This window comes from Shewanella cyperi (genome assembly GCF_017354985.1).
GTDB lineage: Bacteria > Pseudomonadota > Gammaproteobacteria > Enterobacterales > Shewanellaceae > Shewanella > Shewanella cyperi.
Window position 1 is genome coordinate 3,015,001 of the sequence record NZ_CP071501.1, and the last position, 230,686, is coordinate 3,245,686.

The 230,686-nt window shown below is 56.6% G+C and carries 207 protein-coding genes, 4 tRNA genes, 3 pseudogenes and 2 riboswitches (2 of these 216 running past the window's edge); of the genes and pseudogenes, 106 read left to right on the forward strand and 108 right to left on the reverse strand.

Translation table 11 applies throughout. The features are described from left to right. Nucleotides 1–213: the 5' portion of a CDP-diacylglycerol--serine O-phosphatidyltransferase gene (gene pssA, locus JYB84_RS13240; protein WP_207320514.1), read on the reverse strand. It extends 639 nt beyond the left edge of the window; 213 of the gene's 852 nt are visible here — the first part of the coding sequence; its start codon is at nt 211–213; its stop codon lies beyond the left edge, outside the window. A gap of 86 nt (nt 214–299) precedes the next feature. Between pssA and JYB84_RS13245 the strand changes: the two genes are divergently transcribed. After that, nucleotides 300–746: a DUF4124 domain-containing protein gene (locus JYB84_RS13245; RefSeq protein WP_207320515.1), complete on the forward strand. Its 447-nt coding sequence runs from the start codon at nt 300–302 to the stop codon at nt 744–746. A gap of 77 nt (nt 747–823) precedes the next feature. On the opposite strand, the gene clpB is transcribed toward JYB84_RS13245, so the two are convergent. From clpB to rluD, 3 genes are all read right to left on the reverse strand, one after another. Then, the gene (clpB, locus tag JYB84_RS13250; protein ID WP_207320516.1) at nt 824–3,397 is read right to left on the reverse strand and encodes an ATP-dependent chaperone ClpB; all 2,574 of its coding nucleotides are present in this window, start codon (nt 3,395–3,397) and stop codon (nt 824–826) included. Between the two features lie 83 nt (nt 3,398–3,480). Next, a complete protein-coding gene (gene pgeF / locus JYB84_RS13255; protein WP_207320517.1) occupies nt 3,481–4,206 on the reverse strand; it encodes a peptidoglycan editing factor PgeF in 726 nt (241 codons plus the stop codon). After that, nucleotides 4,207–5,181 carry a 23S rRNA pseudouridine(1911/1915/1917) synthase RluD gene (rluD, locus tag JYB84_RS13260; protein ID WP_207320518.1) on the reverse strand — a complete coding sequence of 325 codons (975 nt, stop codon included), beginning with the start codon at nt 5,179–5,181 and terminating at the stop codon, nt 4,207–4,209. It lies immediately after the preceding gene. Between the two features lie 122 nt (nt 5,182–5,303). Between rluD and JYB84_RS13265 the strand changes: the two genes are divergently transcribed. The 6 genes from JYB84_RS13265 to JYB84_RS13290 all read left to right on the forward strand — a co-directional run bounded on the left by JYB84_RS13265 (nt 5,304) and on the right by JYB84_RS13290 (nt 8,641). Continuing rightward, on the forward strand, nt 5,304–6,068 hold the full coding sequence (locus tag JYB84_RS13265) for an outer membrane protein assembly factor BamD (protein ID WP_207320519.1): 765 nt from the start codon (nt 5,304–5,306) through the stop codon (nt 6,066–6,068). A gap of 311 nt (nt 6,069–6,379) precedes the next feature. After that, nucleotides 6,380–6,455, forward strand: a tRNA-Phe gene (locus JYB84_RS13270). 52 nt (nt 6,456–6,507) lie between these two features. Then, nucleotides 6,508–6,594 (forward strand) — tRNA-Leu (locus JYB84_RS13275). Between the two features lie 39 nt (nt 6,595–6,633). Further along, a tRNA-Leu gene (locus tag JYB84_RS13280) sits at nt 6,634–6,720 on the forward strand. A gap of 30 nt (nt 6,721–6,750) precedes the next feature. Next, nucleotides 6,751–6,837, forward strand: a tRNA-Leu gene (locus JYB84_RS13285). Between the two features lie 178 nt (nt 6,838–7,015). Then, nucleotides 7,016–8,641, forward strand: a complete 1,626-nt coding sequence (locus JYB84_RS13290) for a methyl-accepting chemotaxis protein (RefSeq protein WP_207323227.1) — start codon at nt 7,016–7,018, stop codon at nt 8,639–8,641. A 56-nt stretch (nt 8,642–8,697) separates the two neighbouring features. On the opposite strand, the gene JYB84_RS13295 is transcribed toward JYB84_RS13290, so the two are convergent. After that, on the reverse strand, nt 8,698–10,272 hold the full coding sequence (locus JYB84_RS13295) for a sensor domain-containing diguanylate cyclase (RefSeq protein ID WP_207320520.1): 1,575 nt from the start codon (nt 10,270–10,272) through the stop codon (nt 8,698–8,700). Nucleotides 10,273–10,374: 102 nt separating this feature from the next. Continuing rightward, the gene (locus tag JYB84_RS13300) at nt 10,375–12,237 is read right to left on the reverse strand and encodes a methyl-accepting chemotaxis protein (RefSeq protein ID WP_207320521.1); all 1,863 of its coding nucleotides are present in this window, start codon (nt 12,235–12,237) and stop codon (nt 10,375–10,377) included. Between the two features lie 281 nt (nt 12,238–12,518). Here JYB84_RS13300 and lhpI point away from each other — a divergent pair, with 281 nt between their 5' ends. The 5 genes from lhpI to JYB84_RS13325 all read left to right on the forward strand — a co-directional run bounded on the left by lhpI (nt 12,519) and on the right by JYB84_RS13325 (nt 16,990). Then, entirely contained in the window at nt 12,519–13,463 is a 945-nt protein-coding gene (gene lhpI, locus JYB84_RS13305; protein ID WP_207320522.1) for a bifunctional Delta(1)-pyrroline-2-carboxylate/Delta(1)-piperideine-2-carboxylate reductase, read from the forward strand. Between the two features lie 89 nt (nt 13,464–13,552). After that, nucleotides 13,553–14,098: an RNA polymerase sigma factor gene (locus JYB84_RS13310; RefSeq protein ID WP_207323228.1), complete on the forward strand. Its 546-nt coding sequence runs from the start codon at nt 13,553–13,555 to the stop codon at nt 14,096–14,098. Continuing rightward, on the forward strand, nt 14,095–14,598 hold the full coding sequence (locus JYB84_RS13315; RefSeq protein ID WP_207320523.1) for a hypothetical protein: 504 nt from the start codon (nt 14,095–14,097) through the stop codon (nt 14,596–14,598). Before JYB84_RS13310 ends, JYB84_RS13315 begins: the two co-directional genes overlap by 4 nt. Continuing rightward, the gene (locus tag JYB84_RS13320) at nt 14,595–15,533 is read left to right on the forward strand and encodes a DUF4097 family beta strand repeat-containing protein (RefSeq protein WP_207320524.1); all 939 of its coding nucleotides are present in this window, start codon (nt 14,595–14,597) and stop codon (nt 15,531–15,533) included. Before JYB84_RS13315 ends, JYB84_RS13320 begins: the two co-directional genes overlap by 4 nt. A gap of 386 nt (nt 15,534–15,919) precedes the next feature. Then, a complete protein-coding gene (locus JYB84_RS13325) occupies nt 15,920–16,990 on the forward strand; it encodes an extracellular solute-binding protein (protein WP_207320525.1) in 1,071 nt (356 codons plus the stop codon). Nucleotides 16,991–17,005: 15 nt separating this feature from the next. Here JYB84_RS13325 and rsuA read toward each other — a convergent pair whose 3' ends face one another. Further along, nucleotides 17,006–17,734 carry a 16S rRNA pseudouridine(516) synthase RsuA gene (gene rsuA, locus JYB84_RS13330; RefSeq protein WP_207320526.1) on the reverse strand — a complete coding sequence of 243 codons (729 nt, stop codon included), beginning with the start codon at nt 17,732–17,734 and terminating at the stop codon, nt 17,006–17,008. 213 nt (nt 17,735–17,947) lie between these two features. Here rsuA and JYB84_RS13335 point away from each other — a divergent pair, with 213 nt between their 5' ends. The 3 genes from JYB84_RS13335 to JYB84_RS13345 all read left to right on the forward strand — a co-directional run bounded on the left by JYB84_RS13335 (nt 17,948) and on the right by JYB84_RS13345 (nt 21,079). Continuing rightward, entirely contained in the window at nt 17,948–20,035 is a 2,088-nt protein-coding gene (locus JYB84_RS13335; RefSeq protein WP_207320527.1) for a M13 family metallopeptidase, read from the forward strand. A 120-nt stretch (nt 20,036–20,155) separates the two neighbouring features. Continuing rightward, on the forward strand, nt 20,156–20,557 hold the full coding sequence (locus tag JYB84_RS13340) for an SMI1/KNR4 family protein (protein ID WP_207320528.1): 402 nt from the start codon (nt 20,156–20,158) through the stop codon (nt 20,555–20,557). Nucleotides 20,558–20,578: 21 nt separating this feature from the next. Further along, on the forward strand, nt 20,579–21,079 hold the full coding sequence (locus JYB84_RS13345) for a DUF4447 family protein (protein WP_207320529.1): 501 nt from the start codon (nt 20,579–20,581) through the stop codon (nt 21,077–21,079). 9 nt (nt 21,080–21,088) lie between these two features. Here JYB84_RS13345 and JYB84_RS13350 read toward each other — a convergent pair whose 3' ends face one another. Further along, entirely contained in the window at nt 21,089–21,712 is a 624-nt protein-coding gene (locus JYB84_RS13350; protein WP_207320530.1) for a glutathione S-transferase family protein, read from the reverse strand. Nucleotides 21,713–21,823: 111 nt separating this feature from the next. Next, complete coding sequence (locus tag JYB84_RS13355) at nt 21,824–24,403, reverse strand: TonB-dependent receptor (RefSeq protein ID WP_207320531.1); 2,580 nt, start codon at nt 24,401–24,403, stop codon at nt 21,824–21,826. A 234-nt stretch (nt 24,404–24,637) separates the two neighbouring features. On the opposite strand from JYB84_RS13355, the gene JYB84_RS13360 reads away from it, so the two are divergent. The 3 genes from JYB84_RS13360 (at nt 24,638) to JYB84_RS13370 (ending at nt 28,105) form a co-directional block, all read left to right on the forward strand. Next, on the forward strand, nt 24,638–25,648 hold the full coding sequence (locus tag JYB84_RS13360) for a serine hydrolase domain-containing protein (protein ID WP_207320532.1): 1,011 nt from the start codon (nt 24,638–24,640) through the stop codon (nt 25,646–25,648). Nucleotides 25,649–25,734: 86 nt separating this feature from the next. Continuing rightward, the gene (locus JYB84_RS13365) at nt 25,735–26,196 is read left to right on the forward strand and encodes a YehS family protein (RefSeq protein ID WP_207320533.1); all 462 of its coding nucleotides are present in this window, start codon (nt 25,735–25,737) and stop codon (nt 26,194–26,196) included. Nucleotides 26,197–26,416: 220 nt separating this feature from the next. Continuing rightward, nucleotides 26,417–28,105 carry an NAD-dependent malic enzyme gene (locus JYB84_RS13370; protein ID WP_207320534.1) on the forward strand — a complete coding sequence of 563 codons (1,689 nt, stop codon included), beginning with the start codon at nt 26,417–26,419 and terminating at the stop codon, nt 28,103–28,105. A 32-nt stretch (nt 28,106–28,137) separates the two neighbouring features. On the opposite strand, the gene JYB84_RS13375 is transcribed toward JYB84_RS13370, so the two are convergent. After that, nucleotides 28,138–28,572 (reverse strand): DUF3069 domain-containing protein, encoded by a 435-nt coding sequence (locus JYB84_RS13375; protein ID WP_207320535.1) that lies wholly within the window; start codon nt 28,570–28,572, stop codon nt 28,138–28,140. Nucleotides 28,573–28,765: 193 nt separating this feature from the next. On the opposite strand from JYB84_RS13375, the gene JYB84_RS13380 reads away from it, so the two are divergent. Continuing rightward, complete coding sequence (locus tag JYB84_RS13380; RefSeq protein WP_207320536.1) at nt 28,766–30,676, forward strand: tetratricopeptide repeat-containing diguanylate cyclase; 1,911 nt, start codon at nt 28,766–28,768, stop codon at nt 30,674–30,676. Nucleotides 30,677–30,717: 41 nt separating this feature from the next. Here the strand turns inward: JYB84_RS13380 and JYB84_RS13385 are convergent, their stop codons facing one another. Continuing rightward, nucleotides 30,718–31,497: a substrate-binding periplasmic protein gene (locus JYB84_RS13385; RefSeq protein WP_207320537.1), complete on the reverse strand. Its 780-nt coding sequence runs from the start codon at nt 31,495–31,497 to the stop codon at nt 30,718–30,720. Between the two features lie 153 nt (nt 31,498–31,650). Between JYB84_RS13385 and queG the strand changes: the two genes are divergently transcribed. Continuing rightward, nucleotides 31,651–32,835, forward strand: coding sequence for a tRNA epoxyqueuosine(34) reductase QueG (queG, locus tag JYB84_RS13390; protein WP_207320538.1), 1,185 nt, complete (start codon nt 31,651–31,653; stop codon nt 32,833–32,835). A 3-nt stretch (nt 32,836–32,838) separates the two neighbouring features. On the opposite strand, the gene JYB84_RS13395 is transcribed toward queG, so the two are convergent. Both JYB84_RS13395 and metE read right to left on the reverse strand, forming a co-directional pair. After that, complete coding sequence (locus JYB84_RS13395) at nt 32,839–33,048, reverse strand: dodecin (RefSeq protein WP_207320539.1); 210 nt, start codon at nt 33,046–33,048, stop codon at nt 32,839–32,841. Between the two features lie 43 nt (nt 33,049–33,091). Continuing rightward, a complete protein-coding gene (gene metE / locus JYB84_RS13400; RefSeq protein ID WP_207320540.1) occupies nt 33,092–35,371 on the reverse strand; it encodes a 5-methyltetrahydropteroyltriglutamate--homocysteine S-methyltransferase in 2,280 nt (759 codons plus the stop codon). A gap of 162 nt (nt 35,372–35,533) precedes the next feature. Between metE and JYB84_RS13405 the strand changes: the two genes are divergently transcribed. Further along, nucleotides 35,534–36,436 carry a LysR family transcriptional regulator gene (locus tag JYB84_RS13405; protein ID WP_207320541.1) on the forward strand — a complete coding sequence of 301 codons (903 nt, stop codon included), beginning with the start codon at nt 35,534–35,536 and terminating at the stop codon, nt 36,434–36,436. A 62-nt stretch (nt 36,437–36,498) separates the two neighbouring features. Here JYB84_RS13405 and JYB84_RS13410 read toward each other — a convergent pair whose 3' ends face one another. The 4 genes from JYB84_RS13410 to JYB84_RS13425 all read right to left on the reverse strand — a co-directional run bounded on the left by JYB84_RS13410 (nt 36,499) and on the right by JYB84_RS13425 (nt 40,968). Beyond that, complete coding sequence (locus JYB84_RS13410) at nt 36,499–37,227, reverse strand: HDOD domain-containing protein (RefSeq protein WP_207320542.1); 729 nt, start codon at nt 37,225–37,227, stop codon at nt 36,499–36,501. Nucleotides 37,228–37,390: 163 nt separating this feature from the next. Beyond that, nucleotides 37,391–37,981, reverse strand: coding sequence for a GDSL-type esterase/lipase family protein (locus tag JYB84_RS13415; protein WP_207320543.1), 591 nt, complete (start codon nt 37,979–37,981; stop codon nt 37,391–37,393). A 94-nt stretch (nt 37,982–38,075) separates the two neighbouring features. Next, complete coding sequence (locus JYB84_RS13420; RefSeq protein ID WP_207320544.1) at nt 38,076–40,034, reverse strand: TonB-dependent receptor; 1,959 nt, start codon at nt 40,032–40,034, stop codon at nt 38,076–38,078. 86 nt (nt 40,035–40,120) lie between these two features. Then, nucleotides 40,121–40,319: riboswitch (cobalamin riboswitch) on the reverse strand. Nucleotides 40,320–40,368: 49 nt separating this feature from the next. Next, entirely contained in the window at nt 40,369–40,968 is a 600-nt protein-coding gene (locus tag JYB84_RS13425) for a hypothetical protein (RefSeq protein ID WP_207320545.1), read from the reverse strand. Nucleotides 40,969–41,256: 288 nt separating this feature from the next. On the opposite strand from JYB84_RS13425, the gene JYB84_RS13430 reads away from it, so the two are divergent. Then, nucleotides 41,257–43,092: an MOSC N-terminal beta barrel domain-containing protein gene (locus tag JYB84_RS13430; protein WP_207320546.1), complete on the forward strand. Its 1,836-nt coding sequence runs from the start codon at nt 41,257–41,259 to the stop codon at nt 43,090–43,092. Nucleotide 43,093: 1 nt separating this feature from the next. On the opposite strand, the gene recJ is transcribed toward JYB84_RS13430, so the two are convergent. The 4 genes from recJ to brnQ all read right to left on the reverse strand — a co-directional run bounded on the left by recJ (nt 43,094) and on the right by brnQ (nt 47,985). Then, nucleotides 43,094–44,818: a single-stranded-DNA-specific exonuclease RecJ gene (gene recJ, locus JYB84_RS13435; RefSeq protein WP_207323229.1), complete on the reverse strand. Its 1,725-nt coding sequence runs from the start codon at nt 44,816–44,818 to the stop codon at nt 43,094–43,096. Between the two features lie 78 nt (nt 44,819–44,896). Then, nucleotides 44,897–45,622: a bifunctional protein-disulfide isomerase/oxidoreductase DsbC gene (gene dsbC / locus JYB84_RS13440; RefSeq protein WP_207320547.1), complete on the reverse strand. Its 726-nt coding sequence runs from the start codon at nt 45,620–45,622 to the stop codon at nt 44,897–44,899. A gap of 106 nt (nt 45,623–45,728) precedes the next feature. Next, entirely contained in the window at nt 45,729–46,571 is an 843-nt protein-coding gene (gene xerD / locus JYB84_RS13445) for a site-specific tyrosine recombinase XerD (RefSeq protein ID WP_207323230.1), read from the reverse strand. A gap of 88 nt (nt 46,572–46,659) precedes the next feature. After that, complete coding sequence (gene brnQ, locus JYB84_RS13450) at nt 46,660–47,985, reverse strand: branched-chain amino acid transport system II carrier protein (protein WP_228289620.1); 1,326 nt, start codon at nt 47,983–47,985, stop codon at nt 46,660–46,662. Between the two features lie 529 nt (nt 47,986–48,514). On the opposite strand from brnQ, the gene JYB84_RS13455 reads away from it, so the two are divergent. The 5 genes from JYB84_RS13455 to JYB84_RS13475 all read left to right on the forward strand — a co-directional run bounded on the left by JYB84_RS13455 (nt 48,515) and on the right by JYB84_RS13475 (nt 57,552). Next, a complete protein-coding gene (locus tag JYB84_RS13455; protein ID WP_207320548.1) occupies nt 48,515–49,225 on the forward strand; it encodes a tRNA1(Val) (adenine(37)-N6)-methyltransferase in 711 nt (236 codons plus the stop codon). A 65-nt stretch (nt 49,226–49,290) separates the two neighbouring features. Then, entirely contained in the window at nt 49,291–50,508 is a 1,218-nt protein-coding gene (gene srmB, locus JYB84_RS13460) for an ATP-dependent RNA helicase SrmB (protein WP_207320549.1), read from the forward strand. A gap of 271 nt (nt 50,509–50,779) precedes the next feature. After that, nucleotides 50,780–51,988: an efflux RND transporter periplasmic adaptor subunit gene (locus JYB84_RS13465; protein ID WP_207320550.1), complete on the forward strand. Its 1,209-nt coding sequence runs from the start codon at nt 50,780–50,782 to the stop codon at nt 51,986–51,988. After that, entirely contained in the window at nt 51,988–55,173 is a 3,186-nt protein-coding gene (locus tag JYB84_RS13470; protein WP_207320551.1) for an efflux RND transporter permease subunit, read from the forward strand. Before JYB84_RS13465 ends, JYB84_RS13470 begins: the two co-directional genes overlap by 1 nt. A 150-nt stretch (nt 55,174–55,323) precedes the next feature. Next, complete coding sequence (locus JYB84_RS13475) at nt 55,324–57,552, forward strand: PAS domain-containing protein (RefSeq protein WP_207320552.1); 2,229 nt, start codon at nt 55,324–55,326, stop codon at nt 57,550–57,552. On the opposite strand, the gene JYB84_RS13480 is transcribed toward JYB84_RS13475, so the two are convergent. Both JYB84_RS13480 and nhaD read right to left on the reverse strand, forming a co-directional pair. After that, nucleotides 57,542–58,930: a hypothetical protein gene (locus JYB84_RS13480; RefSeq protein WP_207320553.1), complete on the reverse strand. Its 1,389-nt coding sequence runs from the start codon at nt 58,928–58,930 to the stop codon at nt 57,542–57,544. The genes JYB84_RS13475 and JYB84_RS13480 overlap by 11 nt on opposite strands. Nucleotides 58,931–59,035: 105 nt before the next feature. Continuing rightward, nucleotides 59,036–60,427: a sodium:proton antiporter NhaD gene (gene nhaD, locus JYB84_RS13485; RefSeq protein ID WP_228290970.1), complete on the reverse strand. Its 1,392-nt coding sequence runs from the start codon at nt 60,425–60,427 to the stop codon at nt 59,036–59,038. Nucleotides 60,428–61,013: 586 nt separating this feature from the next. Between nhaD and JYB84_RS13490 the strand changes: the two genes are divergently transcribed. Next, a complete protein-coding gene (locus tag JYB84_RS13490) occupies nt 61,014–61,403 on the forward strand; it encodes a DUF3718 domain-containing protein (RefSeq protein WP_207320555.1) in 390 nt (129 codons plus the stop codon). 97 nt (nt 61,404–61,500) lie between these two features. Here the strand turns inward: JYB84_RS13490 and JYB84_RS13495 are convergent, their stop codons facing one another. Together JYB84_RS13495 and JYB84_RS13500 are read right to left on the reverse strand one after the other, a co-directional pair. Continuing rightward, nucleotides 61,501–62,241 (reverse strand): DUF481 domain-containing protein, encoded by a 741-nt coding sequence (locus JYB84_RS13495; RefSeq protein ID WP_207320556.1) that lies wholly within the window; start codon nt 62,239–62,241, stop codon nt 61,501–61,503. 135 nt (nt 62,242–62,376) lie between these two features. Beyond that, entirely contained in the window at nt 62,377–62,751 is a 375-nt protein-coding gene (locus JYB84_RS13500) for a VOC family protein (RefSeq protein ID WP_207320557.1), read from the reverse strand. Nucleotides 62,752–62,980: 229 nt separating this feature from the next. Between JYB84_RS13500 and JYB84_RS13505 the strand changes: the two genes are divergently transcribed. The 4 genes from JYB84_RS13505 to JYB84_RS13520 all read left to right on the forward strand — a co-directional run bounded on the left by JYB84_RS13505 (nt 62,981) and on the right by JYB84_RS13520 (nt 65,409). Continuing rightward, nucleotides 62,981–63,367, forward strand: coding sequence for a DUF3718 domain-containing protein (locus JYB84_RS13505; RefSeq protein ID WP_207320558.1), 387 nt, complete (start codon nt 62,981–62,983; stop codon nt 63,365–63,367). 185 nt (nt 63,368–63,552) lie between these two features. Next, entirely contained in the window at nt 63,553–64,119 is a 567-nt protein-coding gene (locus JYB84_RS13510) for a hypothetical protein (protein ID WP_207320559.1), read from the forward strand. Continuing rightward, complete coding sequence (locus tag JYB84_RS13515) at nt 64,112–64,888, forward strand: cytochrome c3 family protein (RefSeq protein WP_207323232.1); 777 nt, start codon at nt 64,112–64,114, stop codon at nt 64,886–64,888. Before JYB84_RS13510 ends, JYB84_RS13515 begins: the two co-directional genes overlap by 8 nt. A gap of 8 nt (nt 64,889–64,896) precedes the next feature. Further along, nucleotides 64,897–65,409, forward strand: a complete 513-nt coding sequence (locus tag JYB84_RS13520) for a hypothetical protein (RefSeq protein ID WP_207320560.1) — start codon at nt 64,897–64,899, stop codon at nt 65,407–65,409. Nucleotides 65,410–65,413: 4 nt separating this feature from the next. On the opposite strand, the gene JYB84_RS13525 is transcribed toward JYB84_RS13520, so the two are convergent. From JYB84_RS13525 to tkt, 5 genes are all read right to left on the reverse strand, one after another. Then, nucleotides 65,414–65,893, reverse strand: coding sequence for a YbaK/EbsC family protein (locus JYB84_RS13525; protein ID WP_207320561.1), 480 nt, complete (start codon nt 65,891–65,893; stop codon nt 65,414–65,416). Between the two features lie 189 nt (nt 65,894–66,082). Beyond that, nucleotides 66,083–67,150 (reverse strand): class II fructose-bisphosphate aldolase, encoded by a 1,068-nt coding sequence (gene fba / locus JYB84_RS13530; RefSeq protein ID WP_207320562.1) that lies wholly within the window; start codon nt 67,148–67,150, stop codon nt 66,083–66,085. Between the two features lie 144 nt (nt 67,151–67,294). Then, entirely contained in the window at nt 67,295–68,470 is a 1,176-nt protein-coding gene (locus JYB84_RS13535; RefSeq protein WP_207320563.1) for a phosphoglycerate kinase, read from the reverse strand. 79 nt (nt 68,471–68,549) lie between these two features. After that, nucleotides 68,550–69,584: an erythrose-4-phosphate dehydrogenase gene (gene epd / locus JYB84_RS13540; protein ID WP_207320564.1), complete on the reverse strand. Its 1,035-nt coding sequence runs from the start codon at nt 69,582–69,584 to the stop codon at nt 68,550–68,552. A gap of 115 nt (nt 69,585–69,699) precedes the next feature. Next, nucleotides 69,700–71,694 carry a transketolase gene (gene tkt, locus JYB84_RS13545; RefSeq protein WP_207320565.1) on the reverse strand — a complete coding sequence of 665 codons (1,995 nt, stop codon included), beginning with the start codon at nt 71,692–71,694 and terminating at the stop codon, nt 69,700–69,702. A 343-nt stretch (nt 71,695–72,037) separates the two neighbouring features. Between tkt and metK the strand changes: the two genes are divergently transcribed. Then, the gene (metK, locus tag JYB84_RS13550; protein ID WP_207320566.1) at nt 72,038–73,189 is read left to right on the forward strand and encodes a methionine adenosyltransferase; all 1,152 of its coding nucleotides are present in this window, start codon (nt 72,038–72,040) and stop codon (nt 73,187–73,189) included. Nucleotides 73,190–73,262: 73 nt separating this feature from the next. Here metK and JYB84_RS13555 read toward each other — a convergent pair whose 3' ends face one another. Further along, complete coding sequence (locus JYB84_RS13555) at nt 73,263–73,598, reverse strand: hypothetical protein (RefSeq protein ID WP_207320567.1); 336 nt, start codon at nt 73,596–73,598, stop codon at nt 73,263–73,265. Then, nucleotides 73,595–74,140, reverse strand: a complete 546-nt coding sequence (locus JYB84_RS13560) for a GNAT family N-acetyltransferase (RefSeq protein ID WP_228290778.1) — start codon at nt 74,138–74,140, stop codon at nt 73,595–73,597. The genes JYB84_RS13555 and JYB84_RS13560 overlap by 4 nt, the downstream gene beginning before the upstream one ends. A gap of 124 nt (nt 74,141–74,264) precedes the next feature. Between JYB84_RS13560 and JYB84_RS13565 the strand changes: the two genes are divergently transcribed. Together JYB84_RS13565 and JYB84_RS13570 are read left to right on the forward strand one after the other, a co-directional pair. Further along, nucleotides 74,265–75,245 carry a GGDEF domain-containing protein gene (locus JYB84_RS13565; RefSeq protein WP_207320568.1) on the forward strand — a complete coding sequence of 327 codons (981 nt, stop codon included), beginning with the start codon at nt 74,265–74,267 and terminating at the stop codon, nt 75,243–75,245. Nucleotides 75,246–75,350: 105 nt separating this feature from the next. Beyond that, nucleotides 75,351–76,244, forward strand: coding sequence for a GGDEF domain-containing protein (locus JYB84_RS13570; RefSeq protein WP_207320569.1), 894 nt, complete (start codon nt 75,351–75,353; stop codon nt 76,242–76,244). A gap of 5 nt (nt 76,245–76,249) precedes the next feature. Here JYB84_RS13570 and JYB84_RS13575 read toward each other — a convergent pair whose 3' ends face one another. Further along, entirely contained in the window at nt 76,250–76,468 is a 219-nt protein-coding gene (locus tag JYB84_RS13575) for a hypothetical protein (protein ID WP_207320570.1), read from the reverse strand. Nucleotides 76,469–76,536: 68 nt separating this feature from the next. Between JYB84_RS13575 and JYB84_RS13580 the strand changes: the two genes are divergently transcribed. Continuing rightward, nucleotides 76,537–76,947, forward strand: coding sequence for an META domain-containing protein (locus tag JYB84_RS13580; RefSeq protein WP_207320571.1), 411 nt, complete (start codon nt 76,537–76,539; stop codon nt 76,945–76,947). Nucleotides 76,948–77,035: 88 nt separating this feature from the next. Here the strand turns inward: JYB84_RS13580 and JYB84_RS13585 are convergent, their stop codons facing one another. Then, on the reverse strand, nt 77,036–77,218 hold the full coding sequence (locus JYB84_RS13585; RefSeq protein ID WP_207320572.1) for a hypothetical protein: 183 nt from the start codon (nt 77,216–77,218) through the stop codon (nt 77,036–77,038). Between the two features lie 307 nt (nt 77,219–77,525). Here JYB84_RS13585 and JYB84_RS13590 point away from each other — a divergent pair, with 307 nt between their 5' ends. From JYB84_RS13590 to JYB84_RS13620, 7 genes are all read left to right on the forward strand, one after another. Then, nucleotides 77,526–77,981, forward strand: a complete 456-nt coding sequence (locus tag JYB84_RS13590; RefSeq protein WP_207320573.1) for a GNAT family N-acetyltransferase — start codon at nt 77,526–77,528, stop codon at nt 77,979–77,981. A 36-nt stretch (nt 77,982–78,017) separates the two neighbouring features. Beyond that, nucleotides 78,018–78,569, forward strand: coding sequence for an inosine/xanthosine triphosphatase (gene yjjX, locus JYB84_RS13595; RefSeq protein ID WP_207323234.1), 552 nt, complete (start codon nt 78,018–78,020; stop codon nt 78,567–78,569). 54 nt (nt 78,570–78,623) lie between these two features. Next, on the forward strand, nt 78,624–79,562 hold the full coding sequence (locus JYB84_RS13600; RefSeq protein ID WP_207320574.1) for a bifunctional helix-turn-helix transcriptional regulator/GNAT family N-acetyltransferase: 939 nt from the start codon (nt 78,624–78,626) through the stop codon (nt 79,560–79,562). Between the two features lie 103 nt (nt 79,563–79,665). Next, nucleotides 79,666–80,706: an NADP(H)-dependent aldo-keto reductase gene (locus JYB84_RS13605; protein WP_207320575.1), complete on the forward strand. Its 1,041-nt coding sequence runs from the start codon at nt 79,666–79,668 to the stop codon at nt 80,704–80,706. A 138-nt stretch (nt 80,707–80,844) separates the two neighbouring features. Next, on the forward strand, nt 80,845–82,056 hold the full coding sequence (locus JYB84_RS13610; protein WP_207320576.1) for a cysteine desulfurase: 1,212 nt from the start codon (nt 80,845–80,847) through the stop codon (nt 82,054–82,056). Between the two features lie 26 nt (nt 82,057–82,082). Then, nucleotides 82,083–82,541 (forward strand): SufE family protein, encoded by a 459-nt coding sequence (locus tag JYB84_RS13615; protein WP_207320577.1) that lies wholly within the window; start codon nt 82,083–82,085, stop codon nt 82,539–82,541. Next, nucleotides 82,538–83,671, forward strand: coding sequence for a membrane dipeptidase (locus JYB84_RS13620; protein WP_207320578.1), 1,134 nt, complete (start codon nt 82,538–82,540; stop codon nt 83,669–83,671). The genes JYB84_RS13615 and JYB84_RS13620 overlap by 4 nt, the downstream gene beginning before the upstream one ends. A gap of 62 nt (nt 83,672–83,733) precedes the next feature. On the opposite strand, the gene JYB84_RS13625 is transcribed toward JYB84_RS13620, so the two are convergent. Both JYB84_RS13625 and gstA read right to left on the reverse strand, forming a co-directional pair. After that, nucleotides 83,734–84,819: an NAD(P)H-dependent flavin oxidoreductase gene (locus tag JYB84_RS13625; RefSeq protein ID WP_207320579.1), complete on the reverse strand. Its 1,086-nt coding sequence runs from the start codon at nt 84,817–84,819 to the stop codon at nt 83,734–83,736. Further along, the gene (gstA, locus tag JYB84_RS13630; RefSeq protein ID WP_207320580.1) at nt 84,816–85,421 is read right to left on the reverse strand and encodes a glutathione transferase GstA; all 606 of its coding nucleotides are present in this window, start codon (nt 85,419–85,421) and stop codon (nt 84,816–84,818) included. The genes JYB84_RS13625 and gstA overlap by 4 nt, the downstream gene beginning before the upstream one ends. Nucleotides 85,422–85,528: 107 nt before the next feature. Here gstA and JYB84_RS13635 point away from each other — a divergent pair, with 107 nt between their 5' ends. After that, complete coding sequence (locus JYB84_RS13635) at nt 85,529–86,446, forward strand: LysR family transcriptional regulator (RefSeq protein WP_207320581.1); 918 nt, start codon at nt 85,529–85,531, stop codon at nt 86,444–86,446. Between the two features lie 47 nt (nt 86,447–86,493). On the opposite strand, the gene JYB84_RS13640 is transcribed toward JYB84_RS13635, so the two are convergent. Together JYB84_RS13640 and JYB84_RS13645 are read right to left on the reverse strand one after the other, a co-directional pair. After that, nucleotides 86,494–87,363, reverse strand: a complete 870-nt coding sequence (locus tag JYB84_RS13640; protein WP_207320582.1) for a CPBP family intramembrane glutamic endopeptidase — start codon at nt 87,361–87,363, stop codon at nt 86,494–86,496. A 202-nt stretch (nt 87,364–87,565) separates the two neighbouring features. Next, nucleotides 87,566–88,489 carry a DUF368 domain-containing protein gene (locus tag JYB84_RS13645; RefSeq protein ID WP_207320583.1) on the reverse strand — a complete coding sequence of 308 codons (924 nt, stop codon included), beginning with the start codon at nt 88,487–88,489 and terminating at the stop codon, nt 87,566–87,568. 236 nt (nt 88,490–88,725) lie between these two features. Here JYB84_RS13645 and JYB84_RS13650 point away from each other — a divergent pair, with 236 nt between their 5' ends. Beyond that, entirely contained in the window at nt 88,726–89,208 is a 483-nt protein-coding gene (locus JYB84_RS13650; RefSeq protein ID WP_207320584.1) for a hotdog fold domain-containing protein, read from the forward strand. Between the two features lie 127 nt (nt 89,209–89,335). Beyond that, the gene (locus JYB84_RS13655) at nt 89,336–90,397 is read left to right on the forward strand and encodes a PDC sensor domain-containing protein (RefSeq protein ID WP_207320585.1); all 1,062 of its coding nucleotides are present in this window, start codon (nt 89,336–89,338) and stop codon (nt 90,395–90,397) included. A 16-nt stretch (nt 90,398–90,413) separates the two neighbouring features. Here JYB84_RS13655 and JYB84_RS13660 read toward each other — a convergent pair whose 3' ends face one another. The 5 genes from JYB84_RS13660 to JYB84_RS13680 form a co-directional block, all read right to left on the reverse strand. After that, complete coding sequence (locus JYB84_RS13660) at nt 90,414–91,154, reverse strand: DUF4350 domain-containing protein (protein ID WP_207320586.1); 741 nt, start codon at nt 91,152–91,154, stop codon at nt 90,414–90,416. A gap of 118 nt (nt 91,155–91,272) precedes the next feature. Then, a complete protein-coding gene (gene phrB, locus JYB84_RS13665) occupies nt 91,273–92,679 on the reverse strand; it encodes a deoxyribodipyrimidine photo-lyase (protein WP_207320587.1) in 1,407 nt (468 codons plus the stop codon). Continuing rightward, entirely contained in the window at nt 92,676–93,524 is an 849-nt protein-coding gene (locus JYB84_RS13670) for a MerR family transcriptional regulator (RefSeq protein ID WP_207320588.1), read from the reverse strand. Before JYB84_RS13670 ends, phrB begins: the two co-directional genes overlap by 4 nt. Further along, nucleotides 93,514–94,464, reverse strand: coding sequence for a YbgA family protein (locus JYB84_RS13675; RefSeq protein ID WP_207320589.1), 951 nt, complete (start codon nt 94,462–94,464; stop codon nt 93,514–93,516). The genes JYB84_RS13670 and JYB84_RS13675 overlap by 11 nt, the downstream gene beginning before the upstream one ends. A gap of 86 nt (nt 94,465–94,550) precedes the next feature. Next, entirely contained in the window at nt 94,551–95,771 is a 1,221-nt protein-coding gene (locus JYB84_RS13680; RefSeq protein ID WP_207320590.1) for an EAL domain-containing response regulator, read from the reverse strand. Nucleotides 95,772–96,042: 271 nt separating this feature from the next. Here JYB84_RS13680 and JYB84_RS13685 point away from each other — a divergent pair, with 271 nt between their 5' ends. From JYB84_RS13685 to JYB84_RS13700, 4 genes are all read left to right on the forward strand, one after another. Beyond that, the gene (locus JYB84_RS13685; RefSeq protein WP_207320591.1) at nt 96,043–97,341 is read left to right on the forward strand and encodes a DEAD/DEAH box helicase; all 1,299 of its coding nucleotides are present in this window, start codon (nt 96,043–96,045) and stop codon (nt 97,339–97,341) included. Nucleotides 97,342–97,517: 176 nt separating this feature from the next. Beyond that, complete coding sequence (locus JYB84_RS13690; RefSeq protein WP_407696038.1) at nt 97,518–98,147, forward strand: DUF2913 family protein; 630 nt, start codon at nt 97,518–97,520, stop codon at nt 98,145–98,147. A gap of 112 nt (nt 98,148–98,259) precedes the next feature. Continuing rightward, nucleotides 98,260–98,961 carry a transporter substrate-binding domain-containing protein gene (locus JYB84_RS13695; RefSeq protein WP_207323236.1) on the forward strand — a complete coding sequence of 234 codons (702 nt, stop codon included), beginning with the start codon at nt 98,260–98,262 and terminating at the stop codon, nt 98,959–98,961. A gap of 500 nt (nt 98,962–99,461) precedes the next feature. Next, a complete protein-coding gene (locus tag JYB84_RS13700) occupies nt 99,462–100,679 on the forward strand; it encodes an erythromycin esterase family protein (RefSeq protein WP_207320592.1) in 1,218 nt (405 codons plus the stop codon). A 114-nt stretch (nt 100,680–100,793) separates the two neighbouring features. Here JYB84_RS13700 and JYB84_RS13705 read toward each other — a convergent pair. Next, nucleotides 100,794–100,948, reverse strand: a pseudogene (locus JYB84_RS13705) (IS481 family transposase); the annotation flags it as partial. A gap of 64 nt (nt 100,949–101,012) precedes the next feature. Next, a pseudogene (locus JYB84_RS13710) lies at nt 101,013–101,782 on the reverse strand (IS3 family transposase); the annotation flags it as partial. A gap of 40 nt (nt 101,783–101,822) precedes the next feature. Here JYB84_RS13710 and JYB84_RS13715 point away from each other — a divergent pair. Beyond that, nucleotides 101,823–102,260 (forward strand): annotated as a pseudogene (locus tag JYB84_RS13715) (ABC transporter substrate-binding protein); the annotation flags it as partial. A gap of 79 nt (nt 102,261–102,339) precedes the next feature. On the opposite strand, the gene JYB84_RS13720 reads toward JYB84_RS13715, so the two are convergent. Together JYB84_RS13720 and JYB84_RS13725 are read right to left on the reverse strand one after the other, a co-directional pair. Then, nucleotides 102,340–104,085 carry a flotillin family protein gene (locus JYB84_RS13720; protein ID WP_207320595.1) on the reverse strand — a complete coding sequence of 582 codons (1,746 nt, stop codon included), beginning with the start codon at nt 104,083–104,085 and terminating at the stop codon, nt 102,340–102,342. 11 nt (nt 104,086–104,096) lie between these two features. Continuing rightward, nucleotides 104,097–104,747 carry a YqiJ family protein gene (locus tag JYB84_RS13725; protein WP_207320596.1) on the reverse strand — a complete coding sequence of 217 codons (651 nt, stop codon included), beginning with the start codon at nt 104,745–104,747 and terminating at the stop codon, nt 104,097–104,099. Between the two features lie 156 nt (nt 104,748–104,903). Here JYB84_RS13725 and JYB84_RS13730 point away from each other — a divergent pair, with 156 nt between their 5' ends. The 5 genes from JYB84_RS13730 to JYB84_RS13750 all read left to right on the forward strand — a co-directional run bounded on the left by JYB84_RS13730 (nt 104,904) and on the right by JYB84_RS13750 (nt 108,118). Continuing rightward, a complete protein-coding gene (locus JYB84_RS13730; protein ID WP_207320597.1) occupies nt 104,904–106,391 on the forward strand; it encodes a carboxypeptidase M32 in 1,488 nt (495 codons plus the stop codon). Nucleotides 106,392–106,463: 72 nt separating this feature from the next. Beyond that, complete coding sequence (locus tag JYB84_RS13735) at nt 106,464–106,973, forward strand: GNAT family N-acetyltransferase (protein ID WP_228289623.1); 510 nt, start codon at nt 106,464–106,466, stop codon at nt 106,971–106,973. 6 nt (nt 106,974–106,979) lie between these two features. Continuing rightward, nucleotides 106,980–107,330 carry a DMT family protein gene (locus JYB84_RS13740; protein WP_207320598.1) on the forward strand — a complete coding sequence of 117 codons (351 nt, stop codon included), beginning with the start codon at nt 106,980–106,982 and terminating at the stop codon, nt 107,328–107,330. A 21-nt stretch (nt 107,331–107,351) separates the two neighbouring features. After that, nucleotides 107,352–107,612, forward strand: a complete 261-nt coding sequence (locus tag JYB84_RS13745) for a DUF2960 domain-containing protein (protein ID WP_207320599.1) — start codon at nt 107,352–107,354, stop codon at nt 107,610–107,612. Further along, nucleotides 107,609–108,118 (forward strand): RDD family protein, encoded by a 510-nt coding sequence (locus tag JYB84_RS13750; protein WP_207320600.1) that lies wholly within the window; start codon nt 107,609–107,611, stop codon nt 108,116–108,118. The genes JYB84_RS13745 and JYB84_RS13750 overlap by 4 nt, the downstream gene beginning before the upstream one ends. A 74-nt stretch (nt 108,119–108,192) precedes the next feature. Here JYB84_RS13750 and lptG read toward each other — a convergent pair whose 3' ends face one another. Both lptG and lptF read right to left on the reverse strand, forming a co-directional pair. Beyond that, nucleotides 108,193–109,251: an LPS export ABC transporter permease LptG gene (lptG, locus tag JYB84_RS13755; RefSeq protein WP_207320601.1), complete on the reverse strand. Its 1,059-nt coding sequence runs from the start codon at nt 109,249–109,251 to the stop codon at nt 108,193–108,195. Beyond that, nucleotides 109,248–110,360 carry an LPS export ABC transporter permease LptF gene (lptF, locus tag JYB84_RS13760; RefSeq protein ID WP_207320602.1) on the reverse strand — a complete coding sequence of 371 codons (1,113 nt, stop codon included), beginning with the start codon at nt 110,358–110,360 and terminating at the stop codon, nt 109,248–109,250. The genes lptG and lptF overlap by 4 nt, the downstream gene beginning before the upstream one ends. Before the next feature lie 274 nt (nt 110,361–110,634). Here lptF and pepA point away from each other — a divergent pair, with 274 nt between their 5' ends. The 4 genes from pepA to JYB84_RS13780 all read left to right on the forward strand — a co-directional run bounded on the left by pepA (nt 110,635) and on the right by JYB84_RS13780 (nt 118,238). Beyond that, complete coding sequence (pepA, locus tag JYB84_RS13765; protein ID WP_207320603.1) at nt 110,635–112,143, forward strand: leucyl aminopeptidase; 1,509 nt, start codon at nt 110,635–110,637, stop codon at nt 112,141–112,143. Nucleotides 112,144–112,711: 568 nt separating this feature from the next. Next, nucleotides 112,712–114,718 carry a methyl-accepting chemotaxis protein gene (locus JYB84_RS13770; RefSeq protein WP_207320604.1) on the forward strand — a complete coding sequence of 669 codons (2,007 nt, stop codon included), beginning with the start codon at nt 112,712–112,714 and terminating at the stop codon, nt 114,716–114,718. Between the two features lie 158 nt (nt 114,719–114,876). Beyond that, the gene (locus JYB84_RS13775) at nt 114,877–115,344 is read left to right on the forward strand and encodes a DNA polymerase III subunit chi (protein WP_207320605.1); all 468 of its coding nucleotides are present in this window, start codon (nt 114,877–114,879) and stop codon (nt 115,342–115,344) included. A 14-nt stretch (nt 115,345–115,358) separates the two neighbouring features. Beyond that, nucleotides 115,359–118,238: a valine--tRNA ligase gene (locus JYB84_RS13780; RefSeq protein ID WP_207320606.1), complete on the forward strand. Its 2,880-nt coding sequence runs from the start codon at nt 115,359–115,361 to the stop codon at nt 118,236–118,238. Between the two features lie 200 nt (nt 118,239–118,438). Here the strand turns inward: JYB84_RS13780 and JYB84_RS13785 are convergent, their stop codons facing one another. Continuing rightward, nucleotides 118,439–118,660, reverse strand: a complete 222-nt coding sequence (locus JYB84_RS13785; RefSeq protein WP_207323299.1) for a hypothetical protein — start codon at nt 118,658–118,660, stop codon at nt 118,439–118,441. On the opposite strand from JYB84_RS13785, the gene JYB84_RS13790 reads away from it, so the two are divergent. The 7 genes from JYB84_RS13790 to JYB84_RS13820 all read left to right on the forward strand — a co-directional run bounded on the left by JYB84_RS13790 (nt 118,650) and on the right by JYB84_RS13820 (nt 127,911). Further along, nucleotides 118,650–120,380, forward strand: coding sequence for a GGDEF domain-containing protein (locus tag JYB84_RS13790; RefSeq protein WP_228290783.1), 1,731 nt, complete (start codon nt 118,650–118,652; stop codon nt 120,378–120,380). The two genes, JYB84_RS13785 and JYB84_RS13790, sit on opposite strands and share 11 nt — an antisense overlap. Before the next feature lie 401 nt (nt 120,381–120,781). Then, nucleotides 120,782–122,185, forward strand: coding sequence for a pepsin-like aspartic protease (locus JYB84_RS13795; protein WP_207320607.1), 1,404 nt, complete (start codon nt 120,782–120,784; stop codon nt 122,183–122,185). Continuing rightward, complete coding sequence (locus JYB84_RS13800; protein ID WP_207320608.1) at nt 122,182–122,691, forward strand: GNAT family N-acetyltransferase; 510 nt, start codon at nt 122,182–122,184, stop codon at nt 122,689–122,691. The genes JYB84_RS13795 and JYB84_RS13800 overlap by 4 nt, the downstream gene beginning before the upstream one ends. Before the next feature lie 60 nt (nt 122,692–122,751). Then, nucleotides 122,752–123,615, forward strand: a complete 864-nt coding sequence (locus tag JYB84_RS13805) for an SAM-dependent methyltransferase (protein ID WP_207320609.1) — start codon at nt 122,752–122,754, stop codon at nt 123,613–123,615. Next, entirely contained in the window at nt 123,612–123,857 is a 246-nt protein-coding gene (locus tag JYB84_RS13810; RefSeq protein ID WP_207320610.1) for a hypothetical protein, read from the forward strand. The genes JYB84_RS13805 and JYB84_RS13810 overlap by 4 nt, the downstream gene beginning before the upstream one ends. Then, on the forward strand, nt 123,850–125,604 hold the full coding sequence (locus tag JYB84_RS13815) for a tetratricopeptide repeat-containing diguanylate cyclase (protein ID WP_207320611.1): 1,755 nt from the start codon (nt 123,850–123,852) through the stop codon (nt 125,602–125,604). Before JYB84_RS13810 ends, JYB84_RS13815 begins: the two co-directional genes overlap by 8 nt. A 753-nt stretch (nt 125,605–126,357) precedes the next feature. Beyond that, on the forward strand, nt 126,358–127,911 hold the full coding sequence (locus tag JYB84_RS13820; RefSeq protein WP_207320612.1) for an MFS transporter: 1,554 nt from the start codon (nt 126,358–126,360) through the stop codon (nt 127,909–127,911). Between the two features lie 90 nt (nt 127,912–128,001). Here the strand turns inward: JYB84_RS13820 and JYB84_RS13825 are convergent, their stop codons facing one another. The 3 genes from JYB84_RS13825 to JYB84_RS13835 form a co-directional block, all read right to left on the reverse strand. Beyond that, nucleotides 128,002–128,640 (reverse strand): hypothetical protein, encoded by a 639-nt coding sequence (locus tag JYB84_RS13825; RefSeq protein WP_207320613.1) that lies wholly within the window; start codon nt 128,638–128,640, stop codon nt 128,002–128,004. A gap of 164 nt (nt 128,641–128,804) precedes the next feature. Further along, nucleotides 128,805–129,236: a universal stress protein gene (locus JYB84_RS13830; RefSeq protein WP_207320614.1), complete on the reverse strand. Its 432-nt coding sequence runs from the start codon at nt 129,234–129,236 to the stop codon at nt 128,805–128,807. 169 nt (nt 129,237–129,405) lie between these two features. Then, complete coding sequence (locus JYB84_RS13835; RefSeq protein WP_207320615.1) at nt 129,406–129,789, reverse strand: SpoIIAA family protein; 384 nt, start codon at nt 129,787–129,789, stop codon at nt 129,406–129,408. Nucleotides 129,790–130,055: 266 nt separating this feature from the next. On the opposite strand from JYB84_RS13835, the gene JYB84_RS13840 reads away from it, so the two are divergent. Together JYB84_RS13840 and JYB84_RS13845 are read left to right on the forward strand one after the other, a co-directional pair. Beyond that, nucleotides 130,056–131,444 (forward strand): coniferyl aldehyde dehydrogenase, encoded by a 1,389-nt coding sequence (locus tag JYB84_RS13840; protein ID WP_407696039.1) that lies wholly within the window; start codon nt 130,056–130,058, stop codon nt 131,442–131,444. An 11-nt stretch (nt 131,445–131,455) separates the two neighbouring features. After that, entirely contained in the window at nt 131,456–132,028 is a 573-nt protein-coding gene (locus JYB84_RS13845) for a TetR/AcrR family transcriptional regulator (protein WP_207320617.1), read from the forward strand. 13 nt (nt 132,029–132,041) lie between these two features. Here the strand turns inward: JYB84_RS13845 and JYB84_RS13850 are convergent, their stop codons facing one another. The 9 genes from JYB84_RS13850 to JYB84_RS13885 form a co-directional block, all read right to left on the reverse strand. Beyond that, nucleotides 132,042–133,382, reverse strand: a complete 1,341-nt coding sequence (locus JYB84_RS13850) for a sensor histidine kinase (RefSeq protein ID WP_207320618.1) — start codon at nt 133,380–133,382, stop codon at nt 132,042–132,044. Nucleotides 133,383–133,391: 9 nt separating this feature from the next. Continuing rightward, nucleotides 133,392–134,783: a sigma-54-dependent transcriptional regulator gene (locus JYB84_RS13855; protein WP_207320619.1), complete on the reverse strand. Its 1,392-nt coding sequence runs from the start codon at nt 134,781–134,783 to the stop codon at nt 133,392–133,394. Nucleotides 134,784–134,877: 94 nt separating this feature from the next. Continuing rightward, nucleotides 134,878–136,095, reverse strand: coding sequence for an ABC transporter permease (locus JYB84_RS13860; protein WP_207320620.1), 1,218 nt, complete (start codon nt 136,093–136,095; stop codon nt 134,878–134,880). A gap of 9 nt (nt 136,096–136,104) precedes the next feature. After that, the gene (locus tag JYB84_RS13865) at nt 136,105–137,412 is read right to left on the reverse strand and encodes an ABC transporter permease (protein WP_207320621.1); all 1,308 of its coding nucleotides are present in this window, start codon (nt 137,410–137,412) and stop codon (nt 136,105–136,107) included. 10 nt (nt 137,413–137,422) lie between these two features. Next, nucleotides 137,423–138,127 (reverse strand): ABC transporter ATP-binding protein, encoded by a 705-nt coding sequence (locus JYB84_RS13870; RefSeq protein ID WP_207320622.1) that lies wholly within the window; start codon nt 138,125–138,127, stop codon nt 137,423–137,425. 36 nt (nt 138,128–138,163) lie between these two features. Continuing rightward, nucleotides 138,164–138,286, reverse strand: a complete 123-nt coding sequence (locus JYB84_RS18475; protein WP_266097104.1) for a hypothetical protein — start codon at nt 138,284–138,286, stop codon at nt 138,164–138,166. Between the two features lie 18 nt (nt 138,287–138,304). Beyond that, the gene (locus JYB84_RS13875) at nt 138,305–139,564 is read right to left on the reverse strand and encodes an efflux RND transporter periplasmic adaptor subunit (protein ID WP_207320623.1); all 1,260 of its coding nucleotides are present in this window, start codon (nt 139,562–139,564) and stop codon (nt 138,305–138,307) included. 377 nt (nt 139,565–139,941) lie between these two features. After that, nucleotides 139,942–140,313, reverse strand: a complete 372-nt coding sequence (locus JYB84_RS13880) for a hypothetical protein (protein WP_207320624.1) — start codon at nt 140,311–140,313, stop codon at nt 139,942–139,944. A 188-nt stretch (nt 140,314–140,501) separates the two neighbouring features. Next, nucleotides 140,502–140,885 carry an MAPEG family protein gene (locus tag JYB84_RS13885; RefSeq protein ID WP_207320625.1) on the reverse strand — a complete coding sequence of 128 codons (384 nt, stop codon included), beginning with the start codon at nt 140,883–140,885 and terminating at the stop codon, nt 140,502–140,504. Nucleotides 140,886–140,986: 101 nt separating this feature from the next. Between JYB84_RS13885 and JYB84_RS13890 the strand changes: the two genes are divergently transcribed. The 3 genes from JYB84_RS13890 (at nt 140,987) to JYB84_RS13900 (ending at nt 143,564) form a co-directional block, all read left to right on the forward strand. Beyond that, nucleotides 140,987–141,682, forward strand: coding sequence for an esterase/lipase family protein (locus JYB84_RS13890; protein WP_207320626.1), 696 nt, complete (start codon nt 140,987–140,989; stop codon nt 141,680–141,682). Between the two features lie 11 nt (nt 141,683–141,693). Then, the gene (locus JYB84_RS13895) at nt 141,694–142,497 is read left to right on the forward strand and encodes a DODA-type extradiol aromatic ring-opening family dioxygenase (RefSeq protein ID WP_207320627.1); all 804 of its coding nucleotides are present in this window, start codon (nt 141,694–141,696) and stop codon (nt 142,495–142,497) included. 260 nt (nt 142,498–142,757) lie between these two features. Beyond that, entirely contained in the window at nt 142,758–143,564 is an 807-nt protein-coding gene (locus JYB84_RS13900; protein ID WP_207320628.1) for an alpha/beta fold hydrolase, read from the forward strand. A gap of 289 nt (nt 143,565–143,853) precedes the next feature. On the opposite strand, the gene JYB84_RS13905 is transcribed toward JYB84_RS13900, so the two are convergent. Further along, on the reverse strand, nt 143,854–144,687 hold the full coding sequence (locus JYB84_RS13905) for a cobalamin-binding protein (RefSeq protein ID WP_207323239.1): 834 nt from the start codon (nt 144,685–144,687) through the stop codon (nt 143,854–143,856). Nucleotides 144,688–144,932: 245 nt separating this feature from the next. Here JYB84_RS13905 and pyrC point away from each other — a divergent pair, with 245 nt between their 5' ends. Next, entirely contained in the window at nt 144,933–145,961 is a 1,029-nt protein-coding gene (pyrC, locus tag JYB84_RS13910) for a dihydroorotase (protein WP_207320629.1), read from the forward strand. 93 nt (nt 145,962–146,054) lie between these two features. On the opposite strand, the gene JYB84_RS13915 is transcribed toward pyrC, so the two are convergent. Next, on the reverse strand, nt 146,055–147,749 hold the full coding sequence (locus JYB84_RS13915; protein WP_207320630.1) for a diguanylate cyclase: 1,695 nt from the start codon (nt 147,747–147,749) through the stop codon (nt 146,055–146,057). Between the two features lie 162 nt (nt 147,750–147,911). On the opposite strand from JYB84_RS13915, the gene JYB84_RS13920 reads away from it, so the two are divergent. The 3 genes from JYB84_RS13920 to JYB84_RS13930 all read left to right on the forward strand — a co-directional run bounded on the left by JYB84_RS13920 (nt 147,912) and on the right by JYB84_RS13930 (nt 151,212). After that, nucleotides 147,912–148,154, forward strand: a complete 243-nt coding sequence (locus tag JYB84_RS13920) for a hypothetical protein (RefSeq protein WP_207320631.1) — start codon at nt 147,912–147,914, stop codon at nt 148,152–148,154. Between the two features lie 550 nt (nt 148,155–148,704). Then, complete coding sequence (locus tag JYB84_RS13925) at nt 148,705–149,568, forward strand: hypothetical protein (RefSeq protein WP_228290786.1); 864 nt, start codon at nt 148,705–148,707, stop codon at nt 149,566–149,568. Nucleotides 149,569–149,781: 213 nt separating this feature from the next. Then, nucleotides 149,782–151,212 carry an MFS transporter gene (locus tag JYB84_RS13930; protein ID WP_207320632.1) on the forward strand — a complete coding sequence of 477 codons (1,431 nt, stop codon included), beginning with the start codon at nt 149,782–149,784 and terminating at the stop codon, nt 151,210–151,212. Between the two features lie 75 nt (nt 151,213–151,287). Here the strand turns inward: JYB84_RS13930 and cobO are convergent, their stop codons facing one another. The 8 genes from cobO to JYB84_RS13970 all read right to left on the reverse strand — a co-directional run bounded on the left by cobO (nt 151,288) and on the right by JYB84_RS13970 (nt 158,719). Next, nucleotides 151,288–151,899 (reverse strand): cob(I)yrinic acid a,c-diamide adenosyltransferase, encoded by a 612-nt coding sequence (gene cobO / locus JYB84_RS13935; RefSeq protein ID WP_207320633.1) that lies wholly within the window; start codon nt 151,897–151,899, stop codon nt 151,288–151,290. 33 nt (nt 151,900–151,932) lie between these two features. Next, nucleotides 151,933–153,483 carry a cobyric acid synthase gene (locus tag JYB84_RS13940; RefSeq protein WP_228290787.1) on the reverse strand — a complete coding sequence of 517 codons (1,551 nt, stop codon included), beginning with the start codon at nt 153,481–153,483 and terminating at the stop codon, nt 151,933–151,935. Beyond that, complete coding sequence (gene cobU, locus JYB84_RS13945; protein WP_207320634.1) at nt 153,480–153,995, reverse strand: bifunctional adenosylcobinamide kinase/adenosylcobinamide-phosphate guanylyltransferase; 516 nt, start codon at nt 153,993–153,995, stop codon at nt 153,480–153,482. The genes JYB84_RS13940 and cobU overlap by 4 nt, the downstream gene beginning before the upstream one ends. Next, on the reverse strand, nt 153,992–154,774 hold the full coding sequence (locus JYB84_RS13950; RefSeq protein WP_207320635.1) for an adenosylcobinamide-GDP ribazoletransferase: 783 nt from the start codon (nt 154,772–154,774) through the stop codon (nt 153,992–153,994). The genes cobU and JYB84_RS13950 overlap by 4 nt, the downstream gene beginning before the upstream one ends. A gap of 16 nt (nt 154,775–154,790) precedes the next feature. Further along, the gene (gene cobT / locus JYB84_RS13955) at nt 154,791–155,843 is read right to left on the reverse strand and encodes a nicotinate-nucleotide--dimethylbenzimidazole phosphoribosyltransferase (protein ID WP_207320636.1); all 1,053 of its coding nucleotides are present in this window, start codon (nt 155,841–155,843) and stop codon (nt 154,791–154,793) included. A gap of 22 nt (nt 155,844–155,865) precedes the next feature. Then, nucleotides 155,866–156,936, reverse strand: a complete 1,071-nt coding sequence (locus JYB84_RS13960; protein WP_207320637.1) for a FecCD family ABC transporter permease — start codon at nt 156,934–156,936, stop codon at nt 155,866–155,868. After that, nucleotides 156,937–157,731 carry an ABC transporter ATP-binding protein gene (locus JYB84_RS13965; protein WP_207320638.1) on the reverse strand — a complete coding sequence of 265 codons (795 nt, stop codon included), beginning with the start codon at nt 157,729–157,731 and terminating at the stop codon, nt 156,937–156,939. Nucleotides 157,732–157,837: 106 nt separating this feature from the next. Beyond that, a riboswitch (cobalamin riboswitch) is annotated at nt 157,838–157,976 on the reverse strand. Nucleotides 157,977–158,050: 74 nt separating this feature from the next. Then, complete coding sequence (locus JYB84_RS13970) at nt 158,051–158,719, reverse strand: histidine phosphatase family protein (protein ID WP_207320639.1); 669 nt, start codon at nt 158,717–158,719, stop codon at nt 158,051–158,053. A gap of 276 nt (nt 158,720–158,995) precedes the next feature. Here JYB84_RS13970 and metH point away from each other — a divergent pair, with 276 nt between their 5' ends. The 4 genes from metH to JYB84_RS13990 all read left to right on the forward strand — a co-directional run bounded on the left by metH (nt 158,996) and on the right by JYB84_RS13990 (nt 165,108). Then, nucleotides 158,996–162,712, forward strand: coding sequence for a methionine synthase (gene metH / locus JYB84_RS13975; protein ID WP_207320640.1), 3,717 nt, complete (start codon nt 158,996–158,998; stop codon nt 162,710–162,712). 711 nt (nt 162,713–163,423) lie between these two features. Beyond that, nucleotides 163,424–164,101 carry an AbiV family abortive infection protein gene (locus JYB84_RS13980; RefSeq protein WP_207320641.1) on the forward strand — a complete coding sequence of 226 codons (678 nt, stop codon included), beginning with the start codon at nt 163,424–163,426 and terminating at the stop codon, nt 164,099–164,101. Between the two features lie 134 nt (nt 164,102–164,235). Continuing rightward, nucleotides 164,236–164,763: a hypothetical protein gene (locus JYB84_RS13985; RefSeq protein WP_207320642.1), complete on the forward strand. Its 528-nt coding sequence runs from the start codon at nt 164,236–164,238 to the stop codon at nt 164,761–164,763. 72 nt (nt 164,764–164,835) lie between these two features. After that, nucleotides 164,836–165,108: a hypothetical protein gene (locus tag JYB84_RS13990; RefSeq protein WP_207320643.1), complete on the forward strand. Its 273-nt coding sequence runs from the start codon at nt 164,836–164,838 to the stop codon at nt 165,106–165,108. 230 nt (nt 165,109–165,338) lie between these two features. Here JYB84_RS13990 and hflX read toward each other — a convergent pair whose 3' ends face one another. Then, a complete protein-coding gene (gene hflX, locus JYB84_RS13995) occupies nt 165,339–166,745 on the reverse strand; it encodes a GTPase HflX (protein WP_207320644.1) in 1,407 nt (468 codons plus the stop codon). 269 nt (nt 166,746–167,014) lie between these two features. On the opposite strand from hflX, the gene JYB84_RS14000 reads away from it, so the two are divergent. Beyond that, the gene (locus JYB84_RS14000; RefSeq protein WP_207320645.1) at nt 167,015–167,878 is read left to right on the forward strand and encodes an alpha/beta fold hydrolase; all 864 of its coding nucleotides are present in this window, start codon (nt 167,015–167,017) and stop codon (nt 167,876–167,878) included. Nucleotides 167,879–168,039: 161 nt separating this feature from the next. Next, nucleotides 168,040–168,297, forward strand: a complete 258-nt coding sequence (locus JYB84_RS14005) for a DUF2999 family protein (protein ID WP_207320646.1) — start codon at nt 168,040–168,042, stop codon at nt 168,295–168,297. A gap of 64 nt (nt 168,298–168,361) precedes the next feature. Here JYB84_RS14005 and JYB84_RS14010 read toward each other — a convergent pair whose 3' ends face one another. Continuing rightward, nucleotides 168,362–168,775 carry an SRPBCC domain-containing protein gene (locus tag JYB84_RS14010; protein ID WP_207320647.1) on the reverse strand — a complete coding sequence of 138 codons (414 nt, stop codon included), beginning with the start codon at nt 168,773–168,775 and terminating at the stop codon, nt 168,362–168,364. A 51-nt stretch (nt 168,776–168,826) separates the two neighbouring features. Continuing rightward, a complete protein-coding gene (locus JYB84_RS14015) occupies nt 168,827–170,089 on the reverse strand; it encodes an MDR family MFS transporter (RefSeq protein WP_207320648.1) in 1,263 nt (420 codons plus the stop codon). A 125-nt stretch (nt 170,090–170,214) separates the two neighbouring features. On the opposite strand from JYB84_RS14015, the gene JYB84_RS14020 reads away from it, so the two are divergent. Both JYB84_RS14020 and JYB84_RS14025 read left to right on the forward strand, forming a co-directional pair. Beyond that, complete coding sequence (locus tag JYB84_RS14020; protein ID WP_228290788.1) at nt 170,215–170,772, forward strand: GntR family transcriptional regulator; 558 nt, start codon at nt 170,215–170,217, stop codon at nt 170,770–170,772. Nucleotides 170,773–170,790: 18 nt separating this feature from the next. After that, nucleotides 170,791–171,672 carry a hypothetical protein gene (locus tag JYB84_RS14025; protein WP_207320649.1) on the forward strand — a complete coding sequence of 294 codons (882 nt, stop codon included), beginning with the start codon at nt 170,791–170,793 and terminating at the stop codon, nt 171,670–171,672. A 60-nt stretch (nt 171,673–171,732) separates the two neighbouring features. Here JYB84_RS14025 and JYB84_RS14030 read toward each other — a convergent pair whose 3' ends face one another. Then, nucleotides 171,733–172,140 carry a GFA family protein gene (locus JYB84_RS14030; protein ID WP_228290789.1) on the reverse strand — a complete coding sequence of 136 codons (408 nt, stop codon included), beginning with the start codon at nt 172,138–172,140 and terminating at the stop codon, nt 171,733–171,735. Between the two features lie 201 nt (nt 172,141–172,341). On the opposite strand from JYB84_RS14030, the gene JYB84_RS14035 reads away from it, so the two are divergent. Beyond that, on the forward strand, nt 172,342–172,734 hold the full coding sequence (locus JYB84_RS14035) for a DUF3224 domain-containing protein (protein WP_207320651.1): 393 nt from the start codon (nt 172,342–172,344) through the stop codon (nt 172,732–172,734). A gap of 6 nt (nt 172,735–172,740) precedes the next feature. Here the strand turns inward: JYB84_RS14035 and JYB84_RS14040 are convergent, their stop codons facing one another. Beyond that, complete coding sequence (locus JYB84_RS14040) at nt 172,741–173,412, reverse strand: hypothetical protein (RefSeq protein WP_207320652.1); 672 nt, start codon at nt 173,410–173,412, stop codon at nt 172,741–172,743. A 239-nt stretch (nt 173,413–173,651) separates the two neighbouring features. Here JYB84_RS14040 and JYB84_RS14045 point away from each other — a divergent pair, with 239 nt between their 5' ends. Next, nucleotides 173,652–174,047 carry a GFA family protein gene (locus JYB84_RS14045; RefSeq protein ID WP_207320653.1) on the forward strand — a complete coding sequence of 132 codons (396 nt, stop codon included), beginning with the start codon at nt 173,652–173,654 and terminating at the stop codon, nt 174,045–174,047. Between the two features lie 76 nt (nt 174,048–174,123). Here JYB84_RS14045 and JYB84_RS14050 read toward each other — a convergent pair whose 3' ends face one another. Further along, complete coding sequence (locus JYB84_RS14050; RefSeq protein WP_207320654.1) at nt 174,124–174,876, reverse strand: MerR family transcriptional regulator; 753 nt, start codon at nt 174,874–174,876, stop codon at nt 174,124–174,126. Between the two features lie 259 nt (nt 174,877–175,135). On the opposite strand from JYB84_RS14050, the gene JYB84_RS14055 reads away from it, so the two are divergent. Continuing rightward, nucleotides 175,136–175,798, forward strand: a complete 663-nt coding sequence (locus JYB84_RS14055) for a DUF3157 family protein (RefSeq protein WP_207320655.1) — start codon at nt 175,136–175,138, stop codon at nt 175,796–175,798. 51 nt (nt 175,799–175,849) lie between these two features. On the opposite strand, the gene mtgA is transcribed toward JYB84_RS14055, so the two are convergent. From mtgA to JYB84_RS14070, 3 genes are all read right to left on the reverse strand, one after another. Beyond that, nucleotides 175,850–176,488, reverse strand: coding sequence for a monofunctional biosynthetic peptidoglycan transglycosylase (mtgA, locus tag JYB84_RS14060; RefSeq protein ID WP_207323243.1), 639 nt, complete (start codon nt 176,486–176,488; stop codon nt 175,850–175,852). Nucleotides 176,489–176,651: 163 nt separating this feature from the next. Further along, nucleotides 176,652–177,083 (reverse strand): thioredoxin TrxC, encoded by a 432-nt coding sequence (gene trxC / locus JYB84_RS14065; protein ID WP_207320656.1) that lies wholly within the window; start codon nt 177,081–177,083, stop codon nt 176,652–176,654. Between the two features lie 124 nt (nt 177,084–177,207). Further along, nucleotides 177,208–178,170: a tetratricopeptide repeat protein gene (locus tag JYB84_RS14070; protein ID WP_207320657.1), complete on the reverse strand. Its 963-nt coding sequence runs from the start codon at nt 178,168–178,170 to the stop codon at nt 177,208–177,210. A gap of 173 nt (nt 178,171–178,343) precedes the next feature. Here JYB84_RS14070 and JYB84_RS14075 point away from each other — a divergent pair, with 173 nt between their 5' ends. After that, the gene (locus tag JYB84_RS14075) at nt 178,344–179,207 is read left to right on the forward strand and encodes a hypothetical protein (protein ID WP_207320658.1); all 864 of its coding nucleotides are present in this window, start codon (nt 178,344–178,346) and stop codon (nt 179,205–179,207) included. A gap of 8 nt (nt 179,208–179,215) precedes the next feature. Here the strand turns inward: JYB84_RS14075 and JYB84_RS14080 are convergent, their stop codons facing one another. Further along, nucleotides 179,216–180,094 carry a hypothetical protein gene (locus tag JYB84_RS14080; protein WP_207320659.1) on the reverse strand — a complete coding sequence of 293 codons (879 nt, stop codon included), beginning with the start codon at nt 180,092–180,094 and terminating at the stop codon, nt 179,216–179,218. Nucleotides 180,095–180,360: 266 nt separating this feature from the next. Here JYB84_RS14080 and JYB84_RS14085 point away from each other — a divergent pair, with 266 nt between their 5' ends. Continuing rightward, entirely contained in the window at nt 180,361–180,855 is a 495-nt protein-coding gene (locus JYB84_RS14085) for an Hcp family type VI secretion system effector (protein ID WP_207320660.1), read from the forward strand. 111 nt (nt 180,856–180,966) lie between these two features. Beyond that, nucleotides 180,967–181,650: a glutathione S-transferase family protein gene (locus tag JYB84_RS14090; RefSeq protein ID WP_207320661.1), complete on the forward strand. Its 684-nt coding sequence runs from the start codon at nt 180,967–180,969 to the stop codon at nt 181,648–181,650. A 127-nt stretch (nt 181,651–181,777) separates the two neighbouring features. On the opposite strand, the gene JYB84_RS14095 is transcribed toward JYB84_RS14090, so the two are convergent. Further along, nucleotides 181,778–182,968 carry a class I SAM-dependent methyltransferase gene (locus JYB84_RS14095; protein ID WP_207320662.1) on the reverse strand — a complete coding sequence of 397 codons (1,191 nt, stop codon included), beginning with the start codon at nt 182,966–182,968 and terminating at the stop codon, nt 181,778–181,780. A gap of 125 nt (nt 182,969–183,093) precedes the next feature. Further along, on the reverse strand, nt 183,094–184,230 hold the full coding sequence (locus JYB84_RS14100; protein ID WP_207320663.1) for an endonuclease/exonuclease/phosphatase family protein: 1,137 nt from the start codon (nt 184,228–184,230) through the stop codon (nt 183,094–183,096). Between the two features lie 203 nt (nt 184,231–184,433). Here JYB84_RS14100 and JYB84_RS14105 point away from each other — a divergent pair, with 203 nt between their 5' ends. Continuing rightward, nucleotides 184,434–186,128 carry a sensor domain-containing diguanylate cyclase gene (locus tag JYB84_RS14105; RefSeq protein ID WP_207320664.1) on the forward strand — a complete coding sequence of 565 codons (1,695 nt, stop codon included), beginning with the start codon at nt 184,434–184,436 and terminating at the stop codon, nt 186,126–186,128. A gap of 73 nt (nt 186,129–186,201) precedes the next feature. Here JYB84_RS14105 and JYB84_RS14110 read toward each other — a convergent pair whose 3' ends face one another. From JYB84_RS14110 to JYB84_RS14130, 5 genes are all read right to left on the reverse strand, one after another. Further along, on the reverse strand, nt 186,202–186,564 hold the full coding sequence (locus JYB84_RS14110; RefSeq protein WP_207320665.1) for a cupredoxin domain-containing protein: 363 nt from the start codon (nt 186,562–186,564) through the stop codon (nt 186,202–186,204). A gap of 13 nt (nt 186,565–186,577) precedes the next feature. Then, a complete protein-coding gene (locus JYB84_RS14115) occupies nt 186,578–188,827 on the reverse strand; it encodes a heavy metal translocating P-type ATPase (RefSeq protein WP_207320666.1) in 2,250 nt (749 codons plus the stop codon). Between the two features lie 944 nt (nt 188,828–189,771). Next, nucleotides 189,772–192,078: a penicillin-binding protein 1B gene (gene mrcB / locus JYB84_RS14120; RefSeq protein WP_207320667.1), complete on the reverse strand. Its 2,307-nt coding sequence runs from the start codon at nt 192,076–192,078 to the stop codon at nt 189,772–189,774. Nucleotides 192,079–192,152: 74 nt separating this feature from the next. Then, nucleotides 192,153–194,672 (reverse strand): ATP-dependent helicase HrpB, encoded by a 2,520-nt coding sequence (gene hrpB, locus JYB84_RS14125; RefSeq protein ID WP_207320668.1) that lies wholly within the window; start codon nt 194,670–194,672, stop codon nt 192,153–192,155. Between the two features lie 80 nt (nt 194,673–194,752). Then, the gene (locus JYB84_RS14130; RefSeq protein WP_207320669.1) at nt 194,753–196,939 is read right to left on the reverse strand and encodes a bifunctional diguanylate cyclase/phosphodiesterase; all 2,187 of its coding nucleotides are present in this window, start codon (nt 196,937–196,939) and stop codon (nt 194,753–194,755) included. Nucleotides 196,940–197,050: 111 nt separating this feature from the next. On the opposite strand from JYB84_RS14130, the gene thpR reads away from it, so the two are divergent. Then, entirely contained in the window at nt 197,051–197,605 is a 555-nt protein-coding gene (gene thpR, locus JYB84_RS14135; RefSeq protein ID WP_207320670.1) for an RNA 2',3'-cyclic phosphodiesterase, read from the forward strand. A gap of 50 nt (nt 197,606–197,655) precedes the next feature. Here thpR and JYB84_RS14140 read toward each other — a convergent pair whose 3' ends face one another. Then, a complete protein-coding gene (locus JYB84_RS14140; protein ID WP_207320671.1) occupies nt 197,656–198,171 on the reverse strand; it encodes a GNAT family N-acetyltransferase in 516 nt (171 codons plus the stop codon). Nucleotides 198,172–198,295: 124 nt separating this feature from the next. Beyond that, nucleotides 198,296–199,573, reverse strand: coding sequence for an aminopeptidase PepB (gene pepB, locus JYB84_RS14145; RefSeq protein ID WP_207320672.1), 1,278 nt, complete (start codon nt 199,571–199,573; stop codon nt 198,296–198,298). A gap of 269 nt (nt 199,574–199,842) precedes the next feature. Here pepB and sfsA point away from each other — a divergent pair, with 269 nt between their 5' ends. The 8 genes from sfsA (at nt 199,843) to JYB84_RS14185 (ending at nt 206,659) form a co-directional block, all read left to right on the forward strand. Beyond that, a complete protein-coding gene (sfsA, locus tag JYB84_RS14150) occupies nt 199,843–200,565 on the forward strand; it encodes a DNA/RNA nuclease SfsA (protein WP_207320673.1) in 723 nt (240 codons plus the stop codon). Between the two features lie 172 nt (nt 200,566–200,737). Continuing rightward, the gene (dksA, locus tag JYB84_RS14155) at nt 200,738–201,181 is read left to right on the forward strand and encodes an RNA polymerase-binding protein DksA (protein WP_207320674.1); all 444 of its coding nucleotides are present in this window, start codon (nt 200,738–200,740) and stop codon (nt 201,179–201,181) included. A gap of 87 nt (nt 201,182–201,268) precedes the next feature. Then, on the forward strand, nt 201,269–202,147 hold the full coding sequence (gene gluQRS, locus JYB84_RS14160) for a tRNA glutamyl-Q(34) synthetase GluQRS (protein ID WP_207320675.1): 879 nt from the start codon (nt 201,269–201,271) through the stop codon (nt 202,145–202,147). A 301-nt stretch (nt 202,148–202,448) separates the two neighbouring features. Beyond that, entirely contained in the window at nt 202,449–203,777 is a 1,329-nt protein-coding gene (pcnB, locus tag JYB84_RS14165; protein WP_228289632.1) for a polynucleotide adenylyltransferase PcnB, read from the forward strand. Continuing rightward, nucleotides 203,774–204,262 (forward strand): 2-amino-4-hydroxy-6-hydroxymethyldihydropteridine diphosphokinase, encoded by a 489-nt coding sequence (folK, locus tag JYB84_RS14170; RefSeq protein ID WP_207320676.1) that lies wholly within the window; start codon nt 203,774–203,776, stop codon nt 204,260–204,262. The genes pcnB and folK overlap by 4 nt, the downstream gene beginning before the upstream one ends. 58 nt (nt 204,263–204,320) lie before the next feature. Further along, nucleotides 204,321–205,115 carry a 3-methyl-2-oxobutanoate hydroxymethyltransferase gene (panB, locus tag JYB84_RS14175; RefSeq protein WP_207320677.1) on the forward strand — a complete coding sequence of 265 codons (795 nt, stop codon included), beginning with the start codon at nt 204,321–204,323 and terminating at the stop codon, nt 205,113–205,115. A 7-nt stretch (nt 205,116–205,122) separates the two neighbouring features. After that, nucleotides 205,123–205,968, forward strand: coding sequence for a pantoate--beta-alanine ligase (gene panC / locus JYB84_RS14180; protein WP_207320678.1), 846 nt, complete (start codon nt 205,123–205,125; stop codon nt 205,966–205,968). Nucleotides 205,969–206,149: 181 nt separating this feature from the next. Continuing rightward, the gene (locus JYB84_RS14185) at nt 206,150–206,659 is read left to right on the forward strand and encodes a DUF4124 domain-containing protein (protein ID WP_207320679.1); all 510 of its coding nucleotides are present in this window, start codon (nt 206,150–206,152) and stop codon (nt 206,657–206,659) included. 2 nt (nt 206,660–206,661) lie between these two features. Here JYB84_RS14185 and JYB84_RS14190 read toward each other — a convergent pair whose 3' ends face one another. The 10 genes from JYB84_RS14190 to JYB84_RS14235 all read right to left on the reverse strand — a co-directional run bounded on the left by JYB84_RS14190 (nt 206,662) and on the right by JYB84_RS14235 (nt 217,508). Continuing rightward, nucleotides 206,662–207,432: an ABC transporter permease gene (locus JYB84_RS14190; protein WP_207320680.1), complete on the reverse strand. Its 771-nt coding sequence runs from the start codon at nt 207,430–207,432 to the stop codon at nt 206,662–206,664. Then, nucleotides 207,429–208,361 carry an ABC transporter ATP-binding protein gene (locus tag JYB84_RS14195; RefSeq protein ID WP_207320681.1) on the reverse strand — a complete coding sequence of 311 codons (933 nt, stop codon included), beginning with the start codon at nt 208,359–208,361 and terminating at the stop codon, nt 207,429–207,431. Before JYB84_RS14195 ends, JYB84_RS14190 begins: the two co-directional genes overlap by 4 nt. 88 nt (nt 208,362–208,449) lie before the next feature. Further along, the gene (gene hpt, locus JYB84_RS14200) at nt 208,450–208,980 is read right to left on the reverse strand and encodes a hypoxanthine phosphoribosyltransferase (protein WP_207320682.1); all 531 of its coding nucleotides are present in this window, start codon (nt 208,978–208,980) and stop codon (nt 208,450–208,452) included. Nucleotides 208,981–208,987: 7 nt separating this feature from the next. After that, complete coding sequence (locus tag JYB84_RS14205) at nt 208,988–209,635, reverse strand: flavin prenyltransferase UbiX (RefSeq protein WP_228290790.1); 648 nt, start codon at nt 209,633–209,635, stop codon at nt 208,988–208,990. A 27-nt stretch (nt 209,636–209,662) separates the two neighbouring features. Beyond that, complete coding sequence (mpl, locus tag JYB84_RS14210; protein WP_207320683.1) at nt 209,663–211,027, reverse strand: UDP-N-acetylmuramate:L-alanyl-gamma-D-glutamyl-meso-diaminopimelate ligase; 1,365 nt, start codon at nt 211,025–211,027, stop codon at nt 209,663–209,665. Nucleotides 211,028–211,216: 189 nt separating this feature from the next. Then, the gene (locus tag JYB84_RS14215; protein ID WP_207320684.1) at nt 211,217–211,807 is read right to left on the reverse strand and encodes a cytochrome b; all 591 of its coding nucleotides are present in this window, start codon (nt 211,805–211,807) and stop codon (nt 211,217–211,219) included. Nucleotides 211,808–211,870: 63 nt separating this feature from the next. Beyond that, nucleotides 211,871–213,931: an MtrB/PioB family decaheme-associated outer membrane protein gene (locus tag JYB84_RS14220; protein WP_207320685.1), complete on the reverse strand. Its 2,061-nt coding sequence runs from the start codon at nt 213,929–213,931 to the stop codon at nt 211,871–211,873. Between the two features lie 12 nt (nt 213,932–213,943). Next, a complete protein-coding gene (locus JYB84_RS14225) occupies nt 213,944–214,864 on the reverse strand; it encodes a DmsE family decaheme c-type cytochrome (protein ID WP_207320686.1) in 921 nt (306 codons plus the stop codon). 41 nt (nt 214,865–214,905) lie between these two features. Continuing rightward, entirely contained in the window at nt 214,906–215,856 is a 951-nt protein-coding gene (locus JYB84_RS14230; RefSeq protein WP_207320687.1) for an ethylbenzene dehydrogenase-related protein, read from the reverse strand. Between the two features lie 11 nt (nt 215,857–215,867). Then, entirely contained in the window at nt 215,868–217,508 is a 1,641-nt protein-coding gene (locus JYB84_RS14235; protein ID WP_207320688.1) for a methyl-accepting chemotaxis protein, read from the reverse strand. A 441-nt stretch (nt 217,509–217,949) separates the two neighbouring features. Between JYB84_RS14235 and JYB84_RS14240 the strand changes: the two genes are divergently transcribed. From JYB84_RS14240 to JYB84_RS14250, 3 genes are all read left to right on the forward strand, one after another. Next, nucleotides 217,950–219,290, forward strand: a complete 1,341-nt coding sequence (locus JYB84_RS14240) for a Na+/H+ antiporter NhaC family protein (protein WP_207320689.1) — start codon at nt 217,950–217,952, stop codon at nt 219,288–219,290. A 62-nt stretch (nt 219,291–219,352) separates the two neighbouring features. Beyond that, nucleotides 219,353–220,042 carry a DUF998 domain-containing protein gene (locus JYB84_RS14245; RefSeq protein WP_207320690.1) on the forward strand — a complete coding sequence of 230 codons (690 nt, stop codon included), beginning with the start codon at nt 219,353–219,355 and terminating at the stop codon, nt 220,040–220,042. Nucleotides 220,043–220,068: 26 nt separating this feature from the next. Then, entirely contained in the window at nt 220,069–220,776 is a 708-nt protein-coding gene (locus JYB84_RS14250; protein ID WP_207320691.1) for a pseudouridine synthase, read from the forward strand. A 25-nt stretch (nt 220,777–220,801) separates the two neighbouring features. On the opposite strand, the gene JYB84_RS14255 is transcribed toward JYB84_RS14250, so the two are convergent. After that, nucleotides 220,802–222,958 (reverse strand): S46 family peptidase, encoded by a 2,157-nt coding sequence (locus JYB84_RS14255; RefSeq protein ID WP_207320692.1) that lies wholly within the window; start codon nt 222,956–222,958, stop codon nt 220,802–220,804. 170 nt (nt 222,959–223,128) lie between these two features. Beyond that, a complete protein-coding gene (locus tag JYB84_RS14260; RefSeq protein WP_207323246.1) occupies nt 223,129–224,304 on the reverse strand; it encodes an aromatic amino acid transport family protein in 1,176 nt (391 codons plus the stop codon). Between the two features lie 386 nt (nt 224,305–224,690). Between JYB84_RS14260 and JYB84_RS14265 the strand changes: the two genes are divergently transcribed. After that, entirely contained in the window at nt 224,691–225,248 is a 558-nt protein-coding gene (locus JYB84_RS14265; protein WP_207320693.1) for a TMEM165/GDT1 family protein, read from the forward strand. A gap of 55 nt (nt 225,249–225,303) precedes the next feature. Here the strand turns inward: JYB84_RS14265 and JYB84_RS14270 are convergent, their stop codons facing one another. Continuing rightward, nucleotides 225,304–225,546, reverse strand: a complete 243-nt coding sequence (locus JYB84_RS14270; protein ID WP_207320694.1) for a YgjV family protein — start codon at nt 225,544–225,546, stop codon at nt 225,304–225,306. A 33-nt stretch (nt 225,547–225,579) separates the two neighbouring features. Continuing rightward, complete coding sequence (locus JYB84_RS14275; protein WP_207320695.1) at nt 225,580–226,017, reverse strand: PaaI family thioesterase; 438 nt, start codon at nt 226,015–226,017, stop codon at nt 225,580–225,582. A 131-nt stretch (nt 226,018–226,148) separates the two neighbouring features. On the opposite strand from JYB84_RS14275, the gene JYB84_RS14280 reads away from it, so the two are divergent. Next, entirely contained in the window at nt 226,149–227,396 is a 1,248-nt protein-coding gene (locus tag JYB84_RS14280) for an alpha/beta hydrolase (RefSeq protein ID WP_207320696.1), read from the forward strand. Between the two features lie 202 nt (nt 227,397–227,598). Then, nucleotides 227,599–227,847: a hypothetical protein gene (locus JYB84_RS14285; RefSeq protein ID WP_207320697.1), complete on the forward strand. Its 249-nt coding sequence runs from the start codon at nt 227,599–227,601 to the stop codon at nt 227,845–227,847. 70 nt (nt 227,848–227,917) lie between these two features. Here JYB84_RS14285 and JYB84_RS14290 read toward each other — a convergent pair whose 3' ends face one another. From JYB84_RS14290 to hldE, 3 genes are all read right to left on the reverse strand, one after another. Next, nucleotides 227,918–228,406, reverse strand: a complete 489-nt coding sequence (locus JYB84_RS14290; protein ID WP_207320698.1) for a TetR family transcriptional regulator — start codon at nt 228,404–228,406, stop codon at nt 227,918–227,920. 142 nt (nt 228,407–228,548) lie between these two features. Continuing rightward, complete coding sequence (locus tag JYB84_RS14295; RefSeq protein WP_207320699.1) at nt 228,549–229,385, reverse strand: hypothetical protein; 837 nt, start codon at nt 229,383–229,385, stop codon at nt 228,549–228,551. Further along, a protein-coding gene (gene hldE, locus JYB84_RS14300) for a bifunctional D-glycero-beta-D-manno-heptose-7-phosphate kinase/D-glycero-beta-D-manno-heptose 1-phosphate adenylyltransferase HldE (RefSeq protein WP_207320700.1) crosses the window boundary here: on the reverse strand, nt 229,382–230,686 show its 3' portion. The gene runs 126 nt beyond the window's last position; 1,305 of the gene's 1,431 nt are visible here — the last part of the coding sequence; its start codon lies beyond the right edge, outside the window; its stop codon occupies nt 229,382–229,384. Before hldE ends, JYB84_RS14295 begins: the two co-directional genes overlap by 4 nt.

Genomic DNA, 230,686 nt, shown 5'->3' on the forward strand with positions numbered 1-230,686 from the left:
AAATTCACTCTGGGTATTGGTCAATCTGGCGACCCGTCCATCCAGTCCGTCACAGAGCATGGCGACAAACACCGCCACGGCCGCAGATTCAAAATGCCCATTCATCGAGGCTATAACGGCATAAAAGCCGGAAAACAATCCAGCGGTCGTAAACAGGTTGGGCAATAAATAGATGCCGCGATTTTTTACTGTAGGCTTGTCGAGATTTTTCATACACTGGCACTAAATGGGCTAAGATCGCCAACAAGATAGCATATTTTTGCCACGGACCAATGCCGGCCCAAAGGAGAGTGAATTCCATGTTTGCCAGAACCCCCATCGCCTTGCTGTTGCTTTCAATGTTATCTGGAGCAACCTGGGCTACCACTATTTATACCTGGGTTGATGAGAAAGGTGTCACCCATTACAGCGAGCAACCGCCCACCGAAGAACAGACGGGCGCCAAGACCCTGTACAGCGAAGACATAGAGCCGGGCAAGGTCGGCTCGGTGGCACCCAAGGCGCGTGAACGCAAACCCGAAATGACCGAAGACGAGAAAAAGGCCGCCATACTCAAGATACAAAATGAGGAAAAAGCCAAGGAAGTTTGTGAGGATGCCAAGCGCAGGCTGGATATATTGACCAGTTACGCCAGGATACGCCAAACCAAAGAGGGCAGTGACGAACCTGTAGTGCTGTCGGAAGAAGAAAAACAGCAAGCCACGGCCGAGACCCGTAAAACCATCGAGTTGTATTGCAAGGAATAAGCCCCCTAATCTGGGGCTAAGCCGAACTAAGATAAAAAAGGGGAGCCAAGCTCCCCTTCTTCTTATTCACTACAGCATTATTGCAGGAATATCAGCTCGGAATCCTGACAATCCACTTCAATGGTTTTGCCCGGCACGAACTCCCCTCGCAGTAAACGTTGCGCCAGTGGATTCTCAATTTCCTGCTGCAAGGCGCGTTTAAGTGGTCGGGCACCGTAGACAGGGTCGAAACCGGCACGGGCAATATAAGCCAGGGCTTCTTCGGTCAGGTGGAGATCAAATTCTTTCTCCAACAGGCGCCGACGCAGTGATTCAATCTGGATAGCGGCAATATTTTTGATATGGGCCGCATCCAGCGGATGGAATACCACAGTTTCATCAATCCGGTTCAGGAACTCAGGCCTGAAGCTATGTACCACCACATTCATCACTTCCTGCTTCATCTGGGCATAACTCAAACTGCCGAAATGCTCCTGAATGATGTCGGATCCCAGGTTGGAGGTCATGATCACCACGGTATTGCGGAAATCCACGGTACGGCCCTGCCCATCGGTCAGGCGACCGTCGTCCAGCACCTGCAACAGAATATTGAACACATCCGGGTGAGCCTTTTCCACTTCGTCGAGCAGGATCACCGAATAGGGTTTGCGGCGCACCGCCTCGGTCAGATAACCGCCCTCCTCGTAACCCACATAGCCGGGAGGTGCTCCCACCAGACGTGAGACCGAATGTTTCTCCATAAACTCGGACATGTCGATGCGCACCAGGGCCGACTCAGTGTCAAACAGGAACTTGGCCAGTGACTTACAAAGCTCTGTCTTACCCACCCCGGTAGGGCCGAGGAACAGGAAAGAGCCTATGGGTCGGTTGGGATCGGCAAGACCGGCGCGGCTGCGGCGAATGGCATTGGCCACGGCATCCACGGCTTCGTTTTGACCTATCACCCGCTCGTGCAGGGCTTTTTCCATTTGCAGCAATTTTTCCCGCTCACCTTCCAACATTTTCGCGACCGGGATACCGGTAGCCTTTGACAGCACCTCGGCAATTTCTATGTCGGTGACCTTGTTGCGCAGCAAGCGCATGTCCTGCATTTCTGCCTGGGATGCCAAATCCAGCTGCTTTTCCAGTTCGGGGATGCGGCCGTATTGCAGCTCAGACATCCGGGCCAGATCGCTGGCGCGGCGGGCCACTTCCAGATCCAAACGGGCCTGTTCCAGATCCGCCTTGATATGTTGGGTGCCGGCCAGGGCCGCTTTTTCCGTATGCCAAATCTCATTCAGTTCGGCAGATTTGGCCTCGAGCTCCTCCAGCTCATGGCGCAAATGCTCCAGACGCTTGCGACTGGCTTCATCATTTTCCTTGGCGAGTGCCTGCTCCTCCAGCTTGAGCTGTATGGTGCGACGCTCCAATTTATCCAGGGGTTCTGGTTTGGAGTCGATCTGCAGTCGTATACTGGAAGCGGCCTCGTCAATCAGATCTATGGCCTTGTCCGGCAACTTGCGGTCGGAGATGTAGCGATGGGACATGGTCGCTGCCGCTACTATGGCCGGATCTGTGATTTCCACATGGTGATGCAGCTCGTAGCGCTCCTTGAGGCCACGCAATATGGCTATGGTATCTTCGACGCTGGGCTCATCCACCAGCACCTTCTGGAAACGACGCTCAAGAGCGGCATCTTTTTCTATATATTGACGGTATTCATCCAGGGTGGTGGCACCGACACAGTGCAAATCGCCCCTTGCCAGGGCCGGTTTGAGCATGTTGCCGGCATCCATTGCACCTTCGCTCTTGCCAGCCCCCACCATGGTGTGCAGCTCATCAATAAAGAGGATCACCTGCCCCTCTTCCTGGGCCAGCTCGTTGAGCACCGCCTTGAGTCTTTCCTCGAACTCGCCGCGGTATTTGGCACCGGCCACCAGGGCCCCCATGTCGAGGGACAGCACCCGTTTATTCTTGATACCCTCGGGTACCTCACCATTGACTATCCGCTGCGCCAGCCCTTCAACAATGGCGGTCTTACCGACACCGGGTTCGCCAATCAGCACTGGATTGTTCTTACTGCGGCGCTGCAATACCTGCACAGTACGGCGGATTTCATCATCGCGGCCAATTACCGGGTCCAAACGGCCCTGTTCGGCGCGCTCGGTCAAATCAACTGTGTATTTTTTCAGTGCCTGGCGATTGTCCTCGGCATTGGGATCGTCCACATTCTGGCCGCCACGCAGTTGTTCTATGGTTTTTTCCAGCAGTTCCTTGGTGGCACCGGCCTGTTTCAATATCTGGGCCAGGGTGTCACCGCTCTCCAGCGCTGCCAATACAAACAATTCGCTGGAGATGTACTTGTCCTTGCGCTTTTGCGCCAGCTTGTCGCACAGATTCAGCAGGCGGATCAGGGCCTGGGACAATTGCACATCACCACCGGTGCCTTCAACCTGGGGCAAACGCTCCAGCTCCTGGCTGAGCAGTGAACGCAAGTTGCTGACGCGGATCCCTGCCTGGGTCAGCAAAGGATGGATAGAGCCCGAATCCTGGTTGAGCAGGGCCATCATCAGGTGCACGGGTTCAATGAATTGATGATCGCGTCCCAGTGCCAGCGATTGGGCATCGGATATCGCCATCTGGAATTTGTTGGTCATACGATCGAGTCGCATAGCGCCTCCTTAAAAGCACCAAGAGGAAATCTCAAGTTACTTAAAAGATGGGGATGACGACGCTTTTTTCAAGTGGTCGGAAATTAATCGCGCCAGATTAGTGAGGCCATGCGGCCGGTAACGCCATCGCGGCGATAGGAGAAATACCCGGTCTGCCTGAAGGTACATTGGCGGGCATGGAACTGCCACTCAACCCCGAGAGCCCGGAGCCGTCTGTCGGCCAGGCGATAGAGATCGGCAAGGTACTTTCCCGCCCCATGGGGACGAAAACAATCGCCGCAATCCGAGTCCTGCTCGAGAAATGCAAGACGCACCTCGGCACCTACTTCGAAGGCATCCGGGCCAATGGCCGGGCCAAGATAGGCCGTGATGTTCTTGCCTTTGGCGTGAAAACGAGCCACCGCGGCTTCGATAACACCATCACAAAGACCGCGCCATCCTGCGTGTACGGCGGCTATCTCCTGGCCATCGTCGCTGGTCAGCAGCACAGGCAAACAATCGGCGGTCATGACCACACATACCTTGCCAGCTTGATTGCTGTAACTGGCATCAGCCTGTTTTGAGTCCGTATCCGTCACCAAAGCCAGATCCAGTACCCGGGTACCGTGCACCTGCTCCAGCCAAACGGGCTCGGAAGGTAAAGCAAGGGACTCACACAGCAAGGCCCTGTTGGCCAACACCTTTGCTTCGTCATCGCCCACATGCAGCCCCAGATTGAGGCTGTCAAAGGGCGCTGCGCTCACCCCGCCATGTCTGTCTGTCATGGCGATGTGAACACCGGCAGGTGTGGGCCAATCGGGCCGGAACACTTACAGGTACTCCAGCGGGTGCTCTTCGGTGTCTTTACGCAACGCCTTGGTCAACAGCACCATGTCTTCCGGAATAGGCGCCTGCCAGCTCATGACTTCGAGAGTCACGGGATGCACCAGCTCCAGCTTGACCGCATGCAAGGCCTGACGGTTGAAGCCCTTGAGAATTTCGAAGAACTCTGGGCTTGCTCCCTTGGGGGGCTTGGGACGGCCGCCATACACGGGATCACCCACCAACACGTGACCTATATGGGCCATGTGCACGCGGATCTGGTGGGTACGACCGGTTTCCAGACGCAAACGCACACGGGTATGGGCACGGAATTTCTCCGCCACCCGGTAGTGGGTTACTGAGGGACGACCACTGTGATGCACCGCCATATGGGTACGCTTGGTGGGATGACGTCCAATGGGCTCATCAACGGTACCGCCGGCAGTCATGGTGCCCAGCACTATGGCCTCGTATTCGCGGGTAATTTCCCTGGCCTGCAGCGCCGCGACCAGATGAGTTTGAGCCTCGACCGTTTTCGCCACCACCATCAAGCCGGTGGTGTCTTTATCCAGACGATGCACAATACCGGCGCGGGGCACATGCTCTATATCAGGGCAATGATGCAACAGCGCATTCATCAGGGTACCATCGGCATTGCCGGCACCGGGATGCACCACCAAGCCGGCAGGCTTGTTGATCACCAATATATGATCGTCTTCATAGACTATATCGAGATCTATGGCTTCGGCCTGGGCACTGACCTCTTCTTCCAGGGTGGCTTCGATCTCAATGATCTGGGACTCCAGCACCTTCTCCCTTGGCTTGGTTACGGCTACGCCATCAACGTATACTGCGCCGGACAGGATCCATTCTTTGATCCGTGTGCGCGAATAATCAGGGAACAACTCGGCCACGGCCTGATCCAATCTCAGCCCGGTTAGTGTTGCTGAAATCTCGCTTTTTAGATTAATCTCTTGAGTCATATGAACCGTACCCCGGATTTGGGGTCCAAAGTGGTGTGCTATTTGTTACAATCGGATGTTTTCCATTTTATAGTGAAATGGAGAAATTCTTAACTACAACTTCAAAAGAATTGAATTCAAGTATGTCTAAATTTGCCAAAGGCACCGCAGTTGCCTTGCTAACCCTGGCCCTCGGCGCCTGTAGCAGTACCGGAAGTGAAGAAGATCTGGTGCTCAATCAAAAGTCTCCCGACGCACTTTATACCCAGGCCCGTACCTCAATGGAACTTGGCAATTATGCAAAGGCGGTAAAGTCCCTGGAGGCTTTGGACTCGCGTTTTCCTTTTGGCCCGCACAAAACCCAGGTGCAGCTGGATCTGATCTACGCCTACTATAAGTTGGATGACGCCGCTCAGGGACTGGCCAACATAGACCGTTTTATTCGTCTCAATCCAACCCATCCCGACATTGACTACGTCTTCTATATGCGTGGTTTGATGAACATGCAGGCCGATCGTTACTTCTTCCATGAATTGATGAACATCGATCGTACCGACAGGGATCCGCAAAATGCCATCAGCGCCTTCAAGGATTTCGACAAGCTGATAAAAAGCTACCCCAACAGCAAATATGCCGCTGATGCCCGCAAACGCATGCAATATTTGAAAAACCGCTTGGCGCAATATTCAGTCCAGGTGGCGGAATACTATATCAAGATGAATGCCTGGAGTGCGGCAGCCGTCAGGGCCCAAAGTGTGATGGAAACCTATTCAGGCACCCCCGCCACCGAGCGCGCCCTGGAAATCATGGCCCAGGCCTACGATGAGTTGGGGCAAAATCAACTTAAACAGCATGTGATGATGGTGATGCAAGCCAACTTCCCCAACAACGAAATGCTGCAACACTGATAAAAAGTAAACGCCCCGCACTGCGGGGCGTTTACTTTTCAGCCAATCGAATTTAGTGCAAACCGCTGTCCATGTTCTTCCCTCCAGCAAGCGGTCAAAAAACACCCGCAAACGCGGCGCTGTCCGCAATCCTGTTGCCGATATCCTCCGCCGCAGCTCCCGGAGAACAGGCAAAAATGAACACAAAAAATACAGCAAACCCGCAGTCACAGGGGGGTTCGGGCAAATCTTATCCAATCGATACAGTTTTTGAGACATTCCTCAGAAAAGAGTTGACTCAAAACCGCAAAAGCTATTTAATGCACCCCGTCGCCCGAATAGCTCAGTTGGTAGAGCAGCGGATTGAAAATCCGCGTGTCCCTGGTTCGATTCCGGGTTCGGGCACCACCTTCAACTTAAGGTGCTCAGGCGACTGGGAAAAATTGCAAAGCAGTACAGGGCAGGTGTGGTGGAATTGGTAGACACGCCAGCTTCAGGTGCTGGTGCCCTTACGGGCGTGGAAGTTCAAGTCTTCTCACCTGTACCACTTTGCGATTGATAGTTAGCTGTACGATAGACTCATTGTGCAGGTGTGGTGGAATTGGTAGACACGCCAGCTTCAGGTGCTGGTGCCCTTACGGGCGTGGAAGTTCAAGTCTTCTCACCTGTACCAATTAACACAAAGAGTCTAAAAAAATACAGTGCAGGTGTGGTGGAATTGGTAGACACGCCAGCTTCAGGTGCTGGTGCTCTTACGAGCGTGGAAGTTCAAGTCTTCTCACCTGTACCAAACAAATAAGCCTCGCAATGCGAGGTTTTTTTGTATCTGAAATTCCCTTCGTTTTCTCCGCCCGGGCAAGGCTCTCAGGCAAAAGACTCATCCTTTGCTATAACTGTTATTTATACAGCCGCTAATGGACTACCTGTTTTTGGAAAGGATGGGCTGGTCACTCGTTGAGGCCATTCTCATGCTCAATCTACAAATCAAACAGAAAATGCTGCTGGGGTTTGTCATGCCCTTGGTGCTGCTCATCTGCATTTGCATCATGGCGTTTCAGATGATGGGCGAAATCAACCGCGGTGTAGTCAGCATTTACAATGACAGAGTGGTACCACTGCAGGATCTGAAACTGATTGGCGACGACTACGCGGTATTTGTTATCGATGCCATCAATAAGGTCAATGTGGGTGAGTTCAGCGCCGAAGAGGCTGTCGAGGCACTGAAAACGGCCGAAAACAACATCAATGAGCGTTGGACCAAATACATGGCCACCGAGCTCACTCGGGAAGAGTCTATGTTGGCCAACGATGCCCAGCGACTCTTTATCCCTGCCAATGATTACATAGATAAGCTTACCGACCGTCTCGGTAGCCTGAGGGGAAATGTCAGCGGCCAGCTGACCCAGGACATAGCTCCGCTGTACCACGTAATAGATCCCATCAGCGGCAAAATTGCCGATTTGGTGACCCTGCAGCTGACAGTAGCAGCGGAGGAAAGAGACAAGGTCGAGGGCATCTACGACAGTTCTGTATTCTGGTTTACCAGTCTGGCGACCCTGGCCGTGCTCGGCAGCGCCCTGCTCGGCGTCTGGGTCAATCGCAGTGTGATGCTGCCTATTACCGATATCCTCGGCAAGTTGAAAACCATTCGCCAAAAGTCCGATTTAACCCTGCAATTCAAAGTATTCAACCAGGATGAGCTGGGGCAGATATCATCTAATCTGACCGACGTCATCAATCATTTGCGTGGCATATTGCAGTCCATCGCCATCGCCGCCAACACCATCAATGAGTCAGCCGATAATCTGAATCTGTTTGCCGCCCAAACCAGCGAGCGCATGAGCCAGCAGCAAGCCGAAACCGAGCAGACCGCCACCGCCATGCATGAAATGACCACCACGGTATCGGAAGTGGCCCAAAGCACCAACGCCGCCGCAGACTCCGCCCGGGCCGCCGATGCCAGTGCCGCATCGGGCAATCGCATTGTGCTGGAGTCCATTGACAGCATGTCGTCACTGTCTCGGCAGATCCAATCCACCTCGGAAGTCATCACCCAATTAGCCCTGGAAAGTCAGAACATAGGCCGGGTTCTGGATGTCATCAAAAACATCGCCGAACAAACCAACCTGCTGGCGCTTAACGCCGCCATTGAAGCAGCCCGCGCCGGTGAACAGGGGCGGGGCTTTGCCGTGGTGGCCGATGAGGTCCGAACCCTGGCACAACGTACCGCCGAGTCCACCCGGGAAATTGAGACCATGATAGATGGCCTGCAACATGGGGTTCAGGAGGCGGTCAGCGCCATGGCCACGGGTATGGCGCAAGTGGAAGCCGCCAACAGCAAGGCCAATATGGCCGGCGAAGCGCTCAAAGAAATTGTCAGTGCCGTGGAAAATATCTCGCAACTGAACATCCATATAGCCACCGCCGCTGAGGAGCAGAGCAGCGTCGCCGAAAGCATCAATCAAAGCATCATCAATATCAGCGATATAGCCCAGAGCTCCAGCAGCGCCACCAACCAGCTTACCGTCTCGGTTCGGCAACTGGCCAGCCTCGCCGGCGATATGCGAAAACAGGTTGCCGCCTTTACGCTTTAACCCTCAACTGCCAAAGTAAAAGGGCCCGAAAGGGCCCTTTTTACTGTTGCCATGCCTCAGCTTACGGACTTGACCAGCTTTGCCGCCTGCATATAGCGTAGCGACAGGCGGTTGCGGCCCTCGGACTTGGCGATATAAAGCTGCTTGTCGGCCATGGCCAACATGTCATGCCAGCTCACCCCTACAAACTGCGGGTGAAAATGCTCGTAAAATATGCCACCAATACTCACAGTCATCAGACCATACTGCCCCTTGGGGTGAACTATCTGTAGCTCCCTCACCCGCTCCAGCATGCGGTTGGCCAGACGTTCCATCTGCTGCAAATTGTCACCATGGATCACCACGCAAAACTCCTCGCCACCGAAACGGGTCACCAGCTCACCACGGCGACGGCATTCAATCAGCAGCGCCTGGGCTATGGTCAGCAGGGCCTTATCCCCCTCTGTGTGTCCCAGGCTGTCGTTGTAACTCTTGAACTCATCCAAATCCAGCATCAGGAAACCTATGGTGCCCTTCCCCGCCAGCCACTCCTCATGGGCCCGGGAGGCGAAGGCTTCTAGTCCCCGACGGTTGGCAATCCCGGTCAGGGGATCCTGCAATGACAGGGATTCAAGATAGTTTTGGTGCCGCTCCAACATGTCGGCCAATTGGTTGAAGGACTGGGCGACCCGGGAGATCTCCTCGATAAAGAATTGCGGCTTCATCTTGATAAGCCGGCCCCTGGACGTCATCTTCACCAGCACCCGGTTAATGGCTCGCAAAGGATTCAATATCACCAGGGTGATAGGCAAAAGACCACAGAGAAAAACGCTGATAAAGGTGAAGAAAATCAATGAGGCCTCTTTGGAAAAGAAAGCCGGTTCCTCGGACTTTTTATGCCTGAGTGTCAATACCATAGCCGGTTGTCCAAGCACATCATTCAACAACCAGGTATGGCTGGCACGGATCTCCATTATGCGCGAATCTTCTGTTAGCAGTGGCAGATGCTTGTGCAACCTGGGTTGCGCCAAGTCGAGACTGAAGTCCACCAGGGTCAAACGTTGCAACTCGTCGGTCAGGCTCGGCTTAATCGCCCGGATCACCATAAAACTGCCAACCACTGGGCCGTCACCATTGGATGGCAGCACGGCGGCGTTACTGAACAACACCACTTTATTGCCCGAACGTAACAGTCCGGTGCGGGTGCTGGGACGGGCACTTGCCACCTCTTCAGCCGACGGCAACAAACCACCAAGCCACTGTGGATGGGTTTCTATGTCCTTGGGCAAAGGCGCCGGGATACCCTGGTACTGCCAAATCACCTTGCCCCGGGGGTCAAACAACATGGCAGCATCTATATCCGCCACGGAGAAGGCTGCCGGATAAAGGTTTGATTCAATAAAGGTGTCGGAGGGCTGGCGAATGAAGTCGACCATTTCATCCCAGACAGCGTAGTCAAAAGCAAATGTCTTAAGGGGCCGCTTATAAAAATCCAGCCCTGCGGTCAGGGCCCGAACTTCCATCTGCTGCTGATCGCGAATTTCCTTTACCAACTCGGGGCGCAGGAAAACCCCGAATAACACAAAGGCGGTCAAGCTGGACAACAGGGTCAAGCCACCGATAAGCAATAAGGAAAAGTGGTTTAGTTTCATGGCGCCGCCCCCGCCCGATCTTATTTACAGCTTAGTCCGTGGCGCCCGTGGAAGCGCTAAAATCCAATAAAAAACGGCACCCTTGGGTGCCGCTGGTCAATTTCAGGTTCTGAACTGGCTGACAGCCTTTTGCAGCAGTGCCGCCCTGTCCCTGACCTCATCTGAAGCCTTGGCATTGTTCATGGCGGCTTCGGAAGACATTTCGGCTATATCGCGGATGATCACCACATTTTTATTGACCTCTGCGGCCACCGAACTCTGCTCTTCAATGGCGGCCGCGATCTGGGTGCTCATATCCATGATGTTGGTGACATCCTGGTTAATCTGCTCCAACAGGGCTCCGGCGCTGGCGGCCTGCTCCGCACTCTCGGTGCCCTGACGCTGGCTGGCCTCCATCAATTGCACTATGGAACGGGTACGGCTCTGCAGGGTTTGAATAATACCGGCAATTTCCTCGGTAGACTCCTGGGTGCGCATCGCCAAGCTGCGAACCTCATCGGCCACCACAGCAAAGCCCCGCCCCTGTTCACCGGCGCGGGCCGCCTCAATGGCCGCGTTAAGCGCCAGCAGGTTGGTCTGTTCGGCAATGCCTCGGATCACGTCCAGCACACTGCCTATGGTACTGCTGTCACGCTCAAGCTCCGCCACCACCTTGGCCGATTCGTTAAGCTGCCTGGCCAGCGACTGGATCTTGTCTATGGTCTGCACCACCTCACGTTGGCCACTCTGAGCATTTTCATGGGTATGACCGGCGCGCTCGGCTGCCAGCTCGGTATTCTTGGCAATCTCGTCTATGGTGGCGCCCATTTCGGTAATGGCGGTGGCCACCATATCGGTTTCATTCAACTGCCGCATCACCCCGTCTGATGCCGCGGCGGCATTGCTCGACAGTGAGGTGCAGGATTGATTCACTATGGCAACTGACTCAACGACCTGATCAATAAGCTTACGGATAATATCGAGCATTTCATTGAAATGAACCGCAATCTCAGCCATTTCATCACCACCAGACTCATCGCAGCGGCGGGTGAGATCTTTGTTGCGGCCGATTTCAGTGATCACCTGATTGATTCGGGTCACAGGGGTAATAACGCTTTGGATGATTCGGTAAGTGGTCACAGCTACTATGACCAGTATGAGGCCAAAAATCACAAATCCCCACCGCACGGCACTTTGCTTGGCCGCAGCAATTTCGGCTGAGGCTAATTGGCCCAATTCAGTGCTGGCCGCTTCGGCGCGGGACACCGCTGCACGCAGCTTGCCTATGGCGCCATCCTCTTTACCCAAGCCAAAGGCTTGTTCCTTATTAACCAGAGCCTTAAAGTCCCTCTGGTAGTTGCCCATCAACTCCCGAATTCGACTCTCCACGTCCCCTTCCAAACCTGCAGCGCTAAGCGTCTGATTAAACTTGGCTACGTTGGAGTCAAACTTATCCATATAGGACATATCACGGCGTAACATGAAGTCCTTCTCATTGCGGCGCAATTGCAGCATGGCCGCCAGCAATTCGGGGCGGTTATGCTCTTCCACCAAAGATTCAACATCGTGCACCGCCTGACGCAGATTGCCGTAGAGCCCGGTCTTTGGAGTCAGGCCAATTTCCTGCTGCAGTGCCACTACTTGCTTGAAGGTGGCCAGATATTCGTCAATGGCGTGCTCAAAACTGTCGATGGCGCTGCGTGGCATCCTGTATTCCAGGAATTTCTCCTCTACCTGCTCCAGTTTTTGTTGCAGCTCAGCACCGTGACGAGCGTGGTCTTCCACATATTTCAAATCCAGGCGACTGAGAAAATCCTTTTCATCCTTGCGCAATATCAGAATGTCCTTTTCCAACTCAATAACTTGTTGTGCAGCCTCAGCCAATTCTTCCTGCTGGCCTCCGGCGTACAATTGCAGGCCGAGCATGGCGACCAGGGCGGCCACGGATAAGGTGGCACTTAACAACAATTTCTGGCGAATGAGCATTCTGGCTTCTCCGGACGGTTTTTCTAGGTGGCGTTATGCCTTTATTAAAGATAGTCATTTCAGGGCATTTGGGCAGACTACAACAAAAAACAAGGTTCCCAACGAAGGGAATAAGTCTTTTGTGATAGCTGACATGCTTTTGTCAGACAAAACTATCACGCAAGTTATTCTTTTTTACAGTTTTTAACTATTCCGGAATGAAATTTTTCTGTCACATACCGGATTTTGAAATTTACAGGCAATTTGTATACATTATCCTAAAGCTAATTATGGAGTGACAGATGCAGATATTCAGTGCCGCCGAGGTTCATCAACAACTTAATTTTCCTTTGCTGATTGCCAACCTGAAGCAAGCCTTTGCCAACAGCGTGGACCTGCCAAGACGTCAGGTGTATCCGCTGCAACAGGGTAAGCCGGATGCCTTTGCCCTGCTGCCGGCCTGGGATAATCAGGGCATAGCGGTCAAAGCCTTTACCTATATGCCTGATAACCCGAAAAAAGATCCGGCCCTGGCCAGCCTGTACTCGCAAATATTGCTGTTTGATCGCCACACAGGTCAGCCCCAGGCGTTGATAGATGGCACCAGTGTCACCTACTGGCGCACCGCCGCGGTCTCGGCGTTGGCGGCCAGTTTCCTCGCCCGTCAGGATGCCAAACGTCTGCTGCTGCTCGGCACCGGGAATCTGGCCCCCTTTATGGCCCTGGCCCACGCCAGTGTGCGACCGCTGACCGAGATCCGTATCTGGGGACGGCGCCCCGAAGCGGTGGCCGAGGTCATCAGGAATGTCGCCAGGGAAAGACCGGATCTGCACCTGAGTCCTGCGGGCGACCTTGCCGAGGAAGTGCCTCAGGCTGATATCATCAGCTGCGCCACCGGAGCCCACGAACCGCTGTTTAACGGTGAATGGGTCAGTCCCGGCAGTCATTGCGATCTGGTCGGCAATCACCACAAAGACGGCCGCGAATGCGACAGTCAGCTGGTGCTGAATTCCAGCGTTTATGTTGATAGCCGCACCAATGTGCTGCATGAAGCGGGTGAACTACTGATCCCCATGGCCGAAGGACTTATCAGTGAATCCCATGTGCTGGGTGAACTGGCAGATCTTTGCCGCGGCACCGCCATAGGACGCAAACATCCCCAAGAGCGCACCCTGTTCAAGAGCGTCGGCTCCGCCCTGGCCGACCTTGCCGCTGCCCGCACAGTGTTCAATGGAACGGGAAATTAAAAATATTCGCACCGGGTTTAAACCTTTTAGTGTTATCAATCTGTCTTAAGGATTAATTGCATAACCGACATGGAAACTCCGGTGTGAATATGCCCCTCGACAACCCCGCCCTGGCGATCACGGATCCGCAACTGGCCCACCAGGCGGCCGGAGGCGATCGCCAGGCCTTCGAGACCCTGTATCAGCGCCATCACCTGCGGGTGTACGCCCTGGCATTGCGACTGTGCGGCAACCGCCATTGTGCCGAAGATGTCACCCAGGCCAGCTTTATCCGTGCCTGGCATAAACTGGCCCAGTTCCGCGGCGACAGCCAGTTTGGTACCTGGTTGCACAGTCTCACCGTCAATGTGGCCATGAATCATTTGAAACAGCAACGCAGTTTCTGGAGTCGCTTCCGGCCGCTGGATGATGCGGAAACAACTCACTTCGCCGCTGCAGAACATAAGCCTTTGGAACACAAGGATCTGGATACCCTGCTGCTGCGTCTGCCCGAACGGGCACGGGTGGTGTTCGTGCTCTGCGCCATTGAAGGCTACCAACACGACGAGGTCGGCCGCTTGCTGAACATAGCCACTGGCACCAGCAAGGCCCAATATCACAGGGCCAAAACCCTGCTCAAGGAGATGTTGTCATGACTGTTAACGACAAAGATCCTCTGGATACCCTGTTGGAAAAGCTGCCGCGGGAATTGGCACCCGAGCGGGATCTCTGGCCCGGTATCTCAGCCCGCCTGGATAAGCCCCTGCCCCACAAAGGTCACGGTAAGGGCTTCCTGGCCGCAGCGGCCACAGTGCTGCTGGCGCTGGTGCTCTATGGTCAATGGCCCGCTGAGCGAAGCGATGAAGAGCAAGTGGCCCTGCAAACCCTGATCGAGGGCATAGCCCTGCGTCACCAACAGGATGTTGCCGCCATGCAAAACGGCCAATGGCAAACCGTGGGCTGGCAGCAACCTTTGAATGATGGCCTGGATGAACTGAGGCGAGCTGCCGAGGAGATACGTCAGGCACTCAAACAGCACCCCACCGACAAACAACTGTGGCAACTGTGGCTTTGGACCCAGCGCCGCGAAATTGAGTTATTGAAACAAAGCCAGCGCCTGCCGCAAACAGGCCAGCCACAAGGAGAGAGTATATGAAATTGACCCACAGCACCCTGGCCCTGTTATTGGCGATTGTGCCGCAATTGCAGGCCGCAGAAAAAGTGGATCGCACCATCAAGGTCGACAGCAAGCCCAAAGTGGAACTGGAAGTCCCCCGCGGCGAAGTTAACCTCGTCAGCTGGAATAAGTCCGAGGTGCGGGTGGAAGGTACCCTGGACGAGGAAAGCGAGGGCCTGGAACTGGAACAGCGTGATGGCGTGGTGCATATCAGGGACAAGGCCAATCTGCACCGCAAGCATCACAATGATAACAAGGATGGATCCAAGCTGACCCTGTATCTGCCAAAGGAATTGAGCCTCAGTGCCGAGGGGGTCGCCACCGATTACCGCCTCAAGGATTTCAGCGGCAAGCTGGAACTGTCGAGCGTCAGCGGCAATATACAATCAGAGTCCTTAAGCGGTGAGGTTGCCCTCAATACAGTGTCCGGCGACATAAAGGCCAAGGCGCTCAAGGGCGAGCTGTATTTGATTACCGTCTCCGGTGCCATCACGGATGAGGACAGCAGCGGCGAGGTGAATTACCAACTGGTCAGCGGCGATCTCAAGGGCATAAGCCAAGGCAAAAAAATCACCATTGAGCAGGTCTCAGGTGAAGTGAAGTTTGCCCTGCCCAAGGCCGAACAATTGCGCTTCAATACCGTCAGTGGCGACAGTCAGTTGCGGGTGCCCGGAAAATTGGATGCAAGACTTGAAAGCGTCAGCGGCGATCTTGAGCTGAGCTTTGATGGCAAGGCCGACAGCCGTTTCAGTATCAATGGTGGTCCCAGTGGCGATATTCACAACAAGCTCAGTGGCGACAAGCCGGCCAAGCCCAAATACGGTCGCGGCAGCAAACTCGAGTTCAGTGCCGGCAGCGGTGCGGGCAGGATAGACATCTCCACCATCAGCGGCGATATCACCCTGAAACAATAAGCCAATCAACAGCAACAGGCCGCTTAATGCGGCCTTTTCATTTACCAGGTCTCGGAAGCCAGGTTCGGCGCCAATGAGCTCCGGCAGGTCCAAAGCCGCTGTTTATGTAGCTCCCGCATGTTGGCAACTTGAATTGTGCAGTTCACGCAGTCGGGCCTATGTCATTAATTATCATGACCTTCACTTTATTCCGATGGTTCACTCCAGGCTTGTGTTCCATGCCTGCAACAGCGGTGTCATTGACCTGCCCCGGCTGTCGGTATGCTGTTGCAAATTCGTACAAAAAACAAGCCTTAGTTCAAGGATATGCACACAGAAATGCGCTAAGATTTTGGCTCGAAGACAGATACCGCCCTATGCTTGCTCGGGTTCCAGGAGTACCACAGGTGAAAATCAGCGCATTTATTTTGGCTATATTACTCTTGGCATCCCAAGCCACGGCCAAGGAATATCTGACCCTGCTCGCCTGGGAAGGTTATGTATCAAAAGACGATTTAATAACTATTAATCATGAGCTTGAACGCAGACACATACCCTACAGCATCAGACTGCATCCAGAAAATGCCTCCAATGCCGAACAGATGTATGATTTGCTGCGGACGGCCCAGATAGATATTGCTTTTGTCACCCTGTCCTTCTTCAAGGGCTATCAGGGAGACTTCTTCAAGGTACTGCAGCCCATTAACAGTCAGTCACCGGCCTTGACCCAATACCAGGCCATCAGTGCTCAATTGACACATCTGCCGGATGGCAGCGCAGACGGCAAGCCCTATTACATTCCTTTCGCCCAGGGAAGCTATGGCTTTTATCTGAACCGCAACCGTTATCCCGAGTTGAAGGCCCCCGCGAGCGTGGCGGAACTCTGGTCTGAAGACTATCGAGGCAAATTCAGCCTCTGCCGGGCACAACCCATTTACAACATGGGACTGACCTTGCAGTCGCTGGGGCTGAGCCCATTGGCCCTGAACCAAGCCTATGCCGATGGCGGACGGGATCAGGTGTTGAGCATGGCTAAAGAGGGCACAGTCATAGACCAGCAATTTCATCGTCTCTATGCCCAGGCCGGCGCCTTTTGGGATGACAGCCCCAATCTTGACCAGCCAGGCATAGCCATAGTCAGCAGTTGGGGACCGGAAATGGCGGCGGCCCGCAATCGTGGTGAACAGTGGGAAAAAATACAATTTAAGGAAGGCGACATGACCTGGCTTGATACCCTGGCCTTTTCCCGTCGTCTCAAGGCGGGAAAATTGTTGGCGGCAGAAATCGCGGCCAACTACTTTATCTCCCCAGAGTATCAGGCCGGCTTGGCACAAGCCCTGAACCTGAACTCGGTACTGACGCAAGCCCCCGAGCCCACAGAGGCAGCCGCAATACTTGTCCCGGCTGCGCCCAATGTGGTCAACAATTTTATCGATATTCGCGCTGGTGCAGCACTGCGGCAGACGCTTAAGCAGTAAACCCAGACAATCGCATCAACCAACAGAGGCTATTTCGACAGCGGTCAAATAGCGCCACTCGCCGGGAGCCAGGTCCGGGTCAAGTTCTATGGTCCCTATGGCTTCCCGATGCAGCTTCACCACCTTGTTGCCCACAGCGGCGAACATACGCTTAACCTGATGGTATTTACCCTCGGTGATGGTCAATCTGGCCTGGTGACTGTCAATCAATTCCAGCAATGCCGGCTTGGTGGGGCCATCTTCATTTCTTAACTCTATGCCTGCGGCAAAGGTTTCGATGAGGCTTGCATCAAGGGGATCGGCCAGTTGCACCAGGTAGCGTTTACCGCACTCTTTCTTGGGTGAAGTCACCTTGTGGGACCACTGGCCATCATCTGTTATCAGCACCAATCCCGTGGTATCCACATCCAGTCGCCCGGCAATGTGCAGTTTATCGGGGCGGGGAATGTTCAAGGCGGAAATAACCGACGGATAATGCTCATCCACTGTGGAGCAAATTGTGTCCACGGGTTTATTCAGCATCAGGTAACGTACTCCCACCAGCGCCACCTGCTCACCATCCAGACACACCCGGGTATCGGCCGTGACCTTGAATGCCGGGTCTTTCACCATCACGCCATCACAGGTGACTTCCCCTGCATGCATGGCCTTTTTGGCAATCGAACGGCTAAGCCCCGTGGCCTCGGCCAAAAATTTATCCAAACGCACGGAAACTCCAGTCAAAATAGGTTGCAGGGGCGACATTATGAGCCGAGATTGGCCAATTGGCAAAACCGTAATCTTTGCTTACAACTGACACCATTTGATACAGAGGAAAAACCGCTGCAAGCCTTGTGTCCTCTGGGCTGTTGCATTTAACATATCCGTTACTTCGCCCGGGTAATTGCCTGGGTTACAGGCAGTTATGCGGTATCGCCGCCGACCTTGAACGTCAAATTAATTCACAAAGGATAGACAATGAAAAAAGTACTTATCGGGGGATTGTGCGCCTCGCTGATAGCAGGTCTTGCAGCCTGTAATGATAATGCTGCCACGACCAGTAAGGCTCCGGAAAGTGCCAAGACAGCCGCAGCTGCTGCCGTGGCCCAGGCCCTGGGTTCAGGCATAGAGTTCGCCAACTTCGACAAGACAGTGCGCCCACAGGATGATTTCTACAGCTATGTGAACGGCACCTGGGAAAAGAACACCGACATCCCGGCCGATCGCACCAGCGTCGGCGCTTTCTATGATTTGCGTGAGCAATCCAAGGACAACGTCAAGGCCATCATTGAAGAAACCGCTGCCACACCAAACCTGGCCATGGGCACCGACGAGCAGAAAGTGGCTGACCTGTACCGCTCCTTCATGGACACCGAGACCCTGAACAAGCTGGGTGTCAGCCCTATCAAGGGTGAACTGGATGCCATCGAAGCCATTGCCAGCAAGGACGACCTGATAAAGTACTTTGCCCACAGCCAAATGATCGGCGGTGGCACCCCAATGGCCTTCTACATAGACGTGGATGCCAAAAATTCCAGCCGCTACGCCACTCACATTTGGCAATACGGTCTGAGCCTGCCGGAGAAGGATTACTACTTCAACCAGGACGAGCGTTTCCAGAAAATCCGCGCGGCCTTCGTAGCCCACATCGAAAAGATGTATGAGCTGGCGGGTCTGCCAAACGGTAAGGCCGCCGCTGAAACCGTGATGGCTTTGGAAACCGCCATCGCCGAGAAACACTGGGATGTAGTGGAAGTGCGTGACAGCACCAAGACCTACAACCTGTACCAATTGACCGACTTGCCAGCCCTGGCACCGGACATCAACTGGTCCCTGTACCTGGGTACCCTGGGCGCAGACAAGCAGGCCGACATCATCATCAACCAGCCAAGCTTTGTGCAGGGTCTGGGCGAGCTGGTGAAAAGCCAGGATCTTGCCAACTGGAAGACCTACATGCAGTGGCAGACCCTGACCCATTTCGCCGGAGATCTGAGCGATGCCCTGGACAAGGAAAACTTTGAGTTCTTTGCCAAAACCCTCAACGGCCAGGCCGAACCCGAGCCACGTTGGAAACGCGGTGTCGCCAAGGTTAACCAGCTGCTGGGTGAAGTGGTTGGCAAGGTATATGTAAAACATCACTTTGCTCCGGAAGCCAAGGCTCGCATGCAACAACTGGTTGAAAACCTGCGTGGCGCCTACGCAGACAGCATTGACGAGCTGAGCTGGATGAGCACAGATACCAAGGCCGCCGCCAAGGACAAACTGACCAAGTTCAATCCCAAAATCGGTTACCCCAACAAGTGGCAAGACTACAGCAAGCTGGACATCAAGGGCGATGATCTGGTGGGTAACGTGATGCGTGCCGCCGTGGTTGAACATAACCGTGGTCTGGACAAACTGGGTGCGCCTATCGATCGCGACGAGTGGCATATGACACCACAAACAGTGAACGCCTACTACAACCCCACCATGAACGAGATTGTGTTCCCTGCAGCCATACTGCAGCCACCTTTCTTCAACATGGAAGCCGATGATGCGGTCAACTATGGCGGTATCGGTGCCGTTATTGGCCACGAAATGGGCCATGGCTTCGACGACCAAGGCGCCAAGTTCGATGGTGAAGGCAATATGCGTGACTGGTGGACAGAGCAGGATCTGAAAGAGTTTGCCGCCCGCGGCAAGGCGCTGGTCGAACAGTACAACGGCTATGCCGTGTTTGACGATCTGAACGTAAACGGTGAACTGACCCTGGGTGAAAACATCGGCGACCTGTCCGGTATCACCATAGCCTACAAGGCGTACAAAAAGTCGCTCAACGGCAAGGAAGCACCTGTTATCGACGGTTTGACCGGCGACGAGCGCTTCTTCATCGGTTTCACCCAAATTTGGCGTGGCAAGATGAAAGAAGAGGCCCTGCGTAACCGTGTGGCCACAGATCCTCATTCACCCGGTAAGTTCCGTGCTTTAGGCTCTCTGTCCAACATGCCGGAATTCTACAACACCTTCGGTGTGAAAGAGTCCGATGCCATGTACATAGCACCTGAAAAGCGCGTGAAGATCTGGTAAGGATTTTTCACGACCAAGGGCACCTCAGGGTGCCCTTTCTATTTGGGTCACACGCGGTTATTGCCAGCACAGACAAAGCCGCTATACTCCAGCCCCAGAATCACAGGCCGGGAGCCGAAGATGCATGAACTGATAGACCAATTGCAGGAACTGAGTGAAACAGTGCCTGTGCCGCTGGAGCTGCCCAGCTTTGAGCAACTGGTGGAGATAGAGGAACAAATCCTGATCCCCCTGCCGGTTGAACTGAAAGAGTATTTGTTGCACGCCAGCGATGTGATTGTCGGTTGTCTGGAGCCGGTGACAGCCGCCGACCCTTTTTCACACACCTACTTACCGGAAGTGACCGCCTACGCCTGGTCCATTGGCCTGCCGCGGGATATGATCCCCATCTGTCAGCTGGGCGACAACTTTTACTGTATCGACCAGGAAGGTCAGGTACACTATTGGGCCCACGGTGACTTTACCGAAGATTATTGGGAATCCTTCTGGGCCTGGACCGAAGACGTCTGGTTACCAAGCTGACATCCGATTGGAAATAAGATAATGGCAAAAGATATCGGCTTGAACGCCGTGGAAATGCAATACCTGCGCCTGTCGCTGGGGCTTACCCAGGCTCAGGTTGCCGACCTCACCCAAACAACTGAGGCAGAGGTACAGGCCTGGGAAGCAGCGTCCGCTGACGCCCCCGAATTGGCCCAGAAAAAACTGCTGGATTTGGACGACGTCATTGAAATGCAGGTGCTCAATACCTGTGATGGCATTGAAGCCCTGTTCAAGAAAGAACCCAAACGTCGCCTGGCCTTCGTGGTCTACCCCACTCAGGCCCTGTACCAGCAATATAATCCCGAGTTTCTCGGCACCCTGCCGCTGACCGAGTTGTACAACACTGCGGCCTGGCGCATTAAAAAGGAATGCAAGCTGGTGCTGGAGGTGGACGTCACCCTGGTACCGCTCAATGTGGATTCCTACAAAGCCTTTCGCGAAGCTCAGGGACTGGGTGAAAGCCGCGAAAGCCGCGCCAAATGGGCCGCGGCTCAGCTCTGATCCCCGCCTTTACTGTGCTGAGGCGCTGGTCTTGTCCAGCGCCTTTTTCATTGCAGGACGGGCGCTCAGTCTGTCGCGATATGCCGCAAGTTTGGGCGGAATATCTTGCTCAAATACAGTGGCCCACAAGAGGGTATGGGCTAGCAAAATGTCCGCCACCTGGATCTGCTCCCCCAGCAGAAAGGGGCTGTCAGGCAACCAGTCTTCAGCTATTGCGGCTGCCTTATCAAACTCCCATACCGCGGTTGTCCGCACAGCCGGTACGCGCTGCGCTTCGGGCAGGGCAAACTTGTGCTTACCCATGGTCCACAACGGCTGTTCCAACTCGGTGATGATATAACTTAGCCACTGATAATGACGTGCCGCAGCAGCAGTGCCGGCATCAGGAAGCCACTGGCCGGCACCATATTTCTCCGCCAGATACATCATGATGGCTGCGGACTCGGTCAACACCAATTCACCATCGCGAATGACAGGCACCTTGCCGCAGGGATTGAGCGCCAGAAAGGACTCGGTGCGGTTATCGCCCCTGGCGAAATCGATATAATGAAACTCCCACGGGATCCCAAGCTCCTCCAGTAACCAGGAGATCCGCAATGCCCGACTGCGGGGCGTACCATAAAGCTCAATCATATTTGCCATCCTTTTGCTTAATAAACCATTTGATTAACGCAGAATATCCAAGTCTAGATGAGACAAATAAAAACGGCGCCAAAGGCGCCGTTTTCAGCTTCAGGTAGCGCGTTAGAAGTTCACCTGTACCTTGGTATAGATGTAACGACCCATTGGGTTATGCACAGAAATCACATAACCATAGAGATCGGTATCTCCATCACCGATAGCAAATGGTGGCTCCTCATCCAGCAGGTTGTTCACACCCACGGTCCACTTGACAGTGTCGTTGAAGCGGTATGATGCAGAGGCATCCACCAGCACCTGAGAATCAACCATGCGTGACTGATACCAATCGAAGTCCAGAGTGCCATCAAAGTCAATATCCGGTGTATCTTCGAACTCACCAACATAACTGACGTTCAAGTTGGCAGCGAAATTATCCATGGTCCAATTGGATGTGAGCAACCACCTGTTCAGTGGGTACTTGTATTCGCCGGTCCAGTCACGACCATCTTTTTCAAAATTGATCAGATAGCTGTATTCCAAGCCAAACTTGAGGTCACCATAGCTGTCAAGTTCAAAACCATAGTGGGCGGACAAGTCTATGCCTTCCACTTCCTGAGAACTGATATTGATAAAGCTTGAGTGGATCACATCAATTGGCCCCAGAGTTTGGCCTGGTTGAGGTGTCAAGCGTTCACAAATGCTACTGTTCTGGTCGTTACAGTTGGCAGCATAAATCTGGCCTAATGGTTGTTTATCAATCTTGTTGTCTTGAGTAATGCTGTAATAGTCAAGACCTATGTCCATGCGCTGACTTGGTGCCCAAATGACCCCCAGGTTCCAGGTTTTGGACTCTTCGGGATCCAAATCTGAGTTACCGGCAAAGACTGTGTTGTAATCAAGAGCCTTACAATCCACATTGTCTGAAGCACAGCGATAGGAATCGATAAAGAAGCTACTCTCTTCTGAAGGGCCCAAACCTATTTGTGCCAAGGAAGGTGCACGGAAACCAGTTGACCAGGAACCACGGGCAGTAATGTCTTCGGTGACGCCCCATTGGAAGGCAATTTTCGGATTGGTAGTTGAACCAAAGTCGCTGTAATGATCGTAACGACCGGCGACATCTACTTCAAAGTTATCGGCAACAGGAATAGAGAATTCCATGTAAGCCGCCCACTGATCCCTTGATGCCGCAGCAGAAACAGCTTCGGTGCCGAATATCAGCCCACGCTGGAACTGATCATCAGGTACGTCACTGACGTCTTCCTCGCGGTACTCCATACCCGCAGCCAGCATGATGTCCCGGTCACCTATTGTGAAGGCCTGACCTGTGATACTGGCATCATAAGAAGTCATATGCGACGTACCCTGACGCACCAGGCTGGTGGTGATGGCATCAATCACTTCAGGGGAGTTAATGGTGCCACCAAAGGGGTTGTAGCGACCGGCATCAATTTCAGCCTGAAGGAAGTCTACACGCACCCAACCCTGACTGCGGTCGCCTGTTTGGGTGGACTCACTGCGCCCCTTCTGAGCGGACACTTCCCAGTCCCACTCGTTCAGGGTGCCACGAAGGCCAAGCACCATACGCATGGTATCGGACTCGATATCCCAACGACGTGGGCCCGCATCTACTGTACGGAAACGACCAATGTCGATATCCATTCCAAACGGATTATTGGGATGTGAGCCGGGCACTGTCAGACCTGCATCTTCATCCAATGGCGTCGCTGCGCCGCCGGCCTTGGAGGTATTGTGTTGAGCAGCCAGCTCCATAAAGCCGGTCACATCATCACTGAAATGATATTCAAATTGACCTATAGCCCCGACACGCTCCGCCTCAGGGATAACCAGGTTGTATGGGCCGTAATCAAACACGCAAACTTCATCGTCAACATTTTGATTTGGCGGACATGCAGGGTCGATCGTAATCTCGCCATCAACATAGAAATACCCGGGGAAGCCGCGGGAAGAACGGAAATCTTCACCACCATAGGGGCTTTGATTGGCTGTACCAAAACGGCCCAGCTCATCGGCTCCTAAAGTACTGTTTTTGAAGTAGTCAACAATGACCGAAGCACTGCCTTTTTCAGACTTGGTACCCCAAACCATGCTGGCGGTTTTTTCATCATAACTTGTGCCTGAAGCCTCACCATAGCCCAGGTTAATTTCCAGGCCCTCAATGTCTTTTTTGAGGATGATGTTCACCACGCCGGCGATGGCATCGGAGCCATAAATGGCCGAGGCGCCGTCTTTCAGAATATCGATACGCTCAATGGCAGATACCGGGATGTTGTTGATATCAACAAAAGAATTGGTAATACCTTCGGCAAAAGAACTGATTGTTGCACGACGACCGTTAATCAGTACCAGGGTCGCATCAGGGCCAAGGCCACGCAAACTGATAGAGGCGGCGCCGTTGGCAGTGGAATCCTGACTGTTACCTCTGGTAGAGAAGGCTCCTGAACCGTTGGCGGGCATGCGCTCCAGCAACTGTTGCAGGTTGTCGAAGCCCATGTTGGCAATGTCGTCTTTGTCGATTGACTGGATAGGAGAAGGACCTTCGATATCGGTACGCTTGATGCGAGAACCGGTCACTTCGATACGTTCAACCTTGGCACCATCATCCGCAGCAAACACCATTGAGGGCATGGCAAATGCGACGGCCAGTGCGCAGGCACTTGGCATTAACAGAGGTCTTTTCATGATCTTCCCTAACTGAATTGATTATTGTTTTATTCGCCGAAGTACAGCATGCTGCCGCCGACGATTGTTGATTTGCACCTCTAAGTTAATAACAAAAGATACAAAGTCAATCCATTTATGCAACACACCACCCACTCATACGGTAACCAAATGTATAAATCAGCACCTTATTTAACCTGCTGTTCACAAACAAAAAACATTCAGACAACGAGCCATGTGCTTGGATGGACCCAATTGACAACACAGTTGATGGCCCTTGTATTCCTGTTCGCTACCAAAGTAGCTTGCGCCGACACGGCGCAGCAGCTCGATGCCCTGGTCAAACAGGATGGGCGGGATTTCAGCGGCGTGATTCTCGTGCGTCAGGGTGACAGGGAGCTGGCCCTCAGAACCTATGGCGAGGGTATCAATGCAGACTCCCTCTTTATCCTGGGGTCACTTTCCAAGCAAGTATTCGCCACCGCCGCACTTAAAGCCGTGGACCTCAAGCTCTTTACACTGTCAGACTCAGTAAACAGCGCCCTGCCCGAGGCATTGCAATCGACCAATCCTGTATCCATAACCCAATTGCTGAGTCATACCTCAGGGATAGACAAGTCAGGTAACAAGTTAAACGGCTCACCGGGTAACGGCTTTGAATACAGCAATGCCAATTACCAGATTGCCGCCCACTGGCTGGCGAACTTGCAGGGACAAAGTACTGTTGCCACACTGCAGTCCTTATTTCAGACTAACCAGTTGGACTTGCTGGCCGACACAGGTACTGTGCAAGAGATAAAAGCCCGCCATCCGCGCCTGGCATTGGGAAGGTTACAAAAAGATGGGCAGTGGTTGCCCATACCGGCGGACTTCAGCAGTACGGATGTCAGTCTGGCCTCGGGAACCCTGATAGGCAGTGCCAGGGGCTTCGCCGACTTCCAGCAAAAGTTGCACACAGGTGCCCTGCTGTCCGATGCAAGTTATCGGGATATGCTCACCCCCAGAGCCACTCGTCCCCACAGCTGGGGAGAATTGGGTTACGGTTTGGGGGTGCAGATAGGCCAGGGGGTGAGGGAAATCAGCCACAGCGGCTATGTCCCCGGTTATATGACCACGGCCGTTTATTATCCCGACAGCCAATTACAATTGGTGGTGCTGGAAAACAGTGCCTGGGATCTCAAGGATCCACAGTGGACCTTCGCCCTGCACGATGCGCTGCATCAATGGGTGCTGAATCTGGCGCAAAAAGGCCCTTTGGAAAAATAAATGCAACGGCGCGAATAAGGTTCAGTGCTATAATGGCCCGCTTTTTGGGTCTCCCCAAATAACAGTGCCAAAATAACAGGATTGACATGACCAACAACGATATTCTGCGCCGCTTGCGCTTCATTTTTGACTTCAGCAATTCCAAGGTCATCAAGATTTTTGCCAAGGTGCAACAAGACATGGCCGAAGACAGGCTTCTGGCCATGTTGAAGAAAGAGGAAGAAGATGGTTACAGCGCCTGCAACGATATTACCCTATGCCAGTTCCTTGATGGACTCATATTGGACAAGCGCGGCCTCAAACCAGGCGCCGAACTTCCCAAACCAACGGCACTGAACAACAACCTGATATTCAAGAAGCTGCGCATCGCTCTCGAACTCAAGGAAGAAGATATCATCGCCATTCTGAAACTGGCGGATTTCAACCTTGGCAAGTCCGAGCTCGGTGCCCTGTTCCGCAATCCGGATCACAAGCACTTCAAACCCTGTGGCGATCAGATACTGCGCAATTTCCTCAAAGGCCTGTCACTGAAACACAGGGGGCTCTAATCCCCCGTCCCCACGGAAAAAAGCACGGCCAAGACCGTGCTTTTTCGTACCTTATCGCTCCTGCTTGCGCCTTGATATATATCAGATGTTTTAAACAGCCATTCGTCAAAAGCCCGAGAATTTTTCAACAACATGGCGCACCAATAAAGCCAAAACATGTTACTCTCTGAGCCATTGACAGCCGCTTACAAACAACGAATAAATCAAACCAAGGTAACCTATGGACGATAATAAACGCCCCCTATATCTTCCGTTTGCCGGACCTGCGATCCTCGAAGCCCCTCTGATCAACAAGGGCAGCGCATTCACCGAAGAAGAGCGGATGTTCTTCAATCTCGAAGGCCTGTTACCCCATGTGATTGAAACTATTGAAGAGCAAGCCTCGCGGGCCTACGATCAGTTCCGCAGTTTCAGCAACGATCTGGATAAACACATTTACCTGCGCAATATTCAGGACACCAACGAAACCCTGTTCTATCGCCTGGTGCAAAACCACATTACCGAGATGATGCCCATCATCTACACCCCCACAGTGGGGTTGGCCTGTGAGCGCTTCTCCAAAAACTATCGCCGCAACCGGGGCTTGTTTATCTCCTATCCCAACAAGGACAGGATCGACGACATACTCAACAATTCCACCCGCCACAAGGTGAAGATCATAGTGGTCACCGACGGTGAACGTATCCTGGGTCTGGGCGATCAGGGCATTGGCGGCATGGGGATCCCTATCGGCAAGTTGTCCCTGTACACCAGTTGCGGCGGCATCAGTCCCGCCTACACCCTGCCCATTACCCTGGACGTGGGGACCGATAATCCGCATCTGCTGGAAGACCCCATGTACATGGGTTGGCGCCACCAAAGGATCGGCGGAGAAGAGTATGCCGAGTTTATCGAAGCCTTCCTCGAAGCCGTTTATCGTCGCTGGCCGGATGTGCTGATCCAGTTCGAAGATTTCGCTCAGAAGAATGCCATGCCTTTGCTGGAGCGTTACAAGGACAAATATTGCTGTTTTAACGACGATATTCAGGGCACGGCTGCGGTAACCGTCGGCTCACTGCTGGCCGCCAGTAAAGCCGCCGGCACCCAGCTCAGCCAGCAACGCATTGCCTTCCTCGGCGCCGGCAGCGCCGGCTGTGGTATCGCCGAAGCCATAGTGGCCCAGATGGTCTCTGAAGGCATAAGCGACGAACAGGCCCGCCGCCAGGTATTCATGGTCGACCGCTGGGGACTGCTGCTCGACAACATGCCCAACCTGTTGCCCTTCCAGCAAAAGCTGGCCCAGAAGTGCGCCAACCTCGGCAACTGGCAAAACTTCAGCGACAATATGTCTTTGCTGGATGTGGTCAATAACGCCAAACCGACAGTGTTGATTGGCGTTTCCGGTGCACCGGGCCTGTTCACGGAAGAAATTATCCGCGCCATGCACAGCCATTGCGAGCGACCAATAGTGTTCCCACTGTCAAACCCAACCAGCAGGGTCGAAGCAACGCCCAAGGACATACTCCATTGGACCAATGGTCAGGCGCTGGTGGCGACCGGCAGTCCGTTTGAACCCGTAGTCATTGAAGGTGAAACCTACGAGATTGCCCAGTGCAACAACAGCTTTATCTTCCCCGGCATTGGCCTTGGCGTACTGGCCAGCGGCGCCAAGCGTGTGTCCGATGAGATGTTAATGGCCTCCAGCCGCGCCCTGGCAGAATGTTCACCGCTGGCTATCAATGGCAGTGGCGCACTGTTGCCAAGACTGGAAGACATTCATCAGGTCAGCAAGCATATCGCCTTTGCCGTGGCCAAGGTGGCGGTGCAGCAGGGACTGGCTCTGGATACCACGGATGAACTGCTGGTGCAGTCCATCGAAAATAACTTCTGGTATCCCGAATACCGTCGCTACAAGCGCACCTCGTTCTGACAACAAAACGCCCGGCTTAGCCGGGCGTTTTTTTACTCTGCCATCACCTGGCGCATGCTATTAAACATGCTTCTGTCTGTCCTGGCCTTTTTAACCTTGCGCACACTCTCTTTCAGCGCGGCATCGGCCACTTTCACAAACAATCCGCCGTATTCCTTTTCCTCTATTGCCGCATCGGTATCTTCCATCTCAGAAATATCCCGCGCCAGAATACTCAACTGTAACCAGGCATTGGCCAGGTAGAAACCATGAAAAGCAGCGCGCTCGAACAAACCGGCAGCGCTTTTGGGCAAGGCATCCCAGGCCGCAGCAAAACGGCCGTCCGCGTCGGCCAACAGCTCTTCACACAGGCTGCGGTAAGCATCCCGCAGAGCCTCGGGCATTCTGTCCAAAGCTATAACCTTGCCGGCGACATTGTCTGCAATTTTGAAAGCTTGTTCACGGTATGCGGAAGAAATATCTGTCATTTTGACCTCAGAATCTAGGGCCTCTGCCCCATACGGCATAAAAAGTGCCTTATACCGATTTTGGCCACCAAAGGCAAAAATACATTTGTGATAAAGCCTAATTGTTAACAGATATTACTGGCCAAACAACACCCAGGCCGGTTATCCTTAACCGGTTGGTAACAAATATAATAACAAAGGTAGACTCGATTTCATGAGCCTCTTTCGGCAATTCATCGCCAGCGGAGTATTGGTCATAACGGCACTCTTGTCCGTGGCCGACGCCTTGGCTATGAATTTGGACGAAATTGATCAACTGTTCGACAAACTTGAAAGGGCCGATATCAGTGAGCCTCAGGCCATAAACGAAGCCATTGCCAGCCTGGAAGCAGCAATAGACAAGGACGACTTACCAAGGGTATTGCGTCTGTCCAGATTACACTGCTGGAATCAGGACTCCACCACAGAAAAACTTGCGGCAGCCGCCGCTGTTTACGCCAATAAACTGCTCGGCGATCCCAAAAACGATACCCTCACCCGTGCCGACCTCTTGCTCTGCCGCGGGTATTACAATCGCTTGGCAGGTAAACCCAAGGACGCCCTTGTCGATTACGATGAGGCGGTCAAGCTTGCATATCAGGTGGAATCACCGAGATTAATCGCCGATGCCCGCAGCTTGAGGGGGGCAATTTTATCCTTTGAAGGCAATTTCAGTCCGGCACTGGAAGATCTGATAACGGCCCAGCATTTATATGAAAGCCTCGGCATGGAAGTCTGGAGCCTTAACAATCTGACCGAATTGGCCACCAGCTATCGACGCTTCGGCGATCCCCAGACAGCCATCCGCTATTACCGCCAATTGGAAGAAAAATACCGCAACCAGGGCGAGTTCAACGCCGCAACCCTGGTCAACTCAGAGATCGCCATGGCCTATGAGGCCATGAACGAAAATGCCATGGCGCTGGAATATTATCGGAAAACCGCCGACTACTGGGAATCAGCCAATGAACCCCTCGCCGCCGCCAGCATTTATGTCAACATGAGTGGCAGCCTCATCAAGCAGGGATTGGTCCCCGAAGCCAAACAAAAACTCGCCAAGGCCGAACCACTGATCAAAATCGAGCATGCCGGTTTCTACAGTTTTATGAAGTTGTATCAGGCCCAGATCGCACTGCAGGAAAACCAGCCGGATAAGGCTCTGGAGCTGCTAAATCAAGGCGAAGAGGCCTTTAACAGCATTCAGAACAAACGTGGTTTGGCCGAGCTCTATACCACCAAAAGCCAAACTTTGGCCGCCCTGGGTGATTGGCATTCGGCCTACGGCGCTCTGGAAACCCAAAATCGCTTACAAAACGAACTGCAGAACCAACTGCAGAGCCAGCGTACCACGGAAATGCGCACCCGCTTTGACACCGACAGAATGGCCAATGAAAACCGCCAACTGCTGGAGAACCAACGTCTTAAGGAGCATGAACTGCAGATATTGCAGCAGAACAAATTGCTGCAATTGACCACCATGGTGTTGGTACTGGTGATCCTGGCCATAGTTTCAGTGTTCGCCTACAAACAGGCCCAACGTTCAAAGTTAATGGAGCATCTGGCACTGACAGACTTCCTGACCAAACTGCCCAACCGGCGCCATATCTACCGCCGCGGTGAGCTTTTTGTACAGCAAGCCAAAAAGCAACAGTCAGCCATGTCGGTTATCCTGTTTGATGCCGATCATTTCAAAAAGATTAACGATCATTATGGCCACGATGTGGGTGACAAGGCCTTGGTGGTACTGGCCGATTGTGCGTCAGCCCAAATGCGCAAGACAGATATGGTGGGGCGGATCGGCGGAGAGGAGTTTCTGGTCTTGTTGCCTGGCACCAGCTTGGCCCAGGCCGGTGAGATCGCCGAGCGCCTGCGCAAGGCCATGGATGATACCGACATGAATGACATCAGCACGGGCCTGTCATTGACCATTTCTGCCGGTGTAGCCAGCCTGGACAAGGACAAGAGTTTTTCCGCCCTGCTGAATCGCGCCGATCATGCCCTTTATCAGGCCAAAGCCGCCGGCCGCAATCAGGTGGTACTCGACGGACCGCATAGCCAGGCCGCAGATCCTGCCGCAGAGATTTAAGCAGCTATCTGCTACAGCCCCAATTGCTACAACCCCAAAGCTTATTCCTCTCGCCATAAGATATTGGCTGATAACTCAGTCGCCTCACGGCCAAGCCACTGTCGATGCAAACGGGCAAACTCACCAGACTGCATCAAATTCTGCAGTGCCTGCTGCCATGCTTCCACTCTGGCCGGTGCCGTACCTCGCGAAAAAGCAAAATACAGCCCGATGCGCTTAAGTTCCAACACGGGTTGGATCTGTCCCTCATCCACTCCCGCCTTCGACAACAAAGGACCGATAAAAAGATCCGCGTGGCACCAAAATCGGATGCGCCCCGCCAATAGCTGCCGCAGGGATTGATCCGGAAATGCGGCAATCAGCAGCCCCGGGATCTTGCTATCAAGTAACAACTTTTCTGCCGGCGAGCCCCGGTAAACACCAATGGTTCCCAGAGAAGCGGCCTCGGCCAGATCCTTGGGGCGACTGGCATCATTACTGCGGCCATACAGATGCATACGCACTTCGGCAAAGGGACCGACAAAATCGAACTGCTGACGCCGATTGTCATTAATGGAAGTAGGAAACAGCACAGTATTGGGTTCCCGCAATGCCATGGCATAGCCCCGGGCCCAGGGCAGAACCTCCACCTCGGCACCTTCCCCCAGCTGACGCTGAATTAGCCTGGCCAGCTCCACCGAAAAACCACTGGCCCGGCCATCCACATACTGACTTAAAGGCGGCAAAGGCTCGGTTAACAGCTTAACCGTCTGCGGCAACTCTCCCGCCGCTCCGGGGAGGCTGCTCAATACACCCAGTAACAAGATTGCCAAAGTGCGCATAAGGCTCCCGAAGAGTTATAGGAGTGGCAGGAACTTGCACCCACACTACAGCATAGGGGCACTATGACCAATCCCACAAGGTGTGAGCCTGACGCCGGGGCCTGAAGCTGCTATTATGCGGCTCTATTTTTTTCCCCTTGCGGAGCAATTCCCATGATCCCAGAACCGCACCATGTTCCCGACAGCAGTGAGCTGCAGCAACTCAGCCTGCAGATTAAACAGTGGGGCAAGGCACTGGGATTTGCCGAGGTTGGGATCACAGATACCGACCTGAGCGCCGAAGAGCCGAAATTTCAGGCCTGGCTCGACAATGGCTTCCATGGCGACATGGCCTATATGGCCAACCATGGCATGATGCGCGCACGCCCCGCCGAGCTTCACCCAGGCACCCTCAGGGTGATTGCGGTGCGAATGGATTATTTACCCGAGCACGCCGGCTTTGCCAGCAACCTCAAGGATCCTGAGCTGGGGTACATTTCCCGCTACGCCGGTGGTCGTGACTATCACAAACTGATGCGCAACAGGTTAAAGAAGCTCGGTGAGCAGCTTGATGGGGCCCTGGCGGAATTGGGAGCAACCCCTTCCAACTTCCGCCCCTTCGTCGACTCGGCCCCCATTTTGGAGCGGCCTCTGGCGGAAAAAGCCGGTATTGGTTGGACGGGTAAACACTCACTGATTTTAAGCCGTCAGGCCGGCAGCTGGTTTTTCCTGGGTGAACTGCTGGTTAACCTGCCGCTGCCGGTGGATATTCCGGTCAAGGAAGAGTGCGGCACCTGCGTGGCCTGTATCACCACCTGCCCCACCGGCGCCATAGTGGCTCCCTATGTGGTCGATGGCCGCCGTTGTATTTCCTATCTCACCATAGAGCTTGACGGCCCCATCCCGCTGGAACTGCGCCCCCTGATGGGCAATCGCATCTATGGCTGCGATGACTGCCAGCTGATCTGCCCGGTGAACACTGAAGCACCACTGAGCCTTGAGAGTGATTTCCAGATCCGGCCTCAGCTGCGCCAACCCAAGCTGCTGGAGCTGTTTGCCTGGAGCGAGGGAGAGTTTCTGGCCAATACCGAAGGCAGCGCCATCCGCCGCATTGGCCACAGGCGCTGGCTGCGCAATATAGCCATCGCCCTTGGCAATGCACCGGCGAGCGACGCCATAGTCGCCGCCCTTAATGCGCGGCGAGACAGCGCAGACGTGGATGACATGGTGCGTGAACACATAGACTGGGCGCTTTCTCGCCAACAAGAGGCACTCCAGCAACAGGGACTGGCACTGGATGCCCGTAAAACCGCACGCCTTATCCGCTGCATTGAAAAGGGCTTACCCAGGGACGCCTGAACCTCAGGGCTGATCCAGGGTAAAGCCCACCTTGATGGTCACCTGCCAATGGGCAATCACCCCGGCCTCCAGGTGGCCCCGGGTTTCCACCACCTGAAACCACCGCAGCTTGTGCAATGACTGGGCCGCGGATTCAATGGCATTTTTGATGGCATCATCGGATCCAATGGCGGAAGAGCCAGTCAGTTCAATGATTTTGTAGGTGTGATTCATGGGGACCTCCAGTGCACTGAGGGAACCCCCTGAGTATAGTTGCTTAAGCCGGCAGCGGGCAGCGACGACGCAATTCCCGACCGGCGGCCACCATATTGCGCAGTGCCGGTTCCACCTCATCCCAGCTGCGGGTCTTAAGGCCACAGTCCGGATTGATCCACAGTTGCCGCAGTGGGATCCGCTGTGCCGCCCGCTCCATCAGCGCCACCATGGCCGCCACATCGGGGATGTTGGGCGAGTGGATGTCGTACACCCCGGGGCCAATCTCATTGGGATAATCAAAGGCCTCAAAAGCGCCAAGCAGCTCCATGGCTGAGCGACTGGTCTCTATGGTGATCACATCCGCATCCATGGCCGCGATGGCGGCTATAGTGTCGTTGAACTCGCTGTAACACATATGGGTATGGATCTGGGTTTCATCCCGCACACAGGCCGCGCTGAGCTTGAATGAGGCCACGGCCCAATCCAGATAGTGCTGCCACTGGTCGCGCCGCAGCGGCAAGCCTTCGCGGAACGCCGGTTCGTCTATCTGGATTATGCCTATGCCGGCAGCCTCCAGATCCGCCACCTCATCCCTGATGGCCAGCGCCAGCTGGGTGCAGATAGTCTCACGACTGATGTCTTCCCGGGCAAAAGACCAGTGCAGCAGGGTGACGGGGCCGGTGAGCATACCTTTAACCGGTTTATCGGTCAGGCTCTGGGCAAATTCGGCCCACTCCACCGTCATGGGTCTGGGGCGGGACACATCACCATAGATCAGCGGCGGTTTAACGCAGCGGCTGCCGTAGCTTTGTACCCAACCGTTTTTGGTGAATCCCACGCCTGCCAATTGCTCACCGAAATACTCCACCATGTCGTTGCGCTCGGCTTCGCCATGGACCAGCACATCCAGGCCCAGCTTGAGCTGGCGCAAGATGCTGTCACGGGTCACCTGCTGCAGCTGATGACGATACTCAGCCTCGGCCACCTCCCCTTTACGCCAGCGATTGCGCAAACTGCGGATGGCCGCGGTCTGGGGAAAAGATCCTATGGTGGTGGTGGGCAACAAGGGCAGACGCAGCTTCGCCTGCTGTTGCTGTTGTCGCAACACGAACGCACTGTCGCGCTCAAAATCGGTCTGATTCAGGGCTGCAATGCGCCGGGCGACGGCGGTATCGGCCGCCAGACGCCTGGCCTCGCGGCGCGCCTTGCAACGCTCAATGATGGCCCTGGCAGGCTCGGATGCCGGGGTTTGCAACAGCTGCTGCAGTTCATTCAATTCATGCAGTTTTTGTTTGGCGAACGCCAGTTGTTGCCTGAGCTCAGGTGCCAGGGCTGTTTCGACGTCCAAATCCACCGGCGAGTGCAGCAGCGAACAGGAGCTGCCGAGCCACAGGCGCTCGCCAAGGGCGTCTGCCACCGGTGCCAGGCGCTCGGCAAGCAAATCCAGATCGGCGGCCCAGACGTTGCGGCCGTTTATCACACCGGCGCTCAGTACCTGCCCGGATTGCAGCAGCGGCAGAAAGTCGTCCAATTGCTCCGGGGCCGACACCAGATCCAGGTGCAAACCGGCGACCGGCAAAGCAGCCACCAGCGCGCTGTGGTGAGCAATAGAGCCGTAATAGCTGGTGAGCAGCAGCTTGGGAGCCGCTTTGCTCAGCGCCTCGTAGGCCGGGGCAAAGGCCTGCTGCCAGTCCTTATCCAGATCCACTGCCAGTATGGGCTCCTCAACTTGCACCCAGGCTACGCCCTGGGCTTTAAAGCGCGCCAACAGCTCGCCATAGGTGCGCAGCAATGCCGGCAACAGACTCAGTTTGTCAAAGGGCTCGCCCTGAGTCTTGGACAGGTACAGGAAAGACAGGGGCCCCAGCAGACAGGGCTTGGGATCGTAGCCGAGGGCCTTGACCTCTTCCACCTCATCAAACAACTGCTCCCAGGCGATGGCAAACTGCTGGCCCCGATGCAACTCGGGCACCAGGTAGTGGTAATTGGTATTGAAATACTTGGTCATCTCAGCGGCCGCGGCACTCTTGCCCGTCGGTGCCCGGCCACGGGCGACCCGGAACAGGGTGTCGAGATCTATGGCATCACCATCACGGTGACGCTCGGGGATCACATTCAGGGTCGCCGCCAGGGTCAGCACCTGATCGTAAAAAGCAAAATCCCCCACCGGCAATTGCTCGACCCCGGCTTCCGCCTGCCACAGCCAATGCTGACGGCGCAGCCGCTGCCCCTGCTCCAGCAGTGCCTGCTGGCTGATTTCACCGCGCCAGTATTGCTCCAGGGCGAACTTCAATTCCCGGCGCCGACCTATTCTTGGAAAACCTAGACTATTTAATTGCATATTGTATACCTTATTGATGTAATATGAGCAAATTGCAACCAAGGCCCGGTTGACATATTCTCAATGGGCGTCTGGACGTCCAGAAGTTTATTGTGGTAGTCTCAGGGCTAGCAATCGAATTGGATTCACGGGCAACATGAGCAACATTCATGTGGAGAGAAAATGATAGAGCTGAGACACCTGCGCACCTTGATGGCACTCAAAGAAAGCGGCAGCCTGGCGGCTGCGGCAAAGAAACGCTTTGTCACCCAATCTGCGCTATCCCATCAGATTAAAGAGCTGGAAACCCGGATCAATTCACCGGTGTTTGTGCGCAAGAGCAAACCTTTGTCTTTCACCCAGGAGGGCTCACGCCTGCTACATCTGGCGGAGGAAATCTTGCCGCGGGTGATGGAGACGGAAACGGATCTCAAGCGCGGGCTGGATCCAGACAGCAACCGGCTCAGGGTGGGTATTGAATGTCACAGCTGTTTTCGCTGGCTGATGCCGGTCATGGAGGCGTTCAGAGATCAGTATCCCCATGCCGAGCTCGATATTTCCAGCCGCCATCTGTTTGATTCCCTCAATGCCCTGGAAACAGGGGAACTGGACATAGTGCTGACCTCGGATCCCGTGCCCGGTCACACCCTGGCCTATCAGCACCTGTTCGATTTTGAGGTGAAGCTGGTGGTGGCCAAGGATCATCCGCTGGCCAGTTTGCCCTACGTGGTGCCGCAGCAATTGGCGGGCCAGCCCCTGATTAGCTATCCGGTACCGCTGGAGCGACTGGACTTCTATCGACTGTTTCTGGAACCGGCCGGCATTGAGCCCGGCCCCCAGAAGTGCAGCGATCTGACCTCTGTGCTGCTGCAGCGTATCGCCTGTCAGGAAGGCGTGGCCGCCCTGCCAAACTGGTCCATCAGTGAAGCCCAGGGACTGAGCCTCAGCAGTCTCAAGCTGGGGATTGAAGGGCTGAAACGCCCGCTGTTCGGTGCCTATCGCCGCGATGCCGGCGCATCCAGATTGATCCAGCACTGGCTGGAACTGGTAGCCGGCGAAGGTTTGGCGCGTCAAGGCAACCGCTGATAAGCAATTCCTGTGAAATAAAAACGCCTGCAACTGCAGGCGTTTTATTAAGCCAAGCTCACTCAGAGCGGATTGAGCAGCAGGCCACGCATGGACAGTACCCGGCGCAGAATCAAACCCGGTGAATTGGGGTTGCGGGTCTGGCGCAGGTTATGGGCAATCATAAATTCATCTTTGAGCTCTTCATCCAGCCCCAGGGACTCAAAGGCCTCCAGGGTCAGGGTTTGCTGCTGGGTATCTATGATGCTCTTGATGATGCCCAGGGGGAAAGATTCTTCCGACTCGGCATTGAGATACGCAAAAGCGGTCAGGGCGATGATTTGACCAAAGACACTGAACAGCGCCAGGGTTTGCACCTCATCCGGGTCAATTCTGACTCCATCCATCTCGATTAAGCTGTCTACCGCCGACGCGGCAATGCTCTCGGTCAGGCGCCAGTAGCCCTGCACCAGCTTCTTATAGGGCTGGGGCAACTCATCGAGCCTCTCCTTGAGGTAGAAACTGAAGGCATAACGATAGATGTTGATCTGGCCCAGACGGATCAGGGCATCCTTGAGGCTGCGGGTCTTGCCGGGATTGACTGTGGCCACCTGAGCCGTGGTGCTGCGCCACAACAGATGGGCCGCCAACGCAGGATCGGTGGACACTATATCGATCACATTGCGTATGTCTCCATCGGCTATGATGGCCTTTTTCAGCGGAACCAAGATACCCCGCCGCCCGATCACCTGCTCTTCATTGGCAATGATGGCCCTGATCTGGGAAAACACCTGATGCTCAAGCTCAGTCATGTAACACTTTTAAACCTTTTATCCGGGGAACCCTGACAAATGCCGTCGGCAAAGGACCGCATCCATCCCACCTCGATTTTTAATTATCGGGGAATTTACCCACAAAATCCTGCCTATGGTCAAGCTGTATTCCATTGTTACCACTAAATTTCGTGAGCCGCATTTAAAAGGCACCGCTGGCCTGCAAATTGACAAATACCGCCTCGGCCAACGCCTGGTATCCTTGGTTGTTGAAATGCACCCCATCGGACTTCATACCCGCTGTCGACAACAGATCACTGACAGTGTCGTCCAGCAACGGCAAACCATACTGGTCAGCCAATTCTTCATACAGGGGCATGGGCGACAACAACAGGGATTTATCCGGCACCGCCAACAACAGCACGGGCACCTGTCTGGTCCGGGCCGCAAGGATCATACCTTCAAGATTAGCCTTTAATTGGCTTTTATCGAGTCCCCTGAGCACATCATTACCGCCTTCAAGCAACAGCAGTAGATCCGGCTGAGTCTGGTCCAACACATCGGCGATACGTGCCAATCCCTGGGCGCTGGTTTCGCCTGAAATGCCGGCGTTGATCACCTCACACTCACACAGGGCCGACAGCATTGCCGGGTAATCCCGCCCCTCGCCTGCTCCCACGCCCTGGGTCAGGCTGTCACCAAAGGCCAGGATGCGCGCATTTTCCCCCAGATAAGGCAACTTGGGGCCAGAGCAGCCACAGAGCAAGAGCAGAAACAGCAAGGTTCGCCGCACAGGAATTCCGGTTCAATTTGCAACTTACTCATTTATCGCCGAAAAAAAAGCCGGACACAAGTCCGGCCTTTCATTTGCACAGCAGATTTGCGGATCAGAAATGGTATTTGATGCTGGCGCTCACCATCCGGCCACTGCCGGGATAATAGCCATTGCCCCAATCGCTGTAATAACCGGCGCTGACATAGTCCTCATCCAGCAGGTTGTCGGCACGGACACTGGCCAGCCACTGACCGCGGCGATAATTCAGCGCCAGGTTGACCAGGGTATAGGCATCCAGTTTGTCCGCCAGATTGGCGTTATCCCCTTCGATAAAGCGTTCTCCTGTGTACTGGGCATCCAAATACAGCTGCCAGTTGTCGTCCAGATCATAGCTGGCAAAACCGCGACCACTGTGGCGGGCCACCCAGGACAAAGCCTTGCCGTCATTGCTTCCTGCGGTAAAGAAAGCATCGGTAAACTGATAGTCCAACCCCAGCGCCAGAGCATCCAGGGGCTGCCAATCCAGATCCAGGGCCACACCATAACGGCGCGAGCTGTCGGCATTGACGTTGGCGCCATTGAAATACGCGCTTGGATCTGGCTTGGGTGCGGAGGCATCCCAGACGATTTCATCCTCAAGGTCGAGACGGAAAGCGCTCAGGCGCAGGCTGTAACCCTTGCTGTGATAATCCCAGCCGGCCTCATAGGAGCGACCGGTTTGTGGATCTAGGCCCAATACGCCCTCGGATGTATAGGCCTGCTCATCCACCTTGGCGAAACGGAAGTTGTCTTCCGCCCTCAGGTAAAAGCGCTGCTGCTGATTGGGACGGTAATTGAGGCCCAACTCCAGCGCATGGGCATCATTGTCCAGGTTCACACCGGCTGGATAGGTTAAGTCGTCACGCAGCTCGTCCCTGACCTCGGCGTAGCGACCGCCAATCACGTAGCTGAGGCTGGAGCTCAAGGGCACACTGGCCTGCACAAAGGCCGCCGCCAGCTTTTGGGTGTTGGACCTGTCCATGTATGAGTAATCAAACTCGGACTCGCCCCGTGACAAATCGGCCCCGGCAATCAGCTTAAGCTCGCCGGCTTGGATATCATAACGGCCGCTGAATTTGGGACTCAGGCTCAACAGACGTCTTTGAGTGTTGCCCTTGGAGCCAAAACTTATCGAATCCACATCCGTGTCGCTGTAATCGGCATCCAGCAGCAAACGCCAATGACTGGACAAGGCCTGCTGATAGCCCAGGCGGGCATTGCGACTGATGCTGTGGTTGTTGTCTGTTATGCCGTCATAGGCAGCTTGGCGGGGATTGTCGCGGAACTGCTCGTCTGTCATGGCCCCGGCCAATTCACGTTCATCATCATTGAAACCGGCCTCTATAAACAGGCTGCGCTCCCCCTGCTCGTACTGCACCCGCGCCAGCAGGGCACTGGTTTCACTCTCGCTGTGGTCGCGATAGTTATCGCTGTCACGACGATTGGCCGCCAGGTAATAACGCCAGTTGTCGTTGATCGCTCCGGCGTAATCACCGCGGGCCTCATAGGTGGCATAGTTACCAGCCAGCAATTGCAGGGAACCACTGCCTGCATCCGGCGCCTTGGTGACTATGTTAATCACCCCACCCACGGCCTGATCGCCATAGAGCACCCCGGCGCTGCCGGAAAGAATTTCAATGCGCTCCACCTGGTTAAGGGCAATGGCATTGAGATCCGGCGCGGCGATATCAATATTGTTCAGCCGACGACCGTCCACCAATATCAGGGTATTGCTCGCGGCCTGACCGGCGCCGAAGCCGCGCATGGCCAGCACAGGGCCGGCACCATTATCGCTGAGCTGAATGCCGCTCTGACCCCTGAGCAGTTCGCCCAGGCGGGTGGCACCGCTTATGGCAATGGCGGCGGCATCAATCACATTGACGTTGGCGGCCAGGTTCAGCGGCGTATCGGCGCTGCGTCCTATGACCACCAGGGTATCTGTAGGGTTGGAATTGCCTTCTTCGGCCTGCACAGCAAAGGTGCCGAGCAGCATGGCGGTAAGAAGGGCGAGAGATGTTGGATGTGAACCCATTAACCTTTGACTCCATCAAGGAAAACGGGGCAAAAGTGCCACGATGGCCCAAGGCCGGTCGCACCCGCAGATCTGCCCACCGAAATCTGGGGATAACCTGGAGGGCCGGTCTCCGGACTTTGGATAGGGCCTGTCGGCCTGCGAACAACAGCTTTAAACGCCCATTAGCTTTAAAGGCCAGGGCGCGCCGCGATCTCACCATTTACCGTTGCGGGGGCAGTGCCGGAATTGCGCCGGCTTCCCGATTATCCCGAACATTCGGGCACCCGGAAGGTTGACAACCCGCCGAGTGTTGGCGGGCCGGCGCATTATAGACATCTATATGGATAAATGTCTAATTGGATTGGTTAAGCTTGATGGGCTGCAAGGGCGCAATAAACTCCCGGTAATTGCTGCCGTTGAGCGGGACATTGGCTGCGGTAAACTCAAGGCCGCGCATGGATTTGTGCATCAGCAGCAGATCTTCGCCGCCACCCAGCACGGCGTAATAGCCTATTTCGCCGCGGGACGACGGCTCACCATGAAGATGCGTATCCGGCATACGGCTGCAGCCGAGTATGGCCTGAAATCCGGATTGTTCACCCGTTGCCATCTCAAGCGCCCCCAGGGGTTCATACACCATTTCCCCCAGACAATTGGCCTTGTAATTGTTTGTGAAGGTTTCGAAAAAGGCCTGCGGCGTTATCCTGTCGCCCATACCATGGAACCCCTGAACACAGACCAGGCTGGTCCAATCGGCCAAACGCTGCTCCTGTGGCAGGAATTCAGCGCTGAACATACCACCCAATTCATCGGTGCCTACCTGGCGCCAGTTGTCAGGCAATTGAAAGTTCAACACTGTATCGTAAACTTTCAGCTCTTCAGCCCCGGCAGGGAGCTGAGCAGCAACCAATGCCGTCAGACCTATCCAGACAATATTATTCCACTTCATCATTAAGCTCCCTGTTGTGTGCCGACTTTCCCTGTCCACATGACCCAAGCGTAACAAATCTTAATCTCAGATTGTGTAGCTATCATTTCCTTTACGCATTAAATGTCAAGCTGATAAAAAGGTTCCGCCTCAGTGAAGCAGGCTTTCCAAATACCTGAGTATGACGCTTCCGGTCCGGCTAAGTTCCATCCATGGACCGACCGGGGTCAACAAGGTATATTGCCCCCACGCAATTCCGTTATCCGCATGTCTCTTTGTCAGCCTGCATTCAAGATTCAATAAGGACGTTCCATGGCCAGCCTGAGCAGTATTCATATCTATCCCGTCAAATCCATCCGCGGCCAAACACTCCCGGAGGCCAGGGTGGCAGAGGAAGGCCTGATTGGCGACAGACGCTTCATGGTGTGCGGTCTTGATGGCCGTTTCTTTACCGCCCGCACGCATCCGAGCCTGTCACTGATCCACAGTGAATACGTCTCGCCACAGGCCGTCCATGCCGGCGCCCTTGAGTTGCACTTTGACGATATGCCTCCCCTCAGGCTGGAGCCAGACCGGTTTGCTTCAGCCCCTTTTGCCACCGGCGTATGGAAAGACAACTTCAGTGCCCTGACCACCACGGAAGAGGCGGATGCCTGGATCTCGGCGGTACTGGGGGAGCCGGCCAAACTGTTATGGCTTGGCGAACAATCGGCCCGGTTCCGCCAACAAACCGGTGGCAGGGTCAGTTTTGCCGATGGTTACCCCTTGCTGCTGATAAGCCAGGCCTCACTGGAAGATCTCAACAGTCGCAGCGACCGACTCAATCGGATGGCACAGTTTCGCCCCAATCTGGTCATTGAAGGCGTTGACGCCTTTGCCGAGGATAGCTGGGACAGGATCCGTATCGGTGAGGTGGAGTTTAAGGTGGCCAAACCCTGCGGTCGCTGCGTGATGACCACCCTGGAGCAGGACAGCACCGAGTTCCATCCGCTGAAGGAGCCACTGGACACCCTCAGCCGGTATCGCCGCAGTGGCAATGGCGATGTGGATTTTGGCCAGAATCTTATCCCGCTCAATGAAGGAAGCATAAGGGCCGGTGACAGTTTGACTGTGCTGAGCTACAAAGAGCCGCAGCACTATGCCGATGGTGCAGCCCCCAAGCGGCGGCTGCGACTTGTCTCCAAGGACACCCTGGCAGCGGACTTTGTCTCGCTGCATTTGCAGGCCGAAGATGGCAAGCCGCTGCCAAACTTTATCGCTGGCCAACACCTCAAGCTGGCCTTTGATATCGAAGGTACGCGCCATATTCGTCGCTACAGCCTCAGCGCCTCACCGCTGGAGCCGCTCTGGCGCATCAGTGTTAAACGGGCCGCCGGAGGGGTGATGTCCAATATCATCCACGACAGATTACAGCCCGGCGATGTGCTGCTTGCTGACCTTCCGTCGGGCAAATTCCGGCTGCGCAGCGGCAAGGCGCCGCTGTTCATCAGCGCCGGTTCCGGCATTACGCCCATGTTATCCATGGCCCGCACCTTGATGCAGCAGGATAAGTTTGATGACGGCAAGCGCTTGGCTGCGGCCCGTTTTATTCACCTGTGCCGCACCGAGGCAGATGTTCCCGAGGCCGAGTTGGCGCACTTAACCGGCGCTGGCATGCCCTTGATGCTGCTGCTCAGCCAACCCGGTGACGACTGGCCCGGTCTCAGGGGACGACTTGATCGCCATCATCTGCAAGGGATTGAGGATTTGCTGGAGCGAGACGTTTATCTTTGCGGCCCGGCGCCCTTTATGGCCGAGATAGAGCAAGTCTTGTTGTCTTTGGGGCTGGCAGCTGATCAGATTCAGCAGGAATTGTTCGGCAAACCCGGCAGGAAACCCAAGCAGGCGCCCAAACAGGTCCGGATCCAGATAGGTGAGCAGGTATTCACCGGTGATAATCAGCGGCCCATATTGGATCAGGCCGAACAGCAGGGCTTGTCCATGCCCTGGTCCTGCCGCGCCGGGATCTGCAGTGCCTGCAGGCACCAGTTATTGGAAGGGGAAGTGTATCAACCCAAGGCTCCGGCACTGAGCGCCGCCGAGCGGGCCGAAGGCAAAATCCTTGCCTGCTGCGCCATTCCCCTGGGCGATATCAAGCTCACAGTCTGACTCACAGCGGCTGCAGCTGCTCCACCAGCAGCTGCAGGCTCTGATTGCCGCGAAATTCGTTCACATCCAACCGATAGGCCAGTTGCACCTCGCGTATACCGGCATCGGGCCAGATGGCTGTGTCTATATTGAAGGCAATGGCATCAAGCATCAGGCTGCCACAACGGGTCTCCAGCACCATTTTCAGATGTTTGTCACCCACCAGTCGCTGTTGCAACAAGCGAAACCGGCCGTCAAATAACGGCTCTTCAAATCCCTGGCCCCAGGGACCGGCGCCGCGCAGCAGCTCGGCAGTCTCCAGGGTTAACCAGCGGGGCTCAAGTTCACCGTCACTCAAAATTTCACCGGTTAATTGTTCAGGCGCCAGCAACTGCTGCACTGCCTGTTCAAAGGCGGCTGCGAAAGCGCCAAAATCCGTGGCCCTCAGGCTTAAGCCCGCCGCCATGGCATGGCCACCGAACTTGAGCAGCAGCCCCGGATGACGGCTGTTGATCAGTTCCAGCAGATCGCGCATATGCAGGCCCTTGATGGAACGGGCCGAGCCCTTGATTTCGCCATCGCCGGCATCGGCAAAGGCAATCACAGGCCTGTGATACCTGTCCTTAATTCTCGACGCCAGTATGCCGATCACGCCCTGGTGCCAGTCATCCCGGTACAGGGCTATGCCCCAGGGCAATTCGCTGTCTGCCAGGCTCAGGCGCTGGAGGCTGGCCAGCGCCTCCTGCTGCATCCCGGCCTCCAGTTCACGGCGCTCGGCGTTGAGACCATCAAGCTCCGCGGCCATGCGTCTGGCCTGCATGAAATCGTCACACAGCAGGGTTTCAACCCCGAGGGACATTTCATCGAGACGACCGGCGGCATTGAGCCTGGGACCGACGGCAAAACCAAAATCCGAGGCCACAATCCGGGCGGGATTACGCTTGGCCACTTCCAGCAAGGCGGTAATTCCGGGACGACAACGACCGCTGCGCACCCGTTTAAGGCCCGCATCCACCAAAATGCGGTTGTTGGCGTCCAGGCTGACCACGTCTGCCACTGTGCCCAGGGCCACAATGTCCAGCAGACAGGCAAGGTTGGGTTCCGTCAGTCCCTTTGAGATAAACCAATCGCGGCTTCTGAGCTCGGCCCGCAGCGCCAGCATAAGGTAGAAGGCCACCCCAACCCCGGCAATGGACTTGCTGGCAAAGGAACAACCCGGCTGGTTGGGATTGACTATGGCGTCGGCAAGCGGCAATTCGGCGCCCGGCAGGTGATGATCCGTAATGACCACCTGCATACCGGCAGCTTTGGCGGCCGCCACCCCGTCACTACAGGAAATGCCATTATCGACTGTGATCAGCAGCTCGGCCCCGCGCTCTTTCGCCACCGCCACCAGGGGCACACTCAGGCCGTAGCCAAAGTCAAAACGATTGGGGATCAAAAAGTCGGTGTTGCCGGCCCCCATCATCGCCAGCGCCAGCAGACAGACGCTGGTTGAGGTGGCGCCGTCGGCATCAAAATCACCCACGATCAAAATCTTTCGCCCCGCCGCCATGGCATCGGCCACCAATACGGCCGCCGGTGCCAGCCCCTTCATGGTCTCGGGCCTGAGTAAACGGTTTAATTCCGGCTCACACTCTTCGGCCTTGGTTCCGCGTCTGGCCAGCAGCTGTTTGAGCAAGGGATGTAAATGGCTTGGCAGATGACTGTCATCCACCTGGGGGCGTCGGACTATCTGGTGATACACGGGAGAGTGATTTCCTTCGACTGGCATAATGAAAAAGGTGAGCCTGGGCCCACCTTGGTCAACTAAAGCTTACTGTCACTATCGCTTGGCGTGACGTTCGAGATTGTTGTACAGATCCTTGGGCGGCTGATAGCCGGGGATCAGGGTACCGTCTTCCAGGATAAGCGCCGGAGTGCCGTTGATACCGAACGTCGCACCCAGGTTATACTGCTCGGCAATGTTCGCATCGCAGCTGGCGGCCTTTATGGCCTTACCGGCCTTGGCGTCATCCATGGCTTGGTGCGGATCTTTGGCACACCACACGGCTTCCATCTGATCGGCGTTTTCAGAAGGCACACCCTGACGGGGGAATGCCAGGTAGCGCACTGTGATCCCAAGGTCGTTGTATTCAGCCATTTGCTTGTGCAGTTTACGGCAATAGCCGCAAGTGATGTCGGTGAACACTGTCACCACATGCTTTTCATCCTTGGCCTTATATACCAACATCTTGTCTTCAAAAGGCTTGAGCATTTCCAGACGCGGCCCGGCAAGCGCTGCTTCGGTCAGGTTATCCATGCCCTTGTCGAGATCATACAGATTACCGTGGAACAGCTTGCTGCCGTCCTCATTGATATAGAGCACACCACGATTGGTGATGACCTGGAAAAGGCCCTTCACGGGCGCGGGGTCGATAGAAAGCACGTCCACCCCGAGGGTGTCGGTCAGCTTTTGTTTGAGCTGCTCTGGCGCTATGGGGGCCGCTATCAGGGTCGCGGGCACCATGACCAGAGAAAAAATCAGGCTTAGGGCAAGTTTCATTTTCATTCCTTATTTGGAGCCTCTAGGCAACCATTTAATTATTTGACCCGTAACAGGGCTGAAAAGTTACAGCCTGGGGCAATTAAAAGCAAACCCGGAATAGTGTCGAGCCTCAGCCCCGGGGATGATGTTCACTGTGCAATGCCGCCAAACGGGCCTTGGCCACATGAGTATAGATCTGTGTGGTTGACAGGGAGCTGTGCCCCAGCAATAGCTGTACCACCCGCAGATCGGCCCCATGGTTGAGCAGATGGGTGGCAAAGGCGTGGCGCAGGGTATGGGGTGAGATATTGCAATCGATACCGGCCCTCAGGGCGTAAAGCTTGATTCTGTGCCAAAAGGTCTGGCGGGTCATCTGCTGACCGCGCCGGGATGGAAACACTACCTCACCTTGCCCCTGGGGCAGCAACTCGGCCCGGCCACGGGCAAAAAAACGCTCCAGCGCCTCCAGGGCCACTTCACCCATGGGCACCAGCCGTTCCTTGCCACCTTTGCCTGTTACCCGCACCAACCCCTGTCGCAGGCTGATACCCGACATATCCAGGCTGACCAATTCGGTCACCCGCAGCCCGGTGGCATACAGCAGCTCGAGCATGGCCTTATCGCGGATTTCCAGCGGGTCATCCTCATTGGGCTCGGCCAGCAGGGCCTCCACCTGGGCTTCACTCAGGGTGCCCGGCAGCTTACGCGCCAACTTGGGGGACTCTATAAGGGCGCAGGGATCCTTGGCAATACGTTGCCCGAGCAGTAAATAGCGATAGAAACGCCGCAAACTGCTGAGCAGACGGGCCCCGGAGCTGCGGGCCTTGCCCTGGGCATAGCGCAGGGCAAGGTAGTCGCGGATCTGTTCGCTGTCGGCCAACAGCAAGCTACTGCCCTGCCCGCTGAGCCAGGCAGAATAATGCCGCAAGTCGCTGCGATAGGCCTCAAGCGTATTGTCGGCCAGACCGCGCATGGACCAAAGGTCATCAAGAAACAGTTCTATCAGTGGATCGTCACCGGCCGGATTCAGCTCAGACAACAGACTTCTCCCGCTATAGCTGTCACACCAGTTGCACCTGACGGCGGCCGATGAAAAGGCAAAGCACCATGGTGGCCAGAGTCGGCAACAACCAGGCCATCCCCTCGTCGTACAGGGGCATAAACTGGAACAGGCTCATATCGGCACCGGCGGCCTTGAGACCATCTATGGCACCGAACACCAGGGCCACCGACAACACCAACCTGTGAGCAAAGGCGGCATTGACAAAGCGTTCGGTCAGGAAGGTCACAGCCACCAGGGCTATCACTACCGGATAAATGCTGACCAGCACAGGGATACTGATACTGATGAGTTGGGTCAGGCCCACGTTGGCCACCACGGCGCAAATCACGCTGAACAGCACCACGAAACGGCGGTAACTGACCGTAGGCAAGAGTTCACTGAAGTAGTCGGCGCAAGCCGTTACCAGGCCCACGGCCGTGGTCAGGCAAGCCAGGCTGACCACCAGGGCCAGCAGGGCCGAACCTGGGGTACCGAATTCACGGGTAACGTAACGGGTCAGGATTTCGCCGCCGTTACCGGCACCGGCAGCGAGATCGCCGGCGCTGGCGCCAAGGAAAAACAAGGATACGTACACAAAGGCCAGCCCCGAGGCAGCGATAAAGGCTGCCCGAATAAGATAGCGGGTCTGATCGGCCGGTGTGTCTATGCCCTTTTTGCGCAGCAAGTCGATGATCAACATACCGAACATGATCGACGCCAGGGTATCCATGGTGTTGTAACCTTCCAGAATCCCTTTAATCAAAGGGCTCTTGGCGTACTCACCCTGGGGAGCGGCGAACTCGCCTGCAGGTAACAGCATGACCGACGCGGCCAAGGCCACCAGCAGGGTCAACAACACCGGAGTCAACACCTTGCCGACACTGTCCAGCAACTTGCCGGGAAACAGCGACAGCATCATGGTGATAAAGAAAAACACCAGGGTAAACAGCAACTGGGAGACATTGAGACTCAAATTGCCCAGTTGCCAAACGGCACTGGTATCACCGAGAAATGGCTTGGCACCGATTTCATAGGCCACCAACCCGGTGCGCGGCGCCGCGAAGGCCGGCCCAATGATGATATAGATGGCTATCGCCAGGGCGGTTGCCGCAAATGCCGGCAACAACCCCATCACTTTGCCCTGGGACTTGGCCACTGCAATCAGGCCAATCAACGGCATGCCAACCGCGGTGACCAGGAATCCGGCCATGGCCAAAGACATGTTTTCACCGGCCAACATACCGGCAAAGGGAGGAAAAATCAGGTTTCCGGCGCCGAGGAAAAACGCAAAGGTCATAAAGCCCAACCCCAGCGTATCCGAAAGTGTCATTTGTGTGCTTTTCACTAAGTATTCCAACTTTATAATGTTTTTTTAACAAACCTACGGAATTATTTGGTTCTTGACCAGAGGTTCAAGTCCGTAATCCTGAGGTGTAAACCCTGAATGACAGGGTGGCGCCGCAAAAATCCCAATCCTTGGTTCAATTCCTGACCAATCGGGGTCAGGTACGACAGCATTGTCCGTTGAAAGTGCGTACTTCCCGAGGGGAACAGGCACTTTGCCACGGTTGGAAAGTTCAGACTATTACCAGACTTGCCCACTGCCCACAAGCCTTGCGGCCTCCGAGCAGCTAAAAAGTACCCACACTTTTCTCTGGCTGGGCGCCCCGGTTTCCAGGTTCAAGGCAGTTTCGGCACCGAACATGAGTGAATTGGGCCGACAGCTCAGACCAGCAGGCAGGGCAATAGCCAGGCCGGCTTATGCCAGCCACGTTTTGCTGACTTGCTTCGGCAACTTTTTTGTTAGAATAGGCGCGGTTCAATCAGGCCAAGGCCCGGACTTCCAACCCAAACTCCAGTGCGGACGCGATTTTATGCCCTTCAGCTTTAAACAATTCCATATTGACGATCGCAACTGCGGTATGCCGGTGAGCACCGACGGCGTATTGCTGGGGGCCTGGTCGCGGCTGCCGATCACGGGACGGGTTCTTGATATTGGCGCCGGCAGCGGGCTGCTGAGTCTGATGGCGGCCCAGCGCTGCCCTGCCAGCATAGTCGCAATAGAAATTGAATCCGGGGCAGCCGAGGCATGCCGGCGCAATTTTGCTGCCAGTCCCTGGAATGACAGGCTGCAACTACTCGAAGGCGACGTACAACAACTTGCGCTCGACACGCCTCCCCTGGCAAACGGCTTTGAACACATAGTCTGCAATCCCCCTTATTTCAGCTCTGGGCCCCAATCGAGCAAACAGGGACGGGCCCAGGCCAGACACGATAACAATCTCAGCCTGGATAAGCTGCTGCGGATCATCGCGCAGTTATTGACGCCCCTGGGCCGGGCAAGCCTCATCCTCCCCACAGATGCCGAAGGGGCGCTGCTGGCAGCCGCCGACGGCGCGGGCCTGTGTCTTAGCCGCCGCACTCTGGTGCAAAGTGTCCCGGGCAAGGCTCCCAATCGTCTGCTGCTTGAAATCGGCCCCGGCCAACAAATCCTTGAACATGCCAGTCTGTGTATCCGCGATGAAACAGGGCATTACAGCCATGAAATGGCCGCCCTTACCCGCGACTTTTACCTGAATCTCTGATTGCGGTTTCAGTCCGTCGGCAAAGCACCTATAATACCGCGCTTGAACCTGTTGAGATGCCACGCATGCAATTTGAAGATTTCCAGCTCGACCCCAGCCTGCTCATAAACCTGAAGGCCATGGGCCACAATGCCCCCACCACCATCCAGCGTGAAACCATACCCCTGGCCATGAACCAGCAGGATGTGCTGGCCCGCGCCCCCACAGGTACAGGCAAGACCGCCAGCTTTTTGCTGCCGGCACTGCAGCATCTCATCGACTTTCCCCGTCACAGAGCCGGCCAGGCCAGGGTGCTTATCCTGACCCCGACCCGTGAACTGGCCAGCCAGATCCACCGTTATGCCTGTCATCTGGCGACCGGATTGGATCTGGATATCGCCATCATCACCGGCGGTGTGCCCTATGGTCCCCAGGAAGCCGCGCTCAAAGGTAATGTGGACATTCTGGTGGCCACCCCGGGCCGTTTGATGGAATACCTGGACAAAAACCTGTTCGACGCGCAGCTGGTGGAAGTGCTGGTTATAGACGAAGCCGACCGCATGCTGGACATGGGTTTCTCCCAGGCGGTACAGACAATTGCCATTGAGGCCCAGGGTCGCAAACAGGGCATGCTGTTCTCGGCAACGCTGGAAGGTGGCGGTGTGGCCCGCTTCGCCCGTGAGTTGCTGAACGAGCCTGTGTTTATCGACGTCGAAGCTCCCCGCAGCGAAAAGGCCAAGATCCACCAATGGATCCATCTGGCCGATGACAAGGCACACAAATTTGCCCTGCTGTGTCATCTGCTCAGGCAGGAAGAAGTTAAGCGCGCCATAGTGTTTGTCAAAACCCGCGACGTGGTCGCCAGCCTCGAAGGTCAGTTGCAACAGGCCGGCATTGCCTGCGCCTTTATGCGCGGCGATATGGAACAGAAGAAACGCTTCCAGGCCCTGGGCCGCTTCACCAAGGGTGAAGTGAATGTACTGCTCGCCACGGACGTGGCCGCCCGCGGTATCGACATTGACGACATCACCCATGTGATCAACTACGACATGCCACGCTCGGCAGATACCTATGTGCATCGCATTGGCCGAACCGGCCGCGCCGGAGCCAAGGGCACCGCCATCAGCCTGGTTGAAGCCCACGATATGCGGGTGGTGGGTAAGATAGAGCGCTACATCGAGATGCCGCTGAAACGCCGCATCATCGAAGAGCTGCGGCCCAAACACAAAGAAGCCAAGGTGCCCGGCAAGAAAAAGGCCAAGGATGTCAAAAAGCCGAAAAAGCCCAAGAAGCCGAAAAAGTAAGATTTTGTGTCAAAATTGACAGCCGTTGACAATCAAGGCCGCCCCGGGGCGGCCTTGTTGTATCCATTGCACAACAAGGAGTTGCACAGTCCAAGGCGCTATGAATCACTGCCCCATGCCCCCAACCAATAAACCTCGCGCTGCAAAATGGGTAACGACTGCGACAAGTTCTTAATTCTTGATACATTTGCGTTACAAAAAGTGATTTATGTCACCGCCCGTCTTTGGTACCTTAGGCGCCATTACACCTGAAATGGATAAGCGGGATAACATGTTCAAACTCATATTACGCCGGGCCATGCCCTTTCTCATCCTGGTCGGATTCATCATGCTGGCCATGATGCTGATGGCTTCCAAGCAGAAACCGGAACAAAAAGCCGACGAGGCGCCGGTTCCCATAGTGGACGTCACTCAAGTTCAGCAGCAAACTGTCTCCCTCAACCTGCCCAGCTATGGGGTGGTCTCGCCCAAGTACAAAACCCAACTGGTGACCGAGGTTAAAGGTCGTTTGCTGAGCATCTCGGCCAATTTCGTTGCCGGTGGCATAGTCACCAAGGGTGAGGAACTGGCGGTCATTGAGCCCTCGGACTATGAAGCCGATCTGATGCAGGCCGAGGCCAGCCTGGCCCAGGCCACTGCCGCCCTCAATGAGGAAATCGCCCGCGGTGAAGTGGCCAAGATAGAGTTCAAGGGTTACGACAAGGGTATGCCGCCTGAATTGGGCCTGCGGATCCCGCAGCTCAAGAAGGAGCAGGCCAATGTCAAATACGCCGAAGCCGCCATGGCCCGCGCCAAGCGTAATCTTGAGCGCACAGTGATCCGCGCCCCCTTCGATGGCATTATCAAGTCCCGCAACGTGGATCTGGGCCAATACGTAACCCTGGGCACCAATCTGGGTGAGCTGTACGACACCGCCATCGCCGAGGTGCGCCTGCCACTGGCCAATGCCGATCTCGCCTACCTGGAGTCTGTTGACAATCCGGATACCGAAGTGACCCTGAGTGCTTCCCTTGCCGGCCAGGATATCAATTGGACCGGCAACATAGTTCGCAGCGAGAACATGATAGATGAGGCCAACCGCATGGTGTATCTGGTGGCCGAGGTCAAGGATCCCTATCTGCGCGCCCACAAGACCCAGGGCCAGCTGCCGCTCAAATATGGCAGTTTTGTCAATGCCACCATCAAGGGCCGCACCGTTGCCGGAATAGTCAAGTTGCCGCGTCATCTGGTACGGAACGACACTGTGGCCGTAGTGCGTGCCGATAACACTCTGGAAATACGCCAGGTGAATGTGGTGCGCAGCGATGCCGAATTTGCCTTTGTGAAGGACAGCCTCAAGGATGGCGAGCGCATCTCCCTCACCAACCTCAACAACATGGCCACCGGTCAACTGGTCAAAATTTCCGGTGAGGAAGACAAGACCAAACGTGACGAGGATGAGCAGAAGGACACCCGACTGGCACAGGCAGGAAGTAACTGATGGATACCAATAAGGGAATTATTGCCTGGTTCGCCCGCAATACCGTGGCGGCGAACCTGCTGATGTGTGTGCTGATTATCGGCGGCCTGTTCAGCTCCATGTTGATTAACAAAGAAGTGTTTCCAAGCTTTGATCTCAATTATCTGCGCATTTCCGTGGCCTACCCGGGCGCAGCCCCGCAGGAGATCGAGGAAGGGATCACTATCAAAATCGAAGAAGCCATTCAGGACATCAGCGGCATCAAGAAGATGACCTCTGTGGCCAGCGACGGTGTCGGTTCGGTCAGCATTGAAGTGGAAGACGGCTATGATGCCAAACGGGTGCTGGACGAGGCCAAGCTGCGTATCGATGCCATTGCCACCTTCCCGGCCAACATAGAAAAGCCCAACATCTTTCAGTTGAAACCGGAAAACAATGTGATCTGGGTGTCTGTGTACGGCGATCTCACTCAGCATGAAATGAAGGAAATGGCCAAGAGCGTCAGGGATGATATCAACGCCCTGCCGGCGGTGACCCGGGCCCAGGTGACGGGTACCCGCAACTACGAGATAGGAATTGAAGTCTCCGAAGACAAGCTCAGGGAATACGGTCTGACTTTCTCCCAGGTGGCTGCGGCAGTACAAAGCTCCTCCCTGGACCTGCCCGGTGGCGCCATCCGCGCCAAAGACGGTGATATTTTGCTGCGCACCAAGGGACAGGCTTACACAGGCGACGACTTCGCCAACATAGTGGTCAGCTCCCGTCCAGATGGCAGCCGGATCATGCTGCCCCAGGTAGCCAATATCAAAGACGATTTCGAAGAGCGCCTGGAGTACACCCGTTTCAATGGCAAGCCGGCGGCCATCATTGAGGTGCTGAGCGTCGACAAGCAAAACGCGTTGGACATAGCCAAACAGGTCAAGGACTACGTGGCCAAGAAACAGGCCGACTTACCGGCAGGAGCCAAGCTCGACACCTGGGGTGACTTGACCCACTACCTCAAGGGCCGGTTGAACATGATGCTGTCGAACATGTTCTATGGTGCCCTGCTGGTGTTCGTTATCCTGGCACTGTTCCTGGATCTCAAACTCGCTTTCTGGGTAATGATGGGCCTGCCGGTGTGCTTCCTCGGCACCATGCTGCTGATGCCCTTTGAGCCCTTCAACTTGTCCATCAACATGTTGACCCTGTTCGCCTTTATTCTGGTGCTCGGGATCCTGGTGGACGATGCCATAGTCATAGGCGAAAGTGCCTATACCGAGGTGGAGCGCCACGGCCAGACGGTGGACAACGTGATCCGCGGCGCCCAGAAAGTGGCCATGCCGGCAACCTTCGGGGTGCTGACCACTATCGCCGCCTTTATCCCCATGCTGATGGTTTCCGGTCCCATGGGCATTATCTGGAAGTCCATAGGATTGATAGTGATCCTCTGCCTGGCCTTCTCCCTGGTTGAGTCCAAATTTATCCTGCCCGCTCACCTGGCCCATATGAAGGCCAAGACCGGCGAGCCGCGCACTGCGCTGGGACGCTGGAAGGTACGCTTCAACGAAAAGGTGCAGTTCTTTATTCACCACAAGTACCGCAACTTTCTTGAGACTGCCATTCGCCACAGGTATTCGGTGATCAGTGCCTTCGTGGGCGTGCTCATACTGTCGATTGCCCTGGTGGCCAGCGGTAAGGTGCGCTGGGTATTTTTCCCCAATATCCCGTCGGACTTCATCCAGGTGCATCTGGACATGGACGAGGGCAGCTCGGAAGAAAACACCCTGCGGGTAGTGCAACAGATAGAAGATGCCCTGTACCGCATGGATGCCCGGATGGAAAAGGAAACGGGCGCGCCTGTGGTCAAACACAGTTTCATTACCCTGAACTCCCGCACATCGGCCTTCATCTTCACCGAATTGACCAAGGGTGAAGATCGCGAGGTGGATGGCGAGGCCATTGCCGAAGCCTGGCGCAAGGCGCTGCCGGAATTGGTGGCGGTGAAAAAGCTCAGCATGAATGCCCGTACCAATGACGGTGGCGGTGATATCTCCTTCCGCCTGACCTCATCGGATCTGGACCAACTGGCGGCGGCGTCAAAGGAACTGAAGCAGAAGCTGGCCAGCTATGAAGGCGTGTATGACATAGCCGACAACTACTCCTCCGGAAGCCACGAAATTCGCCTCAAGATCAAACCCGAGGCCGAAGCCCTGGGGCTGACCCTGTCGGATCTGGCCCGTCAGGTACGCTACGGCTTCTATGGCTTCGAGGCCCAGCGCATCCTGCGCAACAAGGAAGAGGTCAAGGTCATGGTGCGTTACCCCCTGGAGCAGCGTCGCACCGTGGGCGATTTGGAAAACATGCGCATCCGCACCCCCGATGGCAAGGCAGTCCCCTTCGGCACTGTGGCCCAAATCGAGCTGGGTGAATCCTTCTCGGCCATTAACCGGGTCGATGGTCACAGGGCCATCAGCATCACGGCCAATGCCAACAAGGACAAGGTGGAACCCTCCAAGGTGACGGCCGAAATTGAAAAAGACTTTATCCCCCAGCTCAAGCGCAAGTACCCCCAGATAGATACTGCGCTGGATGGCGCCAGCCAGGACGAGGCCGATGCCATTATCGGTCTGGTGCAGGGCCTGTTCTTTGCCTTGTTTACCATCTATGCCCTGATGGCCATACCGCTCAAGTCCTATATTCAGCCGATGATCATCATGTCGGTGATCCCCTTCGGTATGATTGGTGCCCTGTTCGGTCACTTGCTGCTGGGTCTGGACATGAGCGTCCTCAGCCTGTGCGGCATCATAGCCCTGGCGGGTGTGGTGGTGAATGACTCGCTGATCCTGGTGGATTTTGTTAACCGTGCCCGGGAGCAGGGCTATGCCATCAAGGACGCAGCGGTCAATTCCGGCTGTTACCGTTTCCGCGCCATTATCCTCACCTCGTTGACCACCTTCGTTGGCCTGGTGCCCATAATTATGGAACGCAGCCTGCAGGCCCAGATAGTGATCCCCATGGCCACCTCCCTGGCCTTCGGTATCCTGTTCTCCACTGTGGTGACACTTATCATGGTACCACTGCTGTACATAGTGCTGGATGATGTCGCCAAGCTGTGGCGCCGCTTCTATGGCTGGTGGTGGCAACCCAAGGCCAAGACCAGTCCGGATGCAGCACCTGAGCCGCAACTTGGCAGGTCAGAGTTGATGGTTGATCCGCTGGATTGACGAAGTGACAAGAAGGGGAGCCCATGCTCCCCTTTTTTATTGCCCATCCCCGCAATCTCGGGACTCTGCTTCTCTTGGCTTGCGTCTGTTAACCGGGACAATTCGTGTTAACATACCTGTCAATTTCAGCCCAGCGGAATCCTGTTTCCCATGCTCAAGCGCTCTCCTGGTTTGCCATCACTTTCATCTCTTTTGATAGATGCGCAGGGTGTTCATTGGTCCCAACAACGCATGCTGGCCCTCGGCAGCCAACTGGCCATGTTGGTGATCACCATGGTGCTGATCACCAATGTGATCATTACCCTGGGCGAACGCCGTTTGCAGGAAGAGTGGGCGACCCAAAGGTACAGTGAACTGCAAACCGTCGGAACCCTGATCGCCGACAAGGTCACTTTTCAGCAATTCCGAACCCAGACCTTCGCCCGCGGTGAAAGCTTAAGGCAGTATTTGGATAATCCGGGGGAAGAGGAAAAAGCCCGCCTGCTGTCTCAGTGGCAGTCGCTGCAGAAGAACATTCCCGAACTCATGGGGGTGGCCTTGTTTGATGCCAATGGCAAATTCCGCTTTTCCAGCAACGATGTGTTTGGCCAGGGGCCGGTACCCGCACCTTTGCTGGGTAAAAATCGCAACATGGGCGGCAATGAAATTTACACTTCGCCGATGGAATTCCTGGATCAGGAAGGCAATCTTGAGCCCTATATGTACCAGTTGGCCTGGCTGGAGAATCCCGATCAGAGCGTAAGGGGCTATCTGGTGACCTATAACTCCATGCTGCGTACCCTGGAGCTGATAAAACCCGCCATATCGGGCAGCCAGTCTCCAATGATGATGTTTGACACCCAGGGCCTGCTGTATGCCGGTGCCTCCTCCATGTCACCTTTGCCCAGACTGCCAGACACCCTCAGCGGCAGCCTGAGGCAGACCTATCCGGCACTGTGGCGTCAGATGGCCATGAGCAACTTCGGGCAGTTTCACGGCGATGATGCCACCTTTGTCTACCTCAAGGTGGAGTTGACCACCCAGTATGAAACGCGGCGGGAATATTTTCTGGTGTCCTACATACGTAATGAAGATATAGCCACACGCTTCAGCCAATGGCACACCCTGTTGCTCGTGGTCGCCATTTTGATGACTGTGCTGGCGGCCGCAGTGATAGTACTCAGCCACCTGTTCCGTCTTGAACAGCGCTCCCGTCATGTGGGGATTCGGCTGGCCAATACCCTGTTTGCCGGCGATACCGGCAGCCTGCTGGTCAATGATAATGGCCGCATTCTGAGTGCCAACCCTGCCGCCGCGAAAGCACTGATGCTGGCGCCCGATGAGTTGAAAGATCGCAGTCTGCAGCGTTGTCTGCAACTGGATGATGAAGCCTACGACGCCCTTAAACAGACACTTCAACAAAATGGCAGCTGGCGTGGTGAAGTGGATCTGGGGCCCGAGGAAGGCGGTGTGCTCAGGGTCCATATCCGTCACGCCCAGCAAGGCCATGAAGCCAAGAGCTATTCGCTGGTCACCCTGGAGGAAATCAGCGAATTGGCACATTGCCAGGAGGAACTAAAGCATAATCAGTTGCTTGGTGAAAGTGCAGTGGCCGCGGCCCTCACCCGCGCCGATGGCAGCCTGCTGAAAACCAACGCCGCCTTTGATCAATTGCTGCAACCCGGTGAGCTGCAATGTCACAATCTGGCAGAACTGCTGGAAAACGATCTGGGCAACCAATGGCCGAGAATAGTGCAACAAATCGCCATGCAGGGACAGTGGCAGGGGCAGATACTGTGCACCGATCGCAGTCGCCTGCAGTCCTGCCTGCAGGCCACGCTCAAAGGCCATTTGGACGAAGACGGGGAAGTGGAGTTTATCGTCTGCACTTTGGAGCTGGCGGCTCCAAGGCAGAAGTTGCGGGAGAGCGGCGATCTTGTGCCCCACCGCAGTACCATTTTGTCGAACCTCAATGATCTGGAACACTATTTCCAGTCACTGCCGGGAAAAAGTCGCAATCATGCCAGCCTGATGCTGCTGGATATCAGTCCCGCCGGCATGCTGAGCCACATGAGTGACATAGGTCAGCTGGAAAAGCGCCAGCAGGAAGTGGAAATGCAATTATTGCGGGATTTACCAAGCAGTTTGCAGATTTCGCACTGGCAATTGGGCAGGCTGGTGGTGATCTTGCCCGATACCCATGCCAACCATGCCCATCTTCTGGCCAGCAAGACCCTGGAGCGCCTGGATGACAACGGCTTGGGCGAAGGTATCTGCATCGGCATAGCCGCCTTCCATGAAGGTCAGAGCCTGGAGCAATTCCTGTCCAATGCCGAAGTTGCCCTCAAGCGCGCCAAGCAAACCGGTGAGCAGCGTATCTGTCAGGCCTTTACCCGCTGACGGCCAACAGCTCTTCGGGTAGTTCGCTCTTGCTGATTTCGATTATGCTGGAGCGATTCATAACAATCTTGTAGCGGGCATAGTGGTTTTGACCCTTGCCCTCCCGGTACACCAACACCAGATTCACCTGGTAACGGCGCTCGGCCGAATCGTTGCTGATCTTGCCATCCACCTCCCGATACACCTTGGACTTACCCCGCTCCAGATAGCGGGCAAAAGGCACCAGGCTGAAGACCACCTGCTCGGAAATAGTGTCATAGCCGGCAAGAAAACCTTCTTCGCTGACCTTGGTGTGTATACCGTAATGAAGGAATTCCACATCCACCTTGTTTTGTCTGTGACGGCGTTTGAGGATTTCGGTCACTGCGGTGGGCACATCCTGTGGCCGCATAAATTCCAGCCATACCAGCTGCCGGGCAATGATCTCCTGACTGGTGGTGTCCCGGAGGATCCTGCTCCAGCGGGGGCGTCCCCGTTGGATCTTGCGCCACATAACATTGCGGATATCTTCCTTGAAGATTTCGCGAAAGCCGTAGATCACCGCCAACGCAAACACCAACGACAGGGTAAAACCGGAAAAGACGCCCTGCGCTTCAATCACCAGGGCTGACACCACCAGCATCACCAATCCCGTCGCCAGACCATTGATGAACTTCTTCAGTCCGCCGCCAAGGGGTTTTAGCTCCTCTTTGAGCACCACGCCCTGCTGAATAAGGCGTCTGAGCAACAACATCTTGTTGGAAATGCGATTGTGATCCGCCTTGGTCTGGGCCGAGTTATAGCGCCTGTCATTGCGGTAATTGTTCTCGGCGCGGCACAGGGCCAAACAGGCTTCGGCCACTTCATTGAATCCCTGGGCGCGGGGGCCATGGGCCAACAGCTTCAGCAATTTCTGTTCGCAAAACCAGGACAGGTAATTATCGGCATTTTCGAAGTAGGACTTCCATTTGGGATCGGCAGGCTCACTGCGGCGGAATTTTTTCAGCAGACCGCTCAGCTGCTCTGTTACCTCGGCCAGGGCCGGATAGAACTGCTCCGCTTCGGTGAGGCGTTGCAGCTCCTTGGTATCATTTTCCACCGCTACCGCAAACTGATAGGCGAACAGGTTCAGGTAAAGGCGAAACTCCTCCACCGTGCGTTTGGTAAAACTGGCAAAACGACTCTGCACCAAAGGCAGGTGCAAGCCATCGGAAAAATAGGCCCGGCGTCCAACGATAGCGCTGTAGTAATACTCTTCTTCATTGAGGCTTTGTGGACCTATCCCCATCTCTTTTGGCAGAGCAAAGTATAGATCCAGGCTTCGACTCTGCCCCATGGCAATCTGATGACTGAATTTTATCGACAGGGCGTCTTCTTGTTTGATCTGAATAGCGGACACATAACCTCGACACGCAGCGAATTAAGGCAATTAAGTGATTGAATCAATATAGCTTAATTCAAGCGAATACGTCGATAGTTGCGGGGTCCTGAGACCCCGCACGACTCAGAAGGTGGCAGCATTGAGCCACATGTGTGCCAGTATGCTGGCAACGTAGCCCAGGGCAATGACTGGAGTCCACTTGAGGTGAACCCCAAAGGTGTAAATCCCCCTCGCCTGCCCCATCAGGGCCACACCGGCGGCACTGCCGATAGACAACAGACTGCCACCGACACCGGCAGTCAGCGTAACCAACAGCCACTGGCCCATGGCCATGTCGGGATTCATGGTCAGCACGGCAAACATGACCGGGATGTTGTCGACTATGGCCGACAGCAAGCCCACAGCCACGTTGGCATAGGTGGGATCCCAATGGGTATACATGGCCTCTGATACCATGTGCAGGTAGCCCATAAAGCCCAGACCGCCAACACACAGCACCACACCATAGAAGAACAGCAGCGTGTCCCACTCGGCGCGGGCCACCCGACTGAAGACATCAAAAGGCACAACCTGACCCAACTGGGCCAACCTGACATCGTCCTGATTTTCTATGGCCTTGGCTTTAGCCCTCGCCAGGCCATGCTCAAAGGTCTTGCGCAGGTAGAAACCGAAAAACTGCAGCAGGCCCAAACCCGTCATCATACCCAGTACCGGCGGCATGCCCAGCGCAGAGTGCGCGGTAACGGCCATAGTGATAGTCAGCAAAAACAACCCAACTATACGTCTGGCACCGCGACGCATGTAGACCTTTTCCGACAGCGCCATAGGACAGGCTGTCTCAATAAACAGGTTCATGATGAACGCCGGCACGGCGAAATTAACCAAAGAAGGAATAAAGAGGTCAAAGAAATCACCAAAGGGCACCAAGCCCTTTTGCCATACCATAAGGGTGGTGATATCACCAAAGGGACTGTAGGCACCACCGGCGTTAGCGGCCACCACTATGTTGATACAGGACAGGGCAATAAACTTTTTATTGTCGCCGCCCACTTTCATGACCACAGCGCACATCAACAGCGCTGTGGTCAGGTTATCGGCCACAGGGGAGATAAAAAACGCCAGGAAACCGCTGAGCCAGAATACCTGACGCAGACTGAAGCCCTTGTTGACCATCCAGGCCCGTAGCGCATCAAACAGGCCGCGCTCTTCCATGGCGTTGATATAGGTCATGGCCACCAACAGGAACAGCAGCAGTTCGGCGTATTCCAACAAATTATGTTTGAAGGCTTCTTCTGCAAGCTCAGGCATACCATGCTGGCTGTAAATCCACCCTAAAATCCCCCAGATAATCCCGGCGGCAACCAGCACGGGTTTGGATTTGCGTAAATGCAGTTTTTCTTCCGCCATGACCAGCAGATAGGCCAATACAAAGATCGCCACTGCCACATATCCGGCTCCTGAGGCAGTCAAATCCAGCCATTCTGTTGCGGCTTCGGTGGCATGGGCCACAGGCATCAACAGGCCGCCGCATAAGGCGACCCACCCTTTAGCTCCCCAATTATTCTTCATAGCATGCCCTATTGTTTGGATGTCATCGGGAATTTAGCATGGGCTCAGGCGGCCACTATTTGAACTAACGCAAATTTTAGAGATTTCACTTAAGCTTAAGCACACTTTTTTCTCTTTTTTGCAACAAAAAAGCCCTTTGATACCCATAAATAAGTAGCAGAAAAACAAACAGATCAGCACAAAACCGTTCTTAATCCAAAAATACCAGCAACCCGTTTCCTCAGCTCTTGATGAATAAGTCCCTTACTGACCGGCTCCCCGTTGTTGCATTAGCCATCCCCCTTTTCAATCGAGGATGTAAAGCTGAATCCGAACCTGGCGGTGACGCTGCATCTGCCTCAAGACTCACACATTTGCTTACCCGCAGACACAATCCCATACACCATAATCAAACTGATACAAATCTCTTCCCTTGATGACGGCATCATTCGCAATACTGACCTTTACTTAACAGTGACCATCGCATTTCTCCATTGTGCAGACAGGGATATCAGCACCCGCGAATAACCAACCACTCTCTAAGGATTGGATTATGAAATCGATAATCATACTCGCCGCTGTCCTGGCAGCAGGCTTATCTACAACAGCCCAGGCAACTCAGTACGTATTCGTCGCAATGGACAATACTCCGGAAACCAAGATGTGCGTATCAGCGGGCAGCAACGACCGCGACGCACTAAGGCTACAGCTCAATCAAAGCAGCTATGGCACAGCGCGTTATAACGCCAATACAGTGCTGTGTAATGGGAAAAGCCTGGCACAGTTTGCCCACCAATATGGCGCTGACCAAACCCATACCTACCTGGTCCCTCTGACCCGTGAGCGCCTGCGCTATAACGAAAGAGTCATCATCAGAGACATCTCTTATGCAGCCCCCCAAGCTGAACCCGGGAAGGTCTATGTGATGGTTTCTTCCAACTGATTTGAATGATACTCAATGAGTTGGCAGATCTTTTGCTGCTCAATGAAAAACAAAGAGGGCACCCTTGGGGTGCCCTCTTTTCTATTGCAGCCAAACCTTAGAAGGAGTACAGCAAGGTCATGTTGGTCTCTGTATCAGTGCTCGTTTTGTCGTCCAGCGGCTCGCTGTTGTAACGCACTATCACGGCAAATTTCATTGCCAGGGCACCAATGATACTGGCCGTGAGCGAGGTCTCTGAACGAGCCTCCAGCTTGTCACCATAATCGGCAACCACAACTTGTCTGAATTTGGCACTGTCACTGATCTCGGTCTCAAAGTTCACCACACCATGGGCAACCCAGCTGGAGTCCGAGGTATAACCACGCAGGACCTGTTGCTCGCCGTCCAAAAGTTGATACTGGTAACCGGGACCGATTTCACCGGTGAGCAGGGTAGTGTCTGTCTCATAGAATCGGTGACCATAACCGGCTGCCGTCGTGACCTTGTATTGGTAACCGGTAAAGGGATCGACTTCGTAGTTCAGGTTGGCAAACAGATAGTCATTATCATCAAATTTGTAATCCCCCTGGGCTGCGGCAATGTAACGTTTCGCAGTCACGGCTCCGGTATCTTCCTTGTACAAGCCTTCCAGCAGGTATTGATTTTCCCAGTTGCCCAATTCATGCTTGAGCGCCAAACGGCCTTTGGCGGAAGAGGTTTCGGTATTGCCCGTGGTCAGGGTGGCCCCCAACTCAGCTTCTCCGGCAAAGGTTTTGTCACCCTTGATGAAATCAGCGCCGGCAAACGCATTGAATGGCAGCGCCAATACCACGGCAGCCGCAGTCAACATCTTCTTCATTATCATGTATCTCCGTAAACGATTCCCTGAATTCGGTGCCAATGGTACCACCTATGGTGGTAAAGTCGAAATTCAACTACCACCTGTGGTGTCAGTACTGTTGGAAGGGAGTATAGGGGGCTGGCAATAATGACCTCAGGCGCCAGAGGACGGTTTGAGTTCTATCCGGTTTCCTTCAGGATCTTGAATATACAGGCTGAGGCCCTGCCCCTGAGCCCCGAATCTGGACTCAAACACGCCACGGGGTACCTTATGGGCATCAAGGTATGCCAACAACGCCTGCTCAGCTACGGGTTGGTACTGGAGACAAAAGTGATCGAGACGGGACTGGGCTGGCAAGAATGTCGCAGGCTTAAGGTCGATTAATGCTGTCCCGGCACGCAACTGTAGCAAGGACTCGGTACGTCGCGCCACACTGCAACCAAGCACGTCAACGTAGAAGTGCTCCATGACACCCACATCGGCACACAACAGCACTATATGGTCCAGCCCAAGCAGGTTAAGTTTCATCCCACGCCCTCCGTTCACCACTGGCGTCTCGTTGTCCGCTGCTTCCAGTCATACTTTCTTACGCTAGGACACATTCAGATACCAGTCATGTTAATAGTTACAAATCTGCGATTTCAGCGACGGGCGAGCGTTTAAGAGTTGACCTTAACTTAAATCATCGCCTCTCCCACGTTTCATTTTTGGTTTGGCTAGATACAAAACTTTTAACTGATACAAAAAGGAACTGGTTATGAAAAACACTCTTATATTAGCGTCACTGATTGCAGCAGGCTTGGCATCTGGTGTTCAGGCCGCCGACTACGTCTTTTTTGGCCAAGACAATAGTCCTGAAACCAAAATGTGCATTGCAGCAGGCAGCAATAACCGCATAGCCTTAATGATGCAAATGAGCTCAGATCACGGAGTTTCCCGCTACAACGCCAATACCGTGGTATGCAATGGCGCCAGTCTGGCTCAGTTTGCCCACAAGTACGGTGCAGATAAAACCTATGCTTATTTGGCACCACTGACCCAAGATAAATATTTATATGATGAAAGAGTCATCATCAAGGATATTTCGTTCAACGCCCCCAAAGACACATCCGGCACTGTCTATGTGATGGTTTCCGGTCAATAGCGCTCCGAAAGACGCAGCCCCGGTCTCTAAAAGATTGGGGCTTTTTTCTGCCCTGAGTTGGGCAATTCGGGATAAAGAGTGATCCTGTTAACATTATCAAGCCCTCCTGCTACCGGGCCACTGGAGACTTGCCACAACCCTGTCTTAACATTACAGCTTCATTGATGTAATCATGAGACCACTCCATGCCTCAGCCCGGCACCGGCGATCTCCCCGCAGATTTTCAGCAATACGCCAGAACCCTTGGCCGTTTTAAACGTGTCGCCCGTATCAGTCTGGTGGTGGCAGCACTATCCGTGGCCAGTCTGCTGCTATTGATACTGGCCATCGACGATAGTCATCAGGACTACCAGAAATCCATACAGGCGCTGGCCCTGACCCAACGCAATTTAGGCTGGATGATGGCTTTGGCCGGCACCTGGCTGCTTGGTGCGACCGCCGCTACCACCTGGCTCATTACCCTCTATTCCAGTTTCAGGCTGGCGGGCCCTCTGTATCGTTTCACCCAGGATCTGCAATTGCGGGAAATGGGCAGCGACGCCCCGCTGTTACATATTCGCCGTGATGACTACCTTCAGGAGGAATGTCTGCTGCTGGACGAAACCCTGCTGCAGATCAAGCTGCACTATGCCGAATTGAGGGATACTGTGGAGGCGTTACAACGGGCCAGAGCGAATCTGGATGACGCAGAACTGCAACGTTGTAAACACACCCTGAACCACTTGGCATCAAAGGTGATCACGGATGACTAGACGCCTTGGATATATTCTGCTGCTGACCACGGCCATTCTGGCTTGGCGTTTGCTGCCGGCCAAATCCCCACATCTGATGGCCAACGATTGTCGCAGCTGCCACCTGGTACAGGGGGAAATCACCCCAAGTAACGCCAGCCGCCTGCTCGCCAGCCAGGAGAAACTGTGCAAGGACTGTCATCCCAAGGCGATGACCGCCAGTCATCCCACCGGCTTTAGTCCCGGCCGCGGCTTACCGGAAAATTTTCCGCTGGACTGGAAAGGTGAATTGACCTGCAGCACCTGCCACAGTGTCCATGATGAGCGCGCAGGCCTGATGCGCACCAGCCTGCGTGGTCGGGATTATTGCCAAAGCTGCCATGAAAGCGCCTTTTTTGATGCCATGGCGGACGGTGGCACTACCTTGGTATCATCGGGACATTTGGTGCCGGATCTGGCCACCTTGGTGGAAGCGGGCACCATAGACGACTTTTCCTTCCAATGCATGACCTGCCATGCCGATGAGCAGGGCAGTCTGGCGGTTTCCATCAACGCAGCCGGTGTTATCAACCACAGCAGTGGTGGCAGTAATCATCCCGTGGGCAGTGACTATCAACAGATCAGCCTGGGTGGCGGCTATAGACCCGTGTCCTTACTGCCGAGCTATATTGCCTTGCCCCAGGGTCGCCTCAGCTGTGTCTCCTGCCATATCGCCTATGGTGACACCCACGGCAAATTGGTGAGCAGCAACGACGGCTCACAACTCTGTTTCAGCTGCCACGATCTATAGGAAGGACCATGACTCAACATCAACGCCGCATTAAATTTATTGATCCCTCACTGCAAGGCAAATTGATGGCTGCCCTGGTGCTGCTGGAGTCTCTGATGGTGATATTGGCCATGATCTATCTCTACTGGCGCTTTTCTGCCCTGATAGAAGAGCGAATGTTCAGCATCCATGTGGCAGCGCAGGACAGCTTTTTGCAACTGCTGTTGCTGGAGCTCGTCTGGGTCGTGGTGTTTATGTCAGGGATAAACTTTGTGGCACTGCTGATAGCCAATGGTCTGTGGGGAAGGAATATCGGCCGCATCATTTCAGCCTTCAGAATAAGACTGTTCCGCATGGGCAGGCTGGATGTATCAGCCAGCCAATTGCCTGCGGCTCCGGATCATGAAGTACTGCAGCATCTTGATGGCTGGCGACGCCGGGAAGAAAAAAAAATGCGCCAAATAAAAGCCCTCAGCCAGAGGATCATGAAAGATGATCCTGAAGCCGAGGCGCAGTTAAACCAGCTGTTAAGCGACAGCTAAGCTGTTAGTGGAATACCTCGTGGCTGAAGCGCAAATGCTTGGCATCCGCCGCCAGTTTGGCAAATTCCTTACCGCTGACATGCACCAGATGTTCGTGGTCACCGGCTTCAAAGTACACATCCCGCCCTTCCAGCAGCAAATCATCGTATACCGCATCCATATGGTAGGGTTCACCCACGGGTGGCACGGCGCCATGATCGCAATCGGCAAAAATGTTGTATACGGCTTTTTCCTTGGCCAGATGCAAGCCGCGGTTAAGGCTGTCCCCCAAAACGCTCAGGCTGACCTTGTTCATGGCCGGTAATACCGCCATGAGATTTCTGCCCTGATGATCTTCCAGTATCACGGCCTTGGCCAACTGCTTCACCGGCACCTGGGCCGCTGCAGCTGAACTCAGGGAGCTTTGGCTGTGGCTGTGCCTGACCAGATCGTACTTGATATGTCTGTCACTGAGGAAATGGGTCAATCGCTCTGACATGCTCATAAAACACCCCCGCTATCCTGGATAACCCTTAAAGTATAGCCATGGCCAGAGGCAGGCCGCCGCCGTGACACACGGCCTTGGCGAGGATTGGCAAGCATGATTGCCGCATGATTTGAATGCTGGCCCGATTGGATTACAAAATTCAGCCAATAAAAAAGCCCGCATATGCGGGCTTTTTTAATCAAGCGATTAGCGGTTGATCTTGGGATCCAATTCGCCTGTCTGATAACGCTTGTACATGGCTTGCAGTGACAGCGGCTTGATCTTGGACGCCATACCGGCGCAACCGAAGGCTTCATAGCGCTCGGTACAGATGTCAGCCATGGCTTCCATTGAGGCCTTGAGGAACTTACGTGGGTCGAACTCACTTGGGTTCTCGGCCAGGAACTTACGTACCGCGCCGGTAGAGGCCAGACGCAGGTCGGTGTCGATATTCACCTTGCGCACGCCATGCTTGATGCCTTCAACGATTTCTTCCAGCGGCACACCGTAGGTCTCAGGAATGTCACCACCGTACTGGTTGATGATTTCCAGCCAGTACTGGGGCACTGAAGAAGAACCGTGCATTACCAGGTGGGTGTTGGGAATGCGGGCGTGGATTTCCTTGATGCGGTCAATGCGCAGCACATCACCGGTAGGCTTGCGGCTGAACTTGTAAGCACCGTGGCTGGTACCTATGGCGATGGCCAGGGCGTCCACATGGGTGTCGGCCACAAAGCGGGCGGCTTCTTCGGCTGTGGTCAGCAGCTGGTCATGGCTCAGGACACCTTCGGCGCCGATACCGTCTTCTTCGCCGGCAGTACCGGTTTCCAGGCTGCCCAGACAGCCGATTTCACCTTCAACAGACACACCACAGGCGTGAGCGAAAGCCACAGTCTTGCGGGTCACATCGACGTTGTAATCGTAAGAAGCAGGGGTCTTGCCATCGGCCATCAGGGAACCGTCCATCATTACCGAGCTCATGCCCAGTTGAATAGAACGTTGGCACACGTCGGGGTGGGTACCGTGATCCTGGTGGATACACACAGGGATATCAGGATACTGCTCAATGGCGGCATTCATCAGGTACTTGAGAAACACGGGGCGGGCATACTTACGGGCACCGGCAGAGGCCTGCAGGATCACAGGGCTGTCGGTGGCTTCGGCGGCCTGCATGATGGCACGCATCTGCTCCAGGTTGTTAACGTTGAACGCGGGCACACCGTAACCATGCTCGGCGGCGTGGTCCAGCAATTGACGTAGGGAAATAAGGGCCATTTTTTACTCCATTAATAGGGTGATCCACTTTGCTGAGAAGTAGGTCACCGAGGTCGCTATCGTTTGGACTGATTTTTATGCCTCCCGGTCGGGCCGGGAGGCGGTTTTTTTAATAATTTTTTATAAATGCTTTATCGCTGCGGCTCAGTTGCCACGGGCCTTGAGCATGGCCACGGCCGGCAGCTCCTTGCCTTCGAGGAACTCGAGGAAAGCGCCGCCACCGGTGGAAATGTAGGACACCTTGTCGGCGATACCGTACTTGTCCACGGCGGCCAGGGTGTCACCACCACCGGCGATGGAGAAGGCGGGAGACTCGGCGATCGCCTGGGCGATGCGCTTGGTGCCTTCACCGAACTGGTCGAACTCGAACACGCCAACAGGGCCGTTCCAAACTATGGTACCGGCGTTCTTGAGGATGGCAGCCAGAGCCTCGGCGCTGTCTGGGCCGATGTCGAAGATCATGTCATCGGCGGCCACTTCGCTCACATCTTTCAGGGTAGCCACGGCCGTTGGGCTGAACTCCTTGCCCACCACCACATCGGTCGGCACGGGAATGTCGCCACCACGGCTTTGGGCATTGGCTACCAGACGCTTGGCTTCGTCGATCAAATCAGCTTCATACAGGGACTTGCCCACCTGATTGCCGGCAGCGGCAATAAAGGTGTTGGCAATACCGCCACCCACCACCAGCTGATCCACTATGCCGGACAGGGACTCCAGCACGGTCAGCTTGGTAGACACCTTGGAGCCACCGACAATGGCCACCAGAGGACGGGCGGGATTGTCGAGCGCCTTGCCCAGGGCATCGAGCTCGGCCGCCAGCAGCGGACCGGCGCAAGCGATGGGGGCGTGCAGGCCGACGCCATTGGTGGAGGCTTCGGCGCGATGTGCTGTACCAAAGGCATCCATCACATACACGTCGCACAGGGCCGCCATCTTCTTCGACAGTGCCTCGTCGTTTTTCTTCTCACCCTTGTTGAAGCGGACGTTCTCGAACACCACCACTTCACCCACGGCCACCTCGACACCCTCGAGGTAGTCGCTGACCAGACGCACCGGGCAATCCAGGGCGGCGGCCAGGTAGTTCACCACGGGCTTCATGGAGAACTCCTCGTTGAACTCACCCTCGGTGGGGCGGCCCAGGTGCGACATCACCATCACGGCGGCGCCTTTTTCCAGCGCCAGCTTGATAGTGGGCAGGGATGCGCGCAGACGGGCATCACTGGTGACCACACCGTCGGCCACGGGTACGTTCAGATCTTCACGAATAAGCACGCGCTTGCCATTAAGATCCAGGTCTGACATCTTGATAATTGCCATTTCATCTTTCCTTTTTAATCAAAAAACAATTCTGTCATCGACGGGCGGCTCCCTGCCACCCGGATATAATCTCTTATTTCTATTGCGCTTTTATGCCAGCCATCGCCAGAGCCGTGTCCAGCATGCGGTTGGCAAAGCCCCATTCGTTGTCACACCAGAGCAGCAGCTTCACCAGATGACCGGCGCTGACCCGGGTCTGGGTGCCATCCACTATGCTGGAGCGGGGATCGTGGTTGAAATCGCAGGACACCAGGGGCTCATCAGTATAGCCCAGAATGCCGCTGGCACTGCCGCCTGCGGCGTGTGACAGGGCGTCATTGATCATGGCGATATCCACCCGCTGCTCCAGGGTCACGGACAGGTCGATGGCGGTGACATTGATGGTCGGCACCCGTACCGAAATGGCCTCAAACTTGTCTTTCATGTGCGGCAGAATGCGCTCTATGCCACGGGCCAGCTTGGTGTCGACCGGGATAATGGACTGACTGGCGGCGCGGGTGCGGCGCAGGTCGTCATGGTAGGCGTCAATCACCTGCTGATCGTTCATGGCCGAATGTATGGTGGTGATGGCACCGCTCTTGACGCCGAAATGGCGGTCGAGCACATCAATAACCGGCACCAGACAGTTGGTGGTGCAGGAGGCGGCGGACACTATGGTATCTGTGGCTTTGAGGCTGGTTTCATTGACGCCATAGACTATGGTGGCGTCCACATCGGCGGAAGAGGGATGGCTTATAAGCACCTTTTTGGCGCCGGCAATAAGGTGGGCCTCACAGGCACTGCGCTCAATCAAGGCGCCGGTGGCTTCAAACACCAGGTCTATGCCAAGCTCGCCCCAGGGCAGTTTGGCGGCATCCTCTTCACAGAGCAGCTGTATCGAGTCATCACCGAGGGCCATCCAGGACTCCCCCGTTGCAGCATCTTTATCGAGCTGGGCCCGGGTCTGAAAACGGCCGTGGGTGGTGTCATAGTTGGTCAGGTGCACAATGGCTTCGGGTTTGGCCAGTTCATTGATGGCGACAATTTGGAACTGTTGCCGCTTGCCCGACTCATACAGGGCACGCAACACCGAGCGGCCGATTCGGCCATAACCATTGATCGCAACTCTGATCATACCCAGCCAACAATCCTCAATTCAGCCCACACAGGAGGCAGATAGACAAAACCCGGATGAGCCTGAACTCACCCGGGATTGTGGGCAGGAAGCGGGCTTCCTGCCCCCTTGACGCTTACGCCAGCAGTTCTTCTGCGGCGGCAACCACCTTGGCAGTGGTAAAGCCGAACATTTCGAACAACTGGTTGGCCGGCGCAGACTCACCGAAGGTGGTCATGCCGATAATGCGACCGTTCAGGCCCACATACTTATACCAGTAATCGGCAATACCGGCTTCCACGGCGATGCGTTTTGTGACGCTGGCCGGCAGAACCGCTTCCTTGTAGGCCGCATCCTGCTTGTCGAACAGATCGGTACAGGGCATGGATACCACGCGCACCTGCTTGCCCTTGGCAGTCAGTTCGGCCTGGGCCTTCACCGCCAATTCCACTTCGGAGCCTGTGGCTATGATGATGAGCTCGGGAGCCGCAGCGCTGTCAACCAGCACGTAAGCGCCCTTGTTGACGTTGGCCAGCTGCTCGGCAGTACGTGGCATTTGTGCCAGGTTCTGGCGGGAGAAAATCAGCGAAGTCGGGCCGTCTTTACGCTCGATGGCATATTTCCAGGCCACGGCAGACTCCACCTGATCGCAGGGACGCCAGGTGCTCATATTGGGGGTCATACGCAGGGACGCCATTTGCTCCACCGGCTGGTGGGTTGGGCCGTCTTCACCCAGACCGATGGAGTCGTGGGTGTAAACCTGAATATTTTGCACCTTCATCAGCGCCGCCATACGCATGGCGTTGCGGGCGTACTCCATGAACATCAGGAAGGTTGCGCCGTAGGGCACAAAACCACCGTGCAGGGCGATACCGTTGATGATGGCGGTCATACCGAACTCACGCACACCGTAGTGCAGGTAGTTGCCGCTGGCATCATCAGCCGTGATGGACTTGGAAGCCGAGTACATGGTCAGGTTGGATGGCGCCAGGTCGGCACTGCCACCCAGGAATTCCGGCAGCATGGCACCGAAGGCTTCCAGGGCGTTTTGTGACGCTTTACGGGAAGCGATATTGGCAGGAGTGGCCTGCAGCTTCTCGATATAGGCCTGAGCTTCGATTTGGAAGTTGGCCGGCAGTTCGCCCTTGATACGGCGCTCAAACTCGGCAGCCAGCTCTGGGTAGGCGGCAGCGTAGGCCGCGAACTTGGCATCCCAGTTTTTCTCGGCGGCTGTTCCCGCTTCCTTGGCATCCCAGGCGGCATAGATGTCGGCAGGGATTACAAATGGGTCGTGCTTCCAGCCCAGGAACTCACGGGCAGCAGCGATTTCGGCATCGCCCAGTGGTGCGCCGTGGCAGTCGTGTGAACCTGACTTGTTGGGAGAGCCGTAACCGATAATGGTCTTGCAGCAGATGAGCGATGGACGGGGATCGGCCTTGGCCGCCTCGATGGCTGCATTGATGGCGCCAGCATCGTGACCGTCAACACCGGCAACCACGTGCCAGCCATAGGACTCGAAACGCTTGACAGTGTCATCGGTGAACCAGCCTTCCACGTGACCGTCGATGGAAATGCCGTTGTCATCCCAGAAGGCGATCAGTTTGCCCAGACCCAAAGTGCCGGCCAGGGAACAGGCCTCGTGGGAGATACCTTCCATCAGACAACCGTCGCCCATGAACACATAGGTGAAGTGGTCGACTATGTCGTGACCGTCGCGGTTGAATTGGGCCGCCAGGGTCTTCTCGGCAATGGCCATACCCACGGCGTTGGTGATGCCCTGACCTAGGGGACCTGTGGTGGTTTCAATGCCGGGGGCATAACCGTATTCAGGGTGGCCCGGGGTACGGGAGTGCAGCTGACGGAACTGCTTGAGATCTTCGATGCCCAGATCGTAACCGGCCAGATGCAGCAGTGAATAGTGCAGCATGGAACCATGGCCATTGGAGAGCACAAAACGGTCGCGGTCGGCCCACTGTGGATTGGTGGGGTTGTGTTTCAGATGATCGCGCCAAAGGACTTCGGCAATATCGGCCATCCCCATGGGGGCACCTGGGTGACCGGAATTGGCTTTCTGCACTGCGTCCATGCTCAGGGCACGGATGGCGTTAGCGAGTTCTTTACGGGAAGACATGCTCTCTCCTGCTGGTTTTGAGGCTTTAAGGGCAATTGGGTGGCATATTTTCCCTTAACTGCGGACAGGGCGCAAATTTAAATTGGCCCCAGCCCAAGGGCCTGGAATCCCGACCCTTTTTCCAGGCGTTCAAGGCTGATTTCAGACTGGAACACTCAGTTTACAATTCTGCGCCAATGGGCGGTGAAAATAGCGCCAAAGCCGTGATTGTCCGGCGGATGGTCACAATATGACGGAAATTTTGCACAAAGCGGGTGATCGCGGCCCCGATTTCAACTAAAATGGCCGTCTAGATGTAGATGCTGCTACACGTTTTTACGTTAAACGACGAGATTTTCCTAACATGGCAAAACACTTGTTTACCTCTGAGTCGGTCTCAGAAGGTCATCCCGATAAAATTGCGGATCAGATTTCCGACGCGGTACTGGACGCCATTCTGGCCCAGGACCCCAAGGCCCGCGTGGCCTGTGAAACCTATGTCAAGACCGGCATGGTACTTGTGGGTGGCGAAGTCACCACCTCTGCCTGGGTCGACATTGAAGAACTGACCCGCAAAACAGTGCGCGAAATCGGCTACACCCATTCAGACATGGGTTTCGATGCCGACTCCTGCGCCGTGCTCAATGCCATAGGCAAGCAATCCCCCGACATCAACCAGGGTGTTGATCGCGCCGATCCCAAAGAACAGGGTGCAGGTGACCAGGGTCTGATGTTCGGCTATGCCAGCAATGAAACCGATGTGCTGATGCCTGCGCCCATCACCTACGCCCACGCACTGGTGAAGCGTCAATCAGAAGTGCGCAAGGACGGAACCCTGTCCTGGCTGCGTCCCGATGCCAAGTCCCAGGTGACCTTCGCCTATGACCAGGGCAAGATTGTCGGCATCGACGCCGTGGTACTGTCTACCCAGCATTGCGACAGCGTATCCCAGGCCGATTTGATCGAAGGCGTGATGGAAACCATCATCAAACCGGTACTGCCTGCCCAGTGGCTGAACAAGGACACCAAGTTCTTTATCAACCCAACCGGTCGTTTCGTTATCGGTGGTCCTATGGGTGACTGCGGTCTGACCGGTCGCAAGATCATTGTGGACACCTACGGCGGCATGGCCCGTCACGGTGGTGGCGCCTTCTCGGGCAAGGATCCGTCCAAGGTTGACCGCTCAGCCGCATACGCCGCCCGCTACGTGGCCAAGAACATTGTTGCCGCCGGTCTGGCCGAGCGCTGCGAACTGCAGGTGTCCTACGCCATCGGTGTAGCCGAACCAACCTCCATCAGCCTGGAGACTTTCGGTACTTCCAGACTCGACGAAGACAAGCTGATCCAGCTGGTTCGCCGTCACTTCGATCTGCGTCCTTATGGCCTGACCGAAATGCTGAATCTGGCTCGTCCAATCTACCAGGCCACTGCCGCCTACGGTCACTTCGGCCGTAACGAGTTCCCCTGGGAACAGACAGACAAGGCAGAAGCCCTGCGTGCCGACGCCGGCCTCTAAGGTCCGCCAAGCACAAAAAAACCGCCTCAGGGCGGTTTTTTATTGGCTGGTTCAAACAGGCCTTTGCCCGGGATCAGAGATGATCGAAATGGGCATGCTGGATGGTTAAAAAGGCCAACTGGCTTTCCGCCACCGGCACCAGGGCCAGGGATTCAAGTTCACTCCAGCCCTCATCGGATACCAGTGGCACCAGTTCGGCGCTGGTGCGTGTCACCACACCACAATCAAGCAACCAGTCGTCCCCCTCAAGCAAGTAATGACGCTTGCCATCAGAGGCCTTGGCCTCAAAAGCCCGGCACTCTATGCCCTGATGGTACAGGGTCGAGAAACAGAACCTCAGGTTGTCAAAGGGGCTCAATCTCAGCCCGGCCCAAGGTTGCAGCGCCAGGGGTAATAATTCAGCGCTCATGACCTGCTCTCATTACTTGAATTCAGGCTTCGCGCCAGCAGGTAAAAATCCCGCCCTTCAAAGCCAAACAGATCCAGCACCTGCATCCCGGCCTTGCCGGTGTGCGCTGCAAAGGAACGCTCATTGTCCTCGGCGATAAAGGTCACAGCATGGCTGAAGCGCTCGGCCAACCTGGGCCAGAGAGCATCCTCCAGAAGTTGGAATACCCCAGTGCCACGAGCCGCCGGACTGACCCAGATGGGTCCATATTGGCAGCTGCGTTCAAAACCGCCCAAACGTTGCAATTGTTTGCCAATGGCACCATAGATGTGCCTGTTTCCGTAAAAGCGCCAGTCCGCCGCCATCACATAGCCCAGGATCTCCTCACCTTCGATAGCCACCAGCAGTTGCTGCTTGGTGGCAAGTTCGGTCAGGGCCCGGATATCAAAGCCCTCCCCCTGGAGATTTCCACGGTCTGAACTCAGTTCATCGGCAAGGTGCAGCTGTTCCAGCTGGGCGATTTGGCTGATGTCGGTGGCGGTAGCGGTGCGGATCTGCGGCACAAGGACTCCGGATAGTCAAAGAAGCAAAGGCTGATTTATCACTGCATTAGGGCGGTAGAGTTGCGAATTCGCCTTACTGCACCCACACTTTACCACAGACCGCAGCCCCAAACCGGAAGCTTTTATGTTGCCCGACACAGTCAACCCGGATGTCAGCCTGCTTGAGAGCGATGCCCCTCAGGTTAACCTGGTGCGCTGGATGCACCAGTGTGAGCTGGTTAAGCGCTATTACCAGGCCGACTATGTATTTGTCATGCAAAAAACCAAGCTGGGTTACGAGGTGTTGGTCAGCGCCATCGCCCGGGTCCCCAAATTCACCTCGGGCCAGGTATTTGGCAAGGAATTCAGCCTGTTCGATGCCTTGATTAGTTCACCGCCCGACGGTCTGTCACTCAACCTCAGCCGCTACAGCAAGGAAGAACTGCCCAAGGAATTCGACGGTTGCCTGGGCCTGCTGAGTCGTCCCCTGCTGTGGCCCGACGGCACCCTGTTCGGCTGCATGTGCATACTCAATCATCATCCGATGGAAAATGCCGGCCTGAACGGCCTGATGCTGGAGCCGTTCCAAATCCTGCTGCAACAGGATCTGGCACTGCTGTGTCAGAGTCACCGCATTGAATCCCTGTCGATGCGCGATCGGGACACCGGCATGCTCAATCATTACGGTTTTATCATGATGGCACCACGGCAACTCAATCTGGGACGCCGTTTCGGGGCCCATGCCGGGATACTGTTTTTCGAACTGCTGGGCAATGATGGCGCCACCCATGAAGAAATCGAAAAGAACAACCGCCTGCTGGGCAACATAGTGCAAAGCACCATACGCACCGCCGATATTGCCGCCCATTTCAGCCCGTCGGAGTTTGTGGTGCTGGCCTTTGTCGATGCCGAGCGGGATTTGATGCACATAGTCAATAGAGTCGATCGCCAATTGAAGCAACAAAGTGACAATGTGGGTTTGGACTACTCATTCCGTTACTTCACCCCGGACTCCACCGCAAAGCTGGCCCCCATGCTGGCCATGGCCCGGGAGGACTTGCAGTCACACCGGCGTCGCCAAGCCGAATTGGCCAATACCAGTGACGATGAGGAAGCCGGTGATTGAGCTTTTCGGGTGTTGCCCTTTGATCCAACAAAATAATGACATTTTTTTTACATTCGCAATCCGTTATGCTTGGGCCGAACAAGAATAACGATAAGCAGGACTTCCATGTCGGCAACTTTACACCTGAGAGACACCTGGCTCACCAGCCAATCACACCCCGCCATCAGCCTGAGCCGTTGGCAGCAACACACTGAATTGCTTTGCCAATTGTTTAAGGCTGAGACCTGCCTGATAGTGCAGCATCTGGATGAACAGGCGCACATAGTCACAGTGAAGCAACAGCAGGAACGTTGGACTGCGGGCGAAACCCTGCCTTGGGATGAATTGCTGACGGCGATGAAACAGGGAGAACCCGGCGAGCACCCAGCCTGGCAGGATGGCTTAATCGCCCTCGACCTGCACTGGCCCGACACCCAGTCTTTTGGTCAGATACTCATAGCCTGCAAGCAGCAACCGGCCATTCTCGACACCTGTCTGAAATTGGCAGAACCGGTACGGGCACTGATCCAGGCTGAACTCAAGCACATGTACCTGATGCAACAATTGGAGATGCTGTCATTTCAGGATGAGCACACCTGCATGCTCAATCCCTATGGCTTTAGCCTGATGGCACCAAGACAATTGAATCTCAGTCGCCGCCTCGGCTCCCATGCCGGCATAGTGCTGCTGGAAAACTGCCAAAGTTCACTGAGCATGGATGAGCAGCAGACCCAGCTGCGTAAACTGGCGCGGGTGGTCCATGAAAATATGCGCGAAGCCGACCTGGCCGCCAGACTCGACAATCAGCAGGTGGTTATCCTGGCCTTTGTCGATAACGAGGCCAATTTGCAAAGCCTTGAAAGCCGAATGAAGAAGCAACTCCTCAAGACAGAACCTTCATTGCGGGTCGTCACCGGCTACAGTTTTTTCAGCCCGGATGCCAATATCGAACTGGATCCCATGATTGCCGAGGCCAATGCCAAACTGCAGTTGGAAAAGCAGCGGCTATATCCCCAATAGCGGTTTCAGTCGAGGGCCCGCGGTTGGCTGCGGGCCCATTCAATAAACAGCACCACAGGGTAAGGTGACATCAGCACCAACCCCAATCCGGCCAGCACAGAGATCAGCATTATGCCCGCCAGCCCCTGCTGACTGGGGGTAAAAAAATACAGCCCCACTGCCACCAGCAGCATTCCCAGTCCAAGCCAATGCAGAATTTTCAGAACTTTTAATACACTTTTCATGTCTCAGACCACATAATCCCCTGCCCCCGCAATCCATTCATCCGGGGCATTACAGTTGGAAGTTCATCATGTTAAAACAGATTTCTCTCGGTGCAAGCCTGTTAATGCTGCTCGTTGGCTGCCAGTCCACCCCTGAGGCAGCACCTCCTTTTGAGCTTATCGGTACCTGGCAGATTGAAGAAGCCGCCGGCAAGCCCCTTATCGACTACAGCCCGGCCCAGTTAACTTTTGCCGCCGACAATAAATTCAGCGGCAATAACAGTTGCAATAACATCTTCGGCGACTATGTCCACGAGGATTCTGTGCTGCGCCTGAGCCCTGCCGGCAGCACTAAAAAAGCCTGTGTCGATGCCCTGATGCAGCAGGAGCAAAGGATTATGCAGGTACTGACCCGGATAAGCCGGTTGCGCTTTACCCAGGGCAAGCTCATCTTGCTCGACGAGCGCGGTCACAAGCAACTGGTGTTGAGCCGCCGTTAGGCTATCAAATAGGGGGCCTTGCTGCAGCCGCTGGCAAGCTGCACAGCGCCACCGGTTTTGCTGTCCATCTTGGCTGCGAAATGCCAGACTAAGCGTCAAACCAGCCCCTGGGCTCATCGTCTATATGCAATGGATGCAATGCCGCCGGTGGCATTTCCCGCTCCATTAGATAACTCCAATAGTCGTCATCAAAGCCGCTCAACCAGCTGCGTCCCTCGGCCCTGACAATCAGGTACCACCACACGGGAGCCCAGGCGCCGAGTGTCAGCAAGGTCAGTAGAAAATGCAGCGGGTGGCATACGTATCCGCGTGCCTTGCGCCCCCGCCCAAGTCCGGATTGTGCACTATAAATCCCCGGACGTGGTCGCCTCACTTTGGTTTTGGATCTGCCCACGATCGTCCCCACTTGTTCTGCCTGACCTCATTTTAGTGTAGCCACACTCGACTAAAGTCGTAGTCCGATAATCTGATTACATTTTGGCACTGGCACTTCGCAAACGGGGTGGTAGAGTAAGCGCCCACAGCACAAACCCTAAAGTGCAAGCACCGCAGCACAAGAACTAGAAGAGGAAAAATCCATGCTGATACGTAAAGGCGAAGCGAAAGATCTGGCGGCCCTGGTGGCATTCAATCAGGCCATGGCCCATGAAACAGAAGGCCTGCAGCTGGACAGCGCCATCCTGGAGCAGGGAGTGGCCACCTTACTCAATACTCCCGCCAAGGGCTTTTATCTGGTGGCCGAGGCCGAAGGTGAGATCCTAGGCTCCCTGATGGTCACCTTCGAGTGGAGCGACTGGCGTGCCAAGGATTACTACTGGATCCAAAGCGTGTACATCCGTCCGCAAAATCGTCGTCAGGGCATCTATCGCCAGCTGTATCAGGCGGTAAAGGATCTGGCCGAAGCCAATGGCGGCGCCGCCAGCTTCCGTCTCTATGTAGAGCAGGAAAATACCAAGGCCCAGCACACCTATGAAGCGCTGGGCATGGGCAAAAGTTACTACCTGATGTATGAAGAAAAGCTGCAAGCCAAGTGAGCGTTGCGCACATATATCACTGACTCAATTGGAATAATCATGCAAGCTTCAATATCCCTCTTGGTGGGTTCCACCAACCCGGTCAAGATAGCCGCCGCGCGGGAAGCCTTTGGCGCCGTGTTCAAAGACTGCGAGATCCTGTGCCGGGGTATGTCCTCGCCTTCCGGGGTGGCCGATCAACCCATGACCCGGGAAGACACCCGTCTTGGTGCCATCAACCGCGCCCGCTTCTGCGAAAGCCAGGGCGGTGCCGACTACTTCATCGCCATGGAAGGCGGGGTGGATTGCTTTGAAGATGGTCCTGCCACCTTCGCCTATGTGGCCATAGTGCATCAGGGCAGGCTCAGTGTCGGTCGCAGCGCCCAGTTGCCGCTGCCGCCGCGGGTTTACCATGCCTTGCAACAAGGGCAAGAGCTTGGGCATGTGATGGATGCCCTGTTCAATACCGTCAACGTCAAGCACGCGGGCGGTGCCATAGGCCTGCTAACGGCCAATGCCGCCACCCGCGGCAGCAGCTACACCCAGGCACTGATCCTGGCACTGGCGCCCATGCTGCACCCCGAGTTGTATGAATTGAGCACTTGCTAAACTGAACCATGGCGGCTAATTTAGTTGTATTTCGCAACTATCATTGGATACGCCATGGATAATTCAGCCTTTACCTCTCCTTCCCTGGCCCGCCGGATCCGCGGCCTGTCCCGTCTGGTGGTACGCCAGCTGGGCATACTGAGTTCCGCCTGCGGTGCCCTGCCATTATCACCGGTGCAGGCCCATGCTCTGATTGAGCTGGGGCAGCAGGAGTTATCCATCAAGCAACTGGCGCAGCTGCTAAACATTGACAAGTCCAATGCCAGCCGTGCCGTCAGCAAGCTGACGGAAAAGCGCCTGGTGCAGACCCGGGTTAATCACAGGGACAGCCGCAGTCTGCAGGTTCAGCTGACCCCCAGGGGCCGCACCATGTTGGAAAAACTCGACCAACAACAGGATACCCTGTATCACCAGGTGCTGGCCCAGTTGAGCCGGGAAGAGTCGCAGCAGATAGCCCAATCACTGGACAGGTTCCATCGCGCTATTTTGCAGGCCAAGGCCCAGGAGGGCTTCGAAATCCGTCCCCTGCAGGCCGGTGACGATGCCGCCATCGCCGCGGTGATCCGCGCCGTGTCAGCCGAATACGGCCTGACCGCCGACAAGGGCTATGGCGTGGCCGATCCGACCCTGGACTGTTTAAGTCAGGTTTACGGTGGCGAAGGTGCCTGTTATTGGGTGATAAATCTGGATGGCGAGGTGCTGGGCGGCGGTGGCATAGCGCCGCTGGCCAATGAGCCCGGCGTGTGCGAGCTGCAGAAGATGTACTTTATGCCGCAAATTCGCGGCAAGGGGCTGGCGCGGCGCCTGGCCAATCATGCCCTGGCCTTTGCCGTTGAAGCCGGATACCGGGCCTGCTATCTGGAGACCACGGCGGTGCTGTCCGAGGCGGTTAAGCTGTACGAATCCATAGGTTTTGAGCATCTGCCGGGCCCCCTTGGCAACACGGGTCACGATGCCTGCGAGATGCCCATGCTTAAACAACTCAAATCCTGACGTTTTTTTACGCGCTTGCACGCCGGAGCCCCCCGGCGTGCCTTGCTTTATCAGCAAAACTTGATAGCTTCGAAATCAAAGATGCAATGGCAACGGAGTCCCCATGGAATACAGACGCATCCCCCACTCCAGTTTAGAGGTCAGCACCCTGTGCCTGGGCACCATGACCTGGGGTGAGCAAAACACCCAGGCCGAAGCCTTTGCCCAGATGGATTACGCCATAGGCCGCGGCATCAACTTTATCGACGCCGCCGAAATGTACCCCGTGCCCCCAAGGCCTGAAACCCAAGGTGAAACCGAGCGCATCATAGGCAATTACCTCAAGGCCCGCGGCAACAGAGATGAACTTATCATAGCCACCAAGATTGCCGCCCCCGGTGGCAAGAGCGACTATATTCGCCCCAACATGGCTCTGGATTGGAACAACATCCATGCGGCCGTGGATGCCTCGCTGGAGCGTCTGGGGGTCGAGACCATAGATCTGTACCAACTGCACTGGCCGGATCGGCACACGAACTTTTTCGGCGAGCTGATGTTCAATGCCGATGATCACGAGCAGCAGACCCCCATAATAGAAACCCTGGAGGCCCTGGCCGAAGTGATCCGCGCCGGCAAGGTGCGCTACATAGGGGTATCCAACGAGACTCCCTGGGGCCTGATGAAATACCTGCATCTGGCCGACAAGCACGGCCTGCCGCGAATCGTCTCGGTGCAAAATCCCTATAACCTGCTCAACCGCAGCTTTGAAGTGGGCATGAGCGAAATCAGCCACCGTGAGGAGCTGCCGCTGTTGGCCTATTCACCGCTGGCCTTCGGCATGCTCAGCGGCAAGTACCGTGGCGGCCGCTGGCCCGAGGGTGCCCGCCTGACCCTGTTCAAGCGTTTTGCCCGCTACAACAGCACAGAGATGGCACTCAAGGCCACGGATGCCTATGTTGCCCTGGCCGAGGAACATGGTCTGAGCCCGGCGCAGATGGCGCTGGCCTTTGTCAGTTCACGCCGCTTCGTTGGCAGCAACATTATAGGCGCCACCACGCTGGAACAGCTGGAGGAAAACATCGACAGCCACCTGATGACCCTGAGCGACGAAGTGCTGGCGGCCATTGACGCCCTGGGGCAGATTTATCGCCTGCCCTGCCCATAAAGCGGCGAACCACGCTTATAAGCAAACACCGGAAAACATCCAGTGGTTTTTGAACAGTGCCCGGCCTGGCCGGGCACTTGCATTCACAGGGCAAATCTTTGAAGATCGGTCCATAAACCCAAGTCAATAGAACACACCATGGATCACGAGTCTCTGCGCGCCCAATTTCCCGCACTGCAACAGCAGCTGGGCGACTACCCCCTGTGCTATCTGGACACTGCCGCCACCAGTCAAAAGCCGCTACAGGTGCTGGAGGCCATGGGAAGCTTCTACCGAACCCACAACGCCAATGTGCACCGGGCGGCCCACGCCCTGTCATCAAAGGCTACCTCCGCCTACGAAGACGTGCGTGACGCCCTGGTTAACTTTCTCGGCGCCGCCCGCCGGGAAGAGATTATCTTTACCCACGGCACCACCGAGGCCATCAATCTGGTGGCCCATGGCCTGCGCGGTCAATTTAACGCCGGGGATCTGATCCTGGTCGACAGCGCCGCCCACCATGCCAACCTGGTGCCCTGGCAACAGCTGGCCAAGGCCACGGGGGCCAGGGTACTGCCCATAGGGCTGGATGCCAAATTGCGTCTCGACCGGGCGGCCTTTCGTGCCCTGCTGGCACAAAAGCCCAAACTGGTGGCCCTGAGTCAGGTGTCCAATGCGCTCGGCACTGTCAATGACATTCGGGCCCTGTGCGCCGAGGCCCGCACCCACGGCGCCCTGACCCTGGTAGACGGGGCCCAGGCCGTGGCCCATATGCCGGTGAACATGGCGGAACTTGGCTGTGATTTTTATGCCTTCTCAGGCCACAAGATGTACGGTCCCACCGGCGTCGGTGTGCTCTGGGGCCGCTATGATTTGCTCGCTGGCCTGGAACCGCTGCTGACCGGCGGTGAAATGATCAAAACCGTCAGTTTCGAACAGACCGAGTTTGGCGAGCTGCCCAATCGCCTGGAAGCCGGCACCCCACCGATTGCCGAGGTCATAGGTCTGGGGGCCGCCATTGAATTTCTGCAGGGATTGGATCGCGCGGCCATGGCACGCCATGAAACGGAACTGCTGCGCTATTTGCAGCGGGAGCTGGCTGCCATACCCGGCGTCCGCCTGTACGGCGCCCATTCGGATAATATCGGCGCCGTGGCCTTTAACTTAGGCGATGAACACCATCAGGACATAGGCATATTGCTCGATCAACAGGGAGTGGCGGTGCGCTGTGGCCATCACTGTGCCATGCCGCTGATGGTTCTGCTGGGAGTGCGTGGTTGCTGCCGGGCCTCCCTTGGGATCTACTCCAACAAGGCCGACGTAGATCAGTTTATCCAGGCCATGAAGGCCTGTGCCGACATGCTGCAATGAATGATGCTGCAATGAAAGAGGTTGTAATGACAAATGTCGCCCCGCGGGCCGAACACTTCATAGCCGGTTATGAGCACAGCCTGGATGCGCTGCACGCCCTGGCAGCCTCCGTTGCCGCCGCCCCCAACTGGCAGGAGAAATACCGCCAGCTGATGCAGGCCGGCAAGTTGCTGCCCGACTTCGGACAGATCTGGCAAACTGAAGACACCAGGGTCAGGGGTTGCGAGAGTGCCGCCTGGCTTTGGCATTACCATCAGGAAGGGAAACACTATTTCCTCGCCGACAGCGATGCCCGCATAGTCAAGGGCCTGATAGCCCTGTTGCTGGCGGCCCTCAATGGCCACAGCGGCAGCGAGATAGCCCAATTCGATGCCATTCAATACTTCGATAGCCTGGGACTGGGCAATCAGCTCAGCCCCTCACGCACCAATGGCCTCTATGCCCTGGTGCAACGGATGCAAACCCTAGCCAAGGAAACCCCATGAATCCAGTACGCAGACAAGTACTCAAGGGCCTGGGCGCAGGCGCCCTGCTGGCCCCCCTGTCAGGCCTGCAAGCCAAGGCCGTCCCCCACAAGCCGCTGTTTATCGACGGTCTGTCGTTCCTGCCCACCGAGATGGCCGATGTGAAGGCCTCGGGACTGGACGCCTTCCTGTGCGATATTTCTGCTATCGAATCCATTGAGCAGCCGGATGGCACGGTCAACTACAAACGCACCTACAAGGCCTGTATCCAGTCCATCACGGAGGCCAGGGCCAAGGTGTTGGCCGAGCCGTCGCTCATTCAGGGACTGTCGGGCAGCGACATAGACAAGGTCCGAGGCAGCGGCAAGACGGCGGTGTTTTTCCAAATCCAGGGGGCCGATTGCGTCGAGGATTCCCTGACCCAGGTGGATGAATTCCACACCCTGGGCCTGCGGGTGCTGCAACTGACCCACCACTACGGCAACAGCTTTGCCGGTGGCGCCCTGGATTCGGACGCCAAGGGCAGTCTTAACCTGCCACTGACGCCCAAGGGTTATGCCCTGGTGGACAGGCTCAATGATAAAAACATCTTGCTGGATGTGAGCCACTCCAGCGAGCAAACCGCCCTGGATGCGGTCAAGGCATCACGCCAGAGCGTGGTTCAGAGCCACGGCGCCGTGCGTGCCATAGTGCCACACGCCCGCTGCTCACCGGACAGCGTGATCCGCGCCATTGCCGACAGCGGCGGCGTATTCGGGATTTTCATGATGAGTTTTTGGCTCACCAATGATCCCGTACCGACCACGGACCATTATCTGGCCCAGCTCAAACATGTGGCCAAGGTGGGTGGCCTGGATGCCGTGGCCATAGCCAACGACTATCCGCTGCGGGGTCAGGAAAACCTGCTCAAACTCAACAATGACAACGCCGAAGGGGTCAAGGAATACCTCGACTGGTGGTACAGCCTGCGGGCCAAGAAGGTGCTCGGTTTTGACCATGAGCCGGTGCATGTGGTGATCCCCGAACTCAACCACATAGAGCGCATGGCGCGTATTTATGATGCCCTCAAGAGCGCCGGTTTCAAGGCCGCCGAGGCCGACAAGATAGTCGGCGGCAACTGGCAGCGGGTGCTGAAATCTGTGCTGCGCTGACAAGTTGAAGGTTTAAAACAAGGCCCGCAATCGCGGGCCTTGGTGTTTCTGTGTTTTGCCTGTTATGCAAAACCCGCCAGCGCCGCCTCTGTTTCGGTCACCAGGGAGTCTATCAGCTCAGCGGCCCTTTTGTGCCTGAGCAGCGGCGCAGACTGTCCCGACCACAGCGACATCAGCTCGGGGCGGGCCGCCTCAATGGCGGCGCGCTTCAGCTGGCCCATCAACCAGTTCTGCACCGGATAAGGGGCCAGGCTCAGATGCGGTGCCTCTTCCATCAGGCGGTTGCGGATCCCGCGGGCCAGGCGACCACTGAACACCCGGGTCAGCCCAGTGTGCCTGGCGTCCTCGCTGAACAGCTTGTCACGGTGCAGATCCGTGGTACCGGATTCGGCGCAGGCGAGGAAGGCCGTGCCTATCTGCACCCCATCGGCGCCGAGTGTCATGGCGGCGGCGATACCGCGACCATCGGCAATACCCCCGGCGGCGATGACGGGTATCGACAGGGCATCGACAATCTGGGGCACCAGCGAGAAGGTGCCCATCAGGTTGTCCTCCGGCGGCGCCAGGAAGGCGACCCTGTGACCACCGGCCTCGAAACCGCTGGCCACCACCATGTCGACCCCGGCACGCTCCAGCGCCATTGCTTCTTCAACCGTGGTGGCGGCCCCGAGTGTGACTATGTCCAGTTCACGGCAACGGGCCAGGATAGCGGCATCCGGGATCCCGTAGACGAAACTGAACACCGCTGGCCTGGCCGCAAGCAGGGCTTCTATCTGCTCGTTAAAGTCCGGTACCGAGTAAGCGGACAGCGGCGGCGCCGTGACCCCGAGTTCATCGAAGAAGGGGGCCAGGGAGTCAACCACCTCCCGATATTCCCCGGCTGTGATCTTGGGGCCGTCGCTGCCATCGAATGGCAGCCACAGATTGAGGGCAAAGGGACCTCGGGTGTTGGCGCGGATGGCTGCCGCCACCTCGGCTATGCCCTCAGCCCCAAGGTGATGGCAGCCGAAGGAGCCGAGCCCGCCGGCATTAGAGACGGCCGAAGCCAGCGCCACGCTGGACAGACCGCCGCCAAAGGGCCCCTGCACTATCGGCAGGGCAGTTCGCAGCCGTTCGGTTACCTTGGTATGAGTCCAGCGCCCCATCATGCCAGCCCCTCGGCACTCAGTGCCGCCTGCACTGCCGGACGCTGGGCCACCCGGGCCATAAAGGCCTGCAGTTCACCGAGATCGGACAGGTCCAGATCCACATACTGACTCCAGCGTGTCACCACAAACAGGTAAGCGTCGGCGGCGCTGAAATCATCCCCGGTCAGGTATTGGCCCTTGGCCAGCTGGCGATTGAGCCACTCGTACTTTTTGCGCAGCACACCGCGCAACACAGACTTGGCATTGGTGTCCAGATCGCCGTTGAACAACGGGCTGTAGCCCTTGTGCAGCTCGGTGCCAATAAAGTTTTGCCACTCGTCAACCCGGTAGCGGCGCGGGCTGCCGGCAGGGGGCACCAGGGCATGGGCCTTGGCCAACTCGGCGATAAAGCGGGCGATGACCGGGCCTTCGCTCAGGTGCTCACCGTTATCCAGTTGCAACAGGGGCACCTGACCACGGCCGTGGATCTGCAGGTAATCCTCGCCGCCCGCTGTCATGCGGGTGTTGAGATCCACCTGCTCCAGGTCAAATGCCAAACCGGCTTCACGCATCACTATATGGGGGGCCAGCGAGCAGGTGCCGGGGGAAAAATACAGTTTCATTTTCATTCTCCAGTTGGGTTGGGATCACTGGAGAGCAGAATATTTAGTTCACAACTATTAATAAATGCGCTACAAATCACTTTATAAATTACACAAGGTAACAAATAGTGCGGCAGTTTGGTGAAGTCACCCTGGGAACCATAGAGCTGTTTTGCCTGTGTGTGCAAAGCGGCAGTTTCAGCGCCGCGGCGGTCAAGGCCGGCCTGACCCCACCTGCGGTCAGCCGCGCCATCGCCCGTCTGGAGCAGCATCTGGGCGCCAAGCTGTTTGCCCGCACCACGCGCCGGTTCAGCCTGACCGATGCCGGCCAGCGTTATTACCACCACTGCCGCCTGGCATTGGCGCAACTGGGGGAGGCCGAGCGCGAACTGGCCGGTGAACAACAGACCCCGTCGGGCACTGTGCGCATCAGCATACCTACGCCCCTGGGGCAACTGCGGGTGCTGCCGTCTCTGCCGCTATTCCAGGCACGCTACCCCGAGGTGCAACTGGAGGTGCAGCTCAGCAATCGCAACGTGGACTTCATCGCCGACGGCTTCGATCTCGCCATCCGGGTGCGTACCCCACCGGAGTCGGAACTCATTGCCCGGCCACTGGGCATAGGCACTTTGGTAGTGGTGGCCGCTCCGGGTTACCTTGAGCGCTGCGGCATACCCGAGTCGCCGGCCGATCTCGCCGGCCATGATTGCATCCAGTTTTTGCTGCCGAGCAGCGGCCAACCCGTGCCCTGGCGCTTTGTCCAGGGCGGCAAGGAAGTGGAAATCGCCACCCGTGGCAGCATCAGCATTACTGACGATTTGCTCGGCTGTGTCACCCTCGCCCGCCACGGCGCGGGGCTGTTGCAGACCTATCGCTTTCTGGTGGAGGACGATCTGGCTTGTGGAAACTTGCTGGAGGTCTTGCCCGGATTCGCCGGCGCCGGTCGGCCCATGTCATTGCTGTATCCGCGCAACACCCATCTGCCGCTGCGCACCCGGGTGTTTATCGACTTCCTGATGGAGCAGGTGGCGGGCAGCTTCAACTGATCGCCTTATCTGCATACCCGGCAATCCCTATTGGCCCACAGGTGTTTTTACGCCGCCACCTGCGCCGCCAGAAAACGTTTGTCCCGGCGTGCCCACAGCAGTAGCAATGCGAGCGCGGCGGCGACCATAAGCACAGTCACTATGGAGTCTTCCGGTCCCACCAGGCCACCGCTGAGCCAGTTGGGGCCGTGATATTGGCTCTCCAACGGCGCCAGCGCGCGCCAGTCGTCCAGTCCCGACAGCGGCAAACCTGTCAGCACCACGGCAAAATTCCAGGCAGCGTGGTTGGCGGCCACCACCCACAGGTTGCGGGTTTTCACAAACAGCACGGTCCAGAAGGCGCCAATCAAGGTACCGGAAATGACAGTCATCACCAGCTCAGGGACACCCATGTTGCTGTCCAGGTTGGCAATGTGCAGCACGGAAAACAGCAACGACTGCAGCCAGAGTGCCGGCACAGTGCCCCAGGCCCGCTCCAAGGTCTGGAATATCAGGCCACGAAAAACCAATTCCTCCATGGTGGCCGCCACCAATATCACCCCGGCAACACCCAGCAGCCCAGCGTCCAGGCCTCGGACGGCATTGATTTCATAGACACCGAAGGCAAACAGAGGTAATGAAGCCAGGGCTATCATGGCAGCCCCGGACAGGGCGCCCGTGGTGATGCCCAGGGGCGCTGGGATCAGCTCCGGCATGGGACGTTTTTCATAGAAGCGAACATAGACCCAGTAGGCCAAAACCACTGACAACAGGATCCCGACGCGGCGCACAGTGGAAATAGTTGCCTCATCCAACGCCAAGGCCCACTGGGTCAGGGGCAGCAGGCCCCAGCGGAACAAGCCGACCACACCGACCATGATCACTGCGGCCACCAGCAACTTAAGCAATACCTGTCTAATTTTCCGTCCCTGCATCATGCATAGCTCCGATAGATATATGTCAAAATCACAATAACTTAAGCCATTTATACTGACGAGGGGGAACGGGAATGGCAATTGTAAAAATCCGTGTTCAGCAGCCATTGCCCCCTAAGCCTCGATATCAAGCGCAGCGGGCGAGGCACAACAGCTAAAAAAACGCCCGCGATAGCGGGCGTTGTTGTCTGAAATGACAGGGAGATCAGCTTGCGTCCTGTCCGGCACCCAGTTTTTCAATCAGCAACACCAGGGCTATACCCGCCAGGGCGCAGAAGATGGCGAACGCCAGCTGCGAGGCCTCGCCGGTCAGTTGCTCATAGCCCCAGGGGGACAGGTTTTGCTGCTGCAAAGGCACCTGTTCACCATGGGAATTGATGCGCCAGGTGAGCGTTTGTTTCCAGGGCCAGATCTTGCCCAGGGTGCCCAGCATCAGGCCGGTAAGGAAAAACACGGTCGCATCGTGGAAACGGCGCAGCAAAGCCGACAGCAGATGACTGAAGCTGAGTATCCCGGCCACGGCACCAACAGCGAAACAGCCGAGAATATCAAATTGCAGGTTCTTGGCCGCCCCCAATACCGCCGGATACAGGCCCAGCAGCAAGAGGATAAAACTGCCGGAGATCCCGGGTAATACCATGGCGCAGATGGCCACGGCACCACCCAGCAGAATATTCAGATAACTGGGTTCCACTTCCACCGGGTTCAACACTGTAATGCCCCAGGCCACCAGCACGCCGAGGCCAAACAGCGCCAACCGCACTGCAGAGAACCCCTTGACCTGGCGCAGCATGTGCCACACAGAAACCAGGATCAGGCCAAAAAAGAACGACCACACAGGTATGGGATGGTGGTTCAGCAAATAGGAGATCAGCTTGGCGAAACTGAAGATGCTGGTGAGTATCCCCGCCAACAGGCTCAGCAGAAAGGCACCGTTGATATGGGCAAATGCGGCCCTTGCTCCCTCGCGGCGCAATATGCCCACCAGAGAGGGATTAATGCGGCGAACACTGTCGAGCAGGGTGTCGAGAATGCCGGTGATAAAGGCTATGGTACCGCCGGATACACCGGGTACCACATCGGCGGCCCCCATGGCCAGGCCCTTGAGATAAGTCAGAAAATGCTTCACAAAACATCCTTTTCACAGCTGAAAGTGGGGCCGATTATACGTGCCACGGCGCGCAACTGAAAATGAAGTTTGTGGGTGGCTTTGAGCCGAGGCCAAGACACTGGTGACTTTGGCCGCCAAGATGCTAGACTCATCCGACCAGAACGATGATTCAGCATCATTAGTTCAGAAAAATAGTTCAACACACTGATTCAGAACAACAGCCCGCCCCAGTGGCCAAGGAAAGGACAATCACCATGACCACAGACACCCGTCCCAATAAAGTACTGGCGCTCTACCAACGCCTGCAATCCTGGCCCATGGGCAAGAAGATTTTTTCCATCATGGTGGCCCGCATGGCCCCCTACTTCAGCACCATAAGGCCCCTTATTACCGAGCTCAGGCCCAACTATTGCGAGTGCCTGATAAAGAAACGCCATGGGGTGCACAATCACATCAAAACTGTCCATGTCATCGCCATCTGCAACGGCCTGGAAATGGCCATGGGCGTGATGGCCGAAGCGTCGATTCCCAAACACCTGCGCTGGATCCCCAAGGGCATGAGCCTGGACTACACGGCCAAGGCCGGCAGCGATATCCGCTGCGTGGCCGAAGTCAAACCCGAAGATTGGCGGGAAGGCGATCTGCTGGTGCCGGTCACGGCCTACGACAATCAGGGCATTGTGGTGGTCAAGGGCCATATCAAACTGTGGATTTCACAAAAGCCGTCCAAGAGCTGAGTCGGCTAACTACTTGGGAGTGCAATTCACAGGACAATGAATTGATGGGATTTTTTGCCGGTTTATCGGCCTTGGTCTAAGCTCAAAGGCATTAAAGGCCGCAGCAATAAACTTCTCAGGGATGACCATGACCAGTAAACGGATTGTATTGGTGTTTCTTGCCCTCCTCCTTCCCTTCAGCCTGCTGATTGGTTATTGGCTGCATCTGCTGGCCGAAGATCGCTTCGACAAGGATTTTCTCCATCTCCGTCAACAACAAAGCCTGGGGATCCGCCTTGGCAATGAAGCGCTGAAGGAAGACTTTGAAGCCCTGTTCCGGGATGTGGCTTACCTGGCAGCCCTGGCTCCCATCCACGATGCCTTGAATGACGATGCTGAGGCGGCCCGGGAACAACTGGCGAAGCAACTGGCCGAATTTGTTGCCCATAAACCTATCTACAGTCAGCTCAGATTGCTGGATGCCTCCGGTATGGAACGGGTAAGGGTAAACCTGACGGATACGGGGATAAGCATCACCCCTCAGCCACAACTGCAGAACAAAGCCGATCGCTACTATGTGCAGGAAACCCTGAGGTTAGCCCCCGGCCACATCTACGTGTCACCCATAGATCTCAATATGGAGCGGGGCAAGGTCAGCACCCCTTTTGAACCCATGGTGCGGCTGTCGACGCCGATTTTTGCAGGGGATCAACTCAAGGGCATGTTGATCCTCAATTACCGCGCCGCCCTGCTGCTGCAATATTTCCGCGATGCCACCCGCGAAGTTCCCGGTGAGGTGATGTTGCTCAATACCGACGGCTTTTGGATTGTGGCACCGGATCCCGACAAGGAGTGGGGCTTTATGCGCAACCGCAGCGATCTGACCCTGGCCCAGAGCCAGCCGGATATCTGGAGTCGGATCCGCAACACCAACAAGGGGCAGGTATCACTGACTTCGGGTCTGTGGACCTGGGAAAGCCAGTTTCTTATCTACAGTGATTTCGCAGCCAATTTACATGCGCCGACGGGGCAAACGCCGATGATTTTTGATCAAAACATCTGGAAAACCGTCACCCTGGTGCCCAAAACACAGCTGGATGACATAAAGCAGGAGAGCAGAAGCCAGCTGTTTCGGTTGGGATTGGTATTGTTACTCGCCTGGAGCGGCCTGGCCCTGGCTTTCTGTCACAGTAAATGGCAGAAAGCCTGACGGGCGCGAACAGACCTTATTGCAGCAGCCAGGCTGCCAGATTCTGCGCCAAACGCAGATTGTCTCCCTTCAAAAACGCATTCTGAAACATGGCATCATCGCCAAATACCGCCAGCTTGCCGGCGCCCACCTTGCCGGCAACCACCAGGGGCCAGGCATCCCGGGGTTCATCGGCATCGGCCATCTGATTGCGATTCAAATCAATCCAGGCGCTGTCGGAAGTGAAGGCCAGATCCATGAGTCCCTCGGCCTGGGCCTTGATGGCCCAGACGCCATAAAAGCCCACCTTATTCACACCGGCAAACAAGGGATGCTCCCTGTCAATGCGGGCCGCGGCAAAATCCTGGGAATTTTCGCCGAGCAAATGCTGCTGCTCACGAATGGCGGCATTGGTCACGGCGACGCCGAAGCGGTTCAGCAATTCACCGTTCAACGGCCCCACGTGCAGCATGACAGCCAAACGGCCACCTTGCTCCACAAAGGCTTTAATGGCAGCCAGCTCCGCCTCGCTATAGGGGTCGAAGGCACCGGAGATCACCAGCACCCTGGCATCCGCCAGTGCCGCCTTATCCAGCACACCTTTGTGGCTAACCAGCTCCTGGGCACCGAATTGTTCCCCCAGGCCCGACAGCCCCAGCGGCAAGCGCTGGGCCAGGGTAAACTGCTGCCCATGGCCTTCGTCAAACACCACCTTGGCGGCATGGGCACAGGGCGCCAGCAGCCCCAGCAGTGCGGCGGCAATCCAGCCTTTGTTCATATTGATCCCCACTCACGGAAAAACACTTGGAAAGTGCTTCATCATAGATGGCTGTCACACCCGGGAGCCAAGCAATTCTGCCTTCCGGCGGCAGATAAGCGCCAAAGTGTGATCCGGGTCAGCCACGCTTGAGCACGGCAAGGGCACTGAGGGCACGTTCCCGGGCATAGCTGTGGTCTATGATGGGCGCGGGGTAAGTCTCGGCAAATAAGTCCGCGGCACGTTTTTCCGGTCTGTGCAGCGCCTTAAGGGGCCAGCCGGCCAGCTCCGGCAGCCAATGGCGAATAAAGCGAGCTTCGGGGTCGAACCTTTCACTTTGCAGCTGGGGATTGAAGATCCTGAAATAGGGCTGGGCATCACAGCCGGTACCGGCGGACCACTGCCAGCCACCATTGTTGGCGGCCAGATCGCCATCCACCAGTTGGCGCCGGAAGTAAGCTTCGCCCCAACGCCAGTCAATCAGCAGATGCTTGGTAAGAAAGCTGGCAGCAAGCATCCGCAGGCGGTTGTGCATCCAGCCAATAGTATTGAGTTGGCGCATGGCGGCATCGACTATGGGATAACCCGTGCGCCCTTCGCACCAGGCGGCAAATTCTGTTGCATCGTTACGCCAACGTATGCCGTCACCCAGGGCGTTGAAATTCTCACCCCGACTGAGACCGGGGTAGGCCTGCAGCAGATGCCGATAGAATTCGCGCCACACCAGTTCCATCAGCCAGCTGCGGCCGGGACTGCCCTCCTCCACCAGTGCGGCGGGATACGCATCCAGTACCGCGGCCATGCACTGGCGGGGACTGAGCACCCCAAGGGCCAGATAAGGGGACAGGCTGCTGGTTCCCGCCATGGCCGGGAAGTCACGCTGTTGGCCGTAAGCACCAAGCGCACCGCCGCTAAAGGCTAGCAATCTCTCTCTGGCGGCCACTTCACCGCTTGGCCAATAATCGGAAGCGCGCTTTTCCACGTCAAGGCGGAAATGCGAGGGCACCAGAGCCGGCCCCAAGGGCTGTGGCGCCGGCAAAGGGCGTATGGCCTGGCGGCTGGCCAAGGCACACCAGCGGCGGGCGAAGGGCGTAAATACCCGGTACATGGCCCCCGCGTCCGTGGTGACTGTGCCCGGCGGCAACAGGCAGTGGCCCCCAAAGAGGCGCAGGTCAATGCCCGACGCCAACAGCCCGGCATCACGGCGGCGCTCGTTAAGTTCCACTTCTTCGCTGGCGAACACCTTGCTGATATTGCGCTGCGCCAGGTATTGCCCAAGGGCGGCGGGCACGGCGGCAAAGTCCGCCACCGTCATCAATTCCAACTCAATGCCCAATGCTGCCAGCGACGCGGCCAGGCAGTTGAGATTGCGTTCGATAAAATCCAGCTGCATGGGCCCCACATCATGGGCCTGCCACTGCTTTGGTGTCGCGATATAAAGGGCGTACAGCCTGGCCCCAGTGTCCCTGGCTTCCTCACAGGCGGCCCACAGGGCTTGGTGATCGCTAACGCGCAGGTCCTGCCGGAACCAGATAAGCAGATTCATGATTCGGCTCTCAGGCGCCCGAACCATTGCTCCACCTCGGCCTCATCCAGTTGCGTCACCTCTTCGATAGCCTCCGGACTGACACAAGTCATGCCCATCTGTTGGCAAAGGCTCAGCACTGAAGCAAGCTCAGCTTTCTGACGGTACGGACCGGGCAATAACAGCATATGTCCGCAGGCTATTCTGTCCTGTAACAATGCCAGCTGCGCGGTGTCGGCATCGGGCAAGGCAAAAAATAACACCCGAAAGCCCGACTGATTCAGAGTCAGCCGCCACAGGGTCACCAGCCAGCGCGGCTGCGGTCCTGTTGCCAGCAACAGCAAACGGGGGGCTTTGGGGGGCAAATGCTGCTGCATCAGAGTACAGTGCCTGAGCAACTCCTGCTCCAGCCAATCCCCCAGCAAACCACCGTCCTGACGCTCGGCCAGGAGTAACTCAAGCCGCCTCAGCCAAGGCTGTAACAGTTGACGCCTCAGGACACCAAAGGGATACAAGCGCTGCGCGTCGTCCAGCAGACGTTGCAATCCGTCGCTGTCGAGCCGGATGACCGCCTGCTCCAGGCTGCTGCTGAGTTGCTGCCATTCATCGCCAAATTCGGGCCGCGCACTGCTATCCGACAGCAAGGGCTTGATTTTGCTGATGGCGACCCCTTTATCGAGCCAGGCCAGTATTTCCCGTACCCGGTCAAGATGGTCCTGGGTATAGAGTCTGTGGCCCTTGGGAGTGCGCAGGGGCACCACCAGACCATAACGCCTTTGCCAGGCTCTCAGGGTCACGGGGTTGACGCCGCACAGAGTGGCCACCTCGCCGATACTGTAAAGGGGTTGATCCAATTCAGAGTCCATAACGCAGTTTAAGCTCCTGGGGATGGGGATTGAGATAGACCTGGGACGCTATGTAGTCATCAGGATGTTGCCGTAAATGGTGCTTGATCAGGGTTAAAGGCACAAGCAAAGGCTGCATCCCCAGGCGATAAGCACTGATGGCTTCACACAATTCCTGCTTTTCTTCGCCGTCAAGCCTGTGCTTGAAATAGCCCTGGATGTGCTCAAGGGCACAGCTGTGATTGCGGCGGCTGGCGGGTTGTGCCAGGGCAGCCATAAAGCCCTGCAGATAGGCCTCGGCCAAGGCCGGCAATGGCAGGTCCGAGTGGGCCAACATGGGACCCAATTGGCGATAAATAGCCGGGTTGTGGGCCAGCAGGAGGTATTTGTAACGGGCATGGAACGCCATCAGTGCGGCGCGGGTCACTCCCTCTGCCTGCAAACACTGCCATTTATGAAAGGCGAACACCCGGGTAATGAAGTTTTCCCTGAGCAGAGGGTCATGCAAGCGCCCCTCTTCTTCTATCGGCAGCTGTGGCCAACGGCCCTTTAAAGCCGCAGCGAAAATGCCTGTGCCTTCTTTGGCGCCTTGATTGGTGTCGGCCTTATAGACCTTGACCCGCTCCATGCCACAGGAGGGCGACTTGCCGCACAGGATATAACCACTGATGAAATCCAGTCTTTCGACCTGACGTTCACTGAAATCCCGGAGCTTGTCGGTCACATCCATGTTTGCATTGCGGATCCGTATCTCACCTCGATCACGCACCAGACGCAGGCTTTGACGCGGCGCCCCTAAACCTATGGCCATCTCCGGGCATATTTCGACAAAGTCAAACTGCTTACCCAGTTCATTGTCGCAATAGCTTGATCTTTTATGGCCACCATCAAAACGCACCTGCTGACCCAACAAACAGGCACTGATACCAACCTGAATACGCTGCGGATTAAACTTGTACATAGTGATACTCCTTGTATAGGTATTGTGAGTATGACACACAAACCTGTACATGAGTAGTATTTTTGTACAACCAATAAAAGTGTCACTCAGTGCAGCATGCCCGGCTGTGACTGCGCATGCAGATGCACGACCTTCTGATGTGCATCGAGCCAGCGCATAATCTCCTGGCAAGGCTTGGGACGACAGATAAGAAAACCCTGAATAATGATGTTGGGGTATTGCTCCAGATAGGCATAGTCGCGGGGATCTTCCACCCCTTCGGCCACCACAGCTACGCCAAGACGCGCACCAATCTCCACCAAGGACTTGAGAATGGTTTGGGCCAGGGCATCCATGTGAATGCCGCGCACCAGACTCATATCCAGCTTGAGTTCACTGATGGGCAAGCGGCACAGTTGGGTCAGGTTGGTATAGCCGGTACCGAAATCATCTATGGCTACCCCTACGCTGTGCAGCCTGAGACGGCTGATACTGGCGTGTTGGCTGTGCTGATCCAGCGCCTGGTTTTCGGTGATCTCAACCGTCAAACGGCTGATATCCAGCTCATAGGCATCACAGTATTCCAGCAGCTTGGCCGGCCAACCGTTGCTGGCCAATTGCTTGGGTGTGAGATTGATGGACAGACGACTGTGCTGGCATTCGGGATGCCGTCCAATCTCCAACCATTCGCGCATCGCGCAGTTGATCAACTTTTCGCTGATGGCATTGAGCAAGCCATGCTGCTCGGCCATATCGATAAAAGCATCCGGCCCCACCAGTTGCAAATGGTCACCGTCCTGCAACCGGCACAGCACTTCAAAACCTTCGATACGTCCCTTGGAATCCACCTGGGCCTGATAATAGGGCACCACCTTGTCATCCTGGATGGCCTGACGAATTTGCTCTGCCGACAACCTGGATGTAGGCCTGCCCAGATCCGGCGCCATCATCATCAGGCGTTCGATACAGATCTGCAATTGTGTCTGGCACACGGGTTTGGTCAGCGCCCCCAGCAGGCGCAGGCGGGAATTAATCACCACCTGGGAGGCGGCTTCTATGATGCGACTCTCCATGCCGGAAGCTATAATGACACCGCCGCGAAAACCGATGCGGCTCAGGCGCGACAGCAGCTCTATGCCATCCATGCCCGGCATGTGCAGATCCACCACCAGAATATGATAATGATCCCGGTATTTGGTCAGCAGCCGCAACGCCGCCAGACCATCACGGCAATATTCCACCTGGTCAACGTCCAGTTCGGAAAAATAACGGCTGAGGAGTTGGCAGGTACTCAGGGAGTCATCGATGATAAGCACGTTCAGCGTCATATTGCATCTCCTTTGCCATTCAGGTCACACAGTGCTGTGGTACCGGTACATCCCTGAATTCATGCTGTATAGGCTTGGTAATTAAGCCTAGTTCAGCAAAGGATCAAGTCAAACCAGAGCAAGCAAAAAGCCCAATCATGCTTTAATGCATATCCGCGGTATTTTTTCGGGAACTGGCGGAAAAATCTGCTATACTCCGCGCCCGCTTTAAGGCAAACGACCGCTGTCGTCTGCCGGCGACGAGAGTGTTAAGCCAATGCCAGGAAATATCATGAGATTTGAATCCTTCAGTTTTGCCCCCGAGATTTTGCGCGCCATCGCAGACTGTGGTTACCAGACCATGACCCCAATCCAGCGCCAGGCCATACCTCCCGTGCGCCGCGGTCAGGACGTGCTCGCCAGCGCCCAGACAGGTACGGGTAAAACCGCAGCCTTTGCATTGCCGATACTGCAGCGCCTGTTGGACAATCCCAAGCCGTTGGAACCCACCAAGAGCCGGGCACTGATCATGACCCCCACCCGCGAACTGGCGGAGCAAATAGCGGTCAACCTCAATGCCTATGGCAAGTACATGAACCTGACAGTGCTGACCCTGTTTGGTGGCGGCAAGGCAGATATCCAGGCGCAAAAACTGCGCCGCGGCACCGACATCATAGTGGCGACGCCGGGACGTTTGCTAGAGCACCTACTGGCCGGCAACCTGACCCTGTCCGACATTGAAGTGCTGGTGTTTGATGAGGCCGACCGCATGCTGGACATGGGCTTCCTTAATGACATCAACAAGATACTGCAAGCGGTAAACAAGCAGCGTCAGAATCTGATGTTCTCTGCCACCTTCTCGGGTCCGGTGCGTCGCCTGGCCGATGAGATAATGAACAAGCCCAAGGTGATCAGTGCCGATCGCCAGAACACCACGGCCGTGACCGTCAGCCAGGTGGTGTATCCGGTGGAGCAGCGCCGCAAGCGCGAACTCTTGTCCGAGCTTATCGGCCGCAAGAACTGGCAGCGGGTGCTGGTGTTTTCCGCCACCCGTGAAGATGCCGACCAACTGACCGCAGAGCTGAATCTCGATGGCATCACAGCCGCCGTGGTACACAGCGAAAAGGCCCAGGGCAGCCGTCGCCGCGCGCTGCGGGAATTTATTGAAGGCAAGATCCGGGTGCTGGTGTCCACCGAAGTGGCGGCCCGCGGCCTGGATATTCCGGATCTGGAATACGTGGTCAACTATGACCTGCCCTTCCTGCCGGAAGACTATGTGCATCGCATAGGTCGCACCGGGCGTGCCGGCAAGAGCGGTGTGGCCATTTCCTTTGTCAGCCGCGAAGAAGAGCGCACCCTGTCGGACATAGAAAAGCTGATTGGCCAGAAGCTCAAACGCATCATGGTGCCCGGCTACGAGGTCAGCAACCGGGATCTGCTGCTCAAGCAGCTGCAAAAACGCCGCAGCTTTGCCAAGAAGAAAGAGCGCGATGACAACGCCGCCGCCCAAATCGTCGCGGAGAAGAGCATGGCCGGCCGCAGGGTCAAGGTTAAGGTTGGCTCCCAGGGCAACACCAAGAAAATCAAGTAAGCTACTGACCCAAACAAGCTGCCGACTCAAGCACGCTACAGACATAGAAACAGCCGCCCCCAGGGCGGCTTTTTTATTCAAGCCGCTGAGGCATCAAAGCCTGAAGATGGACAGTGCCCATGACCCTGCCTACAATGGGCGCCGTTTCCATCCCAGGCCCCGAGGCAAAGTCCAATATGCAAATCAGCTATAACCAGGCCATTTTGGCCCTCGCTCGCGACGGTCTGGCCGCACTGGCCGCCTCCAGTGCCATAGGTCCCAAGGCCACAGAGGCACAGAAAAGCCATTTCCTGTGTAATTTCATGGCCACAGCCCTCAAGGAAAAGCGTTATCCCAAGTTGATAGCCAATGAGCTGACCTTATGGGTGCGCCAGGGCCGCAGCCTGGGTGCCAATGCCGGTCTGCGCCAGTTGCTTGAAGGCATCAGCCAGCAGTACGGTCAGATTAGCGACATCAGCACAGGTCTGGGTCACAGATTGGAACAATTGCTGGCCAGGGCCAAAGAGCAGGGCTTTCTGGTTTTTACCGACACAGTTATCGACGGCAAGCTCAGGCTCGATGCCGATGGCGTGCCCAGCATAGTCATCAGCCATGATGCTTACTGTAGCCAGCTCAAGGACGGCGAACTTCTGGGCCCGCTGACCCTCTATGTTCGCGCCGATGAAGGGCTTTTGGCACAAATGGCCCTGGACTGTGGTCTGTTGCTGAGCGCAGGGGATAAAAAGGCCTCCCTTATAAAACACCATAAGAGCTACCGTCTTTTTCCACGAAATCAGTTACCTTGTCTGGCACTGCTGACAAAGTAACCAAAATTGGTTACTGTGTTGCCCAGGGAACGTTGTGGAGTGCAACATGAGGAAAAACAGGATCTTTTCACTGCTGACGGCGCTGTTTCTTGTTGCCGGCCCACCGCCGGTCATGGCCGAGCCTGGAGGGAAAACATCACCCCAAGTCAGGCTCAAATACAACGTCAGCGGCTCAAGCAATTGGTATCCTTACTATATTCCCAACAGTCCGGATAGCCCCGGCATCATCAGTGAGCTGTTACCGCAAATTCTGTCCCGTGCCGGTGTCGGTGGTGAAATAGTCCCCCTGCCCCCCAAGCGCACCAACCAGGCCCTGGAAAACGGTCAGCTGGACTTCGATATCGTCAGCCCCAGCTGGTTCCCCAACGGTGACTTCGGTCCCAAGTTCGTTAAATCCAGCCCGATTATGCTGATCAAGGAAAATGTGATCACCCTGCCCGGCCATGAGCTGGATTGGCAGGACATCAGCGCCATCAAGGGCCGAGAGATAGGCACTGTCATGGGTTACTTGTACCACGACGACAAGGATTTTATCCGCGCCGATTTCCGCTCAGAGCAGGAGCTGATCAAGGCGCTGCACAAGCACAGGATCCCGGCGGCCATCAGCGGTGATTATCCGGCGCTCTACTGGTCGGCCAAGCTCAATCTGCCCATTGCCATTGCCGCAGAGCACTCCAGTGGCGATCTGGTATTCCGCCTGCGCAAGGAACATGAAGCCCTGCTGCCGGCCATAGATGCGGCGATTACCGAACTGAAAAAGGACGGCACAATCAAGACGATTATCGCCAAATACACCCAGAGATTGCAGCCCTGAGGCTGCCCCAAAAAATCCATCCCGGACTAAAAAATAAAGCGCCCAAGGGCGCTTTATCTTATTGCAATGGCGATGGCGATGGCCGTCAGTCGTTAGCGAAACAAAGCAAAATAACAAACAACAGACTTATATTTAACTCTGAACTATTTGGCGCTCGCGAGATTTTAAAATTATGGAAGCAAGATAAAATAGAGAATCCACTAAAACAAAGAAAACATAAACTTGCTAACTATATTGTCTCTAACCACTTATAGATGTAGATTATCTTCACTGCACCTGACGCAAAAAAACCCTGTTGATCAAACGATAATACCAGATAAGAGCATTGTCTTGTTTTCTTATGATGAAATGGACAAAATCACCGAACAATCTAAAAATTTTTGTAATCAAGTCGAGTTCATTGGACGTGATGACATCAAGTCCTATAGAAAGCTGATTTTTACCTTGCCAAGCAACCGAAAAAACTAGTTTTTAACAATAAGTAATAGGGAGAATTACTGATGAATACGATATTAAAGATAGCTGTTTTCATACTCGTACAATCATTTATGTGTGTAGATGTTTCATTAGCTGCTGAACTCTCTGCGCCAAAAGAAGCGGACAAAAGCGCCCTAAATTCAGCCATTCAGACCATGTGTAACAAATCAATTGTAGCAATAGGTGAAAATGCTCATGGCGATGGTCACAGCTTGATAATTAAAGCAGGACTTGTTGAGGCGCTTGTTGAAAAATGTGGCTTCAACACCGTGTTGTTTGAATCTAGCACCTATGAATTTATTCCCATTGCCAGAAAGCAACGAACTGCTGAAACCATTTCTCAAGAGCTGATCGAAAATGCGGTTGGAGGGGTGTGGAAGTTTGAAAAGGAGATGCAACCTCTTCTTCAATTTATGACAGAAAAGGTGAATGCCGGTCAACTAGAAATTGGAGGTCTGGACTATCAAGTGGGAGGACTCGGTCAGCCTTTCAGTAACGACACTTTGGCTCTTGAGCTGACAGAGGGATTACCTGCCGATAGACGCGTCTTATGCCGAGACCTTTTCAAAAACTGGGTATATAACACAGCACTTCCAAAGCAGATTGAATCTGAAGAAATGGCTCAATCAGAACGACTTAATTGCATATCACAAATGGAAAATACGTTAAAAAATATATCTGAGCCAGATCAGCAAACTAAAAAAGAGCGAATTGATATGTTCGAGAACTTTGTTGCACTGATGAAAGCAGATAACGCATCACAGCAAGTTCGGCTTGTGACCCGAGCTCGAATGATGATTGAGAATAGCTTCACTTTCATAAACAGGAAAGGCAAAAACATCAAGGTCATCATTTGGTGCCATAACGCGCATGCAGCAAAAAGCACTGAGCTTTTTGCTGATTATAATGGTGCAGACAACTTGGGAACGGCGTTAAAAAACAGGTTTGGTGAAACATTTTTTTCCCTTTCCATCACTGCACAAAAAGGCGTGTACAGATGGTCGAAAGGCATTGAGAAACCCTTACCTTCCGCCCCAAAGAATGCTTTAGAAAATTTAGCTATTAAAGGTGAGAATAATGAGTCCTATTTTATAGGAACAGATACATTACTCGAGCTCGGACCTAGACCAGCCGCCATGTTTTACCACAATTACCAAGTGGCTGATTGGAATAATTTATTTGACGGTATTCTCGTACTTAATGAAGAATTCTCACCGCACAGCACTAGACCTGGATGGTAATGTGGTCTTGATATCTTTGATGTGAAATGCACCACGAATAACATCTTGAAATATGAGATGTACTAGCTCAGACCTGATCTGACAGATACCCGATTTTGGGGTATCGTTGTCAGATTAGATTTGGGCTAAATTCTTTTCAGCCCAACACCGTTTTCCATCAATTAATGTTGCCATTGGTGTCCGACCGCAGCACATTTTCCCTGATGGGAGTGCTCATTGTTGTACAGCACCAGCCATTCGTCCAAGTCTTTTTGCAGCTCCTCCAGAGTGTCAGAGGTAGCCCCTTTAGTCTGAACATCTAATCCCATTTTATAAGTGGATCCCTGCCGTAAGTTAAGCTGCCACAGTCTCTGGCAACGAGGAAAAGTAAAACTGCTCCGGCGTTTGTCCGTCAAGTCTGGAGTGTGGACGCCACCCGTTATAAAACTCAAAGTACCTTTTCAACCCCAGCCTGGCATCTGATGTCGTATCGTATGCATGGAGGTAAACGTCCTCGTACTTGACCGAGCGCCACGGCCGTTCAACAAATACATTGTCTCGCCACGAGTCTTTGCCATCCATACTGTTCCGAATGTTGTGCTGTTTTAGCGAACCAGCACCAGTAAAAGCTTGACTGGTGAACTGACTGCCTTGGTCGGTATTCATGATCTCAGGCGGCCCGTGTTTTTCGATGGCCTCTTCCACGGCTTCCAGGCAAAAATGGACATCCATGGTGACCGATAGCTTCCAGAACAGCACACGACGGGAAAACCAGTCGCCAACAGCTGTCAGGTAAACAAATCCTCGGTCCATCGGGATGTAGGTGATATCAATTGCCCAAGCCTGGTTCAGCCGACAGATGTTCATGCCGCACAGCAGGTACGGATATACCCTGTGATCCAGATGACTTTGTGTCGCCCTGGGCTTAGGGTGCAGCGGTTCAATGCCCATTCGGTCGCCACCCGCTTGCAGCCGACTTGGTAACCTTCCAGGCGTAATAAATCTCGCTGCATTCTGGCCCCGGCAAACGGATGCTCCAGGTGCAGGCGGTCAATACGGCCCATCGGGCGCTACTCATCTGGCCGTAGTGGCTTGGGCTCATAATAGACGGCCCCTCGGCTGATAGATTACATCTGGGCTGGGTCACCTAAAGCTCATGGTTGCGGTCCCAAGTTCGTTAAATCCAGTCCGATTATGCTGATCAAGGAAAATGTGATCACCCTGCCCGGCAATGAGCAGGATTGGCAGGACATCAGCGCCATCAAGGGCCGCGAGATAGGCACTGTCATGGGCTACCTGTACCACGACGACAAGGATTTTATTCGCGCCGATTTCCGCTCAGAGCAGGAGCTGATCAAGGCGCTGCACAAGCACAGGATCCCGGCGGCCATCAGCGGTGATTATCCGGCGCTCTACTGGTCGGCCAAGCTCAATCTGCCCATTGCCATTGCCGCAGAACACTCCAGTGGCGATCTGGTATTTCGCCTGCGCAAGGAACATGAAGCCCTGCTGCCGGCCATAGATGCGGCAATTACCGAACTTAAAAAGGACGGCACCATCAAGACGATTATCGCCAAATACACCCAGAGATTGCAGCCCTGAGGCTGCCCCCAAAAATCCATCCCGGACTAAAAAATAAAGCGCCCAAGGGCGCTTTATCTTATTGCAATGGCGATGGCCGTCAGTCGTTGGCCTCATGGTGACCGTTGTAACGAATGCCGGCCTCGTTCACCATCCTTACCGCATCGGTGGTGAGCGCGTTGTTGCCGGTCAGCAGGTCCTTGAGCTCGCCCTTGTCCTTGTCCACCAGACCCAACTCCCGCAGCATGGCATCCACCAAGGGCGCATTAGCACGGTAGTTAAGGGCCGCGCTGGTCACTTGTTCGGCCATGCCGCCCTGGGCCTGAGCTTCACCGCTGCCAAGCACGCTGCCGGAACCATAACCCTGCAAAATCTTGATGCCTTCGATGTTCTCCAGCGGTTTGACCGCATTGGCGACAATTTCCGGCAGCGCCTTGAGGATGGCGAGGGATTTTTGCAGTGCGATCTGCTCGTCACGGAGCACGTTTTCGGCCTCGTACAGGGCCTGTTTACCGGCCGCTTCCACCGCATACACCTTCTCATCGGCCTCGGCCTTGAGTTTCTTGGCATCGGCGGCGGCACGGGCCTCGGTCAAAATGGCCGCAGATCTGTCTTCGGCGGCACGCTTCTCGGCTTCGGCCTCAACCGTTACGCCCACGGCCTCACGTTCGGCCTCCTTGCGGGCGTCAATCACTTCGATTTCCTTGCGACGGTTGGCCTCGGCCACCTGCCGCACGGTAATAACCGCTTCTTCCTTTTCCACCTTCAGCTTTTCGGCTTCGGCGGCGCGGGCACGGGCGGCAGACTCTTCCTCTGACTTGGCGGCAACGGCGATCTGCTTCTCCTGCTCGGACACTTCAATGTCGCGCTGCTGCTGGATCCTGGCCTGCTCAATGGCCTTGCGCTTCTCAATCTCTCGGGTCTCAATGTCCTTGGTCTTTTCGATCTCGGCCGATTCGATGGCGCGCTCCTTGGCGATTTCCGCCTCGCGCTCTTCCCTGGCCTTCTGCTCACGCTGCTTGGCGATCTCCGCCTTTTGCTCGGCACGCTTGAACTCCAGCGCCTGCTGCTGCACCAGGCGGGCCTCTTCTTCGGACTTTTTAATCTCCAAAGATTCCTTTTCCGCTTCCAGGTTACGCAGCTCTATCTTGATGCGGTTTTCCTGCTGGATATCGTTGGTTTCCTTGCGCTTCTCTTCGATGATCTTCGCCAGACGGGCGCGACCTTCGGCGTCAAACGCATTGTTCTCGTTGAAGAAGCCCAGCTCGGTCTGGTCGAAGCCGGTCAAAGACACAGACTCCAGCTCCAAACCGTTCTTTTCCAGATCGTTGGCGACGTTATTCTGCACCCGCTGCACAAAGTCGGCGCGCTGTTCGTGCATCTCGGTCATGTTCATCTCGGCGGCCACGGCCCGCAGCACGTCGACAAACTTGGATTCCATCAGCTTTTTCAGCTCTTCCACCCGGGTGGTGCGGGTACCCAGGGTCTGGGCCGCCATGGAAATGCCTTCGGCATGGGGTGCCACCCGCAGGTAAAAGTCGGCCTTCACATCGACCCGCATCCTGTCCTTGGTGATCAGCGCATCCTTCTGGGTCTTCTCCACCTCGATGCGCAGGGTATTCATATTGACCGCTATGGTCTCATGCAGCACAGGCAATACTATGGCGCCGCCATCCTTGACCACCTTCTCGCCGCCAAACCCGGTGCGCACAAAGGCGGTTTCCTTGGTGGCGCGGCGATACAGCTTGGCGAAAATGAGACCTATCACCAACAGGCCCACCACTATGATGCCGGCAATCAGCAAAACAAAGCTTGTGCCCATACCATCCACTTGAAAAGCTTCCATAAATCTCCCTATTAATGCTCGGATTGTGTTTGTTCAAAGGGGCTTGCGGCCCAGACGCGTCCCTGACGGCGCAGCAGCACCACAGAGGTGCCCTGCAAAAACTCTCCCTGCTCGTGCTCGGGCTCCACCAGCACATAGTGCTTCTGCTGGTATTTATCGTGCACCAGGGCCTCTGACGGATTGCCCTTGACCGCCCTCCCCAGGGTCACAGTGCCGACGCAACCGCACAGATCGTCGATGGATACGGCGGATGACTCGTTCTTGGGCAAGAGGCGCGCCAGCGGTTGCCCCAACAGGCGACAGCCCAGGGCGCCGCCAAACAGCGCCAAAGGCAGGGTCAGCCAGGTGGGTAACAGCACGTTGGCGGCATAGACGGAAACGAAATTGATACTCAGGCCACTAATGGCGAAGCTGCACAGGGCCAGCACCAACCAGATAAGCAGCGGCAAGCGGTTGAGGCACAGCCAGCCCACCAGGCCGGTGAAACCGCCACCGGCAACGTCGGCGGAAAAGTCATTGTCCATGGGCAGCCAATCATCCAGCACACCCATGATGCTGAGCCCGGCCACCATGGCCAAAGCCTCGATAATCCCCAACAAAACCACCATGGCAATGGCGATGGAATACGGCAGGTTGGGATCGGAAAACAGGAAGGAAAGCAAATTCAACTCCTTGAACCCTCTAAGATTCTAATTCCTTGGCACGAATCTGTATTGGCAGAGCATATCAAAGACACGGCCAAAGCCAAACGACTTTTGCCACCTGCCAGCGGGCCTCTTTTGCGCTAGAATGACCCCAAAGCAATAAAGGAGCATTCCATGTCCGCCTCTGCCTATGATGGCCTGTGCCGTCACTTCCAACAGATTGCCCACTTTGAACATTTTTCCGCTTTAGGTGACTGGGACCAGGCCACCATGATGCCTGTCGGAGGCGGCGAAACCCGCAGCGAGGCCATGGCAACACTGGCGGGCCATATTCATGCGCTGAAGACTGCGCCCTGGCTGGCTGAGGCGTTGGACAAGGCCCGGGCTGAAGCCCAAGGTGACGACGAGCGCGCCAATCTGAGGGAAATGGCCCATCAATACCGTCAGGCCACCGCAGTGCCCCAGTCTCTGGTGGAAGCCAAGACATTGGCGGGCTATCGCTGCGAAAATGCCTGGCGCGAGCAGCGCCGCGCCAACGACTGGCAGGGATTCAAACCCAAGCTGGAGGAAGTCATACGCCTGACCCGGGAAGAGGCCCAATGCCGCTCCCAGGCTCTGGGCATGACACCCTACGATACTCTGCTGGACAAGTTTGAACCCGGCGTCACCCAGGCCATGCTCGACAGCACCTTTGGTGAACTGAAGAACTGGCTGCCGGAGCTGATAGCCGAAGTGACGGATCTGCAACTGGGTCAGGCGGTGCCACAGCTCAGTGGCCACTATCCAATCCCGGCCCAGGAAGCCCTGGGGCGCGAGGTCATGACACTGCTGGGTTTTGATTTCAATCAGGGACGGCTCGATGTCAGCAATCATCCCTTCTGTGGCGGTGTGCCGGGCGATGTGCGTCTGACCACCCGCTACGACAGCAACAACTTTTCCAGCGCCCTTATGGGGGTGATCCACGAGACAGGCCATGCCCGCTATGAACAGGGATTGCCCAAGGCCTGGCGTGGCCAACCAGCGGGACTGGCCCGCTCCATGGGGCTGCACGAAAGCCAGAGCCTGTTTTTTGAGATGCAACTGGCGGGCAGTGAGGCCTTTCTCGGCCTGCTGGCACCGCTTATCAATCGTCATCTGGGCTTGCAGCTGTCCGCCGAGGGGCTGGCGCGGATCTACAGCAGGGTGAACCCCGGCCTTATCCGGGTCGATGCCGATGAGGTCACCTACCCCTGCCACATTTTGCTGCGCTATGAGGCCGAAAAGGCCATGGTAAACGGCAGCCTGGAGGTGGCCGATTTGCCCGACTTCTGGTCAACCCAGATGCAGGCGCTGCTGGGCATCAACACCGACGGCAATTACCGCGATGGCTGCATGCAGGATATCCACTGGACCCTGGGCGAACTGGGCTACTTCCCCAGCTACACCCTGGGGGCCATGGTGGCCTCCCAGCTGCGCTATGCGTTGGAAGCCGAGTTGGACTCTTCCCTCGACAGCCTGCTGGAGCAGGGTCGCCTGGCTGACGTCTTTGCCTGGCTGGAGCGCAACATCTGGTCCAGGGGCTCATTGCTGCAAACCGACGACCTTATCCAGACAGCCACAGGCAAGCCCCTCAGCGGCCGCTACCTCGAGCGCCACCTGCGCAGCCGGTATCTGGGCGAGTAACGCCCCTTTTGCTATAATGGCCGCCTTTTGCAGCAGGCGGCGTCCGGCCGCTCAGCTGCGGCTCATTACAGCATGACAAACACAGGCATGACACACGACAAGACGACACTGAGGCCGATCACAGACGCAGACTGGGATGGCATCATGGCTATCCAGGCCCAGTGCTATGGTGCCCTGGGCCCCGAGTCCCTGGAGGTGATGCAAAGCAAGTGGCACAGTTCCCCCGGCTCCTGCTTTGTGATGGAACTGCAAGGTGAACTGCTGGGCTATTGCCTGGCCCATCCCTGGCAGCAGGACGCCCCACCGCCCCTGTACCAAACACTGCCGCCCCTGGAGCGACGCGGTAAGCTGTACCTGCATGATATGGCATTTTCAGCCCACGCCCGTGGCAAAGGCCTGGGCAAACAGGCGCTGGCCAAACTGACGCAGCAGGCCCGGGCATGGCAATTGGATGCCCTGGCACTGGTGGCCGTGCTCGGCGCAGACAGTTACTGGCAAAGGCAGGGATTCAGCGCCATCCCCTGCCCCAAGCCACTGGACAGTTATGGCCCGGATGCCCTGTATATGAACCGCCCCCTGTGAGGAAACATGCAACCCACCTTTATCACCATAGGCCTGTTGTGCCTGTCGAATATCTTCATGACCTTTGCCTGGTACGGTCATCTCAAGAGTCTGGGCAGCAAACCCTGGATAGTGGCCGCCCTGGTCAGTTGGGGCATAGCCCTGTTCGAGTACCTGCTGCAGGTACCGGCCAACCGCATAGGTTATACGGTGATGAGCGTGGGCCAACTCAAGATAGTGCAAGAGGTCATCACCCTGTCACTGTTTGTGCCTTTTGCCTTTTTCTACCTAAAAGAGCCGCTCAAGCTGGATTATCTCTGGGCCGGACTCTGCATTCTCGGCGCTGTGTATTTTATTTTTCGCAGCGAAATCGGTTAACTTCACCCAAAGGAATTTCAAATGGCACGTCAGGTCGCCTACACCTTCAAAGGCCAGGCCAAGGTTATTAACTTTGCCTATGACAAGTATCACGACATGTACGAGGCTGCCGCGGCTGCCGAAGGGGTCGATCTGGCCCGCTTCCTCGCCATGGAACAGCAGGTGGCCATGACCGCCAAGGGCAAGGGCGCGCTCAAGAGCTTCCGCCTCAATGAATTTGCCCGCATGGGTTTCAGCGATATCCGCATGCTGCGGGATGATGACAACAAGGATCCACAATGATCAATCAAGAACACGCCAATTTCCCCCGCGCCGGCTTTTTCCGTCGCCTCGGTGCCGCGGTTTACGATCTGCTGTTGGCGGTGGCCGTATGGATATTGGCCGGCAGTATCAGCTTCGGCATCTTTACCCTGCTGGTGAAAACCGGCCTGATAGGCATGCAGGGTGAGCAGCATGTGGTGGATGTGCTCAATGGCAATCCAGTATATAAGGGACTGAATTTAACTTGGATCCTCTTTTGTGTTGGCCTGTTCTACGCCCTGTTCTGGAGCAAGGGTGGCCAGACCCTGGGCATGCGCGCCTGGCGCCTCAAGGTTCAGCACCCCAATGGCCAGAACCTGAGCCTGCTGACGGCCTTCGCCAGACTGTTCTGGTCCCTTGGTGGATTGGGTAATCTGTGGATCCTGATCCATGGTGACAAGTTGGCGCTGCAGGACAGAATGACCGGCTCAGAAGTGGTGGTATTGTCGGAGGCGGCAAACCAAATGCGCAACTGGCGTGGTGTCTGAGCAGACAGCGCTCATTCGCAAACCGTTTACAATAAAAAGGCCGCCCCGGGGCGGCCTTTTTATTGCCTGTCGCCTCAGCGCCTTATGTAGTAGAGCGCCAACGCGGTAAACAGCAGCGACGGGGCCATGGCGCCGACCATGGCGGGCAGGTTGAACACCAGACTCATGGGGCCGAAAATTTCATTGCTGATATAGAAACTGAAACCCGCCACCACGCCGAGCAGAATTCTGGCGCCCATGGTCACGTTGCGCAGCGGCCCAAACACAAACGACAGCGCCACCAGCATCATCACAGCCACGGTCAATGGCTGCACCAATTTGTGCCACAGTGCCAGTTCGTAGCGACTGGGATCCTGACTATTCACCCTGAGGTATTCGAGATAATCCACCAAGCCCCTAATGGACAGGGACTCGGGTTTAACCGACACCACGCTGAGCTTGTCGGGGGTCAGGGTGGACTGCCAGGGCTCTTCGTCCAGCAACTCCAGCTCCACCTTGTCTTCCTGCAGGTGGGTACGTTTGACCTGCTGCAGACGCCAGTGGTCGCCATCCCATACGGCGCTGGCGGCATGGACCACGTGAGTCAGTTTGAGCTGGTCATCAAAATCGTACAGGGTCAGGTTCCCCAACTTGTTGGTGTCTTCCAGTTCGCCGATATTGACGAACAGGTCTCCATCCTTGGCCCAAATGCCACGGTGGGATTTGATCAGCCGGCCACCGGAAATCATGCTGGCCTTGAGTTCGCTGGCGCGCTGCTCTGCCACTGGGGCCACCCATTCACCCAGCGCCATCACCAACAACATCAACGGGATGGCGGTCTTCATGGCAGAAGCGGTGATCTGCAACCGGCTCAAGCCCGAGGCCTGCATCACCACCAGCTCGGAATTCGACGCCAACATACCCATGCCTATCAGGGCGCCTATCAGCACCGCCATGGGGAAAAACATTTCAATGTCGCGGGGGATCAGGAACAGCACATAAACGCCCGCGTCCATCATGGTATAGGTACCGCGACCCACCAGGCGCAACTGATCGACCCATTTGATGATGCCCGACAGTCCGGTGAGCACCAGCAGGGTCAGGAAGGAACTGCTCAGCAATGCCCTGGCGACGTACCAGTCAAGGATCTTCATGGCGCCAGCCTCCTGCGTCTCAGGACTCCGGTCACCCGTGCCCCCAAAGGCCTTTCCTTGCCAAGCAACATCATGCCCATAAACAGCGCCGACAGGTGGATCCACCACATACCGAATACTTCGGGGATCACTTCATCCTCCAGGGCCTTGCGACCGGCCACCATAAGACCGAAATACCCCAGATACAGCAGGATTGCCGGCAGCATCTTGGCAAATTTACCCTGACGCACATTCACCCGCGCCAACGGCACAGCTATTAATGTCATCAGCGGAATCGCCAGTGGAATAGCCAAACGCCAATGCAGCTCGGCACTCACCGCGGGCCCCTGTTGCTGCATCAGATCCTTCAGCGGCAGGGCCGATAATTTGCGGCGGCGCTGATCCACTTCCTGTTCCTTGATTTGCATGCCGTAGCCGCCAAACTCAATAACCTGATATTGACGGGATACCGGGGTCCCCTGATAACGGGCGCCATCGTTCAGTCTGAGCTGCTGAGCACCACTGGCGTCTTCCACCACCCGGCCACCCTGTGCCATCACCAGGTTGGTTTGGCCGCTCTCATCGCCCTCTTCCGGCAATTGGGCCACAAACACCTTGTCCAGTTCGTTATCCTTGCCAATCTTCTCCACAAACAAAACCGCGCGGCCATTGGGACTGGTCTGAAACCGTCCCTGCACCAGTGCCGCCAGCCCGGCCTCGGACTGAGCCTTCTCCAGCACCTGATTCTGGCGCTCTTCGGCCCAGGGGGCCACATACATGGACAGGAAGCCAGTGGCCAACATATTGATTACAGCAAGCAGCAGGGTCACCCGGGTGACATACCATTCACTGATACCGACACCGTGGAAAACCACCATTTCGTTTTCGGCGTACATGCGACCATGGGCCAGCAATATCCCCAGGAACAGGCTGAGGGGCAGCACCAAAACGGCCAGATATGGCAGATTCAACCCCATAAGGGTCACAACCAGAGTGGCAGGAAATTCACCGTCGGAGGCGTCGGCCAAAACACGTACAAAGTGTTGGCTGATAAAAATAGTTAACAGCACCAAAAGTACCGCGATTTGCGCCTTTAAAACTTCACGGAACAGATATCTAAATACAATCACAGGCAGGATCCGGTATCGAAACTTATCTTTTTACTGGTGTCAGTCCAACTTTCATGTAAACTGTCTACTTTTGATAGTTTTCTGAACAGAAATTCGGTGAAATCTGCACAGGCTATCACTGCAATTCCCTTGGCTGCTGGCGGAAAAGTCCTTATACAGCAAGCTCTGTTACGGGCAGTTACAAGGGGGCAGAAATCCACGTGCCCGACCCCGGACACAAGCAGGCATTATCCAATAAATATAAAAATTTGTCTTTAAGAATCTAGGAGTGCTCATGGAGTTTAGCGTAAAGAGCGGCAGCCCGGAAAAACAGCGTTCGGCGTGCATAGTTGTGGGTGTTTATGAACCCCGCCGTCTGTCCGGCATTGCCGAGCAACTGGATAAAATCAGCGAAGGCTATATCAGCAACCTGCTGCGCCGCGGCGACCTGGAAGGCAAACCGGGCCAAATGCTGCTGTTGCACCATGTGCCCAATGTCCTGAGCGAGCGCGTATTGCTGGTGGGTTGCGGTAAAGAGCGCGAGCTGGATGAGCGCCAATACAAGCAGATCATCGCCAAGACAATCAATACCCTTAACGAAACAGGTTCCATGGAAGCGGTCTGTTTCCTGACCGAACTGCACGTTAAGGGCCGCGACACTTATTGGAAGGTACGCCAGGCGGTGGAAACCACCCAGGCCAGCCTCTACAGTTTTGACGCCCTCAAGACCCGTAAGGGTGAAACCCGCAGGCCACTGCGCAAGCTGGTATTCAATGTGCCAACCCGCCGTGAACTGACTGTCGGCGAGCGTGCCATTGAACACGGCGTGGCCGTGGCCGCCGGTATGCACCTGTGCCGCGATGTGGCCAACATGCCACCGAACATCTGTAATCCAGCTTACCTGGCCTCCCAGGCACGCCAACTGGCGGAAGTCCATGAGCATCTGACCGTCACCACCATAGGTGAAGAGCAGATGGCTGAGCTGGGCATGAACTCCTATCTGGCCGTGGGCCGTGGCAGCGCCAACGAGTCCATCATGACTGTGATGCAATACAAGGGTGCCGTTGACAGCACCGCCAAGCCAATTGTGCTGGTGGGCAAGGGCCTGACCTTTGATTCGGGCGGTATCTCAATCAAGCCCGGCGAAGCCATGGACGAGATGAAGTACGACATGGGCGGCGCCGCCGGAGTCCTGGGTACCATGAAGGCCGTGTGCGAAATGAAGTTGCCAATCAATGTGATAGGTATACTTGCCGGCTGTGAGAACATGCCCTCCGGTACCGCCTATCGCCCCGGCGACATTCTCACCACCATGAGCGGTCAAACCGTGGAAGTGCTTAACACAGACGCCGAAGGCCGTCTGGTGCTGTGTGACGTGCTGACCTATGTGGAGCGTTTCGACCCCGAGTTGGTGGTGGATACCGCGACCCTGACCGGCGCCTGTGTGATTGCCCTGGGCAAACACGCCTCCGGCCTGTTCTCCTCCCACAATCCTCTGGCCCATGAGCTGCTCAATGCCGGTGAACAGAGTGGCGACCGCGCCTGGCGCATGCCATTGTGGGATGAATACCAGGACATGCTGGACAGCCCCTTCGCCGACATGACCAACCTCGGTGGTCGTCCGGCCGGCTCCATCACAGCGGCCTGCTTCCTGTCGCGCTTTGCCAAGAAGTACAACTGGGCTCACCTGGACGTGGCCGGTACCGCCTGGAACAGCGGTGCCAACAAGGGTTCCACCGGTCGTCCGGTCCCCTTGCTGAGCCAGTTCCTGATCAACCGCGCCGGTGTCGAGCAGGGCGAGTAATCGGGACCCTAAAAAGTCATCACTTAAAAAAGCGAAGCCAAGGCTTCGCTTTTTTATTTTGAGTTATTACTCGGAATCAACAACCAGGATTAAACCAATTATTTTCCGGGTAATTTATTGGGTCATTCATAGAGCCTATGAATTGGGCTGCAATATAGCTATTCAACATGCCAAACGGTAATTAGGCCAACATAATTTCACATGGCTAATCAATACGACCTACAACCGCTTTACTCATTTAAAAATCATACCAAAGATTAATGGCCGCCAATTTAGCCATGACTAAATTTAATGCTGTCAGCCATTCAAGTGATGACAAAATTATTCTATTATGCCGACTCCAATGTAAACACAAGCCCACAAGACAGGCGCTGGAAGCCACAACGGGGCTTTCTTTAGTGGTTAAGAGCTTCACATAAACAACTGTTTTTAAATGCATTAACCCAATAATGGCCGCCAAGCCCGTTGGGGTAATAACAAGCAATGGGTGATATCTGCCAACAATCAACCTGTTGAATGGATTCAGATAGACAAAGTTCTAGAACCAGGACAGATCAAGGTTAACAAAATGAAACTGAAACATAAGTTACTGCTGGCGTTTTTATCGCTGGGAATATTACCCGTCTTATTAATCAGTGTTGTCGTACTGTATATTGGCAGCAATTCACTCACCCAGCAGGCTTATAACCAGTTGGACTCCATCAAGGCGATAAAAAAGAGCCAGATTGAAACCTATTTTGCCGAGCGCCAGGGTGACTTGCAGCTGCTGAGCCAAAACCTGGCGGAGCAACTGCGATTTGACAGCAATGACGGCCTTGAAGAGAGCGCGTTTAGCGCCGAGGACTACCTCAAACGCTTTACCACCACCTACCAGTATTACGATGCCTTCGTCATAGATACCCGGGGTCAGGTGCTGTTTACCGTCGCCAAGGAAGCCGATTTCCAGTCCAATCTCAATACTGGTCCCTATCGCGACAGCAACCTGGGGGAACTGTACCGCAAGGTGCTACAGGACAGAGCCTTCCACGTCGCCGACTTTGCTCCCTATGCCCCCAGTAACAATGAACCGGCGGCCTTTATCGCCGAGCCCATCATCAAACACGGTCGGGTGCAGGCCGTGGTGGCCCTGCAACTGTCACTGCAAGCGGTCAACGGCATAATGCAGCTGCGCTCCGGCATGGGCGAAACGGGAGAAAGCTATTTGGTGGGCCCGGATCTGAAGATGCGCTCCGACTCCTTCCTCGACCCCAAGGGCCATTCGGTTATCGCCAGTTTTGCCGGTACGGTAAGCAGCAACGGTGTCGACACGGTCGCCGCCCGCGAGGCGCTGAAGGGCCTGGCCGACACCCGCATCATCATCGACTACAACGGCAACCCAGTGCTGTCCTCCTATACCCCGGTCACCATACGCGACGTCAACTGGGCCCTGATAGTGGAGATAGACGAGGCAGAGGCCCTTGCCGCCGTCAGCCATTTGCGCTGGGTGCTGGCCACAGTGGCGTTGCTGGCGGTAGTTGCCATATTGCTGACCACCTATTTCGTGGCCCGTTCCATCCTCAGACCGCTGGGCGGTGAACCCAAGGTGATGCAGGCCATTACCGAGCGCATTGCCGGTGGCGATCTCAGCGTCCACTTCGAGCACACTGAGCTGATGGGCGTTTACGGTGCCATGCGCACCATGAGCCACAACCTGCGACACGTCATAGGCAACATAGTCGATGCCATCAGTCAGCTGTCGGCCACGGCCCAGCAGACCAGCGCCACCAGCGAACAATCCAATATCAGCCTGCAGGAGCAGCAGGCCAATATCCAGAGCGTCTCCAGCGCCATGCACGAAATGGTTGCCACCATCAATGATGTGGCTCTGAATGCGCGCGAAGTGGCCGATGCCACATCAGGGGTCGCTGAGATTTCCGACGCCGCCACCGCCAGTGTGCACCAGACCATAGAGGTCATCTCGCGTCTGTCCGAGGAAGTCGGCAGGGCCAAGACGGTTATCCAGGAAATAGAGAGTCAGAGTCAGGACATAGGCTCGGTGCTGGAGGTGATCCGCAATATCGCCGATCAGACCAACCTGCTGGCCCTCAACGCCGCCATCGAGGCCGCCCGCGCCGGTGAGCAGGGCCGCGGCTTTGCCGTGGTGGCCGATGAAGTGCGCCAGCTGGCCCACAAGACGGCGCACTCCACCAGTCATATCGAGTCCATGATTGAAACCCTGCAGCGCAACACGGGCAACGCGGTGCAGGTGATGCAGCGCAGCACAGAGCACGCCGGCGCCACCATAGAAAGGGCCAAGCATACCGAGGACTCCATCCGCCAGACCTCGGCCGCCATGGCGCAAATTGCCGCCAGCGCCGGTCAGATAGCCACGGCCGCGGTGCAGCAATCGGAGGCCGCCGAAGAAATCAACCAATGCCTGGTAATGATCAACGAGGTGGGCCAACAAAATGCCGTCGGCGCCCAGCAAACCTCCGCCGCCAGCGCCGAGCTGAACCAACTGGCGTCAAACCTCAAACAGGTCACCGACAGATTTGTGTTGCCCCCCGGCGGCCAGTCCCTGGAACAGCTGGGTTAACCGGCTTTCGGCCCCGAAACAGCCCGGTTGCGCCCCAAAGGCCACCGGGCTGTTGCTTTTCCTTTAACCACAAGGGTTTCTTGGGTAGAATCCCTTCTTTATGCCCGGTTGCCCAAAAGGCACTAACAAAAGACGCCAAGCCAAGGACTATGCCCACCATGACCCAAGCCCTGTTTTATCTGCTGCCGGATAATGGCCCGGCCGATGAGGCGATGGCAGCACGGGATCGCCTGGCCTGCCAATTGGCGGAGCAGCAATATCGCCAGGGTCAGTGGGTGTACATACATTGCCGGGACGAGGCCCAGAGCTTCGCCATCGACGAGCTGCTGTGGCAATTTGAGCCCGATGCCTTCGTGCCCCACAACCTCAAAGGCGAAGGTCCCCAGGGCGGCGCGCCGGTGGAAATCGGTGCCGATCGCCTGGGTCCGGGCAAACACCGCGGCGTACTGATTAATCTTGCAGAAAAGATCCCCGCTTTTGCGGTAAACTTTGGCCACATTATCGACTTTGTCGCCGGTGACGAGGCCACCAAGGCCCTGGCCCGGGCACGCTACAAGGCGTACCGGGATCTGGGCATAGCCCTGTCCACCCAGGATCTGGCGACACAACCCCTTAATTTAGTTTGAGAAATTAAGCTCCCATGGAAAAAACATACAATCCGCAGTCCATAGAACAGGCCCTCTACCGCGTTTGGGAAGAGAAAGGTTACTTCAAGCCACACGGTGACGAGTCCCAAGGCAACTATTGCATCATGATCCCGCCGCCGAACGTCACCGGCAGCCTGCACATGGGTCACGCCTTCCAGGACACCATAATGGACACCCTGATCCGCTATCAGCGCATGAAGGGTAAGAACACCCTGTGGCAGGTGGGCACGGATCACGCGGGTATCGCCACCCAGATGCTGGTTGAGCGCAAGTTGGAAGCCGAAGAAGGCAAGAGCCGCCACGATCTCGGCCGCGATGCCTTTATGGACAAGGTATGGGAGTGGAAAGGCCAATCCGGCGGCACCATCACCAGCCAGCTGCGCCGCATGGGCGCCTCGGTGGACTGGGACCGCGAACGTTTCACCATGGACGAAGGCCTGTCGGCCGCGGTGCAGGAAGTGTTCGTGCGCCTGTACAAGGATGAACTGATTTACCGCGGTAAGCGCCTGGTAAACTGGGATCCCAAGCTGCACACCGCCATTTCCGATCTGGAAGTGGAAAACAAGGAAAAAGCAGGCCACATGTGGCACTTCCGCTATCCGCTGGCCGGCACTGAGCTGACCGCCGATGGCAAAGACTACCTGGTAGTGGCCACCACCCGCCCCGAGACCATGCTCGGCGACAGCGCCGTGGCCGTACACCCGGAAGACGAGCGTTATGCCTCCCTGATTGGCAAGGAAATCATACTGCCGATCGTTAACCGCCGTATCCCCATCATTGCCGATGAATACGTCGACAAGGAATTCGGTACCGGCTGCGTGAAGATCACCCCGGCACACGACTTCAACGACTACGAAGTGGGCAAGCGTCACAACCTGCCCATGTTCAACATTCTCACCATAGATGCCGCCATCCGCGCCGTGGCCGAGGTGCTGAACAGCGACGGCAGCCACAACAGCGAGCTGGACGCTACCCTGCCCGAGCGTTATGCCGGTCTGGACCGCTTCAAGGCCCGCGATGCCGTGGTGGCCGAATTTGAAACCCTGGGCCTCTTGGAAAAAATCGACCCACACGCCCTCAAGGTGCCTTACGGCGACCGCTCCGGGGTGGTGATCGAGCCGCTGTTGACCGACCAATGGTATGTGGCGGTACAGAAGTTGGCCAAGCCCGCCATCGAAGCGGTGGAAAACGGCGACATCAAGTTCGTGCCCCAGCAGTACGAAAACATGTACTTCTCCTGGATGCGCGACATTCAGGACTGGTGTATCTCCCGTCAGCTGTGGTGGGGTCACCGTATTCCCGCCTGGTACGACGAAGCCGGTAAGGTGTACGTGGGCCGAAGCGAAGACGAAGTGCGCCAGAACCATAACCTCGGCGCCGACGTTAAGCTGCGCCAGGACGACGACGTGCTCGACACCTGGTTCTCCTCCGCCCTGTGGACCTTCTCTACCCTGGGTTGGCCGGAGGATACGCCAGAGCTCAAGACCTTCCACCCCACTGACGTGCTGGTGACCGGCTTTGACATCATCTTCTTCTGGGTTGCCCGGATGATCATGATGACCATGTACTTCATCAAGGATGAAGACGGTAAGCCCCAGGTGCCGTTCAAAACCGTGTACGTGACCGGTCTTATCCGCGACGAGCAGGGCAACAAGATGTCCAAGTCCAAGGGTAACGTACTGGACCCGCTGGACATGATCGACGGTATCGACCTTGAGTCCCTGGTGGCCAAGCGAACCGGCAACCTGATGCAGCCCCAGCTTGCCGCCAAGATTGAAAAGAGCACCCGCAAGGAATTCGAAAACGGCATTGAGCCACACGGCACAGACGCACTGCGCTTTACCCTGGCGGCCATGGCCTCCACCGGCCGTGACATCAACTGGGACATGAAGCGCCTCGACGGTTACCGCAGCTTCTGCAACAAGCTGTGGAACGCCTCCCGCTACGTGCTGATGAACACCGAAGAGCAGGATTGTGGCCCCAACTCTCCAAACGGAAAGCCGGGTGGCGAAATGAAACTGTCCCTGGCCGACCGCTGGGTCATCGGCAAGTTCCAGGAAACCGTCAAGAGCTTTGATGAGCACATCAATGCCTATCGCTTCGATCTGGCCGCCAACACACTTTACGAGTTCACCTGGAACCAGTTCTGTGACTGGTATCTGGAGCTGACCAAGCCTGTACTGCAAAGCGGCTCCGAGGCCGAGCAGCGCGGCACCCGTCACACCCTGGTGACTGTACTGGAGCAACTGCTGCGCCTGATGCACCCCATGATGCCGTACATCACGGAAACCATCTGGGATCGCGTCAAGCCGCTGGCCGGCGTTGAGGGTGAAACCCTGATGCTGATGTCCTTCCCCGAGTTCGATGCCGCCAAGGTGGATGCCAAGGCCATGGCTGATCTCGAGTGGGTCAAGCAGGTGATTGTGGCCGTGCGTAACATCCGCGCCGAACTCAACATAGCCCCAAGCAAGCCGCTGTCTGCACTGCTGCGCGGTGTGAGCGCGGAAGACAAAGCCCGCATCGAAGCCAACCAGGCCTTCTTCGGGACGCTTGCCAAGCTGGAAAGCATGACCATACTGGCCGACGGCGAAGCCGCCCCCATGGCCACCACTCAGCTGATTGGTGAAATGGAGCTGCTGATCCCCATGGCCGGTCTTATCGACGTGGCCGCCGAAATGGCCCGTATCGACAAGCAGCTGGAGAAACTGTCCGGCGAAGTGGCCCGTATCGAAGGTAAGCTGTCCAATGAAGGCTTTGTGGCCAAGGCCCCTGCGGAAGTGATTGAGAAAGAGCGCGCCAAGGCCGCCGATCTCAAGCGCGATATGGACAAGCTGGCCGAGCAGAAGGTCGAGCTGGCCAAGCTGGAAGCCTGATTCAGTAATCAGGCCTTAGCTAGTGCCTTAAAGAAACCAGCCCCAGGGCTGGTTTCTTGTTTTCTGCCCCGTTGAAATCCTATAAAGAATGATGTGCAGTTTTGGGTTCGTCTGACTCTTGATTGAATCAACTTGCTTGCCAACATCAATTGCTCGCAGCAATTGTTTACCCCAAGATTATGGCGTTGAACTTATAATAATTATAAAAAGCCAGTCCCAACTGTGCAGACCGCCACGCCATTGACGCAGGCAGCCATACCACTCTGATTAACCAGCTGGGCATTACCAAGATTGTCCTGGCTGCGCTTAAAACAATGTCCTGTGTATTTTGTCTGTTCATTCCGGTCGCAGAAGAGAACAAATTGGGAGACCACCTGATTGAAGTTGAGGCCTTTGCCCAAGCTGTTGTTCTTGTTGCTCATCTGGATACTCCAGTGTGGCGGCAATCTTGCCGTGGCCGAAGATTGGCAGTCACGACTCAAGACTGCCGATAAGATCCGCTCCAGCGATCCCAAAGAATTCAGCAGGCAACTGAGTGACATCCGCGCCCATAAAGAGCAGCTTTCCCCTACCGAACAGGACTACTTTGAGCACCTGCAAGCCTACGAACTGATCTTCAAGGGCGACTTTCCAACGGCCCTGGCCATATATGAAAAACTGGCGAAAAACTCAGTCAATACAGAGATTAAATTTCGATCACAACTTTCCCTTATTAACGTCTATGCCATACAGCATCGCTGGAATGAAGGACTCGCGGCCTTAGATAATGCCCTGACGCTATTGCCCTCCATCAAAAATGAACAGCTAAAGGAGTCTGGCTTAGGGGTCGCGGGTATCTTTTACAACCAGCTTGGTCAATATGACCTGGGCCTGGAATACAGCGCCCAGTTGGCGAACGTCTCTAAAGATAAACGTAATCAATGCATAGCAGCCCAGTTAAGATTTGAATCCTTAATCATGCTGGAGCCAAGCGAGGATTACCGGCAACAATATCAACAGGCCGCCCGTACATGCTATGTGGCAAGAGAAAAGGTCTTAAAGAACGTGATAACACACAATTACGCCAAACACTTACTGGAGACCAAGGCGCAACCGCAGGCGGCGAGAAAGCTGCTGGAAGATAATTTTGAGGAAGTGAAGGAAGGCCACTATGCGCCCATTATCGCCATATTTCAAAGCCTGTTGGCCACGGCGCATTGGCAGCTTGGCGAAGCGGAGCAGGCCTTTACCCTGGCACAGGGTGTCGTCAATGACGCCTCATACGCCAACACCATGGAAGCCCAGACCCTGGCCCTGAAAGTGCTGTATGACTACTACCTCAAGCAAGGCGACAGCGCCCAAGCCCTGAACTCCTACGTCAAATATGCAGCGGCCGACAAGGCTTCTCTGGATGAAGTCACAACCAAGACCCTGGCCTTTCAGTTGGCGCGGCATCAAAGCCTGGAGCAGCAGAACAAACTCAAGCTGCTGGATCAGCAGAACAGTCTGCTGCGGGTGCAGCAGCATCTTGCCAGGACAGAAACCTTCAACAATCACCTGTTGATAGCCCTGCTCTTTTGCGCTGCGCTGGGCCTCGGCGCTTGGGGCTGGCATTCCTGGCAGAATCAGCAACGTCTGCGCCGATTGGCCGAGTATGACAGCCTCACCGGCCTGCTCAGTCGCGGCCACTTTATCCAGGTGGCTAGGGCGGCGGTATCCTATGCCCAAACGCTGGGAGCGCCAATCAGCTGTATCATGCTCGACGTGGATCAATTCAAGCGCATTAACGATACACAAGGCCATGCCATTGGCGACTGGGCGCTGCAGACAGTCGCCCGGGTTTGCCGCGACACCTGCCGTGAACACGATGTCATAGGCCGCATCGGTGGCGAGGAAATCTGTTTCTTGCTGCCAGAGTGCAGCGAGGACAATGCCGCCCAACTGGCCGAGTCCCTGCGCCGGGCTCTTGCAGAGATAGACACAGGCAGCAGCGGCCACGAATTCAACCTCAGCGCCAGCTTTGGTGTCAGCAGTTCGGCAGTTTCGGGCTATCGGCTTCAAGCACTGATGCAAAATGCCGATCGCGCCATGTATCAGGCCAAACAAGATGGCCGCAATCGGGTTAGTACCCATCAAAAAATGGCTCAAGCACTGGAGTCATGACAGTTACAGTTTCAATTCCATCAGGTACTTTAGAGGTTCTGCTATATGATTCGCGACCTGCGAACAGACGGCTAATTCGTTTGTGCCCAGGGCACACATTTCAAATAGCCTCATTTGGCTGGGATTGGATTTTGAACAGCATTAAGCTTTGCTTTCTTACTGCTTTGCTTTCTTACTGCTTAGCTTTCTTACTGCTTTGCTTTTTCACTGCTTAGCTTTTCCCCGTTTAGCTTTACCGCGCAACACCCCTTATTGGCGATAGTTTCAGCAGCCTGCCAAGCCCATGACCGGGGTACTGGCGCGACCAGCGCCGAATAGCTTGACACCCAGGGTAAGCTTTGCAATAACGGTTTCTTATTCAAATAGATAACCAGTCGACAATAAGACATTGGCAGTATGGCATGACGGACACGCTTCAAAACAATAGTGCTTCTTCCGAGCAGTCGGCACAGGCCAACACCCGGGTGCTTGCCCTGCCGCTGACCAATGTGCTGGCCGAGGGCGGCTACAGCGCCGCCGTGCGCCTTGGCAGTCAGCAGACCAAGGTGAATCTCATCATAGACACGGGCAGCTCTACCCTGGTGGTGCACGAAAACCGCTATCAACCCAAGGACGACAAAGACTTGAGCGCCACGATGCTGGCCCAGGAGGTTTGCTACGGTCAGGGCGGTTGGCTGGGGCCGGTTATCCATACCCGCTTTGAGACCCTGGACGCCGGGCTTGAGGCCATGCCGCTGGCCCTGGTGCATGCCGAAGCCGAGCACAGCTTCCTCGATTGTGACGGTATCTGGGGCATGGCCTATCACAGTCTCAACCGTGGCTATAACATGGAGTCGTACCTGACAGAGCACGGCGCCGATCCCAGGCTCACCTTTCCCTGGCCCTTTCCGGAAAGCGGGCATCCGCTCTTCCAAACCGAGCTTAATGACTTCAAACAGTTGCTGAGCGGCATGCCGGAGCAGGATGTTCCCACCGCCTTTACCCAGATGGAGCAACAGGGCGTGGTAAGCAATCGCTTCGCCTTTATCGCCCGCCGCTCAAGCATTCACTATACAAAAACCGACATGAGCCGCGAACAATTGGCCCTGGACCCACTTAACCAGGGCTGGCTTATCCTTGGCGGCGATGAACGCCTGAGCCAGCACTTCGAGGGCGACTTCACCGACCTCAAACTTGTCCACGACAGGTATTACAACGTCAATCTGCTGGGGCTCAGCCTGGTATTGCACGGCAAGCCGGTGTCCGGGTTCGAGGCCATCAGCGTACCGAGCGCAGTAGAAGCGGGGCTCAGCCGCGGCTCCAGCAACGCCATACTCGACACAGGCGCTTCCCTGCTGGCGCTGCCGGCCCAGGCCTTCAACGAAGTCATTGCCGGTTTCAAGCAGACCGTGCCCAATGCCGAAGCGCTGCTGGAGCCTTTTCTCGGCGACATGACGCAGATAAAGCAAGCCCAGGCCGAGGGCATTGACATGCAACAGCTGGATCTCAGCCAATGGCCGACGCTGCAATTTCATTTTGAGGGCGTCGACAGCCCAAGCGAAAGCGTTAGCGCGAGCATTAAAGAAAGCGTCAATGTAGGTGAAAGCACGCCCAAGGCAATTCTATGCTGTCCGCCCCACTGCTACTGGCAGCTCAACAGCCCCGCCCCCGGCCGTGCCGTGTTTAAACTGATGGGCCAGCTGCCAAACTGGCCCGCCCAAAGCATACTGGGTTTGCCGCTGCTGAGCGCCTACTTTGTGCTGTTCCAGCGCGATAAGGGTGAATTCGGTCAGGTGCGCTTTGCCAAGCCCAAGGTGACACCATGAGTACTTTGACCTCAACCAGGCTCAGCCTCAGGCCCATGGATGAGACGGACGAAACCTTGTTCATGGAGCTGTTCTGCTCGGATAACATCATGGCCAACATAGGTGCCAGTTTTGGCGAGGACAGGGCCAAAAGAGCCTTTGCCAAGACCTTGAAGGTCAGCAGAACTGAAGGTTCCGAAACCAAGTGCTGGACCATTTTCATTAAGCATGAGCCACAGGCGCTTGGCATTATCTCCTTTTCTGCACTGGGCAAGTCTTTGGGGGCTGACATTGGCATCATGCTCAGTCGCCATGCCCAAGGAAAGCTCGTCGCCGATGAGGCTGTGGTCTTACTGGCACAACATGGATTTAACAGCATGGGGCTGGCACACATCAGGGCGGAATTTATGGCTAGCAATCTGGCTACAAAACGTATTACCCGCAAGCTGAAGTTTACCGAGCCGCAGCCGCTGGCCGACAAAGAAGGTTGGCAACAGTGCTTTCTATACCCTCGATTAGCCAATTAAGAGTTTCAAATACATCTAAATGCTGATAACTTCCGATACAATTAACTACAACAAGATAACATGACCCAAGTGCAAGGCAGCCTCACCTGTGTCGGCATCGGTATGATGCTCGGTGCCCACCTAAGCCCCATAGCCCGCAGCCATATAGAACAGGCCGATGTGGTGTTCTCCGGCGTCTCCGACGGTTTCGTCGAGCTCTGGCTCAAGGAGCTGAACAAGGATGTGCGCAGCCTGCAGTCCCTCTATGGCGAGGGCAAGTCGCGTAACATCACCTACCGCGAGATGGTGGAAGTGATGCTGGCCGAGGTTCGCTTGGGTAAAAAAGTGGTCGGGGCCTTCTACGGTCATCCCGGCATTTTCGCCAAATCGCCACACGAGGCGGTGGCCCTGGCTAAAAGCGAAGGTTTCGAGGCCAAGATGCTGCCTGGCATCAGCTCCGAAGACTGCCTCTATGCGGATCTGGGACTCGACCCCGGTAAAGTGGGCTGTCAGCACTTCGAGACCACCCAGCTGATGCTTTACCAGAGGCGAATCGATCCCACGGCGCTCTTGGTGCTGTGGCAACCGGCCTTGGCCGGCGATCTGGAACTGGGAATACGCCCTACCGGCCGCGCCGAACGCCAGTTGCTGGTAGACCTGCTGGCACTGGACTACCCGCTGGAGCACGAGTGCATTCTTTATGAGGCCGCCACCATGCCGCTGCAATCCGGGCGTATAGAGCGTTTGCCACTGAAAGACCTGCCCCTTGCCAAGCTTGAGCTGCACACCACCCTGGTGCTGCCGCCGCGCGGCAAACTCAAACCCAACAACGAAATGCGCGCTAAACTTGAGGCTCTGTCCAAGGCGCGCAGAGAAGGAAAACCCATGGGTGACACTGCACAGGTGTTGCCCTTCTCTGCAATAAAGGAAAGGAAGAGACAATGAACCAAGCCATTCAATTTTTGGTAAAACTCGGCAGCGATGCCTCACTGCAATCTCAGGAAGCCCTGGCCAAGCTGCCGGTACACATTGTTGCCATGATCGAAGCCAAAGACATTGAAGCCCTGAAAGCCGAGCTGGATGTGGTGCCAGATGTTGTATGTGTTATGGTTCCAGCAGAAGATGAAGACTCAGATCAAGATGAAGATGGTGAAAACCAAAATCAGCAAAGTGTTGTAAATGCTTAAAAATGTAAAAAAGCTCATTCAGAGCATAATACTTTTCCTCCTGGTTTCGGTACCTGCCGAAGCCGGAGGTTTTATGCCGCTGCTGAAAGAAGCAGATTCTCTTAGATCAAGCGACTTTAGTAGTTTCACTGAAAAGCTGAATGCATTGAAAGTTCATGAGCAAGAATTTTCATTAGAGGAAAAAGATTATTTCCTCTATCTAACGGCTTACCAACATTCCTTTAGAGGAGAGTTCGAGCAAGCAATTAATCTATACGACAATTTAGCAAATTCAACTAGGGATGAAAATTTGAAGTTGAGAGCTAAATTATCCATGGTTAATATTTACGCAGTTAATCAGGAGTGGGTAAAAGGTCTTGCACAATTAAGGGCGATACTTGAAGTTCTCCCTAATATAGAAGACAAGAAAACTTATGAAAATGCGCTGGCAATTGTTGCTGTATTTTATAATAATCTCGGCCAATATCAACTAGGAAAAAACTATAGTCAGCAGCTAATGGATTTTACTGATAATCCTCGAAGCCAATGTCTTGCACAGCAATTAAACTTACAGTCAAGAATTAAGCTTGAGATTATTGACGAAAAGTCAGATATTTTTGAAAAAGCAATTACAGCGTGCCGAAGTGCAAATGAAACTGTCATGACTAGTGCGATAATAGCGTACCAAACAGAACTATATCTTAACAAGCAACCTGACATCGCACAAAAAATAGCAGAAGAACAATTAGCAGAACTAAAGAGGGCTAACTATGCCCCAATGCTCGCCCAATACTATTCTTTACTAAGCAAAATATATTTAAATTTAAAAAAATATTCAATGGCATTTGAATACGCTGAAAAAACACTAAAGGAAAACAAACAAGCTCCAAGTAGCGAACCAAATATACGTGCTTATTATGTTTTGTATGAGTATTACAGGGAAAAATCTAATTTATCGTTAGCCTTAGATGTTTATATAAAATATTCTGAAGCAGATAAAGCTTATCTTGATGAAATAAAGACCAAGACCCTGGCGTTTCAGATTGCGGAACACCAGAGCATTGAACAACAAAACAAGATAGCCCTGCTCGATGAGCAGAATAAAGTACTCAAGGTGCAGCAGCAGCTGGATCAGGCCGAGGCCTTTAACAACCGATTGCTGATCGCCGCGCTGTTATGTGCCGCCCTGGGGCTCGGCAGTTGGGGCTGGCATTCCTGGCAAAGCCAGAAGCGGCTTAGGCAACTGGCGGAATATGACAGCCTCACGGGCCTGTTCAGTCGCGGCCACTTCAGCCAGGTGGCCCAGGCCGCTGTATCCTATGCCCAGGTGCTGGGCGCGCCGGTAAGCTGCATACTGCTGGACGTGGACAAGTTCAAACGCATCAACGATACCCTGGGCCATGCCACCGGCGACTGGGCGCTGCAAACCGTCGCTAGGGTGTGCCGTGAAACCTGCCGCGAACACGAGGTCATAGGCCGCATCGGTGGCGAGGAATTCTGCTTTGTGCTGTCGGAATGCAGCGAGGAGAATGCCGCCCAGCTGGCCGAATCCCTGCGCCGGGCCCTGACCGAGGTGGACACCAGCAGCAGCGGCCACGACTTCAACCTCAGCGCCAGCTTTGGGGTCAGCAGCTCCAACAGCTCCGGCTATGACCTCGCCGTGCTGATGCAAAACGCCGACCGCGCCATGTACGACGCCAAACACAGCGGCCGCAATAAGGTGTGTATCTATCAGGACGGTGAACAGGAAGAAGTCCTGCAATCCTGATAGCGTCAGATTGCATTGACGCTTACTCAAGGCCACCTCCCCAAGGTGGCCTTTTCATTGGCGCCGGCGCCAATAGATACGTTTCTAAGTTCATATTGTCAGGTTCACCTAAGCCGGAGTGAAACACCACTACTTTGCACTGCCGCACCAGTGACCATCGGCGACAGGACGTCGCCGGTGAGCGCCCAAGGATGGGTTCACAGCGTGTCACTGGGGTGGCAGTGCGAAAGCCCACCGCAGGTGATGTAGTACTTCCCGCGTAGGACGTTGCACAAAAGCATAAGATAGCCGCTGTGCCAGCGGCACAAAGTCGTGGGTCTCCAACCCACACCCGGGCAAGGGGCTTTGCTCATCCAAAGCCCCTTGCAACCCAAAGGATGCCCCGACCGGAGCCGACAGCCCCTCGGCCTTATGCTGAAAATTGGCTGGCGCGTCAGACGCTCATCCATGATTCGACTGACGCTGCTTCGGCATCCATGCCTCGCCACGCCATTTTCAGCAACGTCCTCGGCGGCTCCGAAGGGGGAAACAAGTGCAACACTCAAACATTGAATGTCACTTTGAGCAGGGGCAAACGTATACCCTAATGCCCTGGGGACTGGGCTCAACCCTAGCTGCTGCCACCAGCCTGGTGGCCTTAATTTTTGGTCTTTGTGGCCAAAGCAGGTAAAGTGTGGCCTTTGGCCCGCGTGCGTGGGGGACGGGGGAGACTCAAGGATGCCTGTGGCATCCCATTCACAATATGGAACGACTATGAATCAATCCAATCATCATTCGGGCAATGACATGACCGAAGTCAAGCAACTGGGGATGTGGGCCTCCATCGCCAGCCTCAGCTATGTATTCTGGCTGGTGGGCGGTATGGAGCTGGTGGAGCGTATCGCCTACTACGGCGTCAAGGCCAGTGCCGGTTTGTATGCCAAGGCGCCTGCCTCCCAGGGGGGCCTTGGGATCAGCCTCAGCGACTACGGGGTTATCATCTCGGTCTGGGCCCTGCTGCAAACCTTTATCCCTGTGTTTTCCGGCGGTATATCCGACCGCATCGGCTACAAGGAAACCATTTTTGCCTCCACTCTGGTGAAGATCAGCGGTTACCTGTGCATGGCCTGGATGCCCAATTTCTGGGGCTTCCTGATTGGTGCCATGTTACTGGCCACGGGCACAGGCATATTCAAGCCCGGCATTCAGGGCACATTGGCCCTGTCCACCAACCGCAGCAACAGCTCCATGGCCTGGGGGATTTTCTATCAGGTGGTCAATATCGGCGGCTTCCTCGGCCCCCTGGTGGCGGTGCACATGCGCCAGCTGTCCTGGGACAATGTGTTTTACGCCTGCGCCGCGATTATCTCCCTCAACCTGCTGTTTTTGATGACCTACAAGGAACCCGGCAAGGAGGAGCGTCTGGAGCGCAAGCGTAAAATCCGCTCCGGTGAACTCAAGCAGGACATGCTGTGGAAGGACGCATGGAACGAGCTGAAAAAGCCTGTGGTCATCTACTACATGTTGGTGTTCGCGGCCTTCTGGTTTTTGTACAACTCGCTGTTTGATGTGCTGCCCATTCACATTGCCGAATGGGTCGACACCAGCGTGATAGTCAACGGCCTGTTCGGCCCCGAAGGCACCAGCAATGGCATACTGCAATTCTGGCTCGGGCTCGACAACGCCGGTACCAAGGTGATGCCCGAAGGCATGCTGAACCTGAACGCCGGGATGATCATGACCAGCTGCTTCCTGGTGGCGGCACTGACCGCCAAATACCGCATCACCAGCGCCATGCTGGCCGGCTGCCTGCTGTCTATCCTGGCCTTTGTGCTGATTGGCGCCTTCCATGCCGCCTGGATGATAGTGCTGGCCATAGCGCTGTTTTCCCTGGGCGAGATGATGATCAGCCCCAAGAAGAACGAGTTCATGAGCAACATTGCCCCCGAAGGCAAGAAGGCCATGTACCTGGGCTTTGTGATGCTGCCCCAGGGCCTGGGTTGGGGCCTGGAGGGCTATTTCGGTCCCAAACTGTACGAGATTTTTGCCTCCAAGGAGCGTTTCTCCCGCCTGATGCTGGCGGAACAGGGCATGGGCAGCGATGAGGTGAGCGCTATTCCTCAGGGCGAAGCCTTCCATCGCCTGGTGGAATTTACCGGCCAGACCCCGGAAGTGCTGACCCAGACGCTGTACCAGGCCCACAACATCGGCTTTGCCTGGTACATAATCGGCGCCATAGGCACGGTGTCTGCCGTGGGGATCTTCATCTACGGCAAGTGGCTGCTGGGAATGCAGCGCAGCCAGCAGGCGCAGCTGCAACCCGCCTGAAATACTTGATTAAGAGGCCTGCTTGAAATAATCGCTAGAGATGAAAAAGGCTGCCAGAGGCAGCCTTTTTATTTTCATTGCAACTGCGTTTCAGGCCTGGGTCTTAAGCCACTTGGCCACGTCATTGCCCAGGGTATTGACCGTGTGTTGCAGCACAGAGCAGGAGCCCTTGAAACCGCCCCAGAAGCCACCGGTGGAGTTACGGCTGAACTCCTTGCTATCCACTTCCTTGCCATTGAGCCAATAGTGGGCCGTCACAGTCACGGACTTTTGATGGCCATTAAAGGGCACACCGGCATGGCCCTCGCTGAAGACGTTATCTATGGTCAGTTTCACCACAGCACCTTCTTCCGGCAGGCTCTCGACCCGCTTGACCTTGAGTTTCTGACCATTGGCATACTTGACCAGGGAATCGCTGAACTGGCGCCCCAGTTGCACACACTCGTTTTCCACCTTTTCATCTATGGTTTTGTCGGGGTTGTAGGGAATGTCATTGAGTACATAGATGACGCCCTGCTCGACCTGAACCGGAGCGGCTGGAGCAGCTGGAACAGCCGGGGCTGCCGATGCAGCTGGCGGCTTTGGCACTGACGGAACACTTTGGCCTGCTTCCGCCTTGGGCGCATTGGTCTCGGCCTGAGTAGTGGTTTTCTGGGTTGAGCCGCAGGCACTGAGCAGCAGGGCCAGCATCAGGGGAGCGGGTTTGAGCAAAAATGCAGAAGATTTCATGGCATATCCTTTGAGTAATGCTTTGAATAATAGTCCCTAAAACAGCCAATCTATATAAAATTCCAAGAAAAATAAAGCATTGCACTCAGGCAACCGAGAACAAGAAAGCCAGGCCATGCCTGGCCCGGCTTATCACTGTTTAGGCTGTAACTTAACCACCTGCGTTATTTGACCACCAGCACTGGACAATGGGCCTGGTTGGCAACGGCCTCGGCCACATTTTCATGCAGGAAGTGGGCAAAGCCGGTGTAACCGTGGCTGGCGATGACCACCATGCCCACCTCGCCACTGTTGGCCTCGGCAACGATTTCTTCTATGGCATCCCCCTGACGGATGCGGGTGTCTATCTTGAGTTCGGTGTGCAGCCCGGCCAGCAAGGCCTTCATCTTGGCCGCAGCGGCCTCTTCCATACTTTTGGCCAGTTCGTCCGGGGTGATGGCCAAAATCATAAAGTTTTCATCGCCCATGGGCCTTGGCACCACGTGCAGAATGCGAATGCCTACTTTGTATAGGTTGGCCATCTCCACCGCGTATCGCAGGGCGTGTGAGGCAGTATCGGAAAAGTCCGTTGGCCAGAGTATGTCTTTGCCACGCATAATTACCTCCCAGGGCTTGTTGGCGTCGCGAATTGAAATTTTGCTCGTATGACGGCGACCTTCACTTTGCCACTCGCCGCTTATTCAGAATAACTACGCTACTCTCACACAACCTTGCATAAAAACCGGCCTGGCTGCTGCAAAAATAACCCTGAGACGTCAACAAGCCCTAGTCCCCCAGCCAGTCAACGCCGTCCTGGTAGTCGACAAAGAACTTCACCTCACCGGCGGTGAACCAGTTACCTATACGTGCCAGCCATTCCTGCCAGCCGGGCTCGCCCACTATGGCAATTTTTTCAAAGTGACGGCCATGGCGCAGGCCGAGCTTGAGGTCATCCCACAGGGCCCTGGGTTCCCAGCCCTCCAGCTCGGTGGCATCCATGATCACATACAGGGCCGGATCCTTGACCCCGGCTATGGCGGTCTCCAGCACGGGCACCATCTGCTCATAATCCTCATGGGTTAACTTACCCACCACCTTCATCACCACAAAGAAGTCGTCATCGCCATGGCGCTCGACCCCTATGCTGATCCCGTGTCTTGTGACTTTCATCGCCTATCTCCCTCTGTGGCCCTCTTTTGAGTGTAGTCGCCGGTGTAGGACCACCCCATGATCCGCTTCACATTTCCCTATGCTGTTGCTTATTTTTCACCCCGGCGCCATACTAGACCGACCAATCAGTCGGCTCAATTTAAACAGTGCCGATAACAGGACAAGTCAAGGAAAGCCAGATGCCCAGTGCCCAACCATTACCGACCAGCCCGCTGCATACCAGCCCCACGCCAGCGGCGACCCCGGCAGTGGCGAAAATCAAAGCCATGGAGTTGCTGTTCAAGGCGCAACGAGAGGCCTTTGATGCCGCACCTTACCCCGATTACGAGCAGCGACGTCAGGCGCTGCTGGCACTAAAAAGTGCGCTCAAGCAGCACCAGCAGCAACTGGTGGACGCCCTGAGCCTGGACTATGGCCACCGCAGCAGCCATGACTCACAGATTGCCGACATACTGCCCACCTTCAACCTGCTCAATTACAGCCTCGCCAGACTCAAGGGCTGGATGAAGCCCAGCCGCCGCCACGCCGGCCTGCTGCTGGCACCGGCCAAGGTCAGGGTCCATTACCAGCCCAAGGGGGTGATTGGCATCATAGTGCCCTGGAACTTCCCCATCGTACTGTCCCTGGGGCCCCTGGTGACGGCCCTGGCGGCCGGGAACAGGGTGATGCTCAAGCTGTCGGAGTTCACCCCGGCCACCAACAAGGTGCTTAAAGCGCTGCTGGGCAGTGTTTTTGACGAAGAGCAGGTGTGTGTGGTGGAAGGCGAAGCGGCACAGGCGGCGGCCTTCTCAGCCCTGCCCTTCGATCACCTGCTGTTTACCGGCTCCACCGCCGTCGGCCGCCACGTGATGAAAGCCGCTGCGGCCAACCTGACCCCTGTGACTTTGGAGCTGGGTGGCAAGTCGCCGGTGCTGGTGGCCCCGGACATGGACATGACGGCGGCGGTGGAACGGCTGATCTACGGCAAGTGTCTCAACGCCGGACAAATTTGTGTCGCGCCTGACTATGTACTGCTGCCCCGGGCCAAGGTGCCGGAATTTGTCGCGGCCTTTCAGAAGAAGTTTGCCGCCCTCTATGGCAAGGTGGCGGATAATGCCGACTACAGCGCCATCATCAACGAGCGCCAATGGCAGCGGCTGTTGGATCTGCTGGACGATGCCGAGGCCAAGGGCGCCGAGGTTGTCAGCGCCTCCGGCGAAGGGCCCCTGGATGCACAGCGCAAACTGGCCACCCAGTTACTGCTGGGGGTAACCGACGAGATGCTGGTGATGCAGGAAGAGATTTTCGGTCCCCTCTTGCCCCTGCTGCCCTATGACAGCCTGGATGAGGCACTGGACTTCATCCGCGCCCGGCCGCGGCCGCTGGCCCTGTACCTGATGAGTTTCGACACCAAGCTTCAGCAGCGGGTGCTTGAAGAGACCCACTCGGGCGGAGTGTGTATCAACGAAACCGTGCTGCACGTGGCTGCCGACGATGCGCCCTTTGGCGGCATAGGCCCTTCAGGCATGGGTCACTACCACGGCGAGGAAGGCTTTCGCAGCTTCAGTCATGCCCGCACTGTGCTGCAAAGCGGGCGGCTGCATACCGGCAAACTGGTGCATCCTCCCTATGGCAAGGCCTTGCAAAGGTTGTTGCTGGGCTGGTTCCAGCGCTGAGGTGATTGAGTATGGACATTAAAGACAAGCGGCAGCAGATATTGGACTCGGCCCTGATGCTGTTCAATGCTCAGGGCTTTCACGGCACTTCCACCGCCAGCATAGCCAAGGCGGCCGGGGTCGCCACCGGCACCCTGTTCCATCATTTCCCGAACAAGGAAACCCTGCTACAGACCCTGTTCCTGGCGGTGAAACAGGAGTTTGCCGCGGCCATCCAGGCCATGGCCTCCCCCGACGGGCCGCTGGAGCAGCAGGCGCGGCGCCTGTGGCTGGGAGCCATAGACTGGGCCCTGGAGCACCCGGACAAGCAGCAATTTTTCCAGCAGTTCTCTTTGTCGGTGGAAATTCCGCTGGCACTCAGGGAGCAGGCGATGCAGGAGATACTGGGCTTTATCAGCGCCATGATAGCCGAGGGCCAAAGGCTGGGATTGGTGGCCGAACTGCCGCTGGCCTTGATGCTGGAAAACTGCCACGGCCAGTATCTGGCCGCGACCCGCTTTTTCCTCGATCATCCCGCGCTTGGCCAGGACCATGGCCACAGGGAGGCCAGCTTCCGCCTGTTCTGGCGGGCACTGGCGCTGTGACGCAGCTGGGCGCTCAGGCACCCGCAGACGGCAGGAACAGTCGCACGCTCAGGCCGCCGCCCTCGCGGTTTTGCAAACTGATGCGCCCATCGTGGGCCTCAATGATTTCCCGGCACAGGGCCAGGCCAAGACCTGTGCCCTGCTGCTTGGTGGAATAGAAGGGCAGCAGCGCCTGGGACAACACCTCAGGTGACATGCCGGGCCCCCGATCCAACACCTCGATTTCCAGCCCCACCTCGTCGGCCATCCCCTGGCCACCCAGCCTGGCGCGCCTGGCATGGATGACAATATGCTCGGGGTCCGAACCCGATTCGGCGGCATTTTTCAGCAGATTCAACAGCACCTGCTCCAGTTGCACCTCGTCGGCCCACAGGGGCAAGTCCGGCAGCTCCCCCTCTATGTTGAATAGGCACTGCAACCTCAGTTCCCGGCACAGCTGGGCGAGATCCACCTGCGCCTTGATGGGCCTGGGCAGGCGGGCAAAGCGGGCGTAGCCCTCGATAAATTCGCTCAGATGGCGGGTGCGCTTGTCTATGGTGTCAAAGATGATATTGAGCCGTGGCTCGGCCAGTTGGCCCGCCAACATGCGGCCGGAATTGACCATGGAGGAGATGGGCGCCAGGGAGTTGTTGAGTTCATGGCTGATGACCCGGATCACCTTCTTCCACACCGCCACTTCCTGACGACTCAGCTCGCGGGTCATTTGCTTAAGCAGCAGCAACTGGTGTTGCTCGCCGTTAAGGTTGAACTGGCCGCGGCTCAGGTGCCAGGTTTCGGCATCTGAACCCGCTTCACCCAGGCTGAACAGGCCATCGGTGGGCGATTGCAGCATGGCACGGATATCATCCCTTTGCTGTTGCAATAACTCCTGGAACAGCATGCCATTCAATGGCTTGCCCTGATTGAATTGATGCCGGGCGGCATCGTTGGCATAGATAATATGTCCCGAACCATCGAGCAGCAGCATCAGGTTGGGGGAATTTTGGATCACCTTGTCGAGCAGCAGTTCGCGCTGGTAGATGTGCTGACGTTCCTTCCGCAGTGCCGCCGAGGCCTGATTGAACAGGGCCGACAGGCGCCCCAGCTCACCGCCCCGGCCCACAGGCAGCGACACGCTGAAGTCATTGTCGATAAGATTGAGCAGCCCCAGCTCCATGGCCTTGAGGGCATCCCCCAGGGGGCTGATAAGCAGCGCGGAAAACCACAGCGACAGCAGCATACCCACCCCCAGGCCAACCCAGTGCCAGCCCTGACCCAGCCAGGTTTCCAGCCCCAGGATCAGGCCGATACCCAGCAACCAACCACACAGCAGTGACAGGAGCAAGCGCCCTTTCAGGCCCACCGCATTCAACATGGCGCCTCCTCAATCCGGCTTTTTGCCGTCGATACCGAACTTTTCCATGCGCCGGTACAGGGCCTGACGACTGAGTCCAAAGGACTTGGCCACCTTGGCAATGACCCCCTTGTGCCGGGCCAGTGCTGCTTCAATCTCATCCCTGTCCGGTTCACCGCGCAGCGGCTCCTGGGATTGGGAAGCGCCCCTGGCGATTGGCTGTAGCGCTTCATTGCTGTTGGCGACTGCCGCCAGACTGCCGAGGCCAAAATCAGCCGCGCTGAGGCTCTCGCCCCGCCCCAGAATGGAGGCGCGTTTGCAGGCATTTTCCAGCTCGCGCACATTGCCGGGCCAGTCATGGGCCAGCAGGGCCCGGCGGGCATCGTCGCTCAGTTCACGCTTGCCGGTGAAATGGTCCACCAGCGGCAGTATGTCGTCCTTACGGGCCGCCAGTGGTGGCAGATTCAGCTCCACCACATTGAGGCGATAGAAGAGATCCTCACGAAAGCGCCCATCGATAATGTCCTGGCGCAGATCGGCGTTGGTGGCGCTGATAACCCGCACCTTGCACTTGCGGGTCTGGTGGCTGCCAAGGCGCTCGAATTCGCCGGTCTGCAACACCCGCAGCAGTTTAACCTGACCGGACAGTGGCAGGTTACCTATCTCGTCGAGAAACAGGGTACCGCCGTCAGCGGCCTCGAAGCGGCCAATACGGGCCTTGGTGGCACCGGTGAAGGCACCGGCCTCGGCACCGAACAGTTCGGCCTCCATCAGTTCCATGGGCAGGGCGCCAACGTTGACCTTGATAAAGGGTTTGTTTTGCAGCGGGGAATTGGCGTGCAGTATATCCGCCAGGCGATCCTTGCCGGCACCGTTGGGGCCGGTGATCAGCACGGATACATCGGACTTGGCCAGTTGCAACGCCAGGTCGACACAGCGCTCCATGGCGGCACTGCCAAACACCAGACCGCAGAGATCCGCTTCCCGGAACACAGACTGACGCTCGGCCTGGTGGCGCTTGAGTTCGCGGTTATCCAGGGTCAGCTTGTGCAGGGAAATCAGATTGGCAATGCTGGTCAGCAGCTTGTGATCATCCCAGGGCTTGCCGAGATAATCGGCGGCACCGGCCTTCATCAGGGTGACAGCCATTTCCAGCTCGGTCCAGGCGGTCAGCAGGATAATGGGAATGTCCGGACGTATGGCCCTGAGCGCATGGAACAACTCTCGGCCTTCCTCACCGCTGGTGGTGTCGCGGGTGAAGTTCATGTCCTGGATCACCAGGGCAAAATCCTGCTCTGTCATGGCCTTGAGGGCCGCCTCGGGGTTGAGGCAGAAGTGGCTTTTGTAGCCATTCAATTCCAGCATCAGGGCCAAGGCCTGGCACACATCCAGGTTGTCATCGACGATTAGAATCTTATCCATTTGAATACTTTGTTCTTTTGCAATAATTCCTTTGCGCACACCTTAACCCAAGGGGCCCGCAATTGCGAGCCCCGGGTCAGGCTGTTTACCTCACTCAGACACTGCGGGTCGCTGTGGCCGGAGAGATATTGGCGGCCTTGCGGGCCGGCAATATTACCGCCACCGTGGTCACCACAAACAGCAGGGCCACTGTCATGGCGGGGTAGCGCCAGTCCAGTGCCGGCAGGCTGAAGAAATTCATCAGGCGACGACCCAGTTCAAAGGCCAACAACACGCCCACCAGGGCCCCCGTACCGAGGATCAGGTAGTTCTCGGTCAGAAACCAGCTCAGTATGGCGCCCTTGCTGGCCCCCAGCGCCCGGCGGGTGCCTATCTGCTTGGTGCGGCGCTCAATATTGAACATCACCATACCGGACAGGCCCAGAGCGGTGATCACCAGCAGCAGCACAATCATGCAGCCCAGCACAAAGGCCATCATGGCGTGGTTGGCATAATTCTGCTCCCGGTTTTCGGCTATGGTGCTGAAGCCGCGGATCACCCGGCGCGGCTCGTCCTTGAGCAAGGCCGCCTTGATGGTCTCCTGCAGCTGGGGAATATCCGCCACCTCGGCTCTGATAATGTAGCTGGCATTATTGGAACGGCCGTTGAAATCTATGTTCATGATGACGCTGTTTTCCAGATGCATATCATCAACCCAGGCGCCCTGGAGGCGTTCCACCACTCCCACCACGGTAATGGGTTCATCGTCGCCCTGATACACCACCTTGCCAATGGGGGATTCCTCGCCCCAGAAGGCCTTGGCCATTGTCTGGCTGAGAATCACCTCACGTTGGACACTCTTGTCGTCGAAGGCCCTGAGGATCTGTCCCTTGTGGAAGGTTCGGCCCTCCACCAGCTTGAGCCCAAGGGCATTTACCAGCTCTTCATCGCTCAGATAAAAGGCAAATATGGGCAACGACTTGGCATTTTCAGGGTCCGGACCATCGACGAAGCGATCGCTCCAGCCCGAACCACTCAAGGGCACCATATTGGTGGGCGCCGCGGCCTTGATCCCCGGCAGGTTACGCAGAATTTGCAGATCCCGTTCATCCCTGGCGAGAAGATCCATATCCTCACCAAAGTTAAACACGGAAAATTCAAAGGATTCGGTTTCTGTGATGCCAGAGGGTCTGGCCATCAGCTCCATGCGCTGCTGAATGATAAAGGCGGCATTGGCCACTATGGCTATCGACAAGATGATCTGTGCCAGCAACAGCAAAGGAGCGCTGCGGCTTCTGAACATGGCGCTGAGTATGGGTTTTATGGCTGTCATGGCCGCTCCTTATTGGCTCTTGAGGTAAACGCTGGGCTTGGTCTTGCAGATCACCCAGGCAGGATACATGCCGGCCAGCATGGCCGAGACTATGGCTATGGAGGGGGCAATCACCCAGATGCTGGGGTCAAGATTGGTCATGGCCTCTTCCAGGAAAAACTTTTTGGCCAGGTATTGCAGTGCACTCCAGGCCCACAACAGGCCCAAGGCACCGCCTATGGCACCTATACAGCCTACTTCCACCAGGTGCTGGGCGAAGATCTGCCGCTTGCTGGCGCCGATCGCCCGGCGTACCCCCACCTCGGGGGCCCGTTTAAGGAACTTGGTCAGCATCAGGCCAAGAATATTTACCAGACACACCAGCAGGAACAGCAGACTGAGGCCGATGAGGATCTTGTTGTCTTCCGGCACCACCTCATGAAACTCCAGCAGTTCAGCCACGTTCATGGTTCTGGCCCAGGAGTCACGACTCTTGTCGGTAAAACGCCCCAACTGTTGCTGGCTGTCCACATAGGCATTCAGGTAATCCTGGAAGGCTTTTCTCTGCTCCGGCGTGTCCACCTCGGCCCAGAATTGCAACCAGGCTTTTTCCGACGCCATCCGGTCCTGATAGGTGCGCAAGGGTTCAAACTTCCAGCCATTGGTGTTGCCCCATACCTCAAACTCTTCTATCGGGGTCAGGGAGAAAGGCACAAACAGCAACTCAGCATCCTGCATACTGCCGGTGGTGAGATCATAGTATCTGGGCTTGGGTGACCAATGGTCGGTCACGCCGACGATACGATAGGGCTTGGTGTTCAGATACAGGGTCTCACCGACACTGTTACGACCGTCAAACAGCTTGTCGTTCAGCTCCTTGCCAATCACCACCACGTGCTCGGGCACCTCATCCACCGCCTTGTCCCACACGTTGCCATAGAGGAAGGGCACAGAGAACATGGCGAAGAAGTCACTGTCGGTTATCCGCACAGACTGCATTTCGGCCTCAATGTCCGGATTGTCCGTGGTAATGGCCTTACCTGTGCGGAACATGGCGGCCTGGCGCACGGGCACAGTGCCGCGCCTGAGGTTGATCACATCCTGGTAAGTGAGAATGGCACTGTAGTTGCGCCAGGTATCCTGTCCCTGGGTCCAGAGTTGCACACCCAGCAGCTTATCGCTGCGCTCACCTGAGGGGTTGGTGCTCATCACCTGATGGACGTTGAGTGTCATTATGGTGATGCCTATGCCGATGGAGATGGCGAACACCATCAGCAACGACATCAGCGGCGTCTTGCGCAGCGAGCGCCAGGCGAGATCCAAATAATGCATAAACATGACTGACTCCTCAGGCATTGGCCACGGCACGGGGGGCGCCCTGGAAGCTGTTGAAGTCGCACACCTGGCCATCCACTATCTGGATGTTGCGGGCGGCGCGGCGGGCCAGCTCGGGATCGTGGGTCACCATGATGATGGTGGTGCCGGCGCGGTTGATCTCTTCCAGCAGCTCCATCACCTGACGGGCCATCAGGCTGTCGAGGTTACCCGTAGGTTCGTCCGCCAGCAGAAAGCGCGGTTCACCGGCCAGGGCGCGGGCAATGGCCACCCTTTGCTGCTGGCCACCGGACAGCTGGGAGGGCAGATGCTTTTGCCTTGAGGCCAAGCCCACCTGGGCCAGGGCCTGTTCGACGCGGCGCTTGCGTTCGGCACCGTTGAAACCGCGATAGCGCAGTGGCAGTTCGACGTTTTCCGCCAGATTCAGATCGGGGATCAGGTTAAAGCCCTGGAAGATAAAACCGATTTTCTGGTTGCGTACCTTGGCGGCGGCGCTGTCACTGAGCTGGGCCACATTGACGCCATCAAGCAGATACTCGCCGCCGCTGGCATTTTCCAACAAACCGGCAATGTTGAGAAAGGTGGTTTTGCCTGAGCCTGAGGGACCGGTCACGGCCACAAATTCCCCTTCGGCCACGTTCAGGTTGAAATCGCGCAGCGCATGGGTCTCCACCAGTTCGGTGCGATACAGCTTGTTGATATTCTTCATTGTTAACATGTGATTATTCCCTTATTTGTTAATCGAAATGGGTTCTCAGCGCAGCAGCAAGAGTGCCAGGCTGGGGTTACTCGTCAGCCCCTGGACCAGCAATGCCAGGGACAGTATCAGTGCCGTTGCCATCCAAGGGCCGGCCTTGTCTATTACTTGGGTTGTCATGATTTGGGTTCCCGATGCTCAGTAGAGGCGGACTCGTTCGGCTTTCTTCAGTTTTTCCGTGCCTGAGATAATCCACTCATCCCCGGCCTGCCCGCCTTCGAGCACCTGAACATAGGCGACGCTGCGGGCTCCAAGCTTGATGGCTTCACGACTGGCCAGGTCACCGTCTATCCGGTAAGCAAAGGTGCCACCGTCACTGGCCAGACTACCGCGGCGCACCATAAGCACATCTTCAAGGTTTTCCAGCAGGATACGGGCACTGAGACGTTGGTTTTGTCTGAGTTTGAGCCCCTCGGGATTGTCAAAACGGACCCGGGTCAAGACTTCACCACGGCTGACCTCGGGGGATATGGATGACAGGGTGCCGCGGGTCTTGACGCCGCCCAGATCCAGCTCCACCTCCATGCCCAGCCCCAGCTCATCGGCAAAGCTTTCGGACACCGCCAGTTCAGCTTCAAAGGCGGTCAGGTCCACCACGGTAAGAATGGCCTGGCCGCGACTGAGACGGGCCTTTTGCTCAGTAAGCCAGTTGCCTATGATGCCGTCCACCGGCGCCTTGATTTCCAGGGCCGCCACCTGACGGCGCAGATCATCCACCACCAGTTGCTGGCGCTTGAGTTCCAGTCCCTTGTTTTTGAGTTCAAAGGCCTGGGTATCCCGCATCAGGGCCACCTCTTCCCTGGCATGGGCAAATCTCAACTGCGCTTTCTTGAAATCGTCCTTGGTCTTTTCAAAATCGATGCGGCTGATAAGTGACTGTGCTATCAGCAGATCGCCACGACGGCTCTCACGCTCGGCGGCGTCCAGCTCCACCTGCGCCGTATCCATGACCTGCTGGGCACTGAGCTGCTCGCGACGGGCATTGAGTGTGGCCCGCTCCACCTCACCTTCCAGTCCGGCCAGACGGGCCTGCTCCTGGGCCAGGGTGTTGGCCAGCAGTGGACTGTCAATCTGCGCCAGCACCTGGCCCTTGGCGACGCTATCGCCGGGCTTGGCGATAAGGGTCACCATGCCTTCCGCATTGGCATAGAGCACAGGCGCATTGGCGGCCACTATCTTGCCGCTGGAGATGATGTCGCGCACCAGGGTGCCGCGGGTCAGGGTGGCTGTCACCAGCTCGCTGCGCTTGACCGACAGCGCCGCCCCATCGTTGCCACTTGCCAAGGCCCAGGAGCCCAACAGCCCTAAAGCCACCAGGCCGCCGCCGAGCCATAACCATTTGCTGCGACTTGGGTTGGAAACCACTATCTGGTCCTGTCCGCTGGTATCCCTGATCATTTGTTTCTCCTGTCAATCTGGTTCCGGGTCTGTCTGACCGAGCCTGTCCGGCCCGTCCGCCCTAATCTGGTTGAGCATAAACAATCAAGGATCGTGCCAAGATATTTTTTTACTTATATACAACACCTTAATCATTAGCGGGGAAGTTAAAACTGTCCGCGGACACGATGAAAAGTGTCCGATGTCCCATGATGTTCCGTGTCCGTTAAACGGACACGGACAGCAGCTTGTACGGCAGGATTGTTCAAGCAATGGCAGGGGGGATAAAGGTGGCGTTTTAAAAAACAAACAACTTGCGTGGCGGTAAAACACCTGACCGAGATTACTCAACAAAAAAGAGAGGCCTAAGCCTCTCTTTTTATCAAACCAGGTTCGGCTTAGTAGCCCGTCTCATAACTCATGTTGGCGGTATTGGTTTGCTCCCAGGTACCGTCCTTGTACAGGATAGTTGCGCTGGCCTTATTGATGGAATAGGCACGAACTGTCACTCCGCAGGATACGCCACCAGAACACTTGGCGTTGCCACTCCAGATAACGGAGGAAATAGGCTTGGTGACGTTCTCAATGGAGTAAGTGCCTGAGGTGCTGCTACCGAAACTGTAATCAAAGCCAATACAGTGAGCGGTACCGTTGCCATCCACATAACCGCCTGATTTCACGTTCAGATTGCAAACCATATCGGCCGCAAACGCGGATTGACCGAAACCCAAAGCGGCCATTACCCCAATAGCCTTCAGCATGTTACTCATAGTCTTGTTCATTTTAATCCCTTGTTTATCTTGCCTTATTAGTTAACTTCAGCGCTCATTCCTGAGCACAAACCAAGCTAAATCAAGGTCAATCAACGAACAACGGCCCTTTTTTCTCATTCTTATGCAACTTGGGAACTATTCTCCGGCAGTCGCCCGGTAAAAAGGCTTTAAAACGGACTAAAGTACTACAATGCCTGAGCCAATATGGTGAAACTGGCAATAATCCCAACAAACCAAAGGCTTGAACGCAGTTTATCCTTGTCATACAGATAGGCAAGCTGGTAGCCCAGCCGCGCCACTATATGCACCACAGCGGCCCCTTCGGCAATGCCGTTGGCACTGTCGGTTGCCAGCACGGCCAGTACCGCCAGGCCGAATATCAGCAGGGACTCAAAGGCATTCTGATGGGCAGCCAGGGCCCGGGCCCCGAAGCCTTCGAGCCTGGCCTGCTGACTGCGGGGATGATGATTGTCGTAGCCGCCCAATTTGGCCATGGCCAGGGCCACCGGCGCCTTGGCAAGATAGGGCAGCAGCATGGCGAGTAACAGGCAAGCGAGCAGTGTGGTCATTTTTCCTCCCGAGTCGTCCAACATGGACAATGATTCATTTGCGTTAGCCCATTTAGCCAGCTAAAAACAAAGGCTTCAAGGGAATGTATCGGGAGTTGTTAATGCACGCCATCTTCGTTCATGGCCTTGGGCGCACGCCCCTGTCTGCCCTGCCCCTGCTGCTGCCCCTGAGGAAAGCGGGAATTTCCTGCCATGTGCTGGGCTATCTGGCGGCAGCCGAAGATACGGACCGGGTGGCGGCCCGGTTAAAACGCAAGATAGACAAACTCGACCAGGCGCCCTATGTCCTTATCGGTCACTCCCTCGGTGGGGTGATTATCCGTAAGCTGCTGACAGGCACCCAAGCACCCAGGTGTTTGCCCTTATGGGTATTTCTGCTCGGTTCTCCCACAGGAGTCTCAAGGCTCGCCCACAAGCTGCAACATCATCCGCTGTTCCGGCTGTTTGCCGGTGACGCCGGGCAACTGCTAGGCAATGCACAGCGCATGGCCGCCATAGGCGCCCCCAATCTACTGCTTGGCATTCCCTGTACCGCCATCATAGGCACCCGTGGCATAGGCGGCCGCATACCGCCCTTCTATGGGGAAAGCAATGACGGCATAGTGGCCAAAAGCGAAGTGACGGCCCCCTGGTTGCTTGAGGACCGCCTGGGGGAATGCATCGAACTGCCCCTGCCCCATACCCTGCTGCCCTCCAGCCGCAGGGTGGCCAAAGTGATTATTGAACGTTTAAGCGCCATGATATCGACAGACAGAGACCGAAGCACAGCTCATACTCAGGACTGTGAATCACAATAGAGGTATTCAGCTTGAACCAGAACGCACCCGCAATCTTTATTCCCCATGGCGGTGGCCCGCTGCCACTGCTAGATGAACCCGGTCACAGGGAGCTTATCGGCTTTCTTAAGGCACTGCCGCAGAGCTTTCCTGCCCCTGACGCCATAGTCATCATCAGCGCCCACTGGGAAGAAGAAGTGGCCACAATTACCTCGGCCGAGGCCCCGGAGCTCATTTACGACTACTCTGGTTTTCCACCTGAAAGTTACCGGATCCGCTACCCAGCCCCGGGGCATCCGGCCCTGGCAGCTCGCCTGAAGACGCTGTTGGAACGGGCAGGCATTGACGCCAGACTGGATGCGAAACGCGGCTTCGACCATGGCATGTTCGTACCCCTGAAACTCATGTATCCCGAGGCCCAGATCCCCTGCGTGCAGTTATCTCTGGTCAAGGGCTTGTCACCGTCGCAGCACATAGCCATAGGAAAGGCCATTGCCGAGCTGCGTACTGATAACGTGCTTATCCTGGGTTCGGGTTTTTCCTTCCACAACCTGAGGGCCTTTGGCCGTGGCAGCGAGCCTGACAGGGATAACCTCGCCTTCGAGGCCTGGCTTATCGACATCTGTACCAATGCGGCGACGGATGCCAGCCACAAGGCCAGGGCCCTGACAAACTGGCAGAGCGCCCCCGGTGCCCGCCATTGTCATCCAAGGGAAGAGCACCTGCTGCCGCTGCACGTCTGTTTTGGTGCCGGTATGGACAGTGAAAGTGGCACGGCCCAACTCATCTTTGATGACACAGTCCTTGGCAAGAAGACCGCCGCGCTGCGCTGGTAAGTGATTCGACCGCAACCCATTGCCATTCGGTCATGATGCGGCACGTCAAAATGACACAGCTTCACCTGGGCGGAAGGCACTGTTTCCGCCCGGGACTAAGGCTCTCCCCAGACCTTTCTTGTATAAGCAATTGAATATCTGTATTTTCCCTTTGCATTTTCAACAGCAGCAAGCACGGATATCTCTGCCGGCCGGCTAATACCAAAGATACGGCCAGCCTGAACACAGCTGCGCACACGGATGAGTTACAGGAGTAGCAGATGAAATTTCGCTGGTTATCTTTGCTGTTGGTTTTCCCCCTCAGCGCCTTGGCGACTCCCGCCATGGTGAAAATCAAGGGCTACGAGGTGGAATATGAAATCTCGGGTCAGGGAGAGCACACCATCTTTCTGGAAGCCGGCGGCTCCGCCGGGATGTCGGATTGGGATCCCGTTTACCAGCAATTAACCCAACATGCCAAGGTCATTCGCTACTCCCGCATTGGCAACGGCAATTCGACCAAGCTGCGCAAGAACTACAGCAGCGAAGAGTATGCCGAAGAGGCCATGCTGCTGTTGGACAACCTGAAGATTAAAGAACCCGTGGTCTACATGGCCCATTCCTACGGCGCCTATATCGCCCGCACCTTTGCCGCAACTTATCCACAAAAAGTCGCGGCCCTGATGCTGGTGGAGCCGGCATCCGAGCATGATGTCGACATCATGGGCGAAATAGACCTGGCCAAGGCGCAAAAGGAAATTGCCCAGGTACAAATGGACGATTTGCAAAATGGTATGTCGAACCAGTATCTGGATTTCTGGGCCAAACGCCCCCTGCCCGACTATCCACAAATCCCGGATATCCCGGTGACAGTGATAGCCTCCATCAAGAAATATGACAATCCACCGGTGCTGTTTTTCAGCGATGCCGGTAGGGAAAAATGGGGCAAGCTCCACAGCGACTGGGCCAAAGCCTTCCCCCAGGGCAAAGCCGTGCTGACCGACAAAAGCTACCACTACACCCAATTCGAAGAACCCGAGCTGGTGGTGGCCGAAGCCGCAGAATTGCTAAGTCGGATCAAACACTAAGTAACAGGCTTTTTGTCCAGGAAATGTTGAAAACAATTTGGTAGTGCAAGCAAGCCTGTAACCCAGGTATTCAGCTGCACTTCAACTGACATCCTGGCCCGCAATCCGATCCGGGCCAGGACAAAGCCGCTGAGCATTGATGAAATGAAAGCAAGTGAAGCAATTCCAACTCACATTTAGCTGCACAGTGAATGGTGGCAGTGCGAAGCCGTCAAGTTGAGCCGGCCCCTGAGCATACATCAGTATGTGATGGGGTGGCGAGACGCAGACAATGAAGCAATTCCGCCATTCACAAAGCAGATGAGCGGGCCTGGTCGAGGGTGGTGCAAACCTGGGCAATTCCCTCAATTGTCCTCGGCCCCGCCCTGTGCAACAGATCCGCATTAAGCTGATAAATCCTGTCCCTGGCCACCGCCGGCACTTCGGGCCAGCGGCTCCAGTCCAGCAACTGCACATTGCCCGCATCCCCGGTTTGAATAATGACCTCGGGCGCCGTTTGCAGCACGGCCTCCAGGCTGACCTGGGGATACTCACCCTTGGCATTGGCGAACACATTGTCGGCGCCGCAGACTTCCAGAATTTGCGCCACCCAGCTGCCACTGGCCACTGTCATCAGGGGTTCGGACCAAAGCTGATAGAAGACCTTCACCTTGGCCTTGTCTTTGTTGTCCAGGCGCAAATGCTCCAGACGGTCGCGATACTGGACCGCCTGGGCCGTGGCCCTGGCTTCCAACCCCGTGAGTCTGCCCAATGCCTCCAGCTCATCGGCAACGTCTGCCAAGGCCTTGGGTTCGCTGGCAAACAGCGGCAGACCAAGTTCTTCCAGGCGGGCAATATCCTCGGCACGGTTGCCACCGGACCAGGTCACTATCAGATCCGGCTTAAGCTCCAGTACCCGCTCCAGCTGGATACCGTAATAACCGCCAATTCTGGGGATTTGCTTGGCCGCCTCCGGATAGTCGGCGTAGTCCGTGGTGGCCACTATCCTGTCGCCGGCACCTATGGCAAACAGCAATTCCACCGCGTGTGGCGACAGGGCAATGATCCGCTGCGCACCATTGGCCGGCTCCTTTGTTTTGCTGTCGATAGCAAGGTCGAGCGCGATGGCCCTTCCCGTCAGCAGGTAAAGGCTCAAGCCCAAAGCGGCGCAAATAGACAGTAATTTCAAGACAATGTCCTTATCGGATTATGGGGCCGCAAAGTCTCCCCCTTGGCAATAGCGCCGAGCATAGCCCAATGCCACGGCCGGGCAAAGCCCAACAGTGTCAGCCCTGTATGGCAAAACGGCGACAAACAGCGTCCCCGGGCCCCTTTACAGCAAGGGCCGGGACACATAAGATCCCCCAAACCCTGCAACGGAACCCCATAATGACCACTATTACTCTTACCCGTCCCGATGATTGGCATATTCACCTGCGCGATGGCGACGCCCTTGCCGATACGGTCCGCGACGCCGGTCGCTATATGGGCCGCGCCATAGTCATGCCCAACCTGGTACCGCCTGTGACCAATACCGAGCAGGCCCTGGGTTATTACCAACGCATCAAGTCCCACAGCACCACGGCCTTTGAACCGCTGATGGTGTTGTATCTGACGGACAAGACCAGCGCCGAGGAAATCCGCGCCGCCAAGGCCACGGGAAAAATCGTTGCCGCCAAGCTCTACCCCGCCGGCGCCACCACCAACTCGGATTCCGGCGTGACCGATGTGAAGAACATCTATGGCGCGCTGCAGGCCATGCAGGAAGAAGGCATGTTGCTGCTGGTTCATGGTGAAGTGACGGATTCCGCCATCGACATTTTCGATCGGGAACGCATCTTTATCGAGAATATCCTCAGCAAGGTCGTGGCCGACTTCCCCGAGCTCAAGATTGTGCTGGAACACATCACCACCAAGGATGCGGTGGACTTTGTGATGGCCGCATCGGACAAGGTGGCCGCCACCATCACGGCCCATCACCTGCTGTACAACCGCAACCACATGCTGGCCGGCGGCATACGCCCGCATTTTTATTGCCTGCCGATCCTCAAGCGCAATACCCACCAGCAGGCGCTGATCCAGGCCGCCACCAGTGGCAACCCCAAGTTCTTCCTCGGCACGGACTCAGCGCCACACGCCAAGGACAAGAAGGAAGCCGCCTGTGGCTGCGCCGGTTCCTACACGGCCCACGCCGCCATTGAACTCTATGCCGAGTCCTTCGAGGCCGCCGGCGCTTTGGACAAGCTGGAAGCCTTTGCCAGCTTCCACGGTCCTGACTTCTACGGCTTGCCACGCAACGGCGATAAGATCACCCTGGTGAAGCGCAGCTGGCAGGTGCCCGAGTCCTATCCACTGGGCGGCGCCGGTGTGGTGCCCATCCGTGCCGGTGAGCAGATCCACTGGCAATTGCAGGACTGACAGCAGCAGTAGCCGCCAAAATAAAACGCCGCCCCTTGGGCGGCGTTTTTGTTGGCCGGATTATTCCCGCCCTTTCAATCTGTATGCGGACAGTCAGGGAATAGTGGTGCCCGAGAAGGCCAGCACGCAATTACGGCCCGCCGCCTTGGCCTGGTACAGGGCCGCATCCGCCGCATCAAACAGCCCATAACCGCTGGCAAAGCTGCCTTCACCCAGGGTCGCGTGACCTATGCTGACGCTGAGATCGAAGCGCCCGGCGGTTTCTTCCGCCACCCGGGCGCGGATGCGCTCGGCCAGCACGGCCGCATCGCCTGAGCCGGTTTCCGGCAGGATCAGCGCAAACTCCTCACCACCATAACGACAGGCGAGGCCCGGCTTGCGAATCGCCGATGCCAGCACCCTGGCCACTGCCCGCAGCGCCTTGTCGCCCTGGGTATGACCGCGGCTGTCATTGAATGCCTTGAACTTGTCTATGTCCAGCACCAGCAGCGACAAAGGCTGGGAGCGGCGCTGGGCCTTCTGGAATTCCAGTGGTAACTGTTCATCAAAGAAACGCCGGTTATAGAGCCCGGTCAGCACGTCTATATGGTTGCGGCGCTTGATATCGCCCATACGGCTGCCAAGGGCCAGACTCAGCAGTACCATTTCCACCAGAGAACCTATCTGGAACGCGTTCTGGGTAAATTCATTGTGGGGCAAGAGGCCAAAACTCTTGAGCATATAGGTAAAGGCCCCGAGCAAGAGTGCCGAGAACGCCACCAGAAAATAGCGCGCCGGACGCGAACCACGCATCAGGGCCATCACGCCCATGACAAACAGCTGCACACACAAAAGCGTGGTCAGCAGCGACAAAGGCACTATCACCAGGTGATAGCTGAGTACCGGACTCAGCAACAGGGCAATCACAGCCACCCACTCCATGATGGCGGTGAGGCGATCGGCCCGTGGCAGCAACTGGGCCGAACCCAGGATCTCCCGGGTAAAACGCAGGGCGCCAAACAGTGACAATGCCAGCAACAACAGCAAACTCTTGTTGGCCAACCAGCTGTTATCGGGCCACAGAAACTGGAAGCTCAGCCCATTGTGCACCGACATGTAGAGGCCATAGCTGAACACATAGAGCACGTAAAAGATAAAGGCCCGCTCACGCACAGTCATAAAGAGGATCAGGTTATAGACCAGCAGCACCGCAAAGCCGCCGTAGTAAATGCCCATAAACAGGTATTCATGGCCCACCTGGCTGACCAGGCCCTCGGCGGAAAGTGCCTCCAGACCGATATTCAGCGAGCCCTGGGTCTGGAACCGCAGGAATAGGGTTTTAGTCTCACCCGGGGCCAGGGTCAGTGGAAACACAAAGGTGCGGTTATCCAGCGGCCGACTGTGGAAGGGGCGTCTGTCGCCGGTGGAGGTCACCAGCCATCCTTGCTCTTGGGGTTGCCACAGGTCAAGAAAATCAATCAGCGGATAGTCCTGGCGCAGATACCAGTCCTGCTGCTTGCGACCGGAATTATGCAGGGTTAACTGCACCCACCAGGCCGACTTGCTGAAACCGAAGTTGGGCGAGCGATTCCCCAGGGGGGAAAATTGTCCTTCGGCGGCGAGGCGTTGTACCTGCTCAAAGCTCAACTCACCCTGGGGGTCTTCCAGCAGGCTCAGATAGGGATCCAGGCTCAGACGTTCGGCAGCCAGTTCTGCCACCAAAGCTTGCCCCTGTATTTCTGCGTTGGCGTTACCGGCAAACACCAGCCATAGAGGGAATAATATACAACTGAAAAATATGGATTTCATGGCTAGAGAGCAGCTCTAATTATTATTAAGGATCCCGGATCCGCTGATGCTGTCCCTGGCTTTCTGTTTACTGTAGCGGCCCTTGGCCAGTTTTACCACACTAAAGCCCGTATCCATAGGTTGTTAGCTGTGCGATTGAGCAGCAGAGTCAGGACCAGCCCCTTGGCTGCGCCGCAACCAACGCACCACAAATATCCGAGCAAATTACTCAAGTATGATCGAGATCAAATATTTGAGCATTTTACTCAGGTATTATCCGCTCAGTTATCCAAACCCGAGGAAGCAGAAATGAGTTGTTGCGGAGCATGTGGCGGACAAAATCAAGACGCCAAACCCGAAACCAAGCAAGAACAGGGCGAGCAGCAAGTGCAAACCCATAACCCGGCCGAATCCGAACAGGAGTAAGGCCAACCCCGTGCTTGTAACCACGGGATTGTAAATCGTCGTAGTTCACGACGCTCTCACTAAACCACTGCCTTTTACAGCCGCAGGCCTTATTGCCCGCGGCTCTTTTTTTATTTTTTCCTGAATATTCGACGTTGTAAAAACAGACACTTAAATAACGTATTTCAACCGGTAAAAATAACCATCAAACCCATGCAACTAAAGTTGCAAAAATAATTTACATTCCTATTGCATTTGAATATTGCCATTAGCTACATTGGGGCGGTTTGTTCAAATAACCCGCAATTATTAAAACAATATACGGTAATTATTGAAACCCTGTTTGGTTAACCACAGGCAAGGCTGAAATAGCCCTGAACATACAGACATGGGCTGACTAAAAATAACAACACCTTGATTTAAATTGATTTACCAAGAGCAACAACAATTCAGGCCCAAGCAGCCATTAATACAGAGCCAAGATGTCATGACAGAAAGTGAATTGGCCAGAATCCATGGCCCTTGGCAATAACACTGATGTAATAACACTGATGCAATAAAGGATTAGGCAATGAAATTGAAAACAAATCTATTAATGGCCACATTAATTGGCAGCTTGCTCGGTGGCTGTGCCACGGTGCAATACCAAATGCCACCACCTGTGGAGTCCAATGTCACCTCAATTAAATTGGCTCATTCCGAGCTGTTGTCTCAAACCGCAGGCACCCTGATGCACCTCAACGATGCCCAGGACATTTTGTACCAGCAAAACTTCGGTGGTGGTGGCATGACAGTGGGACTGCTATTTGGCCCCCTCGGCGTTGCAGCCAATGCCGCCGCCATCAGTTCGGCAACGGAAGAAGATGTGAAACTGCTCAAAGGCAAGCTGGACTTTGATCCCAAAACGCTCTTTACCCAGGCGGTACAAGGGCAGGGACAAACCCTGACTGACACTGATCCCCAGGCCCTGTCCCTGAGCCCTTACATCTATGTCACCAAGACGGATGAAGAACAGCTGCTGATAGGCACAGCCCTGATAGTGGAAACCCATCCGGGCCAAAAGAGCAACTGGGTTGGCAAGTATATGTACCAAACAGGGCTTAAAATGGCCAAGGCCGACATGGCCGACGGCATTTCCGAAGCCGAGCACGCCAGCTTGCAGCAAGCCCTGACCCAGGGCTTTGATGAACTGGTGCAACTCTTCCTTGCTGAACGCCAAGGCGGCATAAAAACAGAGCAGGCCATCACCTTTATCTCTGACTTTGTCAGCCCCAGGTTCAAATTTGAAATGGTCGGCGATCAACTGGCGGCCGACGCAGACAGGGTGAATATCCGTACCGTGGGGGCCATTTATTCCCTGCCCAAAGACGCCGTAGAATTGAAGGCCAAGGCTGAACCCAAGAAAAAGGTCGACAGCAAAAAGACCAAGGCCTGATATGGCCACAAGTAAATGAAAGGGGCGCAAGCCCCTTTTTCTTTGGCCCCGACGCTGGTCTGCCCAGCCTGCATTTCCTTTGCCCAACGCTTTTTGTTAGTCTGCCATCCAGACATTGGCATGCCGATGAACAAAGATCCCAAAAAAACAGTCATGACTTATCCGCCTTCTTGGGGGAGAAGCGCGAATACCATGGCGATGACAGGAGCAACAATGAGCACTCTCTCCAATACGACAGACAAGGCCCCCAAGGGTTTTTCCCGGGCATTCTGGATTGCCAACACGGTCGAACTGCTGGAACGCGCCGCCTACTACGGTGTGTTCGTGGTGATCACCCTGTATCTGTCGCGCATCCTCGGCTTTGATGACATAGAAGCCGCCTGGCTGGCGGGCAGCTTTTCCGCCGGTCTGTATTTTCTGCCGACCTTTTCGGGCGCCCTGGCCGACAAGATAGGTTTTCGCAGCGCCCTGCTGCTGGCCTTTGGCCTGCTGACCATAGGCTACGCCGGCCTGGCCATATTCCCGGCGCTGTTGGAAAGCCACGGCCTGGTGGAGTATGGCCGCGAAGTGGTATTCAAGGGCTTGGATACGGCGGATATCCGCTGGGCCATTATCCCTATCATGGTGGTCATCATGATTGGCGGCTCCTTTATCAAGGCGGTGATCACCGGCACTGTGGCCTGCGAAACCAGTGAATCCAACCGCGCCAAGGGCTTCTCCATCTTTTACATGATGGTCAACATAGGCTCCTTCTCAGGTAAAACCGTGGTGAAACCGCTGCGGGAATCCATGGGCGATCTGGGTCTGGTGAACCTCAACTACTTTGCCGCCGCCATGACGGCTATCGCCTTTTTCTGTATTTACCTGTTCTACAAAAATGCCGAGCGCCGTCAGGACAGCAAGTCCGTGGCCGAGATCTGGCAGGCACTGGTCAAGGTGGTGACCAATGCCCGCCTGTTCATCCTGATCCTGATCATCACAGGTTTCTGGATGGTGCAACACCAGCTCTATGCCACCATGCCCAAATATGTGCTGCGTATGGCCGGTGAAGGCGCCTCTCCTTCCTGGTACGCCAACGTGAATCCACTGGTGGTGGTACTGACAGTGGGCCTGGTGACCTCGATGATGAAGCACCGCAGCTCGCTGTTTTCCATGACTGTCGGTATGTTCATCATGCCGGTGTCGGCGCTGTTGATGGCATCGGGCAATATGCTCGATGGCAATAATATCGACCTGGGCTTTGTGCAGATGCACCCGGTGGCTGTGATGATGATCCTCGGCATTGTGTTCCAGGGTCTGGCGGAGTCCTTTATTTCACCGCGCTTCCTGGAGTTCTTCTCGCTGCAGGCGCCCAAGGGTGAGGAAGGCCTGTACCTTGGCTTCTCGCACCTGCATTCCTTCATCAGCTCCCTGGTGGGTTTTGGCCTGTCCGGCTACCTGCTGAGCGCCTACTGCCCGGATCCGAAGAAATTCGCCACCGCGGCCGAGTGGCAGGCGGCGTCCGCCAATGCCCACTACATCTGGTACGTATTCGCCGCCATCGCCCTGCTGTCAGCCATCTCCCTGGTGATCTATGGCAAGGTGATAGCCCGCCTGGATGCCCGTAAAGAGGCCGAAGCCGAAGGCACCCTCGCCGTGGGTTAAGTTTTAAGTTGAGAATAAAAAAGGAGCCCTGGGCTCCTTTTTTATTGCGATTGTAGGCTGCCGTTACGGGCAGCGTCAGAAATCAAAGCCCGGCTGCGCCTTGACCCCGGCCTCAAAGGCGTGTTTAACGCACTCCAGCTCGGTGACGGTATCGGCCAGCTCAATCAGTTGCCGATGGCAATTTCGGCCTGTGATGATCACGTGTTGATGCAAAGGACGCTGCCGCAAAGCGCTCAGTACCCGCTCCAGCTCCAGGTAGTGATAGCTGACCATGTAGGTCAGTTCGTCGAGCAACACAAGGTCGATGGAGGGATCGGCAAGCCAACGCTCGGCTGCTTCCCAGGCCTTGAGCGCCGCAGCTGTGTCGGCCTCCCTGTCCTGGGTTTCCCAGGTAAAACCTGTGGCCATCACCTCAAAGGGGACACCGTTGGCCTCCAGCAGTTTACGCTCACCGCAGTCCCAGTTGCCCTTGATAAACTGCACCACGGCGGCTTGCTTGCCATGGCCGACGGCCCGGGCCACTGTGCCAAAACCTGCTGTGCTCTTGCCCTTGCCATTGCCGGTCAGCACCATAAGCACACCGCGCTCCTCGGTGGCGGCCGCCACTTTGGCATCCACCGCCTCCTTGACCTTCTGCTGCCTTTCCCTGTGGCGCTGTTGTTGGCGCTGCTCAGTGTTAATAGTCATGCTTGTCTCTGTTTGCTTATGTTCAACTTGTCTTCAATTTAGTGCCAAGGGCAGCAAGGTCGCCAGGCGCTGCAGATCCAGATGCTGCTCGCACACATCCGCCAGGCGCTCCAGCTCGGCCTCGCGGCGGGCGGCAAGATCCACCGCCTTTCCCTGCTCGCAGAGCCCGGCCCAGGCCAGCAATAAATCACAGGCCTCTGGACTGTCGAACAGGCCATGGAGATAGGTGCCAAAGATAGCGCCATCCTGGCTCAGGCAGCCGCCATCCGGTGAGGGCGTTCCGTCGCTGTCACAAAGGGATAAGGGCCGCGGGCCCTGGGTCAACAGCTGGCTCTGGCCACAGTGAATCTCGTAGCCCTGAATGGCCGCAATTTGTCCAGAAAGTCGCAGTTCACCGCTGACGTTAAGCAGGGTCTTGTCGCGTTTAAATTCAGTGATAAGCGGCAACAAGCCCAGCCCCTCACAGGCGCCAGCGTCGTGCTCGACTCCGAGGGGGTCATCCAGCTCCAGCCCCAGCATCTGGTAGCCACCACAAATGCCGATAAGCTTGCCGCCGTACCTCAGATGCCTGGCTATGGCTTTATCCATGCCGCGACTGCGCAGCAGCTCCAGATCGGCGCGCACATTCTTGCTGCCGGGCAAGATCAGCAGGTCAAAACCCCGCAAGTCTTCCACTTCCAGCTTGTTGATGGCCAGGAATTGGCATTCCAGCGCCGGGTGCTGCAACAGGGGATCGAAATCCGTATGGTTGCTTATTCTGGGATAGACCAGGATGCCGACTCTCAGGCCAACCCTTGCCTCTGGCTGGCACTCGTTTGGATTTAAGTTTTGGGGCAGCGCGTCCTCGGCATCCAGTTGCAGATCTTCGATATAGGGCAGCACCCCCAGCACGGGTTTGCCGGTGTGCTGCTCCAGCCAGTCAATCCCGGGGGCAAGCAGCGACAGGTCGCCGCGAAAACGGTTGATCACCAGTCCTTTGACCCGTTCACGTTCCGAGTCTGACAAGAGCGCCAGGGTGCCCACCAGATGGGCAAAAACGCCACCTCTGTCGATATCGGCAATCAGTATCACCGGGCAGTCCACTGCCTCGGCAAACCCCATGTTGGCTATGTCGTTGGCCCGCAGATTGATTTCCGCCGGACTGCCGGCCCCTTCCACCACCAACGCAGCATATTCCCCTTGCAGTCGGGAGAAGGAGTCCAGCACAGCTTCCATGGCCAGTCCCTTGTAATGGGCAGCGGCCGGGCCGAAAAAGGCGGCGGCTTCCAGCTCGGTCAGGGCCTTGCCCTGCACTATCACCTGGGCACGGCTGTTGCTGCTGGGTTTGAGCAGTATTGGATTGAAATCCGTGTGTGGCGCCAGGCCAGAGGCCATGGCCTGCAGTGCCTGGGCACGGCCTATCTCGCCGCCATCGACGGTCACAGCGCTGTTAAGGGCCATGTTTTGAGGTTTAAAGGGCGCCACCTTCACGCCACGGCGCCAGAGCAGGCGGCAAAGGCCCGCCACCAGGGTGCTCTTGCCGGCATCGGAGGTGGTGCCCTGCACCATCAGCACGTGGCAGTTTGGATTGATGTTGAAGCTCATAGGGCTTCTCCCTTGAGCGGCAGCGGCAAACCTGCCACCACCAGAACCACCTTGTCCGCCACAGCCGCTATGGCCTGATTCAGCCAACCGGCTCTGTCGACGAAATCCCGGCTCAGCTGTCCCAAAGGCACTATGCCCGAACCCACCTCGTTGCTTATCAGCAGCAGCTCGCCATCGAAGCGCTTGAGCGCGGCCACCAATTCGCGGCACTCAAGCTCCGCATCGCGGCCCTCATCCAGCAACACATTGGTGAGCCACAACGTCAGGCAGTCCAGCAGCACAGGAGTGCCACGGCCCGAGAGCTTATCCAGGGCGGCGACGACATTCAAAGGTTCTTCCAACAACTGCCACTGCCCGCCGGCCCTGTCGAGCTTGTGACGGGCAATGCGCTCGGCCATTTCCGCATCGCCGGCGGTGGCGGTCGCCAAATACACGGCGGCGCGACCGGCGAGCAACTGCTCGGCATAGCGGCTCTTGCCGCTGCGGGCCCCGCCGAGGATAAGACCTATCACGTCTGGCTCCAGAGCCACAGCAACATGATGTAGACCCACAGCTCCAGCGCCTGCTGGGCGGCGCCCAGGGTATCCCCCGTGTAGCCGCCTATCTGACGCTTGAACAGGTACACACTCAGCATGCGCCCCAGCCAGAGTCCCAGCCCCAGCACCAGGGTGGCGCCGACGCCGGTTAGCAGCAGACTGAGCACAAAGCCACAGAGCAGCAGCACCAGGAGTTCATCCCAGTGCATGTTTTCCGCCAGGGGCTTGGACTTGCTGTCCTCCCCCAGGCGCACATAGGGCTGGCTGATAATGATACTGGCGGCCATCACCCGGCTGAGGGTATGGCCCAAGACCAGGGCCGAGGCGGCGCTGGCGGGGGAATAGAGCGCCAGTTCCGCCAGCAGCTGGAACTTCAGCAGCAGCGCCAGCACCAAAGCCATGGCGCCGTAACTGCCGATGCGGCTGTCCTTCATAATTTGCAGCTTTTCTTCGGCGCTCCAGCCGCCACCGAAACCATCGGCGGTGTCCGCCAGACCATCTTCGTGGAAGCCGCCGGTCAGCAGCACAGAGGTCAACATGGCCAATATCACCGCCACCGAGGCAGGCAGCAGCCATTGCACCAGGTAGAACACCGCCGCCGACACCAGGCCCACCAGGGTGCCCACCAAGCCGAAATAGCGACTGGCACGGTTAAGCCGCTCCGGGCTCATCTCCAGCCGCAGCGGCACCGGAATGCGGGTAAAGAAACTCACGGCAATAAGGAACAACTCCAGCTCTTGCTTGAATCCGCCCATGATAGATAACGCGCTCCTAAACCACCTTGTTGACACCGGCCTCGGCAAAGCTGGCCATATCGTTATAGAAATTCACCGCCGCCTGCACCAGAGGCAGCGCCAACGCGGCCCCTGAGCCTTCCCCCAGGCGCATGCCAAGATCCAGCAGCGGCTCGGCCTTGAGATGTTGCAGCATCCGTTGATGGCCACGCTCCGCCGACGCATGGGCAAACACCAGGTAATCGCGACAGGCGGGCATCAGATCCACGGCGCACAGGGCCGCGGCGGTGGCAATAAAGCCGTCGATCAGCACCAGCATGCGCAGCTCGGCCGCCGCCAGGATGGCGCCTGTCATCTGCACTATCTCAAAGCCGCCAAGGCAGGCCAGTTTATTATAGGTATCGGTCAGCTCATCGTGATGCTGTACCAAAGCCTGCTCCACCAGCATGGTTTTGCGCTTGAGGGTGGCGGCATCTATGCCGGTGCCGCGGCCGACACAATCACCGGCCTCCAACCCCAGCATGGCGGCCATCAAGGCCGCGGCGCTGCTGCTGTTGCCTATGCCCATGTCCCCCAGCCCCAGCAGGTTGCAACCCAGGCTGTGGTGATGAACCACCCGCCCCTTGGCCAGCTCAAAGCCCTGATGCACGGCGCCCAGGGTCATGGCCGCCTGCCGATGTATGGGATTGGTGCCCGCCCCCAGACGGCAGTTGACTATCTCCTTGCCGCCGTCACCGGGCTTCAGTCCCTCCAGGGGCTGCAAAATACCGCAATCAATCAGCTCCAGCTCCCAACCCAGCTGGCGGCAAAAGACATTGATGGCGGCGCCGCCACGGGCAAAGTTCAGCAGCATCTGCGCCGTCACTTCGCTCGGGGCAATGGACACCCCGGAGGCGGCAATACCGTGATCGCCGGCAAACACCAGCATGGTGGGCCGGGTTATCTCCAGTGTCTCCTTGCCCTGCACCCTGGCAATGGTCAGCGCCAGGGACTCCAGCCGCCCCAGGGCCCCAAGGGGCTTGGTCTTGTCATCGATACGTTGCTGGATCTGCTGGTCAAATTGGTCGCTGACCGCCTCGATAGTAAACATCTTGCATCCTGTCCGAATTGAATTAACCCTGCCTGCGCCGTGAAAGCAGCAACAGGAAGAAACCGCTGCCGATGACAGCCGTGATGATGCCCACCGGCAGCTCCTGCATCGGCAGCAGGCAGCGAGCCAGCACATCGACCCACACCATAAACAGGCCCCCAACCAAGGCAGTGAGCAGCAATAGGGTGCGGCCGGGAAACAACTGCCGCACCAGATGCGGCACCATCAAGCCAACAAAGCCTATGCCGCCGCAACTGGCCACCAGGGTGGCCGTCATCAGCGAGCAGGCCAGCAAACTGCCAAGCCGCAGCCGGGCCACATCCACCCCCAGGGCGTGGGCCGTCTCATCCCCCGCCGCCAACGCCTGCACCCTCCGCCGCCCGGCGAACAGCGCCAGGCCAAACAAGGAGAACACCAGCAGCGGCTGCCACAACATGGTCCAATTGGCGCGGGCGAAGCTGCCCAGGGTCCAGAACAGCACGGAAGCTGTGGCCTCGGGGGTGGAGAAATACAGCAGCAAACTGCCCATGGCGCCAAATAAAAACGAGGTGGCCACCCCGGCGAGCAACATACGCTCCACCTGGCTTTGCAGCCCAATGCCACACAGGGCCAGCACCAGAGCCACCGACAGGGTGGCGCCGACAAAGGCCCCCAGGGGCAAGGTCAGCCACAGCAGGGAGCTGCCAAAGAGGGCACTGCTAACGGTCAGGGCGACAATGGCGCCGAGGGACGCGCCGGAACTGATGCCGAACAGAAATGGGTCCGCCAGCGGATTGCGGGTCACGGTTTGCAGCACCCAGCCGGAGAGGGCCAAACCGGCACCGCAGATAAAGGCCAGCATTACCCGCGGCAGCCTCAGCTCCAGCAAAATCCGCTGGTTCACAAAGGGCACATCCTGGGGCGGCGGCAGCCCCAGCAGCTTGTGCCAGTAGACACTCGCCACCTGCAACCAGTCTATGTTGGCGGCGCCAAAGGCGCTGGCGGCGAGTGGCGTTGCCACGGCCAGCAGCAACAGCGCCAGCAGCAGATAATCTTCCCGCCCCAGCGGTCGGGTCAGCCATTTGGCCAGGCGCAGCCTGAGGAAACCTTGCATTTAGTTGCGCCTCCCCTTGTCGCGGTAACCGTAAAAATACTGCAGCTGCGGCTTGCCGTGCTGGGGATGGGGTGAGACGCTGCAACAGACGCCGAACACGGCGGCAAGACGGGCCTCGGTCAGCACCTCGTCCGGTGTACCCCAGGCAACGGTACGGCCCCGCTCCAGCAGCAACAGGCTGTCACACAGGGCGCTGGCAAGGTTGAGATCGTGGATGGAGCAGATGACGCTGATCCCAAGGGAGCGCACCAACTCCAAAATCTGGATCTGATAGCGCACATCCAAATGGTTGGTGGGTTCATCGAGCAGCAGCAGCCCAGGCCGCTGCACTATGGCGCGGGCAATGAGCGCCCGCTGCTTCTCGCCGCCGGACAGCTGCTCAAAGGGAGTGTCGGCCTTGTCACTGAGTCCCACCTGAGCCAACGCCGCGTCCACCCGCTCGCCGTCGGCGGCCCTGTCCTGCTCGAACCAACCCTTGTGTGGAATGAGCCCCATGGCCACCTGGGCCCGGGTACTGAGATCGAAAAAGTGCGGCGTGTCCTGCTGCACCACGGCCACGCTGCGGGCAAAGTCGCGCCTTGAGACCTGGCTGATGTCTTGCCCCTCAAGACAGATGAGCCCCGAGTCGGGCCTGAGATAGCGGTAGAGACAGCGCAGCAGGCTGGATTTGCCGGCGCCATTGGGGCCGATAAGGCCCAGCATCTGCCCGGACGCCAGTTCAAAACTGACATCATCGAGCACCCGATTGCCCTTGGGGTGCCAACAGAGGCCGTCGACCTTGAGCGCAGGCGTCATCGCTCGCCTCTCAAAAGGCAAGGAAAACAGAGTCTTGACCCACGAGGGCCGAAAAAGGGTAGCATTTACTCAGGCTCCACCGGGTAACCCGCCCGGGTTTAAGACCAAAAAACACAATCCACAGGCAGGTATCCTGACTCGAAGGCATGGCCTTCACACAGTTGCGGGCACAGTCCGGGCTTATCCCGGTTCCCTGTTCGGCCGGGTTGACCTAAGTCCCCGGCACCTGCAGATCGACAGCCACAGCTGTTTCGCGAGCTGATCATTATCCGACTTTTGTTGACACTGGCAAGGCGCGCCTGTGGCTGTTTAGAAAAAATCACAATCCCGACGGCCAGTTAACCGACGGCAACCAGTTTTCAAGCTCGCCCTTACCGCTTTGGCTGTCATGGCTGATGCCTCCGCTGTTATAGGCAGCGCTTTGAGGATAAAAGTCCAACTGCACCAGCGCCGCCGGCGGCAACAGCAAGCGCCGGTAAAAGCTGGCCTCGGGCCCCAGGCCCAGGGCGCGGCGCAGCAAATGGGTGATCACCCCGCCGTGGCAGACGATAAGGGCAGTCCCGGGGCGGCGTGCCAGCAAGGTTCCCAGCGCCCCGTCGAGGCGCGCTTCAAACGCCTTCAAGGGTTCGCCCCCGGGCGGAGTGTGGGTCCAGGGATCCTGCCACCAGTCCCCCATGGCCTGCTGTTGCCACAGCTCGGCCAGGGGCTGACCGTCCCAGGCACCAAAGCCCAGCTCCCGCCAGGCACAGTCCAGGGTCAAGGTGCGGCTGCGCTCGGCCGCATGCGTCTTCGCAAATTCACGGCAGCGGCGCAGGGGCGAGCTGATAACCTCGGCTACCTCTGGCACTTTTGCCGCCGCGGTGCGCATTTGCTGCCAACCCTTGGCAGTGAGGGCCACGTCGCTATGGCCGCGCAATATGGCGCCGCCCTCGCATTCGCCGTGGCGCAATAAATACAAGGTCTGTTTCTCGGCTATTGGCTCTGACATGGCATTCCTTTTATTTTCCACCGGAGAGGACAGCGGGTTTGTGCCTGCCCAGGTGGGCCAATCTGGCATAGACTTGGGCTTAGATCGATTTGAGCTTAAATCGATTTGAGCTTAGTTTGACTTAAAGCGCGGCGACGCCGGCTAATGCCTGCAGCGCCCTTGCCCTTGGGCGTCGGTTTCGCATATTATGGACGTCTATACGTTTATATGTCCAAAATTTCAGCCGCGTTTTTTGCGAACGTTTGCGAACGGCGGCCCAGTATACAGGTATCAGTTATGGCGACTTCCGCAACACCCGGCCACTTGGAGCTTCAACTCAGGGCACTGCTCAAGGAGCGCATTTTGCTGCTCGATGGCGCCATGGGTACCATGATCCAGGGCCACTCACTGGAGGAAGCCGACTACCGGGGTGAGCGTTTCAAAGACTGGCCCAGCGACGTCAAGGGCAACAATGATCTGCTGGTGCTGACCCAGCCCGGGATCATCAGGCAGATCCACCGCGACTACCTGCTGGCCGGCGCCGACATCATAGAAACCAACACCTTCAACGCCACCACTATCGCCATGGCCGACTATGGCATGGAAAGTCTGGCCGCCGAAATCAACCGGGTCGGAGCCCGCATCGCCCGCGAGGTGGCCGATGAAGTGGCCACCCAAACCGGCAGCCCGCGTTTTGTGGCCGGGGTGCTTGGCCCCACCAACCGCACGTGTTCCATCAGCCCGGATGTGAACGATCCCGGTTACCGCAACATTCACTTTGATGACTTGGTAGTGGCCTACCGCGAGTCCACCACAGCCCTGTTGGAGGGCGGCGCCGACATCATACTGGTGGAAACCATTTTCGATACCCTGAACGCCAAGGCGGCACTGTTTGCCATCGAGTCTGTGTTTGACGATTTGGGTCAGCGCTGGCCCGTGATGATTTCGGGCACCATCACAGATGCCTCGGGTCGCACCCTGACCGGCCAAACCACGGAAGCCTTTTACAATTCGCTGCGCCATATCAAGCCCATCAGCATAGGCCTGAACTGCGCCCTGGGCCCCAAGGAGCTGCGGCCCTATGTGCAGGAGCTGGCCCGCATCAGCGAAACCTTTGTCTCGGCCCACCCCAATGCCGGTCTGCCAAACGAGTTCGGCGGTTACGATGAAACCCCGGCAGAAATGGCCGACATCATCGGCCAGTGGGCCAAAGACGGCATGCTTAACATAGTGGGCGGCTGCTGCGGCACCACCCCGGAGCATATCCGGGTGATCCGCGAGGCCGTAATCAAGCACGCCCCCCGCCCCCTGCCGGAGCTGCCGGTGGCCTGCCGTCTGGCGGGCCTGGAGCCCCTGACCATAGATGCCGGCTCCCTGTTTGTGAACGTGGGCGAGCGCACCAACGTCACAGGCTCGGCTAAATTCCTCAAGCTTATCAAGGAAGGCAAATTCGAAACCGCCCTCGATGTGGCCCGGGAGCAGGTGGAAAACGGCGCCCAGATCATCGACATCAACATGGATGAGGGCATGCTCGACGGCGTCGAGATCATGCAGAAATTCCTCAACCTTATCGCCTCAGAGCCCGACATCAGCCGGGTGCCGGTGATGATCGACTCCTCCAAGTGGGAGGTGATCGAGGCCGGCCTCAAGTGTGTTCAGGGCAAGTGCATAGTCAACTCCATCTCCCTCAAGGAGGGGGAAGAAAAGTTTATCGAGCAGGCCACTTTGGTGAAGCGCTACGGCGCCGCCGCCATCATCATGGCCTTCGATGAGCAGGGCCAGGCCGATACCCGCGCCCGCAAGACGGAAATCTGCAGCCGCGCCTACCGCATCCTGGTGGACCGGGTGGGCTTTGCCCCGGAAGATATCATCTTCGACCCCAACATTTTCGCCATTGCCACCGGCATCGAGGAGCACGACAACTACGCGGTGGACTTCATCGGCGCCATTGAGGACATCAAGGCCAGGCTGCCACACGCGATGATTTCCGGCGGCGTGTCCAACGTGTCCTTCTCGTTCCGCGGCAACAACCCGGTGCGCGAGGCCATTCACGCGGTGTTCCTGTACCACGCCATCAAGGCCGGCATGGACATGGGCATAGTGAACGCCGGTCAGCTGGCGATTTACGACGATATTGACCCCGAGCTGCGTGAGCGGGTGGAGGCCGTGGTGCTGAACCTGCCCTGCAAGGTGCCGGGCTCCAGCAATACCGAGCAGCTGCTGGAAATCGCCGACCGCTTTCGCGGTGACGGTGGCGGCGCCCAGAAGAAGGAAGATCTCGAGTGGCGCAGCTGGCCGGTGAACAAGCGCCTGGAGCACGCCCTGGTGAAGGGCATTACCGAATTTATCGACACCGACACCGAAGAGGCGCGATTGCAGGCCAGTCGTCCCCTGGATGTGATCGAAGGGCCGCTGATGGACGGCATGAACGTGGTCGGCGATCTGTTTGGTGCCGGCAAGATGTTCCTGCCCCAGGTGGTCAAGTCCGCCCGGGTGATGAAAAAGGCCGTCGCCTACCTCAACCCCTTTATCGAGGCGGAAAAAGTCGAGGGCCAGAGCAATGGCAAGGTGCTGATGGTGACGGTCAAAGGCGATGTGCACGACATTGGCAAGAACATAGTCGGCGTGGTGCTGGCCTGTAACGGCTACGAGGTGATTGACCTCGGGGTCATGGTGCCGGTGGAAAAAATCATCGAGGTGGCCAAGCGCGAGCGGGTCGACATTATCGGCATGTCGGGCCTTATCACCCCCAGCCTGGATGAGATGGTGCACAACGTCAAAGCCTTCGAGCGCGAGGGCCTGAGCCTGCCCGCCATCATCGGCGGTGCCACCTGCTCCAGGATCCACACCGCGGTCAAGATTGCGCCCCACTACCCCCATGGCGCCATCTATATTGCCGATGCCTCCAGGGCCGTGCCCATGGTGTCCAAGCTCATCAACCCCGAGACCCGCGCCGCCACCATAGCCGCCGAATACGCCGACTATGACAATATGCGCCAGAAGCGTCTGTCCCAGGCCAAGCGCAAGGAAATCGTTTCCCTGGAAGCCGCGCGGGACAACCGCTGCCAGCAGGATTGGGCCGCCAATCCGCCGGTTAAACCCAATAAGCTCGGCATTCAGGTGTTTGACGACTACCCGCTGGAGGATCTGGTCGATCGCATCGACTGGACCCCCTTCTTCCGCGCCTGGGAACTGCACGGTCACTTCCCGCGCATTCTCGATGACGAAGTAGTGGGCGTCGAAGCACGCAAGCTGTTCGCCGATGCCAAGGCCATGCTGGCGACCATAATCCGCGACAAGTGGCTGACGGCCAAGGGGGTCATAGGCCTGTTCCCGGCCAACACGGTCAACTTCGACGATATCGAAATCTACAGCGACGAGTCCCGAACCGAAGTGCTGCAAACCACCCACCACCTGCGGATGCAGCTGGAGCGGGTCGGCAACCACAACTTCTGCCTGTCAGACTTTGTTGCCCCCAAGGACAGCGGCGTCGCCGACTACATGGGTGGCTTTGCGGTCTGCGCCGGCCACGGTATAGATGAGCACCTGGCGCGCTTCGAAGCCAACCACGACGACTACAACGCCATCATGCTCAAGGTGCTGGCGGACCGGCTGGCGGAAGCCTTCGCCGAACGCATGCACGAGCGGGTACGCAAGGAATTCTGGGGCTATGCCGCCGATGAGAACCTCGACAACGAGGCGCTGATCAAGGAAAAGTACAAGGGCATACGCCCCGCCCCCGGCTACCCCGCCTGCCCCGATCACACAGAAAAAGGCCTGCTGTGGGAGCTGCTCAAACCCGATGAGTGTATAGATCTGAAGATCACCGAAAGCTACGCCATGTACCCCACAGCGGCGGTATCGGGCTGGTACTTTGCCAACCCCCAGTCCCGCTACTTCGGCGTGACCAATATTGGCAAGGATCAGGTGGAAGACTACGCCCGCCGCAAGGGCATGACGGTTGCCGAAACCGAGAAGTGGCTGGCCCCGGTGTTGGATTACGATCCGGAGTAATCGTCAGTACTCTTCGGAAGCAAAAAACAAAAGCCGCATTGAGCGGCTTTGGTTTTTTGGGCTGGCGCCCAAGGCCTTACTGTAAAGCCCGCTGTTGCCAATTAGAGGAAGACCGGCTGCCAACTCTTCGATAACCAATCACCTGCGGTGCGCTTTAGCACTGCCACCCCAGTGACACGCCGTGAATACATCCTTGTAGGCTCAGCGGCGACATCTCTGTCGCCAATGGTCACTGGTGCGGCAGTGCTAGTCTATTGGTGTTTCTCTCCAGCAATTGCACAACTGTTCTAAATTTCAAAGAAATATCGCTATGCCGGACTGTTGCACTGATTCCCCCTTCGGAGCCGCCGAGGGTGTTGGGCAAGAAACGACAACAACCGAGGTAGGATGCCGAGGTAGCGACAGTCGAGCAGGACGCGAGTCTGTCGCGTTGGCCGTTTCGCCCATAAACCCGAGGGGTTTTCGGCTCCGGCTGGGGGCATCCTTTGGGTTGCAAGGGGCTTTGGATGAGCAAAGCCCCTTGCCCGGGTGTGGGTTGGAGACCCACGACTTTCTGCCGCTGGCACAGCGGCTATCCATTAACGCATATAGCTCAAACAGTTAAGGTCAACTGTTCGAGCTATACAAAATCTGTAAGGTCGGATAGCTTGTAAGGTAACTGACCTTACAAGCTCGCAATAATAAAATGTTATAACTCATCAGAGGTAAATCGTGAGTAAAAACTTGAAACAATGGAAGAATACGCTCAATTCAGAGCAGATAGCTCATGGGATGAACGTAGCTACAGCGAATGCCGTTAGACTGTTAAAAGATGCTGAGCTTTTGTTTCAGGCTGGTAGTTTTCCAACCGCGTGCTCAATTGCAATTTTAGCAATCGAAGAAGCTGGTAAAATTTCAATTCTTAGGGAGTTATCTGTAGCTCGTGATGGTGAAGACGTTAAAGAATCATGGAGATCTTATCGTTCACATACACATAAAAATGTAATGTGGATGTTTCCCTCATTAGTCCAGAGTGGCAAAAATACACTGGATAGTCTAACTGACCAGCTTGAAAGAGGTTCGGAAGCTACCGTCATGTTAGATGATTTAAAACAAATTGGGTTTTATACAGATTGCCTCGGAAATAGAAATTGGTCTGTGCCCAATGAGGTTATCGATGAAAGTGCAGCTACAGATATACTAAAAATAGCTCGGATTTTATGCAGAGATCGTACTTACTCAAAGAAAGAAGTAGATCTATGGGTAAAACATATGAAACCTGTTAAGGGTTGTGCTAGTAACATTGAAAAGCAAGCTCTTAATGATTGGTTTATTGAAATGCAGGTACAAGGTTTGATTGAAGAACATTCCACAAAGTTCTCTGATTTCATTGGTGCACATGAGTTATAACAAAGCGTTTAAGACAAATTCGCAAAGCTCGGCATTTTGAGCTCAGGTCGATTTTTGTGTTTACGGCACAATGGATTAGGTTAGGTGGCAGGCGTCGCTCACTACTTAAGCGGCGTTAGGTTCTAGGAGAAACAATGGCCGCAACTGATAGAAAAGTAAGAAGTGCTCTTCGCGCGCACTGGTTCATTCCTGCAGCGATAGCTGTTGCCACCGCGGACATCTCGGCTGTATCACTGGACAATTGGTCAAATCCGGCACTACTTGAGGTGTGCCTAATCCTCGACTTAAGTGTTGTTATGCCGGCGCTGTATCTCTGGTGCTATCGCACTAGAGGAAAGGCCGCCATGCTGCGTGCTTTGAGCTTGTCCTGCCTTGGCATGTGGGTGTCGGGGCACGTTGTACCAAGCGAGTATCATCACATTTTGAGCTCTGTCGGCTTTGTTCGCTACATTGGACTTGCTGTACTCCTCGCAATTGAACTCAAGCTCGCGCTTGTGATCTATCGTTCCGTCTTTAGCAAGGATCAAGACGATGCTCCAGCGGCATTGACTGCGGCGAAGGATGCGGGCATGCCGGACTGGGCAGCTCGGCTCATAGCGTGGGAGGCGTCTTTGTGGCGCAAGGCTTGGGATGTTGCTCGGCGCATTGTCGGTCGCAGCTAGCACCCAACAAATCATTCAAGCCGATGCCACTTCGGGGCTTGGCTAAATTCAGGCGTTATAAGGCTAAGTAACATGCCAACAAAACAACTATTAGAACAGCTTTATCAGTCACTAACGAATGACTGTGAAATAGAAAATCTTAAAGCAAAGGCAGAGAATCAAGAAGCTTATCACATTGACATCAATGGAACTCGTGTACACGTTTATCCTAGCTTCTTTATGAATGGGACATTAAGAGTCGAATTATCAACCCGAGTAAAATTTCTGTACTTATTTAATAAAGTAATCACCGGTAGTTTTGAAGTAGACCCTGTCGGTAATTTTCAATTTTACCCAATTAGATAGGGTTTAATTGGCGAATTATGCTCAACAGCCAATTGCTCAAGTTTACTCTACCGGCCCAAGCTGGCTCCGTAGGACTGGCGCATGATATCAGCCCTTTAGCAAAACGTTCATTGAACTTTGAAGATTGAATAAAAGGGGGAAAGTAGACACTGCGGCCTACCTTCAGGTGCCAATTAGGCGCCCCCGTCAGCAAGCTCATGACTTGCCGCCGCTGGCAAAGCGGCTACTCATTACCGTTGCAACATCTTGATCAACCGATCAAGATCCGCCCCTCGGGCTCTGATGGTGAGCCGAATCCCCGACTCATGGTACTCCTCCTCGACGACCTGCATCTTGCCGTGGATCTCGCCCATAATGGCGCTGGCCGCATAGGGGATATCGAAGCAGGCGCTGAGCATCTGGGCGGCGATGGCGGCCACTATGGCCTGATGCACCCGGGCGACATCGGCGGGATCCAGGGCCGAGATCTGCATGGCTTGTGGAAATTCATGTGCCAACTCCTGGCGCTCGGCGTCGGTCAGGCAATCCACCTTGTTGAGCAGTAACAGACTGTCTTTGCTGCCCAGCTTGAGCTGAGCCAATACCTGCTGCACCACGTGCAATTGCAAGCGGAAGTCTCTGTCACTGGCGTCCACCACGTACAGCAACACACTGGCATCCTTGGCCTCCTCCAATGTGGAGTGGAAGGCGGGCACCAGATCGTATGGCAGTTTATTGATAAAGCCGACGGTATCGGACACCAAAATCCTGGGCTGGGTCTGGGGTGACAGGGCCCGCACCGTGGTATCCAGGGTGGCGAACAGCTTGTTTTCCACCAGTACATCTGAGCCGGTCAGGGCCCGCATCAGGGACGACTTGCCGGCGTTGGTGTAACCCACCAGGGCGGCGCAGGGGGTCTCCAGGCGCGAGCTGCGCTGCTCCAGCATGACCTCCTGAACCTTTTTCAGATCGCGTCTGAGCTCGGCCTGCTTGTCGCGAATTTTGCGCCGTTCCAGCTCCACCGCACTCTCGCCCACATCCCGGCCGCCACGGCGCTGACGATCGCCGCCGTGTTCGCGGCGCACCCTGGGGCTGAGGTAATTCAGCCGCGCCAGTTCCACCTGCAGGCGGGCGGTTTTGCTGCTGGCATGGCGGCTGAAGATCTCGATTATGATGCCGGTGCGATCGAACACCTGCACCCCCAGCACATCTTCGACATTGCGCAGCTGCATCGGGCTGAGATCGCAATCGAACACCACCACGTTGGCCTGCTGACTGTGTTTCGCACTGTTTGACGAACCATGCGCCTTGCTGAGGAATTCCTCCAGCCCCTGCTCGTCGATATTGGCCAGCGAGTCCTCAGTGTCCTCATCCAGTTCCCCCGTCATGCGCGCCAACTCTTCCAACTTGCCGGCCCCCAGCACAGACAGGCGTTTGGTGGAATTCTGCCTCTGGGTTTGGGTGGAATAAACGGAAAATCCCAAAGTGCCGACCAGCCGCGCCAACTCCGCCAGGGAGCTGTTCACCTCTTCGGTGGTCACCTGGGGCGTGCGGATGGAGATTAGCAGCGCCCGACTGCGGCCGGAAACCGACTCTGACGAGCGCTGACTGTCCAGCGATGATGCTGCTGACGGGGAAGATAATTTGGATGATGACATGGTGAGACTCACAGAGGCGGGCAGCGCCGGATACGTGCGGCAATTGCCGCATTTATACGCAATAATTGCCCGGCAAACCAGCTTCCACCAAGGGTTTGGCAATATATTTTTTACCCCCTTGACGGCCGCCATTTTCGGCCTCCAGAGCCCTTGTCTGCGCCGGTACAAGGGATAAACGGACTAGGCAGCATCCCACTGCCCCAACCGGGCGAAACCGTGGTATAACCCTGACATGGTCCCCAAAGCGGATACCACCTCAGGAACAACAGATGAAACATGGACTTATCCTGGCAACACTGTGGCTCAGTGCCTGTGCCTTCCAGCCTGCGGCCACCGACAGCCCACCCTACGGCCACAACGCTGCGGCCGCCAGTCGCCATAACGTCAATGGGACCTCCTTGTACGTTGAAACCTATGGTGAAGGCGAGCCCCTGCTGTTGCTTCACGGTAATGGTGACAGTCTCGCCGGCATGAAGCACCAGATAGCCCACTTTGCCAAACGTTATCGGGTGATCGCCGTGGACAGTCGCGGCCATGGCCAGACACCGCTGGCCACCGGGGCCTTAACCTATGAACTCATCGCCAGCGATATTGCCGCCCTGCTGAAACAGCTCGGGCTTGGCCCGGTCAAGCTGATCGGTTGGAGTGATGGCGGCATTGTCGGCTTGTGGCTGGCATTAACCGAGCCCGATGCCGTGAGCCAAATGGCTATCATGGGCGTCAACATAGCCCCGGACGGCGCCTATGATTGGGATCTGGACTCACTTAAGGCCTACCGTGAGCAAATCGAGCACCAACTGGCACTGGGTGACCGCCGCCAAGACTGGCCGCTGTTGCTGCAAAGGGTCAAATTAATGGATGAGCAAACTCCCATCAGCCACGCGCAGTTGCAAAACATCAGCGCCCCCACACTGGTCATGGCCGGCGATGAAGACGTGATCCGCCCCGAACACACTCTCGCTATTTACCGGCATCTCCCGCGGGCGCAGCTGGCGATTTTCCCCGGTGCCACCCACATGCTGCCAAGCGAGGCGCCGGACATCTTCAATGCCGCGGTGGAGCGTTTTTTCAGCGAGCCCTTTCGGCGCCCGACCACCAGACAAGTGTTTCAGGGCGAGGCACAGGAGCACTAAGGCATTGCTCTTTGCTGCATCAGGCCCGGCAACAGGAACAGGTGTCATGCCAACAGCCATCACCAAACCCGCTCTCAGCTGCCGCAATTGAGCTCTGGTTAAGCGGCGCCAGTCTGCTAAAATCGGCGTTCTTTGAATTTTGCAGCAGCAAGGACATTCCCATGAACCCGATTATTGCCCTGTTGAAAGAGCACAACATCAGCGATGCGCAGATTAACGCCCTGTTCCAGAGCCTGACCGAAAATCCCCTGATGGCCATGGGCACCCTGGGCCAGCTGGGCATTGCGCCCGAAAAGTTACAGGGCTTGATGATGATGGTGATGCAAAACCCCACCCTGATAAAGGATGCGGTGACCGAACTGGGACTGGATTTCGCCAAGGTGCAAGCGGCCAAGGACAAGCTGGATCAGGGCGCCTGAGTCAGAGCCCTAGAACGGGCAGCGGGGCTGGGAGTCTCACCCAGCCCCGAGGCCAAAAGTCAGCTTAATCCCGCTGACTTTCCACGTGTTTTTTGAAATTTTGCAGGATACACAGCCAGCCTTGCCTTTGTTGCTCGGCGCTGTTTTGGTCTTCCGCCTGAAAGGTTTCCACCAGCCTGGTGCCGCCATCGCAGGCCTGGAATTGCACCTTTACCATTCTGCCATCGGCTATGGTGAAGCTGATTTCTTCCCTGGGGGAAATAGCGACAAACTCCCCCTCAAAGTCAAACCCGAATGAGCCGTCTTTGGCTTCCATGCGATAGCTGAACTTGCCGCCCACCGCCAATTGCAGCTCGGCCCTGGGACAACACCAATCGTCGTTGGCAAAGTTCCAGTGGATGATGTCTTCCGGGTTAACCCAAGCGCGCCAAACGTGCTCCAGCGGCGCGGCTATCCATTGCTCTATGCTGATATCCATATGCTCTCCCTCTTGTCCGTTCAATAGTGATTATCCCAGGGAAAAGCCGACTCAGGCCGACTTTTCCCGGGGGCTGAGCTGTTGGCCGAAGTCCGGCCGTGGCAGCCGGTCCAGGATGCCATACAAATAGATCACCAGCACAGACAAGGCTGCGCCGGTCATAAACAACCAGAAACCGCCGAAATGATCCAGGATGATGCCGCCGCCCAGAGGGGCGAAGGCAAAGCCAAATTCATAGAAGGAAGCGGCACCGAAATAGGCGCCCCGCAGGTGGTCCGGCGCCAGGCGGTCTATGTGCACGTTCATGGTGGGAAAGAGTATGGTTTCGGCCACGCTCATCACCACCACAGCGCCAATCCAGCCCCAAAACAGGGCGATGGGATTCAGGGCCAGCCAAATTTGCGACACTATCAGCAGCAACAGACCAAACTGAATGCGTCGGGTCAGGCTGTACCCGGCCATCAGTCGCAGCAACATAAACTGGCTGGAGATGATCACCAGGGCATTGGTAAAGATCATGGCCGAGATCAGCGCCAGCAAATCCGGCGCCTGGGCCCGGGTCAGGTATTGGATAAGGGAACTGTCCATCTGGGCATAGATAAACATGCACAGTATGTTGGCCAGGATCAGGCACTGTAACAGTCTGTCCTGCATCAGGATGGACATTATCTGCTGGCGGCTGACCTTGGGTTTCCCGGCACCTGACTCCGGCGCTTCGACCTGCCTTTGCCTCTGCTGTCCAAAGCCCCAATGCAGCAGTACCAGCAGCACGGCGAAGGCGGCGGCCGTGATATAGAAGCTCGACTGTTCACCGGTAAGGCCAAACCAGACTCCGGCCATGGGCCCCACGGCACAGCCCACGTTGACAATGAAATACATTGATTGCATCGCCAGCTCACGGGTTTTGGGGTCGCTGATAATGTCACCTATGGTGGCTGAACTCAGCGGTCGCCACAACGAGGTGGCAATGGAGCACAGGGTCATGACCACCACATAGCCACTGACCGAGTTCACCTCCGCCAGCAGCGAGAAGGAAAAGATATACAGGACTCCCGTGAGGTACATAAGCTTGCGGCGACCTATCCGGTCCGACAGCGAGCTGCCGACAAAACTGGTGAACACGGAAATGACCGCAGCGCTGGAGAGCACCAGGCCGACCTCGGTGGCACTCAAGGCGAACTTTTGATAGAGGATCACCGCCAGAAACGGCCACACCATGAAATAGCTGCCGCGGGTGATAAAGGCCCCAAACAGCAGCACCCACATCAGGCGGGGAAATTGTTTAAAGCGTGCGAGGGATACGTCACTGTGCACGACTTTTCCTTATCAGGTCACACTAATTGAGTTATAGCGAATATGTAACACTGCTTGATTGACATCAAGACCTGGCAGCAAAAACTGTCCTGATCCCAGAAAATAACACCCATGCCAACCAACCGGTGACTCAAGTATTCGGCGGCATGTGCGCTCCTTCCATTCGCAGCTATCCAGTCTGGCGACTTCCAACTTACACCGGACGCCATCCGTCCATACAAGGGGTCAAGCTCAAATTCATTGATGAAACTTGCAAAACACAAAAACCACTTGTACCATCACCACAAGTGGTACAACATGAGAATGGATTTATGCATGTCACTATCAATGTGGATGATCCTGAGCCGCTGTTTACTCAGCTGATCAGGCAGTTGAAACAGGCGATTCTGGACGGCCACCTGGCACCGGGAGCTCAATTGCCTTCGATTCGCCAGTTAGCCAACGACCTGGAATTAAACAGCAAAACGGTTGCCAAGGCGTACCGGCTGCTTGAGCGCGACGGAGTGATCCAAAGCAAGGGCTACCGGGGAACCTTTGTCCACCCGGAGGCGAGAAGCAATTGCCAGACCGATTTGAATCAGTGGGTAAATGCACAAATCGCCGAGCTGATAGCCACCTTGAAAGAGGCCGGGGTAACGGACTCCGAAATTCGCATTGCCTTCAGCAATGCCATGAATAACTAGGTAATTGAGGGATTAATTATGTCAGAAGCCATACTGTTCTACCCCGTATTTCTTAGTCAGATACTGTTGATTTCGCTTTATTTTCCACGAAAAATAGTCGCCAGGTGCCACTATATATTCAATCACTTTCCAGCTTCCAGTCACCCAAAGCTCTATCCGGCAGGTCAAGAAAGAGCACAAAAAGGAGTAAAGAGATTTTGGCAGCTTAACCTGCTGAATCTGCTGATAGGTGCCCTGGTGCTGGTATTCTTCGGCCCCTTGGGGCCAGACACCTTCGGCACCCCAGATTTCGGCAAATTCATGCCCCTACTTTATGGCATGCTGCAATTTGTTCCCATTGCACTCATGGAGTTGTCCGGTCTGCAACAATTCAAGCTGATGCGCCAATTGCATCGCTCCACCAGCAGGAAAGCGGAACTACAACCCCGACGCCTGTTTGATTTTATTTCCCCCACAGCCGTCACAGTGGCCGTACTGATGTTTTTCGCTTGTCTGTTCTATGATGCCTTTATGCCGGATTTCCGCTTTCAACTGGATGTGGACACCTTTGCCAGAAGTATCAGCCTGATCCTGTGCAATCTATTGTTTATCTTTATTATTCATCGAAATTTACGCGGCAGGAAAGTTAACCCCCTGCAAGCATCTGAGGACAGATACAGGCAAATCCAGGTCGGTATCAAGTCTCTGATCTATACCAGCATTGCAGTAAGCACCTTCGTGATGATCAATATCAGCACCAACAGTTTTGCACTCGATCGATATGAGATTCTGTTCAATAGCCTCTACTGGCAAGCCATCGCCCTCTTGGGTATGGGGATCATGCTCAACGAGCTGCAAGTGAAGGACATTGATTTCAATGTTTACAAGGCCGGCAAGGGCGAAAGCCCCGCAGCTAACTAACTTGGCTGTCAGCCAAGGTCAATTGGCAGCGGGGCCTGTTGATTGGATGACATAACGGCGCTAATTGGGCTGCGGCATTTTGGGCAACTCGTCCTGCACCAAAAACCAGTCCACATGGCTGTCGTAGAAGGCGTGGGCCTGGGGCTCCCTGTCCAGGGGACCGGTGAAATTGGCCCGGGTGATATGCAGTTCCCCTGGCCAGCGACTGGAGCGGAAAAACAGACTGCTGCCACAGCGGCGGCAAAAGCCACGGCTGGCGGGGGCAGACGAGGCGAACCAGCAAAGCTGCCCCTCGGGATCCTCAATACTGACCTGACTTTCCTCGACACCCACCCAGGTCACAAAGGCGGCGCCATGGGCACGTTGGCACAGGCTGCAATGGCAATGGGCCACCCATTTTGAGGGAAACGCCATCTCAAAGCGGACCGCACCGCACAAACATTTTCCCTGTGTATCCTTAGCCGTCATATTCACTCCCCCGGATTACGCCTTAGCCCCATGTCTCTGACACCCTGGGCATGGGCTCTGGCTTGGGCTTTGGCCTCAAACTAGCTGATCCCGCAGCGCTTGCCAAGCCCGCCAGAAGGACAAGAGACTGGACTTGTGCGAGCCTTTCTGCGACTGTGGCCAGGCGAATCCATCATTATCCCTGAATAAAAGGAATGCCCAATGCACAAGCTGGAAGGTGTGTTTCAAATAACCGGTTGGGACGAAGCGCCCTATGCCGAAAGTCCCAATGGCGCCAAGCAAACCCTGGCCAAAATCACCCAGCAATACCAGGGTGACATCAGCGGCAGCAGCGAAATTACTTACCTGATGTCCTATCAGGCCGATGGGACGGCGGTGTTTGTTGGTATGGAAAAGATCACCGCTGAGATCCGGGGCAAACGCGGCAGCCTGATCCTGCAACACCAGGGTAAATTTGAAGCCGGTGTTGCCAGCAGCGACTTCAGCATAGTGGCCAATTCAGGCACAGAGGCCCTGGCCGACCTGTCGGGTAAGGGCCACTTCAGATCGACCGAAAACGGTCAGGCCAACTACTTCCTGGACCAGGCCGACTGACAAAGGCTATTGCCCAAACAGCTGCCTGACCTCCTGCTGCTGTTCCTGGCGCATCTGATGCTGCAACTGTTGCATTTTTTGCGCCTGTGCCGCAGTGGGCTCATTGTCTCCTATGGCCTGGATCAGGGCGTCGAGCTCGCGTTCCGAGTCGGTCATCTGTAGCTGATCCAAGGCCTCTTCGGCCTGAAGCAGTTCGTCGCGCAGCCCATCCAGTTGCGCCTGCATGACATCGAGCTTATTTTCCTCTGCCTCGCTCAGGTGATCATTGTCCATCAGCTCATTGAGCTGGGACTCCAGCGTTGCCACCTGCCGCTGCAATGCCTCCACCCTGTCGGCGGCGATATCTTCGGGATCGTCCGGAAGACAGTCATGCAGCTGCTCGGGAGTCAGCCCAGTCCCCTCGGACATACCCTCAATGAGGCAGCGCTCCACGGCATTTTCTTCACGTTCATCCCATACCTGGCACCGGCGTAACACCTTGGAGTACAAGCTTTCCATCTTGGCCGCCGAACTGCCGCTGCATCGGGCCAGGCGATCGAAATCGCCTTTGTCACGCATTTGGGTCACAGCAAAGCGCAGTATCTGCTGTTGTTGTTCTTCGGTCATGTGCGGTAACTCACCCATGGCCCAGCCCAGGGGGGACAATGACAACAAGACAGCAATACACAGTGGTTTCATCCTTGGTTCCTCAATTCCGTTTAGCCCATGAAAACGTCTCTTTATCAGGGCAATAGAACATAAATGACAGTCGCCGATGCGCACATCAGACATAAGTATTCATTTGTTTTGGTTCAAGAAGCGGGCCTGACTCAGCATGGTGCTTCGCTGGACAAACGCAGCCCAAGCTGCAAGAGTAGCCTGGCACTATGACATCTGTGCTATCGCCGATACCAGCACCAGTACCGCAAGGAGTGACCATGAAATACCGAGGCAGCTGCCATTGTCAGGCGGTGCAATTTGAAGTGGAGTGCCCCGATACTGTCGAGGTGGAAGACTGCAACTGCTCCATTTGCAGCAAGGCGGGATTTTTACACCTTATCGTGCCGCTGAGCCAATTTACCCTGCTGAGAGGTGCCGACAAACTCACCACATATAGCTTCAACAGCCATGTGGCCAAGCACACTTTTTGTCGCATCTGCGGTATCAAGCCCTTCTACACCCCGAGATCCAATCCCGACGGCATAGACATCAACCTGCGCTGCCTTGATGAAAAACCGGCCAATATCCGCATAGTCAAATTCGATGGCCAGAACTGGGAGCAACACGCCCATGCTCTTGCCCATAAGAGCCAGGCCTCACAAAAGCCGGATTAGCCAAACACAGCAGTAGAGACTGCTTCTTTCCTTTCCCTCAGATGCCGGGCTGACATAAGTCGACCCGGCGCTCACATCAGGTCAGTTTGGCGGCGTAGTGCACCAGGCCGTCCCGCATCAATTCGGCCGTCCCGGATGCAAAGCGATCGTAAAAGTGGCGGAAGCGCTCATCGGCCACATACATTTCCCCCAACATGGGCAAACGAGCAGCAGGGCAATCGCCATGGGCGCACAGCCAGGCATGCTGACGCGCCATCAGGGCCTGCACTGCATCGCTGTCGGCAGCCTGTCCCACCAGGGTGGCCAGTTCTTTGGAAATGGCCTCCCCTTCGGCATCCAGGGCAGCCTTGCCCTCGCTATCCATGGCCTCACGGCCGGCGCCACCACGATTTACCGCGTCTTGGCCCCACTTGTCTATGGCTTCATCCTTCAGGGCGGCTTCACTGAAATCGGCAAAGAGTTTGCCCGGTGTTGTGGTCATATCTGACTCCTTTCTTTGTTCCAATTGAACTATGGCCAGGTCCAACATACGCCGCAGTCGTTGAAAGTGGGCTATGTGCTGGCCAAGTTGGCTGTACTGTTCCTTCAGACTGGTGAGCAAGTCATGTTGTGGATCCGTCATTATGTCGCGAATACGGGCCAGCTTAAGCCCCAGCTCCCGATACATGAGGATCTGCTGCAAGCGCAACAGATCCCGCTCACCATAGAGCCGATAACCACCCAGCGTGCGACCGCTTGGGGGTAACAGACCGATCTCATCATAGTGATGCAGGGTTCTGACACTGACACCGGCCAGGCGGGCCAGCTCGCTGACATTGTATTGAGCCACAATGCTCTCCTTTGCTGCCCGGAGCGACTTGCGCCCGGTTTGAAGGTCCAGATACCCGCCATGGACATGCTTTTTTCGGCACGATCTTGGGGGCACAGAAAGCAGTCTGCAGTCTCACGTTACGTGAGACGCAAGCAGGAATATCACTTTTTTTAGCCGGTCATAACAAGCGGCAACGGCATTGCCAGATATCACGGCTACAGTTATTGTTTAGCCTGTTATTTTATTTGTTAAATCGATGAATTTGCCAATGAAAACCATGACTACACTGAAAGGCCGTTTGTTACTTCCCCTGACAGCCGCCCTGCTCTGCCTGCCTTTAACCGCCCTTGCAGCATCCAAGGTTGCCGAAGTCACCCTGGACAACGGCGCCCGGGTGATACTGAAAGACGATTTCAGCTGGGAATACCTGATAATTGAAACGCCGGACGCCTCAGCACAGGCCGCTGAAGCGGGCGCCACAGAGCTGGTTCCCGAGGCAAGCGCCCCCTTGGCTGCTGCGGCCCCAGCAGCACCGGCAGTACCGGCGGCACCCGTTGCCAAGGCGGCGCCGGTGCAACTTAACAGTACCGCCATGACCATGCCGGAATTGCTCGGCAAGGCGGGCAAGGACGGCATCAGCGTCAGTTTTGCCGAGGCCCAATGGCAGGGTGATCGCCTGGGGTTGGTGTTCGATATCAGCAGCGAACATAATGAAGAACTGGTGGAAGTGCTGGTGCAGGCCAGCTTTTTTGACGATCAGGGACAAAAGATCAAACAAGAAGAATTGCAGGTGTGGCGCGCCATCAAGCGGTTACCCGACACCTACCTGCGCAAGGGGCAGCACAGACGCTCGGACATCATCTGGGTCGAAGGACTGGATAAATCCCGCTGGCAGAAGCAACTGCTGCAACTGAAAATCACCGAACTCAGCACCTGGTAAATCAAACAGGGCCCTTCTTGGGCCCTGTTTTTTCTTCGTTGGTGCATCGGCTCAATCGAGCCTTCTTAAGGTTTGAGTGCCCAACTGACGCATCTGCATCTCAATCCAATCGGCCCGCTGCTGCATATAATCGCTGGGCGGCCGAATGCGATATTGCCAGGGATTCGGCAATACCGCCGCCAGCAGCGCCGCCTCATGGGACGACAGGGCCCCGGCGGACTTATGGAAATAATGCTGCGCCGCGGCCTCGGCACCGTAGATGCCGGGACCGAACTCCACTATGTTGAGATACAGCTCCAGGATCCGCTGCTTGCCCAGCAGGAGTTCCATCCACAGGCTGAACCAGGCCTCCAGGCCTTTGCGCAGCAGATTGCGGGACGGCCATAAAAACAGGTTTTTGGCCGTTTGCTGGGTCAGGGTGCTGGCGCCCTTCACCTTGCGACCTTGCTTATTGGTCGATAATGCCTTCTCAATGGCCTGCCAATCCAGCCCCAGGTGGTCAGGGAATCGTTGATCTTCAGAGGCAATGACCGCCAGCTGCAACCGACTGGAGATGGCGGCAAGATCCCGCCATTGGTGCGATACCCGGGTAATGGGCGCAGGGGGAAACCAGTGCCTCTGCAGGCGCCAACTCCAGCTGGGCGGGTCAATAAATTTCAGTGCCAAAAGCGGCAGCAGGGTCAGCAGCATCCCGGCTATGACCGCCCGCCAAAACCAACGCCTGATAGTTCTGAAACCGCCCTGGAAATTGCTTGCCACTTTATCAACCTACTTTTGACCGACGCTTATCCCGAACGGGAAATAATGCCGTCACATAATAGCCAGTCCGGGGTGTTAAGGCGATGGGCTACGGTCAAGCGGCGGGCAAATGTTGCTTAAGCCATTGCTGCAATGCCTGTTTGGGCATGGCGCCCGCCTGGCTTGCCAGCAGCTTACCCTGTTGGAACAGCATGAGGGTGGGGATTGAGCGTATGCCAAACCTGGCGGCCAGCGCCTGCTGCGACTCGGTGTTGAGCTTGCCGAGCCGTAATCCAGGCTCCATTTCCGCAGCGCATTGCTCAAAGATGGGGGCGAATTGGCGACAGGGGCCACACCAGGGGGCCCAGAAATCCACCAGCAGCGGCAGTTCCGAGCGGTTGGCATGGGCGGCAAAATTGGCCTCGGTTAGCTCCAGGGGCCGCCCCAGGAACAGCGACTGTTTACAGCCTCCGCACTTGGGGCCCTGGGTCAGGCGCTCGTCGGGTACCCGGTTCAGGGCAGAGCAATGGGGGCAGGCTATCAGCATAAGGGCTCCTGATAAGGCGAGGACAGGGTTATGACATTGATATGGGGCCACAGCGGCCAAACTCAAGCCAGCAGCCTGGCCGCCAAAGCACTCATACGGACAACAACTCTGAATTGCCAGCGACTCAGGCCTTAAGTCTTTTCTTCAAGGCCTTGAGCTCCCGTTTAAGCTCTCCATCTTCACGCTTCTCGGCCTGCGCTTTGGCCAACCAGTCCCTGGCACCGGCTTTATCTCCGAGTTGCTCCGCCAGTTGGGCACGTCTGAGCTGCACCCAGCCCTGGTATCGCTCCGGGATTTGCTGCAACAATGGCGCCAATGCCTGTATGGCCTGCTCAGTGTTCAGCTTGCCTTTCACCGCGTGCTTGGCAAGCTGGTAACGCAAGTCCGTGTGCTGTTCGGGATCCTGTTGCGGCCAGGTCAGGGCCTCGCTCAGTATGGCCAGGGCGCGTCCGTGATCTTCTTCATGGAAGTGCGCCTCCAGCAGTGCCAGTTGGATATCCTGGGGAAACGCCCGCTTGGCCTCAGCCATCTGGCGTTCAAAGCCGGCTTTGTCTTCCTCTACCTGCAGGTATTGCAACATGGCCAGCTGGCCCTCATGGGCTGAGCGTGCTTGTATCTGCTTGGCCAGCGCCAGGGCCTTATCCCTGTCGCCGCCCACCATCCCAGGAGCATGCAGATAGAAGCCAAACAGGGATTGCATGACCTCCAGATCTTCCGGTGCCAGCGCGTGAGCCTGTTCGTAGGCTGCCAGCCCCTTGCCCGCCAACCCGGGGGCGGAAAAGATCGAAGCCCTCTGGGCCAATATGATATAAATGTTCCCGGCAAGAAACTGGGCCTTGGCCTCCCCGGCATGCTTCAGCAGAAAAGGGGCAAGCTCCTCCTCGGCATCATCCTCCCGTTCCAATTGCACCAAGGCCTTAAGGCGGTAACCATATAACTCTGCACCGGCATTGCTCTCAATGGCCAGCAGCGAAGGGTAATCCTTGGCCTGCCACAACTGCTCCGCCTCAGAGAGATCCAGCGCTGACGCGGATAAGGGCCAGCACAGTGCCAAGATCAGGGGCGATAACGCAAACGGTATTTTCATTCCAACTCCTTGGAAATTAGTAAGTTTGTTTTCGACCCAGCCAGGAGTAGAAAGTTCCAGCCTAATGGCGTTTGTCTTGGCTGACAGTTTTGGCCGGATACAAATTTGAGCAGACATAAACCGCCATTTCGACTAGGCTTGCAGCTAATACTTTAGTACCGCTTCAGGCCTCTATGTCTCTGTCCTTTCATGCCCCGGTCGCCGGCATTGTTCGCATCACAGCATTGTGCACCTTGCTGGCAAGTGGCACGGCAATGGCCGAGCATGCCTATCCATTGCAGGCAAGACTGATTGCCGACTATACCCTCCAAAATGAGGAAGAATCGGACACCCTGGCAATACATATATTGGCGGCGCTGGAGCGTTTGAGTCAGGGCAAGTTGCAGTTTGAAAACCAGTTTGCCCCCCAAAGTCGTGCCTGGCTTGAACTGACCAAAACCGACAACAGCTGCATGTTCAACCAGATAAAAAACGCCGAGCGGGAGCAAAAAGGCATTTACAGTCGCTACCCCATGATACTGTACCCGCCATTACGTCTGGTGCAGGCGAAAACCAATGATGCCGAAATGCAGCCTGTGGATCTGGAGCATTTTGAACCCCAGGGTCATATTGGCATCATCAGGGGGCGCTCCTATGGGGTTTATCTGGACCGCATTATCCAAACCCATCCGGAATGGTTTTACGTGCGCAGCAGCATGGATGCCACCGACAGGCAGGTGCAAATGCTGGTCGCTGGTCATTTGCAGGCACTGCTGGAATACAGCCGCACGGTCACAGGTTACCTGAACCGGATGCACAGTGGTTTTGAATACACAGCCGCACCCATAAAGTACGTCGATCAAAGCATGAAGGGCTATATAGTTTGCAGTAAAACCGCCCGGGGGCAGGCGATCATAGACGAGATTGACAAGGTATTTGAGCTGCCACAAATGCAGGCGGCACAACTCAGGTTCCATCTGGAATACTTTGGCGATGCCGAGGCCAGACTGCTGGCGCCGGAGCTGAAGGCCCTGTATCGGCAAGCCGCCAGCCACTGACGGCAAGACTAGTCTTTTGAGGGAAGAATCAAAATCCGGCTGAGATCATCATTCCACAAGCGAATGATCTTTCTGGTTTTATCCTTATTCCAAAAGCATTTTCCGAACAGGATAATGCCCGCCCCTTCCAGCTCTGCCCTGTCGCTGATGCCAAAACGCTTGAGCAGTGCAGCACTGAATTTGTCTATGGGGATCCCCAGGTCACGACAATCGGCGGGATTCAGCCAGGCCATGGCCTTGTCGGCATGGGACAAGGTGCCCCAATACATCTTGGGGCTGCCACGTTCGTTGGGCTCGGCGTCGGCAAAGTTGACGAACAGGTTTTTGGCCCGCCAGCGGTATTTCTCATCCGTGTAGACCCACAGATCCGAGCAGGCCAATTCACTGCCCCGCAGCAGACTTTTGAGGATCTTGCCAAGCCCCAGTGCTGCCACCTTGGGTGCGGCAGCATCGGCAAGCTTTGGGCTGACGTCTTCAACACCCCTGGCACCGCCTTTGGGTTTGGCTTCGGCTTCCCGCTTAGCAGCGCCCTGGCCCTCATTCTGTTGGCTGTCCCTGCGTACGGGCTCGGTAACCGGGGCCGAGAAATCCAGCCGCAGGGCGTCGCTTTCATCCAGGGCCTGGGCCAGTTCGCGCAGCGCCTGCTCGGCTTCGGTGCGACTGGTCGAAGGCCGGAACTCAGGGCAGTCATCGGCGTGGTACAGGGAGCCGAAACAAGCCTGCTTGCCATCACTGGACGCCCGCCGAAAATAGGCCTTGGCGCCGCAACCGGGGCAAAACAGCGACTGGCGCAAACTTTCCTGCTCTGCCTCCGTCAGAGCCAGGAAACCAAACACACTGTAGGTAACAGCCGGCCCGTTCTCGGGCTGGCAACGGGCATCCAGCATGAATAAGCTCCTGTGAAATCAGTTAGATCAATACTGCCCCAGGCTTGCTGGCATGACAAGTGAAGCAAGGTATGGCCTTCGCCAATACAGCCTTAATCAGGATTTACCAAGTCCGCACAAAGGACTTTTGTTTGAAATAGGTACCGCATTTTGTGACCAAGTCTTAAAAAATCTTTTATATCTGGGTTTTATCAATTTCTACATTGAGCTTTGGCTATACTTAGCAGCAATTCAGAACCGCATTACAGACGTAGGGAGATCTGATAATGAAACTGTCTTTAGGGCTGCTGGCGCTGGCGCTGACAATCACGAATGCCCAGGGTGCCGCCTTTCTTAAAATTGGCGATATCAAGGGAGAAAGCACTGCCCCATCCCATCAGGATGAGATTGATTTGCTTGCCTGGTCCTGGGGCGCCAACGGCAATTTACAGACCAAGTGCATTGAAGAGTTGCACATCATCAAGTACACCGACAGCGCTACTGTGGATCTCTTGCTGGGACAGATGACGGATACCGTCTTTCCCGAGGCCAAGTTGAGCATGAATCGTCAGGGTGACAAACGCGACTATTTCGAACTCAGGTTAAAAAACGTCACCGTCAGTGATTACAGCTCAGGGGTCAATGGCGAGCAGAACCGGCTGACGGAAAGTTTGAACCTGAATTTTTCAGAAATTACCGTCAGTTACCGTCGACAAATGTCCGATGGCAACCTGGGCGAGCCGGAAGAAACCACCCTGTTCCCCAGCAAAAAGTGCGAGTAAGCCAGCACACTGACTGTGCAGGAAAATTTTTACAAATCCCAGACTTTCCGGGGCTAGCCAAGGCCGCCTAAAGCGTGAACAATGGAGCTCCTGCAAACAAAGGAGCCCTTCATGCCCATCCTCTACATTGCCAACAAAAATTACTCTTCCTGGTCATTGCGCCCCTGGTTGCTGTTGACCGAACTCGGCATTCCCTTTGAGGAACGGCTGGTGCCCTTTGGCGACGACAACCGTGCCAGTTTCGGCCAATTCTCCCCCACCGCCAAGGTGCCTTGCCTGGATGATGAAGGGCTGCTGGTATGGGACTCGTTGGCAATTGTGGAATACCTCAATGAGCAATATGCCGGTGTCTGGCCCGAGAACCCAAAGGCCCGGGCCTGGGCCCGCTGCGCCAGCGCCGAGATGCACTCGGGCTTTGGTCAAATCCGTAACCTGTGCAGCATGAACTGCGGCCTGCGGGTTAAATTGCACCACTGGAGCCCCGAGCTCTCAGCCGAATGGCAGCGCATCGATGCCCTGTGGCGTCAGGGATTGCGGGATTTTGGCGGCCCTTTCCTGGCCGGTGAGCATTTCAGCGCCGTGGATGCGTTTTTTGCGCCACTGGCCTTCAGGGCCCAAAGCTACCAGCCCAGCCTGTCCATGGAAGCCAATGCCTGGGTACAGCGGATGCTGGCCCTGCCCGGTATGCAGGCCTGGTACAAGGCGGCCCTGGCAGAGCCCTGGCGCGATGCCGACCACGAAGCGGAAGCGGCGGCAGCCGGCGTGCTGTTGCAGGACATGCGTGCCCCGGTTTAATCCGGTTTAAGTGAGCTGAATAAGCGGTCTACATAAATAGGCAGAAATAGAAAAGGCGGCCCTGTGGCCGCCTTTTTCTTGCTCGCAAGCAGATGATGGTTACCAGCTCCTGGTTACCAACCCCTGGTTACCAAACCCTGGCCACCAGCCCCTTGAGGTAGAAACCTTCGGGGAAGGCGCCGCCTATGGGATGGTCCGCCGCTTGGGACAGACGCTCGGTGAACTGAATATCGCGTTTGGCATCCAGGGCCGCGTCGGCCACGATTTTCTGGAACAAGTCAGCCGGCATCAGACCGGAGCAGGAGAAGGTCAGCAGCACACCGCCGGGATTGAGCAGCTGCATGGCAATCATATTGATGTCCTTGTAGCCGCGGCAGGCGCCATTGAGCTGGGCCTTGTTGTCGGCAAACTTGGGCGGGTCCAGCACTATCACATCGAAGGTGCGGCCCTCGTCCCGGTATTGGCGCAGTAGCTTGAACACGTCGGCCTCATGGTAGTTCACCATGCTGTCGTCGAGACCATTGATGGCCATATTGTGCTTGGCCGTTTCCAGTGCCAGGGTCGACACGTCGACGTTTTCAATGCTGGCGGCACCGGCCTTGGCTGCGTAAAGGCCAAAAGTGCCGGTGTAGCAGAAACAGTTGAGCACCGACTTGCCCTTGACGAAGCGGGCCGCCATGGCGCGGTTGTCGCGCTGGTCCAGATAGAAGCCCGTCTTGTGGCCCTTGGTGACATCCACCGAAATCTTGATGCCGTTCTCTTCAATGATGACAGGCATGGGCGGCAGCTCACCGTGCAGCAGCCCAGTGGTCAGCGGCAGGCCTTCCTTCTTGCGGGAATCCACATCGGAGCGCTCATAGATAGCGCAGTCCGGATATTGCTCGGCGAGCACAGACACCAGGGTATCGCGCCAGAAATCGGCACCGGCGGACAGCAACTGGCACACCAACACATTGGCGTATCTGTCAATGGTGATCCCCGGCAGGCCATCGGACTCGGCGGCAATCAGGCGATAACCTGTCAGGCCCTGCTCGGCGATGAGCTCATCCCGGCCCAGTTGGGCACGGCGGATTCGGCGAACAAAGAAGTCCCTGTCTATCTCTTCTTCACGGTTGAAGCTCCAGATCCGCACCTGGATCTGCGACTCCGGCGACCAGGCGCCGCGGCCAAGCCATTTGCCGTCATGGGCCACCACATCCACAGTCTCACCCAAGCCGGGCTGGCCCTTGATGTTGTGGATCCCGCTGGCAAATACCCAGGGATGGTGACGTTCGAGGGACTTTTCCCGTCCCGGTTTAAGTTTGATGCGGATAGCCATGGCCTTGCCCTTAAAAAACTGACTGCGGCCCGTGTCGCAACGGGCAGCAAAAAAGTGGGGTCCAAACAGGATGGCGCATTTTACCCGCTTTGACCGCCCATGGGGCGTGTGGGGCCATTTATTTTTTAGCGTTTTTCCCTGGGGCTTAAGGTCACACAGACGGCGGCATGATCCGAGCTTTGGCTGTCACGCTCATACAAGGGAGCGCGCAGATGCTCATCGAACAGCTCAAAATTCACCACATCCGCCAGGGCCGAGCTTAAGCTGCCGTCAAATTCCGCCGACAGCAGAATATGATCCAGCACGCTGCCCCTGGGGCCCAGGTAATGGGTTGGCCGCACTTGCCAGTCGGTGCCGGGACTTTGCTGCCTGAGCCAGTGCAGGAACAGCGCGGCACCGTCATGGAGCGCAAAGGCAGCAGCGCCGGCCTCAAAATCGGCCTCACTCAACGAGGTCAATTCGGCCCTGTCCCTGGGATGAACGTCGGCGGCGCAGGTGTTGAGCCCGGCAAACTCGGGGCGGGTCAGCTCGCCATTGAAGTCCCCCAGGATAACAAAGGGATTACCGCGTTCCAGGCGACGGCTCTGCACATTGTGGTACAGCAGCATGGCCTCGGCGCCGCGGCGCAGGGTAGAGGAAAAACGCCCCAGGGCGCTGTGGGTCAGCAACCGGGCTATGTGTGCATTGGCGCCGTTTTTTTCGGGCAAGGCATTGTCGGTTACGGCATTGTCTGTCATGGCAGGCAGCTCGGCCAACTCAAACCCGGGCCTTTGGGATTTGAGGTGCACCACGTAGACATCCAGTTTGCCAAGGTCCGGCAGCCGCACAGTCCCCCGCAGCACAGTGCGGCTGAAGCGAAAATCGGCGGCCAGTCCCAGCAGCGGCAACAATTTGGGTTCAGGTTGCAGCGCCGCCAACTCCACTATGGGATGGCGACTTGCCAGGGCCACCACAGGACTGTGGAGCACATGCTCATCTCCGGCTGGCGTGTCCACCAGCGCAAAGTGCGGATAGTTGAGTTCCCCCAGCAAGCGCTCCAGGGCCTGGGGGCTGAACACCTCTTGCAGTCCCAGCACATCGGCCTGCAAAGAGGATAAGCAGTGGCGCAGCCAGGCACACTTCTTTTGCCATTGCTCCTGGCTGTAGATACGATCGAATTCATAGGCCGCCAGGGGCGGCTCGATAAAGTTGAATAAGTTGAGGCTGGCCAACTTTATTTGGGCCTTTTGCCCCCTTGCCGCTTCATGCCCTTCGGGCGCCATGGTCACAACCCATTCGGCTCAGTACTTGCTGGCAAGATAACAAAGATTGGCATACCGCGACAGCCAATCCCCGGACTCAGGCTTACCCCGCAAGAATATTTACCCACAAAGCGATAGGGCTGCCATACTTAATCCACTGAATTCCATGGCACAACCCATATAACCAAACAATGATGCGCAGCCTCTTTCTATTATTTTGCCTATTGTGGCCCCTCTGTGCCCTCGCCAACAGAGCGCCGGACAGCCAGGTTGCGCCGACCAAATACCTGGATATCAACAACCCGCAAGCCATCATGGCCGAGCATCTGTGGCTGCTTCGCGAAGAACAGCAACGGCTGACGCCCGAGCAAGTGCTGGCCTACTATCGCAGCGGCTTAATGCAAACGGTCGGCAAGGGTGTGCCGGCCTTTGGCATAGGTTCCAGCCCGGTGTGGCTCCTGCTGCCGCTGATAAATCCGGGAACCAGGGACAGCACCCGCGTGCTGCAACTGGGGGTTCCCTGGACCGATGAAATTCGGCTGTGGCAATTGGGGCCGGACCAGGACCGGGAATTTGTTTTTGGGGATAACTTTTCCGGCACTCCCTACAGGGACCGTTTACCAACCCTGACGCTCACCCTGGCACCGGGCGAGACCCTGTTGATGCTGCGGGCCGAGTCCAAGGATCCTTTGGTATTGCCCCTGACCCTGCAGCCCCCTGAGGCCCAGCGGCAAAGCAACAGTTTCTATCAGTACAGTTATGGCTTTTTTTATGGCGCCATCTGCATCCTGATGGGCTACAACCTGATGCTGTACGTGGGCATGCGCAGCCGCAGTTACTTACTTTATTCGCTGTTCTTACTGAGTTTTCTGTTTACCAATCTCAGCTATACCGGCCATGGCATGCTCTGGCTTTGGCCCTCCGGTCCCCATTGGCAGCAATGGCTCAATCCGTTGCTGATGACCCTCTTTTGCACCATGGGCCTGCTGTTTGCGCTGCGCTTTTTGCAGATAGGCAAACTCAGGCCCCAGTTACGGCTTATCGTCCTGGGTCTGCTGGGGGTGATTTGGCTGATGCAATTGTTGGCACTGGCCTTTGACAGCCGCAGCCTGTCGCTGATCCTGGCCTTCGATCTGGTGCTGTTTTTCTCCTTCCTGATGCCCCTGCTCGGTGCCATTTCTCTGGCCTCGGGCAACTACACCGCAAGGCTGTTTTTACTGGCGTCCCTGTCCTCCATGGTGGGCTGCGCCATTACCGGGCTGGCGGTGCGTGGCATTATCCCCTTCAACCAGTTCACCTTCCGCATAGCCGAAATCGGAGTCTTGATAGACATGATATTGCTGGCACTGGCGCTGGCGGAAAAATTCCGTATTGCTGAGCGCCAGCGCCTGGCGGCGGAGCAGCAGGCCAGAATTGACCCGCTGACCGGACTCATTAATCGCCGCGCCTTTGATGAGCAGATCCGCCCCTGGGTCGCCCAGGGTCACAAGTGCCATCTGGGACCTGCGCTGCTGATGCTGGACATAGACAGATTCAAAACCATCAACGACACCCTGGGGCATGCCCTCGGTGACAAGGTGCTGACCGATATTGCCACCTGCATCAAGCAGTCACTTCGCAGTCAGGACATCTGCGGGCGCTGGGGTGGCGAGGAGTTTGTGATCCTCCTGCCCGAAACCGGACTCCATGCCGCCGAAACCATAGCAGAGCGGATCCGCACCAATATTGCCGCGCTGAATATCGGCGGCGAAAGCGCCGATCTCAGTGTCAGTGCCAGCGTGGGGCTGTGCGTCGATACCGGCTGCCGCACCCCGGTGGAAAGCCTTATCCGCCATGCCGACCAACTTATGTACCTGGCCAAACAGGATGGCGGAAACCGGGTCTACTGCGATCACAAAGACATGGCGGTAACGGCATAATCCCCATTCAATCGCCGCTGGTCGCTGCTACGGCAGAGATAGACCCCTACCCCCCTACACTCCCCCGGTAATGTCAGCCCTGTTGTTCAACGAGCAGGGTGCCGCGATACATTTGCATCTGACAATGAAAGGCGTACTCCCCCGGAGCCAGCGCCGGTAACTGAACCGTTCTGGCCTTGTTCAGCGGCAAGGTCTCACTGAGCTGCAAAGCGGGGAACAGCAGGGTTTCAGCACAGGGAGAGGGATCCTTGCGCATAAAGGTCAGCCGCAGCGGCGTTTGGGCCGCGACTTTAATCCGTGCCGGCGAGTAGGTGCCGTTTTCCACCAGGATCACCAACTCCTCCGAGGCCAGGGAGTCTGTCCCGGGGTGATAGAGCCAGAACCACCAGACTATCAGGGCTATCAGCAGCAGACCGCCAAGATTTACCATCCACATAATGCTTTTCCTCTCAGTGGCGCTGGGCCTTGAACAGCCGCAAGCGGTTGGCGTTGCTGACCACGGTCAGGGACGAGAAGGCCATGGCCGCACCGGCGATGACGGGGCTCAGCAGCAGGCCGAAAACCGGGTACAGAATGCCGGCGGCTAAAGGCACCCCGGCGGCGTTGTAAATAAAGGCGCCAAACAGGTTTTGCTTGATGTTCCTGAGGGTGGCCTTGCTGACAGCGATGGCATCGGCCAGGCCGTGCAGCGAGCCGCGCATCAGGGTGATGTCGGCGCTTTCAATGGCAACATCCGTGCCCGTGCCAATGGCAAACCCCACATCGGCCATCGCCAGAGCGGGGGCATCATTGATGCCATCCCCTGTCATGCCGACGATTTCCCCCGCCATTTGCAACTCCTGCACCTTGCGGGATTTATCCTGGGGCAGCACCTCGGCAAAGTATTCGCTGATACCAACCTTGGCCGCCACGGCCCGGGCTGTGGCGCGATTGTCACCCGTGATCATCACCACGCGGATCCCGTCCTTTTGCAACCGCCTGATGGCGTCAACCGAATCGGGCTTGATGGGATCGGCCACGGCTATGATGGCCGCCAACTGCCCATCCACAGCCAAATACATGGGGGTCTTGGCTTCATCGGCCAGGGCCTGCACTGTCTCAAGCTGCTTATCCGGATTGATGCCCCGTTCGCGCATCAGCTTTTCATTGCCCAGCAGCAGCTTGTGTTTCTCGACCTCCCCCTCTACCCCATGGCCGGCAAGGGCGTTGAATTGGCTCAGTTTGCCCGGAGTGATCCCCTGCTCCCTGGCCGACGCCACCATGGCCAGTGCCAGCGGGTGCTCAGAGCCGCTCTCCAAACTGGCGGCCAGCCTCAACACGTGCTGGCGCTCAAATGAGCCCAGGGGCAGGACATCGGTGATCTTGGGTGATCCCAGGGTGATGGTGCCTGTCTTGTCCAGGATCATGGCACTGATCCTGGATGCCGTCTGCAACGCAGCGCCGTTACGGATAAGGACCCCGGCCTCGGCCGCCTTGCCAACGCCGACCATCACCGACATGGGGGTCGCCAGCCCCAGGGCGCAGGGGCAGGCAATGATAAGCACTGTGGTGGCCGACACCATGGCGAAGGCGACCGATGGCTCAGGGCCCACATTGAGCCAAACCAGGGCGCTCAGCACCGCAATGATCATGATGGCGGGGACAAAATAAGCCGAGATCACGTCGGCCAGGCGGCCTATGGGAGGCTTGGAGTTTTGCGCGCGCCTGACCATTTCAATGATCTGTGCCAACGCTGTGTCTTTGCCGACCCGGGTGGCGCGAAACAACAGGGTGCCGGTCTTATTGAGCGTACCGGCCACCACTTCGTCGCCGATGCCTTTTTCCACCGGCATGGGTTCGCCGGTCAGCATGGATTCATCCATGGCACTGTGGCCTTCGATAACCTGACCATCCACGGGAATTTTTTCCCCCGGGCGCACCCGCACGCTATCCTCCAATTTGACCAGCTCTATGGCTATGTCCTGTTCCACGCCATCCCGTATGACCCGGGCGGTTTTGGCCTGCAAACCTATCAGGCGCTTGATGGCTTCCGAGGTTCGTCCCCGGGCCTTGATTTCCAGCGCCAGTCCCAGGTCAATCAGCCCTATGATCATGGCCGTGGCCTCAAAATACACATGGCGGGCCATTTCCGGCAGCAGCTGCGGCAGCAGCACCACTGTCATGGAATACAGCCAGGCCGTGCCCGTACCAAGGGCTATCAGGGTATCCATGTTGGCGGTATGATTTTTCAAAGATTGCCAGGCACCCACATAAAAGTGCCGGCCAGAGAACAGCATCACCGCCAGGGTCAACAGCCCCACCACCAGCCAGGCCAGTTGTTCGGCGCCTGAGTTGATCGTCATGTCGCCGACGACCAGGCTGTAGAGCATCAGCGGCACCCCCAGCCCCAGCGCGGCCGTCATGTCGCGGATGAGCTTGCGGTAATAGGCCAAGTCCGCCTGCTCCCGCTCGGCCATGGCATCCACCGCCGGTTCCAACAAGCTGGCGTGATAACCGGCCGCTTCCACCGCCCGGATCAAGGCCTCCGTTGCCGCTGTGCCGCTGACGGTCACGGTCCGATCGGCTAAGTTCATTTCCGCCTTGCTGACACCGCTGACCGTCGTCAGGGCCCGTTCAATCTTGCCAACGCAGCTGGCACAGCTCGCGCCATCGATGATCAATTGACATTCGTTTGAGGTGACAACCCTTGATTTGCTCATGTGCAATTATCCTTGCCGTTGATCCCGTCCGACATCGCCCGCAGTGCCATCATGGCCCCGATTCGTCGCCGTTAAACTGGCCAGTCAGATGGCAAATGGCCTGTTCGCCGGGCGCTTAAAATAAAGCGCAAAGACTCCGCTTCCCAGGCCCAATAAGGCTTGTCGCTTGTCGCTGTTTGCCTGCCATGTCGGCCGCAGCAGCCTCAAGCGGGGGCAGCAGCCTCAAGCGGGTGCAGAAGCGCTGCCGTAACGGCCATGGAAGACAGGGCGATGGCAAACTCCAATACTTTCATCTGCAGGACTTTTTCTCTTACCCGTGTATTCAGCATAGACCTGTGTCTTACACAAAGGTCAAATGTGAATTTGTCGCGGAATTTTGCTTTCCGTACCTCTGTGCTGACACCTCGTTCCGGGTCATTTCAACCAAGGATTAGGGGTGCCAAAGTGCGGCAGTGATTGATGAAAGGTGTTCCACTCTAGCCATGGCGGAACAGGCGAGGCAACTCAAAGAGATATTGCGAAGTCTAAATGTTGCACCGTTCCCCCTTCGGAGCCGCTGAGGTCGATGAGCTTGGGCGCGTAGCCGAGGTAAGGATACCGAGGCTACTTCGGTCGAGCAGGGTGAGTGTCGCGCAGCGACAAGCTCACGAACGCGAGGCATGGAGCCGAGCTGGGGTGGATTTACATGGACGTAAATCCGAGAGTCTGTCGCGTTGGCCGTTTCGCCCATAAACCCGAGGGGCTTTCGGCTCCGGTTGGGGGTCGCTGGGGGATTGGATAAGGGGGCAAGTCGACACTGCCCCCTTTCCCCGGGTGTGGGTTGGAGACCCACGACTTTCTGCCGCTGGCACAGCGGCTATCTTTATACCTGCTTCGGCATCAATTCCTTGATGCTACTCATCACACTTGGCTGTCCAAAAACGCAGTACCGCCAAGGCGCGGGCTCAGCCACCCAGGATCCGCTTCCACCAGGGCAGCGGATCACCGCAATTGGCAGCGGGATGCCAACTCTCCATCCGGGCGGGGGCCGCCACTGCCCCTCGGCACTGCTTTTCCATCGCCTTACCGGTGGCGGGATCGAAGTAACCGTTCACTATGCCGTTCTCCGGCGTCATCCTCAGGCTCACCGGCGGCCTTTGCTGCAGGAAGGCCTGGTAGATGGCCATGGCGCCGCTGGAACCATAAAGGCTGGTCTTGCCGTTGTCGTCACGGCCGACCCAGACGGCCGCCACGTTACGCTCGTCAAAACCGGCGAACCAGGAGTCGCGGCTGTCGTTGCTGGTGCCCGTCTTGCCCGCCAACACCTGCCCTGGGAAGGCGGCGCCGAGTTTGGCGGCCGTGCCCTGACTGACCACCTTGGTCATGGCGTATTGCACCAGGAAGGCGGTTTCGGGCGTCAAGCCCTGGCTGGCCGAAGGCCGGCTTGCGGTCAGGGGCTCATTGTTGCTGTCGAGCACATCGGTCACAGCGACAAGGGATCGGTAACGACCATTGTCGGCCAGGGTTTGATAGATCTGCGCCACCATCAAGGGCGAACCGTTGACCGCCCCCAGCAGCATGGAAGGATAAGGGTTCACGGGTTCAGTCCAACCCACCTTGTCCATTGTGGTTGCCACCGAATCCACCCCTATGGCCATGCCCAGGTTCACCGTCGGCACGTTCATCGATTTGCTGATGGCGGTGAGCAGGCTTACCTGGCCGCTGAACTGCTTGTCGACGTTTTGCGGTGACCAGGTCTTGCCCTGCTCGTTGGTGAGTGTGATGGGCTCATCCTTGATGGGGGTCAGCAAGTGATACTTGTCGCCCTGATCCAGCGCGGTGGCATAGACGAAAGGCTTTATCAGTGAACCTATGGGTCGGCGCATTTCGCTGGCCCGGTTATAGCCTTCAAAATCCGGATGGCGGTCGCCGACCATGGCGGCTATGCCGCCGGAATACTTGTCGGTGACCACCATGGCCGCCTGCAACTGGGGACTGTCCTTGCCCAGACGCTTCATGGTGTCACGCACCGCCTGCTCCGCCGCTTCCTGGGCCACGGGATCCAGCGTGGTGTAAACCTTGATGCCGGAGGTTTTCAGCAGACTGTCGCCCCAACGCTGTGCCAGTTCCTGCTTCACAGTGGCGAAGAAGGCCGGCAACTTCTGGTGCACCGGCTTATCGGCCCGGCGCAGCCCCAGCGGCGACTCGGCCGCCACCTGATAGTCCTGTACCGACAGCTTGCCGGCCTCCATCAAGAGCCGCAGCACAAGATCGCGCCGCTCCTGGGCCCGCTCGGCAAAACGCCAGGGATTGTAATAGGACGGGCCCTTGATCACCGCCACCAGAAACGCCTGCTGCGCCAGCGTCAGCTCGGCTATGGGGCGACCGAAATAGAACTGGGACGCCAGCCCCATGCCGTGGACGGCGCGGGACTTGTCCTGGCCCATGTAGACCTCGTTGAGGTAGGCCTCGAGGATCTCGTCCTTGCTGTAGCGGAAGTCAATGATGATGGCCATCAGGGCTTCGCGCAGCTTACGGATAAGGGAGCGCTCGCTGGAGAGGAAGAAGTTTTTCGCCAGCTGCTGGGTCAGGGTCGAACCGCCCTGCACCGTGCGGCCGGCACTGATATTAACGAAGGCCGCCCGCAAAATGGCAAAGGGATTGATACCATGGTGATCGTAGAAGCTGCGATCTTCCACCAGGATCAGCGCGTCCACTATGGACTTGGGGATCTCGGCGGTGGGCACAAACAACCTGTCCTCACCGTCACCGGCGATGATTCGGTCGAGCAATACCGGCTCCAGATGGAATACCGCCAACTCGCGCTTATCGCTCTGGCGCGCCACCGAGGCCACGCCGTCACTGTCAAAGCTTATCATCACCCGCTCGGCACTTTTGCTGCCCTGGGGATGGCGGAAGGGACGGCGCCAGAGGTCGATGCGCGTGCTTGACGCGGAAAACTCCCCCACCTGACGCGGATTGGCCACCTTGCGGTAACCCAGTAGCTTGAGTTCGTCCATCAACTGGGCGTGACTCACGGCGGCCCCGGGATACAGGGCCATGGAGCGGCTGAAGACCTGGGCCGGCAAATACCATTTCTGGCCCTCAAACTTGCGGGCAATGATCTGGTCGAGATAAATGCTGTACATGACCAGGGCCGCCATGGCGACAAGGGCCAGCTTCCAACTCAGGGACCAGCTGCGCTTAAGCCAGGAGGGTTTGGCTGCGGCCTTGGTGCGGCCGCGTTTTTTGCTCACTTTCTTTACTGTCATTTGTTCACTGTCAATGCGTTACTGTGCTTGCGATGCCGGCATATGCCCATCGCCATCTCCCTGTCCGTTGCGCCTCAGTCGGCGGAATTGGCCAGGGTCTTTTTCTTGGTAAATTTGGTCGGCAGCGTCCCGGCGGGATCGTCCGGCCACAAATGTTTGGGGTAGCGGCCGCGCATCTCTTTCTTGACCTCTACATAGGGTCCGGCCCAGAAGCTGGCCAGATCGGCGGTCAGTGCCAGGGGGCGCTGGGCCGGGGACAAGAGTTCCATGGTCAGCTTCAACCGCCCCTGGGCCAGCACAGGGGTCTGGGCCATGCCGTAGGCCTCCTGCAATCTGACCCTGAGCAGGGCCCGGCCGTCGGCCTCGTAGCGGATTGGTGCCCGGGTTCCGGTGGCCATGGGGTAATGGGTCGGCAGCACCTCGTCCAGCAGCTGTTTTTGCTGCCAATTGAGCCCCTGTTCCAGCAACCGGGCGCAGTTCAGGGCCTTGAGTTGCTCCAGGTTATTGACCTGCTCCAGATAGGGCGCCAGCCATTGCTCCAGCCTGGCCAGCAGCCCCTGCTCGCTGCAATCGGGCCAATCACCGCCGAGCAGCTCGGCGGCCAGAACCAGGCGCTGGCAAATTTGCTGAAAATCCTCGTCCAAATTCAGCTGGCTAAGGCCCTTGCTGCGGATCCTGTCGAGCCAGGCGGCGGTTTTCAGCGCCCTGGGCACAGACTGCAGCTGTGTGCGCTTCAGCACCAACTGCCCGAGTTTCAGTTGCCGCTCGGCGACAAAGCGCCCCTTGGCCTCATCGAAACCGCTGTGGTCGTGCTCAAGGGTCAAAAACGCCAGCGGGCCATCGAGCCAGCGCGGGTCAAAATCGGCGGCGAGCCAGATGCGGCCACTGCTGCGGCCCTCGGTCTCGCCAAAGTCCGCCACCACCAGCATGGGGGCCTGGCTTAAGGGGTCGCTCTCATCCAGGGACACACCCGTGCCGTTGGCCAGCAAAAAGCCCTGTTGACCGCGAGCCAGGGCAATGCGGTCGGGGAAGGCCAGCGCCAGCAGCAGGCCCATGTCCCTTGGGTGGGCTTCGCGCTGCACCTGGGCCAGATCGGCACTCAGCCCCAGCTTGGCCAGCCATTGACGCACCTGCTGGGCACTCTGGCCCGTGGTACCAAAACGCAGGTAGTTGCTGATATCGGCCCCGAGCCTTGGCAGGCCGCGGCCCTCAAGGATCGCCGCCAGCACACAGGCCAGCGGTGCCAACAGGGGGTCATCCAGTTCCCGCGCCAACAGCCTGGACTTGAGCAGCATGTGCGCCAGACGCGGATGGCAACCCAGCTTGTGGGCCTCGCGCCCAAGGGGCGTCAGCTTGCGCTCCGCGTCCACCAGCTCCAGGTTGTGCAGCAGTTCCCAGGCCAGGGTCTCGTTTACAGACGGTGCCGGGCTCAGCAGCGGCAGCTCACCGAAGGCGCGCACACCCCAGGCGGCGCATTCCAACGCCATGGACACCAGCTCGCCGCGGGCGATTTCCGGCTCCTCGGCCTTGGCCATGCGATCCTGCTCTTCCTGGCTCCAGAGCCGCAGGCAATAGCCCGGCGCCAGACGCCCGGCACGGCCGGCCCTCTGGGTACTGGACGCCTGACTGATGCGCCGCAGCGCCAGACGCGATACCCCGGTGCGGGGATTGAAGGCGGCCTGGCGCACCAGGCCCGAGTCCACCACCAGGGTCACCCCGTCTATGGTCAAACTGGATTCCGCCAGATTGGTGGCCAGCACCAGCTTGCGCCGCCCGGAGGGATCCGGGCTCAGGGCCCGGTCCTGCTCGGCATTGCCGAGTTCGCCGTAAAGGGGACAGATGGCAATATCGTTCAGGCGTTCACCGAGGCGTTCGGCGATAAAGCCCGCGAGGCGCTCGATTTCCGCCTTGCCGGGCAAAAAGGCCAGCACTGTGCCCGCCGCCACGCCTTCGGGCAGCATGACTTTGCCGCTCAGCAGCTCCAGCAGACTGGCGCCCATGTGCTCCAGCCAGTCCCGCTTGCCGGGAGCGCTGTAGCCCAGGGTCACCGGGAAACTGCGGCCCTCGCTTTGCAGCAGTTTGGCGTCCGGCATCAAGGTCGTCAGCGGCAAGCCGCTGAGGGTGGCCGACATGGCCAGAATGCCAAGATCATCCCGCAGGGAGGATTGCACCTCCAGCGCCAGCGCCAAACCGAGATCCGTGCTCAGGTGCCGTTCGTGGATTTCATCGAAAATGATCAGCGCTATGCCGGAGAGTTCGGGATCGTCCTGGATCATCCGGGTCAAAATCCCTTCGGTCACCACCTCAAGGCGGGTATGGCGGCTGACTTTGCTGTCACCGCGCACCCGGTAACCCACCTCGGCGCCGAGTTCACAACCGCGCTGGGCGGCGATAAAACGCGCCACCGAGCGGGCCGCCACCCTTCTGGGCTCCAACATCAGGATCTTGCCATCAAGTTCCGGCCAATCGAGCATGGCCAGCGGCAGCGCCGTGGATTTACCGGCACCTGTGGGAGCTTCGAGAATAATTTGCTTATGGCTTGCCAGGGCCTGACGCAGCGGCGCCAGCAGGGCCGTAATGGGAACTTGGTTCAAATCCGCTCTGGGTGTGCAAATGGATGGCGGCCAGTGTACTAAGATTCCGCAGCGAGTGCCATGGCAGGCACTCGGCCTGCTCAGTTCCTGTGCCAGGGCCGGCGCAGGCCCGTGGTTAAATGGTCCAGTGGCGAGGGTTTGGCAATGGCATAGCCCTGGGCATAATCGACCCCCAGCTGCATCAGGCGCTCGCCTATGGCGCTGGACTCGACAAATTCGGCCACCACCTCGAAGTCCATTTCACGACCCAGCTGGCAGATGGCGGCCACTATGGCCTGATCGGCCTTGTTGTCGCACAGATTCACCACGAACTGGCCATCGATTTTGACCAGGTCCACATCCAGGCGCTTAAGGTAGGCAAAACTGGAAAAGCCCGAGCCAAAGTCATCCAGCGCCAACTTGCAGCCCAGGGGCCTGAGCAGCTCGATAAGTTGCTGGGCCTGCTCCACCTGGCTGACGGCGGCGGTTTCGGTAATTTCAAAACAGAGCTTGTTCACCAACTCCGGCTCAGCCAGCAGGCGCATCTCCAGCCAATCCATGAATTCACTGTCGCCAAGGGAGGTGGCCGACAGGTTCACCGACACCAGTTCCAGCTCCTGCCACAGCGCCAGATTACAGCCGCCCCAGCGCAGCATGTGATCCACCACCCAGCGATCGATACGGGGCGCCAGGTTGTAGCGCTCCGCCGCCGGCAGGAAGATCCCCGGTGACAGCATCTTGCCGGGTTCCTGCTCCAGGCGCAGCAAGATTTCCAGGTGGGCGCCCCTGTGCTGCCCCGTCAGGGGCTCTATGGGCTGGCAATACAGCTGGAAGCGGTTCTGGTTGAGCGCATCAATTATATCCACCGAGGCCGCCATTTCGGTGTAGAGCCTATGCATTCGGGGATCCGTCGGGCAGTAAATATGCCAGCCATTGCGGCCTTGCTCCTTGGCCACACGGCAGGCGGCATCGGCGCGGCTCATATAGGTATAAATGTCGCTGGCCTCGGCATCCAGGGGCGCTATGCCCATACTGACGCTGACATTGTGGCGCTTCTGCTCCCAGCTGAAATCATGGCCGGCCAGCTGGCTGCAGATCCTTTGGGCTATGACCCTGGCCGTGTCCAGGTTGCAGTAGTGCATCAGGATGGCGAACTCATCGCCCCCCAACCGCGCCACAGTATCACCCTTGCGCACCAGCTGCTTGAGCCGCAATGCCACCTGGCACAGCAGCTTGTCCCCGGCCTGATGGCCGCTGACATTGTTGATCACCTGAAACTGGTCGAGGTCCAAAAAGGCCACGCACACGGGTTCCTCACCGCTGACCGGCAGCTGCCGGGCCAGCAGGGCCTCAAAATGAAACCGGTTCGGCAAGCCGGTGAGGGCATCGTAGTTGGCGTGGAAGGACAGCTCATCGGCAAGCCTGTGTCGTTCGCTGACATCGTCCGCCAGCATCAGCAGGTGCTGGGGATCGTCGCTCATGCGGCTGAAACTGAGCTTGAGCCACAGGGGATGGGGACGATTGAAGGAGACCTCACACCAGGCCTGGTGCAGCACGCCGTCGCGCACCACCTTGAGGGTGTCGAGCAAAATGGCGCTCTCTTCGGGTTTTATCAGGCCGAGCAAATCCGTGCCCTCCACCAAAGGCAGATTCTGGCGCGCAATGGCATTGAGCATGCTAACCCTGTTGTGCCTGTCCACCAGGCAACAGGACAGGGGTAATTGGTTGAATAACTCCTGGTATTTATGCTCACTCACCAGCAGCGCCTGGGCGATGCGGGTCAGCTCCATGGCCGCCCCTATCAGGGTGGCAGCTGTGCCCAACTCGTTGATAAAACCTGCATCCCACTCCCGCGGACGCTGGCAATTGACCGCCCCCACGGCGATGCGGGTTTCCCCGAACTGCACCGGCGGCAGCACCAGCAGACTCTTGACCTGCCATTGACGCAGCAATTGCTTCTCGGCGTTGGCCTGCAAAGGAAGTTCGGCGATATCTTTAACATTCAATAATTTGGGCTGGCGCATCAGCTGGCGGAAAAAAGGCATCCGTTCCAGGGGCCAGTGGCGCGGATTGGCACCGCCGGTCACCCCGGGTCTGAGATAGAGGTTGCGGGGCCGGATGCCGCCGATACCGGCAAAGGCCGACAGCACAAACACCCCGTCACAATCGAGCTGGGCCGTGATGGTCTTCAACGCCCGGTCGACATTTTGCTCCAGGGTCACCAGGGGAGCGTCGCCAAAGATCCCGGCCAGGGCGGTTTGCAGTGAAGAAATCGATTCGGCTTGCATCAGTGGCGTCTTCCCGGAAGCATAAGTGATTGTTGCAATCTGCATTCAGTATAGGCAAAGCTAACCCAATGATAAGTAGAGCCAGATCATAAAGATTGGATGGAAAATCCCATGAGTACTTCCCCCAATACCCTGAAACAGAGGTTGTTTCTGGGATTCGCTCCGGACGAGTCCCAGCGCCGGCAACTACAGGCACTGCAAAGGGAGTTGCAGCACCAGCAAACGACGCCCCAGGAATGGCGCCCGGTGCTGAAGGATAACCTGCACCTGACCCTGGCTTTTCTTGGCAATGCCAGTCCGGAGCAGCGACGGGAACTGGAGCTGGGCATAGGCCAGATACATAAACCGCGATTTGTGCAGCGACTCGAGCGCTTGCAGCTTTGGCGAGGCCCGGGAGTGCTGTGCCTTGGGGGGCACGCCGAAGATGATGGCTTGCTGCGGCTTTACCGGGACAGCCAGACCCTGGCGGGCAATTTGGGGCTGCAGCAGAGCGAACATGGTTTCCATCCCCACATTACCCTGTTTCGCAAGGCCAAGGCCGGTCAGCTGCCAACGCTGTCGCCCGAGCCGTTAACCCTGAAACCTGAGCTGCTGCACCTATATTGGTCGGAATCAACCCCTGGCGGGGTGCGCTACCGGATATTGCACAGCTGGGATCTTGGCTGAGACCGTTCTGGTTCGGAACCCAGAACGCCAGCTTAAAGAAGAGCCCCGGCTCAGAGATTTTTATACATGATGCAGCAGTCGAGGCTGATGCCGCGGGGACTTTGGTAACTGGCCATCCGCTCCTCACCGAAGCCGCAGCGGCGATAGAAGTCGATGGCATTGAGGGTGGACTCCAGGCGCAGACGCTTAAGTCCCTTGTTTCTCGCCAGCGCTTCGGCGAAGGTCACCAGCGCCCGCCCCGTGCCCCGGCCCATTTCCGACGGGGCCACAAACACGGCTTCCAGCTGACCTTCACCGGGCAAAAGTTCAGGGTTATCGCAATCGAGCATCACGCTGCCGACCACCTGGGAACCCTGACTCCTTTCGTCGCGGCAGGCGATATAGAAATGCCCGGCCACCACCTCGCTGAAGCCGGCGCTGGGCTGGCCCTCGGTCCAACTGGCCAGCAGGTCGTCCGGATAATGACCAGGGCAACCGGCCAAAATGGAGGCCACCCGCAGGTTCCAAATGGCCTGGGTGTCTTCCGCTGTGGCCTTGATAATTTTCAGCTCTGTTTCCCTCTGCATGCCTGTACTCCCTGAATAATCCAAGTTTCACGCTACCATGGAATCAACTGACGGGTAACCCTGATAAAAAAACGCCCCGACAATGCGGGGCGTCTTTTCAGTGCCGACAGCGGCTGAGACTCAATCAGTCCTTCAGCAGCTCGGCTATGGTCAGCACCCCGTGGGTGGTGGCACCGGCGGCCCACAGGGCACCGGCGCTGTCTTCAAAGGCGGCGGCCAAGTCCACGTGCAGCCACTTGGCCTCGGGGGCGACAAAGCGCCACAGGAAACCGGCGGCATTGGAGGCACCACCGGCACCGCCACCCTTGACCGGACGGCTGTTGGCGGTATCGGCATAAGCCGAAGGACACATGTCCTTGTGCCAGGGCTCCAGCGGCAGGGCCCATACCTTCTCGGCCACACTCTTGGCCTTGGTACGGGCCAGGTCCAGCACGGTCTCATCGGGGGAGAAGATGGCGTTGTAGTTGCCACCCACGGCCATGACGGCGGCGCCGGTCAGGGTCGCTGCATCTATGATGAAAGGCGCGCCCGAGGCCGACGCGGCCTGCAGGCCATCTGCCAGCACCAGACGGCCCTCGGCATCTGTGTTAACCACTTCCACTGTCACACCGTTCTTGTAGCTGAGGATATCACCCAGTTTGAAGGCACGGCCGCTGACCAGGTTCTCGGCGCAGCACAGGAACAGCTTGACCCGCTTGTTCAGGCCCTGACGTATGGCCAGGCCCAGAGCGGCGGTCACGGTGGCGGCGCCACCCATGTCGCACTTCATATTCAGCATGCCTTCGGAGGCCTTGAGGCTGTATCCGCCTGAGTCGAAGGTGATGCCCTTGCCCACCAAAGCCACGGACACAGGGGCGTCGGCCCCCAGCGGGTTATAATCCAGCTCCAGCATCACGGGTGGACGCTCGCTGCCACGGCCCACGGCGTGGATCCCCACCCATTGCTCTTCCAGCAGGGCTTCGCCTTCTATGATGCGGAAACTGACGGCATCGCCACCCAGGGTCTTGAGCCAGTTGGCGGCCTGGGTCGCCAATTTTTGTGGTGGCAGGTTTTCCGGGGTTTCGTTGATAAGACCACGGGCAAAACGGGCCGCTTCCATACGTTGTTCCAGGGTGGCAACGGTTGCTGCATCGCCGGTCCAGTTCAGCTGCCAGCCCGGTTTGGCGGTGACAAAGCCCTGGGCGAACGACCACTGGCGATTCAGGTCCCAGTCTTGCCCTTCCAGGTTGACCGTGGTCACGCCCTGATTGCGCAGCTTGCGGGCCGCCATCTGGATCTGGCGCAGTTCATCGCCATTGCCCAGATGAATGCGGGCAGCACCGCCGTCAAAGGTCACATCGGCCTTGCCCCATTGGGGGGCGGCTGCTTCCTGGGTAAGAAGAACGCTCATTGCTTGTGTCATTGGAATTCCTTTATTTGGCTTGAGTATGTGCGGCTTTGCCACTGCAGGACCGGGATGCCGCAAATGGCAAGAGTGTACTGCATCCACGCCGGTTAACCCAAGCCCCCAACGGAACGCTTATATCTGAACCCGGGCTTACGCGGCGGACAAATTCCAGTACACTGCCCCACTGGCTATGCCCCATAAAATAAGCCCCATAACATAAGCCCCATAAAATCTGCCGCACCGACACCGCGTCACCGCCATGGTCTGAAAATCAAGGAGCCAAGATGCAATTCGACCCGCCATTGTCACAGGGAATACTGCTCAGAAGGTACAAGCGTTTCCTGGCCGATGTGCAGCTGCCGGACGGCAGCGAAATCACCCTGCACTGCCCCAACACGGGTTCCATGCGCCATTGTCTGTTTCCCGGTGAGCCTGTGTGGTTTTCCACCTCAGACAACCCCAAACGCAAATACGCCCATACCTGGGAATTGGCCCGGAACGACCAAGGGCAGCTTATCGGCATCAACACCGGTCGTGCCAATGCCCTGGCCGAAGAAGCGATTCTGGACGGGCGCATTGCCGCCCTCAGCGGTTATCAAAGCCTGAAGCGGGAGGTTAAATACGGTGAGGAAAACAGCCGCATTGATATTCTGCTGAGCCAGGGCAGCAAGCCCGACTGCTTTATCGAAATCAAGAGCTGCACCCTGCTGGAACAGGGCCCGGATTTCGCCCCCGGCACTGGCTGTTTCCCCGATGCGGTGTCCGAGCGCGGCCAGAAACATTTGCGCGAGCTGATGGCGGTACGTGCAGCCGGAAAAAGGGCGGTTTTACTCTTTGTGGTGCAGCATTCTGGCATAGAAAAAGTAATGCCCGCAGACCATATAGACCCGCGCTACGGCGAGCTGCTGCGTGAGGCAAAATCGGCCGGAGTCGAGCTGCTGGCCTGGGCTGCCGAACTTTCGCCCCGGGAAGTGAAGCTCATCAAAGAACTGCCGGTAGAATGTTGACGGCATAGAAAAAATGCCGGTCGAAATAATTGAAATCAGTGGCTAAAAAGCACATAGTCAAAGAATTAGCCATTGACAGAGTAAAATGTTTGCCAGCCTTGGCGTATTTTGCTATAGATAGCGGCCGATCTTACAGACGCCCGACAACGCAAATGATTACAGGAGATGCGTTATGCCTGAAGGCACTAAAAAACTTGGCGTACTCGCTATCGCAGGTGTAGAACCCTACCAGGAAAAGCCTGGTGAAGAGTATATGAACGACCTGCAGATGGGCCACTTCAAGAAGATCCTTGAAGCCTGGCGCAACCAACTGCGCGAAGAGGTGGATCGCACCCTCAGCCACATGCAGGACGAAGCCGCCAACTTCCCCGATCCCGTCGATCGTGCTGCCCAGGAAGAAGAATTCAGTCTGGAATTGCGTGCCCGTGACCGTGAGCGCAAGCTGATCAAGAAGATTGAAAAGACGCTGCAAAAGATCGAAGAAGATGATTTTGGTTTCTGCGATTCCTGTGGCGTGGAAATCGGTATCCGCCGCCTGGAAGCCCGTCCAACGGCCGATCTCTGCATCGACTGCAAGACCCTGGCCGAAATCAAAGAAAAGCAGATGGCCGGTTAAGCCGGTGACATCCAGCGCGGGGCCAAGGCCCCGCTCGCTTTTTCTGCCCCTGCTTTTTCTGCCCCTGATAGTTCCGCCCGTCCACTTATGTCTCCGATAGCCGCATCCAACCCCTACATAGGCCGCTTTGCGCCCTCACCCTCAGGTGCCCTGCATTTTGGCTCCCTGATTGCCGCCCTCGGCAGCTATTTGCGTGCCCGCGCCATGCAAGGCCGTTGGCTGCTGCGCATCGAAGACATAGACCCGCCACGGGAAGTGCCCGGCGCCAGCGATGCCATACTGCGCACCCTGGAGGCCTTCGGTTTGCATTGGGATGGCGAGGTCTTGTACCAAAGCTCGCGCACCGAGGCCTACGAGGAGCGAATAACCCGGCTGCTCAGCGCAGGCGAGGCCTATTTCTGCCAGTGCAGCCGCAAACAAATCCAGGCCGCAGGCGGTATCTATGATGGCCACTGCCGGGATCTGGGCCTGACGTCGGGAGCCATCCGCATCCACAACCGCGCGGCCGTGGCCAGCTTTGAAGATAAACTCATGGGGTTGGTGCAGGTCGAGCCCGGCTTTGCCGGTGAAGATTTCATTATCAAGCGCAGCGATGGTCTCTATGCCTACCAGCTGGCGGTGGTGATGGACGATGCCATGAGCGGCATTACCGAGATAGTGCGTGGCTGCGATCTGATTGAGGCCAGCTGCCGCCAACTGAGCCTGTTCCGCCAATTCGGCGCCCCCGAGCCCGACTTTCTGCATTTGCCCCTGGCCTGTGCCGAACCCGGTTTCAAACTGTCGAAACAAAACCGCGCCCAGCCGGTGGATGATGACAACCCGGCCCCGGCGCTGCTCAGGGCTCTGACCTTTCTGGGGCAGGCGCCGGTGACTGTCGACAGCCCGGAGCGCATGTTGGCCCAGGCGGTCAGCCAGTTCACCCTGGATTCCATCCCCAGGCAAAGGGAGATACTGCTTGGCAGCTGATATATTCATCGGCGGTCATCAGTGTGGCGGATTGCTGCCTGGCTCGGGCCGGCAACAGATCCGCTGTCACACATTGGCCCTGTTCACACAATTGCCCGGGCAGAGAGATACTGCTTGGCCGCTGATATACTCATCGGCGGTCATTTGGTATATGATACCCGCCAGATTTTTAACCCGATAACATGACGTTCCGAGGTGTCCCATTTTTCGCCGTATCAGTCAGTTCTGTAAACAGCTGTTTGTAGACCCAAGCGTCGCTCCAACCGTTGAGGCGGTCAGCCAGACCGAATCCGGTTCGGGATTGAGTCTCAGCGTCGTTCCCAGAAATGCCCACACCATCTCCCGCAAGAGCATCAGCGAAAATGCCCTTAAGGTGTTGTATCGCCTGAATAAGGCTGGCTATCAGGCCTACCTGGTCGGTGGCGGTGTGCGCGATCTGCTGCTGGGTATGGAACCCAAGGACTTCGACGTGGTGACCAACGCCACCCCGGAAGACATCAAGAAACTGTTCCGCAACTGCCGTATCGTCGGCCGTCGCTTCCGGCTGGCCCACATAGTTTTTGGCCGTGATGTGATTGAGGTAGCGACCTTCCGTGGTCACCACGGTGAGGAAGACGGCGACAAGATTTCCAAGGCCAACGCCGAGGGCCGCTTGCTGCGCGACAACGTTTACGGCGACATAGATGAAGACGCCGAGCGCCGTGACTTTACCGTCAACGCCCTGTATTACGATATTGCCGACTACTCCATTCGCAGCTACGGCGGCGGCATGGAAGACCTCAATGACGGCGTGCTGCGCCTGATTGGCGATCCCGAGACCCGCTATCGCGAAGATCCCGTGCGCATGATCCGTGCCGTGCGCTTTGCCACCAAGCTCGGCATGCGCATCGAAGATGCCACCGCGGCCCCGATCCGTACCCTGGCGCCACTGCTGCGTGACATTCCCGCCGCCCGAATGTACGAGGAAGTGCTCAAGCTGTTCTTCGCCGGTAAGGCCCAGGCCAACTACCAGATGATGCAGGACTATCAGCTGTTCGAGCCCCTGTTCCCGCTGCTGCAAAACAGCATCAACGAGTCGACCAAGGGGCCCGCGGCCCGCATGGTGCAACTGGTGATGCGCAACACCGACCTGCGGGTGCTGGAAGACAAGCCCGTAACCCCGGCCTTCTTCTACGCTGCCCTGCTCTGGTATCCGCTGCGGGCCCGCGCCGAGGAAATCGCCCTGGAAAGCGGCTTGGGTATCTATGATGCCTATTTCGCCGCCATGGGTGATGTGATGGAGCAACAATGCCAAACCATCAGTATTCCCCGCCGTTTCAGCACCCCGGCCAAGGACATCTGGCAGCTGCAGATGCGCTTCGAGCGCAGCATGGGCACCCGTGCCTTCAAGCTGATGGAAAATCCCAAGTTCCGCGCCGCCTACGATCTGCTGTTGCTTCGGGCCGAGGCCGAGGGTGGCCCGCTGGCCAAAACCGCTGCCTGGTGGCAACGTTTTGTTGAAGCCGACGAAGAAGAGCGCGGTGACATTGCCCGCGCCAGCAACAAGGGTGCCGGCAAGAACCGCAAGTCGCGGGTCCGCCGTCGCCGTGGTCCCTCAGAGGGTGGTCAACAGGCGGCCAGCGGCGAATGACCCGGGTCTATATCGCCCTCGGCGCCAACCTCGCCGAACCCAAGCAACAATTGGACAGGGCCTGTGCGGCCCTGTCTGCTTTGGCGGCCCCCGGTAGCTTCAGGGTGTCATCCTATTACGCCTCCCGCCCCATGGGAGAGGTGGCCCAGCCCGACTATGTCAATGCGGTGGCAAGCCTGGAGACAGAGTTGGCACCGCTGGCGCTGCTGGACGCGCTGCAGGCCATAGAGCTTGACCAGGGCCGCGAGCGCCTGCTGCGCTGGGGCCCCAGAACCCTGGATCTGGACCTCTTGCTCTATGGCGATATCACCATGGACAGCGAGCGCCTGACCCTGCCCCATTACGGTATGAAACAACGCAGCTTTGTGCTGGTGCCGCTCCATGAGCTGACACCGGATTTGGTCCTGCCCTGCGGCACGTCCCTGGGAGACCTGGTCAACCAGGGCTTACGGGACGAGCTTCACCAACTGGGCCAAGAGGATTGAAGTCCGACCAGAGTTGGCATATAACTCCACTTCCACACGCAGTATAAGATTGACCTATATGGCTAAAGTGACTACATCAAGCCTGCTGAAAATGAAGCAGGAAGGCAAAAAATTCACGGCTCTGACCGCCTATGACGCCAGCTTTGCCGGCGCCTTTGATGCCGAAGGCATTGAAATATTACTGGTGGGGGATTCCCTGGGCATGGTGTTGCAGGGCAATGAAGATACCCTGCCGGTGACCACGGACGAAATCGCCTATCACACCCGCTCGGTGCGCCGCGGCATCAAGCAATCACTGCTGATCGCCGACATGCCCTTTATGAGCTATGCCACCCCTGAGCAGGCCATGCACAATGCCGCCATCCTGATGCAGGCCGGTGCCAACATGGTCAAGCTTGAAGGTGGCCAGTGGCTGCTGCAAACCGTCACCATGTTGACCGAGCGCGGCATCCCCGTGTGTGCCCACCTGGGCCTGACGCCGCAGTCGGTCAACGTGTTCGGCGGCTTCAAGATCCAGGGCCGCGACGAGGCCAATGCCAAACGCATTCTTGAGGAAGCCAAGGCCCTGCAGGCCGCCGGTGCCCAACTCCTGGTATTGGAATGTATCCCCGCCTCCCTGGCCAAGACCATCACACAGGCCCTGACCATACCCGTTATCGGCATAGGCGCCGGTGCCGACACCGATGGCCAGATCCTGGTGATGCACGATGTTCTGGGGATCTCCAGCGGCTACATACCCAAGTTCTCCAAGAACTACCTGGCGCAAACCGGTGAAATCCGCGCCGCGGTAAAAGCCTTTAAGGAGGAAGTCGCCAACGGCACTTTCCCCGGCAAAGAACACACATTTAATTGAGATCCAGATGCACACCACAGCCTTAATTGATGAAATCCGCGCCCAGGTTCGCGCCTGGCGTGCCCGCGGCGAAACCGTGGCCTTTGTGCCCACCATGGGTAACCTGCATGCGGGCCATATTCACCTGGTAAATGAAGCCCGCAAGCGTGCCGACCACGTGGTGGCATCCATCTTCGTCAACCCCATGCAGTTTGGCAAAAATGAAGATCTCGACGCCTATCCACGCACCCTGGCCGATGACCAAGCGGCCCTGACCGCCGCAGGTTGTGAACTGCTGTTTACCCCGACACCCGAAATCATCTATCCCAAGGGCCTCGACGCCCAGACCTTTGTGGAAGTGCCGGGTATTTCCGATGTGCTTTGCGGTGCCAGTCGTCCGGGGCACTTCCGCGGTGTGGCCACCATAGTGCTGAAACTGTTCAACATAGTGCAGCCCGATGTGGCTCTGTTTGGCCGCAAGGATTTCCAGCAGCTGCTGGTGATCAGGACCATGGTGGAAGATCTGTCGCTGCCGCTGGAGATAGTCGGCATAGACACAGTACGGGAAGCCTCGGGCCTGGCCATGAGTTCACGCAACGGCTATTTAACTGCCGACGAGAAGCAGCGCGCCGCGGCCCTGAAGCGCGCCCTCGACCAACTGGCGAGCGACATTCAGGCCGGTATGGCCGTTACGGATGCCTGCAACAAGGCCAATGACAGCCTGCGCCAGGCAGGATTCACCCCCGACTATATGGAAGTGCGCAGTGCCAGGACCCTGGCCGAGGCCACAGACGCCGATCGGGAACTGGTGGTACTGGCCGCCGCCCAGTTGGGCAAGGCCCGGTTGATAGACAATCTGTGCTTTAATCGCTGAGCCACAGGCTATCAACAAGGGGGGAGCATTGGCTCCCCCTTGTTATTTGCGTGGTGGAACACGCCAGCCCTAACCACCCAAACCCTTATAAAAAAACTGGTTTTTAGATAATGATTGGGCCATATTAAACACATTCACCCGCATCGCCGGCTCCAAACACAGGCAAAGGAACCCAGGCCAGATGGTAAAACTTGTCACCTGCATCCTCTGTTTACTGCCCCTGGCCGCTCAGGCCAATACCATCTACAAGTGCATCAAGGACGACAAGGTGGTGTTCTCCCAATCCGTGTGTCCCAGTGAGTTCAAACAACACGAAATCAGCTACCAACTGGGTGTGACCACAGAGGTGGATTCGGATCATGCCAAGATGAACGACCCGCTGCAGGCGCTGCTGAGCAAACACGCCCTGTCGCCGGAAAAGCTGCTGCAGTTGCTCGACAGCGAGCTGTACCGGCTGAAGCAGGAGAACAGCTACTATGAGATCCTGCGCGCCAGCGAGATGCAGAAACTGGAGCGCAAGCGTTATTGGCAGGAGAAGCGCGACGACGACACCCAATACCTGGCGGACAAGAAAGAACTCAATGACCGCTTTGACGCCCTTATCAAGCTCAACGAAGACACCATGGCCGAGTTGAGCCTGCGCCGGGATCTTATCGCCGCCGAGACCCTGCCGCTACAGCCGAGGAAATAGCCTCAGGTACGTAAGCCTATGCCGCGGGAAATCAAATAATAGGCCAGCAGCCACAAGCCACCGCAAAATCCCAACATCACAGCAAAGGACAGGCCCAGGCCTATATCGGCAAAGCCGAGGAAGCCGTAGCGGAAGATGTTGATCATATAGACCACGGGGTTCAGCGACGACACGCCGCGCCAGAAGTCCGGCAGCAGTGACAGGGAATAAAACACCCCGCCAAGGTAGGTCAGCGGCGTCAGCACAAAGGTGGGGATGATGCTGATATCATCGAAGCTCTTGGCAAACACCGCATTGATAAGCCCCCCCAGGGAAAACAGCACAGAGGTCATCAGCACTGTCAGGGCCACCAGCCCCAAATGCTGCACGCTCAAATCCACGAAGCACATGGCCACCAGCGTCACTATCAGGCCCACACACAGGCCGCGGGCCACACCGCCACCAACGTAGCCGGCAATCATCACATAGTGGGGCACGGGGGCAACAATCAGCTCCTCCAGGTTACGCTGGAACTTGGCGCTGAAAAAACTCGAGGCCACGTTGGAGTAGGAGTTGGTGATAACCGACATCATGATAAGGCCGGGGGCGATAAACTCCATGTAGGAAACGCCACCCATTTCGCCGATGCGGCTGCCCACCAGATTGCCGAAGATCAGGAAATACAAGGTCATGGTGATGGCCGGCGGCACCAGGGTCTGCACCCAGATACGGGTAAAGCGGGTGATTTCCTTGTACAGAATACTCTTGAACGCGGTCAGGTACAGGGCCTTCATGGGCGTGCTCCTTTATTCTCCACCAGGGCCACAAACAGTTCTTCCAGGCGGTTGGCCTTGTTGCGCATGGAGATCACCTCGATACCCAGTTCGCTCAAACGGGCAAACAGGCTGTTGAGGCTGTGTGACTTGGCGATGTCCACTTCCAGGGTGTGGGGATCGGTCAGGCGGGCGGGTATATCACCCAGCTCGGGCACGGCCTCAAGGTCCTGCCCCAGATCCAGCACAAAGGTCTCCATATTCAGGGTCGCCAGCAGTTTCTTCATGCTGGTGCACTGCACCAAAACGCCCTGATCTATGATGCCTATGTTGCGGCACAGCATCTCGGCCTCTTCCAGGTAGTGGGTGGTGAGTATTATGGTCACCCCCTGGCGGTTGAGCTGCTGCAAAAAGGTCCACATGGAGCGCCGCAGCTCGATATCGACCCCGGCGGTGGGCTCATCGAGAATGAGCAGCTTGGGCTCGTGCATCAGGGCCCGGGCTATCATCAAGCGCCGCTTCATGCCGCCGGACAGCTGCCGCGAGGCGGTGTTGCGCTTGTCCCACAGATCCAGTTCCTTCAGATACTTCTCGGCCCGAACCAGGGCCAGCGGCCGCGGCACCCCGTAATAACCGGCCTGGTTGACCACGATTTGCAGCACAGTCTCGAACTGGTTGAAGTTGAATTCCTGGGGCACCAGGCCGATACACAACTTGGCCTGCTCCAGCTCCCGGTCAATATCGTGGCCGAAGACCTTCACCTTGCCGCCGGTCTTGTGTACCAGGGAACTGATGATGCCTATGGTGGTGGACTTACCGGCGCCGTTGGGTCCCAGCAGGGCGAAGAAATCCCCCTGCTCAACCTTGAGGCTGATGCCCTTGACGGCTTCGGTACCGCCGGCGTAGGTCTTGCGCAATTCAGCAATTTCGAGTGCGGCAATGGAGCTCATGCTTTCTCTCTGTAGGCTTGGTTTATCTCTGTGTATCCCGATGAAAAACGGGGGCCAGGCCCCCGTTAATGTGCAGCAGACAAGCAGCTTATTCCAGCGGAATAACCTTGGCAATGTAAGGCAGATTGCGGTACTGCTCGGCGTAATCTATGCCATAGCCGACGATGAATTCGTCGGGAATGGTGAAGCCGACGAAATCCACCGGCACATTGACCTCGCGGCGCTCCGGCTTGTCCAGCAGGGTGCACAGGGCCAGGCTCTTGGGCTCACGCAGCAACAGCATTTCCCGCACCTTGTTGAGGGTGTTGCCTGAGTCGATCAAATCTTCCACTATCAGCACATCGCGACCGGCCAGATCAGACTGCACGTCCTTGAGGATTTTGACGTCACGGGAGCTGGTCATGGCATTGCCATAGCTGGAGACTGACATAAAGTCGATTTCCACATGGCCCTTGATGCGGCGGCACAGATCCGCCATGAAGACCACGGAGCCCTTGAGCAGGCCCACCATCAGCAGGCGCTCACTGTTGGCGTAGTGGGCATTGATGCGCTCAGCCATCTCGTTCAGTTTCTGGTCAATGGCCTCGGCCGAGATCATCTCTTCAATGGTGTGTTTCATATTACTCTCAATTATCAGATACCTGCGGGCTGGCTAGTTTGCCATAGCCCCAACGCCCCAGGAGTTGCTGGTCTATGCCCAGGTGGTCCAGTATGCGGGCGACCATGAAGTCTACCAGATCTGACACCGATTGGGGATTGTGATAAAAACCCGGTGCCGCCGGCATTATGGTGGCCCCCATGCGCGTCAATGACAGCATGTGCTCCAGATGAATGGCGTTGAAGGGAGTTTCCCTGGGCACCAGGATCAGCTGACCGCGCTCCTTGAGCACCACGTCCGCCGCCCGCTCCAGCAGGTTGTTGCTCATGCCGGTAGCCACGGCCGCCAGAGTGCCGGTGGAACAGGGGCAAATCACCATCTGTTTCGGCGCCGCCGAGCCCGAGGCCGGGGGTGAAAACCATTCTTCCTTGCCAAGCAGACGCAACTCACCTGCATCTGTGCCCAGCAGGCTGCGCAGTTGGGCCTCGGCCTTGTTGCTGTCGCTGCTGAGCTTGAGTCCCTCTTCGGTGGCCAGCACCACCCGGGCGGCGCTGGACACCATAAGGAACACAGTGTATTCGGCATTGAGCAGGCATTGCAGCAAGCGCAGACCATAGGGGGCGCCCGAGGCACCGGTCCAGGCCAGGCTGATACTTTTGGGGTTGGCTGTGATCACTGTGTGTCCCTGTAATTAAGTCCCGATTCAGGCCCTGTGTTTGAGCGCGTCGAGCAGCTTGCCGTGAATACCGCCAAAACCACCGTTGCTCATCACCACTATGCTGTCACCGGCTTGGCTGGACGCCACTACCCTGGCAACCAGGGTATCAATATCATAGTCCACCTGCACCGGCAGCGGTGCCTGGGCCATGGCAGCGGCCAGATCCCAGCCGATATTGTCGGCCTGGTACAGGAAGGCCAGATCCGCCAGCGCCATGGAGCCCGCCAGGGTGTCCTTGTGCACCCCGCGCTTCATGGTATTGGAGCGCGGTTCCAGCACCACAATGATCCTGCCCTCGCCCACGGCGGCCCGCAGCCCCTGCAAGGTAGTGGCAATGGCGGTGGGATGATGGGCAAAGTCATCAAACACCCTGACCCCACCAGCCTCACCCAGCAGCTCAAGGCGCCGTTTCGGCGGCGCAAATTTGGCCAGTGCCTCGATGGCGGCGGCAGGTGCCACGCCCACATGGCGGGCGGCGGCTATGGCCATGGCGGCGTTTTCCATGTTGTGCTTGCCGAGCAGGCTCCAGTCGAGCACGCCCTGCACTTCGCCCTGGAACAACACCTCAAACCTGTGGCTGTCGTCGCTCAGGGCGCGCACCTGCCAGTCGGCGCCGGCCTGATGGCTGAAGCCTTCCTGCTCGCTCCACAGCCCCTTGTCCAGTACCTGCTGCACCGCCTCGCTGTCCTTGGGCCAGATAACCTTGCCGCTGGCGGGCACGGTACGGATCAGGTGATTGAACTGACGCTGGATATCGGCGAGGGAATCGAAGATGTCGGCATGATCGAATTCCAGATTGTTGATAACCAAAGTGCGCGGCTGGTAGTGGACAAACTTGGAGCGCTTATCGAAGAAGGCGCTGTCGTATTCATCGGCCTCAACCACGAAGAAAGGCGAATTGCCAAGCCTCGCCGAGATCCCGAAATTCTGTGGCACGCCGCCGATAAGGAAGCCCGGCTCATAGCCGCAATCTTCCAAAATCCAGGCCAGCATGCTGGAGGTGGAGGTTTTGCCATGGGTACCGGACACGGCCAACACCCAGCGACCGGGTAAAATATGATCCCGCAAAAACTGCGGGCCCGAGGTATAGGCCAGGCCCTTGTCCAGCACGGCCTCGACACAGGGGTTACCGCGGCTCATGGCATTGCCTATGACCACCAGATCCGGTGCAGGATCCAGCTGTGACGGGTCAAAACCGCTGATAAGGGCTATGCCCTGCTGCTCCAGCTGGGTGCTCATGGGCGGGTAAACATTGGCATCGGACCCTGTCACCTTGTGCCCCATGGCCCTGGCGAGCAGCGCCAGGCCGCCCATGAAAGTACCGCAAATGCCGAGAATATGTACGTGCATAGACCCCATTCCGGGCGCTTTGGCAAAGCCTTAAGCGCCTCATCCAGAAAAATAATCAGCGGCTATTGTACCCATAGCGGGTGCGGGTGGCGAGCGCGGGCTTAAGGCCGATAAATGCCGGATGCCCGGCAATAAAAAAGCCGCCCACTGGCGGCTTTTCCGGATCCAAGATCACTTGAGCGCTTTGGTTTATTTGAGCGCTTTGGGCGGCATATCCAATGTGGTATCTGATTCGGCGGGCTGAGCCAGCTCGCCGGCATCGTTCTCCTCGAAGAAGTGCACCAGCACCCCGAGGATATGCAGACCAAACACAAAGTAGATCAGATCTATCGCCCACAGGTGGGCTTCCTTGGCATAGTAGGCCAGGTCTTCACTGAAGGGAGTGTCACTGCCGCCCCACCAGAGCACACCGAACAATTCCAGTGGCTTGCCATCGGCCAGCACCAGGGCCAGCCCCGTCAGCGGCATGGCAATCATCAGAAAATACAGGGTCAGATGATTGAGTCTTGCCAGCACAAGTTGATACTTGTGGCGGTAATGGGTTTGCACCGGACGCTTGTCCATGATGTAAAGCCACAGTGAACGCAGCAACAGGAACAGAATAAACCAGCCACCAAACTTCTGGTGGTACAGGGTCGCCTCCGCCCGTTGGCTGGAGTTACTGGCGAAATCCAGCATTATGGGCATGGAAAACAGCAGAATGATAAAATACACCGCACAAATCCAGTGCAACAGCCTGGCTATCTTGTAGCCATAGTCATGGATAAGATTGGATATCATGTTTGATTCTCCTAAGCAGGATCTCCCCCAGGGTAGTCGGGAGCCCTCAGGCTCCCGTTATCCTCAGAAGAACTTCTTGTAACTCAGCGAGACTGTGTCCACCGAATCGGCCAGTGCCAGGTTGCTGAAGGCACCGACCACATCGTCGAGCTGGAAGTATTGCTCGTCGTTGTTATCGTAGGTCATGTGCTCGTAACCCAATCTGACTTCGGCGGTGGGATCCAGACGATAGATCAGGGTCACGGTCGCCCACACTTCACGGCTGTCTACCAGGCCATAGTCTTTCTCTGTGCCGGCGTCATCACCGGTCAGGATCCGCGAATCCAGATCCTGGTTGATATCGGTGTAATTGACATCGGCTTCGAGGGCCAAACTGTCCTCAACCAGCTCCCATTTGGCATTCAGACCGTAGACATTGGCGGCATCGGCGAAGAATACCCGCCAGGTGCCATTGCGCTCGCCATATTGGTCCTCATCATACTCATTTCGACCCGCGTAAACTGTGATCTGGCTCTGAGCTGTAGGCATATAAGCAAAATCCAAACTATAGCTCTTGGTCTTGCTGTTCTTGACGCCGAAGTTATCCGGCTCACCGTAACTCAGGTCCTTGTAGTCCCCCGTCAAACCGATGGAAAACTCGGCGCTGGGGTTATACCTCAGGTTCAGTTGCAGCCTGTCGGTCTCGACATCGCCCTTGTGACGCTGACGCAGCAGCGGATTGATGGGCTGACCGAACACACTGGTTTCGGGGGCAATGTATTCATTGGCCTCCCTGTCTTCACGGCTGAGCTTAAGCTCGGCATCCACGCTGGTGACCGGACTCAGGTTAACCCTGAGCCACAGTTTGTCGGTGTCGCTTTCCTTGGCCACAGAACTGGTGCGCTCGAAGGCCTTGGTCTGGGCACCGGCGCTGAGTTTCACCAGTTGATTGATGCGCCAGTAAGCATCAATGGCATACTCACGCTCACTCCAGGACAGGGGCATGGTGCTGTAGGGATTACCTTTCGCTGGCGCTGTGCCATCAATCATGACGTAGGTGATGTCCAGCGGCGCAGTGCGGTTATCCCTGTCGGTGTCGCGCGCCAGCAGGTTAACGCCCACGGCCGAAGAGAACCTGTGGTTTAAATAGAACTTGAGATCCCGGTAATCCACCTCACCGTTGAGGCTGTCGGCGGGCTGTTCAATGTCGGCATTGATGGAAGCCGCCAGGAATTGAGCATTCTGGCGCGCCTTACCCTTGGCAGCGTACAGCTGAATACGGGTGTTATCGCCCAGGTTATACAGCAGATCGGCATTGACCTGGTGGAACTGGTTATCCGGATCCACTCCAAGTCGCGATGCGATAGACTTGCCCTTGCTCAGTACCGTTATGTCCTGGAAGTCAAAGTTATTTTCATAACCCGAATACAGGTAACCCACGGAGAACTGGTAGTGACTGCCCAAATACTGCAGCTTGGTGGTCAGTTCAGTGGTCAGGCTGTCAATGGCTTCCGCCAGAAACACGGGGCCGCCGTATATACCACGGGTACGGGAGCCGTCCTTGTCTGTCTGGTTGTAGCTCAGTGCCAGATTCCAATGTTCCAGGAAGTCCCAATTCAGGCCCAGTTCCAGATTTTGCCGGCTCAGGGCCGAATCCACTTCGCCCAGTTCACTGCCGGGTTCACCCAGGTTGGTGGTGCCCCAGGCGGCGTGATACAGACTCTGGGCACCGTTCATAAACAGCTCGCGGTAATAGTTTTCCTGGTAATCCAGGTTCACCTTGTAGGTTCCCTGGGAACCGAAGGCCAGCTGCAGCTGCTGTGCATCCGTGCCGAGATCCCGCAGGTCCATCTCGTAGAAACGGGCCTTGTCTTCATCCTCAGTGTTCAGGGAAAAGATGTGACCGTTGAGTATGGCACTGAGGCCCTTTTCAGATTCGCCATTGAACTGGCCATAGCGCAGCGAGTCATCAAAGATGTACTTGGTGCCTATATCTATCCAGTTGGTGAATTCCACCAGACGGGTAGTTTCATAGGGAATATCATAAAAATCAGACTTTTCATCGTCATCGGCAGCACTGGCACACAAAGGCAGGGCGCCGTAGAGGGCGAGCAGGATCCAGGAAGCCAGTTTTGAAGTTTTCATCTTGTTCGCTCCTTATCTGTGCCGCTTGATGCCGGATGGATGGTTGGAACCATGGACCGACGAGTGACAGTTCACACAGCCCTTCTGGTCAAACTTGGAATCCCCTGGCAGGTTGAGTGCGGAGTCGTGACCGCCCTTCTGCATGTGGCAGCTTTGACACAGGTAAGGTGAACGCACCTTCAGCAGGCGCATATTGTTGGAACCGTGGGCCAGGTGGCAGTTGAGACAGTTTTCGGTCACCGGCTCATGTTCCCACAGGAAAGGACCGCGTTTCTCGGCGTGACAACTGTAGCAGGTCTCGTTGACGGTAAAGCCGGTCAGCAGCGACGGGCCATTGCTGCCGTGCACCTGGTGGCAATCGGTACAGGTCACCAGGCCTTCCTTCATCGGATGGTGGCTGGCACGGTTGCTGTCGATACGCTCATTGGTATGGCAGCTGTAGCACTTCTCGGCCTGCAGCTTTTTATCCAACATGGGATCATTCTGGGTGTGCAGCTCATGGCAGCTGGTACAGCTGACATCGGCCTGTTCGTGGGCACTGCCCTGCCACTGGGCCACATGCCCCTGTTTCTGGTGGCAATTGAGACAGGCTTCTTCACGATCTTTGACCGGCGACAGCCCCAGGCTGGTGTTGAAGTTGATGGCGGGAGCCGGACGCACCTCGTCATCCTGCAGGTTGGCACCGTGACCGGCGCTCGGTCCGTGGCAGGATTCACAGCCGCGGTTATTCTTGGCAAAAGGTGAATCGGCATCGGCAATCACGGCGTGGACAGTGTGCTGAATGGCCATAATCGGCTTTTCGGCATCCACATCGTGACACTTCATACACCCCTTGGTCCCCCGGGGATCGTATTTGGGGCCATCGTCGGCAAAGGCAGGTTGCGCAAGCAGCAACCAACCGACCGCGGCCATCAGGCTCAGTTTTTTCATCATCGCTCCACCACTCATGTTTTTATTGTGTTTACGTTTCTAACTCATTGCTTTACAGCGTTAATGTTTCCATCGCCGCCCAGAGTCAGCGAATATTCAAAGCTGACAATGTGGAAGCGGCCATTGGAGGACTGGTCATGGAGGGCCAGGCCTATGTTGTATTGCTTGCCCGGTGCCAGTGCCTTGTGATTGGCATCTGCCGCCAATGGCCGGCTGAAGTCCACCACCCAGTCGGCGCCGCTATCGGTCACCTGGGCAGTTACCAGAGCGCTGTCGTTGGTTTGACGATCCTTGAGAATGATGCCGTCTATGGCACTGACATCGGCGGCCGTGTTAAATCTGGCCTGCCAATACTCAAGGAAATAACCCTTGGCCATCAAACCGGCCAAATCGCCATCGGCGACAAAATCAGTGCCGCCACCGATACGTTTTTGGATCTCCTTGCGGCTACCCGCCAGGTACTTGGTGATCTCGCGACCTGCCGCTTCCGGCATGGCTGTGCTGTCCTGGTGGCACACGGCCCAGCAACCGCCCTGGGCAAACTCGGGCACCCCGCCGTCATCGAGCATCACGGTCAGCTTTTGCAGGTACTTGCTGTCCATAACCTTGCCACCGGCAGCGGTTTTGGGTACCTGGACTCTCAGATAGAAATTGCCGGCATCAAAGGCGGCCTGCACCCTGGCATTGACAAAGGGAGTGCGGCCCGGGAAGGGATCTGTGTCAGTCTTGCCGCCCACCTGATTGGGGCCGAATTTCTTCTCATCCCCGGTGTGACACTCGAGGCAATGCATGCCGCGTTTTTCAAAGCGGGCAGCACCGTCGTGGGCCTTCTTATCGTACATCCACTCCATGCCGGTCTGGCCGGCATAAAACATAGGAACTTCTTTCACCGGGGCCGCGGCCCAATCCAGGGCCAGGGCCGGCGCAGACGCCAGCAACAGGGGGGAGCACAGGCCTATGAGCGACAGTGACAATGAACCGAATTTGTTATTCATCTTGTGTGTTCCTAGAGTTTGAATTGTTTGATCATTTGGTTCAGTTCCAGCACCAGGGCCAACAACTGCTCTGTTTGCTGCTGATTCGACTTGGAATGGCTGGCGGTTTCTTCGGAGATACTCTTGATTTCCAGCACATTGTGATTGATGTCCTGGGTCACCCGGTTCTGCTCATCGGAGGCGACGGCCATCTGATGGTTGAGTTCGTTGATGCCGGCTATTTTGTCGGCTATCTCGCGCAGAGAATCCACCGCCCGCTGTACCTGGTTGATACCGTTTTCAGCTGTCTGTTTGGCGGGTTCAACAAATTTCACCGCGGCATCGGCCTCTTTCTGCAACGATGCGATCATGTCTTCGATTTCCCGCGCGGAATCATGGGTCTTCTTCGACAGGGCCCGTACCTCATCGGCCACCACGGCAAAACCACGACCATGTTCGCCGGCACGGGCGGCCTCAATGGCGGCGTTGAGGGCCAGCAGGTTGGTCTGCTCGGCAATGCTCTTGATCACCCCAAGCACGCTGCCGACATCGCTGGTTTTGTCATTGAGCTTGGTGATCATCATGGCGGCATTTTCCACCTCATGGGCGAGGGAGCTGATGGCCTGAATCGAGTCTTCCGCCACCTTGATGCCTTCCAGACTGAGGGCATTGGCTTCATCGGACATCTTGGCGGCATGGGCGGCGTTGGCACTCACTTCCAGTGAGGACTGCTCCATCTCGGCAATGGCGGTGGCCACCTGCTCGGTGGAAGAAGTCTGGTACTCTATGGCCTCCACCGTTTGCTTGGATTGTTGGTTAATGCGACCCACGGCCTCGTTAACCTCGTCGGTAGCCTGAGCCACCTGCTCCATGCTGCCGTGGATAAATTCCATCATGCGGTTGAACACCCGTCCCACCTTGCCAAACTCGTCCCGGGAATCCACCTCTACCCGGGATACCAGGTCGCTGTCTTTTTCGATGCGCACTATGCTGTTCATCAGGTTAGTGAGTGGGCCCGACACAACAGTGCGGATCAGCACGGCAAAGAGACCGAATCCGGCCAGAAACAACAACAACTGAATGGCGGTGGACTTCAGAATGTTCTGGAAAATCTGTTCATCCAATGCCTTGAGTGAGTAGTCGATACGCACAGTCCCCACCAGGGTGCCGTCGTCCACCTTATGGCAACCCAGGCAATCGGTACCACGGTAATCCTTGAGGGCATAAAAGGGATTGATGATGGTCAGCACCCGGCCATCATCGCCTTCCCAAATCTGTTCCAGGGTCTGGCCGGAACCTTCCAGTGACTGGCGCTCCAGTTCATCCCTGGGTTTCTGCTCGGCAGGTCCGGGGGCAAACTCGCCGTCATTCATGGTGTTCATTATGGGATGACGGATCATGCGCACATCCAGCACCCCTTCCTGGGCCAGGACCTTTTGTTTCACCAGATCCCTGTCGTCCATTTCATCGTTGATCATCATCAGATTCATCATGTCGATGTAGAAGTAGCTCATGGTGTCAACGCGTTGCCGGGCCATGTCATAGGACATGTTCTTCTCTGAGTGATAAACGGTGGCAATGGTGGCAACAGTGATAAACAGAAACACAATAGACAGGGACGCAAACACCTTACCGGTGACTGAGCCGATCATGTTACGAAAGAGTCTTGCCATAGCGTGTTCCTTAAAAAACTGTTCGATGGAGCCGCTCCCACAGAAGTTGCAGCACTTTCTAGCAGAGAAGAAAAAGTCCTTTATTGATATAGGACAAGTTATTCAACAAACGCTTAAGCATAGCTGCTGTTTTGTCGAATAAAAAACAATGACATAAGTGCTTTTCGCGAAATTTCTTGTTTTTATTCAAGGCTGTGATCAGGCGCACATTGCATACGGTATGCCCCTTAGGTCCCGCCGGGTGACGTTTCAGCCAACTCGACAAAATTACAACACTTTCAAAACGGACGTTTAACCATCTAGACGTCTAAATTGACAGAAGGCTGGTTATCCCATATTCTTTCGCCTAAGTTGAGGGCTAACCAGCCGTACTTAATAAGCATTCTCCCGGAAAAACAGACCTTTGTAGGTCGCATTCCGGGACTCACGAGAGAATTCAGATTGAACCAAGCGCCTAACGCTGCGGCCGGCCAACGCTCGCCCGCTTCCTTTGTGGCCCTGTTGCCACTGCTGTTATTTCTGGCCCTGTTTATCGGTGCCGGACTCTATTTCCAACACCAGGGGGTGGAATTCGCCTTCTACCAACTGCCCAGTGTGGTGGCCATATTGCCGGCCATAGTTCTGGCGCTGCTCCTGTCGAAGCAGGGGCTGAACCGGGCCATAGAAACCTTTATGGAGGGTATTGGCCACAGCAACATCATAGCCATGTGCCTGATTTATTTGCTGGCCGGCGCCTTTGCCGCCGTGGCCAAGGCCACAGGTGGTGTGGATGCCACTGTTAACCTGGGGCTGTCGCTTATCCCCTCCAATTTGCTGCTGCCGGGCTTCTTTGTGATTGCGGCCTTTATTTCCACCGCCATGGGCACCTCCATGGGCACCATAGCCGCAGTGGCTCCCATAGCACTTGGAGTATCCGATCAGGCCCAGATAGATCATGGGCTGATGGCCGGTGCCGTGCTCTCCGGAGCCCTGTTCGGTGACAACCTGTCGATCATTTCCGATACCACCATAGCCGCAACCCGCACCCAGGGCTGTGACATGAAAGACAAATTCCGTGAAAACCTGATGTTTGCGGCCCCGGCTGCCCTGATCACCCTGGTGGTATTTATTTTTGCCGGCCAGGGAGAGGCCCAACTGAGTGCCGGGCAGCCGGATTTACTCAAGGTGATGCCCTATCTCACCATCCTGGTATTGGCGGTAGCCGGTCTGAACGTGTTTGTGGTGCTTACCCTCGGCATAGTGCTGGCGGGTTTGACCGGACTGGTGGGCGATGGCTATGGACTGGTGCAGTTCGGCCAGGACATCTACAAGGGTTTTGGCAATATGCAGGAGATCTTCATCCTCTCCATGTTGGTGGGAGGGCTTGCGGCACTGATGCAACAGCAAGGTGGTCTGGCGTTTGTCAGCCGCGGCATTGAAGCTCTTATCCGACGCTTTTCCAGTGCCCGTGGCGAAGCATCCTGCCGCGCGGCCGAACTGGGCATGGCCGGAATAGTGTCCCTGACCAATACCTGCGTGGCCAACAACACTGTGTCCATTGTGGTCAGCGGTGAAATTGCCCACGAACTGGCCCGCAAGCACGGTGTCAGCCCCAAGCGTGCGGCCAGCATACTCGACATTTTTTCCTGTATCGTTCAGGGGCTTATACCCTACGGAGCCCAAGCTTTGTTGTTGGCGACAACCTTTGCCATCAGCCCACTGGAAGCTGTATCCTATGCTTGGTATTGCCTGATCCTCGCGGCAGTGGCCCTGGTCATAGTGATTTTTCGCAAACGTCACTGAGCCCGAGCGGGGACGGCGGTACAACCCTAACCCACAGTCGACCCCGCACACAGGGATATGTCATGGCAGACGAAGAAAGAACCGGCTACGGCCAGTACGATCCCCATAGATTGGTGTTTCATATGTCCATCGGTGGGGTCAGTATCTGTGCCCTGGGCATGTTTATTGCCTTGTTCGGGGTGTTCCAGCAGCAGGGATGGGAGACGCTGAATCTGAGGGTCGATCGTCTCGGCGATTACCTCAGTTCGCCCATGGCCTACGTCTACAATATCAGCCTGCTGTTTGCCGGCGTCAGTTTTATCACCGCCATGCTGGGACTCTATAACCTGCGCTATAACGAGTTCAGCCGCTATCTGGCCATAGTGGGTGCCTGTGCCGGCTTGGGCATAATGCTTATCGGCATTTATCCCTATAACGATGCCATGCCGCACCGCCTGGTGTCCTTGTTCTTTGTCCTTTCCAGCCTGGCGATGTTTGTGTTGCTTATCCTGACCCGGATAAACCACAAGCATTTGTGCAACCTGCCGCTGTTCTATGTGGCCATTGTGGGCCTGTTGGCCACCCTGACCCTGCTGGCCCAAATCGATCCGGCCACCTTTGATTACCGCCCCTGTCCGGTGGGGCAGAACCCCTGCTTCCTGGCCCTGAGCCTGTGGCTGCACACCGCCATGACCATGCTGGCGGGATTGGGCCTGGCGCTGGTGGCCCGGCATCTGGTGCATATGGCCATAACGGCCCGCGAATCCCAATAGCCTCTGCGACCTCAATCGATAGCCAGATGCGACTCGCCAAGTTTCTCGCCCATGCCGGTGTCGCCTCCAGACGTCAGGCCTGCCGCCTGATAGAGGCCGGCAGGGTGACCCTGGATGGACGGCCAGCCAAGCACACGGACGAAGTGCCTGTAAATGATCAATCCGACATAGTCGTGTGCGTCGATGGCAAGCCGGTGTCCCTGCCCTGCCACCACAGCTACTGGCTGTATCACAAGCCCGTCGGTATTGACTGTCGCTTGCGGCCCGAAGATCCCGCCAGCTTGCTGCACCTGCTACCCACCGGCACCAGGGTCTATCCCGCAGGACGGCTGGACAAAGACTCCCGCGGCTTGCTGCTGCTCAGTGACGATGGCGAGCTGACCCAGCGTCTGATGCACCCGGATTACCACCATGAAAAAGGCTATCTGGTGACCCTGAATAAGGCTGTGTCGCAATCGGCTTTGGACACAGTGGCACAGGGACTGGATTACGGGGAGGGTATGACCCGCCCCTGTCGGATGTGTTTGGTTGCACCGGATAGGGTGCGCATGTGGCTTACCGAGGGGAAAAAACGCCAGATACGCCGTATGTGGCGTGCACAGGGTTACAGGGTTGAGGATTTATTGCGGGAGTCCTTGATGGGGCTGACGCTGGATGGACTGCAGGAAGGTCAATTCCGCCCCCTGTCCCAGACCGAAATTAACCAGTTAAAAAAACAAACGGGGCTGGAATAGCCCCGTTTAGTCTTGAGTGAAAGTATTACTCGACTATGTCCATCTCGGCCAGCAGGTTATCCGCGTGGTCGAGATACTTCATCACCCACAGCATGTAGCGGCTGTCCACGTGGATGGAGCGGTTGATGTTATCGTCGTAGGCCCAATCGCCTATGATGCTCTCGTACACACCGTCAAACAGCAGGCCCACCAGCTCGGCGCGACCGTTGAGAGTCGGTGAGCCCGAGTTACCGCCCGTGGTGTCCACTGTGGAGAGGAAGTTGACCGGTACCGAGCCCAAGGATTTCACATGGAAATCACCGTATTGCTTGGCATTGATCAGCTCCAGCTCTTTCTTGGGAGCATCAAAGGGGTCAACACCCGTGTCTTTGGCTGTGATGCCCTCAAGACGGGTAAAGGGTACGGCGAACATACCATCCTTGGGCGAGTAGCCCTTGACGTTGCCATAGGTCACCCGCAGGCTGGAGTTGGCATCGGCATACACGGGTTTACCCAATTCCTTGTTGTGGGCAATGATGGCTTCCATATAAGCCGGACGCACCTTCAACAGTTCACCTTCCAGGCGTTTTTCTTCCTGTTCGCGGGCCATGGTGCCGTCAAAGGTGGCGACCGCCAGTTGGATAAAGGGGTCTTTGCTGGCCTTGAAGTCGGCTACCGACTTGTCCATCCAGGCCAGACGCATGTCTTTGTCACCCAATTGAGTGGCGCCATACATCTTGTCCAATTGCTTGGCCAGTTTCTTCTCATCGAACTTCTTGTCGATGCCGAAGAATTTGTCGAGATCCGCCAGGCGCTGCTCCGCAGGCAGGGCGGCATAGCGCTTCAGCATCTCAAACAGTATGGCCTTGTCCACCGAGGGCGCGTAACGGCGCTCCATACGCTCAAGGCTGGCCTTGAAGCGTTCCATGTCACGCTCCTGATAACCCGGCTCGCGCTCCATGTCCGACTTGGCTTTTTCGTGCGCCAGACGGTACAACCGCTCGGCCGTGTCCTTGGCGTAGGAATAGCCCATGTAATAGAGCAACAGATCCCGGTCCAGGTGTTGATTGCTTTGCGCCACCAGCTGGTCGAGGGTCGCCAGGGTTTGACCGTATTTGGCCTGGCGCTTGGCATCGGCGGAAATCCAGCGATTCAATTCGGCTTCACGGGCCTTTCTGTCATCCAGCATGCTGGACTTGCCATAGAATTCCAGCATGGAACCGAAATTTTTGGCGTAGTTGGCCAGGCTCGCCAGGGTGCTCTCGTACTTGATACGCTCATCGCTGCCGGCGGCGGCCGTCTGTTTGATCAGACTGATGATGTCTTCCCGCAGCTGCTTGCTCTGGGGGTAGTTGCTGGCGAACTGATTCGCCACTTCGGAGGCGCTGCGATAACGGTTGGTGCGGCCGGGATATCCCGCCACCATCACGAAATCACCGTCCTGTACCCCCTTGGCCGACACCTTGAGGAAACTCTTGGGTTCAAAGGGTACGTTATCCTTGGAGAAATCGGCTGGTTTACCGTCCTTACCCACATAGGCGCGGTAGAAGGAATAGTCACCCGTGTGCCTTGGCCACATCCAGTTGTCCACATCGCCGCCGTATTTACCAACCGAGGCGGCCGGGTTGTGCACCAGGCGCACGTCGCGGATTTCCATTTGTTTGACCAGGTAGTACTCCAGACCACCATGGAAACTGTATACGCGACAGCTGTAGCCTTTTTCCTGCTCACATTCGGCCACCAGTGCTTTTTCCTTGGCCTCAACCCCCTTGTAGAAGGCCTCACCACTGAGCTTATCCAGGCCGTCATTGACCTTGGCGGTCACGTCTGTGATGGCTTCGGTCACATAAATGCGTGAACCGGGGGCCGCCGGCAGTTCCTCATCCAGGCTCTTGGCCAGGAAGCCATTCGCCAGCAGGTTATTGTCGGCAGTGGAGTTGTATTGGATAGAGCCGTAAGCACAGTGATGGTTGGTCACCACCAGGCCCTTGGGCGATACAAAGGATGCGGTGCAGCCACCCAGGCTAATCACTGCATTCATGGGGAATTCGGTCAGTTTGGAGATATTGTCGGCACTGATTTCCATGCCCTTGGCCTTAAGCACATCCGCGAGGGCCGGCAATTGATGGGGTTGCCACATGCCTTCGTCGGCCTGGGCACCGAAACTGGCGGCAATGGCGGCCGGGAGTAACCATTTTTTCATTGTCATCATTCCATGTTGTCTGTTGTCGTTTTATCGGCGCCCAAAAAACAGAAAGTCGGGCACAAGGGCCCGACTTTATCACAGGAATTTAACAGTTCACAGTAATGGAAAACTGCTGTTACAAAGCAACTCTTCTCCCTGTTTAAAGCAACTATCCGCCCTGTCTTAGGTTACAGGGCAACCCAGAGCTGGGCGGCAATAATGGCGACGCCCGCTAACCCTATGGCAAACAGCGCACCCTGACCACCACTGACCTGGTAACCGCCCATATTGGCCTTCCTTTGTCCCAGTGCCATGGCAATGGGCAGGAAGATAATCATCACCACCAGCGGGATGGCGGCAAAACCCAACACGGCCACGAAGCCTTCGGGCACATAAAGGGCACACAGCAGCGGCGGCACAAAGGTGACAAGCCAGGTTTGCAGGCGTCCCACCAAGCCGCCGCGGGCACGGGTCAATTCTGCCAGAAAGTCAAACAGACTCATGGTCACCCCGAGGAAGGAGGTGATCAGCGCCAGATCGGCAAACAGGGAAATGCATTTGCTGACCATGGGCTGGGCGGCGATTTCCTGCAACGCACTGATAAGGTTTGGCAGGGAACCACCAAATCCTTCGATGGCGCTGCCACCGACAGTGCCCAGGGTGACCAAAAGCCACAGTACATAGCACACCAGGGGGATACTGGAGCCGGTCAACAGTACCTTGCGCAGTTTGGTCACATCGCCTTCGAGATAACGCACCAGGGTCGCAATACAGACATGGAAACCAAAGGAGGTGAATACCACTGGGATGGCCGCCATCCAGGCGCTAGCGGATGCCTTTTGCACCGCGTCTGCGGCTATGGTGCCCATATCCACTTCCGGCAACAGAAATACCACCACCAGCACCAACAGCAACACCATCAGGGAAAACAACAACCGCGACAGCTTATCGACCCAGGCCACACCCAATGCTGCTATGGCACCCAGACCGAAGGTGAAAATAAGCACGGCGCTTTGATGATCCAGGCTGATGTCGAACATGGTCTTGGCCCGCAGGGCCAGCAGAGAGGAACCACCGGTCAGATAGGCGGCCGTCAGGGCAAACAACAAGCTGAGAAACGAAGCCCCCTGAATAAACTGCCCCTTCTTGCCCAGGGTTTTACCTGTGATGACATGCACATTGTCACCCACACCACTGCGCAGGTTAATTTCCAGCATCAACAGTGAGGTATAGGCGGAGATGCTCCACACCAACACCAAAAGGATCAGCGCCGGTACTACGCCGAGCGCTGCGGTGGCCAAAGGCAGGGCCAGCATGCCGGCGCCAATGGCGGTCCCGGCCACAATGGCTGTCGAGCCAAGCATTTTCAAATTCACAAAACAGTCCTGTCAAAAGTCGCATCAAGCGTGATTATTGTTATTGGTGTCGGTCCCTGCCCGGCGCAGTTACAGCGAGCAATTACGGGGAAAATTGACTGTCATGGACATTAACAGAGCCACAAGCCCTCGGCAAGCAACCTCGGCCTGTTGTCTTCTCCCCGGGGGGCGCTATAATGGCCGCCTCGCTTTCGGGGGAGTAGCCAGCCCGGGACCAGTGTCCGGGAGTAAGCATCAACATACTTGGCCTCATGCCATGGTGCTTACGGTAGATCGCAGATTTATCCGGCAAGACCTGAGCACGGTAACCACCAAGATAAAAGGGGTGGCGGTTTATCGTGCTTCACGGTTTTAGCCACCCCTTAAGGAATCCCATGTTTGAAGCTTTCTCCGCCTCAGCCATCACAGTTGCCATCGCCGAGATAGGTGACAAAACCCAATTGCTGGCCCTGCTGCTGGCCGCCAGATTCAAAAACAAAACCGCCATTATCCTGGGAATATTGATAGCCACCCTGGCCAATCATTTTGCCGCCGCCTGGATAGGCCAATGGGCCAGCGGCCTCATCAGTCCCGAGCTGGCGCGCTATCTGGTGGCAGGCAGTTTCTTTGCCATAGCTCTCTGGGTACTGGTGCCGGACAAGGTGGATGCGGAGGACAGCCCCCTTTATAAGTACGGCCCCTTCCTCGCAACCCTGGTGCTGTTTTTCCTGGCCGAGATAGGCGACAAAACCCAGGTTGCCACCGTGGTATTAGCCGCCCGATACGATGCCCTGGTGGCCGTGGTGCTTGGCACCACAGTAGGTATGCTGCTGGCCAACGTCCCCGTGGTGCTGGCCGGTCATTTCAGCGCCGAGCGCCTGCCGCTGACACTTATCCGCCGCGGCTGCGCCCTGCTATTCGCCCTGCTGGGACTGGCCACCCTGCTGTGGTAGTCCACCAATAAAAAAGCCCCGATACTGTTCGGGGCTCACTGCGACAATTGGGCTTTCAGCTCTCTTCTATGACGGGTGCCTTGTACAATTTCACCAGGTAGTAGGCATCAATCAGCACGATAAAGAAGTTCACCAGGGCCACGGGATAGGCGGCGATCGCCAGGCCATAGGCCACAAACAGTGCCGCGCCCAAAAGATTCCACCAGCGCAGCTTTTTAATATTGGCCATCATCAAGGAGATGGCCACCACCACAGAGGCCAGATAGCCGACCCATTCCCACACAGTTGCATTGTCCATAGAGGATCTCCGCTGTTTTTTCCTAAGTGTAGCTTAACGCTCGACCACGGCGGCCGTCATACGGGAGATACAGGTCAGTTCGCCGCCGCTGTTGTGAATAAGCACCTCCCACACCGAGCTGCGTTTACCCAGATGCACAGGTCTGGCGGTCGCCGTCAACACACCGTTGCGGGCCGCCCGCAGATGGTTGGCATTGATTTCCTGCCCCACACAATAAAAGCGCTCGAAATCCACCACAAAATTAGCCGCATAGCTGGCCACGGTTTCGGCCAACGCCACGTTGGCGCCGCCATGCACTATACCAAGGGGATTATGTACCGCCGCCGACGCCGGCATGGTGGCCTGCATATAATCATCGCCAATCTCACTGATACGGATCCCCAGGGTCTGCATCAGGGTGCCCCGGCCGTGCAGGCCTTGGTCCATCTTGGCACAATCTTCCAGGGTCACGGGGCGGAACCAGATACTCATCACTTCTATCCTGTTGATGTCAAAGACAGCCAAGTGTACTTGGGCAAACCATTGGCGTAAACCGGCCCACTTCCCTTTGCCTGCCAAATCCGTTACAACAGGGCCAGGACTGATAAAAAGGAAATACTTAGATGGACTTACTCAAAATTGCCTCCCTGTTGCTGGCACTGGCATGCCCCCAACTTTGTTTTGCCCAAAGCCCTGCGGGTACCGCCCTGAGTTATGGCGAGCAATTCAGCCACCATGCCAAGAGCTTCGACAAGGATCGCCGCTACATGGTGGCCCTGCCCGAGCGTTATCAGGCAGGCGAGCGCCGTTATCCCGTGCTCTACATACTGGATGGCGACTTTCACTTTCGCCACGTGGCAGCGGCAGTGAACAACCTGGCCCGCATGGGCAAGATCCCGCCCATGATAGTGGTGGGCGTGGCCATGCAGGGAGAGGCCGACTATCTAAAGTCCACCACTTGGGCCAGTGCCGCCGAGGGACCTGAATTTGGCGCTGCCGCAACCATGCTCAAATACTTGAAGGATGAGCTGGTGCCCACCATAGACAAGCAATTTCGCACCAACGACAGGCGGGCCCTGGCGGGCTATTCCCTTGGTGGCCTGCTGGTGCTGCAAGCCATGGTGGAGCCGGGCAGCCCCTTCAACGCCTTTCTCGCCATGAGCCCCAGCCTCTGGTACGACAATTACAGCTTTAATCAGCAGCTGGGATCCTATATGACGGCCGCGAAGATCCCCTTGCCGCCGCTGTTCCTGTCGGTGGCCAATGAACAGGGCATGGGCGTGGCTGAGCTGAAAGCGCTCATCGATGCCAAGGGACCGGCCAACTGGTACACGGACTTCAAACACTATCCCAACGAGACCCACTACAGCACGGCCATGCCGGCACTGCTGGATGCTCTGGCATTCCTTGCGCCCAACTATTACAGCGATCTGGATACACTGCTGCCGCTGACTGACTATCGTCAGGTGCTGAACCATTTTGTCGCCAAACAGCAACAATGGGCCGGTTTCCGCTTCGAGTGGCTGCAATCCTATACCCTGGGCAAGTACCTGTTTATCAGCAAGCAACAGGATAAGGTCGAAGAGATGTTAAGCGCCTTTGTGGAGCGTTTTCCCGAGTCGGAGCTGGAGTTGACCCTGGGGCTGGTGAAGGCCTTCCTTAAGAAAGCACAACCGCAACAGGCCCAGGCGCTTTTGCAAAGGGTAGCCAAACAGGGTGAGCACAGTGCCGACTGGCATCAGCAGCTGAGCCTGGCCCTGGCTGCCGTGGGAGACAAAGCCAAGGCAGAGGCCCAACATGCCAGGGCGCTGGCGCTGGCCAAGGCCCAGCAATTGGAATCCTGGGAGTGGTGGGAACTGGGGCCGGAATAGGCCCCAAGTGCCCGCAAGCGCCAAGAAACAGTGACATGCAAAAATACTTGCCCGCGGCCTTTGCGACAACTGATTGTTTAATGTGGGAAATGTCTAAAACCCTTGCGCCATGCGGGTTTCAGGGACTTGCGCAGCCCCAGAGCCCCTGTCTATATATTAGTGTGGAGTCACCCTATCTGATGGCGATAGGGAGGAGGAGCATATGCGTGTTAAGCAACAATCAACAGGTGATCGCCGGGCGATTACCCTGACAGCCTCCCAGAACTGGGATAGGCTGACCAACGCCCAACGTTTTGCCTGCTACACCCTGGGCAAACTGGGTTATCAATTACAGTTTGTGCGCATCAGTGGCGATCGCCGACTGGCCATTACCCGCCAACAATCCCATCTGGCGACAGTGGATGAAGGCGGAGAAATAGACTTCAATCCCGGTATTACCCTTCGCCATTAAGCCTATGTAAGGGACATAAAACAAAAGGAGCCTGGGGCTCCTTTTGTTTTACCGCTGCAGGCTGTCAGGCTCATGCCGCCTTGGAGGTCAGTTGCTGCTCCAAATCGGACATCAGCATGATGGCTGTCCGGCCAAGCAGGCAATTAATGGTTTTTTCTCCCACCATTCCCAGCTCCAGCAGCGCGGTTTCACGGGCGCCGTGCACGGCGCGGAACAGGGTCATTTCACCTGCACCGTAACCACACAGACTGAAGAACAGGCGCATGACCGCACGGTAGTGAGGCTCATGCATGGCCACCAGCCAGGAACGCTCCAGCGCCTCGGCCGAGGAGAAATCCAGTGCCGCCACGAACAGGCGACCGATGCGCGCATCGAGGCGCACCAAAAAATCCATTTTCTTGGGAAAGTGATGGCTGATCCCGGTACGGCTGATGCCGGTTGCCTCGGACAGCGTGGTATAAGACATGGCCTCATACCCTATGGTGAGGATCTGCTTCAGTGCCTCATCCATGATCTGGTTTATGGTTTGCTCGGTTTGCACCTTGGAACGCTTAGCCATGATGATTGTATCCCCCATGTTATTTTTGTTGCCAGAGAGCTTACCAAAGCAACCAGAGGAATACCGCCGAAAAATGGCGTCAAAAGAGTGTTTCTGACTTTTGTTCAGCTTAGGTTCAGCTTATACCGCACAGCACCCCGGGTTATTGACCGAACGCTAAACCAAAGTCCTTTTCCAGCCACTCCCGGGTGGCTGATTTTCCCATAAGCCTCAGTAAAGTTGGGCTTATTACCTGGGCCAGTGCCGGCTTGCGCCAATACATGTAGCCGGGTAAGGGTTGGCTGTACCCCGGACCAAAGGTGCGCTGCAGCAGGCTGGAAAATTCCGCCAGACCGGCCTCTTGCAACTCCGGAATATCAGGATAGAAATCACCACAAAATGCCGCAAAGCTGGCATATTCAGCGATAACACTTAGGTCGTATTTTTTTAACAAATGTATCAGCAATAAGGATGACCAATGGGAGATGTTGCCTATGTCGCTTATCACCGCCAGGTTGCGGCGATGAAACTGCTGCCAGGCCAGCGTCAGCTCCCCTGTCTCACGTACCGAGCGCCAGAGCAGATAGGCATCGGCGAGCCATTCCTGCTGATATTCGGTCAGTTCGGCCGGTAACACTGTGCCACGCAGGGCCTGTACTTCCAGGTGCCCCAGCTCGTGCCACAGGGTCAATTCTGATTGCCGCGCCAAGGGCAGCACATAGGTCTTGCCGGCTATGATGGCAGATTGCTCGCTGGCATCGCGCTCCGGTGCCAGCAGTACCAGGCCGGCCACCTTGGCGTCTTCAAGCGGCAGTACCATGGCACTGCGGCCGCCCAGCAGGCGCGAGATCTCGTGCTCACCGGGCAATTGTTGGCGTGTCCCGGGCTGCAGACTGGCCAGACACTGCTGCAATTGCGGCAGGGGACACAGCAGTGCCTCTTTGCCTGCAATGGGCGCCGTTTGCAGCGCCAGCAACAATGTCAGGGCCAGGGAACTCACTTGCTGCCCATGATGTTCTGGATTATGGCCGTGGTGGATACGCCTTCCTCGAAGCCAAGCACCTTGACCTGGCCACCGGCCGCCATCACTTCGGCGCCTCCGGCAATATCCTCGACCTTGTAATCACCGCCCTTGACCAGGAGATCCGGCAGCAAGCGGGCAATAACGCGCTGGGGTGTGTCCTCGCTGAAGGGCAGCACCCAGTCCACCGCCGCGAGGCCCGCCAGCACCGCCATGCGCCGCTCCACCGGATTGACCGGCCGACCCTCGCCCTTGAGGCGTTTGACCGAGGCGTCGTCGTTAACCGCCACTATCAACCTGTCGCCGAGGGCACGGGCCTGGCGCAGATAGCTCACGTGACCGGCGTGGAGAATATCGAAGCAACCGTTGGTCATCACCACCCGCTCGCCCCTGAGCCGCGCCTGTTCCAGCGCATATACCAGCTGATCTTCACTGATAACACCGAAGCCCGACTCACCATCGTGGCTCTTGAGGGCCTCGATAAGCTCGATGCGGCTGACGGTGGAGGTGCCCAGTTTGCCAACCACCACACCGGCGGCGGTGTTGGCTATGGCGCAGGCCTGGGGCAGTTCGGCCCCGGCCGCGATGGCCGTGGCCAGGGCGGAAATCACTGTATCGCCGGCGCCGGTAACGTCATATACCTCACGGGCGACCGTGGGGATGTGCAGTTCGGGCGCATCGGCGGTGATCAGGGTCATGCCCTTTTCCGAGCGGGTGACCAGCACGGCGTCAAAGCTGAAGGCTTTGAGCAGTCCCTGTGCCTTGGCAACCAGATCCGCTTCGTTGGCCACAGGGCCCACCACGGCCTCGAACTCACTCATATTGGGGGTGATCAGGCTGGCGCCGCGATAACGGGAAAAATCGCTGCCCTTGGGATCCACCAGCACCTTGACGCCCTTGGCCCTGGCCTTGGCGATAAAGTCCGCGGGGTTGGCAATGGCGCCCTTGGCATAATCCGACAGCACCACCACATCCACCTCACCGAGCTGCTGCTCGGCCCGGGCCAGCAGCTCTGCGCTGGCAGCGGCATCGAAGGGCTCTTCAAAATCGAGGCGGATCAGCTGCTGGTTGCGGGACAGCACCCTGAGCTTGGTAATGGTGGGCTTGTCTTTTTGGATCAGCCAGCGGGGCTCAACCCCCAGGGCCTGCACCCCTGTGGTCAGGGCGGCGGCATTGTCATCCTCGCCCACCAGGCCCGAGAGCAGCACCTTGCCACCGAGCGCGGCAATGTTGAGGGCCACGTTGGCGGCGCCACCCGGCCTGTCTTCAATCTGGTTGAT

What these genes read in the sequence shown, in the direction of transcription:
- JYB84_RS13885 (WP_207320625.1), bottom strand. Translation starts at nt 140,885, where the DNA reads ATGACCACACTGCTCGCTTGCCTGTTACTCGCCATGCTGCTGCCCTAT.
- JYB84_RS14110 (WP_207320665.1), bottom strand. Translation starts at nt 186,564, where the DNA reads ATGTGGATGGTAAATCTTGGCGGTCTGCTGCTGATAGCCCTGATAGTC.
- JYB84_RS13815 (WP_207320611.1), top strand. Translation starts at nt 123,850, where the DNA reads ATGCTTAAAAATGTAAAAAAGCTCATTCAGAGCATAATACTTTTCCTC.
- JYB84_RS13455 (WP_207320548.1), top strand. Translation starts at nt 48,515, where the DNA reads ATGCCCTTCAGCTTTAAACAATTCCATATTGACGATCGCAACTGCGGT.
- srmB (WP_207320549.1), top strand. Translation starts at nt 49,291, where the DNA reads ATGCAATTTGAAGATTTCCAGCTCGACCCCAGCCTGCTCATAAACCTG.
- JYB84_RS13555 (WP_207320567.1), bottom strand. Translation starts at nt 73,598, where the DNA reads ATGAGCGCTGAATTATTACCCCTGGCGCTGCAACCTTGGGCCGGGCTG.
- JYB84_RS14035 (WP_207320651.1), top strand. Translation starts at nt 172,342, where the DNA reads ATGCACAAGCTGGAAGGTGTGTTTCAAATAACCGGTTGGGACGAAGCG.
- JYB84_RS14265 (WP_207320693.1), top strand. Translation starts at nt 224,691, where the DNA reads ATGTTTGAAGCTTTCTCCGCCTCAGCCATCACAGTTGCCATCGCCGAG.
- panC (WP_207320678.1), top strand. Translation starts at nt 205,123, where the DNA reads ATGCACACCACAGCCTTAATTGATGAAATCCGCGCCCAGGTTCGCGCC.
- JYB84_RS13570 (WP_207320569.1), top strand. Translation starts at nt 75,351, where the DNA reads ATGTCGGCAACTTTACACCTGAGAGACACCTGGCTCACCAGCCAATCA.
- JYB84_RS13380 (WP_207320536.1), top strand. Translation starts at nt 28,766, where the DNA reads ATGAGCCTCTTTCGGCAATTCATCGCCAGCGGAGTATTGGTCATAACG.
- JYB84_RS13535 (WP_207320563.1), bottom strand. Translation starts at nt 68,470, where the DNA reads ATGGCAATTATCAAGATGTCAGACCTGGATCTTAATGGCAAGCGCGTG.
- JYB84_RS13515 (WP_207323232.1), top strand. Translation starts at nt 64,112, where the DNA reads ATGACTAGACGCCTTGGATATATTCTGCTGCTGACCACGGCCATTCTG.
- metH (WP_207320640.1), top strand. Translation starts at nt 158,996, where the DNA reads ATGGCGACTTCCGCAACACCCGGCCACTTGGAGCTTCAACTCAGGGCA.
- JYB84_RS13855 (WP_207320619.1), bottom strand. Translation starts at nt 134,783, where the DNA reads ATGGATAAGATTCTAATCGTCGATGACAACCTGGATGTGTGCCAGGCC.
- JYB84_RS13990 (WP_207320643.1), top strand. Translation starts at nt 164,836, where the DNA reads ATGCCAACAAAACAACTATTAGAACAGCTTTATCAGTCACTAACGAAT.
- JYB84_RS13470 (WP_207320551.1), top strand. Translation starts at nt 51,988, where the DNA reads ATGGATACCAATAAGGGAATTATTGCCTGGTTCGCCCGCAATACCGTG.
- JYB84_RS14070 (WP_207320657.1), bottom strand. Translation starts at nt 178,170, where the DNA reads ATGAAAATACCGTTTGCGTTATCGCCCCTGATCTTGGCACTGTGCTGG.
- JYB84_RS13820 (WP_207320612.1), top strand. Translation starts at nt 126,358, where the DNA reads ATGAATCAATCCAATCATCATTCGGGCAATGACATGACCGAAGTCAAG.
- hflX (WP_207320644.1), bottom strand. Translation starts at nt 166,745, where the DNA reads ATGTCATCATCCAAATTATCTTCCCCGTCAGCAGCATCATCGCTGGAC.
- JYB84_RS14280 (WP_207320696.1), top strand. Translation starts at nt 226,149, where the DNA reads ATGGACTTACTCAAAATTGCCTCCCTGTTGCTGGCACTGGCATGCCCC.
- JYB84_RS13750 (WP_207320600.1), top strand. Translation starts at nt 107,609, where the DNA reads ATGATCAATCAAGAACACGCCAATTTCCCCCGCGCCGGCTTTTTCCGT.
- dsbC (WP_207320547.1), bottom strand. Translation starts at nt 45,622, where the DNA reads ATGAAAATGAAACTTGCCCTAAGCCTGATTTTTTCTCTGGTCATGGTG.
- gstA (WP_207320580.1), bottom strand. Translation starts at nt 85,421, where the DNA reads ATGAAACTGTATTTTTCCCCCGGCACCTGCTCGCTGGCCCCCCATATA.
- metE (WP_207320540.1), bottom strand. Translation starts at nt 35,371, where the DNA reads ATGCAATTAAATAGTCTAGGTTTTCCAAGAATAGGTCGGCGCCGGGAA.
- pepA (WP_207320603.1), top strand. Translation starts at nt 110,635, where the DNA reads ATGGAGTTTAGCGTAAAGAGCGGCAGCCCGGAAAAACAGCGTTCGGCG.
- JYB84_RS13290 (WP_207323227.1), top strand. Translation starts at nt 7,016, where the DNA reads ATGCTCAATCTACAAATCAAACAGAAAATGCTGCTGGGGTTTGTCATG.
- JYB84_RS13915 (WP_207320630.1), bottom strand. Translation starts at nt 147,749, where the DNA reads ATGAAATCCATATTTTTCAGTTGTATATTATTCCCTCTATGGCTGGTG.
- xerD (WP_207323230.1), bottom strand. Translation starts at nt 46,571, where the DNA reads ATGCGCGGTCTGGCCGACAATACGCTTGAGGCCTATCGCAGCGACTTG.
- JYB84_RS13925 (WP_228290786.1), top strand. Translation starts at nt 148,705, where the DNA reads ATGAAATTGAAAACAAATCTATTAATGGCCACATTAATTGGCAGCTTG.
- fba (WP_207320562.1), bottom strand. Translation starts at nt 67,150, where the DNA reads ATGGCCCTTATTTCCCTACGTCAATTGCTGGACCACGCCGCCGAGCAT.
- hpt (WP_207320682.1), bottom strand. Translation starts at nt 208,980, where the DNA reads ATGAAACACACCATTGAAGAGATGATCTCGGCCGAGGCCATTGACCAG.
- JYB84_RS13860 (WP_207320620.1), bottom strand. Translation starts at nt 136,095, where the DNA reads ATGACAGCCATAAAACCCATACTCAGCGCCATGTTCAGAAGCCGCAGC.
- JYB84_RS14290 (WP_207320698.1), bottom strand. Translation starts at nt 228,406, where the DNA reads ATGGCTAAGCGTTCCAAGGTGCAAACCGAGCAAACCATAAACCAGATC.
- JYB84_RS13960 (WP_207320637.1), bottom strand. Translation starts at nt 156,936, where the DNA reads ATGCAAGGTTTCCTCAGGCTGCGCCTGGCCAAATGGCTGACCCGACCG.
- JYB84_RS14005 (WP_207320646.1), top strand. Translation starts at nt 168,040, where the DNA reads ATGAACCCGATTATTGCCCTGTTGAAAGAGCACAACATCAGCGATGCG.
- JYB84_RS13385 (WP_207320537.1), bottom strand. Translation starts at nt 31,497, where the DNA reads ATGCGCACTTTGGCAATCTTGTTACTGGGTGTATTGAGCAGCCTCCCC.
- JYB84_RS13510 (WP_207320559.1), top strand. Translation starts at nt 63,553, where the DNA reads ATGCCTCAGCCCGGCACCGGCGATCTCCCCGCAGATTTTCAGCAATAC.
- JYB84_RS14030 (WP_228290789.1), bottom strand. Translation starts at nt 172,140, where the DNA reads ATGACGGCTAAGGATACACAGGGAAAATGTTTGTGCGGTGCGGTCCGC.
- JYB84_RS13375 (WP_207320535.1), bottom strand. Translation starts at nt 28,572, where the DNA reads ATGACAGATATTTCTTCCGCATACCGTGAACAAGCTTTCAAAATTGCA.
- cobT (WP_207320636.1), bottom strand. Translation starts at nt 155,843, where the DNA reads ATGTTTACTATCGAGGCGGTCAGCGACCAATTTGACCAGCAGATCCAG.
- JYB84_RS13675 (WP_207320589.1), bottom strand. Translation starts at nt 94,464, where the DNA reads ATGTACAAGTTTAATCCGCAGCGTATTCAGGTTGGTATCAGTGCCTGT.
- lhpI (WP_207320522.1), top strand. Translation starts at nt 12,519, where the DNA reads ATGCAGATATTCAGTGCCGCCGAGGTTCATCAACAACTTAATTTTCCT.
- JYB84_RS13825 (WP_207320613.1), bottom strand. Translation starts at nt 128,640, where the DNA reads ATGAAATCTTCTGCATTTTTGCTCAAACCCGCTCCCCTGATGCTGGCC.
- JYB84_RS14275 (WP_207320695.1), bottom strand. Translation starts at nt 226,017, where the DNA reads ATGAGTATCTGGTTCCGCCCCGTGACCCTGGAAGATTGTGCCAAGATG.
- JYB84_RS13875 (WP_207320623.1), bottom strand. Translation starts at nt 139,564, where the DNA reads ATGATCAGGGATACCAGCGGACAGGACCAGATAGTGGTTTCCAACCCA.
- JYB84_RS13605 (WP_207320575.1), top strand. Translation starts at nt 79,666, where the DNA reads ATGGAATACAGACGCATCCCCCACTCCAGTTTAGAGGTCAGCACCCTG.
- queG (WP_207320538.1), top strand. Translation starts at nt 31,651, where the DNA reads ATGATCCCAGAACCGCACCATGTTCCCGACAGCAGTGAGCTGCAGCAA.
- pyrC (WP_207320629.1), top strand. Translation starts at nt 144,933, where the DNA reads ATGACCACTATTACTCTTACCCGTCCCGATGATTGGCATATTCACCTG.
- JYB84_RS13805 (WP_207320609.1), top strand. Translation starts at nt 122,752, where the DNA reads ATGACCCAAGTGCAAGGCAGCCTCACCTGTGTCGGCATCGGTATGATG.
- JYB84_RS13575 (WP_207320570.1), bottom strand. Translation starts at nt 76,468, where the DNA reads ATGAAAAGTGTATTAAAAGTTCTGAAAATTCTGCATTGGCTTGGACTG.
- JYB84_RS13780 (WP_207320606.1), top strand. Translation starts at nt 115,359, where the DNA reads ATGGAAAAAACATACAATCCGCAGTCCATAGAACAGGCCCTCTACCGC.
- JYB84_RS13350 (WP_207320530.1), bottom strand. Translation starts at nt 21,712, where the DNA reads ATGATTGAGCTTTATGGTACGCCCCGCAGTCGGGCATTGCGGATCTCC.
- JYB84_RS13495 (WP_207320556.1), bottom strand. Translation starts at nt 62,241, where the DNA reads ATGAAGAAGATGTTGACTGCGGCTGCCGTGGTATTGGCGCTGCCATTC.
- JYB84_RS13315 (WP_207320523.1), top strand. Translation starts at nt 14,095, where the DNA reads ATGACTGTTAACGACAAAGATCCTCTGGATACCCTGTTGGAAAAGCTG.
- JYB84_RS13690 (WP_407696038.1), top strand. Translation starts at nt 97,518, where the DNA reads ATGCAAATCAGCTATAACCAGGCCATTTTGGCCCTCGCTCGCGACGGT.
- JYB84_RS13425 (WP_207320545.1), bottom strand. Translation starts at nt 40,968, where the DNA reads ATGATGAAGTGGAATAATATTGTCTGGATAGGTCTGACGGCATTGGTT.
- tkt (WP_207320565.1), bottom strand. Translation starts at nt 71,694, where the DNA reads ATGTCTTCCCGTAAAGAACTCGCTAACGCCATCCGTGCCCTGAGCATG.
- JYB84_RS14245 (WP_207320690.1), top strand. Translation starts at nt 219,353, where the DNA reads ATGGCAGACGAAGAAAGAACCGGCTACGGCCAGTACGATCCCCATAGA.
- mpl (WP_207320683.1), bottom strand. Translation starts at nt 211,027, where the DNA reads ATGCACGTACATATTCTCGGCATTTGCGGTACTTTCATGGGCGGCCTG.
- lptG (WP_207320601.1), bottom strand. Translation starts at nt 109,251, where the DNA reads ATGAAGATCCTTGACTGGTACGTCGCCAGGGCATTGCTGAGCAGTTCC.
- JYB84_RS13970 (WP_207320639.1), bottom strand. Translation starts at nt 158,719, where the DNA reads ATGTCAGAGCCAATAGCCGAGAAACAGACCTTGTATTTATTGCGCCAC.
- JYB84_RS13295 (WP_207320520.1), bottom strand. Translation starts at nt 10,272, where the DNA reads ATGAAACTAAACCACTTTTCCTTATTGCTTATCGGTGGCTTGACCCTG.
- JYB84_RS13475 (WP_207320552.1), top strand. Translation starts at nt 55,324, where the DNA reads ATGCTCAAGCGCTCTCCTGGTTTGCCATCACTTTCATCTCTTTTGATA.
- JYB84_RS13695 (WP_207323236.1), top strand. Translation starts at nt 98,260, where the DNA reads ATGGCCGAGCCTGGAGGGAAAACATCACCCCAAGTCAGGCTCAAATAC.
- JYB84_RS13520 (WP_207320560.1), top strand. Translation starts at nt 64,897, where the DNA reads ATGACTCAACATCAACGCCGCATTAAATTTATTGATCCCTCACTGCAA.
- JYB84_RS13245 (WP_207320515.1), top strand. Translation starts at nt 300, where the DNA reads ATGTTTGCCAGAACCCCCATCGCCTTGCTGTTGCTTTCAATGTTATCT.
- JYB84_RS14055 (WP_207320655.1), top strand. Translation starts at nt 175,136, where the DNA reads ATGACTACACTGAAAGGCCGTTTGTTACTTCCCCTGACAGCCGCCCTG.
- JYB84_RS13660 (WP_207320586.1), bottom strand. Translation starts at nt 91,154, where the DNA reads ATGAACAAAGGCTGGATTGCCGCCGCACTGCTGGGGCTGCTGGCGCCC.
- JYB84_RS13580 (WP_207320571.1), top strand. Translation starts at nt 76,537, where the DNA reads ATGTTAAAACAGATTTCTCTCGGTGCAAGCCTGTTAATGCTGCTCGTT.
- JYB84_RS13615 (WP_207320577.1), top strand. Translation starts at nt 82,083, where the DNA reads ATGACAAATGTCGCCCCGCGGGCCGAACACTTCATAGCCGGTTATGAG.
- JYB84_RS13965 (WP_207320638.1), bottom strand. Translation starts at nt 157,731, where the DNA reads ATGACGCCTGCGCTCAAGGTCGACGGCCTCTGTTGGCACCCCAAGGGC.
- JYB84_RS13610 (WP_207320576.1), top strand. Translation starts at nt 80,845, where the DNA reads ATGGATCACGAGTCTCTGCGCGCCCAATTTCCCGCACTGCAACAGCAG.
- JYB84_RS14025 (WP_207320649.1), top strand. Translation starts at nt 170,791, where the DNA reads ATGTCAGAAGCCATACTGTTCTACCCCGTATTTCTTAGTCAGATACTG.
- JYB84_RS13600 (WP_207320574.1), top strand. Translation starts at nt 78,624, where the DNA reads ATGGATAATTCAGCCTTTACCTCTCCTTCCCTGGCCCGCCGGATCCGC.
- JYB84_RS14080 (WP_207320659.1), bottom strand. Translation starts at nt 180,094, where the DNA reads ATGCTGGATGCCCGTTGCCAGCCCGAGAACGGGCCGGCTGTTACCTAC.
- JYB84_RS13410 (WP_207320542.1), bottom strand. Translation starts at nt 37,227, where the DNA reads ATGACTGAGCTTGAGCATCAGGTGTTTTCCCAGATCAGGGCCATCATT.
- JYB84_RS14260 (WP_207323246.1), bottom strand. Translation starts at nt 224,304, where the DNA reads ATGCTTGGCTCGACAGCCATTGTGGCCGGGACCGCCATTGGCGCCGGC.
- rsuA (WP_207320526.1), bottom strand. Translation starts at nt 17,734, where the DNA reads ATGTCGCCCCTGCAACCTATTTTGACTGGAGTTTCCGTGCGTTTGGAT.
- JYB84_RS14045 (WP_207320653.1), top strand. Translation starts at nt 173,652, where the DNA reads ATGAAATACCGAGGCAGCTGCCATTGTCAGGCGGTGCAATTTGAAGTG.
- JYB84_RS13490 (WP_207320555.1), top strand. Translation starts at nt 61,014, where the DNA reads ATGAAATCGATAATCATACTCGCCGCTGTCCTGGCAGCAGGCTTATCT.
- JYB84_RS14250 (WP_207320691.1), top strand. Translation starts at nt 220,069, where the DNA reads ATGCGACTCGCCAAGTTTCTCGCCCATGCCGGTGTCGCCTCCAGACGT.
- JYB84_RS13865 (WP_207320621.1), bottom strand. Translation starts at nt 137,412, where the DNA reads ATGTTTATGCATTATTTGGATCTCGCCTGGCGCTCGCTGCGCAAGACG.
- JYB84_RS13940 (WP_228290787.1), bottom strand. Translation starts at nt 153,483, where the DNA reads ATGAGCTTCAACATCAATCCAAACTGCCACGTGCTGATGGTGCAGGGC.
- JYB84_RS14195 (WP_207320681.1), bottom strand. Translation starts at nt 208,361, where the DNA reads ATGAGCTCCATTGCCGCACTCGAAATTGCTGAATTGCGCAAGACCTAC.
- JYB84_RS13500 (WP_207320557.1), bottom strand. Translation starts at nt 62,751, where the DNA reads ATGAAACTTAACCTGCTTGGGCTGGACCATATAGTGCTGTTGTGTGCC.
- JYB84_RS13620 (WP_207320578.1), top strand. Translation starts at nt 82,538, where the DNA reads ATGAATCCAGTACGCAGACAAGTACTCAAGGGCCTGGGCGCAGGCGCC.
- JYB84_RS13265 (WP_207320519.1), top strand. Translation starts at nt 5,304, where the DNA reads ATGTCTAAATTTGCCAAAGGCACCGCAGTTGCCTTGCTAACCCTGGCC.
- JYB84_RS13735 (WP_228289623.1), top strand. Translation starts at nt 106,464, where the DNA reads ATGACAAACACAGGCATGACACACGACAAGACGACACTGAGGCCGATC.
- JYB84_RS13405 (WP_207320541.1), top strand. Translation starts at nt 35,534, where the DNA reads ATGATAGAGCTGAGACACCTGCGCACCTTGATGGCACTCAAAGAAAGC.
- JYB84_RS14095 (WP_207320662.1), bottom strand. Translation starts at nt 182,968, where the DNA reads ATGGCTATCCGCATCAAACTTAAACCGGGACGGGAAAAGTCCCTCGAA.
- JYB84_RS13430 (WP_207320546.1), top strand. Translation starts at nt 41,257, where the DNA reads ATGGCCAGCCTGAGCAGTATTCATATCTATCCCGTCAAATCCATCCGC.
- folK (WP_207320676.1), top strand. Translation starts at nt 203,774, where the DNA reads ATGACCCGGGTCTATATCGCCCTCGGCGCCAACCTCGCCGAACCCAAG.
- JYB84_RS13625 (WP_207320579.1), bottom strand. Translation starts at nt 84,819, where the DNA reads ATGATGGGGCGCTGGACTCATACCAAGGTAACCGAACGGCTGCGAACT.
- JYB84_RS14075 (WP_207320658.1), top strand. Translation starts at nt 178,344, where the DNA reads ATGTCTCTGTCCTTTCATGCCCCGGTCGCCGGCATTGTTCGCATCACA.
- mrcB (WP_207320667.1), bottom strand. Translation starts at nt 192,078, where the DNA reads ATGACAGTAAAGAAAGTGAGCAAAAAACGCGGCCGCACCAAGGCCGCA.
- dksA (WP_207320674.1), top strand. Translation starts at nt 200,738, where the DNA reads ATGCCTGAAGGCACTAAAAAACTTGGCGTACTCGCTATCGCAGGTGTA.
- JYB84_RS13870 (WP_207320622.1), bottom strand. Translation starts at nt 138,127, where the DNA reads ATGTTAACAATGAAGAATATCAACAAGCTGTATCGCACCGAACTGGTG.
- JYB84_RS13730 (WP_207320597.1), top strand. Translation starts at nt 104,904, where the DNA reads ATGTCCGCCTCTGCCTATGATGGCCTGTGCCGTCACTTCCAACAGATT.
- JYB84_RS14235 (WP_207320688.1), bottom strand. Translation starts at nt 217,508, where the DNA reads ATGGCAAGACTCTTTCGTAACATGATCGGCTCAGTCACCGGTAAGGTG.
- JYB84_RS14085 (WP_207320660.1), top strand. Translation starts at nt 180,361, where the DNA reads ATGAAACTGTCTTTAGGGCTGCTGGCGCTGGCGCTGACAATCACGAAT.
- JYB84_RS13840 (WP_407696039.1), top strand. Translation starts at nt 130,056, where the DNA reads ATGGAGTTGCTGTTCAAGGCGCAACGAGAGGCCTTTGATGCCGCACCT.
- JYB84_RS13655 (WP_207320585.1), top strand. Translation starts at nt 89,336, where the DNA reads ATGACCAGTAAACGGATTGTATTGGTGTTTCTTGCCCTCCTCCTTCCC.
- JYB84_RS13320 (WP_207320524.1), top strand. Translation starts at nt 14,595, where the DNA reads ATGAAATTGACCCACAGCACCCTGGCCCTGTTATTGGCGATTGTGCCG.
- JYB84_RS14090 (WP_207320661.1), top strand. Translation starts at nt 180,967, where the DNA reads ATGCCCATCCTCTACATTGCCAACAAAAATTACTCTTCCTGGTCATTG.
- JYB84_RS13300 (WP_207320521.1), bottom strand. Translation starts at nt 12,237, where the DNA reads ATGCTCATTCGCCAGAAATTGTTGTTAAGTGCCACCTTATCCGTGGCC.
- JYB84_RS13505 (WP_207320558.1), top strand. Translation starts at nt 62,981, where the DNA reads ATGAAAAACACTCTTATATTAGCGTCACTGATTGCAGCAGGCTTGGCA.
- metK (WP_207320566.1), top strand. Translation starts at nt 72,038, where the DNA reads ATGGCAAAACACTTGTTTACCTCTGAGTCGGTCTCAGAAGGTCATCCC.
- JYB84_RS13340 (WP_207320528.1), top strand. Translation starts at nt 20,156, where the DNA reads ATGCATGAACTGATAGACCAATTGCAGGAACTGAGTGAAACAGTGCCT.
- JYB84_RS13685 (WP_207320591.1), top strand. Translation starts at nt 96,043, where the DNA reads ATGAGATTTGAATCCTTCAGTTTTGCCCCCGAGATTTTGCGCGCCATC.
- JYB84_RS13720 (WP_207320595.1), bottom strand. Translation starts at nt 104,085, where the DNA reads ATGGAAGCTTTTCAAGTGGATGGTATGGGCACAAGCTTTGTTTTGCTG.
- phrB (WP_207320587.1), bottom strand. Translation starts at nt 92,679, where the DNA reads ATGAATCTGCTTATCTGGTTCCGGCAGGACCTGCGCGTTAGCGATCAC.
- JYB84_RS13355 (WP_207320531.1), bottom strand. Translation starts at nt 24,403, where the DNA reads ATGAAAAGACCTCTGTTAATGCCAAGTGCCTGCGCACTGGCCGTCGCA.
- JYB84_RS13650 (WP_207320584.1), top strand. Translation starts at nt 88,726, where the DNA reads ATGACCACAGACACCCGTCCCAATAAAGTACTGGCGCTCTACCAACGC.
- JYB84_RS13745 (WP_207320599.1), top strand. Translation starts at nt 107,352, where the DNA reads ATGGCACGTCAGGTCGCCTACACCTTCAAAGGCCAGGCCAAGGTTATT.
- nhaD (WP_228290970.1), bottom strand. Translation starts at nt 60,427, where the DNA reads ATGCCTGTGGCCCATGCCACCGAAGCCGCAACAGAATGGCTGGATTTG.
- JYB84_RS14000 (WP_207320645.1), top strand. Translation starts at nt 167,015, where the DNA reads ATGAAACATGGACTTATCCTGGCAACACTGTGGCTCAGTGCCTGTGCC.
- trxC (WP_207320656.1), bottom strand. Translation starts at nt 177,083, where the DNA reads ATGCTGATAGCCTGCCCCCATTGCTCTGCCCTGAACCGGGTACCCGAC.
- JYB84_RS13640 (WP_207320582.1), bottom strand. Translation starts at nt 87,363, where the DNA reads ATGATGCAGGGACGGAAAATTAGACAGGTATTGCTTAAGTTGCTGGTG.
- JYB84_RS14140 (WP_207320671.1), bottom strand. Translation starts at nt 198,171, where the DNA reads ATGCAGAGGGAAACAGAGCTGAAAATTATCAAGGCCACAGCGGAAGAC.
- JYB84_RS13420 (WP_207320544.1), bottom strand. Translation starts at nt 40,034, where the DNA reads ATGGGTTCACATCCAACATCTCTCGCCCTTCTTACCGCCATGCTGCTC.
- JYB84_RS13950 (WP_207320635.1), bottom strand. Translation starts at nt 154,774, where the DNA reads ATGGGCGGATTCAAGCAAGAGCTGGAGTTGTTCCTTATTGCCGTGAGT.
- JYB84_RS13800 (WP_207320608.1), top strand. Translation starts at nt 122,182, where the DNA reads ATGAGTACTTTGACCTCAACCAGGCTCAGCCTCAGGCCCATGGATGAG.
- JYB84_RS13680 (WP_207320590.1), bottom strand. Translation starts at nt 95,771, where the DNA reads ATGACGCTGAACGTGCTTATCATCGATGACTCCCTGAGTACCTGCCAA.
- JYB84_RS14185 (WP_207320679.1), top strand. Translation starts at nt 206,150, where the DNA reads ATGGTAAAACTTGTCACCTGCATCCTCTGTTTACTGCCCCTGGCCGCT.
- JYB84_RS13465 (WP_207320550.1), top strand. Translation starts at nt 50,780, where the DNA reads ATGTTCAAACTCATATTACGCCGGGCCATGCCCTTTCTCATCCTGGTC.
- panB (WP_207320677.1), top strand. Translation starts at nt 204,321, where the DNA reads ATGGCTAAAGTGACTACATCAAGCCTGCTGAAAATGAAGCAGGAAGGC.
- JYB84_RS13370 (WP_207320534.1), top strand. Translation starts at nt 26,417, where the DNA reads ATGGACGATAATAAACGCCCCCTATATCTTCCGTTTGCCGGACCTGCG.
- JYB84_RS13900 (WP_207320628.1), top strand. Translation starts at nt 142,758, where the DNA reads ATGAAATTTCGCTGGTTATCTTTGCTGTTGGTTTTCCCCCTCAGCGCC.
- epd (WP_207320564.1), bottom strand. Translation starts at nt 69,584, where the DNA reads ATGATCAGAGTTGCGATCAATGGTTATGGCCGAATCGGCCGCTCGGTG.
- JYB84_RS13775 (WP_207320605.1), top strand. Translation starts at nt 114,877, where the DNA reads ATGACCCAAGCCCTGTTTTATCTGCTGCCGGATAATGGCCCGGCCGAT.
- JYB84_RS14010 (WP_207320647.1), bottom strand. Translation starts at nt 168,775, where the DNA reads ATGGATATCAGCATAGAGCAATGGATAGCCGCGCCGCTGGAGCACGTT.
- JYB84_RS13795 (WP_207320607.1), top strand. Translation starts at nt 120,782, where the DNA reads ATGACGGACACGCTTCAAAACAATAGTGCTTCTTCCGAGCAGTCGGCA.
- JYB84_RS13835 (WP_207320615.1), bottom strand. Translation starts at nt 129,789, where the DNA reads ATGAAAGTCACAAGACACGGGATCAGCATAGGGGTCGAGCGCCATGGC.
- JYB84_RS14225 (WP_207320686.1), bottom strand. Translation starts at nt 214,864, where the DNA reads ATGATGAAAAAACTGAGCCTGATGGCCGCGGTCGGTTGGTTGCTGCTT.
- JYB84_RS13770 (WP_207320604.1), top strand. Translation starts at nt 112,712, where the DNA reads ATGAAACTGAAACATAAGTTACTGCTGGCGTTTTTATCGCTGGGAATA.
- JYB84_RS14100 (WP_207320663.1), bottom strand. Translation starts at nt 184,230, where the DNA reads ATGGCGCCCGAAGGGCATGAAGCGGCAAGGGGGCAAAAGGCCCAAATA.
- JYB84_RS13785 (WP_207323299.1), bottom strand. Translation starts at nt 118,660, where the DNA reads ATGAGCAACAAGAACAACAGCTTGGGCAAAGGCCTCAACTTCAATCAG.
- pepB (WP_207320672.1), bottom strand. Translation starts at nt 199,573, where the DNA reads ATGACACAAGCAATGAGCGTTCTTCTTACCCAGGAAGCAGCCGCCCCC.
- JYB84_RS18475 (WP_266097104.1), bottom strand. Translation starts at nt 138,286, where the DNA reads ATGACAACCCAAGTAATAGACAAGGCCGGCCCTTGGATGGCAACGGCA.
- JYB84_RS13345 (WP_207320529.1), top strand. Translation starts at nt 20,579, where the DNA reads ATGGCAAAAGATATCGGCTTGAACGCCGTGGAAATGCAATACCTGCGC.
- clpB (WP_207320516.1), bottom strand. Translation starts at nt 3,397, where the DNA reads ATGCGACTCGATCGTATGACCAACAAATTCCAGATGGCGATATCCGAT.
- JYB84_RS13890 (WP_207320626.1), top strand. Translation starts at nt 140,987, where the DNA reads ATGCACGCCATCTTCGTTCATGGCCTTGGGCGCACGCCCCTGTCTGCC.
- JYB84_RS13985 (WP_207320642.1), top strand. Translation starts at nt 164,236, where the DNA reads ATGGCCGCAACTGATAGAAAAGTAAGAAGTGCTCTTCGCGCGCACTGG.
- JYB84_RS14190 (WP_207320680.1), bottom strand. Translation starts at nt 207,432, where the DNA reads ATGAAGGCCCTGTACCTGACCGCGTTCAAGAGTATTCTGTACAAGGAA.
- JYB84_RS13670 (WP_207320588.1), bottom strand. Translation starts at nt 93,524, where the DNA reads ATGGACTCTGAATTGGATCAACCCCTTTACAGTATCGGCGAGGTGGCC.
- JYB84_RS13830 (WP_207320614.1), bottom strand. Translation starts at nt 129,236, where the DNA reads ATGCGTGGCAAAGACATACTCTGGCCAACGGACTTTTCCGATACTGCC.
- JYB84_RS13810 (WP_207320610.1), top strand. Translation starts at nt 123,612, where the DNA reads ATGAACCAAGCCATTCAATTTTTGGTAAAACTCGGCAGCGATGCCTCA.
- JYB84_RS14115 (WP_207320666.1), bottom strand. Translation starts at nt 188,827, where the DNA reads ATGAGCAAATCAAGGGTTGTCACCTCAAACGAATGTCAATTGATCATC.
- sfsA (WP_207320673.1), top strand. Translation starts at nt 199,843, where the DNA reads ATGCAATTCGACCCGCCATTGTCACAGGGAATACTGCTCAGAAGGTAC.
- JYB84_RS13845 (WP_207320617.1), top strand. Translation starts at nt 131,456, where the DNA reads ATGGACATTAAAGACAAGCGGCAGCAGATATTGGACTCGGCCCTGATG.
- JYB84_RS14285 (WP_207320697.1), top strand. Translation starts at nt 227,599, where the DNA reads ATGCGTGTTAAGCAACAATCAACAGGTGATCGCCGGGCGATTACCCTG.
- gluQRS (WP_207320675.1), top strand. Translation starts at nt 201,269, where the DNA reads ATGTCTCCGATAGCCGCATCCAACCCCTACATAGGCCGCTTTGCGCCC.
- JYB84_RS14255 (WP_207320692.1), bottom strand. Translation starts at nt 222,958, where the DNA reads ATGAAAAAATGGTTACTCCCGGCCGCCATTGCCGCCAGTTTCGGTGCC.
- JYB84_RS13930 (WP_207320632.1), top strand. Translation starts at nt 149,782, where the DNA reads ATGAGCACTCTCTCCAATACGACAGACAAGGCCCCCAAGGGTTTTTCC.
- JYB84_RS14130 (WP_207320669.1), bottom strand. Translation starts at nt 196,939, where the DNA reads ATGCAAGCCGAATCGATTTCTTCACTGCAAACCGCCCTGGCCGGGATC.
- JYB84_RS13525 (WP_207320561.1), bottom strand. Translation starts at nt 65,893, where the DNA reads ATGAGCATGTCAGAGCGATTGACCCATTTCCTCAGTGACAGACATATC.
- JYB84_RS13850 (WP_207320618.1), bottom strand. Translation starts at nt 133,382, where the DNA reads ATGTTGAATGCGGTGGGCCTGAAAGGGCGCTTGCTCCTGTCACTGCTG.
- rluD (WP_207320518.1), bottom strand. Translation starts at nt 5,181, where the DNA reads ATGACTCAAGAGATTAATCTAAAAAGCGAGATTTCAGCAACACTAACC.
- mtgA (WP_207323243.1), bottom strand. Translation starts at nt 176,488, where the DNA reads ATGCTGCTGACCCTGCTGCCGCTTTTGGCACTGAAATTTATTGACCCG.
- JYB84_RS13880 (WP_207320624.1), bottom strand. Translation starts at nt 140,313, where the DNA reads ATGAGTAACATGCTGAAGGCTATTGGGGTAATGGCCGCTTTGGGTTTC.
- JYB84_RS13395 (WP_207320539.1), bottom strand. Translation starts at nt 33,048, where the DNA reads ATGAATCACACCTACAAAATCATTGAACTGACTGGCTCTTCCGCCATT.
- JYB84_RS13365 (WP_207320533.1), top strand. Translation starts at nt 25,735, where the DNA reads ATGACCAACAACGATATTCTGCGCCGCTTGCGCTTCATTTTTGACTTC.
- JYB84_RS14215 (WP_207320684.1), bottom strand. Translation starts at nt 211,807, where the DNA reads ATGATATCCAATCTTATCCATGACTATGGCTACAAGATAGCCAGGCTG.
- JYB84_RS14220 (WP_207320685.1), bottom strand. Translation starts at nt 213,931, where the DNA reads ATGAAAACTTCAAAACTGGCTTCCTGGATCCTGCTCGCCCTCTACGGC.
- JYB84_RS13590 (WP_207320573.1), top strand. Translation starts at nt 77,526, where the DNA reads ATGCTGATACGTAAAGGCGAAGCGAAAGATCTGGCGGCCCTGGTGGCA.
- JYB84_RS13335 (WP_207320527.1), top strand. Translation starts at nt 17,948, where the DNA reads ATGAAAAAAGTACTTATCGGGGGATTGTGCGCCTCGCTGATAGCAGGT.
- JYB84_RS13700 (WP_207320592.1), top strand. Translation starts at nt 99,462, where the DNA reads ATGAATACGATATTAAAGATAGCTGTTTTCATACTCGTACAATCATTT.
- JYB84_RS14230 (WP_207320687.1), bottom strand. Translation starts at nt 215,856, where the DNA reads ATGAATAACAAATTCGGTTCATTGTCACTGTCGCTCATAGGCCTGTGC.
- cobO (WP_207320633.1), bottom strand. Translation starts at nt 151,899, where the DNA reads ATGACTATTAACACTGAGCAGCGCCAACAACAGCGCCACAGGGAAAGG.
- JYB84_RS13310 (WP_207323228.1), top strand. Translation starts at nt 13,553, where the DNA reads ATGCCCCTCGACAACCCCGCCCTGGCGATCACGGATCCGCAACTGGCC.
- JYB84_RS13565 (WP_207320568.1), top strand. Translation starts at nt 74,265, where the DNA reads ATGTTGCCCGACACAGTCAACCCGGATGTCAGCCTGCTTGAGAGCGAT.
- JYB84_RS14270 (WP_207320694.1), bottom strand. Translation starts at nt 225,546, where the DNA reads ATGGACAATGCAACTGTGTGGGAATGGGTCGGCTATCTGGCCTCTGTG.
- thpR (WP_207320670.1), top strand. Translation starts at nt 197,051, where the DNA reads ATGAGTACTTCCCCCAATACCCTGAAACAGAGGTTGTTTCTGGGATTC.
- JYB84_RS13740 (WP_207320598.1), top strand. Translation starts at nt 106,980, where the DNA reads ATGCAACCCACCTTTATCACCATAGGCCTGTTGTGCCTGTCGAATATC.
- JYB84_RS14040 (WP_207320652.1), bottom strand. Translation starts at nt 173,412, where the DNA reads ATGAAACCACTGTGTATTGCTGTCTTGTTGTCATTGTCCCCCCTGGGC.